We start from the raw sequence: 226,515 nt of genomic DNA, 5'->3' as shown, positions 1-226,515 counted from the left end.
CTCTTCCTGCTCGCGGTCGCCTGCTCCCTGACCGGACATCCTGATGCCGCCGACCGGGCACGCCAGAGCCTGGCTCTGTGCGACAGCCACGGTGCTCGCTGGTCGCGCTGCTACGCGTTGTGGCTGATCGGCCTCCAGGCCTGGTTACGGTCGGACACGGGCGAGGCCGTCGACGCGCTCAAGGACGCGTTGCGCACCGAAGAGCCGGAGCGCAACCTGCTGGCCGTCGCACAGTCACTGGAGCTGCTTGCCTGGATCGCCGCGGCCGACGGGTCCGCGGGGCACAGTGCCGTCTTGTTGGGAATGGTCAGGGCCCTGTGGCGACGGATCGGTATCGCGCGGCCCGCGCTCGGCCGCCTGCTGCGGCACCGCGGCGCCTGCGAGGAGCAGCTGCGGCGCGCCCTCGGCGCGCAACCGCTGGAGGACGCGCTGCGTGCCGGTGCGGAGATGCCCTTGGCACGGGGTGTGGAAGCCGCCCTGGCATGGGAGCCCGCCGACACGTCGAAGGAGGGCGGCCCGCCGTCGCCGCTGACCCGGCGCGAGACGGAAGTGGTCGAGCTCCTCGTCCAGGGGTTGGCGGACAAGCAGATTGCCGCCCGACTGGTCATCTCGCCGCGCACCGTCGAGGGCCACGTCCAGCGGATCCTGGCCAAACTCGACCTGTCCTCCCGGGTCCAGGTCGTCACGTGGGCCGTCGGACTCGATCCGGCCGGAGAGCGGCGGGCCGCCGAAGCGCCCCCCTGGCAGAGTGCGTAGTTCCACCCGGTCGGGTCGGCCGGGTGAAACGGGTGGTAACGCGCTGCTGCGGCCCGCTGTCCGTGACGCAGACTGTGCCGTGCCTCCGGGTCCGAGCCAGGATCCGGTCCTGCCCCCTGGGCGTTCCGCGGAACGCCTCCCCGGGGCCGGAGCACGACCGGCTTCTCCCGGGGCGCCCCGGCCGAGGCCGTGCGGGCACGTGCCTGCGCTCCCGCTGTGCCGAACCCTTCCCGTGCCGCGCAACGGGACCGCCCGGAGTGGACCACGTACCGGTGGTCTTCGAAGGCGGTCCCCACGTCGGTCGAAGAGCAGCGCATCCCCATGGTTGTCATGCACGCGACCGTCGTCGCGGATCTTCCCGACGGCGGCACCACCCCCACACCCGCCGGGCCGCGCCGCCCGGCACATCCCCGAGGAGTTCGCCTTGCCCGCGAGCCGTCGCACACTCCGCCTCCTCACGCCGCTGACCGCGGCTGCGCTCGCCCTGCCGCTCGTCGTCATGGCGCCACCCGCCGGCGCCGCCCCCGCGCCGGATCCCAAGCCCACGGCCTCGGTCGCTCTCGGCGACAGCTACATCTCCGGTGAAGCCGGCCGCTGGAAGGGCAACAGCCTGACCAACGCCCAGGACCGCGCGGGGACCGACCGGGCCTGGACCGGAAGCGGCTACGACCCGGCCCGGATCTACGGCGGGTCCGCAGCCAACGGCTGCGACCGCTCCGACGTTTCGGAGGTCCTCAGCGCGCCCACCGTCGCCGAGAAACAGATCAACCTCTCCTGCTCCGGTGCCGTCACCGCCAACGTTCCGCGCGCGACCCACGGCGGTCAGCCCCTCAAGGGCGAGGCACCGCAGGCCGATCAGCTGGCCGCGGTGGCCGAGCGGTACGACGTGCGGTTGATCACCCTGTCGATCGGCGGGAACGACCTCGGGTTCGCCGACATCATCTCCACCTGCGTGCAGGACTACCTGTTCTGGTGGTCCTACTGCCATGACGACCAGCAGGACGCCGTCGACGCCCGCATGGACAGGGCGATGGCGGGAGTGCGCCAGGCGATCGACGAGATCCGTGCGGTGATGACCACGGCCGGATACGCCGGCGACAGCTACCGGATCGTCCTGCAGTCCTACCCCTCGCCTATACCGCGCAGTTCGGAAAACCGCTACCCGGAGAGCGGGTGGAGCCGCTACAGCACCGGCGGCTGCCCGTTCTGGAACCTGGACTCCGACTGGGCCCGGGACCGCCTCGTCCCGCAGATCTCGCGCGAGATCTCCAAGGTCGCTGCCGCCAAGGGCGTCCAGTTCCTCGACCTGCGCGACATGCTGCAGGGACGGGAGGTCTGCTCCAGGGCCACCCGCATGGCCACCCCGAACACCCCGCCGACCGCGACCACCAGCGACTGGGCCCGCTTCCTCGACATCGGCTCCAGCACCCAGGGCACCATCGAGGAGTCCTTCCACCCCAACTACTTCGCCCAACAGGCCCTCGGGCGTTGCCTCACGCTGCTCCACGCCGAACCGAACGGCAACTGGTCCTGCCGCAACACCAGCGGCCGCGATGCGAGCGGCATGTACCTCACGGCCGCCCCGTAGAACCACCGCCGAGGAGACGGCCGCCAAGGCGGTCGACGGCGACACCGACGGAGGGAACAGCGCCCCGTGGACGACGCAGGCAGGCGCGCGGCTCCGCGGATTCCACACCCCTCTTCCGCTCCAACGGAAGCCGGCCCCGGGGATCGGATGGAGCGGTGGGATTCGTGGGGCGCATCGTTGCCCTTCCCCCTGTTCGTGTATGCGGTCAAGGGGTGAATGCAGCGGCCACGGAAATGTGGGCGTGAGTCCGTAACGGGCCCAACCGATCACGGGACGGGGCGTGGTGCGGTGTGCGCTGTCGACGGCGGCGCACACTCCCGAGGGTCAGTCGTCCGAGCCCTGCCGAGCAGGAGGTGGACGGACCCGGCGGCGACCCTCCCGGCGATGGCCGCGGGCGCAGTGATCGCGGGGGACTTCGCACGGCGGGTCTCCGCCCGGTGACCGGCCGAGCGGAAATCCGCCAGGTGCCGAGAACCGGTGGGCGGACGGACGGCACCACCCGCCGGTCGCGGCGTCTCCTGCCCCCCCCTTGGGCTGCCGGTGGGCTGCTGCCGGTGCGCGTCCCATCGGGTGAAGACCCGGGGATGCGTGAATCCGCGGAGGCGAGGACCGGGGAAGGCACTGGTGGTCACACCCGCTCAGGGTGAGGCGACCACCCCTCCCCCGACACCGGAAAGCACACGCACATGACCCTGAGGAAGACCACCCGCGCCGGGCGAGCACTGATGGCGCTCGGTGCCCTGACCATGGCGGGGCTCCTGCCTGCCACCGCTGACGCCGCCATCCTCAATTCCGACCTCGAAGTCATCAGCGGCGACCCCGACCCGGCCCCACCCGGCGCCCTTGCGCCAGTACGCGCCCTGATCGCCAATCTGGGGCCCGCCACGACCACGGCACGCTTCACCGTGAACGTCCAGTTGCCGGAGGGAACCACCGCGGAGTCGCCGTTCTACCCGGACAACTGCCACGTTCTTCCCGGCAGCCGGGGCAGGCGTGTCCGCTGCACCGTGCCCGCAAGGCTCGCCCCGGAAAGGACGGCCTCTGTGCTGATCCCTGCCCGGATCGGCCAAGACACCGAATCCGGAACCCTCAGCGGTGGGCTGGTACAGATCGTCGCTCCTCTCGACGACCGCACTCCCGACAACAACGAGGCGCCCTTCACCATCGCGGTCGTAGAGTAGGCGGATCCTCGCGGGTCCGGCAGGTCGCTGCCGATTCGATCCCGCTGATCACGACTTGGATCGCCACGGCCCGGTCGGGTGACCCTGCCGCCCGCCCGGCATGCGGGCACAGCCGCCAGGTGCGGCTCGGCTTCACCGGCTTCCTCCCCGCACGGGTCGGTTCCGGCCCGGGAAGCGGGGGGCCTGCCGAGCGACCGGTTTCGAGGCGATGGTGATCCGTTCCCGCCGGATGGCGGCCGCCTCGTTGGGCCGGGCGACGGCCTCCTCCCCGGAGAAGGCCTGGTCGTTCGCCGAGGGCGGGCCATAGGCCTGCAGAGGCTGTGTCAGAGCACCCGACGGGGTCCGGGCCGTTGGACGCGCACGCGGATGCGGGTCTTCAGGTGCCGGGGGGAGAGCACGGCCGCAATCTGCGTGAGGACGCCGTGCGTCACCGCGGCCAGGACCTCACCGGGGTGGGCTCTGCTGTCCACGGTGAGGGTGACGGCCAGGGTCATCGTGGGCCCACGACCGGTCAGCCGGCAGCGGGCCCGCACGATCCCTGGGACGGCCGAGCATCCCGTTCGGACGGCACGGCGGACGGCCGCGCTGTCCAGGTGGCAGCCTGGCGCCAAAAGGCCCAGGCGGCGCGGAGCGCGCCGCGGGATCTGTGCGGTGAGCAGAACCAGGGAGGCCGCGAGGGCCAGCAAGCACACGAGGATCAGCAGCCCGGGCCCCGCTTGCCGCACCTGCCGGACTGCGGCGTCGGCGGCCTCGCTCTCGACCCTGCCTGCCGTGGCGGCCGCGGCAGTGAGAAGGGCGAGGCCGGCGACGGCGAGCACCATCCGGTTGAACACGGTGCGGCTACCCATCCGCGACCTCCGCTCCAGGCCGAACGGTTCCCGCAGGACGTGCCTCCCGGGCGCCAATGAGCACGAGCCGCACCTCGGGTTCCCCTGCCAGGCCCATGGACTCGACGGTCCGCGAGAGGACCTCGGCCGTCGCCTGGCGGAGTTCTGGAGGCCTGCCGAAGGCTGCTCGGGCCCGTACGGTGATCTTGCGGGTGGTGAAGCGGACGCTGCGCACCCGCAGTCCGGGTACTTCGGCGACGGCCGCCAGTACCCTACGGGCGGCGTGTTTCCGCGTCATCCGGGCCAGGACCGGGACCGGCTGCGGGCATCCGAGTGCCGACGTGCGCCGATGGCCGGGGGTGAGCGCCAGGAGGATCAGCCAACCCCCGGCGACGGCCGCCGCGAGGGCCACAGCCGGGCGCACGAAGGAATGGCTTGCGGACGTGCGCGCCAGTTCCTCCGCCTGTTTCCAGGGTGGTGGGGGCAGGCCGGGGGCATACCTGTGGCAGACGGTCCACAGCAGCAGGACCGACACGACCGCCGCGGCGGCAGCCAGTCCTGCGGCGGCGGTCCCGCGTCGGGACCACGGCCGGCGTCCCGTGAACGGTGCCGGGACGGCGGCCGCCGAGCCGGGGCGGCCCGGTTCGGCGGTGAGCTTACGGACCCGGATGTACGCGGGCGCGACGTCCAGACCGGTCAAGTGCCGGGTCCGCCCGACCAGGTGGTCGTGGAGGTGGGCCATCCGGTTGATGCCGTCCGGCGGCGTGAGCGGCAGGTCCACGTCCACGGTCACCCCCACGGAACGTCCGGTCCTGCTCGCGGTGCTGCGAAGGACGTGCCCACCGGCCGGTACGGCGATTTCGGCGCAGGCCTGCCGGGCGATCTTGGCCGCCACCCGGTCGGACACGACGGTGACACCCCGCTGGGCGGAGCTCACCGCTGCCCGCGCTCGGCGACCAGGAGATCACGCAGATCCCCGCCCCGCTCGGTGTAGCGGCCGGCCGCGTAGCCGAGCCCGCCCAGGGCTGCGACCAAGAGGAACGCGCCGAAGCCGCCGAACCAGCCGGCGAAACCCAACGCCATCCCGACCACCATCCCGAGAACGTCCCTGCCCATGACCGTCTTCCCTTCCCTCATCGACGACGTGCCGTACCGTCCGCAGACGGATCCAGGTGCGGGCGTCAGGACACCCGCGCCTCGGCGGTGTCGTCCCCGTCATCGCCGGGCAGGTGGACGTCGGTGATCGCGATGTTCACCTCCACCACCTCCAGTCCGGTGATGCGCTCCACCGCGGCAATCACGTTCTCCCGGACATCGCGGGCCACGTCGGGGGCCGGGACGCCGTACTCCAGCACCAGCTCCACGTCGATGGCGGCCTGGCGTTCACCGACCTCGACCTTCACCCCGCGTCCGACGTTGGGCCGCCCGCCGGGCACCCGGTCGCGTACGGCGCCGAGCGTCCGGGACAGGCCGCCGCCCATGTCGTGGACACCGGGGATCTCCCGGGCCGCCCGTCCAGCGATCTTGACCACCACGGTGTCCGCGATCGACGTCCTGCCGCGGGTACCTGCGGGTTCGCTCACTTCGGTCCGGCCCGCCCCGGGCACCGTGCCGTTGGCGTGTTCCGGGCGGGCCAGAGTCTTCTCCTGCGGTGCGGTCATCGCTTCTCCCTGGACTGGTGCGTCTGCGGTTCGTACTCCTTTGACACCGCGAGACCGCCGTTCGTTACGGGACCTTTTGCCGTGAACGGGTGAACAGCAGTGCGGATCGGTGCGGCGTAACGAAAGCCGGGCAGGCGGTGTCAAAGCAGTGGAGGCTGGAAGGAGCTCGTGTTGAACGCTCGGTGGGGTCCGGACGACGATGAGGCCGAGGCGGGTGACCGGCTGTTGGCCGTCCGGGCAGCGGAAGGGGACGAGGAGGCGTTCGAGGTGCTGGTACACCGTCACTCCCCGGCCGTGCTGCAGCTCGCCGAACGCCTCATGGGCAGTCGGTCCGAAGCCGAGGACGCCGTCCAGGACGCCTTCGTCAGCGCCTGGCGCAGCCTGCCCGAGTACCGGGGCGAGGCCGGGTTCGGCACCTGGCTGCACCGCATCGTCACCAACCGGTGCCTGAACCTGCTGCGGGCCCGCAGACACGCCGCCGACCTCGACACCATCACCGAGCCCGCGGCACCCGAACACCAGTCCTCGCCCGCCCGCGCCGCCGAGTCGCACGCGGCCGTACGCGACCTCGCCCAGGCCATGGGTGCACTCTCCGCGGAACAGAAGGTCTGCTGGGTGCTGCGGGAGATCGAGGGCCAGCCCTACGAGACGATCGCCCACACGGTGGGGATCCGGCCCGAAGCGGCCCGCGCACGCGTCTTCAGGGCCCGCCGCATGCTGACGGAGGCGATGGCCGCATGGCGATGAACACCCCCGATTCCCACGACCCGTTCGAGGACGAAGACCTCGAACTCCTCGCCTGCGGGCGGGACCTGGCGACCGTGTGGGAGCAGGCCGGCACGGCGGAGACCGACCCCCACAACGCCGACTGCACCTACTGCCGGCAGGCCGTCGCGGACCTGGAACACCTGCGCGCCGCCCTTCCCCCGACCACCGCACCGTCCGCCGACATCGACACCGCCACCGTGGTGCGGCGGGTCATGGACGCGGTCCGCATGGAGCTGCGCCCGGGACGCAACCTGCCGCTGGGCGAGGCGGACGAGGACAGCTGGATCTACGAATCCGTGGCCGCCCGCACCCTGCGCACCGCCGCCGAGGAGGTGCCCGGAGTACGGGCCGCCAGTTGCCGCATCACCCCGCCCGGCAGCCGCACCAGCCCGGCACGCGGTCCCGTCTCCGTCCGCCTCGGCATCACCGCCGCCTACGGGCTCGACCTGCAGGCCACCACCCGTGCGGTACGCGAGAGCCTCGCCCGCGCCGCCCGGGACCGACTCGGCCTGGCCGTCGCGGACCTGCACGTCACCGTCACCGACCTCCACGAACCCTCCGACCCGTCACAGGAGGCCGGGCCATGAAGAGCGAACGGGCCAAGGACCTCGCCCTGATCGTCGCCGAAGCCGTCCTCGCCGTCCCGGGCGTCGCATGCCTGCGCCCCGGCCTGCGCAGCTTCCTGCACACAGCGGGCACCCGACCGTCCGCCGCCCGTGGCCCCGGAGCACCGGGGGCCGCGGTGCGCATCACCTTCGACTCCCAGGGGTCGGTTGCCGGGCTGCAGGTCGATGTGGTCGTCCGCGCACCACAGCAGGCGGCCCGTACGGCCAGGGCCGTACGGGCGGCGGCCGCCGAAGCGGCAGCGGCCACACCGGTGACGGTGAAGGTCACCGTCACCGGCATGGTGTAACCGTCCCGCACAGCCGGCACCGCGCTCAGGGGAATCCGGGCCCCCTGTCGGCCGTGACGGCCGACAGGCGGCCGTTGCCCGCCGGTGCGGGGGAAGGGCTGGTCCGGGTGGCCCGTGCCCGTCGAGTGCGGGCACGGGCCACCCGTTCAGGAGCGCCTCAGCTTGCTCTGCCGCTCGCGCGATGGCGGCGCGCGGGATGTCTCGGTTCCCTGAGCGTCAGGAAGAGCGCGAGGAGAAGGGGCACGGTCGTCATCACAACGAACGTCATCGTCCGGTTGCTCCCCGCGCGCAGGGGGCTTTCCGCAAGGCCAGATCGCGGTCCAGGGCCAAGAGCCGGTGGACGGTCGCGGATGTGGCCGTGTGGGACAACGTGCGGCCGCGGCTGCACCAGCCGGAGAGGGCGCTGAGCAGCGCGGAGTCGCAGAAGGTGACGGCAGTGGTGTCGAGCTCGACATGCCGGTAGCCGTAGACGGCGGCCGCCGCCAGCGTGATCCGCAGGGGCGCGGCAGTGAAGTGGTCGACCTCACCCGTGAGCCGCACCCTCAGGACGTCGCCACCGGAAGTACAGCCGAGCTCTATGCCGGAGGTCTCCGTCTCGTCCGAGTCCGGCGGGGCAGCTATCGGGGAACTGATCAGGATGCTCACGCACCCACAACACCACCGGCCGGGCCCTGGGAAACGATGAAAACGCCCGCTTCACCCGGCCGGTGAGCAAGACGTGCGCACACGAGGGACCGCCCTCCCCGGCGCGTCACAAACCCGAGGCTGCGGTGTCGCCCCTCCCACCGGTGGGTGAAGCCGCTCCGCGGCCGCGTCACCCGGCATTTCGGTCAGGGCGCGCCAGTGTGCCCGTGCAGTGGCGCGCCGGCGGGTGGCGCTCCGCCCGGGCGGCTCAGGCCTGGCGGGCCGCGTCCCAGGAGTGCCACAGGGCGGCATAGGCACCGCCGGCCGCCAGCAGTTCGTCGTGGCTGCCGAGCTCGACGATGCGTCCGCCGTCCATGACCGCGATGCGGTCCGCGTCGCGTACCGTGTCCAGGCGGTGCACGATCGAGATGACCGTACGGCCCTCGATGAGCGCGGCGAGCGAGCGTTCCACCCGGCGCGACGCCGTGGAATCCAGCAGGGCGGTGGCCTCGTCGAGGACCAGCGCGCAGGGGTCGGACAACAGCAGCCGGGCGAGGGCAAGTTGCTGAGCCTGCGAGGGGGACACCAGGGCCGCGCCCGGCCCGATCTCGCTGTTCAGGCCGTCGGGCAGGGAGCGCACCCAGTCCGCGAGGAGGACGGTCTCCAGCGCCTTCCACAGCCGCGCGTCCACCGCACTCGGCCCGGTGCCGTGCTCGGCGCCGCCCTCGGTACCGTGCTCGGCGCCGTCGGCCAGCAGCAGGTTGTCCTTCACCGTCCCGGTGAACACGTGCTGTTCCTGGGTGACGAGCACGATCTCCCGCCTCAGCTGGCCCACCGGCAGGCTGGTGATGTCGGCGCCGCCGATCCGCACGGTCCCCCGGGTGGCGTGGTGTACGCCCGCGAGCAGCTTGCCGAGAGTGGACTTGCCCGCGCCGGAGGCACCGACGACCACCAGTCGTTCACCGGCGGCGATGTCGAGGTCGATGCCGGTGAGGACCTCGCGGCCCGGTCCGTACCCGAAGCGGACCTCTTCGAGGCTGATGGCATGGCCGTCGGTGGGGGCCGGCGGCTGCGGCACCTCGCGGGGCAACCGCTCGACGCCGAGGATCCGGCGCAGCGCGGCGTTGCCGATCTGGAGTTCGTCGGTCCAGGTGAGGAGGTCGTTCAGCGGCTCGCCGAGGGCCTGGACGTAGAGCACGACCGCGGTCAGCTCCGCCAGCCCGACCTCGCCCCGCTGGTAGGCGAGTCCGCCGATGAGCAGGGTGAGCGCCATCGGGACCATGGTGGCCAGGTCCAGGCTCGGGAACCAGATGGTCTGCAGCCACGTGGTGCGCTGCCGGGTGCGCACCACCCGGTCGACCGCCGTGCCGTGCCGCCGGAGCTGGCGCGGACCGAGCCCGAGGGCCTCGACGGTGGCGGCGCCGCGTGTGGTCTCGTGGGTGACGGCCAGCACGTCGGCCTCCTGCGCGAGGAGGAGCTCGTACGCGCGGGTGGCGCGCGGCCGGTACCACCCCGTGGAGAGGACGGCGAAGGGTACGCCGGCCAGCAGACCGAGGGCGAGCAGCGGTGAGGTCAGCAGGATCGCCGCGAAGGTGAAGAGCAGGGTGACGGCGGCCAGCGCGATGCGCGGGACGGCCTGCCGGATGCTCTCGTTCAGGCGGTCGGCGTCGGTGGTGGCGCGGCTGAGCAGATCGCCGGTGCCGACCGCCTCCACCTCGGACAGCGGAAGCCCGAGCACTCGGCGGACGAAGTTCTCACGGGTGCGGGCGAGGACGCGTTCGCCGAGCAGCGTGGCCCGGGTGCGGGCGGCGCGGGCGAGGAGGGCATGGCCGACCAGGATGGCGACGAAGGCGAGGGCGAGCATGTCGACGCGGCCGGTGGTGGTGCCGTCCTTGACCGACTCGACCAGGTGTCCCAGCAGTCGGGGGCCGATCAGACTCGCCACCAGAGCCACGGCGAACAGCAGGAAGGTCGCGGCCAGTCGGCAGCCCTCGCCGCGGAGGAAGACGCGGGTCCAGGCGCGGACCTCGGCCCGGCCGGCGAGCGGGAGCCTGCCGCCGCCGGACGGTGCGGCGACGGGGTCCGGGGCGGCTTCCAGGCGGGTGGGGGTGGTGGTCATGAGGGCACTCCTGCCGGGCGGTCGGTGCCGCCGGGGGCGGACTCCGCGTCGAGGCGGACCACGTGGTCGGCGGCGGCTCGCCACAGTGGGCTGTCGGTGAGGACCACGGTGGTCCGACCCGAGCGCAGGGCGGCGACCCGGTCGACGATGCGGGCCTCGGTGTGGGCGTCGACCGAGGCGGTGGGGTCCTCCAGAATCAGCAGGTCGGGTGCCGCGAACAGGGCGCGGGCGAGGATCAACCGCTGGCGTTGGCCGCCCGACAGGGCGCGGCCTCCCTCGTCCAGCCAGGCCTCCGGACCGCCGGGCAGGGCAGCGACGACGTCGGCGGCGTCGGCGGCGAACAGGGCCCGGTCCAGGGCCTCCCGCGAGCGGGCGGACCCGGCCGTCAGTTCCTCCCGTACGGTGCCGCTGAAGAGGACGTCGGCCGGACCGGAGCGCAGCAGCCTGGCCGACAGCTCCTCGGGATCCGCCCGGTCCAGGGCTACCCCGCCGAGCCGGACGGCCGAGGGGCCGCCGCGGGCGCCGGGGCGGCTGAGGCGGTCGGCGAGCTCGCCCGTACGGTCGGCGGGAGCGGTGACCACGGTGAGGCGGCCGGCGGCGGCGGTCAGGCCGGTGTCCGCATCGGCCAGTGCGAGGGCCCCGGGCGGCAGGGCAACGGGATGGGCGGGGCGGACGGTCTCGGGGGCCAGCCGCAGCAGGTTGCAGACCCGGCCGGCCGCGACCTTGGCGAGGCTGAGGGTCTCGGCGGCTTCGGTGGCCGTGCTGACCGGCAGGGTGAGGAAGGCGGAGGCGCCGTAGAACGCGACGAGTTCACCGGCGGTGATAGTGCCGTTCAGGGCGAGACGGGCGCCGAGCCAGACGATGCCGACGGTGACCAGTCCCGGCAGGAGGACTCCGGCCGCCTGGAGCCAGGCCTCCATCCGGCCGGCCGACTCACCGGCCCGGCGCACCTGCTGGCTGGTGCGCCGGAAGCGCTCGGCGAAGCCGGCCTCTCCGCCGATGCCGCGCAGGATGCGCAGCCCGGCCACGATGTCGCCGGCCTGGGAGGTGGCGATGCCCATCTGCTCGCGCTGGGCTTCGTCGCGTTCTTGGAGGGGCCTCAGCAGGGGGCCGATCCCAAGGACGGCGGCGGGGACACCGATGAGCACGGCCAGCCCGAGGACCGGCGAGGTGAGGGTGAGGGCGACGGCCACCACCACGGCGGCGACCACCGCCCCGACGGTGCGGCCGACGACCTCGAAGGCGTTGCCGATGCTCTCCACGTCGGCCGTGGCGGAGGCGGCCACGTCCCCTGAGCGGGCCTTGCCGCGCAGGGTGGCGCCGAGCCGCACGACCTGCCGCATCAGCACCCGGTGCGTGACCGACAGGGCGTGGGCCTCGGCGCCGACGGCGGCCTGGATGAGGCCGGCGCCGGCGAGGGCCTGGAGGAGGCCGAGGCCGAGGGCGAGCAGCGACCACAGGTAGAGCCCGGTCTGACCGGTGTTGCGCCCGGCTTCGTCGATGGCCCGCCCGAGGACCAGCGGGATCAGCGCCAGGGGGACCATCCAGAGGGCGCCGAGCACAGCGGCGAGGACCAGCGGCCGGGGACGGATCCGTGCCAGCCACCACAGGTAGGCCCAGGGGCCGCCGGCCTGCGCCTCGGGGACGGCGGCAGGGGCGACCGAGGCGTCGAAGAGTCGGTTGGTCACAGATACCGGTCCCTCGTGCCCGCACGGTCGACCTTCCCGGTACGCGTGTGCACCAGCGCGGGCACGGCGACGATCCGGTCGGGCACGAGGGGGCCGGGGACGGCGGCCCGCAGTTGCTCGCGCAGGGCCGCGGCGTCGTCGTCGGCGCGCTGTCCGCCGGCCACCGGGTCCGGTTCCCGCGGCACGCCCCGTACGCCGACTGCCCCGGGACCCCCGGTCACCCCCGTCCCGTCGGTCGTCCCGGTCGCTTCGGGCGCGAGGACCACGAAGGCGACCAGGACCGTGTGCTCGCCCTTGGCGTGCGCCACGGCGGCGACGGCGGTGACGCCGGGAAGCCGCCCCACGGCTCCTTCGACGTCCAGCAGGTCCACGCGATGCCCGCGGATTTTGACCTGGTGGTCGATGCGTCCGTGGAAGACGAGCGAACCCTCGGCGTCCTCGGTGACGAGGTCTCCGGTGCGGTACCACCGGTCGGTGCCGCTGCCGGGGTCGGTTTCGACGAACCGGGCGGCGGTGCGCTCGGGGTCGTCGACGTACCCGGTGGCCAGTTGGGGTCCGGCCACGAGGAGTTCGCCGGGCCCGTGCGGCACGTCGGGCCTGGACACCACGGCCTGCCGGACGGAAGGCAGCGGTCGACCGATCGGTACACCGTCCGGGAATGCCGCGGCCGCACCCGGGCCGGCGAGCACGGCGCTATGGGTGACCAGCGCGGTTTCGGTGGACCCGTAGGTGTTGAGCAGGACGACGTGGTCGGCGCCGAGCCGCCGCCAGCGCTCCAGCATGTCCGGCCGGACGGCCTCGCCGCCGATCACGACGGTCTCGACGGAGCCGGGCAGGGCGCGGCCGGTGTCGAGCAGATGGCCGGTGTAGAGGTGCCAGTAGTCGACGGGCAGGTTGACGAGGGTGACCTCGTGGTCGGTCAGGACCCGGTCGAGGTCGGCCTCACTGTCCTCGTCGAGGATGACGAGCCCGCCGGCCAGCAGGGTCGGCAGGATCTCCTCCAGGCTGGTGTCGCCGTCCGCCCGGTGGAAGTTGAGCGCCACCGTGCCGGGGCCGACCCCGTACTGCCGGCCCAGGTGCGGCAGGACCGCGTGGAGGGCGCCGTGCGGGACGACGGCCGCCTTGGGGGCGCCGGTGGAGCCGGAGGTGAACAGGACGTAGGCCGGGTCCTGCGGCCGGACCGACTCGCCGGCCTCGGGCAGGGGCGCTTTGGAGCGGCCCCAGTTGGGCCGCAGGACGCGGTCGACGGCGGGCAGCCGGCCGGACTCGGCGGTGGCGACCAGCTCCCGACAGCCGAGTGCGCGCAGGGCTGCCTCGGTGTGCTCGACCGGCTCGTCGGCGAGGGGGACGTAGCCCCGGCCGGCGGCCAGGACGCCGAGGACCGCCGCGATGTCGCGGACGCTGTGGTGCGTCTGGACGGCCACCACCGGTCGGCCGGCCGCCGGGCCGCGGGCGGCCACGAGGTCCGCGACCGCCCCTGCCCAGCGGGCCAGCTGGCCGTATCCGACGGTCACGCCGTTGTCGACGACGGCGGGCCGGTCCGGGTCCGAGCGGGCGATGGCGAAGAAGGGGTCCAGCATGCTGGGCAAGGTCATGGCAGGTGTCTTCCGGTCCGTCCGTGCGGCGGTCAGCGGGTGGGGGCCTCGGCGTCCGGCGCGCCGGGGGCGGCCAGGGCGTCCACGAGGGTGACGAGGGCATGGCGGTGGCGGGCGGCGAGCGCGCGTACGGTCGCCTCCTCGTGCAGGGCCGTGGAGTACCACCATTCGACGCGCAGGGCCCCGTCCTCCGTGGTGGCGATGACCTCGACGGCATGGGGGCGGGTCCAGTGCGGGGCGGTGATGTCTCCGACCGGTTCCGGGGCCACGTCCGGCAGGAGGGTGCCCAGGGGCAGGGTGTCGGCGTCGTCGCCCTCGAAGTCGTAGGAGACGTCGCTGGGCGGTGCGGCACGCAGCACGGCGGCGATCCGCGGCCGGCCGTGCCGGGCGAGCGCGCCGTGGCCCACGCCGCCGCCGGGGAGGGCGGCGAGGTGGCTCACGGTCGTGGCCAGGCGTTCGGCCGGGGTGGCGGCGGCCAGATCCAGGCGGACGGGGACGGTGGTGGTGAACCAGCCGGTGGTGCGGGCCAGATGGGTGTCCCCGACGGTCTCCTCGCGGCCGTGGCGCAGCACGTCCACGCGGACCGCGGGTTCGCCGAGCCGTTCGGCCAGGATCTCGCCCAGGGCGTGCAGGACGAGGTCGCCGGCGTGGGCGCGGTGGGCGCGGGCCGCCGTCCGCAGGCGCGCGGTGAGCTCGGCGGGGAACTCCTCGCGGTGGATGGCCGCGGTGGCGGCGGTGTTCACGGCCCGCGGGTCGGCCACGGGGTGGTCCGGGGGCAGGGTGGCGGGGGTGCGAGCCACCTCGGTCCACCACTGCGCCTGCTCCTCCGCCTCGGGGGTGCGGGCGTGGGCAGCGAGGGCCCGCGCCCACTCCGGGTAGGCGGTGCCCTCGGTGGGCCACACGTCGTGGCGGCCCTGTTCGAGAGCGGTGTACACCTCCTCCAGGTCGGCGAGCAGGACGGACCAGGACACCATGTCGATCGCGATCTGGTGGATGACGATCAGCAACCGGCCGGCCCGGGCGGGTCCCGCGTCGAAGCGGACGAATCGGGCCACGCGGCCCCGGCCCGGGTCCAGGGAGCGCTGTTCGACGGCGCAGCGCAGGGCGACCGCGGCCGAGAGGTCGGCGTCGGCCAGCTCAGAGACGTCGACGGTGTCGAGCGCTGCTCCGAGGGCGGCGCCGGGCGGACCGTCGGTGTCCAGAGCGGCGGTCTGCTGCCGGGGGCGACGGGCCGGGCGGTCCTCGACGGCCAGCCGGAGCGAGGCGTGGCCGGCGACGAGCCGGCGGACGGCCTCGGCGAACAGGCCGGGGTCGATCCCCGGTTTGGTGGTGAAGAGCAGGGCCTGGTTCCACTGGCCGCGCTCGCCGGTCTGCTCCTCCCACGCCTGCTCCTGGGAGGGGGTGAGGACGACGGGCCCGTGGGCGGCGCCGGGCGGGGCGGCCTCGGCCCCGCCGCGCAGGGCGGCCCGCCCGGCGACGAGCGCGGCGAGCCCGGCGGTGGTCAGCCCGGGGGCGAACATCTCGCGCAGCTGTACCCGTACGCCGAAGGACGCCTCGATGCGGCGGGCGGTGCGGATCAGGTCGAGGGAGTCCACGCCGAGGTCGATCAGTGGGCCGGTGGGGTCGGCACCGGGGTCGAGTACGGCTTCAGCGAGCCAGCCCGCGAGCAGGGCGCGGATCTCCTCCTCGGGCGGACCTCCGGGGGCGGTGGCCCCGGCCCGGGCGTCGGGGTCCGTGACCTCGGGGCCCGGGGCGCCGGGGGCGCCCTGCTGCCGTACCGGGGCGGTCACGCGCCGGCCTCCCCCGGGAATCCGGCGGGACGGCGTATCAGGAACGGGCCGAGGGCGAGGGCGTCCAGCGGCAGCCGGTGGAAGGTGGCGAGGGCGTCGCGGGGGCTGCACACGACCGGCTCGTCACGGCCGTTGAAGGAGGTGTTCATGATGACCGGGGTCCCGGTGTGCCCGCCGACCGCGCCGATGAGGCGGTGGTAGAGCGGGTCGACCGCGGCCGAGACGGTCTGCGGGCGGGTGGTGCGGTCGCTGTGGACGACGGCGGGCATGGCCGCGGCGCCGGCCTCGGTGACGGGTGTGGTGACGATCATGTAGGGCAGGGGGGTGGCGGTGCCGATCAGGGCCTCGGCGGCCTCCTCCTGCATGCTCGGCGCGAACGGCCGCCAGGCCTCGCGGTCCTTGATGCGTACGTTGACCCGGTCGCGGGTGGACTCCGGGTCGGGTACGGCGACCAGGCTGCGGTGTCCCAGGGCGCGCGGGCCGCCCTCGGCACGGCCCTGGAACCAGCCCGAGACCCCGCCCGCGGCCAGTACGTCGGCGGTGGCGGCGGCGATGTCGGCGGGCTCGGTGTAGGAGGTTCCGGAGGCGTCCAGGATCCGGCGGATCTCGTCGGGGGACCACTGCGGGCCCCAGGCGACCGAGCCGTCCATGGGCCGGATGCGGTCGCCCTCCTGGGCGGCGACCCAGACCGCGGCGCCGAGCGACACGCCCTGATCGCCGGCGAGGGGCTGCACGAACAGGTCGTGGACCTCGGGCATCCGCATGATCTTGCCGTTGAGGGTGGCGTTGAAGCCGACGCCACCGGCGATCAGCAGCGTGGTCTCGCCGGTCTCCCGGAGCAGGCCGCGGACCAGACCCATGACGGCGCGCTCCAGCGCGGCCTGGGCGGTGGCGGCGATGTCGCGGTACTCGAAGGGGTCCCGGTCGGTGACCCTGGCGTAGCGGCCGGTGCGGGGGTCGAAGCGGCGCACCCGGCGGTTGGGGGTCTCGGGGAGGGTCTTCTCCAGGTGCTCCATCCAGTACCGGATGGTGGCGGTCTCCTCGTCCGTGGTGCCCGTGGAGCGCAGGTTTGGAGGGACGACGCCGATGGTGAAGTCCTCGTCGGTGAAGCCGAAGGCGCCGCCGAAGCCCAGGTCGCCGGGGGTGCCGTAGGAGGCCAAGCCCATCATCTTGCCCGCGGCGTCGGCGCCGAGGCCGGCGTACTCGCAGACGGCGGCGTAGAAGTAGCCCAGCGACCAGCCCGGGGTGTGCGCGCGCAGTGTCTTGATCTCGCCGTCGATGCCGACGGCGAGGGTGGTGCTCTCGTTCTCTCCCTGGCCGTCCAGGACGAGGATCGCGCCGCGGTCCCGGCCGGAGAGGTGGTAGGCGCTGGCGGCGTGCGCGATGTGGTGGTTGACGAAGGTCAGCCGCGGGTCGCGGGTCCGCGGGAAGAGCGCCTTGGGCAGGAGGTGTTCGAGGGCGGCCGCTTCGCTGTCGAACCAGTCCAGCCCGCGATCCGCGAACAGGGTCGGCAGGTCCCAGCCGTGGGCGACCACGTCGATGTCGTCCAGGGTGAGACCGCCCTCCGCGAGGCAGTGGGCGGCCGCGTGGAGGGGCGCTTCACCGTAGGCGTGCTTGTTGCGGGTGAAGCGTTCCTCCTCGGCGAGGGCGATGACCTCGCCGTCCACGACGAGGCAGGCGGCACCGTCGTGGCTGGCGCCGGGCCAGCCGTTGACTCCGAGCACACGCATGATCAGTCCCCAAGGGTCGGTCGGCATCCGCCGGATCCGCCTCGGGCCCGTGGGGCGCTCGGCGTCCGGTCACGCCAACGGATCTTGTCGGTCCGACGGGTTGTACACGACCTGGGAGTTTGTGCGGAGATCCGCGGCGAAAATCGCGGACGCCGCCTTCAGCACCGCGTTGGCGTGCCGCAGTTGCTCGACCTCGCGGCGCAGCCGCCGCAGTTCGGCCCGCTCGTCGGCGGTCAGCGCGCTCTGGGCGGGGCGGCGCGCGGCGGCGACGGGCGGGGCGACGGCGCGGGCCGCGGCGCCCGGCTCGGTCCGTCGGGCCGCGGCGGCGGAAGCGCCCGCTCCGGGGCGGCGGCCGGCCGTCGGCCGGGTGGGGGGCAGGCCGTTCCCCGGCTGGCCCCGGACGGGGACATCGCGTCCTTCCAGGACCGCGCTGAGGCGGTACCAGCGGCGGGTCCACGCTTCCGGATCGCCCTCGCAGGCGGCCACGTAGGCGAGCGTCACCTTCAGGGAGGGCTTGTGCAGTCCGCGGGCCGCCTCGGCGAGGGTGGCCACGGAGTAGTGGGCTCGTTGCGCCATGATCCGGTAGGAGGGGTTCCCGGCCTGCTTGCGCAGAGCGCGCAAGGTGTGGGCGAACTCCTCCAGCGGTCCGGCTGTGGGGTCTAACAACCGCTCTGGCCTGGGCATGCCTCTCCCCTGAATGTTCGACGGTGCCGGGTGAAGCGCCGGCTCTCCCGTGCCGTACAACCTGGTCAACGGCGTACGGATCCGACACGAGAACCGGTCCGACGCGCCGGGCGCGGCGGGAAACCATCACACCGGATCTCTCGGACATTGGTACATGCCACTGACATATCCATCAATCTGCAATCGACGCTTCCGGCCACGCGGAGGGCGGTTCGTCCGAATGAGACTCCTCGGATCGAGACCGCCGTATCGTCCGTTCGCAAGCGTTTCCCGGACGTTCCCCTTCCCGCCCCGGAACGCCGCGCCGCGCGGGTGCCCGCCCGTTCGTTGCCCGCACAACCATCCGCCTTCGGCGGTCTTTTGTACAGGGGCACTCGGCCCGAGTGCCCCGTACAACCGCCCCTCGTGTACAACGCCGGGGCTCTGCAAGATCGGTTGCTGTCAGGCGATACGGCCGAAACCGACGGGAATGGGTGGCGGGTGGTGGACACAGCACGCGGCCAGACGGAACCGGCAGCACTCCAGGACGTCTACGAGTACCGGAGCAGTCGGCTCGTGGAACCGGACTGGCGGCGCTTCCCCGGATGGCGCGAGGTCACCGAGGCGGAGTGGGCGGACCCGCAGTGGCAGCGCGCCCACTGCGTCAAGGACGCGAAGGGACTGCGCGCGGTCGTCGGCGACCTGCTCGACGAGACGTTCTACGAGGACTGGGAACGGGACAGGCTGCACCGCGCCACCATGTCGGTGCTGCTACCGCCGCAGATGGTCAACACCATCGCCCCGGAGGCCGCGGCGGCCCGCCCGGGTGAGCTGACCAAGGCCTTCTACGACGACCCGGTACGCCGCTACATGCTGCCGGTGTTCTCCGACCGGCACCCGCAGTGGCCCTCGCACCCGATGGCCAGCCGGGACTCGCTGCACGAGCAGGACATGTGGGTGGTGGAGGGACTGACCCACCGCTACCCCACCAAGGTGCTGGCCGAGTTGCTCTCGACCTGCCCGCAGTACTGCGGACACTGCACCCGCATGGACCTGGTGGGCAACTCCACCCCCCAGGTCACCAAGAACAGGCTCCAACTCAAGCCCGTCGACCGGGCCGAGCGGATCCTGGAGCACCTGCGCTCCTCCCCCGGCATCCGGGACGTGGTGGTGTCCGGCGGCGACCTGGCCAACATGCCCTGGCCGCGGCTGGAGCGCTTCGTGGACGGACTGTTGGACATCGAGTCGGTCCGCGACATCCGCCTCGCCAGCAAGGGGCTGATCGGACTGCCCCAGCACTGGAACTCCGCGCCCGTGCTCCAGGGCGTCGAACGCATCGCCCGCAAGGCCCGCTCGCGCGGCGTGCGCGTCGCGCTGCACACCCACGCCAACGCCGCGCAGCAAGTGACGCCCGCAGTGGCCCGGGCCTCCTGGGCCCTCCTGGGCGCCGGTCTGCACGACGTACGCAACCAGGGCGTACTGATGCGCGGGATCAACGACAACGCGCACGACCTGCTCGACCTCTGCTTCGCGCTCATCGACCACGCAGGCATCACTCCCTACTACTTCTACATGTGCGACATGATCCCGAACGCCGAGCACTGGCGGGTACCGCTGCACCGGGCCCAGCTGATCCAACATCAGATCCTGGGCTACCTGCCGGGGTTCTCCACCCCGCGGATCGTCTGCGACGTACCGATGGCCGGCAAGCGGTGGGTGGACCAGGCCGACTCGTACGACCGCGAGCTCGGGGTGTCGCACTGGAGCAAGAGCTACCTCACCCCGCTGGAAGCGGCGGACCCGGACGCCCACAGCGGCTCCTACCACTACTACGACCCCATCGACACGCTCCCGCTCTCCGGGCAGCGCTGGTGGCGGGAAGCCCGTCAGGGGTAGAGAAGGGACAGTTGCACAGCATGAGCAGTCTCCGTCCACGGCGTGAAGACCCTCCGGTGCTGGAGGAGTGGTACCGCCGGCACCTCGGCCCGGACATCCACGACATCAGCTCCAGCGGCGTCCACCCGTACACCTTCGCCGAGATACGCGACCTGTGCCGCATCCCGGCCGCCGACCTCGACGACATCGTCATGGACGACAGCGTCTCGCAGGGCGGCGCCGGCATCCGCCAGGCCATCGCCGACCGCTATGCCGGCGGCGACGCCGACCGGGTCCTCGTCACGCACGGGTCCAGCGAGGCCATCGCGCTGACGCTGAGCGCCCTACTGCACCCGGGCGACCGGGTCGTCGTCCAGCAGGGCATCTATCACTCCCTGGGCCACTACCCGCGGGCGGGCGGCTGCGACGTCCTCGAACTGCCGGCGCGGGCCGTGCGCGACGGCGAGATCGACCCGGAAGTGCTGGACGACCTGGTCACCCCCGGCACCGCCGCGGTGATCGTCAACTTCCCGCACAACCCCAGCGGCGTCACGCTGTCCCCGCAGGGCCTCAAGGCGCTGACGGAGCGCACCGCGGCCACCGGCGCCGTGCTCGTGTGGGACGCCGCCACCGCCGAGATCGCCCACCGCTGGGAGGTGCTGGCGGACCCCGGTGCGGAGGGCGGCGACACGGTGTCCTACGGCACCTTCTCCAAGACCTTCGGCCTGCCCGGTCTGCGGGTGGGCTGGGCCGTCGCGCCGAAGGCGCTGATCACCGCCACCTTCCCGCTGCGCGACCGGACCACGCTCTTCCTCTCCCCCTTGGTCGAGCTGGTCGCCGAGCGTGCCATGCGGCACGCCGACGAGCTCATCGGCCGCCGGGCGGCCGAGGCCCGGCGCAACCTCGCGCACCTGACGGAGTGGATGGCCGGGCACGAGGAACTGATCCGCTGGACCCCGCCGGAGGGCGGCGTGTGCGCCCTGCCCGTCTTCCGGGAGCTGGAGGAGACCGAGGCCGGACCGGAGGCGGTGGAACGGTTCTGTCTGGAACTGCTGGCCCGCCACCGCACCCTGCTGGTACCCGGCACCGCCTTCGGCGCGCCGCACGGCGCCCGGCTCGGCTTCGGCGGCCCGGAGGAGGGCTTCCGGGCCGGTCTCGCAGGGCTGTCGGAATTCCTGCTGGCGCGGAGGGCCGGACGGTGAACGCCGTGACCGAGCCCGACGTGCTCGACCTGTGGGAGCACTCGGTCCGCGAACACGCTGACGGGCCCGCCCTCGTGACCCCGCACCGGGTACTGACCTACCGGGACGCGGACCGGCTCACCGACGCCTGGGCCGGCTTCCTCGCGGAGCGCGGCGCGGGCCCGGGAGAGCTGGTGGGCCTGGCCTTCCGCGACCCCGCCCGTACGGTGCTCGGCATGCTGGCCGCGCTCAAGGCGGGCGCCGGATTCACCGTCCTGGACGACCGGCTGCCACCCGCCGCCCGCACGGCACTGGTCGCCCGCACCGCCGCCGCGGTGTGGCTGGGCGACGGGGCGCACGCGCCCGAAGGGGCCCACGTACCGCACGGCCCCGCCGATGACGCGGCCACAGAGCCCGAGCGCCCGGTGCGCCGGGCCGGCGGATCCGACGTGGCGTACGTACTGTTCACCTCCGGCTCCACCGGCCGGCCCAAGGGCACGGTGGTCGAGCGGGACGCGCTGCGCCGCTTCGCCGCGGCGGTCGCGAGCCGGCTGGAACTGACCGCGCACGACCGCTGGCTCCAGGTGGCCTCGCTGGGCTTCGACGTGCTGATCGAGGAGGTGTTCCCCGCGTTCGCCGCGGGCGCGGCCGTGGTGTGCCGCGAGGACACCCGGGCGCTGGACGCCGAGGAGCTGCACATCGCGCTGGCCCGGACTCGGATCACCGTGGTCGAACTGTCCACCCAGTACTGGCTGGAGTACGCCCGCTGGCTGGACGGGAACGGCGCGGCCACACCGAAGACGCTGCGCACCGTGGTGGTGGGCGGCGAGCGGATGGACCCGGCCCCCTACCGGCGCTGGCAGGCACGCCAGCCCGCCGCCCTCGCCCACGTCTACGGGCTGACCGAATGCACCGTCAGCTCCACCTTCTACACCGGTCTGCTGCCCTCCGACGCCGAGGAGGTGCCGCTCGGCACCGCCCTGCAGGACGTGGAGATCAGCATTCGGCAGAACGGCCGCCCGGTCCCGGACGGCGGGACCGGGGAGATCCACATCGGTGGTCCGCTGCTGGCCCGCGGCTTCCTCGACGACGAGGAGGCCACCGCCATCCGGTTCGTGCCCGACCCGTACGCCGCCCGACCCGGCGCCCGCTTGTACCGCACGGGGGACCTGGGCCGGATCGGCCCGGACGGGCAACTGGTCTTCCTCGGCCGGGTCGACGACCAGGTCAAGATCCGCGGTCACCGGCTGGAGCCGGCCCGTGTGGAGCGCGCCCTGTGCGAGGGCGGCTGCGTCGGCCAGGCCGTGGTCTTCCCCGACCCGGAGACCGGCACCGTCCTGTGGGCGTTCACCGTGCCGGCCGACCCGGCGGCGGCGCCGCTGCCCGGCGAGGCCGTCCGGCTCACGGGCGCCGACCGGGACGCCCTCGTGGCCCCGCTGGAGGCACAGCTGCCCGACTGGGCGGTGCCGCGGGTGCTGTACCGGGTGTCCGTCCTGCCGAAGAACCCGCACGGCAAGGTCGACAAGCGGCGGTTGGCCACGTGGGCGGCCGCGGCTTCCGCCACCTCCGGCACGCCGGCGGCAGCGTCGACCGCGGAAGCCCCGGGGATCGCGCAGGAGCCGCTGAACGGGGTGCTGGCCCTCTTCCGCGAGGTCCTGGACGCCCCCGGTCTCGGCCCCGACGACAACTTCTTCGACCACGGCGGGCAGTCCCTGCTCGCCCTGCGCCTGCTCGCGCGCCTGCGCGAGTCCCAGCCCGCCGCCGCCGCCGGGCTGAGGGCGAGCGCGCTCTTCACGGCCCCGACGCCCCGGCTCCTCGCCGACGCGCTCGCCGGCCGCGCGGTCGCCCACCCCTGACCAACACCTGTCCGGCGGGAGGGCATCTCTCCCCGTCCCGCGCAGCCGTACCACCCGAGGGCCCGCGGCCCGGCTCCGGCCGCCCGCGAGCAGCAACCATCCCCCGACCACTCAGCGAGAGTTGGCATGTCGAACCTCACCGACCAGTCCACACCCGGCTACACCCTGACCGCCGACGAGGCATCCTCCATCGCGGAACTCGGCCTCGAACTGGCGTCGTCCTACCCGTCCTTCGGCGACTCCGTGCTGCTGCGCGACCTACCGCGGCTCGCGGCCCGGCTGCCCGAAGGCGTGCAGCACTTCCTGCGCGACTTCAAGCTGGCCGACCGCCACGGCCACGCCGTGATCCGCGGTCACGATTTCGACCAGCTGCGCATCGGCCCCACCCCCGACCACTGGCGGGGCCGCGGACGGCCCGGTCCGGAGTTCCCCGAAGAGCTGCTGCTGATGCTGTACTCGGCGCTGCTCGGCGAGCCCTTCGGCTGGGCCACACAGCAGGACGGGCACCTCGTGCACGACATCTTCCCGATCCGCCAGCACGAGAACGACCAGCTCGGCATGGGCAGCAAGGAGCTGCTGACCTGGCACACCGAGGACGCCTTCCACCCCTACCGCAGCGACTACCTGATCCTCGGCGCGCTGCGCAACCCCGACCACGTGCCCACCACGGTCGGTGAGCTGGACCTGTCCTCCCTGTCGGCCGAGGACATCGACATCCTCTTCGAGCCGCGGTTCTACATCGCGCCCGACGAGTCGCACCTGCCGAAGAACAACACGATCGCCTCCGAGGAGGAGGCGGCCCGGTTCACCACCATTCAGCGCATGATCGACGAGCGGCCGCTCGGCCCGCTGCTCTACGGCTCTCGGCTGGACCCGTACATGCGCCTCGACCCGTACTTCACCTCCGTACCCGAGGACGACACCGAGGCCCGGCGGGCGTACGACGCACTGTTCAAGGTGGTCGACGCCGGGATGCGGGAAGTGGTCGCGGACCAGGGCGACGTGCTCTTCATCGACAACCACCGGGCCGTGCACGGCCGGCTGCCGTTCCAGGCCCGCTACGACGGCACCGACCGCTGGCTGAAGCGGGTCTGCGTGACGACGGACCTGCGCCGCTCCCGCGAGATGCGGGCCACGGCCGCCACCCGGCTCCTGGGCTGACGCGCCGGTGGCCCTCACGCTCACCGACCTGTCCCGCGATCCGTGGCTGCTGCCCGAGGTCGACGCCCTGATCGCCAGCAACATGCCCGCGTTCATGAGCTGGGAGTCCCCCGGCAATTGGCGCTGGCACGGCATGTACGACCGCTACGCCGCGCACCAGCTGTGCCTGGTGGACGATGGCGGGCGCCTGGTCGCGGCCGCCAACGGCCTACCGGTCCACTGGGACGGCACGCCCTCGTCGCTGCCGTCCGGCAGCGACGAGGTCCTGGTGCGGGGGGTGGACCGGGCCCCGCCGGACCGCCCGGACGCCGTGTGCATGCTGTCGGTCTCCGTGGACCCCGCGCACCGGGCGGCCGGCCACGCCGAACGGCTGCTCACCGAGGTCCGGCGGCGAGCCGCCCGGCACGCCCCGCGCGGGGTGATCATCCCGGTCAGGCCCACCCGCAAGCCGCTCTACCCGCTGATCCCGATCGACGAGTACGCGGCCTGGCGGCGGCCCGACGGGCGCTGCTTCGACCCCTGGCTGCGCACCCACCTGGAGTTGGGAGCCCGCCAACTCGGCATCGCACGAGCCTCCCTGGTGATCCGTCAGCCTATTTCCCGCTGGGCGGAGTTCCTCGGGCACCCGCTGCCCGGACCGGGCGAGCACCCCTTGCCCGGAGCCCTCGTACCGCTGCGGGTCGCCGCGGACGGGCACGGCACCTACACGGAACCGAACGTGTGGGTGCACCACCCCGCCGGGCCCGGCACGCCGTGACCGGCTCCGGGCCGCGCGCCCGGCCGCCCCACCCCACCCCCGAATTCCGACGAACCCTGGAGAGAACCATGCCTCCCGTACGCCTCGCCATCGTCGGGTGCGGCGCCGCCGCCCGCGGCTGCCACCTGCCCGCCCTGCCCGCGCTCAAGGGCGACGTACAGCTGACCGCGCTCATCGACCGCGACCCGCGCCAGGCCGAGGACGCCCTCGCCCTGTACCGGGAGCTCGGCGGCACCGACGCCGACCGGGTGGTGCTCGCGACCGACCCGGCCGGAGCCGCCGACGCCTTCGACGCGGCGGTCGTCGTGGCGCCGCACACGCTGCACGCGCCGATCGTCCAGGCGCTGCTGGCGGCCGGCAAGCACGTCCTGCTGGAGAAGCCGATGACCACCTCGGTGGAGGACGCGAAGGCGCTGGCCGCCACCGCAGCGGCCGAGGGCGCCCCGGTGCTCGCCATGGCCCACCCGCGTCGGCTGTTCCCGGCGTACGCCTGGGTCAAGCGGCTCATCGACGGAGGCGAGCTCGGCGACGTGGTGCGGGTCGACTGGTCGGAGGGCCACCCCTACGCCCACGAGCCGGTCTCCTGGTCGATGTTCGACCGGCGCCTCGCGGGCGGCGGCGTGCTCACCGACACCGCCTCGCACGTCTTCGACACCCTGCTGTGGTGGCTCGGTCCCGAGGTGGACGTGGTCCGCTACGAGGACAACTCCCTCGGCGGGGTGGAGACCGACTCCTCCGCCCACCTGCGCTTCGGCACTGCCGACGTGCACTGCGCGTTCAGCCGCCTGCGCGACCTCGGCATCAGCTGCAAGGTCACCGGCACCCGGGCGACCGTGACCATCGGCACCGACTTCCCGGCCGGCGAGTGCACGCTGATCACCGCGGACGGGGTGGAGCTGCACCGGGGCGACGTGGACGCCGTCGCCCCCGCGCAGGGCGAGTGGGAGCTGCTCTTCACCGAACAGCTGGGCAACTTCGCCGCCGCGGTGCGCGGCACCGCCGCCGCCCACTCCACGCCGCAGGACGGCGTCCGCGTCGTCGAGCTGATCCAGGAGTGCTACGGCAGCCCCGGCCACCAGCGGGCCGCGCAGCCGTGGACCGTACGGGACGGCGCGGCCCCGGCGGGCCCCGTCCTGGCCGGCCGCACCATGGCGGTGACCGGCGCGAGCGGGTTCATCGGGGGCCGGATCGTCGAACGGCTGATCCTCGGCACCGAGGCCCGGGTCCGGCCGGTGGTGCGCGGCTTCGGCCGGGCCGCACGGCTGTCCGTCCTGCCGCAGGACAGGCTGGAGTTCCGCCAGGGCGACCTGCTGGACCCCGAGACGCTGCGCGCGGCCTTCGAGGGCTGCGACACCGTCGTGCACTGCGCCTTCGGCAGCGCCGGTGACGAGGCCGGCCGCTGGGCCGCCTCCGTGGAGGGCACCGCACACGTCCTGGCCGCGGCTCGCGCCGCCGGCGTCCGCCGCGTGGTGCACCTGAGCACCGTCGACGTCTACGACCCGGCCGTCACCGGCGCCCTCACCGAGGACTCGCCCGCCCGACCGGCCGACCCCGCCGACCGCGAGTACGAGCAGCAGAAGCTGGCCGCCGAGCAGCTGGTCCTGGAGGCACACGGCGACGGCCTGGAGACGGTCGTCCTCCAGCCGGGCGTGGTGTACGGCCCCTGGGGCGGCCAGTGGACCACCGCCCAGCTCCGGCGTCCGGCGGGCGACTTCGCGCAGCTTCCGGCGGGCCCCGACGGCGGCGTGTGCAACGCCGTGTACGTGGACGACCTGGCCGACGCGGTGCTCCTGGCCGCGGACACCGGGGCCGCCGCGGGCGAGCGGTTCCTCGTGGGCCACCCCGAGGAACTGCATTGGGGCACCTTCTTCGACGGGATCCGTGCGCTGCGCGGCCCGCTGGACACCGCGGGCGGGGCTGCCGGGGAGCCGGTCGCCGACTGGGAGTTGGAGCTGTACCGGGCGACGGCCCGCGCCGGCTACGACAAGGCCCGCCGGATCCTGGGCCACACGGCGCGCGTGCCGTTCGCCGAGGGTGCCGCGCTGACCGGGCAGTGGGCCCGCTGGGCCGGGGAAGCGCCGGAGGCCGGCGCATGAGCGGCATCACCGACGTCCTGGTGGTGGCGCCGCACCCCGACGACGACGTCATCGGCTGCGGCGGCTCCATCGCCAAGCACGTGCGCGACGGGGCCCGGGTGACGGTGGTCATCGTCATCGGCCGCGAGCGCAGCGCCCTCGACGACGCGGTCAGCGACGCCGAGTTCGCCGCCGAGACCGAGAACGCCGCGAAGGCCCTGGGGGTGCACCGCTGCGTGCGCTTCGAGGAGCCCTCGCGAGACTTCGTCCTCTCTCGCCGGGTGCACATGGACCTGGTCCGGGTCATGCGCGAGGTGCGGCCCCAGGTGGTGTACCTGCCGCACGACAACGACGACGACGTCGAGCACCGCATGGTGCACCAGCTGACCACCGAGGCGCTGTGGATGGCGCAGTCGGACTTCTTCCAGGAGACGGGCGGCAGGGCGATGCCGGCCCCCCGGCTGGTGCTCGGCTACGAGGTGTGGGCGCCGATGGCGCGCTTCCAGTACGCCGAGGACATCGACGGGCAGATCGAGACCAAGGTCGAGGCGATGCGAGCGTACGTCTCCCAGCTGCGGCACGCCGCGTGGGACGAGGGCATCCGCGGTCTGGCCCGCTACCGGGGCGCGGTCTCGGCCGGTTCCGGGCACGCGGAGGTGTTCCAGGTGCTGAGCCTGGGCGCCCCGCCCGCCGGGCCGGTGTCCGGTGGCGGCCATGACTGACCGGCTCCTGGTCTGCGGGCTCGGCACGGGCATGGACCGCTCCCTGACCGAGCTGCGCTCGCCCCGGCGGGAGCTCGTGGTGGTCACCGGCCACCCGACCGACCGGGTGCGGGCGGCCGCCGACGTGCTGCTCGTGTGCGACCCGAACGACGCGGTGGCGGTGCTCACGGAGCTGTCGGCGGCCGGGATAGACCGGATCGACGGGGTGTTCTCGCTGGGCGCGGACAACCCTCCGGTGATCAGCACCCTCGCCCGACGCTTCGGCTGCCCGGGGCTGCCGCTGGAGACGGCCTTGGACTGCACGCTCAAGGACCGGAGGCTGCGGATCCTGCGCGCCGCCGGACTGGACCTGCCCCGGTTCGCCACCGCCGAAAGCGTCGGCGAGGCGGAGCGGGCGGTCGCGGACATCGGCCTGCCGGCGGTGCTCAAGCCCAGCGACCAGACCGGATCGCTGGGCGTGTTGAAGGTGGAGACCGCCGGGCAGGTGCGGGGGCTGGCAGAAGAGGCGCTGCGGCTCAGCCCCGGCGGGCGGATCGTGGTGGAGGAGTTCCTGGAAGGAACGGAGCACACCCTCGCGGCCTTCATGGTCGACGGGGAGCTGCACCGCTTCGGTTTCGCCGACCGGGAGTACGGGCGCAAGGAGGAGTTCGCCCCGCACTTCTTCGAGGGCGGCGACACCCTTCCCAGCCGGCTGACCGCCGAGCAGATCGAGGAGGTCACGGACGTGGTGCGGCGCGGGGCACGCGCCCTCCGCCTGGACCCGGCGGTGATCAACACCGACATCCTGCGCACGCACGACGGCCGCGTGATCCTTCTGGAGATCACCTGCCGCCTGACCGGTGCCCGGATCGCCACCGAGGTGATGCGGCTGGCCACCGGAGTGGACCCGCTGCCCAATCTCGTCCGGCTGGCCCTGGGCCAGCCCCTGGAACCGGGCGAGCTGACGCCCCGACACAGCCACGCCGCGGTACAGCGTTTCGTCCCGGCGGACGGCGGCGTGGTCGAGTGGGTCGGCGACCCGCGGGACATCGCCCGCCGGTCCGGGGTGCACGACGTCTTCTGGGGCCTCGAACTGAAGCCCGGCACCGTGGTGCCGCCCTACCGCGGCGGCGCCGACGTACTGGCCGGGGTCATCGCCCACGCGGCGCACGCCGGGGAGGCCGAGGCCGTCGCCGAGCGCGCCCTGCGGGCCTTGCCCCTGCGCTTCAAGGCCGGCTCTCCATGACGGGGCCCGAGGAGCGGGCCCGCCATACGCACACGAGTTCGACGAGGGAGAACTGAGATGACCACCGAACCGGTGGACGAGGCGGCGGTCGAGAAGGGCATCGCCCGGACCAGCGTGATCATCGCCCTGCGTGACGACCTGCGGATCGCCGACTGCATCGCCTCGATCGACGAGGACGTCGAGATCGTCCTGGCGCTCAACGGCCCGAGCAACGCCGTCCTGAAACTGATCGCCGAGCACCCCCGCCCGCTGACCGTGACCGAGATCGAGGACGTCGGCAACCTCGGCGCCGCCTACAACGCGGGGGCCGCCGCCACCGACCGGCAGTACCTGCTGCTGATGGACTCCGACTGCGTCTTCGCCCCGGGGGTGGTCCGCGCCATGGTCCGCGCGGTGCTCACCGACCCGGTGGTCAAGGGGCAGGTGGTGTACGGGGAGTCGGACGGGACACTGAGCAGACTCACCGCCCGTGTCAGGGAGTTCGACGAGGGCGACTACATCAGCGCGCTGTCCCCGCCGCTGATCTACAACCGCGACATCGTCGAGCACATAGGCGGCTACCACTTCGACGAGCTGATCCACTGGTGTGAGGACCGCGAGTTCGACTTCCGGCTCCAGCTGGCGGGCATCCCCGTGGTCTACCTTCCTCAGGCGCGGATCTTCCACGACGCGCAGCACGGCTTCGGCAACATGCGCAGCTACTTCCGCTACGGCGTCGGCGAGGGCATCGCCCAGGAGACCGGCGTGTTCACCACGCCGGCAGTGCCGGTGGTGTGGCGACTGTTCGAGGCGTCGCGGACGCTGGTGCACTGCGCCCGCAACAAGGGTGTGGGTGCGGCGGCCTACTACGCGCTGCTGAAGGCGGCCTTCCACACGGGCACCGTCCACCACCTGCTCAACGACCCGTACCAGGTGCGCGACCGCTACCCCGCCTCGGCGAAACGGGCGCGCATGGTGCGGTCGATCCCGCAGCACAGCACCAGGCTGAGCAGCGCCCAGCTGCGACGGCTGCGACGGGCCCACTGGGAGGCGGGCCGGCGGATCGAGAAGGTGGCCGACCTGTCGGTCTTCCACCCGGACGCCGCCGGCCCTGGCGGACCGTCAGTCGCCGGGCAGGCACGGCAGCAGCAGGCGTGAAGGGTGGTCGCCGCCGTGATGGACGGTGTGGTGGGCGAGGACCCGCGGGTGGACGTCGAAGCGTGGCGCGTTGCTCGCCGCGATCTCCAGACGGATCCGGTGGCCCGCGCGGAACACGTGACCGACCGGACCCAGCGCGACGGTGACCTCGGCCGGCTCGCCGGGGGCGGATGCAGCATCCGCCTCCGGCGCCAGCCTGCGCACGCTGTCACACAACAGCTCGGCCCGGCCGTCGGGGTGCACGTCGACGAGCTTGCCGGTCACGTCGGCCCCCGCCGCGTCCGGGGTCACATAGACCGTCAGGACGGTGTCGCCGATGACGGTCAGTGGCGCCGTGAGCCGTTCGCCCGTGAAGCACAGCACGTCGGCGCGCCCTTCTACCCCGCGCTGGTCCAACGGACCGCAGTCGCCGCCGGTGAACTGGCCAGGGAGCGCGGTGGCGCCGCCGGTGGTGGGCACCGGGTCGGCCGGATCGTGACGGATGCGGTCCCTTCCGGGGGCCTCCGGGGCGGGGCCGGGCGTCAAACCTCGGCCGCGGAGGTGCAGGACGAGGTCCCGGGTTCCGGGAACGGGCCAGTCGGGGAAGACGCGCCATGCATCGACGCCGGTGACGAACAGCCGCACCGGGTCGGCTGCCGGGACGTCGGGGCGCAGTCGCAGATGCCGATCGAAATGGTCCAGATGGAGACCGGTGACATCAATACTGCGTTCATCGGCCGCCAGTCCGTAACGGCGCTGCGGAAATATTCCGCCGGTGACGCAATGGGACCACGGGCCGACCACCAGCTGCGACGGAGTTCCGTATTCACGAATTCCCCGGTAATTCTCCAGGGCTCCGGCGAGGAAAATGTCGTACCAGCCGGTGAGGTGGAGGACCGGGACGTCGACCGCCGCGTAGGACTCGCGCGGGGCGGCGCGCCGCCAGTACGGGTGGCCGCCCGGGTGCGCGCGCCACTGGCGGTAGTACGGGGCCAGCCGGTCCAGCAGGCCCGTGGCGGCGTCCGGGTCCCGGTAGAGCTCGTCGATCCGGTCGACGGCACGGGCCACCTCGTCCAGATCGGCCCCGGTCAGCCCGGCTCCCTCCAGCAGCAGGTCGTAGAGCACCCAGTACAGGACGAAGCCCAGCTGGAAGGCGCCGCCCTGCCGGGTCCAGCCCTCGTCGAATCCCGATCCGGCCACGTGCGGGGCGATCGCGCCCAGGCCGGGCGGGCGTTCGGCCGCGGCGAGCAGTGCGGCCATCGCCTCGTACGAGCGGCCGAACAGGCCGGCCGAGCCGTCGCACCAGGGCTGCCCCACCGCCCAGGCAACGGTGTCCGCGCCGTCCGCCGCCTCGTGCCAGTACGGCTCGAAGGAGCCGTCGGAGCCGAACCGGCCGCGCACGTCCTGCACCAGCACGGCGTATCCGGAGCGGACCAGCCGCAGGCCGTCGACGGAGGCGCCGCCCGGGCTGCCCGATTTCCCGTAGGGCGTCCGGCGCACGAGCACCGGCACGGGTCCTTCGACGTCGGGACGGTAGAGATCGGCACTCAATAAAGTCCCGTCACGCATGGGCATTTTCAGATCGTGTTCCACAATGATTCGCACCCGCCCATATTCCATCAGGACGAGGGAATTCACAATGCACCCCTCAGGAATCCATTTCCTGGAACCGTTCTTCGAGACGGCACGTACCGATCCGGCCCGACCGGCCGTGGTCGACAACGGCCTCGTCGTCGGCTACGGCACCCTCGCCGCCTGGGTGCTGGAGGTGGCCGGCGCCGTCGCTCCCCGGACGGATCAGCCCCAACCTCCGGTCGGGGTCGTCGTGCACCATTCGGCCCGCGACGTGGCGGCCCTCCTGGGCGTTCTCGCGGCGGGCCGCGCCTACGTGCCCCTGGAGGCCGGTCACCCCGGAGCCCTCCTGGACTCCCTCCTGGCCCGGCTGGGGGTCTGCGAGGCCGTGGCAACGGCCGACGCCGGCTGGCAGCCGTCCGTCGCACGGCTGATCCGCCCGCGCTGGGCGCCGTCCCCGCCGACGCCCCCCGTGCTCCCCCGCTCCGGCGTACGCCCCGAGGACCCGGCGTACGTGCTGTTCACCTCCGGTTCCACCGGCAGACCCAAGGGGGTCGTGGTGCCGCACCGGGCCCTGGCCGCCGTGGTGCCGCCGCTGCGCGCGCTGTACGGCATCGGCCCGGACGCCACCGTGCTGCACTTCCACGGCGCCGGCGGCGACACGAGTCTGGAGGAGATCCTTCCCACCCTGACCGGCGGCGCCACCCTCGTCGTCGACGACGCGGCGCGCGAGGGCTTCGCGCAGGTAGCCGAGGACCAGGAGGTCACCGTCGCGGTGCTGCCGACCGGATTCTGGTACAGCCTGACCGGTGACCTGCTGGCGCAGGGCGCCGGCCTGCCCCCGTCCCTGCGTACGGTCGTGATCGGCGGGGAGGCGGTGCGCGCCGACATGCTGGCACGCTGGGGGCGGCTCGACGCCCACGGCGTGCGGCTGCTCAACACCTACGGATCCACCGAGACGGCCCTGGTCACCCACGCCGCGCAGCTAGCCGGGCCGGGCGCGCCCGCACTGCCGGAGACGGGCGGGGACCTGCCCATCGGTCTGCCCTTGCCGCACGTCGGACAATACGTCGACGACACGGGCGAGTTGTACGTGTCCGGGCCGGGTCTGGCCCTCGGGTACCACGCAGCCCCTGGGGCGACGGCGGCCAGGTTCTCCGAGGACGGAGGAACCCGCTGGTACCGCACCGGGGACCGGGTCTCCGTGGCGCCCGGGGGTGACCTGGTGTTCCAGGGCCGCTCCGACCACCAGGTCAAGATCCGCGGCCACCGGGTGGACCTGGTCGACGTGGAGGCTGTTGTCGGAAGCTGCGAGGGGGTCCGGGAGGTGGCGGCCGCACGGGTCGACCGGGCGGAACACAGCACGCTGGCCGCCTTCTTCGTGCCGCTCGCGGGCCACGACCCCCGCGAGGTGGCGGCGGACGTCCGGGCCCGGCTGGCCGACACGGCGGCCCCGCACCTGGTGCCCAGCCTGCTGGTACCGGTCGCGGAACTGGAGCGCACCCACACCGGCAAGGTGGACCGCAACGCCACCCGGGACCGGTACCTGCCCGCGACCGGGGAGGGGCGATGAACGCCGCGACCGGCGCCGCGGGGACGGCATCCGGGGGCGTGCCGGACGCACCCGCCGAGGCAGCGCGACCTGTCGGATCGGCAGCCGCGCCGGAACGGGCCCTGCCCGGGTCCACCGCGCCTGACGTGGCGGACTCCGGTGCCCGCGCCGACCGGTCGGAGCTCGCCGCGTACGCCTCCCGCCGCCTGGGCGTGTCCCTCGACCCCGCGACCGCCCGCGCCGACGAGAGCGGCTGGGACTTCCGGGTCACGCACGTCCGCGCGGCCGACGGCACCTGGTGGATCCTGCGCCAGCCGCGCCGGTCCGAGGCCTCCCGGCAACTGGCCTTCGAGGGTGCGGCATTGGCCGCGGTGCGCGGTCGGACGCCCGTACCGGTACCCGACTGGTGCCTCCACGGCCCGGACCTGGTCGCCTATCCCCGCCTGCCCGGCGAGGCGGCGGGCACCGAGGATCCCCGCACTCTGGTCTACCGCTGGTCCATCGACCCGCTGTCCCACCCCGGCCGCTACCTGGAACCCCTGGCCCGGGCCCTGGTCGCGGTCCATACGACGGCGCTGGACAGCTCCCCCGTCCTCGCGAGCCGGGGCCAGGCGGACCCCGGCACCGTGCGCACCCGGATCGCGGACCGGCTCGCCCGGGCCCGCGCCGAACTCCCGCTCCCCTCGGCCGGGCTGCGGCGCTGGAGGACCTGGTTGGACGACGACCGGCTGTGGCCCGATCGACTGGCCCTCGTCCACGGCGACGTACACCCCGGGCACACCCTGGTGGTGCTCCCGGACTCCGGCCCGCCCACCCTGTCGGGGCTGCTGGACTGGGCCAATGCCGATGTCGGCGATCCGGCCGTCGACTTCGTCGACATGCTGTACGCCGGCGGCCCCGCCGTCCTGGACCGGCTCCTGGACGCCTACCGGACGGCGGGCGGCGAGGTCCGCGACGGCATGCGGGCGCACATCCTGGCCCGGGCCTCCTTCCTCTGGGTCCACGTGGCGCTGCGGGGCCTGGACACCGGCCGCCCCGCATGGGTGGAGACGGCCCTGCGCAGGATGGCGCCGTGAGGGGCCCGGCGCCGAACCCGCGGCCGGCCCAGGACGCGGCGCGTTCCGCGCATAGGACGGGACGCACCCCCGGCGGGACGGCGTACACCCGCCACGGAACGGGGGACCTTCCGGTCGTGCTGGTCGCGGGCGGGGGCGGCGCGGGACGGATCTGGGAACACCACCAGGTGCCGGCGCTGACCGCCGCGGGCCGACAGGTGGTCACCTTCGACCACGGGCCGACGGCGGTCGCCGGAGCGGCCGAACTGGCCGCCCGGACACGGGAGCTGCTGATCTCCCTCGATCTGCCGCCCTGCCCGCTGGTCGGTCACTCCCTCGGCGCCCTCGCCGTCCAGGAGCTGCTCCTGACCGATCCGCATCTGGCGACCGGGGCGCTGCTCACGGCGACCCGCGGCCGACCCGACCCGGTGGCGGAGGCCCTGGCCCGCGCGGAGGCCGCGTCCGCCGGAACGGGAAACCGCCCGCCGCCGGAGTACGAGGCCTTCGTCAGCCTGGTGCAGAACCTCTCTCCCCGGACGCTGGCCGACGAGCACGCGGTCGCAGAATGGCTCGACTTGTTCGAACTCGCGGCGCTGACCGGCGCGTCACCTGCGAAGCGACCGGGCCGGCCGATCGCCGACCGGCTGGCCGACTACGGCCGGATCCGCGTCCCCGTGCTGGTTCTGGGATTCGCCGACGACGTCCTGGCACCCGCCCCGCTGGGCCGGGAGGTCGCCGCCGCGATTCCGGGAGCCCGGTACACGGAGCTGCCGGACACCGGCCACCTCGGGTTCCTGGAACGGCCCGAGGCCTTCAACAGCGTCCTGCTGGAGTTCCTCACCACCCTGGCCCCGACCGACCCCGGAGTGTCCCATGCCCCTTGACCCCCGCACCCCCGTCACCTCGGAGATCGAGGTCGTCCACGTCGGCCAGGAGCCCCCGGACTGCTGGGCCGCGGCCGTGTACCTGTGCGGCCCGACCCCCGCCGACCCCGCCGAACCGTCGTGGCGGCCGGGCGCCGTCGATGCGCTGCGATCCGCGTGGTCCGGTGCCGGACGCCTGGTGGTGTTCCTGCCCGAACCGGTCCCCGGCGGCGGCTACCCGGCGTACGGGGACCAGATCGCATGGGAGGAGGACGCCATGCGCCGGTCCGACGTCATCCTGTTCTGGATCCCCCGCGCCATGGCCACGCTGCCCGGCCTGGTGTCCAACATCAAGTGGGGCTCGTGGTGCGACTCGGGCCGCGCCGTGCTCGGTGCGCCGCCGGAGGCCGAACGCATGGCCTACCTGCTCCACTTCGCCGACGCCCTGGGGGTGCCGGTGGAGCGGACGCCGGCGGGTGCGGCCGAGGCCGCGCTGCGCGCGGTCGGGCCGGGCTGCGCGCGCAGCGGTGGCGAGCGGGCGGTACCGCTGACGGTGTGGCGGACCAGGCCGTTCCGGACGTGGTACGCCGCACGCCGCGAGGCCGGGGACCGGCTGCTGGACGCGCGCGTGGAGTGGTACACACCCACGGCCGGGCCGGACGGGCCCGCGTGGCTGCTGACCGCCACCGTCGCGCCCGCCGACGGCTCCCGCCCCGCCGTGGTCCGCCTGCTGGCTGCTCAGGGACAGGGCATGCTCATGTAGAGCGCCTGCTCACCCTCGGATTCGGTGCCCAAGTACAGGGCGGTGTCCAAGCCGCAGAGGGAGAAGCCCATCCGCCGGTAGGCATGGATGGCCGGGGCGTTGACGTTGGTCACCTCCAGCCAGACGTGCCCGGCGCCCCGCTCCCGGGCGAAGTCCAGCACGTGTCCCATCAGGGTGCGGCCGACACCCCGGCCCCGATGGTCGGCAGCGATCTCGATGTCCTCGATGGTCAGCCGCCGGTTCCACGGGGAGTAGGAGACGGCGGCGAAGCCGACGAGTGCCCCGGCCGGGTCGACGGCCACGAAGGTGCGGCTGTCGTCGCCCTCGGCGTCCGTCTCCGCGCCGTCCCCCTCGTCTCCTCCGTCATCCTCGGGGAACACCTTGACCAGCGGCGGATCCACGGGAACCTCGCGGAGGGCGAAGCCGTCGCCGGTGACGGCCACTTCGAAGACCGTGCTGGTGGTGAACGACCCGTCGATGGCCTCGATGGCCTCGGTGTCCTCGGGGCGGGCGATGCGGTACTCGTACGTCGTGTCATTGATCGTGGTCATGGCACGAGACTAGGGCCGCACTGACCCGGTATGGGCGGGTTTCAGCCGAATAGGCCGGGCTCATATGCCGCACTGGTTGACGCGCAGTACGAGGCGGACGTCCGCGGCGGACGCCTGCGCCGTAGGGGTCGGCGGCGTGTTCAGGCGGTGAGCTCGGCGAGCTGTGCGGTCAGGGTGGCGGCGGGGGGGTAGGTGGCGCCCAAGGCGGTGACGTGTTTCCAGTGCAGCCGACCGGTGCCGGTGAGGATGAACACCGCCCGGCGCAGCCCGATCAGGGGTGCGGTAATCCCGAAGGACCTCGCCACCGCCCGCCCCCGGTCGGACAGCAGGGGCATGCGCAGACCCCGGTTGCGCGCGAACCGCTCGTGGCTGTCCAGTTCTTGGGGGCTGATGCCCCACACCGTGGCGCCGGCGGACTGGAGCTCAGCCAGGCCGTCGGAGTAGGAACACAGCTGGGCAGTGCACACCGGGGTGTCGTCACCGGGGTAGAAGGCGAGGACCAGGGGCTTGCCGCGCTGTTCGCACAGGGTGTAGTCGCGGCGGTGGAAGATTTCGCCGTCCAGGTGTCCGCCGGGCAGGCGGAAGTCGGCGACAGTGTCCCCGATCTTCGGGGTGTGGGCCATGGGGTGGTACCTCGATTCCTTGGTCGGAGGGGCAACCGGGCTGCTCGTGGGCGTACGACCGTGGACAGTGCGGGCGCCGGACTCGGGCCGGTGGCGGGCGGCCTGCCACCACAGGTCGATCACGACTTCCTGAGCGACCTCCTCGGACCGGGTCCGGTCACGTACGACCGTGACCAGGATCCCCGACACCAGCGGCGGGAGGGCGTCGTAGAGGGCGGAGAAGGCCGTTTATCGCCGTGGGCAATCTTCTGCATCGCCTCCCTGAGGTCGTTGCGGGCGCGGTCGTAGGGGTGGCCGGTGCAAGGCGTCGGCTGAAGCGGCGGCCGGGGCGGCCGTCGGAGGGCGGGGCGTCCATCGCATGCCGGTCCTTGTGTCGTCGCTGGTGCGGGGCCGGACCGCCCCCGAGGACGGTCCGGCCTGCGAAACCTGTGCGTGTGTCGCCCGTTCTTCGTAGCCGACGGGCCTGCGGATGGGAGACCTCCGCGTCACGCACCGACCGCGGCTCATCCGTTCGAGGGAAGCCGGGGCGGGCGGCCAAGCCGGCTGGGAAGCGGCGGCGAAGACCGGGCGTGAGGGGTCCCGAGGTGTTCACGAGGCTTCCTCACCGGCCGCGCGGGACCTCCCCGCGGCCGTACACCCTCATGGGAGGTACGAGAACATGGCTGATGTGCGACGAGGTCTGGCCGTTGCCCTGGCGGCCGGTGCGTTCGTGGTGGCGGGGGCGTCGGTGGCTTCCGCCGATGCGGGTGCGCAGGGGGTGGCCGCGTACTCGCCCGGCGTCGGCTCGGGCAACCTCGTTCAGGTGCCGATCCACATCCCGGTCAACGCCTGCGGCAACACCGTCAGCCTCGTCGGTCTGCTGAACCCGGCATTCGGCAACACCTGCGTCAACGCCTGACACCGCTCCGACTCCGGTCCGGCGCCGTCACGACGGGGAGGCACGGACCGGTGACCCGAGCCGGCGCGGGTCCCGGCGCACGGCCTCTGTGCCACGCCGCATCCGCTGCCGGGCGGGTCGGCTGTGGGTGGCTGTCGGCACAGCCACCCGCAGCGCCCCGACCCTTCATTCGGCCCACCAGGTGAGAACGGCGACCACCCGCTTGCCGCTGCCCGCGCGGCTGCCGAAGAGGTCCGCGCCGAGCGTACGGATGATCTTCAGCATGTGGCCGCCGGCCCGAGCCGCCGCTTCCCGGCGTCCGAACGCCGACCTGAGACGTCGTGGGAGCCGTCGTCGACGGCGATGCCCGCCTTCCCGGCCGCGACCGGGGCCGTGAGCACGGAGGACCCTGCGCGTGCAGGACCGCGTCGGTCACCGACTCGGAGGGATCAACACGCGTTCCTCGGCGACAGCGCACGGCAGCGGAACAGCGGCTTCGAGACCCTCCGGAAGCACCCGGCCGCCCTGTGCTCAGTGGTGGGCGGGCCCGGCCCGGCGCGACGGTCCCGGGGTCGGGACCGGTCGCCCGCGCCGGGCGACAGGGTGTGCCGCTACTTCTGGTTGAGCGGCAGGGCCAGGTCGGTGACCTGGTACCTGGCCGGGAAGGCGCCCCTGCCAGTGGCCCTGCCCGTCAGCACGTCGACCGCGTACAGGCGGTAGGAGCCGCCGGTTGCGATGGTCGCGAACCCCTGGTTCGTCCCGAGGGCCGGGTTGTAGTAGATGTCGAAACCGGCGTCGAGGGCGGCTTCCACACCGAGATTGCCGGTGGGGGCAAGGGTGCCGGAGTTGGCCGGGGACTGCAGGGAGATCCGGTCGGCCATCGTGTCGAGATCGAACAGCGTCGTCGCGGTCGCGGCGTTGAGGTCGTTGTTGGTGTAGGCGGCGCCGGTGACACCCACGGCCGTCGACGTCGGGGTGGTGGGATGCGTGAGGGTGCCGTCAACGGTGGTCGTCAGCGGGGCGGCCGCATCGTCGATGTTGTGGCGCAGGTTCTGTCCGGTGTCGGAGATGACCCGCAACCGGTTGGCGGCGGGGTTGAAGTCGACGCCGAAGGAGGTTCCGGCCAGTGCGACGGTCAGCTGGGACACCTTCGTCGCCTTGGCGTTGAAGGTGTCGAGGGTGTAGATGCCGCCCCTGTCCCCGACGCCGTAGAGCTTCTCGTTCTGGACGCGGAAGTCGATGCCGACGAGCTTGGTGTCGCCGGACAGGCCGGAAACCTTGCCCAGCGGCCAGGTCTTGTCCGGCCTGTGGGCGTCGAACTCGACCAGGCGCTGGTCGCTGGTGAGACCGATGGCGTGCAGGGCCTTGCGGTCGTGGGCGGGCAGGGTCTGCGGCGGGGCGTCGGCCGCGGCCAGGGCGGGTGCCGCACACAGGGCGGCGAACACGGCGGCGGATACTACGGTCATGGCGCGCTTGCGCATGGATTCTCCCGATGATGATGCCTCGGCCCGACGACCGACGGCCTGTGGGGATTCGAAAGCGCCACAGCACTGGATGGGGCGTGCGCGCGGACACCACCCTCTCGGCCCAAGCGGCGGACGCATTCTTGCTCCAGCCGGGCGTCTGGCGGCGCGTCGTCAGCCTTGGGGCGCGCGACCTGTGCACGTACCGGGGGCAGTGCGGGCATGGATGCGTCATCAGACCGGCCGCCGACGGACGGTCCCGAACACGAACTCTGCCGCACAGGCCCCGTCGTGCAGGGGATCGGACTGCCGCACCGGTCCGAGGTCCCGCCGTGGCCCTTTGTTGCACATGATGTGCAGGAGTGCGCTGTTGACTCGTTCGGCCTAAGTCAACCGGTCGTGTCGGGGGCGTTCCGCGGCGGCCCGGTCTCATTTTCATCAGCACCCTGAACTGCACTTCTACCAGTATCGCTGCACCACCGTGTCGGCCGGAGGCCGACCGTGCGCCCCGCGGCGGCACCCAGGCGTGGTTTCCTTCGGCCTGCGCAGCCCTTGCGCAATGGTGTGTCCGGGCCCGGCCAGTCCCCGTTGCCTTTCCTGGCCCTGCCCGGGCAGTGCGAACCTCCCGGTTCGCCGCGGTGCCGACCGCCACCCCGGACCTGCGCCACCGCGCCCTGCCCCGAAGCAGCGCCCGGTACGCAGTCAGATGGGAAGGAACCCCTCTTCGTGAAGGCAACACCTGCGGCCTCCGGCCGGCGCCGGATGCTGGACCACTCCCTGCTCGTCCTCGGTTCCGGCGCACTCGCGACCGCGCTGGCCGTCCTCACCATCGGCCCCGGCGTCAGCTCCGCCTCCAGCCACCGCGAAGCGCCGCTGATCGCCGGCGACCCGCGCGCCGACAACACGGACGTCTACGCGTTCACCAGCCCCGACAAGTCCGACACCGTCACCCTGCTGGCGAACTGGATCCCCTTCGAGGAACCCAACGGCGGCCCGAACTTCTACGCCTTCGGCGAGGACCTCCGCTACAACATCAAGATCGACAACGATGGTGACGGTGACTCGGACGTCACCTACACCTGGCGGTTCAAGAACCGGATTCGCGATGCTGCGAACCAATTTCTCTACAACACCGGCCAGGTGACCACCCTGGACGATCCCGACCTGAACTTCCGGCAGGTCTACGACCTCGTCGAGACCCGCGGCGGCAGGAGCAAGGTCCTGCTGTCCAACGCACCCGCCGCGCCGTCCCGGGTCGGGCCGGCCTCGATGCCGAACTACGCCTCCCTGCGGGCCCAGGCAGTACGCGGCCTGCCGGGCGGCGGGAAGGCCTTCGCCGGGCAGGCCGAAGACCCGTTCTTCGCCGACCTGCGGGTCTTCGACCTCCTCTACGGCGGAGACCTGTCCGAGCGCGGGCAGGACACCCTGGCCGGCTACAACGTCAACTCCGTCGCCCTGCAGATCCCCAAGAAGCACCTCGCCCTGGGCGGCAACGCATCCCGGAACCCGGTGGTGGGGATCTGGTCGACGACCGACCGCAAGGGCGTGCAGCTCTCCGACTCCCGCGACAAGCACCGCGACCAGTGGAAGCAGGTCTCCCGCCTGGGCAACCCCCTGGTCAACGAGGTCGTCGTCCCGCTGAAGTACAAGGACGCCTTCAACACGCTCAACCCCGACCAGGACCGCACCGTCCAGCCCGTCGTCGACAAGGTCCTCGACCCGATCCTGCCCAAGCTGATCCAGAAGGTGTACGGCATCCAGGCCCCGCCCGCACCCCGCAACGACCTGTTCGAGATCTACCTCACCGGCATTTGCAAGGCGTGCGGGCCCATCCAGGCCGACCTCAACGCCCACCGCCTCAACCGCGACGCCAACCTCCGCAAGATTGTCCCCGCGGAGGAGCTGCGCCTGAACATGGCCGTACCTCCGACCGCGAACCCGAACCGGTACGGCGTCCTCGCCGGCGACCTGGCCGGATTCCCCAACGGGCGCCGGTTGACCGACGACGTCATCGACATCTCCCTGCAGGCCGTCGAAGGCGCCGCCCAGAGCGGACAGCTCATCCCCGCGCTCGCCGACGGCGACAAGGTCAACGCCAACGAGGTCCCCTTCGGCACGTCCTTCCCCTACCTGGCCCTGCCACACACCAAGTCCGTCAACAGCGGACCGTCGGGCACCGCCATGTCGAAGGAGAAGTCCGCGGCCTCGCTCGGAGGCGTCGGCGCCGGACTGCTCGCAGCGGCCGGATGGCGGATGCGACGTCGCAACCGCGCCTGATGTGACGTCACCCCTTGATCAGGGCCCTGGGGCCGGACCGCGCCCGGTCCGGCCCCGGGGCACGTCACCTCACCCAGAAACGGCACCTTTTGATGCACCGTGATCCGCGCACGCCTGCACCCGGCCGCCGACTGAAAGCCGTCGCCGCCGCCCTCGCACTGGCCACCGCGATGTTCGCCGCCGGGGCCGTCCTCATCGACCCCGTCAGCCCGCGCCCGCCCGAAACCACCACCCCCGTTCGTGCCGGCGCGCGGCCCGCAGGCACGGTTCAGTCCCTGACCGCACGCCTTGAACGACTGCCCGGTGACTGGAACGCCTGGTCGGCCCTCGGCATGGCCCACATCGAGCAGGCCCGCGCCACCGGCGACCCCGCTCTCTACGCGAAGGCCGAGAAGGCCCTGCGCCGCTCCCTCACACTGCAGACCCACGGCAACACCGGAGCCGAATCCGGCCTCGCCGCGCTCGCCGCTGCCCGCCACGACTTCACCGGCGCCCGCACCCAGGCCGAGGTGGCGATCGCCGGCGACCCCTACGGCGCGGCCGCCTACGGCGTCCTCGCCGACGCCCACACCCAGCTCGGCAACTACCAGGACGCCGAGCAGGCCGTGCAGAAGATGAACGACCTGCGCCCCGACGCCGCCTCCCTGGCCCGGGCCTCCTACACCTTCGAGCTGCGCGGCCTCACCGACCGGGCCGTCGGCCTCATGCGCCGTTCCCTGACCGCGGCCACCACCGCCGGCGAACGTGCGTTCGCCCACGCCTGTCTGTCCGGCCTCGCCCTGGAAGCCGGTGATGCGCGGCGCGCACTGCAGGAGGCCGAGCAGGGCCTGCGGGCCACTCCGGGCGACGCTGCCCTCCTCGATGCCCGGGCACGCGCCCGGGCAGCCCTGGGCCAGTCGGAGCGAGCGCTGGCGGACTGGCAGCGCGCGGTGGAGATCGCGCCTCTGCCGCATGTGGTGCTGGCCCTGGGCGAGATGCACCAGGTCCTCGGGCATGGGCCGCAGGCCGACGCACAGTACGCGCTGCTCAAGGCCCAAGATCGTCTGCGGGCAGCGGCCGGCAGCCCTCCCGACACCGACGCGATCCTCTTCGAAGCCGACCACGGCAGCCCCCGCGAGGGCCGTGGCCATGGCTGAACAGGCCCTGCGGACGCGGCCTTTCGTCGCCGTCCACGACGCGTACGCCTGGTCCCTGCACCGCGCGGGCCGCGACCGCGAGGCCCTCGCCCACGCCGACCAGGCCCTGGCCCTCGGTACCCGGCAGGCTCTCTGGTCCTACCACCGCGCCGTCATCCGTCACGCGCTGGGCGACCACAACGCGGCGCACGAGGACCTCGAAAGCGCCCTCGGACCCGCCTCCGCCCTCCATCCCCTGCACGGCCACGCGCGTGCTCTGCTCGAGCGAATCGGCACCCACCCATGAACCCTGTCTTCCGCGCAGCCTTCGCCCGTCTCGGACTGCTGGCCGTCTTCTGCTGCCCGGCCACCCCGGCTGCCGCAGCGGCACCCGCCCACCCTCTGGGCAACTTCACGGTCAACTACCACACCGGCCTCGTCCTGCACCCCACCCGCATCGACGCCACGGTCGTCGTCGACCGCGCCGAAATCGCCGCGCTCCAGGAACGCCCCGCGATCGACACCGACCATGACAGCACCCTCACCGAAACCGAGTCCCGCCGGTATGCCCAGGGGCGGTGCTCCGAACTGGCCGGCCGACTCCGGGTGCGTACTGCCGCCGGACCTGCCCGCTGGCAGCCCAAAACCTCGGCCCTGACGTGGGAGCCAGGCGAGGCAGGATTGCAGACCAGCCGCCTCACCTGTACCTTCTCCGCTCCGGCCGCCCTCAGGCGCGGTGGCGGCGTCAGCGTCCGCACCGCCTATGACACCACCCGCGTCGGCTGGCGCGAGATCACGGCCAGGGGCGTCGCACTGGGCATCACCGGCACCGATCTGCCCGCCACCTCACCCACCGGTGAACTTCGCACCTACCCTGCGGACCCGCTCGCCTCCCCCCTGGACCAGCGCACCGCCGAACTGCACACCACGCCCGCCGCCTCCGACACGGCCGCCACGCCTGCCGCGAGCACCCCGGTCGGGCGGACGGCAGACCGGGTGGCGGGCTGGTTCGACTCCTTGGTCGCGCGGCGCGAACTGACCATTCCGGTGGGACTCCTGGCACTCCTGCTCGCACTCGTCCTCGGCGCGTCCCACGCCCTGCTCCCCGGCCACGGCAAGACCCTCATGGCGGCCTACCTCGCCGGACGGCGCGGCACCCGCCGCGACGCCGTCACCGTCGGCGCGACAGTCACCCTCACCCACACCGCCGGCGTCCTGGTCCTCGGCCTTGCGCTCCCCGCGGCAACCCACCTCGCGGGCGAAACCGTCCTGGCCTGGCTCGGCGCCACGAGCGGGCTGATCATCACCGTCATCGGCCTGTGGCTACTGGCCGGAGCGCTCCGCAACCGCCGGCATGGCCACGGCCACCACCACGGGCACGGGCACGGGCACGGGCACGGGCACGGGCACGGGCACCATCATCACGATCACGATCAGGAGGAACGCCCGCACCGCCAGGGCGGGGGACGCGAGCCCGCAGTGCCGTCCGCCCGCCCTTCTGCCGCCGGGCCCGCCCCGTCACCCGTAGCACGAAAGACCGCCGTCCTGGTCCTGCCCGAACCGGCTGCGGACACGGCACACCCCCACAACCAGACCCGCGAACCCACGTCGCACCGCCACCGCACCGACCGCCGCCTGGGGAAGGCGGGCCTGATCGGGATGGGCATCGCGGGCGGGCTGATACCCAGCCCCTCCGCACTCGTCGTCCTTCTGGGCGCCGTCGCCCTCGGCCGCACCGCCTTCGGAGTACTGCTGGTCCTCGCCTACGGACTGGGCATGGCAGGCACCCTCACCCTGGCCGGGCTCTTGCTCCTGCACCTCAAAGAACGCCTGCAGACCAGCCCCAAGAACACCGCCGCACGCACGCTGCGTGCCACCGCCGCACGCGTCGGACCACTCTGCACCGCCGGCCTCGTCGTGCTGGTCGGAGCCGGGCTCACCGTCCGCTCCCTGGCCGGTTGAAGCGGTCGTCAGGCGATGATCGTGGTTCTCTGGCGACTCGGCCTCGCGGACCGGGAAGTGCGGTTCTCGACCCCATGCTGTGGCTGCCCGCCGGCGCTCTGCCACGTGCAGGAGCGGACGGCTTGGCCAGTCGCCGTTTCCCACACCCCGGGCGTGTTCACCGGTGCCCTCCTCGGTGGACTCGGGGACACTGAGCAGATGAGGCTGATCAGCGAAGGGGACCGCGCCGGACGACTGGAGCTGTGGAGAGCGTACGCGTGCACCGCGGCGGCGGTCGCCGCGACGGCAGCTGCCGGAGCGAAGGCCGTGGACGCCGACAGCTCCTGGTACCGGGCGCTGAACAAGCCGTCCTGGCAGCCGCCGCCCGCGGCGTTCCCCGTGGTGTGGACACCGCTGTACGCGTCGATCGCCTTCGCCGGCGGCCGAGCGCTCGGCCGCGCACGGGGACGCGCACGGGCTCGTCTGGCCGGCAGTCTGGCGGTGAACCTGGCGCTGAACGCGGGATGGACCTGGGTGTTCTTCCGTCTGCGCAGTCCGAAAGCCGCTCTGGTGGGCACACTGCTGCTCGACGTGAGCAACGCGGACCTGATCCGCCGCACCGCCCGCGCCGACGCCGCCGCGGCCGCCGCCCTGATTCCGTACGGCGCCTGGTGTGGCTTCGCCACCTGGCTGAACGCGGCTGTCGTGCGCCGCAATCCGCACCACTGAACGTCGTAGGTCCGACAGCACCGTCACGCTCGGGCCGGGTGCCCCTCGCTGAGCAGGATCGTGGCGTCGTCGCGCAGCTGGTGACCGGGGCGGCTGAGCGCCCCGAGGGGGAGGAGCGGACCGCCTTGGCCGCCGCCCGGTGCGGGCCGGCCGGACTCCTCGGCCGCGGCGCCTCCTCGCTCGGCCGACCCGATGGCCGGATCTGAGAGAACCTCGTCATTGCGGACGCCCGGTTGGGGGAACGAGGATCAGTACATGACCGCACCCCACCGCGTCGTGATCGCCGCCTTCCCCGGCGTGGAGCTCCTGGACATCACCGGCCCTGCCGAGGTGTTCTCGGTCGCGTCCCGCGTCGCCGAGCAGGAACCGCCCCGCTACACCGTTCAGGTCGCCACCGGGGACGGCGGTCCGGTAGCCACCTCCAGCGGCCTGCGGGTCCACTCCGACCTGCGGCTGGACGAGGTGACCGGCCGCGTGGACACCCTCCTGGTGTCCGGGGCGGTCACTCGGCCCGAAGCCGGCAGCGTCCGGGCCGTCGTCGATCCGGTGGTCACCGACTGGCTCCGTACGGCGGCGCCGCAGGCGGGGCGTACCGGATCGGTGTGCGCCGGCGCCCATGTGCTGGCCGCGGCCGGCCTGCTGGACGGCCGGAGCGCCACCACCCACTGGCTCACGGCGGCGCAACTGGCCGCCGCGCATCCAGAGGTCGAGGTGGACCCCGATCCGATCTTCATCCGCTCCGGTTCGGTGTGGACCTGCGCCGGAATCACCTCGGGGATGGACATGGCACTGGCGATGGTGGCGGAGGACCACGGTCAGACCCTCGCGCTCGCCACCGCGCGCATGATGGTCATGTACGTCAAACGATCCGGCGGCCAGAGCCAGTTCAGCGTGCCCCTCTCCGTCCGGGCCCCCGCCGAGGACCGCATCGGCGAACTCCGCCGGTGGATCACCGAACACCCCGACGCGAACCTCTCCGCCGAGGCCCTCGCCAAGCGCCTCGACCTCAGCACGCGGCACTTCTCCCGGCTCTTCGCCCAGCGCACCGGCACCACGCCCGCCGCCTACGTGGAATCCGCACGGCTGGAGGCCGCACGGCGCCTCCTCGAGGAGAGCGACGCCGCTCTGCCGCACGTGGCCGCAGCCAGCGGCCTCGGCTCCCTGCAGACCCTCCACCGGTGCTTCCAACGCCACCTGGGGACGACCCCCGCCGAATACCGCCGCCGCTTCCGCTGAAGCCGCCCCCTCCCCCACCGCCCAGCCCCACTCTCCCCGGCCCGTCGTCCCTGCCCAGGGCCGTCGGATGCCGAGGCATGCCCGCCCGCCCCGGCTCGTACACGAAAGGCCCCCATGTCCGGCACGAAGATCATTCCGATTCCGGTGCTCGGCAAGCACGCGGTCAACGCCTACCTACTGCTCGGCCGCCGCCCCGTCCTCGTCGACGCCGGTACGCCGGGCAGCGGACGCCTCATCCACGACCGGATCGCCGGTCACGGGGTGGACCCCGCCGACCTCGCCCTGATCGTCATCACCCATGGCCACATCGACCACTTCGGCTCCGCGGCGGAACTGCACCGCCTCACGGGCGCACCCGTCGCAGGCCACATCGCCGACCTCCGCCCCTTTCGCACCGGCCGGCCACTGATGCCGTACCTCCCCACGGGCCCCATGGGCCGCCTGATGAACAGGAACAAGAAGCTCCACCTCGCGGCGGACCCGTTCGAACCTGGAATGCTGCTCAGAGGCGAAACCGACCTGGCGGACTTCGGGCTGGCGGGACGGATCATGCCCACCCCCGGGCACACCGCGGGCTCCGTATCCGTTCTCACCGAGGACGGGGACCTCGTCGCCGGCGACCTCGTGGCCAACTCCTTCATGGGCCTCATCCCCGGCAAACCGGCGAACCCGCCCTTCCACGACGACCCGCTGGGCAACCTCACGAGCCTGCGCGCCATGCTGGGGCTCAACCCCAGCCGCCTCCACGTCGGCCACGGCCCCTCCCTGGACCCCGAGCGGGTCCGCCGATGGGCGCGGCGGGAAGAGCGGCGGCTGACCCGCCTCCACTCCCGGGGGCGCCTTGGCAGCCGCACGAGGAGCTGACACAGGAGACCCGCGCACGGCTCGCTCCTGACCGCCGGCCCGCGACCTCGCAAACCGCGACCGCACACCGGTCGAGCCCGGAAGCCGTCCAGCGCATCGGTCCACGGCACGCCCGTAGCCGGACCGGCGGCGTCAACGGGATCGAGGAGCGGGGGAAGTGATCAACCCGAGCGTCGCGGCCCTGCGGCACCTGTGCCGGGCGGGGTGGACGCGCGGATGACCGCCGCCGCGATCCGCTCATGGCTCCGGCCGTGAACGCTCGACAGGAGCTCGCCCTGATCAGGGCTGGCAATCCCGCCACGCCGCAGTTCGGTTCACCTCGACGGATCCTCGCCCGTGAGTCCGTCGACGGACTCACGGATGAGGTCGGCGTGACCGGCGTGGCGGGCGTACTCCTCGATGAGGTCGAGGAGGATCCTGCAGAGGTTGGAACGCGCGCCGCTCCGGGTGGTGTAGGCGCCGAGTTGGTCCAGCCCGCCCGTAGTGAGCGCCTTGTCGACGATGGCGCGGGAGCGGTCGACCGCTTCCTGCCAGAGAGCGTGCAGTTGCTCAGGGGTGTCCTCGGCGGCAGAACGGTAGTCCCAGTCGGGGTTGTCGTCCCAGTCCACGGTGTCCCAGGGAAGACCGACTGGGGAGCCGAACCACAGCCGTGCGAAGTGGCTGTCCTCGGTGTGCGCCAGGCGCTTGAGGAGGCCGCCCAGAGTGACGGTGGACGGGCCGAGTGTGGCGCGGAGGACAGCTGCTGCCTCGGTGGCGGCAAGTGGAGGCTCCGGCCAGGCTTCGGTTCTGCTCTGAGTCATGATCGCCGACCCTGGCGAACGGAACTGACCGTGCACCCGACGGGGGAACGGCGACGAACCGATCGGCGATGCCACAAGAGCCGTCGGACAGGGTCTCTGCGCGCAGGGCCGCGCGTTCTCGTACCCCGCCGGCCACTACCAGCACCGTGACCAGCGGTCTGCGACAGCCCTCCTCTGGAACTCTCTCGGGTACAGCTCATATTCGTCACCGTCACCCTGAACCAGAGCTGGATCTGCTGGGACGTCCCGGACGGGGACGGTCGGGACGCACGCCCGTCCCAGCGGTACGCGATCGTCTACCCCTGCTCGGGCGTCTTGGCGGACCGGAACCGGCATCAGGCACCCGGAGCTCTCGCCGCGCTGCGCGAGGCACGCCGGGCCGATCGCCGGCGCGCGGGCCGTTCGGTCCTGTACTACCTCACCTCGGCGGGCCAGGTCCTGCTGGGAGCACAGGGGGCCGGGCTCGACGGCTGCTGACAGCCCGTCGGACCCAGGATCGTTCCGGGCGCGGGCTGGGCGAGGGCGCCGTAGGGGTTCAGCGGGCGGGAGTCTCCCGTACCGGATGCTTGCTCAGGATCGAGACCCTGTTGAACGCATTGATCGTGATGGCTGCCCAGATGGCGGCGGAGATCTCGTCGTCGTTCAGGACCTCGCGGGCCTGCGCGCATGCCCGCTCCTGGGCGAGGGCGTCGGCGGGGTGGGTGGTGGCCTCGGCGAGGGCGAGGGCGGCGCGCTCGCGGGCGGTGAAGAGCTCGGTGTCCCGCCAGGCGGCGAGCACGCCGAGGCGCCGGGTGGTCTCCCCGGCGCGCAACGCGGCCCGGGTGTGGACGTCGAGGCAGAAGGCGCAGCCGTTGAGCTGGGACACCCGGAGGTTGACCAACTCCAGCAGGATCCGGTCGAGTCCGGCTTCGGCAGCGGTCGCGCGGACGGCGTCGGCGGCCTTGACCAGCGCCTGGTAGGCGGCGGGGCTCTGCTGGTCGAGGTAGATCCGATCACCGGCCCGGTCGGCCGCCACGACCTGTACCGTCTCGCTCACGCCGCACTCCTTTTCACCTGTTGTCCCGGGTTGCCTTCGGAACTATGATCACCCACAATTGTTGAAAGTGAAACTATTTTGGCGGCGGAGAGGCTGGGAGATGGATCACACGGCGGCCGGTGACAGGGCGGTGGCGACCGAGGTCGAGGTCCTCGCCGCCCGGGACGTCCCCCTGGGAGGGCCACGGGCGATGACCGTACGGCGGACTCTGCCTCAGCGGGCCAGGACGCTCATCGGGGCCTGGTGCTTCGCCGACCACTACGGGCCCGACCGGGTCGCCGACTCCGGGGGCATGGACGTCGCACCCCACCCCCACACCGGACTCCAGACCGCCAGCTGGCTGTTCAGCGGCGAGATCGAGCACCGCGACAGCATGGGCACCCACGCCTTCGTGCGGCCCGGCGAGATCAACCTCATGACCGGGGGCCACGGCATCAGCCACACGGAGGTCTCCACCCCCGCCACCACCGTCCTCCACGGCGTCCAGCTCTGGGTGGCCCTGCCCGGCGAACACCGGCACGCACCGAGCGAGTTCCAGCACCACGCCCCCGGGCCGCTGCGGAGGGACGGCGCGGAACTCCGGGTCTTCCTGGGCACCCTCGCCGGCGACACCTCCCCCGTGCGCACCTTCACCCCGCTGCTCGGTGCCGAGGTCCTCATCGACGCCGGTGCCACCGTCACCCTCGACGTCGACCCCGGCTTCGAACACGGACTCCTCGTCGACGAGGGCGACGTCCGCCTCGACGGAACTCCCCTGCTTCCGGCGGAACTCGGCTACGCCGCCCCCGGGCGCACCACCCTCGCCCTCGCCAACGACTCCGATCGCCCGGCCCGGACGGTCCTCTTGGGCGGACCGCCCTTCGAGGAGGAGGTCGTCATGTGGTGGAACTTCATCGGCCGCAGCCACCAGGACATCGTCGAGGCGCGGGACCAGTGGGAGCGCGCCTCCGACCGCTTCGGCACCGTCGACGGCTACCCCGGCGAACGGCTGCCCGCCCCCGCCCTGCCCAACGCCGTCATCGCCCCCCGCAAGAACCCTTCCCCCCCCCCCCGCTGACCCCGTACCGACAGGACGCCTCCGCCATGACCGACCGGAACTCCACCGCCGCCCCTGTCGTCCGCCGCGTCGACGCCCGCCACCGCTACGAGATCCTCATCGACGGCGAGCGGGCAGGCCTGACCGCCTACCGCGACCGCGACGACCAGCGAGTGTTCTTCCACACCGAGATCGACGACGCCTACGCCGGCCGGGGACTCGCCGCGATCCTCGTCGAGCAGGCCCTGACCGACGTCCGCGCCTCCGCCCAGCGCATCGTGCCCGTCTGCCCCTACGTCGCCAAGTTCCTCACCAAGCACCAGGAGTTCGCCGACATCACCGACCCCGTCACCCCCGACGCCCTCACCTGGCTCGACGCCCAGCTGGGACGGTGAGCCCCCGCGGGAACACAGGGTGCGGGGTGCGGGGTGCGGGGTGCGGTCGAGCGCGGTGTGTTCACAAGGAGTGGAGGCGACCGCGGCCGGCCGTGAGCGCTGCACCGTTGCTCCCGGCACCGCGAGGTGACCCTGCTGGTGGCCCGCCGCCTCGACCCCGGGCCGCGAAGCCGGCTTCGAGCGGTGGGGGAAGGGCACCCTCGAAACCGCGGCATCGCTCCCCGGCCGGCTGGGGTGCGGACTGTTCCGCCCCTCCGGCCTCCGAGTGGAAGGCCGTCACGGCCCGATGGGGGCCGATCGTCGACGAGCCCGACGAGTTCGACGGAGCCGCGGACGCCCGCGGCGGGAACTGCCGGGGGGCGGAGGCGGACTCCCGCGAACGTCAGAGGTGCAACCAGCTCGGGTTCGTGAGGGCGGCTGGTGGTCCGGGCAGGGGCGGCATCTGGGCCGGTGTGGCGGGTACGAGGGGCCCGCTCCCCGAGTCCGGTCCTCGCCCACCGTCCCGTGTCAGCGCCCGCCCGGCCATCTCCGCGGCAGCGTCCACGACGACGGAGGGGGCGACCGGGCGGCGCCGTGCCACCGATCGACGCGCCCATGACCCCCGCGCACGCGCGACGCGGAGGGACGGCAGGCACGGCTGCCCCGGAAAGACCTGTACATCTCCTGGGCACATCCGACAACACAGAGGATTGCATACCCCTAGGGGTATTTTCGGAAGGTCGGAATTCCGACCCCGACTTCGCGCTCTGCGGAAAGGCCCTTACGATGCCGCTATGGATCAGCAGGCGAAGCGCGCGAGGACGCCCCTCGGGCTGCGCTCTTGCCTCCTGCTGGTCCTGGCCGTACTGACCGGCCTCGTGGCCATGCACGGCCTGGGGCCCGGCGCCGTGGCGGCTTCGGCCGCCCCACCCGGGTGCGCGGCCGCCCACGAGGCGGCCCCCACGCACGGCATCCCTGCCGCCGGCGGGCCCGTGAGGCATCACGACCCGGCTGTGCATGCCGGTGAGTCGACCGGCGACGGAAGCGGCGGGCACGCCCAGCACGCGGATGCGACCTGTGCTGCCGCGGGCACGGCGGGCGCCCCTACCCTTTCCTTCCCGGCCGCCGGGCCCGGCGGGGTCGCGGACGCGCCGGCCCTGGGGCCCGGGACCCACGCGAACGGTGCCGCCGGTGGACGCGCGCCGCCGTCACTGAGCGAACTGCAACTCCTGCGCATATAGGGCGGCCCCGAGCTCTCGGACCAGCCCACACCCCGGCACGCCCCTCCGCGCGTGCCTTCACCGCAGGAGTTGCACCACCATGACCACCAAGCGTTCCCTGATGCGCCGCGCCACCGCTGTGGCCGCGACCGCCACCGCCGCCCTCGTCCTCGCCGCCTGCGGTGGGAACGGCGACGACACCGGTTCCGCCCAGAACGGCAACAGCCCCGCTGCGCCGTCCGCGTCAGCGTCCGCCCCCGCGCAGCGGGGCGAGAACAACGCCGCCGACGTCGCGTTCGCCCAGGGGATGATCCCCCACCACCGCCAGGCCGTCGAGATGGCCGACCTCGCCGCGACCCGCGCCGAGGCGGCCGAGGTGAAGAAGCTGGCCGCCGAGATCAAGAAGGCCCAGGACCCGGAGATCAAGACCTTGTCCGGCTGGCTGACCTCCTGGGGCGAGCAGGTCCCTGCCGAAGGCGAGGGCCACGATGGGCACGACATGTCCGGCATGATGTCGGCCCAGGAGATGAAGCAGCTGGAGTCCTCGTCCGGCAAGGCGTTCGACACCGCCTTCCTCCAGATGATGGTCGAGCACCACGAGGGCGCAGTCGCCATGGCCAAGACCGAACAGTCCGACGGGAAGTACGGACCCGCCAAGGACATGGCCGGAGCGATCATCACCTCCCAGAGCGCGGAGATCGCCCAGATGAACACCCTCCTCGGCAACAAGAGCTGACCCGGTCCGGCACGTCTCGGTGCGGGCAGCCGGCATCGGCTGCCCGCACCCCGCCGAACAGCCTCTTCTCACACTGTCTGGACATCACCTATGACCATCCGCTTTCGCCTACCCGCGCTCGCGGCCGCCGCGACGGGCGTCGCCCTGCTTCTGACCGCCTGCTCCACCGCGGACCCCCGGCCCACCGCGACCAGGGCCGGCGATCCCGACCCCGGAACGGGGCACCTCCACGGTCTCGGCGTGGACCCCGTCGACGGCAGCCTCTACGCCGCCGGACACCTGGGCGTCTTCCGCCTCAGCCCCACCGGCGCCGTACGGATCGCCGACCGCTACCAGGACACGATGGGGTTCACCGTCGTCGGCCCGCGTACCTTCCTCGCCAGCGGCCACCCCTCCCCCACCGACCCCGCCGCCACCTCGCCGCATCTGGGGCTGATCCGCAGCACCGACGCCGGGCAGACCTGGACCACCGTCTCCGCCGGCGGAGAGGCCGACTTCCACTCCCTCCAGCAGGCAGGCTCGATGCTCTACGGTCTCGACAGCCAGACCTCCCGTATCTGGGCCAGCGAGGACGGCGGCACGACCTGGGACCGGCGCGCGAAGCTCCCAGCCGGTGACCTGGCCGCCCACGCGGCGGCGCCCCAGGAGGTGTGGGCGACCACCCGCGAGGGCCTGCTCCACAGCACGGACGGCGGCACCACCTTCGAGCCGGTCCCAGGAGCACCGGCCCTGACAGCCGTGGAACGGCCCGCCCCGGACCAGTTGATCGCCCTCGCTGCCGACGGCACGGTCGTGGCCAGTGGCGATGGCAGCTCCTGGACCGAACGCGGCCACCTCCCGGGCGGTGTACGGCCCGCCGTACTCAACGCGGCAAGCCCCACCCACCTGCTGGCCGCCGACACGAACGACGCCGTCTACGAGTCCAAGGACGGCGGACGCACGTGGACCGCCGTGCACCGGCCGGACCACGCGGGGACGAGCCACTGAGCTGCCCAAAGTCAGCTGCAAGATCACCCATCGGAGTGAGGACGGAGCCTCCCGGGGCCGCCCGGTAGGGCGCCACGGGGCCGTGGATAGGATCGCGACGTGAACACCGCCCGGCCCCGTACCTCCGCGCTGCGGACCCGCATCCTCGCGGGCCCGCAGCGCGTGCTGCTGGTGGCCCTGCTCGTGTTCGCCTTCCTCTACTCGCACGGAGTGAGCCCGGACGGCGTGCGCGGCCACACCGACACGGCCGCCGGCGTCATCACCCCCACTGCCGATCCGGTGCTCGCCGAAGGCGCCCCGGACGACCGTCACGGCGGCGGGCACGGAGCCTCCCACGCCGCGGAGGAGTGCGCCACCAGCCAGCCGCAGCAGCCGCCGACGCTGAGCCCTCCCCCCGAGCACGCACTGCTGCGGATCCTGCCCTCGGTGCTCGGCGCGTCCCCGGACCGGTATCCGGGCACGGCTCCTGCCCCGGGCTGCTCGCGCCCGCCGGGCACAACAGCGATCCTGCGCATCTAGACCACTCCCGCTCCCGGCGCCTCCGTAGGCCGTCGGTGAGCCGATGCTGCCCACACGCACGTCACTCTGCCCGTCCCGAACAGGGGCCGGGCCGGTGCAGCCTGCCCTCCGGTAGCCGCTCCTGCCCCTACCACTGCGACGCGACCGTCGCCGATTCGGCCTGGGCTGCACCCGTACACCTGCAAGGAGTTCCCATGACACCCGCCCAGCTCGCCGACGGCGCCCCCGCCGCGGCCGTCCCCGCCCCCCGGTCGGCCGGCCGCACCGAGATCCGCGAAGCCCGCTCCCGCCGAAAGAGGCTCCTGGCCCGCTACCTCGGATACGTCGGCTACTTCGTCGGCGCCGGCCTGATCAGCGGTGCCGTCGTCCACCATCCACTGGATCCCGCCCGCTACACCCGCATCGCCCTGTACGGCGTGCTGGTATTCCTCGCCGCGACAGCCCTCAACGAGTTCCTGCTCACCCGTCGCAAGCCGACGTTCCGGCAGGTGGCGGGCATCATGGTCGCCTCCTTGCTGCTCTCCTTCGGCATCGGCATGCTCAGCGGCGGCCTTCAGCACTTCGAGGACTTCCCCACCCGCGCCGCCACCCTCGTCCCCGTCGGCATCCTGCTCTCCTTCATCGCCTTCGTGATCAAGGACGAGGACGCCTCATGGCGGCGGATCTTCGGGCTGACGGGGCTCGCCGTCCTCCTCACGGCCGTCGCCGCCTTCACCGGCCTGCGCTACGTCGCGTCCTCCATGGCTCCGGAATCGGGCGGGCACAGCCACGGGACCGGCGCCGATGAGAGCGAGACCCACGACGAGGAGCCGACCGTGACCAGCAGCGGGCAGCCCGCCCCGCAGTCCGAGCCGGCAACCCCGGCCCGCAGCGCTCCTGCCACTTCGTCGGTCGGGCAGTCACGCGACGACGGGCACGCGCACGGGCACTGACCCCGAGGTCACGCCGTCGTCGGCGGCTGCTGCCCGGCGCCACCCAGCAGCACGGCCAGCAGCCGCCCGACGACCGTTTCCGGCTCCTCCCCGCTGCCGGGAACGCGTGTCATCAGCAGGTGGTGCATCGTGCCGACCAGCGCCAGCGCGATGGTGGGAGTGTCGGCGTCCGGTGCGATCCGGCCACCATGCTGCTCCGCCTGCAGGTACGCGACGAAGGCGTGCTGGATTGCGTCGAAAGCAGGTGCTCCGGCCCGAAAGCCTTCCCGGGTCCGGAGTGCCGCCGCCGGCCGCGTGAGCGCCAGGCCCACCACCGCCGGAGGTAGCGCATCGAGCAGGGCGAGAACGACGCTCCGGAGGTTCTCCGCGACCGTGGCCTGCCCCACCTTCTCGTCCAGCGCCCCGGCTTGTCGGGCGCTGCGCGCGAACCGGTCCAGGACCAACTCGGCGACGAACTCGTCCAGTCCTGCGAAGTGCGCGTGCAGGACGCCCTTGCCGCAGTCCGCTTCCACGGTGACGGACCGGCTCGTGAGGCCCGCTGCGCCGTCCCGCGCCACCACACGCTCCGCCGCCGCGAACAACCGCTCGCGCAGGTCTGGAATCGCCACTCCACGAGGTGACACAACAACCCCTCCCATCAAGCCCGTTGCAAGTACGGGCGATCGCCCATACTGTTTGGGCACTTGCCCATACTAGGTCGGGACGCCACGCTGCGCCCCGGCGGGACGGAGTTCACCCATGGGTCGATTCGCCAACACCGCACAGGCCGAGGCGTGGAACGGCTACGAGGGCGAGCAGTGGGCCCGCAGCCAGGAGCGTTGGGACGCCGTCAACAACGGCTTCAACCAGCCCCTCCTGGACGCCGCGGCCATCACGACAGGCGATCACGTGCTGGACATCGGCTGCGGGGCCGGGCGCAGCACCCGCCTCGCGGCCCGACGCGCCGCCCGGGGCCGCGCGCTCGGCCTGGACCTGTCCGGCCCCATGCTGGAGAGGGCCCGCGAGAGCGCCCGGCGCGAAGGCGTGGAGAACGTCTCCTTCGTTCAGGGCGACGCCCAGGTGCACCCCTTCGACGCCGAGGGCTTCGACGCGGTCATCAGCCGGTACGGCATGACGTTCTTCGCCGACCCGGTCACCGCGTTCGCCAACCTCCACCGCGCGCTGCGGCCCGGGGGCCGGCTGGCCTTCGTCTGCGCCGCCGAAGCCGAGGCCAACGAGTGGCTCCAGGCACTGGCCTCGCTGGAGGGCCTCCTGCCGCTCGGCGGCTTCGGCAGGCCCGGCCGGCCCGGCATGTTCTCACTCACCGACCCCGACCGCATCCGCACCCTGGTCACCGCGGGCGGATTCGCCGGAGTCGACGTGCAGCGGATCGAGGTGCCGGGCAACTGGGGCACCACCGCGACCGATGCCGCGGCGTTCCTGCTGGACTCCGGCCCAGGACGCCACCTGCTCAGCCAGGTTCCCCCACCGCAGCAGGCGGAGGCGCGCCAGGCACTGGCGGACACCCTGCGCCCCCACGAGGAGGACGGGGCGGTGTGGCTGCGCAGCAGTTCCTGGCTGGTCACCGCCACACCCAGCGGGGTCGGACGAAGCTGACATCCGCCCCTACCGGGCAGTTGCCGTTCAGGAGTGGACCATGCGGACGATGGCCCGGGAGGCGGCTCCGGCGACCCGATCGCATCGGGGACGCAGGAGTGGAGCTGGACCTCCAGCACGCTGAGCCCGAAGGGTCACGGGCCCCAGGGGTGACACCGACCCGGGAATCACCGGCGGCAGCCCACAGCGCCTGTGGGGCCACGGGCGGTGACGACACCTTCGTCCGCGGCCTCCGCCTTCCCGGTGACGCGGTTGACACGCGACGCACGGCGTGTCCGTCTCCACGGCCTCGCCCTCACAGGACGACTCCCGCCGCATGCGGGACCTGAGGAGTCCACGGGGGACCGGCCTGGGGGCATATCGGGGCAGCCGATATGCCCCCAGGCCGCAGACGGCTCCGCCGCCTCGCGCTCCCGGAGGAGCATCAGGTGAGGCAGAACTCGTTGCCCTCGATGTCCTGCATCGTGATGCAGGACTCGTTGACGCCATCGGCGCGCTGCGTCAGCACGTGTTGCGCGCCGAGCGCCATCAGCCGCCCGCATTCGGCCTCAAGTGTGGCCAGGCGCTCCTCACCCACGAGCCCGACGCCGACCCGCACATCGAGATGCACCCGGTTCTTGCCGACCTTGCCCTCAGGAACTCGCTGGAAGAGCAACCGCGGGCCCGCACCCGAGGGATCAGTGCACGCGAAGTAGACCTCGTCCTCTGGCGGCAGCGTGTGGTGGTACTCCTCCCACGTGCCAAAGCCCTCCGGGACCGCCGGTACGACGTACCCCAGCACCTCGCACCAGAAGGCGGCGAGGCGCGCAGGCTCCGCACAGTCGAAGGTCACTTGGAACTGTTTGATCATTGACATCGGCGCACGATAACAGGGGCCCTGCTCATCTCCCCACGTCGGGAGGTCCACGGTGGGCGAAGAAGGCCTCCACACCCGCAACCGCATCCTTGCCGCACCAAACCCTGGCCGTGGACCTAGGCCCACCCGACCATCATCCCCTCCTGAACGGCATCACGACGGATCAGGGGCTGGCGCGGCGCTCCCGGTCAACGGGCGCCGAGACAGGCGCTGCCTGTCGATCCGACCTCGCGAGTCGGTCTCCCCACCGTCCGGGGAGACCAACGGCGGTCAGGACGCGCCGACCACGACGATGTGCGCAGAGGCGTCCGTGAACACGCCCTGCTCGTCCGCCAGGCGGGCGGTGGCCACCACGTCCGCAACCAAGGCCTGCGCGGCCTCCTGCGAGGAGCATTCGCCGCATCGGGCGCGGCCAGACGTGTCCAGCGGGTTCGGCCAGCTGGCAGCAGTTCTTCCGCTCCGTCTTCGACAGTGCCCGAGCAGAAGGAGGATCGGCTGGCTCTTCAACTACCGCCGGATCACCGTCCGGTACGAGCGAAAGAGCTCCCGCTTCCTCGCCTTCCTCGGCCTCGCCGCAGCCCTGACCTGCTACAAGAAGCTCGCGAAACTCGCCACGTGAGACATGCTCTTCACGACCGCTCGTCAGGGCCTGCTTGAACTGGCCTGCAGCGTCCTACGCCTCCGCCGCCGAACCTCGATCTGAAACGATCAGTAAGACTCGGCACTCCCGAGGGTGTGGGTGATCACCGATCCCGTACGCTGGGCGCCTTTGAAGTGCGGCGAGGGGTGGGGACCACATGTCGACGGGTACGGGCGCGGGCGCTGATGGGGAGGCTGTGGCGGACGTGGTTCCCGCGCGCCGCCTCGGGCGCCGCAGGCGGAAGTGGGTGGCCGCCGTGGTGGGCACGCTGGTGGTCGTGGGCGGTGCCGGTGCCATCGCCGGCGGCATCCTCTCCGACATGGGTCTGCTGCCCGGTGACTCGATGGAGCTTGCCTGGCAGGCCCCGGTCGACCGTAGTGCTGCCGCGTACGGCAACGGCGACTGGCTCGTGGGCGACACCGTCGTCCGTAGCAGGTATGACGCTGTCACCGCCTTCGACGCCGGATCGGGGCAGCGGCGCTGGGAGTACGCCGTACCGGGCCGGGATGAGATCTGCGCCGTCAGCAAGGCGGCCGACGGCTCCGTCGCCCTGCTCGCCCATGGCGAGAGGGGGAAGGCGGATGCCGACGATGAGGCCGAACAAAACGGGGGGTGCGCCACCGTCACCGCCCTCGACCTCTCCAATGGCCGGGAACTGTGGCACACCCGCCGCGCGCCCGGGAGCGGTGAGCTGACCGCCGAGGTTGATCTCATCGCGACCGGCGGCGGTCTCGCCGTTCTGCGTGACGTGGACGACGACTGGCGGTACGAGCCGTCTGAGTATCGCCGTGTGCTGCGCGGTGACCAGGCTCTGCGCGCCTTCGACCTGCGGACCGGCGTCCCGCGTTGGAAGGCTGCGGTTGCCGAGGGATGCGTCCCGCACCGCGTCGCCGCCGCTACGCGGCAGGTCGTCGCTGTCCTTGTCTGTGGGCGCACGGAACTCAGGCTTGCCGCTTTCGACCCGGCTGACGGGAAGGAGCGGTGGATGGTGCCCCTGGACCGGCGTTCGGTCGACCTGGGGGCCGATGTGACGTTCGTCGCCGCCGACCCGCCGGTCGTACGGGTCGCGGCGGTACAGACAGGCGGGCTGCGGGCTTACCTCGCGTTCAGCCCCGACGGTCGTCCCGGGGGGCGCGTCGAGTTCGACGGCGACGCCGGGAAGATCCTCCAGTACGAGCCGGCACGGGTGACTGTGGACGACGGACGGCTCTATGCCGTCACCGAGGTCCGGTGCGGGAAGAGCGGGTGCGATCAGGTCGTCGCCTTCGATCTGGCCGGTGGCCATGAACTGTGGCGCACAGTCCTGCACCACCAGGACGAGGGGCTCGCGCTGCGGGCCGTCGGTGACCGGGTGACGGTCCTGGTCGACCGTGGCCTCAAGCAGTCGAGGAAAGAGGGACTGTACGTCTTCGACGCCGCCACCGGAGAGAAGAAGGACCGGCGCAGCTACTCGCAGGACGTCGACCACGACAAGCCCGTCGCCGACCTGATCGTCCACGACGACCTGGTCATCGCCGTCCAGTCGGGCGACGGAGTGCGTCCCTTCGCGGCCTACCGCCCCTGGTGACCCGAAGCCCGACCCCCTCCCCTCCCACGCCCAGCCCCGGCCGGGGACCTCGCCTCGGCCGCGTGCCGGCCCGCTCGAAATGCGGGGCTGCGCCCGCACTGGGGCGGGGGCGGGTCGGACGTGACTGCGGAGAGCCAACCGCCACTTCGCTGGCGGCTTCGGGCGTACCGGGCCTGGACAGCCCGCCCGCCCCTGGACCTGGCTGGTTACCGGACGGTTTCTCCCTCACGTCGACCGCCCGCAGGTCAGGTGCCGCAGGGGTGGCGGGGTGCCCCTTTCTCTTTGGTCACCATGGATGGGCGCTGTTTCCGTGGCCGTTGAGAGGCGGTCTAACGTGGTGGCTCGGCCATCCGACCGTGCTCGTGAGATCGTCCGTCATGGCTGTGGATCTTGCGCGGGAAGCGCCGGTGGCGGACCGGAAGGTTGTCACGGCGATGGTCTACGTGCTGAACAGCGGTTGCGTCTGACGCTGCCTGCCGCCGACGTTCGGCACCTCGCCCGCCACCGCGCATCACCGGTTCACGACGTGGACCAAGGCCGGTCTGTGGCGGCAGCTGCACCGGGCGGTGTTGGACGAATTCGGTGCCACGGGCGAGCTGGATTGGACCTCAGCGATTCTCGACACCGCATCCGTCTACGCGAAGTACGCGGCGACCAGGAGCACGCGGTCCTCCAACGGCAGGCTCCAGGGCCGGCCTGTGCGTACCGGGTCCACACCCTCACGCCGCAGAGCGGTGATCAGCTTGCCGAACTGGCGCGGGCTCAGCCCGGACGCGTGGATGGTCCCGCCGTCCCACCCGCGGGGATGGTCCCCCGATTGTCAGGAACAGCAGGCCGTCCCAGGACTGCTCCCCGCACCCGCGGTGATGGCCCCACCGATCGCGCCTGGGTCGCCTCCACCGCCGTCGGCTCCCCGCGCGCGGCGATGGCCCCTCGCCAAGCTGGTCGAGTTCCACGAGCACAGGCCTCCAGGTCCACCTCTCGGTCGAGACCGGACCAGCGAGGCTGTTGTCACCTGTCCACAAGGGACTGGAACGCGCCCACGCACGCACCCCAGTGACGGATGGCAGCCCTTGGCTGCTCCGCCGACAAAATCTCAGGCTCCGACGCCGCAATGACAGATCCCGCCGACCGCTGCGGACACTGGGACTGGGTGCGACCCGCGAGCAAATCTAACTACTCGTCAGCAAAGTCAGCAAAAGGTCAGCCTTCGTCTGAGCAAAGTTGATTACAGCCTGCTACAGATAAAACTCGGCCACCGGCACCGGCGACTGTCTGACCATGCCCGGTAGCTTCTCGTCCAACAGGAGAAGCGGAGGGCTGGGCGCGAAAGCCACCCCCAGCCTTCAACCGCGTAAAATAGCAGGTCAACGAACCCTTCCCCTGGGCTTCAGGTGGGTAGGAGGCAGTTCCGGGGACGGAATCGGAGGGCCGTCGTAGCCTTTCACCTCACCGAATCGGGACCCGTTCATCCAGTCTTCGCGGGCCTGCGCGATCTCCTCGTGGGACCGTCCGATCCAGTTCCAGAACATCACGATCTCCTCCTCGAACGGCTCGCCGCCCAGGAGCATCAGGCCCGCGTCCGAGGCCGCGCGCAAGGGGAGTTCCGTGCGGCCGCAGCCGAGGTAGAGCATCGAGCCCGGGAGCACCGGGACGCCGTCCACGTGGGCTTCGCCTGACATCGACAGGACGGTGTACTCGAAGTCCGGGTCGAGGGGGAGGCGGGTCTCGGCGCCCGCCGTCAGGGTCAGGTCCGCGCCCACGATCGGGGTGTACGCCGTGCCGGGTGAGGTCGCCGTGTCCAGGGTGCCGAGGATGACGGTCGCCGTCAGGCCCGGGGCCGTCACCCGGGGCAGGTCCGCGTGGTGCTGGAAGTGCGGTTCCACGTTGCGGTGGGCATCGGGCAGGGCCACCCACAGCTGGGCGCCGTGCAGGAAGCGGGCGTGCGGGCGTGGGCTCTCCTCGGAGTGGCTGATGCCCCGGCCGGAGGTCATCAGGCCGAGCTCGCGCGGGCGGATCGTCTCCAGGCTGCCGACGCTGTCGCGGTGCAGTACCTCGCCCTCGTGGAGCCAGCTGACCGTCTGGAGTCCGGCGTGTGGATGCGGCGCCACCTGCATGCCGGGCTCGTCGGCGATGTCGTCCGGACCGTAGTGGTCCACGAAGCACCAGGCGCCCACCATGCGGCGGCCCAGGTTGGGCAGGAGTCGGCGGACTTCGGTGGACTCACCGAGCTTGACCGTGCGCGGGCTGAGGAGCTCGCGCACCGGTTCGGCCACGACGAAGCCGCGGCCGCCGCAGGCGGAGAGAGCGGGCTGGCGATCGAGATTGCTCATGGGCACAACCTAGCTCCGAGGGGCGGGGGTGTTGAGTGGAATGCTCCGGCCGTCGGCCGTGTTGCAGGCAGCGGACGAACCACCCGAACGGCGGAAGGAACGCGATGAAGGCGCCGACGGAGTACTACGAGCACGGGACGGCAGCCGAGCGCTGGGCGCGCGCCCAGCTCTTCTTCGACGCCCGGGAATACGCGACGGCCGCCCGGATCCTGGAGCCGCTGGCGGACGAGGCTCCCGAGCAGCTTGCTCCCCGGCTGCTGCTGGCCCGGGCCTTCTACCACTCCGCCCAGCTCTCCCGCGCCGAGCGCGAGCTGCGTGCCGTGCTGGAGCGCTGGCCCGTGGAGGACTACGCCCGGCTCATGCTCGGCCGCACCCTGGAACGCCTGGGCAGGACCGGCGAGGCCCGCCCCCACCTGCGGATGGCCGCCGCGATGGCCGGCGAGTTCCCCGAGTAGGGCTGGCTCCCCCGGGAGGGCGGGTTCCCGGAGCAGGGCAGGCTATCCGGGCTCCGCGGGCGTCCCGGGCGTCCCGCCGCCGCGGCCGCCCGGCCCGTGTGTGCGGGGCCGGGCGGCCGTCTCGGTTAGCCTGGGGGCACGATGAACCGTCTGACCACGCCTTTCGGCTCCTACGAGCTCACCCGCTTCCCCGAGGACCCGCGCGACCGGCTCCGCGCCTGGGACGCCGCCGACGAATACCTGCTGCGCCACCTCGACTCCGGTACGGGGGAACGCGGTCCGGTGGACTTGGCCGGGGCCGGGCAGATCACCATCCTCGGCGACCGCTGGGGGGCGCTGACCACGGCACTGGCCGCGTACCGCCCGACGCAGATCACGGACTCCTACCTCTCCCGGGCCGGTACCGCGGCGAACCTGGACCGGGCCGGGATCGGCACCGCCAAGTCCACGGTGCGGCTGCTGACCACGCAGGACCCGCCGCCCGAGCGGATCGACGTACTCCTCGTCCGGGTGCCCAAGAGCCTGGCGCTGCTGGAGGACCAGCTGTACCGGCTGGCGCCGCACGTGCACGCGGGCACCGTCGTCGTGGGCACCGGCATGGTCAAGGAGATCCACACCTCCACGCTGAACCTCTTCGAGAAGATCCTCGGCCCGACCAGGACCTCGCTCGCCGAGAAGAAGGCCCGCCTGATCTTCTGCACCCCCGGCGCCGCCGCGACGCGGGGCGACGACCCGTGGCCGGTGACGTACCAGCTGGACGGCGACGCGGGCTCCGGCGCCGGGCTGACCGCCGTGAACCATGCCGGGATCTTCTGCGCGGACCGGCTCGACGTCGGGACGCGCTTCTTCCTGCAGAGCATCCCGACCAACACCAACGGCGCCCGGGTCGTGGACCTGGGCTGCGGCAACGGCATCGTCGGCACCGCCGTCGCCGTGGCGGACCCGCGCGCGGAGGTCGTGTTCACCGACGAGTCGTACCAGGCGGTGGCCTCGGCGAAGGCCACGTTCCGGGCCAATGTGCACCGCGAGCGTGAGCGGGCCGACTTCCTCGTGGGCGACGGCGTGGCCATGCTGGACCCGGGCTCGGTCGACCTGATCCTGTGCAACCCGCCCTTTCACTCCCACCAGGCCACGACCGACGCGACGGCGCTGCGCATGTTCGCCCAGTCCCGCAAGGTGCTGCGGCCGCACGGCGAGCTGTGGGTCGTCGCCAACCGGCACATGGGCTACCACACGCACCTGCGCCGGCTCTTCGGCAACAGCGAAGTCGTGGCGAGCGAGCCGAGGTTCGTGGTGCTGCGGGCGGTCAAGCAGGATCGTCGAAGCCCTGTGTGACCTGCCGGTACGCCCTACACTCTGGCGCGTGAACAGCCAGGTGGGGGATGGAAGCGGTGGCGGGCGCTACCGCCGGGAGGACGTGGCGCGGGCGGCCGGCGTCAAGGTGCGCAACCTGCGCTACTACCAGGAGCGGGGGCTGCTCCCGCCGCCGCGCCGGGAGGGCCGGATCGCCTGGTACTCCGACGACCACCTGACCCGGCTGCGCCTGATCAGCGACCTGCTGGGACGCGGCTACACGGTCAACGGCATCGCGGAGCTGCTGAAGGCGTGGGAGGACGGCGGCGGCCTGTCACAACTGCTGGGCCTGGAGCGGGAGATGACCCGCGACTGGGTGCAGGAGGAACCGGTGACGATGAGCCGGGTCGAACTGCGCGAGCTGTTCGGCCCGACGGCCACCGCCGAGGACACCCGGCGGGCCGCGGAGCTCGGCTACGTCACCGTCGACGGGGACCTGATCACGTACCCGAGCCGGCGGCTGCTGGAGGCGACACTGGCGCTGGTGCGGCAGGGGGTGCCGCTGACGGAGATCCTGGACGCGGGCGAGTTCGTCCAGGCGCAGGCGGCCGCCCTCGCGGACCGGTTCGTCGGACTGTTCCGGCGGCACGTGATCGGCCCGGAGGGACTGGAGCCGTTTTCGGCCGCCCGGCTCCAGCACGTCACGGCGGCCGTGACGGCTCTGCGGCCGGTGGCGGGCGAGGTCGTGGCCACGGAGTTCTCCCGGGCGATGGCCCGGCGGGTGGACGCGGAGGTCGCCGAACTGCTGCGTACGGAGCAGTAGGAGTCGACTCAAAGGGTGCGCTCACACAACCTTGCCAACCACCATTGGCACTCTTACATTCAACTCGTCGGTAACAACGGTGCACAGCCGAAATAAGGGACGATCTCATGACCGATTCCTCCCATTTATCCGACGATCACAGCGATTCCGGCCGGGTCCGCTGGCGCCGGTTCGCCGTCCTGACCATCCCCGCCGTCGCGGTGACCGCGGGCCTCGGCATCGCCCTCGCCCAGGGCGCGTTGGCCGCCTCGTTCGCCGTGTCGGGACAGCAGTTCAAGGTGTCGGCGAGCAGCCTGGAGGGCGAGGGATTCGCCCAGTACGGCAGCGTCGACGTCAATGCCCGTGACGAACTCATCCCGGTGGCGGTGACCGCCATCCGGGAAGCGAAGCTCAACAACCTCTGCCAGTCCGTGGTCACCACGCTCCCGGTGATCGGAGACATCTCGCTCAACCTCACGGCGGGCCGGAAGACTCCGGTGGAGGCGAGCAACCTCTTCGTCGACGCGACCCAGCTCGCCGGTGACGCCGTCTTCAGCAACATCGAGATCGGGCGGGACGCCTCCACCCTCGACAAGGGACCGGCCGACGCGCAGGGCATGCAGGACCTCTTCGCCCAACAGGCCGACACGGTCCGCATCACCGGTCTCCAGCAGACGGCGTGGGCGACGAACGCCGGCACCTTCAAGCTCTCCGGCCTCAGCATGAACGTCAGCAAGGGCAAGAAGGAATGCTTCTGAGCCGCCGTCAGCGGTGGCGCCGGTGGCGACGCGGCAGGCCGTTCTGGGGCGGGCTGTTCGCGATTCTGGCCGGGGCGTGGATCTGCGTCCTTCCGCTGGCACCGTTGAAGATCATGCTCCAGCAGGGGGTTGCGGGGATCCCGTCCGTCCTGATGGGCATCGTGATGGTGGTGCTCGGCCTCACCGCCTGGTTCTCGCCGCCCCAGCGCGCCCTCGCGGGTGTCCTCACCACCCTGATCGCCACCGCCGCCCTGGTCCTGTCGAACCTGGGCGGGTTCCTGATCGGCACGCTCCTCGGCATCCTCGGCGGCGGCCTGATGTTCGCCTGGCAGCCGTACGCCGTCCAGCGCGCCGGGGGCGCGGCGCGGTCGGCGGATCCGGGCCGGGCCCCGGACCGTTCACCGCTCCCGGCCCCGGAGCAGGCCCCGACCACGGAGCAGGCCCCGCTCGCCTCCCCTGCCACACCTCCGGCCCCGCCTCGGAGCGCACCCCCTCCCCCCCCCGCACCCCGCACCCCGATCCCCAAGGAGCACAGCCATGAGCCGCACGCGCACCGCGCTCGCCCTCGGGACGGCCGCCACCGGAGCCTTGGCGCTCGCCTCCGTCACCGCCTCCGCCGCCCCCACTCCCGCCCCCGCCCCCGCTCCCGTGGCCGTGGCCGGGTCGACCACGGTGACCCCGGCCGGCCACGACTTCAAGGCCGTCCTCAGCGGGAAGGCCACCCTCAAGGCCGGTTCGGTGACGGTGACCTGCACGGTCTCCGTCTCCACCGGCACGGTGCCGGCCGCCCCCGGCAACAGCAACCCGGCCGGGGCGGTGTCCTCGCCGATCTCGCCTCCGACGTACGGCTCCTGCACCTCCAGCATGCCCGGGGTGACCCCGACGGTCACCACCAGCGGTGCCTGGACGGTGTCCATGCAGGACGGCTCACCGATCACCGCCACCATGACCGTTCCGACCGGCGGACTGGTCCTCAGGACGACCGGGCTCGCCTCCTGTACGGTCACGGCGGCTCCCACGGCCGCGGCCAGCGTCGCCGGCACCTGGGCCAACGGCAGCCCGTCGAGCCTGACCTTCACCCATGCCTCCGTGCCGGTCAAGGTCACCGGCGGGTTCGGCTGCCCGACGAGCGCGACCGCCTCTGTCTTCAACGCGGTCTACAAGGTCTCCGACGTCACCGACCCGACCCAGGGGATCACCGTCAGCCCCTGATCCGACCGCTACGACGGCAGGCGGGTCCAGACCGGGCCGGCCCGGTCGGCTCCGGGCCCGGTCGGCTCCTACGTTGACCCCGCCTGCCGTTCGGCGCTTCCGGGGCGGTGGCCGTGCCGCGAAACCGCATCACCGGACCGTGCGGACCGCGGGCGGGACGACGGCATGCCGCAGAGCACCGCCCCGCCGGCCGCAGCGCGCTCGGACCGCCACGGCGTCCACGGCCTCTTCTCCGGCGCCCGCCCGGCCACGATCCCCGGCCAGGCCGCCCGGTCGCCCCGGGCCTGCTGACGCGGGCCCGCGAGGCCCCCGGCTACCGACGGTCCACGACCACCCTGTAGTGGGTCGTCAGCCCGCCGTCGTCACCCAGCACGTGGAAGGCGACCAGCACCGGGGTTCCCCGCGGGGTGTCTGCCAGGACGCGGTCCAGCCAGGCCAGCGTCGACTCCGCCAGGAAGCCGTGGTGCGCGCCCGGGACGGAGGAGTCGCAGGCGGCGAGCACAAATCGGTCGCCGCGCAGCACTTGGTCGACGGGCAGCGCGGACGGAGCCTCCTCCCCGAGCAGTCCCCGACGGAATGCGGCGCGCTCGTCGTGGTTGCCGGGACAGATCACCAGGGGGTGTCGCGAGCGCAGCAGTTTGGCGGCCTCCTCGTACTCCGCTTCCTCCCCGTGGTCGGCTATGTCCCCGCTCACCAGTACGGCGTCCAGGTCGTGGGGCAGGCCGTCGAGGTACTCCATGACGGGGCGGGTGCGGTCGGCCGCTCGCCGGTCGCCGTCGAGGTGGACGTCGCTGAGGTGGGCGATCACGATCACGTGCGGTGCCTCCTGGGTCCCCGGCCGGTGCATGTGGTCGACCGTTCAACGGTGCGGACCGGCCCCGTCGTTCCCCACCCTCCTTGTGGCGCCGCCCCAGCCGGGGCGGCGCGCCCTCCGGGTGTGGCGTACCAGCCCCCAGCCGGCCGCGGCGAGCGCGAGCGCACCGCCGGCGAGCGGGGCCACGGCCGTCCCGGTGGAGGCGAGCGCACCGCCTGCGGAGGTGGCGCCCGTACCACCGCCCGTACCACCGCCCGTAGCACCGTCCGTACCGCCGCCCGGGGTGCCGGACGCGCCGCCGACCGAGGCCGCGGCCGTACCGCTCGTACCGGCCGTGTCTGCCGTACCGACCCCGCCGATGGCGGACTCCGAGCCGCCGGGTCCTGCCGGCGTCGCCGAGCCGTCGGTGCCGCCCGCCGCGTCCCCGGTCGCGGGCGCGGTGCCGCCGCCCGTCGTGGTGTCCGCGCCGGTGACGGTGAGCGTGGCCGGGGCGGTGCGGCTGACGCCCGCGTCGTTGGCGAACTCCGCGCGGTGGCGGCGGCCGTCGTCGGCTGCGGCGGCCCTGAAGGAGTACCGGGTGGACGTCGCTCCCGGCACGGCCTGCCAGGTCCGGCCCCCGTCCGTGCTGGTCTGCCAGACGACGGCCGGGGCCGGGGTCCCCTCGGCCTGGGCGGTGAGCGTGACCTCGGTCCCCGCTGCGACGGTCCGGTCCTCGGGGCTCCGGGTGACCCTGGGTGGCGTCGAGCGGTCCAGCCGGGTGATCCGTCCGGCGGCCGGGTCCGACACGAACACGGTGGCGGCGCCGGGCCGGACAGCGACGGCCGCACTGCCCAACTGGACGTGGTTCCCCGGCAGTGCGACGGTGCCCGCGGCCCGGCCGGGGTCCCGGGTGCGGTGGACGGTGAGCGCGCCGTCGCCGTCGCTGCCCGGCTGGGAGGCATCCCCGGTGTCCTGCCACACCACGAAGGCCTCGTGTGTGACGGCGTCGAAGCCAGCCGCCCGGGGCACGTCGGCGCCGGCGCCCTCGACGGTGCCGATCCGCTCTCCGGCCGCGTCGTGGACGACGACGGAGGTGTCCAGTCCGACCCATACGGCGCCGGTCTCGGGGTCGACCTCGATGAAGCCCCCGAAGCCGTCGCCCGCAGGGAGTGCGACGGTCGCCGCGACCGTGAAGGCGGCGACGTCCACGCGGTACATCCGGCGGTTGCCGAAGTCGGCGAACCATACGGTGCCGCGCGCCCGGTCGTACGCGAACCGCTCGCCGCCCTCCAGGGTGAGGGAGCGTTCGACGGCCGCCGTGGCGATGTCGACCTCCGACAGTACGGGGCCCTGCGCCACCAGCACCGTCGAGGACACGGGCCCCGGGGCGGCGTCCGTGACGGGTCTGCCCGGCACCCATGCCCCCGCCGCGGCGGCGTCCCCGCTCTGGGCCGTGCCGATGCCGCGCAGCGGGTAGACGAAGACCGCGCCGTCACCGGGCAGCGGTACGACGAGCTGCCGGACGGACCGCCGGCCGAGGGTGCCGGTGGGGCCCGGGGCCCGGCCGACCGTGCTGAGGACGGTGCCGTCGGCGGGTTCCAGAACGTGCAGGCCGCTCTCGTCGACCTCGGCGGTCTCGGGCAGGTCGTCCGAACCGGCGTACAGTTTCTTCGAGTCGGGGTGCAGGAGCAGGTCACGAACCCGGCCGGCCGTTGTGAACTGTGCGGTGGTCCGGTACACGACGGTGCCCGCCGGCGCCCCGTCCCCCTCACCCCCGGCCGCCGGGACGGGGCCGCCGGCGGCGGCGGCCGGGGCGAGCAGGAGCACGAGCACGAGCGCCGCGGATACGGTGCCGGCGCGGCCGGGGGTGAGGGGGTGTCGGGGTGTCACGGCTTCCTCGTCGACGGGCGGGCCGGGGTGCGGCGGACCGGGGAACGGCCTGAACAGGGCGTGCAGTCGCGTCAGTTGAAGGACATCGGGACGTGGACGTCGTACCTGCGGTTCGAGGAGTCGAAGTGGTCGGCGCGCGTGACGACGGCGCATTCGACCGTCTCGCCGCAGATCCGGCCGCCGCCCAGGTCGGCCTTGACGTGGAGGGTGACGCTGAAGGAGCCGCCCGGACCGTACGTGGAGGTGTTGGCGAGGGTGCCGCCGAAGGTGTCGTTGACCCAGTGCGAGGCGCCGGTGGTGCCGGACTGGTCCGAACCGCCCAGACAGGGGGTGGGCTTGCTCGCGCCCTGCGCGCCGTTCACCGCGCAGAGCCCGACGTATATGCCCTTGCCGGTGTTAAAACCGCTGCCGGTGACGGTGACGTTCTGCCCGGCCGCGGCGGCGGAGGACGGCGCCGTGACGCTGAGGCGGTAGGTGGCCGAACCGTCGGTGACCGTGCGCGTCGCGGTGGCGGCCGCGGCGGAACCGGCCGCGCCGACGGCGAGGGCGACGGCGGCGGAGGCGGCGACGGCCGCGCGGGCGGCGGTGCGGGGCAGGGAGGCGGCGTAGGCAGCGCGCATCGTGGGAGCACCTTCCAAACAGAGGAACCAGCGTAACTAAGGTGAGGCTAACCTAATTTCGATCACCCGTGTACTGCTGGTTCGCGCCACGTGACGGCCCGTCGGAACCGATGACGGGCCTGCCCGGCCAACCCTCCCGATGGCGGCCTTCCTGATGCGGGCGGGCCCGCCCGCAGGCAACACTGGGGGCATGGCGAACAAGGCAGCCCTGGAGGGCGGCCCGGACGACCTGCTGGACCGGGTCGTCGAGGCAGCCCCTCCCGGAGAAGACCTGAAAATTGCGCACCGCGGCGGCTACGAGCACTTCAGGATCACCTCGCGTACGCAGGAAGGCCCCGCGGGACCGATCCCGGTCTACGAGTGGTGGGAACGCACGGAGATCGCCGAATAAGACCGAAAACCGCGCCCCGGACACCCGGGGCGCGGCAGGGACCTCACCGCACTAGCCGCGATAGGTCTCGAGCAGCCGCAGCCAGATCTCGCTGACGGTCGGGAAGGCCGGTACCGCGTGCCACAGGCGCGCGATCGGGACCTCTCCTGCCACGGCGATGGTGGCGGCGTGCACCAGCTCGGCGGCGCCCGGACCGACGAAGGTAGCCCCCAGCAGGACCTCCCGGTCGAGGTCGACGACCATCCGGGCCCGGCCCCGGTAGCCGTCGGCGTACAGACCGGCCCCGGAGACCCTGCCCAGGTCGTAATCGACGGCGCGCACGCGGTACCTTGCCTTCTCCGCCTCGGCCAGGGTCGGGCCCACCGCGGCGGCCTCCGGGTCGGTGAAGACGGCCTGCGGGAGGGCGTGCGTGTCGGCCGTGGGCGTGTGGGCGCCCCAGGGGGCGGTGTCCAGCGGGGTGCCCGCGGCGCGGGCGGCGATGGCGGCGCCCGCGATGCGGGCCTGGTACTTGCCCTGGTGGGTGAGGAGGGCCCGGTGATTGACGTCCCCTACGGCGTACAGCCAGTCGGATCCGGGCACCCGGCAGGTCTCGTCGACGCCGATCCAGCCGCCGGGCGTGAGTCCGACGGTGTCCAGCCCGATGTCCTCGGTGCGCGGCGCGCGGCCCGTCGCCATCAGCACCTCGTCGCCCTCCACGACCTCGCCGCCCTCCAGCACCACCCTGACGGGCCCGGTGGAGCCGTCCCGTTCGACCGCGGCGACCGCCACGTCCGTACGGACCACCGCGCCGGCCTCGCGCAGGGCGTCGGCGACGAGCTCCCCCGCGAAGGGCTCCATCCGCGGCAGCAGCCGGGATCCGCGCACGAGGACCGTCACCTGCGATCCCAGGGCCTGCCAGGCGGTGGCCATCTCGGACGCCACCACGGAGCCGCCCACGATGACGAGCCGGCCGGGGACCTCCCGCGCCGAGGTCGCCTCCCGGCTGGTCCAGGGGCGAGCCTCGGCGATCCCCGGGAGATCGGGGACCACAGCCCGGGTGCCGGTGGCGATGACCACCGCCTGCCGGGCCGACAGCACCCGGTGCCCTCCGTCGGGGCCGGTGACGGCCACCTCGCGCACCCCGAGGAGGCGGCCGTGGCCGCGGTACACATCGGCACCGATGGAGTCGAGCCAGTCGATCTGACCCTGGTCCTTCCAGTCACCGGTCCAGTAGTCGCGGTGCGCGAAGACCGCCGCCGTGTCCAGAGGGCCCCCGACGGCCCCCGCCAGCCCCGGCACCCGGCGGGCGTCGGCCCGCGCCAGCGCCGGGCGCAGCAGGGCCTTGCTCGGGACGCAGGCCCAGTACGAGCACTCCCCGCCGACCAGCTCGCGCTCCACCAGGGCCGTGGTCAGCCCGGCGGCCCTGGTCCGGTCGACGATGTTCTCACCGGCCGGTCCCCCGCCGAGCACCACGACGTCGTACTCCAGGACTTCAGTCATGCGGACCAGTCTCACCGCTGACCGGTGGCCGCGTCACGCACTCATGCCTCCGGCGTGCCGGAGCCCTGCCCGCCGGAGTCCTGGGCGCCCGGCTGCGAGGCGGCGATCTTGGCGCGCACCTCGTCCATGTCGAGGGCGCGGGCCTGCCTGATGAGATCGGTCAGGGCCGCCTCGGGCAGCGCGCCGGGCTGCGCGAAGATCGCCACCTGATCCCGGACGATCATCAGGGTCGGGATGGAGGTGATCTGGAAGGCGCCCGCCAGCTCCTGCTGGGCCTCGGTGTCCACCTTGGCGAAGACCAGGTCGGGGTGGGCCTCCGACGCCCTCTCGTAGACCGGCGCGAACTGCAGGCACGGCCGGCACCAGCCCGCCCAGAAGTCGATCAGCACGAACGGGTTCGCGCTGACCGTCTGGTCGAAGTTCTCCTTGGTGAGCTCGACTGTAGCCACGGTGTCCAGACCTCCTGTTAGAGCCGTCTGCAGGTGGAACGAACGACCCGCCTCCGGCATTCCTCGAACCCGCCGGACGCCCTTAAAAGGGGTGCGGGGCGGGCGTGGCGCGGGCCGTGGTCCAGCGCAGTTCGGTGAAGGCGTCCAGATTGGCCTCGCCGCCGAAGCGTGCGCCGGTGCCGGAGGCGCCGACACCGCCGAACGGTGCGACCGCCTCGTCGCCCACCGTCTGGTCGTTGACGTGCGCGATGCCGGTCGGGATCCGCTCGGCCAGGTCGAGGCCCCGCCCCGCGTCGCGGGTCACGATCCCGAGGGAGAGTCCGTACGGTCCCGTCGAGGCCAGTTCCACCGCCTCGTCCTCCGTCGCGAAGGACCGTACGGGTGCGACCGGGCCGAAGACCTCCTCGGCGTAGGCGGGGGTGTCGTCGGCGACGCCCGCCAGCACGGTCGGCCGGTAGAAGAGCTCCCGGTGCGTACCGCCGGCGACGAGCTTGGCCCCCGCGGCGGTGCTGGCCTCCACGAGGGCGTGCACCCGGTCCAGCTGGGCGCGGTCGATCAGCGGGCCCAGGTGGACCTGCTCGCGGTACGGGTCCCCCACGGACAGTTCCTCGGCGCGCGCGGCCAGCCGCTCGACGTACTCGTCGTGGAGCGAGGCGTGCACGAGGTGGCGGCCGGCCGTCATGCAGATCTGGCCCTGGTGGAAGAAGGAGCCCCAGGACGCCTGGGCGACGGCGGCCTCCACGTCGGCGTCACGGAGCACGACCAGGGCGGAGTTCCCGCCCAGCTCCAGGTGCGTGCGCTTGAGGTGACGTCCCGCCAGCTCGCCGACGGTGCGGCCGGCGGCCGTGGAACCGGTGAAGGACACCACCCGCACCAGTGGGTCGGCGACCACCGCGGCACCCGTCTCGGCGCCGCCGGGCAGCACGTGCAGCAGCCCGTCCGGCAGCCCCGCGGCGGTGAGGACGGCGGCCAGCGCGAGCCCGCCGCAGACGGCGGTGCGCCGGTCCGGCTTGAGCAGCACCGCGTTGCCGAGCGCCAGGGCCGGGGCGACGGAGCGGATCGCCAGGATCAGCGGGGCGTTGAACGGGGCCACGACCCCGACCACGCCGGCCGGGACCCGGCGGGTGAAGGACAGCCGGGGGGCCTCACTGGGCAGCACCTGCCCGGTCGGGCGCGAGGCCAGCGCCGCCGCTTCGTAGCACTCCTGGGCGGCGACGTGCAGCTCGAAGTCGGCCTTGCCGGGGATCGACCCGGACTCGCGCACCAGCCATTGCCGCAGCTCGTCGGCGTGGGCGGTGAAGAGGTCCCCGGCGCGGCGCAGCACGGCTGCCCGCTGCGGGTGGGAGGTGCGCGCCCAGTCGCGCTGCGCCGCCCCGGCTCGGGCGGCGGCTTCCGCCACGTCGGCGGGGGCGGCGAGGTCGAGGGTGGCGAGGGTGCGGCCGGTCGCGGGTTCGACGACCGGGGCGGCGCCTCCGGTCAGAGCGGGTCCGTCCTGCCAATGCGTCGGGTCGAGGAGCGGCATGGCGCGGGGCCTCCGGGTGGGGATGGGCGGGATGCCGGACGAGGGGGGCGGCGGCATGCGTCATCGTGCCAGACCAGAGGCGCCAATTCTGTTCAGTTATTGGGCAGTTGAAGGTGAGGGCTGACCGGAATCGATCGACGCCCCGGTGGCCGGGGTCAGCGCTCCAGGACGAGCGCGATGCCCTGCCCGACGCCGATGCACAGGGCTGCCATGCCCGTACCGGAGCCCGCCGCGGCCAACTGGTGTGCGACCGAGCCGGCCAGCCGGGCACCCGAGGCGCCCAGCGGGTGTCCGATCGCGATGGCGCCGCCGCGCGGGTTCACCACGGCCGGGTCCAGCTCCGGCCAGGCGGCCAGGCAGCCCAGCGCCTGCGCCGCGAAGGCCTCGTTGAGTTCGAGGACGGAGAGGTCGGGGAAGCCGCGCCCGGCCTTGCCGAGCGCGCGCTGCACGGCGTCCACCGGGCCGAGGCCGAACATCTGGGGCTCGATCCCGGTAACGGCGGAGGCGCTGATCCGCGCGAGCGGCTCACGGCCGGTGGCGGCCAGGCCCGCCTCGTCGGTCAGCAGCAGCGCGGCCGCGCCGTCGTTGAGCGGGGAGGCGTTGCCGGCCGTGACCGTGCCCCGGCCGTCCGTCCGGAAGGCGGGCTTGAGCTTGGCCAGCGCCTCGGGCGTGGAGCCCTCGCGAATGCACTCGTCCCGTGCCAGGTCCACACCCTCGTAGGGCACGACCTCGCGGTCGTACAGGCCTGCGGCCCAGGCGGCCGCGGCCTTGCGGTGGCTCTCCAGCGCGAAGGCGTCCTGTGCCTCGCGGGTGACCGCGTACTTGTCCGCGATCAGTTCGGCGCCCTCACCGAGCGGGACGGTCCACTCGGCGGGCATCCGCGGGTTCGTCATCCGCCAGCCCAATGTGGTGGACCACATCTGCTGGTGCCCGGCGGGGAAGGCCCGTTCGGGCTTCTGGACCACCCAGGGCGCGCGGCTCATCGACTCGACACCGCCCGCGATGGCCACGGAGGCGTCGCCGAGCGCGATCGTACGGGCGGCCTGGATCACGGCCTCCAGGCCGGATCCGCAGAGCCGGTTGACGGTGACGCCGGGAACGGTGACAGGCAGGCCCGCCAGCAGGACCGCCATCCGGGCCACGTCGCGGTTGTCCTCGCCCGCCCCGTTGGCGTCCCCGAAGACGACGTCGTCGATCCGTGCCGGATCGAGGTCGGGCGTACGGTCCACCAGTGCGCGCACCACGTGGGCGGCCAGGTCGTCCGGGCGGACACCGGCGAGGGCGCCGCCGAACTTGCCGATCGGGGTGCGTACGGCGTCGACCACGTAGACGTCGCGGACGGTGCGGATGCTCATGGGGTCTCTCCTGGGCGGATCCGTACGGGCGCCGGCGCACCGGTGCCGGTGTGGGCACCGGGGCACGCCGCCGGTCACGCCCGGTGGGGCGCGCCGCCGCAGTCTCCGTCCGCAGGTCACCGCCTGTCAACGGCCACCCCGGTCACGCCCGCCCGGCCCGCGGCTCCACGGGGTCAGGTCGACTCGCGGTGGACGGCCTCGGCGGCCATCAGACCGTGCCGCTCCGTGACCCCGGACGGCTCGCGCACCGCGTGGTCGACGAGCGACGCCAGGTGGTCGCCGGTCGGCATCTCGATCCGCACCGTGCTCAGCCGGGGCCGCAGCAGCCTTCCGATGAGCAGGTCGTCGGCACCGATGACGGCCACCTCGTCGGGGACCCGCAGCCCCTCGTCCTGCAGGGCCCGCATCAGCAGCATCGCGTACTCGTCGTTGTACGCGAACGCCGCGTCCAGCCGCAGCCCCCGCCATCGGGCGGCAAGCTCCGCGGCGGACTCCTCCGAGTACGCCATCGGCACGACCTCGACCTCCGCGCCCGGCACGCCTCGGGCTCCGGCCAGGCGTGGCGCGGAGAACAGCTCCAACCCCTCCTCCCGCGGGACCACCACGCCGATCCGCCGGCGGCCCCGCTCGACCAGGTGCGCGGCGGCACGGGCGCCGACCTCCCGCTGGTCCATGACCAGCGCGTGCGCCCCGGGCACACCGGTCGGGCCCATCGTGATCACGGCGCGGGTTCCGGCCCGCTTGAGGGTGGCGACGTTGTGGGCGGAGAGCGTGATCTCACCGAGGGACATGACCGCCACCGGCCGCAGTTCCGCCCAGGCCCGGACGGCCTCGTCCCCGCTGAGCCCGAGGCTCCCGTACTGCACGACGGTGTAGTCGAGCCGGCGCAGCGCCCACTGCAGTTCGTTGAGGAAGGTGCTGTAGAGCGGGCCGACCGGCACGTGCGGGGTGGGCAGCAGCACGATCCTGGTGTGTCCGGCGCGCAGGCTGCGGGCCGCGGCGTGCGGGACGTACCCGAGCTCCTCGGCCGCCTCCCGGACCTTGCGGCGGGTGGGCTCGCTGATCCGTACCGCCTCGGCGTTGTTCAGCACGTACGAGACCGTCGCGCGCGAGACGCCCGCACGTCGGGCCACGTCGGCGCTGGTGGGAACGGGGGCCGGCGGGTCCGGCGACTTCGATGACTGAGACATTGCCGTGGCATCCTCCCAGAACGGACGGGCCCCGTTTCCACGGGATGGCCGGAAAGGCATGCCGCTCCGTGCCCGCGCGAGCCGCCGACACGTGCCACCACCGCGTCGCGTCCCGAACCGGTGCCGCCCGCGTCGTCGCACCGGCGCGGGCGCGGATCACCAAGCGCCCCGGCTTCGGGGCGGGTTCGGCCGCATGCACCGCCCGCACCGCCCGCCGCACCGCCCGCCACGACGGCTTCGACGGGTTAGCGGCCCCTCCAGGGGGACCGGGGCCCAGCATGTCCGAGGCTCGTGCGACCATCGAGCCTGCCTTCCCGGGCGGCCGCCCGTCACCGCCCCGCCGTGGGCGTCCCACCTCAGAGCAAGGAGCTCCCCTCGCATGTCCATACCTCCGGGTCCCCCGCCGTCCCACGAGCCGTACCCGCAGCAGGGACCGTACGGACAGCCGGGACAGCCCGGACCGTACGGCGGCCCGCAGGGCTGGTATCCGCCGCAGGCACCCCAGAAGAACAACGCGCTGGCCATCGTCGCGTTCGTCATGTCCCTCGTGTGCGCCATCCCGCTGGTCCCCCTGATCCTCGGCATCGTCGCCCTCTCCCAGATCGGCAAGCGCGGCGAGAAGGGCAAGGGCTTCGCCGTGGCGGCGATCGTCATCCACGGCGCGACCATCGCGTTCTACGGGATCCTCCTGGTGCTCGGCATCTCCGGAGCGCTGGACGACGGCCCCTCGCCGAAGCGCGACACCAGCGGGCAGGTCACCGACGCGGGCTCCAGCAAGGTGAGCGACATCCGCAAGGGGGACTGCTTCAACACGGGCGGCGACTTGGCGGACTACCAGGACGAGGACGGCGGCCAGGCCTCCTTCTCGGTGCGGGTGCTGCCCTGCGACCAGCCGCACGAGGGCGAGGCGTACGCGGTCTTCAACCTCGACGACGGGGCGTACCCGGGTACGGAGAAGGTCACCGCGCTCGCCGAGGAGAAGTGCTCCGGCACGCTGCTGACGGACTACGTGGGCAAGAACCCCAAGCTCTCGGAGGAGCTGGAGATCTACTACTACTTCCCGCAGGCCGCCACCTGGGCCCTCGGTGACCGTGAGGTCACCTGCTTCCTGGGCGACACCAGCGGTGCGAGCACCGGATCGGCCCGCGCCACCGGCTCCTGACCTGCCGTCACCAACGTCGGAGCCCTCCTTTCGCGCGAGGGGCCGCCACCTGGTGGCGGCCCCTCACCCTTCCGGACCTGACGGATGCCCAGACGTCCCGGCCTGCGCTCCCCAGCACATCAACGCCGCGGAACCGGATCGGCTTCGACGAGGACGAGGTCGCCAACCCCGCTCGCGGCCATACCGGACGAAACCTCGCTTCGGGAGAGGTGCGCACCCGCTCTGACGGATGACGCGGCTCCCCCTCCCCGATACCGTCTCCCTACCGATCGGTAATGGGGGGAGTGGTTCACGATGTCGGAGTCCTCGGGTCCAGCCGCGGCGGCGGCGCCGGCCCAGTGCACGGAGAAGCCGGCGACGGCCGGCGGACTGGTCGAGACGGCCGCCGCGCTCGCGGAAGGACACCTCTCGGCACGGCAGTTGACCGAGCAGGTGCTGCGTCGGATCGCTGCGGCACAGCCCGAGCTCAACGCCTTCCGGACCGTGCGCGCCGAAGCCGCGCTCGCCGAAGCGGACGCGGCCGACCGCAGGCTCGCCGCCGGCGAACGGCTGCCGCTGCTGGGCGTGCCGATCGCGGTGAAGGACGACATGGACGTGGCCGGTGAGCCGACGGCGTTCGGCTGCGCCGGATCCTTCACCCCGAAGACCGCCGACAGCGAGGCGGTGCGCCGGCTGCGGGCGGCCGGGGCGGTCATCGTCGGCAAGACCCAGACGCCGGAGCTGGGCCAGTGGCCCTTCACCGAAGGCGGAGCCTTCGGTGCGACCCGCAATCCGTGGAACCGGTCCTACACGCCCGGTGGTTCCTCGGGCGGCTCGGCGGCCGCCGTGGCGGCGGGCCTGGTTCCGGCCGCGCTCGGTTCCGACGGGGCCGGGTCGGTGCGGATCCCGGCCGCCTGGACCCATCTGGTCGGGGTGAAACCGCAGCGCGGACGCATCTCCACCTGGCCGGAACCGGAGTCCTTCAACGGGCTCACGGTCAACGGCGTGCTGGCCCGCACGGTCGCGGACGCGGCACTGCTGCTGGACGCCGCGAGCGGACCGCATCCCGAGGACCTGCACCGCCCGGCGCGCATCTGCGCGGTCGAGGCGGCCCGGCGCCCCCCGCGCCGGCTGCGGATCGCCCTGTCCTTCGGCATGCCCTTCACCGCGACGCCCACGTCACTGGACCCGGAAGTGCGGTGCGCCGTGGAGCGGCTGGCCACCCGGCTGGAGTCGCTGGGCCACGAGGTGATCCCGGAGGACCCCCGCTACGGCCCGATCGGCCTGACCTTCGTACCCCGCGCGACCAGCGGCGTACGCGACTGGGCCGCGCGGATGCCGGACCCGGCGCTGCTGGATCCGCGTACGCACGGGGCCGTGCGGACGGGCCGACTGCTGGGCGGTCTGCCGCTGCGGGTCTCCCGCCGGGCGGAGGCCCTGCTGCGCAGGCGGGTCGGCGAGATCTTCGGGCGCTTCGACGTGGTCCTGACCCCGACGACGGCCACTCCCCCGCTGCGGATCGGCGCGCTGGCCGGGATGGGGGCCATGGCCACGGACCGGGCGATGATCGCCGCCTGCCCCTATGCCTGGGCGTGGAACGTCCTGGGCTGGCCCGGGGTGAACGTCCCGGCCGGGCTGACGGACGACGGGCTGCCGATGGGCGCGCAGTTCCTCGGCCCTGCGGACTCGGAACCGATGCTGCTGGGGCTGGCGGCGCAGCTGGAGGCGGCGGAGAACTGGGCGGCGCGGCGACCGGGCTGAGGCGGCACGCGGCGGGAACGGGCGGACACGGACGGGCCGGAATGCTGGGGGTGAGTCCCCGTGACACGCTGAAGGGGGGAATCTCGCCGGTTCCGGCCCCGCCCGGCCGGCCCTGCCACCCGAGGAGTTCGCAATGGCCACTGACGCCGGCAGGCCGCAGACGGCCCGCACCCATCCGGACCCGTGGAACGCGGCCACGTCGGGCAGAACCGTCCTGGCGGCGGCCCTGATGATCTTCGGCGGGTTGATGGCGTTCTTCGAGGGGATCGCCGCACTCGCCAGCGACGACCTGTTCGTCGTGACCCGCCACTACGTGTTCGAGTTCAGCCTGACCGGCTGGGGCTGGGTGCACCTCATCCTGGGCATCGCCCTGATGGCGGCCGGCTGCGCCGTCCTCTTCAGCGGCGCCCTGTGGGCCCGCTATCTCGGCATCACGATCGCCGGCCTGGGCGCGTTCGCCAACTTCCTTTGGCTGCCGTACTACCCCTTGTGGGCTCTGGTCCTCATCGCGGTCAACATCCTCATCGTCTGGGCGCTGTGCACCGGCGCGCACCACGAGGCGAGCACGGCCTGACCTGCCCTGCCTGTCCCCCGCCCGGCCCGACGAGGCCCGGGCAAGGCCCGGCGGCTCGGGGACGGCGGTGGCAGGAAGGCTGCGCATCGTCCAGGTGTGAGGTGTCAAGGTGGAGACGAGAACCCGAACGGACTCACGACTGGTGTGGTGGCTCACCGGCCTCACACCTCTGATCTTCGTGCTGACGCACTATCTCGCGGTCCTCCCCCATGAGTTCTCCCACTCGGTGACGGCCTGGACGCTGGGCATCAAGAACGAGCCGGGCAACATCGACTGGGGAGGGAGCAGCCTCTGGAACATCACGCTCCTCGCGCACATCGACGAGAACGTCGACTACAGCGCCGCGCTGGCCGCGGGAAAGAACACGCAGGTCGCGGTCGTGGCGTTCGCGGGCCTCGGCATCGGCAACCTGCTGCCCTACCTGCTCGTTCGCTTCGGGCTCGTGAAGCGAACCTGGCTGGCCCGACGCCCGGTCGTCCTGTACGTGCTGTTCTGGTACTTCTTCAGCAGCCTGGCGAACCTCTACGACTACGTTCCCATGCGGAACTTCGCACCCGACGGCGATGTGACGCACTTCGTCCTGGCGAGCGGAATGTCTCGGTGGTGGATCTTCGTCGTCGGCACGTGGGGCGTCATCTGGGCGATCACCGACCTCTACCGCGACATCCTGCCGTACACGCTGGGCACCTGCCGATTCGAGCCGGAGCGGATCGCCAGAGCCCTCGTCCTCGTCCTCACGGTCGGGCTCATGTTCGCCTACTTCGCCCTCCCTGCTCTGCTGGAGACGGAGCCGGTGACCCTCTTCATGGGACGGTTCTCGCTCGTGCTGATCCCCGTGATCCTCGTCGCGACGTGGCGGCGCAACGTGCTCAGCCCTCTGCCGTCCTCTGCGCTGCTGCCGACCGCCAACGACCGTCTCTCACCGGTCGAAGCCCGGCCCCGGAGCTGACATCGACACCGTTGTGTCAAGCCGGTGGTTCGCGGCGCAACCCCACGGTGAACCGGGCGCACGATCCCTCGGACGGCGCGCTTCTCGCCACAGCTGCGCACAGCGGTTCCGCCAGCGGCACGGGCGACGGATGCGGAGCGTGACCCCCCGCGGCTGTCCTTCACGCCGAGGAACCAGTAACCTCCCCGCAATGACGGCACTTTCACAGCACAGCAACGGCTACACGGAGCAACCGGGCCGCGACGGCGCCACCGCCACCACGGAGGCCGATCCGCGCGCCCTCGGGCCGGTACGGACCGAGTACGCCCCGGATCCCGACGGCGACCCCGACCCCGGCGAGATCGTGTGGACCTGGGTGCCCTTCGAGGAGAACGACGGCCGCGGCAAGGACCGGCCGGTGCTGGTCGTGGCCCGCGAGCCGGGCGGCCCGACGCTGTTCGCCGTACAGCTGTCCAGCAAGCGGCACGACCACGACCACGAGTGGGTGCCGATCGGGACGGGCCCGTGGGACAGCGCGGGTCGGGAGTCGTGGGTGGACGTCGACCGGGTGCTGCGGGTGCACGAGTCGGGGATGCGGCGGGAGGCCTGCGCACTGGACCGGGGACGCTTCGGACTCGTGGTGAACCGGCTGCGCGAGCGCTACGGCTGGCAGTAGCCGCGGGAACGCACCGGGCCGGGACGGCGAACCGTCCCGGCTGCGCGGCACCCGCCGCCCGGCGGCCTTTCCGAACCGGCGGGCCCACGCCACGGCGGGGCCGGCGACCGCCTGGCGACCGCGGCCCGGCCGCAGCGGCTCAACGGCACAGCCGGGCTGGCGGGCTCCCGGCCCGGCAGGCTCCCGGCCCGGCGGCACCCGCGGCGGCTCCGGCGGCCCGGCCGCCCGTTCCGGTGGACGCCGGAGCTCCCCGGCGTCAGGCAGCGAAGTCCGCGAAGGCCCGCTCGAAGGCTTCCCGGGTGTCCGGCTTGCGGTCCAGCACCGCGAACACCACCCGTTCGAAGGTCCCCGCGAACCGGCCCGCCAGCAGCCCGCGGAAGGCCTCGGCCACCTCGGCCGGGTCATTGCGGAACACCCCGCACCCCCAGGCCCCCAGCACCAGCAGCCGGTACCCGTGCGACGCCGCCACCTCCAGGACGAGCTCCGCGCGCCGGGCCAGCGCCGCGGGGATCTCGGCGGCCCGCTCCGGCTCCTGCCGCAGGATCGTGCCCGCGTTCGGGGCGGGCGAGGTCAGGAAACCGGCCAGGAACGGCGACTCCATCAGTTCGCCCCGGTCGTCGCGGAAAACCGGCACCCCGGGCGAGTGGATCACCCGGTCGGTGTAGAAGGTGCTGACTTCCGCGCGGTGCACCTCGTAGTACTCCGCGGCCTCCAGCAGCGTCTCGTACAGGGCGGACGCACGGCACAGAGCCTCCTCCTGCGCCTTGGCCCCGCGGACGTAGCCGCCCCCGGGATTTCGGGCCGAGGCGAAGTTCAGGACCGCCACCGACGCCCCGGCCGACCCCGCCTCCGGGTCCCCAGGAGCACCCTCCGCGAGCCTACGGGCCGCGACCGTACTGCTCTCCCCCGTGACCTCGACGGCCGTCGCCAGGCCTCCACCCACCAGCCCTTCGCCTGGAATGACCTGGTTCGGTCCATATATCCTGGTTCCCGCCTTGGCGTCCGCCAGGGCGGCGGCGAGCGAAACCTGCCGCCCCGACCGCGTCCGGTAACCGCCGGACGCCAGGATTTCCGCGTTCTCCCGCGCGATCTCGCGCAATCTGCTGCTCACGCCGCCATCCTGTGCAAGCCCGTTCCCCGGCGGCAATGGGTTTTGTGCCCGGAGGAGGGGTAGACACGGGTGATGTCACGGCCGACGACAGGAGAAGAGGACCCGGTCATGCCCTTCGACCCACCCGTTCCCCCGCCCATGCCTGACGTTCCCCCCTCGCCCGCGATCAGCGAGACGGAGGCGGAGCACCTGATCCACGGAATCTGCTTCAAGACCGGTCCCCCCCGCCTCATCGGCGCCGAACTCGAATGGCTGGTCCTGGACGCCGAGCGGCCGGGACTGCGCGTGACACCCGAACGGCTCCGAGCGGCTCACGCCGCGGCCCGCGCACTGGCCCTGAACTCGCGGGTGACCGTCGAACCCGGCGGCCAGCTGGAGCTCAGCTCGGCCCCCGCCACCTCCCTCACCGGCTGCGTCGGCCTCCTCCAGGACGACCTCACCGCCGTCCGGGCCGCCCTGCGGGAGCAGGGGCTCGTCCTGCACGGCCTCGGTCGCGATCCCCGCCTCCCGTACCACCGGCTGCTGAACAGCCCGCGCTACGACGCGATGGAGGCCTACTTCGACCGCACCGGCCCGGCCGGCCGCACCATGATGTGCGCCTCCGCCTCCGTGCAGGTCTGCGTGGACGCCGGCCACGAGGAGCCCGGCGTGCTCGGCCACGGCCGGCGCTGGCGCCTCGCCCACCTGCTGGGCGCGGTCCTGGTGGCAGCGTTCGCCAACTCCCCCGCGCACGAAGGCCCGTATGCCGGATGGCGCTGCTCCCGGCAGGGGATCTGGAACGACCTGGACAGCCGGCGCACGCTCGCCCCGCCGCTGGAGGCGGATCCACGGGACGGCTGGGTGCGCCAGGCACTGGACACCGAGGTGATGTGCGTACGGTCGCAGGAGGGCGAGGCGTGGGTCGTCCCGCGCGGGACGACCTTCCGCGACTGGCTGCGCGCGGGCGATGGGAACCAGGCCCTGCGGGCCCCCACCGCCGAGGATCTCGACTACCACCTCACCACGCTGTTCCCGCCCGTGCGACCGCGCGGTCACATGGAGTTGCGCATGATCGACGCACAGCCCGGCGACGACGGCTGGCTGGTACCGGTGGCCGTCGTGCACGCGCTGTTCGACGACCCGGAGGCCGCCGAGACCGCCTACCGGGTGACCAAGGCACTGGCCGACTCCTACGGCTCGCAGCCCGCGCCCCGCAATCCGCTGTGGCGGTCCGCCGCCCGCAACGGCCTGGCCGATCCCGAGCTGCGGGCGGCCGCCAAGACCTGCTTCCGCGCGGCCGCGGAGGCACTGCCCCGGCTCGGCGCGACCACGCACGTCCGGGACGCCGTCGGCGCCTTCAACGAACGCTTCGTGCGGCGCGGCCGATGTCCGGGTGACGAACCGCCGCAGCTGCGGCCCGAAGGGAAGGAGGACCTGAGGTGACCACCGAATCCCACCCCGGGCTGCGGGAACGGGCGGCCGCCTCACTGACGGCCGCGCGGGCCAGGACGGCGGCGCTCACTGACGCGGTGACCGACGCCGACCTGACCGCCCAGCACTCGCCCCTGATGTCGCCGCTGGTCTGGGACCTGGCGCACATCGGGAACCAGGAGGAGCTCTGGCTGCTCCGGCGGGTGGCCGGACGCGAGTCGATGCACCCGGAGATCGACCCCCTCTACGACGCTTTCGAGCATCCGCGCGCCGAGCGTCCGAAGCTGCCGCTGCTGGGGCCCGAGCAGGCCCGCCGGTACGCGTCCGAGGTGCGCGGCCGGGTCTTCGACCTGCTGGAGAGCACCCCGCTGGAGGGCAGTGCGCTGCTCGACGACGGCTTCGCCTTCGGGATGATCGCCCAGCACGAGCAGCAGCACGACGAGACCATGTTGATCACCCATCAACTCCGGCGGGGCGCACCCGTGCTGACCGCCCCAGAGCCGGACGCCCCCTACGCCCCTCCTGCCGCCGCCGAGGTCCTCATACCCGCGGGCCCCTTCACGATGGGCACGTCCGCCGAGCCCTGGGCGCTCGACAACGAACGGCCGGCACACGAGCGGGAGACCGCGGCGTTCTGGATGGACACGCTGCCGGTGACGAACGCGGCGTACCGCGCCTTCATCGCCGACGGGGGCTACCGCGAACCCCGCTGGTGGGAGGCGGCAGGCTGGGAGCAGGTCCGCCGGCACTCCATCGAGGCGCCGCTCTTCTGGTACCGGGAGGGCGGGCAGTGGCTGCGCCGCCGTTTCGGGGTGACCGAGCCCGTCCCTGATGAAGAACCGGTTCTGCACGTCAGCTGGTACGAGGCGGACGCCTACGCCCGCTGGGCGGGGCGCCGACTGCCCACCGAGACGGAATGGGAGAAGGCGGCCCGCTTCGATCCCGCGACCGGCCGCTCGGCCCGCTACCCGTGGGGCGACGGCGACCCGACCCCCGTGCACGCCAACCTGGGGCAGCGGCATCTGCGCCCGTCCCGTGCGGGCAGCTACCCGGCCGGGGCGTCCCCGCTCGGGGTGCGCCAGCTGATCGGCGACGTCTGGGAATGGACGGCGTCCGACTTCCTGCCCTATCCGGGCTTCCGCCCCTTCCCCTACCGGGAGTACTCGGAGGTGTTCTTCGGCCCGGAACACAAGGTGCTGCGGGGCGGTTCCTTCGCGGTGGACCCGGTGGCCTGCCGGGGCACCTTCCGCAACTGGGACCTGCCGGTGCGCCGGCAGATCTTCTCCGGATTCCGCACCGCGAGGGACGTCTGATGTGCCGTCATCTCGCCTATCTCGGTCCGGTGGTGCCGCTCGGGAGGCTGCTGAGCGAGCCCGAGCACTCACTGGTGCGCCAGTCCTGGGAGCCGCGCCGCCAGCAGCACGGCACGGTCAACGCCGACGGGTTCGGCATCGGCTGGTACGCCGAGGGCGACCCGGTACCCGCCCGCTACCGCCGCGCCGGGCCGATCTGGGGCGACCTGGCCCTCACCGACCTCGCCCGGGTGGTACGCAGCGGGGCCCTGCTGGCCGCCGTACGGGACGCCACCCTGGCCGGGGCCGACGGGGAGGCCGCGGCCGCCCCGTTCACGGACGGGCCGTGGCTCTTCAGCCACAACGGCGCGGTGCCCGGCTGGCCCACGTCGGCGGCCCCGGTCGCCGCGGCGCTGCCGCCCGAGGAACTGCTCCAGCTGGCGGCCCGTACGGATTCGGCGCTGGTCTGGGCCCTGGTACGGCGCCGGCTGCGGGCCGGGGACGACCTCGGCACGGCGCTCGCCGAGCCCGTGCGGGAGCTGTCCTCGGTCGCGCCCGGCTCCCGGCTGAACCTGCTGCTCACCGACGGCGCGGCGATCGCCGCGACGGCCTGGGGCGATTCGCTCTGGTATCTGGCCGATCCGGGGGCGGGGCGCACCGTGGTGGCGTCCGAGCCGTACGACGACGACTCCCGGTGGTGCGAAGTGCCCGACCGGACCCTGCTGACCGCCACCCGTTCGCGGGTCCGCCTGACCCCGCTCAAGGAGAACCGCACGTGAACAGCTTTCAGTTGACCCGGACCCTCGACGAGGACGCTGCGGAGACCGCACTGCGCGCGGACGTGCTGCAAGGGCTGACCCGCACGCCCAAGGTGCTGCCGCCCAAGTGGTTCTACGACGCGCGCGGCAGTGAGCTCTTCGAGGAGATCACCCGGCTGCCCGAGTACTACCCGACCCGTGCGGAGCGCGAGATCCTGCTGGAGCGGGCTCGGGAGATCGCCTCGGGGAGCGGCGCCCGTACCCTGGTCGAGCTGGGGTCCGGTTCCTCCGAGAAGACCCGGCACCTGATCGAGGCGATGCCCGCACTGGAGATGTACGTACCGGTGGACGTGAGCGAGAGCGCCCTGCGGGGGGCGGCCACCGCACTGCTCGCCGACCATCCGGGGTTGCGGGTGCACGCCATGCTGGCCGATTTCACCCGTGCGCTGGAGCTGCCGGACTCCCCCGGCCCGCGGCTGGTGGTGTTCCTGGGCGGCACCATCGGGAACCTGCTGCCTCCGGAGCGGGCGGTGTTCCTGGCGTCCGTGCGGGCGATGCTGTCGCCCGGGGACGCGCTACTAATGGGCACGGACCTGGTGAAGGACGAGGCCGTGCTGGTGACGGCGTACGACGACGCCCGGGGGGTGACGGCCGAGTTCAACAAGAACGTGCTGGCAGTCATCAACCGGGAGTTGGACGCCGATTTCCACACCGCCGACTTCGAGCACGTGGCGGTGTGGAACAGCGAGCAGGAGTGGATCGAGATGCGGCTGCGGGCCCGGTCAGAGCTGACGGTGAAGGTCAGGGACCTGGATCTGGTGGTCGCCTTCGCGGAGGGTGAGGAGATCCTGACGGAGGTGTCGGCGAAGTTCCGTCAGGAGGGCGTGCGCAAGGAGCTGGCCGCGGCCGGACTGGAGCTGACCCAGTGGTGGACGGACGCGGCCGGCCGCTTCGCGCTGTCCCTGTCGGTCGCCGACGGGCCGGTGGGCCGGGCCTGATCGGGCGTGGCCGGCCGTGTCGCCTCCGGAGCACGGCCGGCCACGGCCCGCTGGGCCGCCGCAGCGAGGTCCCGTCGGTCCGTGTACCGGCCCGGCGGGATCCGCGGCAGCAGCGTGACCTCGGCCCGGATCCCGCGGGCGCGGGCGATCCGCCACAGCGAGGCGGTGAGCGGGTCGTCCCCGACGAAGGCGGGCGCGCCGGCCGGAGTGCCGTCGGCCTGGAGGTAGGCGAGATGCACGGGCTGTACGGGGACCATCGCGTCCAATGCGGACTGGAAGGCGGCCCGGCGGAAGGGGCCCCGGGCGCGCCCGCACCAGGTGGAGCCCTCGGGGAAGACGGTGACGCGGTCGCCGGCGAGCAGCGCGCGGGTCATCGTCGTGACGGTGGCGGGCAGTGCGCGGATCCGGTCGCGCTCGATGAACAGGGTCCCGGCCCGGGCGGCGAGGCGGCCGAGGACGGGCCAGGCCCGGATGTCGCTCTTGGCCAGCATCCGGCTGGGCAGGACTGCGGCGACGAGCGGGATGTCGAGCCAGGAGATGTGGTTGGCGACGAGCAGGCGGCCGCCGCGCCGGCCCGCGCTGCCGTGCACGCTGATCCGTATGCCGAAGGCGCGTACCAGCGCGGCCGACCAGGCGCGTATCACCGCGTGCCGGGGGCCGGCCGGCAGCAGCCGGACCGGCGGGGCGCCCAGGATCCCCAGCAGGATCAGAGCCACGGCGCCGGTGAGCCGCAGCACCGCGTGCGGAAGGCTCGCGGTGCGCCCCTCGTGGCCGGCGCAGGCCTCGGGGGTGCAGGGCGAGGTGGGCAGCCAGACGCTCATGCGCCCGGGATGAGCGAACGGAAGTGCTTGAGGTAGCGCGGGTTGGTCCGGCGCAGGGAGAGCAGGACGTACAGGTCGGCGCATCCGAACCCGGCGTCGAAGGCGGGCTCGCCGCAGACCCAGGCGCCCAGGCGCAGGTAGCCGCGCAGCAGCGGTGGCAGTTCCATGCGGTCCGGGAAGGCGATGCCTTCGGGCTTCCACGGGACGTGCGGGGTGACCCGGTACTCCTCGGGTGCGGGGCTGCGGGTGAGGGCGCGCTCGCGGGTGGCCGCGGCGAGGACGCCGCCGTCGGCGAGCGGTATCGAGCAGCAGCCGGCGAGCCAGTTGTGTCCGGTGCGGTCCATGTAGTGGGCGAGACCGGCCCAGATGAGGGCGATGACGGCGCCGTTGCGGTGGTCGGGGTGCACGCAGGAGCGGCCGACCTCGACGAGGTCGGGGCGGATCGGCGCGAGCGCGGAGAGGTCGAACTCTCCCTCGGAATAGAGCCGGCCCGCGACGGCGGCGCGCTCGGGGGGCAGCAGCCGGTAGGTGCCGACGACCTGCTCGGCCTCCTCGTCGACGACGAGGAGGTGGTCGCAGTAGGCGTCGAAGGCGTCGGCGTCGAGGCCCGGCTCGGGGCCGTCGAGGCGGGCACCGAGCTCGCCTGCGAAGACCTGATGGCGCAGGCGCTGGGCGGCCCTCACCTCGTCCTCGTCGCGGGCCAGGCGAACGGTGTAGTGGGGGCCGGGGGCGGCGGCCTTGGCCGGGGCGGGCTCGGGGGCGAGGAGGGGGGAGGCGGGCGCCGTGGAGAGGGAAGGGGACAGGGGTGCGATGGTCATGGCGGCTCCTGAACCGGGCACGGAGGGCCAGGCCGGCCGGGGTGGCCTGGCTCTTCTACTTCTTCCGTGACCGGCTGGATTCGACGTGACCGCTCTGCGGCCCTCGGGTGTGCGAACGGCGAACTCGCCGGTACCACGCCCCGAGGGCGCCTGGATCAGCGGTCGGAGCTGAGGACGCGGCCGATCTCCGCGGAGGCCGTCCGGGCGGCCTGCCGGGGGTCCTGTCCGGTGAGCACGGCCGTCATGTAGGGCTTGATCGGGTTCTTCGCCTCGACCTCGGCCCAGCGGGCGGAGGTCGGGGTGGCTCTGCCCTGGGCGGCGCCGGGGGCCATGCTGGTGGCGCCCTCGTCGCCCTCGACCAGGTGCGCGAGGGTGGTCTTGTTCGGTACGTAGCTCATCGTGCGGGCCAGCGCGGTCTGCCACTTCTCGCTGACCAGGGCGGTGACCACCGCCACGGCCGCCTTCCGGTGCCCGGTCCGTTCCGGGATGATCAGGTCGGAACCGCCGGTGAAGACGGATCCGGCCCTGTCGGAGGTCTTGCCGGGGATCGGGAAGAAGCCGAGCTTGCCCTTGAGCTCGGGGTTGGCCGCCTCGATCTCGGCGGCCTGGCCGGGCGGGGCGATGATCTGCGCGACCTGGCCGCGGGCGAAGACCTGCGCCTGTGGGGGCGTCTCCTCGTCCGCGGCCTTCGGGCCGTCGCCGAGGGCCTGGAGCTGCTTGTAGAACTCCATGCCGGCCAGGGCCTTGTCGTCGTCGAGGGTGCCGACCCACTTGCCGCCCGTCTCGACGGCGAGCTCGCCGCCCTCGTCCCAGATGAAGCCGGCGAGGACGTACCAGTTCTGGCCCGCCAGGTAGATGCCCTGCTGGTCGCCCTTGTCGAGCTTCTGGGTGGCCTGGATCCACTCCTGGCGGTTCTTGGGCGGGGTTTTGATCCCGGCATTCGCGAAGAGGTCCTTGTGGTAGACGACCACACGGTTGGCGGCGTACCAGGGGACGCCGTACTGGGCGCCGTTGACGCTCCCCGGCTCGGCGAGGCCCTTGAGCCAGTCCTTGCTGCCCCACTCGCGCAGCCCTTCGAGGGTGAGTTCGGAGAGGCCGCCGGTCTCGATGTACTGCGCGACCTGGGTGTTGCCGACCTCGATCACGTCGGCGGGCTCCGTGCTCGTGCCATCCAGCACGGCGTTGACCTTGTCTCCGATGCCCGTCCACTCCTGGATCCTGACATCGAGGTCGAGGTCGGGGTGCTCCTGCTCGAAGGACGTGGTGAACGAGTCGATGAAGTCCGCCGAGGCACTGCCCTTCATCAGCCAGAGCGTCACCTTCTGCCGCCCTGCGGCCTGATCGGCCGACTGGCCGCAGCCCGTCAGGGCGGTCGCAGCCGCGAGGGCCGTGCACACGGCGAGGAAGCGCATCTTCAAGAGGGTCACCTTCTGGGGCTCGGTCTCAGATGGCTCGAAATTGGCATAGACCAATAGGCCGGTCAAGGGTCTTTCGCTCAGGATTGTTCACGCAAAGTTCGCGGAGCCGGACTTACTGGGGCACCGTAGAACCAGGCAAAAGCGACCCACTGTCGGGAGACCTCATGTCCAACCACACCTACCGGGTGACCGAGATCGTCGGCACCTCTCAAGAGGGCATCGATCAGGCCATTCGCAACGGGATCGCCCGTGCGGGCCGGACCGTACGGAACCTGGACTGGTTCGAGGTCGTCCAAATGCGCGGCCACATCGAGAACGGGGAGATCGCGCACTACCAGGTGGGACTGAAGGTCGGCTTCCGCCTCGAAGGCGACGACTGAGCCCCGTCCCCACGGGAGGCGCTGCCGGTCGGACCGGGCCGAGAGCCCCCGCATCGGCGGCCGGCCCGCGCAGCGAGCACGACCCGCGGCAGACCGCTCAGGTCCGGCCCTCGACCTGCTGGCCGGCGGTGAGCTCGGGCGCCTGTGCCGCCCAGTCGGCGACGACGACCCGGAAGCCGGCCGCCCGCGCGGCCCGGCAGACGAGCTCGTCGTCGTCGACGAGCATGCGCACCTCGCGGCCGCGCGCGATCCGCCCCAGCACCTCCAGCTTGGTCGTCCGGGCCGGCCGCCGGTCCTGGTTGCCGCGCATCCACAACCGCCCCTCGGGCAGGCCGTGCCGGGTGAGCCACTCCACCGTGTCCGCGCGGCACCGCTCGGGCCGCCCGGTCAGGTACACCACCTCGCAGTCGGCCGAGCTCCGCGCCGCCAGCGCGATCCCCCTCGCGAGCGGCGGATCGGCCGGGGCCGCACCGAAGAAGCCGGCCCAGTCCCTGGGGCGGCGCTCCAGGAAATGCTGCCGGTGGGCGGTGTCGGCCAGGGTGTTGTCGATGTCGAAGACGGCCAGCGGCGGCCGCGGAGTACTCTTCCCGCTCATCCGACCAGCCTAGTGCCGGGTCCTGCCGGCAGCAGAGCACCCGCCGGGCCGGCGCCGCCCCGGCGGGAATCCACCCGGCCCCCGGGCGTTGAGACCTATGTGATCCGAAAACTCTCGATACTCGACCGGTCGCGCACCCGCCAGGACCACCCGGCCCCGCAGGCCCTGCGCGACACCGTCGCGCTGGCCCGGGCAGCGGAGGGGCTCGGCTACCACCGCTTCTGGGTGTCGGAGCACCACAGCGTGCCCGGCGCCGCGGGCTCGGCACCGACCGTGCTGGCCGCCGCGGTCGCCGGGGCGACGGACCGGATCCGGGTCGGCACGGGCGGGGTCATGCTGCCCAACCACCAGCCCCTCGTGGTCGCGGAGCAGTTCGGCGTACTGGAATCGCTCTTCCCCGGCCGGATCGACATGGGGCTCGGCCGCTCGGTCGGCTTCACGAGCGGCATCCGGCGCGCCCTGGGCCGGGACACCGGGGACGCCGACCGCTTCGAGGAGCAGCTCTTCGAGCTCCTCGGCTGGTTCGAAGGCACCCAGCGGGCCTACCCCGGGGTGCACGCCCGCCCGGCGGAAGGGCTGCGGATACCCGCGTACGTACTGGCCACGGGTGAGGGTGCCGGGATCGCCGCCCGGGCGGGCCTGCCGCTGGTCGTGGGCGACCTGCGCGACCGCGAGCGGGTCGCCGGGATCGTGACGGCCTACCGAAAGGCGTTCCGGCCCTCCGCGCGGGCCGCGGAGCCGTACGTCGTGGTCTCGGGCGCGGTGGCCGTCGCGGCCACCACCGAGGAGGCCCGGCGCATCCTGCTCCCGGAGGCCTGGTCCACCGCGTATTCCCGCACCCGGGGCAGCTTCCCCGCACTCCGTCCGGCCGAGGAGATCGAGTCCTTGGAGATGAGCCCGAGGGAGCGGGACCTGTACGAGCGCGCCCTCGCCGGGCATATCCACGGGACGGAGGACCGGGTGGCGGCCGAGCTGTCCGAGATCGCAGAACTCACCGGGGCGGACGAGCTGCTGGTCACCACCTCGACGTACGACCGGACGGCCCTGCTGGACTCGTACACGCGCCTGGCCCGTATCGCGGGCCCCCCGGGGTGGGAGTCGGGGAGCGCAGACAACCGGACCAGCGGTGCGAGGAGCCTGTCGGGCGGAACGACACAGGGCCGGGGCGCAACCCGCTCGACGGCCTGAGGCATCCTCGACGGTGGGCGCGGCCACCCGGCCCCACTCCTGGCCTCCCCCACCCACAAGGGCCCGTAAACTGGGGTGAATGCACCAGTCCACCGAAGCCCGCACCGACCACGGCCACGACCCCTGCGTACGGGTGCGGGGGGCTCGGGAGCACAACCTGCGCGGCGTCGACGTGGACATCCCCCGCGACGCGCTGACCGTGTTCACCGGGGTGTCCGGATCCGGGAAGAGCTCGCTCGCCTTCGGCACCCTGTACGCCGAGGCCCAGCGCCGGTACTTCGAGTCCGTGGCTCCGTACGCCCGCCGCCTCATCCACCAGATCGGCGCCCCGAAGGTGGATTCCGTCACCGGGCTGCCGCCCGCGGTGTCGCTGGAGCAGCGCCGCTCCTCACCCGGCTCGCGCTCCTCGGTCGGTACGGTCACGCTGCTGTCCAACTCCCTGCGGATGCTGTTCTCCCGGGCCGGTACGTATCCGCCCGGTGCGCGGCGGCTGGACTCGGACGCGTTCTCGCCCAACACGGCCGTCGGAGCCTGCCCTTCCTGCCACGGGCTCGGCCGGATCCACCGCACCAGCGAGGAGCTGCTGGTCCCCGACCCCGGGCTGTCGATCCGCGAGGGTGCCATCGCCGCCTGGCCGGGCGCCTGGCAGGGCAAGAACCTCCGGGACATCCTGGAGACGCTCGGCCACGACGTGGACCGGCCGTGGCGGGAGCTGCCCGCGAAGGACCGCGAGTGGATCCTGTTCACCGAGGAGCAGCCGGTGGTGACCGTACACCCGGTGCGCGACGCGGACCGGATCCAACGGCCCTATCAGGGAACGTACATGAGCGCACGCCGGTACGTCCTGCGCACCTTCTCCGACAGCAGGAGCGCCACCCTGCGGGCCCGTGCCGAGACGTTCCTCGCCGACGCGCCGTGTCCGAAGTGCGAGGGGCTCCGACTGCGCCCGGAAGCCCTCGCCGTCACCTTCGCGGGGCGGACCATCGCCGAGCTCGCCGCGCTGGCGCTGACGGATCTGGACGCCCTGCTCGCCTCCGCGCCCGTGGGCGGGGAGGCGGCGCGCGTCCTCACCGACGACCTGCGTGCGCGGATCGGGCCCGTCATGGAACTCGGCCTCGGCTACCTGAGCCTGGACCGGACCGCGCCGACCCTGTCCGCGGGCGAGCTGCAGCGGCTGCGGCTGGCCACACAGCTGCGGTCGGGGCTGTTCGGCGTGGTGTACGTGCTGGACGAGCCGTCTGCCGGGCTGCATCCGGCCGACACCGAGGCCCTGCTCGGCGTACTGGACCGGTTGAAGCAGGCCGGGAACACCGTCTTCGTCGTCGAGCACCATCTGGACGTGGTGCGGCACGCGGACTGGCTGGTGGACGTGGGGCCGCTCGGCGGCGAGCGTGGCGGGCGGGTGCTGCACAGCGGGCCGCCCGCGGCCCTGGCCGGCGTGGCGGAGTCGGCGACGGCCCGGCACCTGTTCCCGGCGCAGGAGCCGGCGGAGCCCGTCCGGGAGCTGCGCAGGCCGACCGGGGAGGTGCTCCTGAGCGGGGTGGACCGGCACAACCTGCGCAATCTGGAGGTGGCCTTCCCGCTCGGGGTGTTCACCGCCGTGACCGGGGCGTCGGGTTCGGGGAAGTCCACGCTGGTGGGCCAGGCACTGGCCCGGGAGGTGGGCGGGCGGATCTCCGGGCCCGGCTTCCCCGTACGGCGGTTGGTGGAGGTGGACCAGAAGCCGATCGGCCGGACCCCCCGCTCCAACCTGGCCACGTACACCGGCCTGTTCGACGTAGTGCGGAGGCTCTTCACACAGGCCCCGGAGGCGAGGGCGCGCGGCTGGAGGGCGGGCCGGTTCTCCTTCAACGTGGCAGGCGGCCGGTGCGAGACGTGCCAGGGCGAGGGCTTCGTCTCGGTGGAACTGCTGTTCCTGCCGAGTACGTACGCCCCGTGCCCGGACTGCGGCGGGGCGCGGTACAACCCCGAGACACTGGAGGTCCGGTACGGGGGCCTGGACATCGCAGAGGTGCTGGCGCTGACGGTGGAGTCCGCCGCCCGGTTCTTCGCGGACGTCCCGGCGGCGGCGCGCAGTCTGCGGGCACTGGAGGAGATCGGGCTGGGCTACCTGCGGCTGGGGCAGCCGGCCACGGAGCTGTCGGGCGGCGAGGCGCAACGGATCAAGCTGGCGACGGAGCTCCAGCGACTGCGCCGGGACCACACGCTGTACCTGCTGGACGAGCCGACGACGGGGCTGCACCCGGCCGACGTGCGCGTGCTGCTGCGGCAGCTGCACGGACTGGTGGACGCCGGGCACTCGGTGGTGGTCGTGGAGCACGACATGGGCGTGGTGGCGGGCGCGGACTGGGTGATCGACCTGGGTCCGGGCGGCGGCGCGGACGGCGGCCGGATCATCGCCGCGGGCACGCCGGAGGAGGTGGCCGGTTCACCGGGCAGCCGGACGGCTCCGTACCTGGCCCGGGCCCTCGCGAACCGCACCGGAGCGGCCGGATAGGGGCGTGCGTGCTCCGGAGACGGCTGGGGCTCTTCATCGAACCGTACGGCTGGAGCGACTGGCTGGAGCCGCGGGGCGAGGGTCACGGTCGTGACCGTGGGCTCGGGTACGCGGACCGGCCCTGGACAGGCAGCAGTGTGCCCGACCAGCCGTTCGAGCTGCAGCACCACGCGGACGTACTCGTGGTCGGGCCGAACGGCGACCCGGTCCTCCCCTTGGATGCCGACGGGAACGAGCTGTACCGGTACCCGTGAAGCTCAGGCGTCACCGGACAGGAGCTGCTGGGGCAGTTCGCGGAAGCTCCACCGCCCCCCGCGGCGGGTGAACTGCCAGACCAGGTCGTAGCGGTCGGGCCAGGTCGCTGGAAGTCCGAGGACCTGGCCGGCGCCCAGGGCCCGCACCAGGCGGGGAATCCCGGCGTGCTCCCAGCAGACGAGTACGGGCATGGGTCCGGCCAGCGCGGCGTGCGCGAGGGCCGCTTCGGCGCCGACGGCGAACTCCGCCCGCACCGGCGTGCGCAGTGCGGTGGCCAGCGCGGACACGGTCTGCCGACACCGGGCGGGGGCTCCGCCCTTGCCGCCGGCGGCGAAGACCGCGGCGGGTCGGGGCAGCGAGGAGCCCCTGGACGGCGAGAAGAGCCGGGGCAGTTCCTCGGCCCGGCGCCAGCCCCGACCGGCCAGCGAGCCGGGGTCGTCCTCGCCGTCCTCGTCCCAGCCGGAGTCCCCGGCGTACGGCTTCTCCGCGTGCCGGATGACCATGATCACAGCGTCCTTGTGCGCGGTCTGCGGCCCAGGTGCCGGGCCGCGGGGCGCTTCCCCGCCGGAGCAGCCGGCCGCGGACAGCGGCGCAAGGGCGGCGGCCAGTACGGCTCTGCGGCGTGGTCCGGTCCTGGCGGCGGCTTCTGGCATGGAGCCACTGTGTCCCATGCCCAGGGCGCCGCCGGGGCACGGCACGGCAGCCGCCCGCCCGGTCAGCCGATCGGCGCAGGACCCCGGGCCGGCCGGGCTCCTGCGCCGTGGGGTGCGGCCGGACGGATCAGCGGGGACCCTTGCGGACGGCCCGCAGCCACTCCTTGTTCATGGCGGCGATCGACGGGAGCGGGATGCCCTTCGGGCAGGCCGTGGCGCACTCGCCGGTGAGGGTGCACCCGCCGAAGCCCTCCTCGTCCATACGAGCCACCATGTCCAGGACGCGGGTCTCCCGCTCCGGCGAGCCCTGCGGGAGGACGTTGAGGTGGTTGACCTTGGCGGAGGTGAACAGCATCGCCGAGCCGTTGGGGCACGCCGCCACGCACGCGCCGCAGCCGATGCACTCGGCGTGCTCGAAGGCGAAGTCGGCGTCGGCCTTGGGCACTGCGGTGGCGTGGGCCTCGGGGGCCGAGCCGGTGGGAGCGGTGATGTAGCCGCCGGCTTGGATGATCCGGTCGAAGGCACCCCGGTCGACGACCAAGTCCTTGACCACGGGAAAGGCCGCGGCCCGCCAGGGCTCGACGTCGATGGTGTCGCCGTCGGCGAAGGACCGCATGTGGAGCTGGCAGGTGGTGGTGCGCTCGGGACCGTGGGCGTCGCCGTTGATGACGAGGCTGCAGGCACCGCAGATGCCCTCGCGGCAGTCGTGGTCGAAGGCGACCGGATCCTCACCGCGCAGGATGAGGTCCTCGTTGAGGGTGTCGAGCATCTCCAGGAAGGACATGTCCTCGGAGATCCCGTCGACCTCGTAGGAGGCCATGTGGCCGGGGGCGGCGGCGCCGCGCTGGCGCCAAACGCGCAGGGTGAGCTTCATGCGTAGCTCCGCTGGGTGGGGTGGACGTACTCGAAGACAAGGTCTTCCTTGTGCAGGACGGGGGCGGTGCCGGTGGCGGTGAACTCCCAGGCGGCGGCATAGCCGAAGGCCTCGTCCTGGCGGGCCGCCTCGCCGTCCGGGGTCTGGGACTCCTCGCGGAAGTGGCCTCCGCAGGATTCGGCGCGGTGGAGCGCGTCGAGGCACATCAGCTCGGCGAGTTCGAGGTAGTCGACGATGCGGTTGGCCTTCTCCAGCGACTGGTTGAACTCCTCTCCACTCCCGGGGACCTTGATGCGGCGCCAGAACTCCTCCCGGATCTGCGGGATGCGCTCCAGCGCCTTGCGCAGGCCCTGTTCGCTACGGGCCATCCCGCAGTACTCCCACATCAGTTCACCGATCTCGCGGTGGAAGGAGTCGGGGGTGCGGTCCCCGTCGACGGCGAGGAGGTTCTCCAGCCGCTCGCGGGTCTCGCGTACGACGGCCACCGCCTCGGGATGGGTGTCGTCGACGGCGTCGCGGTGCGGGTGACGGGCCAGGTAGTCGTTGATGGTGGAGGGGAGCACGAAATAGCCGTCGGCGAGGCCCTGCATCAGGGCGGAGGCACCGAGGCGGTTGGCGCCGTGGTCGGAGAAGTTCGCCTCGCCGACCGCGAACAGTCCGGGGACAGTGGTCTGAAGGTCGTAGTCGACCCACAGTCCGCCCATCGTGTAGTGCACGGCGGGGTAGATCCGCATGGGCACCTCATACGGGTTCTCCGCGGTGATCCGCTCGTACATCTCGAAGAGGTTGCCGTACTTCTCGGCGACCTTGTCACGACCCATGCGGCGGATGGCGTCGGCGAAGTCGAGGTAGACGCCCTGCCCGCCGGGCCCGACGCCGCGGCCCTCGTCGCAGACGTTCTTGGCAGCCCGGGAGGCGATGTCACGGGGCACGAGGTTGCCGAACGAGGGGTAGATCCGCTCCAGGTAGTAGTCGCGCTCCGCCTCGGGGATGTCGGCGGCGGAGCGGGTGTCCCCCTTGGCCCTGGGAACCCAGATGCGGCCGTCGTTGCGCAGGGACTCGCTCATGAGGGTGAGCTTGGACTGGTGGTCGCCGGTGCGCGGGATGCAGGTGGGGTGGATCTGGGTGAAGCAGGGGTTGGCGAAGTAGGCGCCGCGCCGGTGCGCCCGCCAGACGGCGGTCGCGTTGGAGTTCATGGCGTTGGTGGAGAGGTAGAAGACGTTGCCGTAGCCGCCGCTCGCCAGCACCACGGCGTCGGCGTAGTGCGTGGAGATCTCGCCGGTGATCAGGTCGCGGGCGACGATGCCGCGGGCCACTCCGTCGACGACGATCAGGTCGAGCATCTCGGTGCGGGCGTGCAGGTCGACGTTGCCGGCGGCGATCTGTCGGGAAAGTGCCTGGTAGGCGCCGAGAAGGAGCTGCTGTCCGGTCTGGCCGCGGGCGTAGAAGGTGCGGGAGACCTGGACGCCGCCGAAGGAGCGGGTGTCCAGGAGGCCGCCGTACTCGCGGGCGAAGGGGACGCCCTGGGCCACGCACTGGTCGATGATCTCGACGGAGATCTGGGCGAGGCGGTGCACGTTGGACTCACGGGCGCGGAAGTCGCCGCCCTTGACGGTGTCGTAGAAGAGGCGGTGCACCGAGTCGCCGTCGTTGCGGTAATTCTTGGCGGCGTTGATGCCGCCCTGCGCGGCAATGGAGTGGGCCCGGCGCGGGGAGTCGGAGAAGCAGAACTGGACGACGCGGTAACCCTGTTCGGCGAGGGTCGCGCCGGCCGATCCGCCGGCCAGGCCGGTGCCGACGACGATCACGGTGTGCTTGCGGCGGTTGGCGGGGTTGACGAGCTTGGCCTCGAAGCGTCGCCGGTCCCAGCGGTCCGCGATGGGGCCCCCGGGGGCCTTGGTGTCGGCGATGGGCTCGCCGGTGGTGTGGTGCGCGTAGCTGCTCACGGTCAGTTCACCATTCCGGTCATGACGGCGACGGGGACGGACACGAAGCCCGCGAAGAGGACGAAGGCCAAGGTGTTCGCGAGGGTCCTCAGCATCCGCTCGCGCCGGGCCCGGCCGGCACCGAGGGTCTGGGCCGCGCTCCAGAAGCCGTGCCGGATGTGCAGGCCGAGCGCGGCCATGGCCACGATGTAGATGGTGTTCCCGTACCAGGTGGAGAAGGTGGCGAGGACGTTCTCGTACGGGTGGCCGGCCCAGGCGCGCTCGTTGACGGTGAGTGTGGTGAGGTCCAGCAGGTGCCAGACGATGAACAGGCCGAGGATGACGCCGCCCCAGCGCATGGTGCGGGTGGCGTAGCTCGCGCGGCGGCGCTTGTGGACGTACGCGACGGGGCGGGCCCTGATGTCGAGCCGGCTGAGCTGGTAGGCGGAGACGGCGTGCGCGACGACTGCGGCGAGGAGCACCACGCGGACGATCCACAGGGCCCACTCGTAGTGGAGGAAGGGCGAGCCGAGGGTGCGCAGCCAGTGGGCGTAGCCGTTGAACTCGTCCGCCCCGAAAAAGATCTTGAGGTTGCCGAGCATGTGCACGGCGAGGTACCCGAGCATGATGAGCCCGGAGACCGCCATGACGGTCTTCTTTCCGATGGTGGAGCCCCAGAACGAGGGGGCGCTCGTCCGGGTGCGCGGTGCCAGAGCCATGCCCTCGACGGTAAGGAGGCAGGCCCCGGAAGGTCCAAGACATGATGTCGGTCATCTTGATAGACAGGCCCTATGCAGTTTCAGCAGCTCCTCTACTTCGTCGCCGTCGCGGAGACCCGGCATTTCACCCGGGCCGCGGAGCGGGTGCACGTGGCCCAGCCATCGCTCTCCCAGCAGATCAAGGCGCTGGAGCGGGAGCTGGGGGCCGAGCTCTTCAGCCGCGCCCGGGGCAACATCGCGCTGACGGACGCGGGTGAGACCCTGCTGCCGCTGGCGCGGCGGATCCTGGCGGACGCGGACACGGCGCGGCTGGAGGTGCAGGAACTGGCACAGCTGCGACGGGGGCGGATCCGGCTGGGGGCCACCCCGAGCGTGTGCACGGGTTTGCTGCCGGGTGTGCTGCGGGCCTTCCACACCGCGCATCCGGGGATCGAGCTGCTGATCGAGGAGAGCGGTTCGCTCGACCTGGTACGGGAGCTGGCGCGCGGGGCTCTGGACCTGGCGCTGATCGCGCTGCCGCTGCCACCCTCCGCACCGGCCCTGACGACCGTGGAGCTGCTGACGGAGGACCTGGTCGTGGTGTCTTCGACGAAGCTCCCGGCGCCCGGCGGGGGCAGGGAGCTGACCATCGCCGCGTTGCGCGACGAGCCGATGGTGATGTTCCGGCACGGCTATGACCTGCGCGAGCTCACGGTGGCGGCCTGCAGGGCGGAGGGCTTCGAGCCCACCTTCACCGTGGAGGGCGGCGAGATGGACGCGGTGTTGGGCCTCGCACGGGCGGGTCTGGGCGTGGCGGTGGTCCCGGCGATGGTGGTGGCCAACGCGGGCCCGGGCCTGCGGACCACGCCGCTGGCCGGTTCGCCGCTGCGCCGGACCATCGCACTGGCCCACCGCACCGATGTGGATCCGCCGCGCGCGGCACGCGAGCTGCAGCGCATGCTGATGGCGTGACCCTGGCGCAGACCCCGCGGCCGGGGCGGGCGGAGGCCTCGCCCGGATGTTTGCGCGCGGATCGCCTCAGGCGGGGACGTGCGGGGCGGCGGGCAGGAGCCGGTCGAGGCCGTCCGCGAGCATGCCGAAGGCGAGGTCGGCGTCGGCCACGGCGGCCGGGTGGGCCTCGTCGGCGCTCTGCCCGGCATCGAGCCGCTGCCAGTTCTCCCGCCCCAGCTCGTGGCGGACCGCCACGAGGTGGACGGCCGCCAGCCTGGCCGCGAGCGGCGGGGCCGACTCCGACTCCAGGGCGGCGGCGAGCAGCTCGACCTCACGGTCGGCATAGTGGGCCAGGCGGGATTCCAGGCTGGCCGTGGAGTAGAGGAGCCGCTGGAACGCGAGGACCTCCGGATGGTCGCAGAGCCCGGTGATCGGGTCCCGCTCGGCGAGGGCCGTCAGGAAGTGGTCGTGTACGGCACGGACCGGCGACCGGCCCTCCGGCCGGTCGCGGACGATACGTGCCGCCTCGTCCTGGTGGTCGGCGAACCGGTCGAGGAGCAGGTCCTCCTTGGTGGGGAAGTACCGGAAGAGGGTGGGTTTGGACACCTCGGCAGCCGCGGCGACATCGGCCACCGACACGGTGTCGAAGCCCCGCTCCAGGAAGAGCTCCAGCGCCGTGGCCGCCAGCTGGCGGCGCGTACGGAGCTTCTTACTCTCGCGCAGACCCGTCGTGTTCTCCATGCGCACACCCTAACACACATATGAGACCGGGTAAATTTTTTAACCGGGTTGCATTTTCTGTCGGGAGCGGCTTTCCTTGAAACACCGACGAGGAGAGGACTTCCGATGAACCGCACCTGTGCGACCGCGGCAACCGACGTACTGATCGCCGGCTCGGGCCCCACCGGGCTGACACTCGCTTGTGACCTCGCCCTGCGCGGCCGCTCCGTCCGCGTCATCGAACGGCGCACGGAACCGCACCGCGAATCCCGGGGCAAGGGGCTCCGGTCCGGCAGCCTCGCGATCTTCCGGGAGCTGGGCCTGGCCGAGCCCCTGATCACCACCGGCATCGCGGGGGTGGTCCTGCGCAAGTACTTCGACGGCGAGCACATCAACGACACCCCCACCCCGTCGGACGCCGGCGTACTGATCGGCCAGTGGCAGATCGAGGAGGCGCTGCGCGACCGGCTCGCCGGACTGGGCGTGCGCGTGGAGTACGGGGCCGAGCTCGTCGGCATCACCCAGGACGAGGAAGGGGTGCGCGCCGAACTGGCCGACGGAAGCGTGGTCGCGGCCCGCTATCTCGCCGGGTGCGACGGCGGCCGCAGCACCACGCGCAAGCTGCTCGGCATCCCCTTCGAGGGGACCGGGGAGAAGGAGCCGGCCATGGTCATAGGCGACGTCAGGGCGCCGGGGATCGACCGGGACGTCTGGCACCAGTGGTTCACCTCGGAAGGCGGCGGGATGCTGCTCTGCCCGATGCCGGGGACGGATTCCTTCCAGCTCCAGGCGTCGCCCGAGCGGGACGAGCACGGCGAACCGCTGCCGCCCTCCTTGGAGAGCTTCCAGAGGATCTTCGACCGGTGCGCACGGGTACCGGGCATCCGGCTCCAGGACCCCACCTGGCTCTCCTCCTGGCGGGTCAACGTCCGCATGGCCACCCGGATCCGGGAGGGCCGGGTCCTGCTCGCCGGTGACGCCGCCCATGTGCACCCGATAGCGGGCGGGCTGGGCATGAACACCGGCATCGAGGACGCGGCCGCGCTCGGCCGGGCCCTGTCCGCCGCTCTCGCCGGGCCCGACACGGAGACGGCGCTCGACGCGTACGAGGCGGAGCGGCTCTCGGTGGCCGCGGGGGTCTTGGCCGACACGGCCGAGCGATACCAGAGGGTCGTCGAAGCCGTCCGGACCCCTGGCAGCGGGACGGAGGCCGGACTGGACTGAGCGGACGCCGCACATCGGAGCCGGACGCCGCAGCAACCTCCCTGCCCGGGCCGCCGCGGGCCCGGGCAGAGGTCAGGAGGGCGTGGGCACCGCGTCCGAGAGGGACAGGGCGTGGATGCGGTCGGGGGCGCCGGGGCGGGCGTAGTACCAGCCCTGGGCGGTGTCGCAGCCGAGCGCCCGCAGCTGAGCAGCCTGTGCACCGGTTTCCACCCCCTCGACGGTGACGGCGAGTTCGAGGCTGTGGGCCAGGGCGACGATCCCTTCCACGATCTTGACGTCGACCGGGTCGGCGGGCTGCTGCTGCATCCCCCGAGTGAAGGAGCGGTCGAGCTTGAGCACGCTGACCGGCAGGCGGCGCAGATTGGCCAGGTTGGAGTACCCGGTGCCGAAGTCGTCGAGGGCGATGTCCACGCCGAGTTCGGCCAGGCGGCGCAGCGGCTCCAGCAGTTCGTCGTCCGCGCCTATCAGGGCCGATTCGGTAACCTCCAGGCACAACGCGCCCGGGGCGAGGCCGGAGTTCTCCAGCACCGCGACGGTGTCGGCGACCAGGCCCGGGTGGTGGAGCTGTGTCGGCGACAGGTTGACGTTGATCCGCAGGGCGGAGCCCCCGTGCTGCCGCTGCCATGTGCGGGCCTGGCGGACCGCCTCCTCAAGGACCCACCGGCCGAGGGGCACGATCAGCCCGGTCCGTTCGGCGAGCGGGATGAAGCGGTCGGGGCCGAGCACCCCGTACTGCGGGTGGGACCATCGCACCAGGGCCTCGGCACCGTGCACCGAGCCGTCCCGCAGGTGGACCAGCGGCTGGTACTCGATGAAGAACTCGCCGCGCTCCAGAGCCGCCGGAAGCGCGTTGGTCAGTCCATGCCGGGTGATCGCGCGGGCGTCGGCCTCGGCGTCGGCGAACTCGAAGCGATTTCCGCCGGCGGCCTTGGCCCGGTACATGGTGATGTCGGCGCTGCGCAGCACCTCGGCGGGGGTACGCTCCCCGGCCCGGCCCTCAACGATGCCGATGCTGCCCCGGACCGTGAGCTCCCGGCCCTCCAGGCGGATCGGCGCCGAAAGGGCCGTGAGGATACGGACGGCGAGGTCGGTGACCTCCTGCTCGGTGTCCGGGCCCGTGGTCAGCGCGACGAACTCGTCGCCGCCGAGCCGGGCGACGACCTCGCCGGGGCCGGTGGCGCAGCTCTGCAGCCGGTCGGCGACCTCCACCAGAAGCCGGTCGCCGGCCGAGTGCCCGAGGCTGTCGTTGACGGCCTTGAAGCCGTCGAGGTCGAGGTAGCACAGACCGTAGCGGTCGCCGCCGGAACTACTGAGGGCCTTCTCCAGACGCTCGAAGAACAGCGTCCGGTTCGGCAGTCCGGTGAGGGCGTCGTGGGTGGCCTCGTAGCGCAGGCGCAGGTTCAGCAGCCGGCGCTCGGTGGTGTCCTCCATCAGCGCCAGCTGGTACTGCGGCTTTCCGTCGGCGTCGCGCAGGAGTGACACCGTGAGGTTGGTCCAGAGCACGGTCCCGTCGTGGCGGTAATACGGCTTCTCCACCCGGTAGCTCTCGCGCTCGCCGCGCACCAGCTCGCCGTACATGCGCCAGACGTGGGGGGTGTCGTCGGGGTGGCCCCACTCGCTGACGTTGCGGCTGCGGACGTGCCCCTCCAGACCTCCGAACATCTGCAGGAGGGTGTCATTGACCTCCAGGACGTTCCCGTCGAGATCGGCGATGCCGATGCCGACGGCGGCGCCCTCGAAGACCGCGCGGAAGCGTTCCTCGCTCGCGTGCAGGGCCTGCTGGGCATCGGTGCGGGCGGTCAGCGCGGAGCGCGCGATGGCCTCCTGTTCGCTCAGGGTGCGCTCGCGCAGCGCCCTGGCGTAGCCGGCGGCCATGGCGTGCTGGAGCCGGGCGCAGCGCGCGTGGTATTCGGCGGTGGCTTCCACCCCGGAGCTTTCGAGTCCGTCCGGGCCGCAGTAGAGGACCAGGTAGGACTCGATCACGCCGAGGGTGCCGGCCAGGGCCTCGGGGTCGGTGCAGTGCACGGCGACGAGTTCCGCCCCCACCCGTTGGGCGACGGCGGCGTCGAAGGGCCTGGCGTGCAGGGCCTCGGTGAGGGTCCGGGTGAGCGGCACGAGGTGCCGTTCGAACTCGGGCCGGGTCAGCGAGGTCGCGGTGACCGGGAAGATCGCCCGCCCCCAGATCGTCGCGAACCGTGCGATTCGGTCCTCGATGCCGCCGTCCGGCGCCGCGGGGTGCGCGGCCGGTACGGGAGCGGCCGCGGGCGCCGCAACGGTGCTCGACGCACCCGCCGTCTGTGCCGGTAGTCTCACGCCTTGCGTCCCACGCCTGCATAGCCCGAGAAGGCGTAGGGGTCCTCCGGGGTCTCGCCGTCCTCCCCGCCCTCGGCCTGGTCCGGGCGCCAGTCGGGCATGGACACCAGGCCGGGCTCCACCATCTCGAATCCGTCGAAGAAGCGGCCGATCTGCTCCCCGGTGCGCATGACGAGGGGGTTGCGGATGTCCCGGTAGACGCCGACGGCGCCGCCCGCGACCTCCTCCGTGAGCGGGATGCCCTCGTAGGAGGCGTGCGTGAGGATCAGCAGACTGCCGGGGGCCAGCGCCTCGCGCAGTTCGGCCACGGCCTCGTACGGATGGTCCGCGTCCTCGAGGAAGTGCAGGACGGCCACGAGCAGCAGGGCGACCGGGCGGTCGAAGTCGAGGAGCCGCCCGGCCTCGGGGGCGGCCAGGATCTCCTTCGGCCTGCGCAGGTCCGCAGCGACGACGCCGGTGTCCTCGTCGTCCATGAGGACGGCCTGACTGTGCGCCACGGCCACCGGATCGTGGTCCACGTAGACCACGCGGGCCCGGGAGCTGGCACCCTGGGCGATCTCGTGGACGTTGCCGAAGGTGGGGATGCCGGAGCCGATGTCGAGGAACTGCGTGACGCCCTCGGCGACGGCGTGCCGGACGGCACGGCGCATGAACGCCCGGTTGGCCTGCATGATCTTGGGCAGGCCCGGCATGAATTCCATGGCACGTCGGGCCGCCTGGCGGTCGACCTCGAAATTGTGGGACCCGCCAAGGTAGTAATCGTAGATGCGGGACACGCTCGGCACCGATATGTCGATGCCTGGCGGGGCCCAGGCGGGGCGCTCCATCGGGATCTCCAAGCGTTGTTCCTGCGGCGGTCCGTGCGGGGTCGGACTCCTGTCCGAGCCGAATGTACTGATCATTGACCAACAGGGCGAGCAAAAGCGGAAATTGGCGATCCGTTCTTCGTCACACACCAAAGTCGCCCAGCGGCGCCCCGGCGCAAATGACCGGTACCGACAAATCCCTTTTGGGAATTGACCGGATGATGATCTTACTCGTCTGCAACCGCTCCACGGCTGGCTCAAACCTTTCCGATGCGCACTCCACACGTTCAGGCGAACGGAGGCCGAGCCCCGCGTGCGCGGGGGCGCGCGGGCCCATGCTCCCCGGGTGAACAGAGCCTGTGCCAGGCGCCTGCTGGCGGTCCCGGTCCTGTTGTGGGCGGCCCTGGCCGCCACCCCGGCCGTGGCTGATAGCAGCGCCTACCCGACGACCGGCCACGGCGACGGCCAGCATGCCGCCGCAGTGCTCGCGGTGGCCTTCGGCGACGGCCGTGGGCGGCGGCCGGGTGGTGGACATCACGGTGAGGAGCACCGCTCCGACCACGCAAGACACCGTGGTGACGGGCGGGGCGGCGGGCATCATGGCCGCCCCCACTGCCCGCCCCCCGCCCCCGTGTCCGCCGAAGCCGCCGAAGCCGCCGCCGAAACCCACGCCGCCACCCGAGCCGGAGCCCACCGTGCCACCGCCGAAACCCGCGCCGAATCCGGTGCCGCCCCCCGCCTCCGCCGCCACCCCCGAAACCCGCACCGTCAGCGCCGCCGAAGGCCGCGGCCGGGCCCGCGCCCAAGCCCGCACTGCCGGCACCGGCCCGGCCGAAGCCGCCGCCCGCACCCCCCGCCGCGAAGCCGCCCCCGCCGCCGCCACCGGCCCCCGCGGTGGCCGCCCCCGCCCCGAAACCGGTGGTCCGCCCGGTGTACCGCGCGGCGACCCGCAAACCGGCCGAGCACCACATCTCGCCCGTCACCTTCACCCTGATGACCGCGGCTCCCGCGGTGCTCGCGATCGTCGCGCTGCGCCCCCGGTGATCCGCCCGACGTCGAACGATCTGGAGTCCACTTGTCGGAATGGCTCGTCCTGTCCCTCGCGATGGCCGCGGCCTGTGCCGTGGTGCTGTCCATCGCCTTCCTCAACCACCGCAGGATCGGCGAGGACGACGATCCGAACGAGACCCCGGACGTCATCGAGTACATGACGATGATGATCGGGGTGATCTACGCGATCGTGCTGGGGCTGGCGATCGCGGGCGTGTGGGAGGGCCGCGGAGCCGCCCAGGAACACGTACGCCAAGAAGCGCAGGCCCTGCACGAGATCAGCGTCCGCTCCCAGGTCTACCCGGCCGAGGTGCGGGCGAAGATCCGGTCCGGCGTGGACGCCTACGTCACCTACGTGGTCGACACCGAGTGGCAGGCGATGGTCGACAAGGGCGAACTCACCGACCGCGGCGGGGAACTGCTGGAGCGCATCCGCCGGGACGTCACCGACTACGAGCCGCAAACCGACCACGAGGGGCAGGCCTACCAGCCGCTCGTCGACCAGGTGGCGGTGGCCGACGACGCCCGCAACGCACGCGGCGCGAGCGCCGGGGCCACCATGCCGGGCGTGGTCTGGTTCGGGCTGATCATCGGAGCGCTGGTCACAGTGGGCCTGATCTTCACCCTGCAGATCAGGCGGTCCTTCCGGGAGATGCTGCTGGCCGGGCTGTTCAGCGCGCTGATCGCGTTCCTGCTGTTCCTGATCTGGGACTTCGACGCGCCGTTCGGCCGCGGCATCTCGGCCCCACCGCCGAGCCGTTCCTCACGCAGTTCTCCCACCTCGGCCTCGGCGGCTGACTGCGCCCGGCAAACCGGGGGACGGACCTCCCGTCCCCGGTTCGGCCTACGACCATGCCCCATTCGCCCGTTCCTGATCGCGGGCCCCGGCACCCGGACCTAGCGTGGCGGACATCGAGGCGCACGACCCCCCACGTGCGGAAACCGTTCCGCGGCTGCTCCTCGGGGATCCGGAGAATCAACCATGGGTGCGATACGTACCTCCGCCACCGCCCTGCTGAGCGCCGGCGCCACGTTCGCCGTACTCACGCTCGGAACCCTCGGCGCGCCCGCCGCGTCCACGGCCGAGAGCCCGCCCGGGGCCCAGGCCGGAGCACAGGCCGAGAAGCATGTCGGGGCACGGGGCGGCACCCCGGCCCAGCCACGGGCCGGAGCCCGGGCCCCACAGGTCACTTCGTTCGGTTTCACCCTCACCCCCTCGACCGTCGCCCCCGGCGGCCAGGTGGTGCTCGCGGTCAGCGGCTGCAACGCCGCCTACTCCACGGCCTCCTCCGGTGTGTTCGACACCGTGAGCATCGCGCGCGGCCAGAGCGTACGGGCCACCGTGGACCGGGACGCCCGCCTCGGGGCCGTCTACTCCGTCTCCTTCACCTGCAACGGCGAGACGGGCTCGGCCGACCTGACGATCGCCGGCGGCACGAGCAGGCCCACCACCAGTTCCACGAGGACCGCCACGGCGACGGCGCCCGCGGCGAACACCGTCACGACCCCGCTCGCCACCACCTCCGCCCGCGGTGTCCGCGGCGGCCTGGGCGGCAGCGCGGCCGGAATGGATCCGGTGGAACTCGGTGTGGGTGCGGCCCTCTTCCTCGCCGCCGCGGGCGGCACCGCGTACGCCCTGCGCCGCAGGGCGTCCCACCGCGGTCACTGAGCACCAGGTCGCCCCCTCCACCGCCGGTCGCCCCGGGCCCTCGGGGAGGGCTCGGGGCGACCGGCGGGAGCCGATGGTGCCTGACCGGGGGGGCCGGATCGGTCAGCTCCGTCCCCGGAGCGGACGGCGGCGGCGCATCACGTGGGCGCCCGCTCCCAGGGCGGAGACCCCGACCAGGCCCGCTCCGATGGCCGTCTCGGCGGTGGACGGGCCGATGGAGCCGCCGATGCCGCCCTGGGAGGGGTTGCCCTGGAGGATCCGGAAGCGGGCCGTGGCGACCAGGTTGCTGTCGTTGCACTTGACCGACAGCGTGTGAGTGCCCGGCGAGGCGTGGTTGAAGACCCGCACGGTGGCGAAGCCGATCGACCCGGCGGACAGGTTCGCGGGCGGAAAGTTCCCGTGCGAGGCGACGGTACCGCCGTGACCGCAGCCCGCCGCGCTCACCTGCATCGTGGATCCCTGGTGCACGGCGTACGGGTTCACCGAGATGTTGCTGGGGCCGTTCCCGCCCCCGTTTCCGCCCCGACCCCCGGGGTCCTGGTTCGCGGAGGCGAGCGGGGCACTGACGCCGAGGACGGCACAAGCTGCCGCCGTCACGGTAAGAGCGCGCAAGACACGCATGGTGGAACCTCCAGCGGGAAGCGCCCCGGAGCGTCGGCCCCGGATGATCGACGAGAACGCCTCCCACGTCGAACCCTCGGGTCGTCCCGCAACCTCCGCACTTCCGGCTTTGGGCCGCCCGGTTGAGCGACACGCCGGAGCGCGGACGGTCTGGCTGACGGATCCGCAGGTCACGACCCGTCAGTCATTTATGTGACGATTACCTGGATGGGCGCATCCCTTCCGGCGCCCTCCCACCGCCCCCGCGGCCGCGGCCACCCGTTCGCCGCTCCCCCCTCGCCGACCCGCCGCCCCGGCCTTAGCGTGCGGGGAACAGGGCGTACCGGGGTGGGACAGGAACGCGGGTCGGGACCCCCGCGTCGGGAAGGGAGAACGATGGGCGAGGACGAGGCAGGGCAGTCACGAAGGCGCTCACCGTGGGGCGTCATCGCCCTGGTCATGCTCACCGGCCTCGCCATGGTGCGGAACGGCGTGAACATGGACGGCGGACCGCCCCAGCCCACCGCGGCCTCGGCCGTCGCGGTGACGGCCGACCAGTTGCCGGCGAATCCGCCGAAGCCGCCACCGGACATGGAGTTGCTGGAGCACTCCTCGGTGCAGCGCATCCGCATTCCCACGATCAGCGTGGACGCGCCGGTGATGACGGTCGGGCTGGACGCGGAGGGCTGGATCGACGCACCGCCGCCGCAGGACCGCAACCTCGCCGGCTGGTACCTCAACGGCATCTCGCCGGGGCAGCGGGGCTCGGCGGTGATCGTGGGCCACGTGGACAACGCGCAGGGTCCAGCGGTCTTCTACGGGCTGGGCTCGGTCAAGCCGGGCAACCACATCGAGGTGGAGCGCTACGACGGGCGCACGGCCGTCTTCGAGGTGTACGGGGTGGAGGTGTTCTCCAAGGACGCCTTCCCCGGGGCTCGCGTGTACGGGGACACCGGGCACGCGGAACTCCGCGTGATCACCTGCGGCGGCGGTTACTCCAAGGCCCGCGGGTACGACGGAAACGTGGTCGTCTTCGCACGGATGGTGGAGTCCCGCTGAGGCGGGGCCGGGGCCGCGCGGCCCCGGCCCCGCGTCAGTGCAGCGCCGCCACGGCGGACAGGGTGGGCAGTGTCATCCGGTACCCCCGGGCGAGCAGTTGGGGCAGGTAGGAGTCGATGGCCCGAACGCTCTGCGACCGGTTGCCGCCCGCGTCGTGCGACAGCACGATCGCCCGGGGCCCCGCGCCGCGCAGGATCCGGGAGACGATCGTCGTGACACCCGGCTCCTCCCAGTCCAGGCTGTCCACGGTCCAGGCGAGCGGCTCCATCCCCAGCTCGGCCCCGATCTCGAAGGCGGCCCGGTTCCACGCTCCGTAGGGCGCCCGGAACCACTGCGGCGCTTCGCCGACGACCTGCTGCACGATCTCGCTGGTGCGGCCGATCTCTGCGGCGAGGGCGGGCCGGCTCAGCTTGGGGATGTGCGGGTGGGTCCAGGTGTGGTTGCCGATGACGTGTCCCTCGGCGGACATGCGGCGCAGCAGGTCCCGGTTCTCCGTCGCCATCTCCCCGCAGACGAAGAACATCGCGCGCATGTCGTAGCGGCGGAGGGTGTCGAGGATGGCCGGGGTGTAGCGGGGGTCCGGTCCGTCGTCGAAGGTGAGCACCATGGAGCTGTCGGTGCCCGCGCCGGCCGGGAGTTCCAGGATGGGCCGGGTCCGCACGGCCGGCTTCACGGCCGCGGGCCGGGCGGGGGCGTCCGCCGTCATGGGGCGCAGCCGGTAGGCCTTCTCGGGCAGCGCCCCGGGGAGTCCGCCGGGGCCCGCCGCGAGGTTCGGACCGGGTCCGGCGGCGGGCCCCGGTGCGCCGCCCGCGCCCGGTGCACCGGGCACCGTGGGTGCACCACCCTCGGTGCCGTTGCCCGTGGTGATCAGTCCGGCGGCCGCGACTCCGAGGAAGACGGCGGTGCGCAGGAGCACACGCCGCCCTACTGTCGGCTCGTCTTTTTTCATTATTACTACGTATCAACGGCATCCCCGCAGACGTTGAGAGGCGCGGACGCTCCCCGTTGCGCTCACCCGTGCGGACCAGCCGTGCGGCGCGTCAGCCGTGCGGCGCGTCAGCCGTGCGACCGTCAGCCGCGGCGCACCAGGGGGAAGGGGAGGGTCTCGCGGATCGTCAGGCCCGTGAGGAACATGACGAGTCGGTCCACGCCGACGCCGAGGCCGCCCGTGGGCGGCATCGCGTATTCGAGCGCGTCCAGGAAGTCGTTGTCGAGTTCCATGGCTTCCGGGTCGCCGCCGGCCGCGAGCAGGGACTGGGCGGTGAGCCTGCGCCGCTGCTCGACGGGGTCGGTCAGCTCCGAGTACGCGGTGCCGAGCTCGGTGCCGAAGGCGACGAGGTCCCAGCGCTCGGCGAGCCGGGGGTCCCGGCGGTGCTGGCGGGTGAGGGGGGAGACGTCGGTCGGGAAGTCCTTGTAGAAGGTCGGCAGTCCCGTCCTCTCCTCCACCAGCCGCTCGTACATTTCGAGGACCACGTCGCCGCGGGTGTCCTCCGGCCCGTGCGGCACCTCGGCCCGGTCGCAGAGCCTGCGCAGGACGTTCTCCTCGGTGTCGGCGTCGACCTCCTCGCCGAGGGCCTCGCTGATCGCCCCGTACACCGTCCTGACCGGCCAGGGGCCGGAGATGTCGTGGACGACGAGCTTTCCGTCGGGCCCTGCCCTGTGGGCGACGGGCGAGCCGAAGGCGGCGGTGGCGGCCCCCTGGATCAGTTCCCGCGCGAGGTCGAGCATGACGTCGTAGTCGGCGAAGGCCTGGTAGGCCTCCAGCATCGTGAACTCGGGGTTGTGCTTGTAGGAGACGCCCTCGTTGCGGAAGGTGCGGCCCATTTCGAAGACCTTCTCCATACCGCCGACGCAGAGCCGTTTGAGGTACAGCTCGGGCGCGATGCGCAGGTACAGGTCGAGGTCGTAGGCGTTGATGTGGGTGCGGAAGGGCCGGGCGTTGGCGCCGCCGTGGATCTGCTGGAGCATGGGGGTCTCGACCTCCAGATAGCCGCGGTCGAGCAGCCCCTGGCGCAGGGCCTGGACCGCGCTGGAGCGAGCCCGTACGACGTCGCGCGCCTCGGGGCTGGCGACGAGGTCGAGGTAGCGGCGCCGGACCCGCGCCTCGGGGTCGGCGAGACCCTTGCGTTTGTCCGGCAGGGGGCGCAGGCACTTGCCGGTCAGCTGCCAGGACCGGACCACGAGGGAGAGTTCGCCGGTCCTGCTGGCGCCGGGTTCGCCGGTCACCAGGACGTGGTCGCCGAAGTCGACCCGGGCGGTGAAGGAGTCGAGCACCTCGGCGCCGCTCTCGTCGCGGGTGAGCATCAGCTGTACGTCTCCCGACCAGTCGCGCAGGACGGCGAAGGCCACGCCGCCGAGGTCGCGTACGACCATCACGCGTCCGGCGAGAGTGGCCTGCTCGGCGGTGCGGCTGCCGGGCGGGTGGCTCGGGTGGGACGCCTTGAGCTGGGCGACGGTGTGGGTGCGCGGCCGGATCCCCACCGGGTAGGGGTCGGTGCCGGAGGCCCGGATGCGGTCCAGTTTGGCATGGCGGACGCGCACCTGTTCGGGCAGTCGCTCCACGGGCACCCCGGGGAGCTCCTCCCCCACCGCGTCCAGGCCGAGGGAGTCGATCGGGGGCAGTCCTTCCGTCGTGGCGGGGGCGGTGACGCCCTTGGGGTGGCCGTTGCCCCACAGGGTGCGCAGGCTGGGTACGGAGACGAACCCTTCGGCGATGCCGGAGGCGAGGCTGACCCGGGCGAGCGAGCCGGCGTCCTGGTAGCAGAGGAACCGCGGGTACCACTCGGGGCCGTATTTGACGTTCGAGCGGTACAGGGCCTCCAGCTGCCACCAGCGGGAGAAGAAGAGCAGCAGTTTGCGCCAGACCTTCAGGACCGGCCCGGCGCCGATGCGGCCGCCCTCCTCGAAGGCGGAGCGGAAGACGGCGAAGTTGAGGGAGATGCGGCGTACGCCGAGGGCGGGGGCGGCGGCGCACAGTTGGGCGACCATGAACTCCATGACCCCGTTGGGCGCGGTCCGGTCGCGGCGCATCAGGTCGAGGGAGATGCCGTCCCTGCCCCAGGGGACGAAGGAGAGCAGGGCGATCAACTCGCCGCCGGCGTCGAAGGCCTCGACCAGCAGGCAGTCCCCGTCGTCCGGATCACCGAGCCGGTCCAGGGCCATGGAGAAGCCCCGTTCGGTCTCGGTGTCCCGCCAGCGGTCCGCCCGGTCGATGATGGTCCGCATCTCGTCCTCGGAGAGGGCCGAGTGGCGGCGGATGACGGTGGTCGCGCCGGCCCGCTCGACGCGGTTGACGGCCTGGCGGGTCACGCGCATGTCGCGGCCATCGAGGTCGAAGCGGGCGACGTGCAGGATGGCTTCGTCGCCCAGTTGGAGGGCGCTCAGCCCGGAGCGGGCGAAGGCGGTGGCGCCGTCCTCGGAGGCGCCCATCACGGCGGGCTGCCAGCCGTAGCGGCCTGCGACGGCCAGCCAGGCGTCGATGGCGGCGGACCAGGCTGCCGGGTCGCCCACCGGGTCGCCGCTGGCGAGGCAGACGCCCGCTTCGACGCGGTAGGTGACGCCGGCCCGTCCGTTGGGGGCGAAGACGACTGCCTTGTCGCGCCGGGTGGCGAAGTAGCCGAGCGAGTCGGACCGCCCGTAGGCGCCGAGGAGGGCCCGGATCCTGGGCTCCTCGTCCCCGTGCAGGGCGGCGGTCAGCCGCTGGGAGCGGAACAGCGTCGCGGCGGCGTTGAGCAGGGCGGCGGCGCCGAACAGGCCGAGGAGGAAGTACAGCGGCCTGGGCGGGCGGCCGTCGAACTGCCGGGCCGAGAAGAGGCCGCCGAAGACCTGCTTGGCGGCCCAGTCCAGCCACTGGCCGGGGGGCAGGCTGCCGGGGAAGAGGGCGACGAGCGCCCAGCCCAGGAGGACGGCGGCGAGCATGCCGAGGCCGAGCACGATCAGGGCGTGCCACAGTGCCCCGGGCCGGGACGCGGCGTAGAACTCCTTGCGGGCGGCAACCAGTACGGCCATGGCGGCGACGGCCAGGGCCAGCGAGGAGAGGCCGATCCCGTAGTCGCCGACGGCGATGTCCAGCAGGTCGTCGACGGTGAGCAGGGCCAGATAGGTGATGACCATCCACCAGGCGACCTTCTTGCGGGTGCCGAGGGCGGCCGCGAAGAGGAAGAGGAAGACGGCGTAGGCGAGGTTGGCGCTGACCGGTACGACGATCAGGTCGAGGAAGCGCACGACGTGGTGCAGGAGGCGCCGCAGTGTCGGGGAGAGCGAGAGCAGTGCGCACAGCAGGCCGATGGTCCCGAAGAACGCGCCGAACGCGTCGGGAACCCGGTTCAGGAAGCGGTTGCGGGTTCCGTGCGTCTCCTGCGCGGTGGCACTCATGGTTCGCACTGTAGGGAGGGGGTCGCCGGTGCGCGCGCCGAGCGGGTGGGGGCGTCCGGCACGTCAGCGCCTATCCTCACGAGGGTGACGGAGCACGTGAACACGGGATTCGAACGCGGTACCGACGGTCCGAAGGTGATCCTGGCCGGGGTGGACGGTTCGGAGTCCTCACTGCGGGCGGCGGCCTACGCCGCCGGGCTGGCCCGTCGGCAGAACGCACTGCTGGCGCTGGTGTACGTCCAGCCGGTGGTACCGGCCGGGGCGGCGCTCGGTGCGCCCGTGGCCGACACCACCGGGGAGATCGCGGAGGGCCTGGTGGCCGAGATCCGTGCGTCGGCGGAGCGACTCAAGGGCGTCTACGAGGTCCGGTGGGAGTTCCACACCTTTCGCGGCGACCCCTACGCCGGCCTGGTGAGCGCGGCACAGGAGCTGATGGCGGACGCGGTGGTGGTCGGCGCCTCGGAGCAGGCGGGCCACCGCATCGTCGGCTCGGTGGCGGTCCGCCTGGTCAAGGCGGGCCGCTGGCCGGTGACCGTGGTCCCCTGACCGCTCCGCCCCGTCCCGCCCCGTCCGGGTCGCTTCCGCGTCCGGTCCGGGCCGGGCGGGGTGGGCCCGAGGGCGCGCCGGATCCAGCCCGGGGCCCCGGGGCGCCGAGCGCCTACGAGGCGGCCACCAGGCCGTCCTTGGCGGCGCCGCGGCTGAGGACGGCCTCGGTGATCTCGTCCCGCGCGGCCTCGTAGTCCTCCCGGCCGGGGTTCTTCGCGAGGGCGTCGGGCAGGTGGACGACGCGTCCGGTGGACAGGTCCATCATCTGCGGCACGAATGCGGCCTTGGTGACCTGCCAGCGCTGCCCGGCCGCGGCCGGAGGGGCGAAGGTGAAGCGTGCGATCGAGCCGTAGTTGCCGCGCATGTCCCGGGCGCCCGTGTAGTTGAACATCTCGCCCGCCACCTGGTCGCCCATGCCGTAGACGATCCAGGTGCCGTTCACCTTCTCGTAGGGCTGCGGAATGTGCGCGTGGGTGCCGAGGATCAGGTCGATGTCGGGCCGGCCGGCGGTCTGCGAGCCGGTCAGCGCCCTGCCGAGCGAGAGCTGGGTCTCATCCGGTTCGGTCTGCCACTCCGTGCCCCAGTGGAGGCTCACCAGCACCACGTCCGCGCCCGCCTTCCGGGCGGCCCGGGCATCCGCGACGATCCTGTCCGGCTTCATCAGGTTGACTGCCCACGGCTGGCCGTCGGGCAACGGATAGCCGTTGGTGTCGTAGGTGTAGGCGAGGTGCGCCACGGTGGCCGAGCCCGCCGTGTAGGTGGTCACCGCCGCCGCCTCGGCCGCCGTACGGGCGGATCCGGCGTGCCCCAGGCCGACCTTGTCGAAGCGGTCGAGCGTGCGACGCAGCCCGGCGGCGCCGTCGTCGAGGGTGTGGTTCGAGGCGGTGGAGCACCCGTCGTAGCCGGCGTCCTTGAGTCCGTCGGCCACCTGCGGCGGTGACATGAAGGCCGGATATCCGGAGAAGGGACCGCCCTCCTCCCCGTAGATCGTCTCCATGTGGCAGAGGGCCAGGTCGGCTGCCGAGACCACGGCCTTGACGCCGGAGAACATGGGCCTGAAGTCGTAGCCGTCGCCCTCCCCGTCGTCGGCCGCCCGCCGGATGACCGAGGTGTGCGACAGCACGTCACCGCTCGCGACCAGTGTGAAGCCCTTGGCGGCGGGCGCTCCCGCGGCGCTGGAGGGAGCCGGAGGACCGGAGTCGCCGAGGCGGGCCGGTGCGGTGTCCCCGGCGGCCGAACAGCCCGCTGCCGCAGCGGTCAGCAGGAGGGCGGACAGGAGGACGGCCGCCCTCGGCCCGCGGGTGCGCGTGGTCATCAGTCGAACTCCCATTGATACGACTATCTGACAAGTCATCATCTGCAATCCATAGAACAACGCGCGGCAAGTCAAGGAACGGAGCCGTGGCGGACCCGGGCGCCCACTCCGACGGCGTACACGCGACCCCCCTGCCGTTCGCCGCGCCGTTCGACCGTTCACCGCCCGGCACAGCCGCCCGTCGGACCACCCGGGTGCTTGGGCGCAACGCCGGGGCCTGACGGTTCCGGGTCGGCTCTGCGCAGGTCAGGGTGGACGGGGCGCCGCCCCCATGGACCCCCACGCACCCCGGAAGGAGCCACTCGTGCCGCTCTCCCCCACCCTCCCGCGTACGGATCCCGAAGCACTGGCCGAACTCCAGCGCGACCACGGGCGGGCGTTGTTCGGATTCCTGGTCGGCCTCACCGCCGGCGACGCCCAACGGGCGGAGGACCTCGTGCAGGAGACCCTCGTACGGGTCTGGCAGCACCCGGAGGCCCTGGCCAGCGGGCACGACTCCATGCGGCCCTGGCTGTTCACGGTGGCCCGGCGGCTCGCGATCGACGCCCGGCGGGCCCGGTTGTCGCGCCCCCTGGAGGTGGACCCCGAAGGGCTGGAACAGGCGCCCGCACCCGAGGACGCGGTGGCCGGATCGGTCACGGCGATCGACGTGCGGCGGGCGGTGGGATCCCTGGGGCCGGAGCACCGCGAGGTGCTGCTCCAGGTCTACTTCCGGGACCGGTCGGTCGCGGAGGCGGCCGCCGAACTGGGTATCCCGGCGGGGACCGTCAAATCCCGCACCTACTACGCCCTGCGCGCCCTCAGGAAGGGCCTCCAGGGGTACGGCTACGGACTCGGCGCCTGAGCAACGGATCCCAGAACGCCGCGAAGGGATGAGGACCGGACAAAAAGCGCTTCGAATTCGACATAAGACCGTCCAAGTTGAGTAAACATCCCCCGCTCCGTGAGCCCCTCGGTGAAGGCTCGGTGCTGACGACGGGACGCTCGACGCGCGGGAGAAGGTGGGACGGTGCAGCCCGAGGGTACGAACGGCACCAGTGACGGCGGGCTCGCGGTGCCCATGGCCTGGCTCTATGCCGAGTACATCGCCGACGAACTGCTGCGCACGGGCCGGCTGATCCCGGCCGGAACGCTGGAGTTCCGGGCCGGACGGGACACACTGGCCCTGACCATCTACCTCGCCGACGCGGCCGGCGAACTCTCCGGGATCCGCGTGGTCTCGCAGCTCGACGAGTGGCTGTCACTGACGGCGTACGGACACCCCTGGCGCGACTGGGTGCACACCCGCTTCCTCGACCTGGGAGAGGCGGCCCGGGAGCGCGGCCGCGGCGAGGACCCCGATCTGGAACTGGCCCGGGCAGCCTGGCGCTGGCTGGACGGCACCGAACTGTTCGCGACCAACCTCGACCCGGGGCGCCACGACCACGCCGACACCCCGCCGGGTCTGGACGAGAACGCGCGCGTGTGGACCCCGGCCTGGCAGCTCGGGCTGCCCCTCGGCCACCTGGCGATGCACCTGTTCTGACCGGTGGCGACCGCTACGACGGCCGGTCGGCCGGATCCATCACCAGGCCCGTGAAATCGGCCTCGTTGCGCTCCGCCCGGCGGACGTACCATCGGGCGATCAGCCACATCACCGGGTACACGAGCAGGCCCAGCACCAGCCAGACCATCGGCCCCGACCTGGCCCTGGGCAGCACGAACACCAGCGGCAGCGACCCGACCAGCGCCGCCAGCGCGGCCAGCGCCCCCAGGCCCGCGCGCAACTGGCTGCGCATCAGGGCCCTGACGTAGGTGGCGCCGAGGGTGGTCTGCTCGGAGATCTCCGAACGGGCCGGGGCGTGGGCGGGCGCCCGCCGGCGGGCGCCGCGGGGCATCCCGGTGACGACCTCGCGCCGGGGCGCCGTCTGTTGCTCCTCCGCGGCCATGGTGCCGGAGTCTACGCAGCGCACCGCTATTTGAGGAGCCGTGAGAGCCGCCGGTCGGCCAGCGGTTTCCCACCCGTCTGGCACGTGGCGCAGTACTCCAGGGAGGAATCGGCGAAGGACACCGAGCGGATCGTGTCCCCGCACACCGGGCAGGTTTCGCCCGCCCGGCCGTGGACCCGCAGGCCGCTCCTCTTCTCGGCCTTGAGCTTCCCGGCGGCGACCCCGTGCGCCCGGCCGACCGCCTCGCGCAAGGTGCCCCGGACCGCGGCATGCAGCTGCGTGACCTGCGCCTCGTCGAAGGAGGAGGCGAGCTTGAAGGGCGAGACCCGGGCGGCGTGCAGGATCTCGTCGCTGTAGGCGTTGCCGATCCCGGCGATCACGCTCTGGTCCCGCAGGACGCCCTTGATCTGCCGCCGCTCCCCCGCAAGGAGCGCGGCGAAGACGTCCCGGTCGAAGTCCTCGGCGAGCGGATCGGGGCCGAGACGGGCAATGCCGGGCACCTCCTGCGGGTCGCGGACCACGTACACCGCGAGCCGCTTCTGTGTCCCGGCCTCGGTGAGGTCGAAGCCGCCCCCGCCCGCGAGTACGACGCGCAGGGCCAGCGGCCCCTTGCCGGGCCGCGGTGGCTGCGCCGGCAGGGTGTCCTGCCAGCGCAGCCAGCCGGCCCGGGCCAGGTGCGTGACCAGGTGGAGCGCACCGATCCGCACGGCGAGGAACTTCCCGTGCCGGGCGACGGCGGCGGCCTCCTGCCCTTCGAGGGCGGTCAAGGGCGGATCGTACGTCTTGAGCACGCTGACCGCGAGCGGGAGGACGCGCTCCACCACCCGCCCGGTGAGGTGCTCGTCGAGGTACGCGCGCAGGGCCTCGACCTCGGGCAGCTCCGGCATGGTCCCAGCCTGCCGCCGCCTCGGGCGGAGCGCGAGCCGGCACGGGGCCGGGCGGGCCGCCGTCCGGGACCGCTCCCGGCCCGCTCAGCCCATGACGAACTCGCACCACACGCACTTGCCGCTGCCGCGCGGCTCCACGCCCCATACGTCCGCCATCCGGTCCACCAGCATCAGGCCGCGGCCCGAGACCCCGGAGTCGCCGGCCTCACGTCGGCGCGGGAGGGCGCTGGAGCGGTCGGCGACCTCCACGCGGAGCCTGCGTTCGTGGCCCGCCAGGATGCGCAGGGTGACGATGGCGGGACCATCCGTGTGCATGAGGGCGTTCACGATCAGCTCGTCCGCGACCAGCTCGATCTCGTCGGCCCGCTCCCGTGCGCCCCAGGCGCGCACCGCGGCCCCGATCATGTGGCGGGCGGCCACCAGGGCCTCCGGATCGCCCGGTGCCACGTGCTGCTGCAGACGGCCTCCGCCGGGCGGAGCCGGGGCGGGCCGGCGGCGCAGCAGGAGGAGGGCCATGTCGTCGTCGCCTCCGCGCTCGGTGGCGATCTCGCACAGCCGGTCGGCGAGGAGTTGCAGGTCGGCAGGGCCGCTGCGGATGTGGGAGGTCAGCGCGTGGATCCCGTCGTCGAGGTCGGCGCCAGGGTGTTCGACGAGGCCGTCGGTGCACAGCAGGAGCGTTTCTCCGGGATCCAGTTCCACGGTGGTCACCGGGTATTCGAGGCGTCCAAAGTCCGCGGAGAGGCCGAGCGGCAGGCCGCCGCCCACCGGGAGCCGGTGGCAGTCCCCGTCGCGGGTGCGCAGCAGCGGGTCGATGTGGCCCGCCCGGACCAGCTGGAGCACCCCGGTGGAGAGGTCGGCCTCCACGTACGTGCACGTCGCGAAGCGCTCGGTGTCCAGCTCGTGCAGGAAGACCGATGCCCTGGCCATGACCGTGCCGGGCGAGTGCCCCTCGGCGGCGTATGCGCGCAGGACGATCCGCAGCTGGCCCATGACGGCGGCCGCGTGCGTGTCGTGGCCCTGGACGTCGCCGATGACGGCGCCGACCCGGCCACCGGGCAACGGGATGACGTCGTACCAGTCGCCGCCGATGTCCTGGCCCATCCGGGCGGAGCGGTAGCGTACGGCGATCTCGCCGCCGGGCACCACGGGGATCCGCCGGGGCAGCATGGCCTGCTGGAGCCCCTCGGCCAGGTCGTGCTCCTGTTCCAGCAGCATGGCCCGCTGGAGGCTCTGCGCGATGCTGCTGCCGAGGGCGACGAGCAGGTTGCGCTCCTCCTGGGTGAAGCCGTCCTTGTCCTGGTAGAGCAGTCCGATGGCACCGATCGGGCGTGCCTGGGCGATCAGCGGCAGGTAGGCGGCCGCGGAGATCCGCATGTACGAGATCTTCGCCCAGAGCGCCGGGTAGTCCTGGGCGAACTCCTCCGCCGAGTCGAGGAAGCGCGGCTGCAGGGAGCGGACCACCTCGCTCATCGGGTACTGCTCGTCGATGCGGGTGTAGCGGGTGCCGGGGACGAAGCTGCCCTCCGGCCCCTCGGCGACGAGGTGGATCCGGCCGGCTTCGACGAGGCCCATGACCATGCCCATGGAGCCCAGCCGTTCCAAGCCGTGCGCGTCGCCGAGCGCGTCGATGACGTCCTGCACCGTCCGGGCGTGCGCGAGGGCGGCGGTGGTGCTCTCCACCACCGATGTCTGCCGGCGCCGCTCCTCGTCGAGACCGAGCCGTTCCGCCGAGTGGCTGAGCTCCTCGGTCGCGTCCCGGACGATGCCGATGATCCGGTGGGGCCGCCCGTCCGCGGTACGCATGACACGGCCCTGGGTGTGCGTCCACCGCAGCCGACCGTCCCGGCAGCGGATGCGGAAGTAGGCGCCGTAGCTGTCCTCCTCGCTCTTGAGCGCGGAGGACACCATGGCGTCGAGCCGTGCCGACTCGGCCGGCGGGAAGCGCGCGGACAGCGACTCGGGCCGGCCGTCGTACTCGTCCGGGGCCGTGTCGAAGACGTCGAGGGCGGCTTCGTCCATGTGCATGAGACCGGTGAGAAGGTCCCAGTCGAAACTTCCCATGCGGTTGAGCGAGAGCGACCGGTCCGGGTGTGCGGGCCAGTCGTCCGGCAGCGATACGGTGGTCGGCACCGGTCCACCATGACACACCGGCCGGTCAGGCGCTCTCCAGCGAGAGGCCCTCGTCGGACGGCGCCGGCCGGAGGTCGGGGTCGACGTAAGGATCCGTGGAGGGATCCGTGGAGGGGTCCGGGTAGGGCTCGGCGTAGGGATCCGCGGAGGGGTCCGCGTAGGGAACCGCGAACGGGTCCTGGGGATCGTCGGGGTACGCCGGGAACGCGGGATCGGCGGGGTCCTGCGTCAGCGGGTCGGACGGGACGTCCGACGGCGGCCGCTTCTGGGGCTGCTGCGGCTGCCGCGGCCGGGTGGAGGGGTTCAGCGGTACGGCGGGGTCTTGCTGCGCGCCGATGTCCGGTGAGCTCTGCGGGTCCGACGGGCAGCCCGCCGTTGCTGATCCCGGGGCGCTCGGGCAGGGCGCCGGGGACGTGGCGGCGGGGCCGTTGGGGATGCCGTCGGCCGGATCGTACGGGGGCAGGGCCTGCGGGGTGCGGTCCTGGGCGCCGCCGTCGCCCCGCTTGCGCTCGATCCAGGTGTTGTTCGCGATGTTGACGATCACCAGGTTGTTGATCACGTGGGTGGTGGGTTCGATGACGATGACCTGGTTGGGCTGGTAGCCGTTCCACGGATCGCCCTTGTGCACCGGGCTCCCCTTGGCCGCACGGGGGGCGCCGAGCGGGTTGCCGCAGCCGCACCGGACGCGGGGCATGCCGTGCTCGTCGACGAGCACGGCGGTGCCGGCCTGGAGGACGGCCTGGTAGGCGGCGGCCCGGCCGTCGCGGAATCCGTGGTTGGTGACACGGGTGTCGGCGCGCAGGACGACGGGGGTGAGGCCGCGCAGGAAGTCGGGGATCTTGGCCTCCTGGATTCCGGACGTCTCGGCGAAGGCGCGGGCCTTGGCGCTGTCCGCGGTGAGGTAGCCGATCTGCTGTTCCACGTCGCAGCTGCCGAGGCGCTGGGTGCCGCCGTAGAGGCCCGGGGTCGCCGCGCTGACCGTGCGGATTCCCTGGCCGGTGGGATTGGGCAGCGGGGGCTGGACCGGGGCCGACTCCGCGGTGGCCGACGATGCGGTGAAGGGGTCCGGGCCTGCGCTGGCCACCGGCTGGAGGTGTACCTCCGCACTCTCGGGTCCCGCCGCGCTGGTCGGCTCGTCGTGCCCGCCGCAGGCCACGGCGAACAGGCCGAGCAGGGCGAAGAGGGCCGCGCCGGCCGGTGCCTGACGACGCGACGCCTGACGCAGTGTCGGAAGTGACGGTCCGTTCACAATTTTCTCCCTTTCGCCCCGATTGCTTCCTCTTGTCTGCCGCATCCACGCGACGGCCGCAACCGGAGCATCACTTGAACGCGTTCAAGGATGTTCGCGAGACCGTCCGGCGGGTTGAACGCGCTCACGCCGTGAGCCCGCCGGGACCGCCGGGACCGGCGGCGGCCGCACGGACTGGCCGATGCCCGCGAGCCGGCCGGATACTGGAGGCGATGGACTGGTTCACGGCGCCCGGGTACTGGCTCGCCCGGCTGGTCTTCCAGCGGGCCCTGGCCGGCGTCTACCTCGTCGCCTTCGTCGGGGCCGCGCTGCAGTTCAGAGCCCTGATCGGGGCGCACGGCATGCTGCCCGTGCCGCGCTACGTACGGTACGTGCCCTTCCGGCGCGCCCCGAGCCTGTTCCAACTGCGCTACTCGGACCGGCTCTTCGCCGGCTGCGCCTGGACCGGGGCCGCGCTGGCCGCGGCCCTGGCCGCCGGGGCGGGGGACGAGGTCCCACTGGCGCTCGCCATGGCCCTGTGGGCCGCACTGTGGCTGCTCTACCTCTCCATCGTCAACGTCGGCCAGACCTGGTACTCCTTCGGCTGGGAGTCACTGCTGCTGGAGGTCGGTTTCCTCGCCGTGTTCCTCGGCAACGCCCGGGCCGGTCCGCCGGTGCTGGTGCTGTGGCTGCTGCGCTGGGTGCTCTTCCGTGTGGAATTCGGGGCCGGCCTGGTCAAGATGCGCGGGGACCCCTGCTGGCGCAGGCTCACCTGCCTGTACTTCCATCACGAGACACAGCCGATGGCAGGGCCGCTGAGCTGGTTCTTCCACCACCTACCCCGGCCTCTGCACCGGATGGAGTGCGCGGCCAACCACGTGACGCAGCTGATCGTCCCGGTACTGCTGTTCACCCCGCAGCCGGTGGCCTCGTACGCCGCGGCGGCCGTGGTCGCAACACAGCTGTGGCTCGTGCTGTCGGGCAACTTCGCCTGGCTGAACTGGCTGACGATCACCCTGGCCGTATCGGCCGTGGACTTCACCCGCCTCGCCGGGTCGCCCCCGGCCGCCGCCGCGCAGCCACCTCCCCCGTGGTTCGCCGCCCTGGTCTGCGCCGTGACCGCCCTGGTCCTGGTCCTCAGCCGCCACCCGGTGCTCAACATGGTCTCGCGCCGCCAGGTGATGAACCGCTCCTTCGACGCCCTGCACCTCGTCAACACCTACGGGGCCTTCGGCTCGGTCGGCCGGGTCCGCATGGAGGTGGCGGTGGAGGGCACCGCGGACCCGGTACCACGCGAGGACGGCGCCTGGAAGGAGTACGGGTTCAAGGGGAAGCCCGGCGAGCCGGGCAGGCTGCCGCGCCAGTTCGCCCCGTACCACCTGCGCCTGGACTGGCTGATGTGGTTCGCGGCAATCTCCCCCGGCTACGCGCGGGACTGGTTCGGGCCGTTCGTGGAGCGGCTCCTGGCAGGCGACCGGGACACCCTGCGACTACTGCGCCACAACCCGTTCCCGGACGCCCCGCCGGTGCACGTGCGCGCCCTGCTCTACCGCTACCGCTTCACGACCTGGCGCGAGCTGCGCGAGACCGGCGACTGGTGGCATCGCACGCTGGTGCGCGAGTACCTGCCGCCGACCCGGCTCACCCGGGCCCGGCACCCCGGGCCCGGGACCGGGTAGTACGGTCCCCCGCGGCCCCCGTCCCGGGCCGGTACGCAGGCCGGTGCGTACGGGACGCCTCTCAGGACAGGGCAGCGCCCCCGGTGCGGTTGGACACGTGGGGGCGCTTGGCACCGCTTCGCGGCGCGGCCGCGGAGCTTCGCGGACTAGTCGATGCCGGGCAGGATGTGGGCTTCCGCCAGGTCGTCCTCGTACCCGGCCAGCCGGATCGGGGCGGAGCGCGCCCAGACCTCCAGGCTTCCGAGTTCGTCGGACCGCGTCGTGGCGCGCGATCCGGTCCGCTCCAGCAACTTCGGTTCGGGCTGCGTCTTCTCAGTCACCGCGCACTCCTCTGTGTCGCGTAACCCGGCAGGCTGACCGCGGGCCGGGCAGGGGATCAAGGGTTCCGGACGCGGTGGCGCCTTAGTGGAGCGCGGCCCGGATGGGGGCCGTCTTGATGCCCCAGGGTACACATATGAGCGGACCTCCGCTCGATAGGAAGGCAAAATCCGCTGCGCCCTCTCAGTTTCGTCCCGAGTTCAGCAAGTCGTCGGCCGGCGGGTGCGTCACGGGTGGTGTGCTCGGACCCGGATGCGCAGGGCGCGACGGAGGAGGTCGGCGGTGTCGGGGTCCGAAGCGGCGGGGGCCGAAGTGCCGTACGTCACAAGCGTGGTTGAGCTGATGGAGCTGCTCCGCGGCAGCCCCGACGAGCACGCCCTGCGGACCGCGGCGCTGCTCCGCCGCTCTCATCCCTCCGACAAGGAACTGCAGCTCGCGGGCTTGCTGCAGGACATCGGCCGGATGCTCCGTCCGGGTGACGGAGCGCGACACGTCGTACTCGCAGCGCAGGCGCTGCGCCCCCTGCTCGGCGATCGGGTGGCCCGGCTCGTGCAGCTCCACGCGTCGGCCGCGCCGGGCGGCGGCGAGGGCGACCGGCCGGGCGGTGACGCGGACGCGGTGGCGGCGCTGCGCCAGGCGCGTGAGACGGCGGCGGCGCCCGGCCCGGACGCGGGCGTGCTGGAGGACTGGCGCCCGCTGCTGGAGTTGGTGGCGGCCGGGTCCTGCCGGGCGGCCGGGAACGCGACCGGCCCCCTCGGTCCACCGAGGGGGCCGGTCACCGGCAGGCGGTAGGGCGGGGCCGCAGGGCTTACCAGTTCGCCGGGGCGTAGTCCTTGAGGAAGACGCCGAACAGGTCCTCGCCGGCCTCGCCGCGCACGATCGGGTCGTAGACCCGGGCCGCACCGTCGACCAGGTCGAGCGGGGCGTGGAAGCCCTCCTCGGCGAGGCGCAGCTTGTCGAAGTGCGGACGCTCGTCGGTGATCCACCCGGTGTCGACCGAGGTCATCAGGATCCGGTCGGCCTGGAACATCTCCTGGCCGCTGGTCCGCGTCACCATGTTCATCGCGGCCTTGGCCGCATTGGTGTTCGGGTGGCCCGCCCCCTTGTAACCGCGGCTGAAGACGCCCTCCATCGCCGACACGTTGACGACGTAAGCGCGCCCGCTGGACGACTTCCGGGCGGCGTCGGCCATGGCCGGCCGAAGGGCGCTGATCAGGATGAACGGCGACGTGTAGTTGCACAGCTGGGTCTCGAGCAGCTCCACCGGGGAGATCTGGTCGATGGTCTGCACCCAGGTGTTGCTCTCGACGACATCGGGCAGCAGCCCGCCCGCGTCGATCGCGGTGCCGGCGAGGTGCCGTTCGAGACTGGCGTTGCCCGCGACCAGGGCGAGGTCGGCGACCTTCTGCGCCTCCAGGCCGCTCACCCCGACGGGCAGCGCCGCCAGGCCGTCGACCGCGCCGGAGTTGAAGGCTCCGATCACGTGGTGCGCGGGGAGTTCGCCGGCCGGCAGCGGTGCGCTCTCCCCCTCGACCAGTGCCGCGTAGGCGGTGGGCAGCCGGCGCACGGTCTGCGTCGCGTTGTTGATCAGGATGTCGAGCGGACCGGCCGCCGCGACCTGGTCGGCGAGGGCCACGGCCTGGGCCGGGTCGCGCAGGTCGATGCCGACGACCTCCAGGCGGTGCATCCAGTCCGCCGAGTCCTCCATCGCCTTGAAACGGCGGATGGCGTCCTTGGGGAAGCGCGTGGTGATCGTGGTGTGGGCGCCGTCGCGCAGCAGCCGCAGGGCGATGTACATGCCGATCTTGGCGCGGCCGCCGGTGAGCAGCGCGCGCTTGCCGTCGAGGTCGGCGCGGGCCTCCCGCTTGGCGCGGTTCTCACCGGCGCACTTCGGGCACAGCTGGTGGTAGAAGTAGTCGACCTCGACGTATCGCGTCTTGCAGACGTAGCAGGAGCGGGGGCGCTGGAGTATCCCGGCGATCCGGCCGGCCTCCGTGACCGAGGTGGGCAGGATGCCCTCGGTCTCGTCGTCGATGCGCTCGGCGGAGCCGGTCGCGGTCGCCTCGGTGACCGCCTTGTCGTTGGCGGTCTTGGCGGCGCGGCGCTCCTGGCGGCGGCGCTGTTTGACCGTGCGGTAGACACCGGCCGTGGCGCGGCGCACGGCGATGGCGTCCGGGTGGTCGACGTCGATCGTGTCGAGTTCGGCGAGCACGTCGAGGCAGAGCGCCAGCCGCTCGGGGTCGATGCCCGGTCCGTAGGCCTGTGCCTGGTCCTGGCTGTCTTCGGTCACCGTCATGGCCGCTGCCGTTCCTTGGTCACTCGTCCGCATCCGCCTGCTGCGGAGGTCCTCAAAAGAGGAACTGTACGGATCGCACACGCCCCGAGCCAAACCCGTCGGCAGGGACCTCACGGACCGCGAACGGGCCGTCACCGTACGGGTCCACGGGGTGGCCGTGGGGCGGCTCAGGGGTGGCGCTGCGCTGGTAGACGAGCCACGCTGCGTACTCCCGTACTACGGCGGGAGTACGACTCGTGACCACCTGTGGACGGAGGAATAGCGCAGATGGGTCGGGCATTGTGGACCTTATGAGTGCACTGGCGCTGTCGGTCCTGCTCTGCCTCGTGTCCGCGGTGGCGTACGCAGGCGGTGCGATCGTCCAGGAGAGGGTCGCGGCGAGTACCCCGGACCGGCGGTACGCGCCGCTGCGCCGGGGCGGTTGGTGGGTGGCCGTCGCGCTGAACGGCCTCGGTGCGCTGCTGCACGTGGTGGCGCTCGCCTACGGACCGTTGAGCCTGGTTCAGCCGCTGGGAGCGCTGACCATCGTGTTCGCGCTGCCGATGGCCGCCGTCTTCGTCCGGCGCCGGGCGGGGGCCGCGGCGTGGCGCGGCGCGGTGCTGGCCACCGTCGGACTCGCCGGCCTGCTGGCACTGACCGGCGGGAACGGCCGGGACCGGCAGTTCCTGGCGGGGGGCGAGCGGAGTCTGCTGCTGCTGGCGACCGGGGCCGCAGTGGCGGCGCTGTTCCTCGCGGCGCACCGGATGCACCGGGTGGTGCTGCACAGCGTGCTGCTGGCCGCGGCGGCCGGTACCTCCTACGGCATGGCCTCGGTGTTCACCAAGTCGGTCGCCGAGAACGTCGGGGCGGGTGCACCGGCCGGCCTGTGGCCGGATCTGGCGGCCGTCGCGGTGCTGGCCTCGGGCGGGCTGCTGCTGTCCCAGGCCGCCTACCGGGGCGCAGGACTGACCGCGCCGCTGGCCACGGTGACGGTGGTCAATCCGGTGGTCGCGGCGACCGTCGGGATCACGCTCTTCGGCGAAGGCTTCCGGCACGGGGCCGCGGGTACGGCGGCGGCGCTCGCCAGCGCCGCGCTGGCGGCGGCCGGCCTGGTCCTGCTCACGGCCGTGCCGCCGCACCGGCGCGGGTCAGATGCGGACGCCGTGGCCCCGCAGGTACTTCAGGGGGTCGATGTCGGAGCCGTAGCCGGGTCCCGTGCGGATCTCGAAGTGCAGGTGCGGGCCGGTGCTGTTGCCGGTCGAGCCGGAGCGGCCGATCCGCTGGCCCCCGGAGACCTGCTGGCCGGACTTCACACCGAGCGCCGAGAGGTGGGCGTACTGGGAGTACCGCCCGTCGGTGTGCCGGATGACGACCTGGTAGCCGTAGGCACCGGCCCAGCCGGCGGAGACGACCTGGCCGGGCCCGACGGACTTGACGGTGGTGCCGGTGGCCACGGGGAAGTCGACGCCCGTGTGGTAGCCGCTGGACCAGGAGGATCCCGCGACGCGGTAAGCGGTGCCGAGGGCGGCGTCGACGGGCGCGGAGAACCCGGCCGAGGGCGGCTTCTGCTGCGTTGACGCGGGCCGGGCGTCGGGCTTCTCGGCCGGCTTCTCGGCCGGCTTCGCGGCCTCCTTCACAGCCGGCTTCTCTGCGGCCGGCTCCGCTGGCTTGACCGGCTCGGCGGTCCGCGGGGGCTTCTCCGGATTCTGCGCGGGCGGGGCCTGCGGGACGGTGGTGACCCGCATGGTGAGGCGCTGGCCGGGGAAGATCAGGTTCGGGTCGTCGCCCACGACGGCCCGGTTGGTCTCGTAGAGGGCCTGCCAGCCGCCCTCGACGCGTTGCTCGGTGGCTATCGCGGAGAGCGAGTCGCCCGGCGCGACGACGTACGGGTTGGGCAGCACCTTCGTGCCGGTCGGGCGCGGCGCGGCAGCCTGTACCGGAGCCGCCTTCACCTCCTGGGTGCGGGGCTGTGAGCCGGTCTCGGGCTGCGCGGGCACCTGCGCGGCGAGGACCGGTGACGGCCCGCCGCGAGTGAGGCCGGCGCCCTTGCCGCAGTGGGGCCAGGCCTGGGGCCCCTGTCCCTTGAGGACCTTCTCGGCGACCGCGATCTGCTGTTCCTTGGTGGCGAGGTCGGCGCGCGGGGCGTGGGCGGTGCCGCCGAAGGCCCGCCAGGTGCTCTGGCTGAACTGGAGTCCGCCGTAGTAGCCGTTGCCGGTGTTGGTGCGCCAGTTGTTGGCCGACTCGCAGGCGGCGACCTCGTTCCAGGTGTCCACCGAGGCCGCTTGCGCCGCCGAGGCCCCCATCAGCGGGAGCGCGATCCCGGCGCCTCCCGCGGTCACGGCCAGCGAGGCCCGGTTGATACTGCTCGGCCGATACCGGCGGTGCCGGCCCCGTACGCCCATGGGAGCCCCCATCGAAGACATCAGGAATCGCACAACGTAACGTCGGGATCATTGCATGACAAGGGAGCAACGGGGCGCTGTTCAGCGGAACTTGACAATGACACGGCCGGCGTCGGCCTGGCCCGCCCCCCGGCGGGGTAGCGTCGGGCACAGCCCGCACACCGAAGCACGCAGGAGCGCACAGATGAGCACCAGCACGGCCCGGATCGGCGTCACCGGCCTCGCAGTCATGGGCAGCAACCTCGCCCGCAACTTCGCCCGCAACGGCTTCACCGTGGCCGTCCACAACCGCACCACCGCCAAGACCACGGCACTGGTGGAGCAGTTCGGCCACGAGGGCGCGTTCGTGGCCGCCGAGTCGGCCAAGGAGTTCGTCGATGCGCTGGAGCGCCCCCGGCGCATCGTCATCATGGTGAAGGCCGGGGAACCCACCGATGCCGTGATCCGCGAGTTCGCCCCGCTCCTGGAGGAGGGCGACGTCATCATCGACGGCGGGAACGCACACTTCGAGGACACCCGGCGCCGCGAACGGGAGCTGCGCGAGCAGGGCATCCACTTCGTGGGCGTGGGCATCTCGGGCGGCGAGGAGGGGGCCCTACTCGGCCCGAGCATCATGCCGGGCGGCTCGAAGGAGTCGTACGCGTCGCTCGGCCCGCTGCTGGAGAAGATCGCGGCGAAGGCCGCCGACGGTACGCCGTGCACCTCCCACGTGGGCCCCGACGGCGCCGGACACTTCGTCAAGATGGTCCACAACGGCATCGAGTACGCGGACATGCAGCTCATCGCCGAGGCCTACCACCTGCTGCGCGAGATCGCCGGCTACTCCCCCGCGGAGATCGCGGAAACCTTCCGGGGCTGGAACCGCGGTCGCCTGGACTCGTACCTGATCGAGATCACGGCGGACGTGCTCGCCCATACGGACGCCGCGACCGGGAAGCCGTTCGTCGACGTCGTCGCCGACGCCGCCGAGCAGAAGGGCACGGGACGCTGGACCGTACAGACCGCCCTGGACCTGGGGGTCCCGGTGTCGGGCATTGCCGAGGCCGTGTTCGCACGCGCCGTCTCGGGCCACGGCGACCTGCGCACGGCCGCTCGCGGCCTCGCGGGCCCGGCGCCCGCCGCCCTGTCGCCGGAGGCGGCGGACGCGTTCGCCGCCCAGGTGGAGGAGGCCCTGTACGCGTCGAAGATCGTCTCGTACACGCAGGGGTTCCACCAGATCCGGGCCGGGAGCGAGGAGTACGACTGGAAGGTGGACCTCGGCGCGGTGGCCTCCCTGTGGCGCGGCGGCTGCATCATCCGGGCGGCCTTCCTGGACCGGATCCGCGCCGCCTACGACGCCCGGCCCGATCTGCCCAGCCTGCTGGCGGACGAGCGCTTCGCCGGGGAGATCGGGGCGGCGCAGGAGGGCTGGCGGTCGGTGATCACCGCGGCGGTGGGTGCGGGCATCCCGGTGCCGGCCTTCGCCGCCTCACTGGCGTACTACGACGCGCTGCGCGCGGAGCGGCTCCCGGCGGCCCTCACCCAGGGCCAGCGGGACTTCTTCGGAGCGCACACCTACCGGCGCACCGACCGCGAGGGTTCCTTCCACACCCTCTGGAGCGGCGACCGCTCCGAGGTCCGCACGGGCTGACGCCGCCGGGGCCTCCGGAGGGCCGGTGGGGCCGGGCAGGGCGTGCCGCGGAGCGGACGGGTGAGCCGCCGCGGACGTCACCGGCCGAGGACGCGCGGCGGCAAGGGTCGGGCCCGCGGGCCCGACCCGACCGGCCAGCCCGCAGACAGGGTGCGCGGCCACCGAAGGGTGCGCGGCCATCGGCCTTCCCCGAGACCTGGAGGGAGCCTGCCCGAGCAGTGCCCGCGACGGCCGAAGGCGGATCACACCGTCCACGAATTGCAGAAGTTTGCAATTTCATAGATGCTGTGACAACTGTGCCCACCGGGAGACCCGGGCACAGCGCCAGGCGTTCGCCCCTCCCGGGGTCGTGAGAAGGGTGCGAGACCGTGCCGATTCCGCTGTACCAGGCCAAGGCCGAATTCTTCAGGATGCTCGGGCACCCGGTGCGGATAAGGATCCTGGAGCTGCTGCAGGCAGGTCCGATGCCGGTACGGGACCTGCTGGCCGCGATCGAGGTCGAGCCGTCCGCCCTGTCGCAGCAGCTCGCGGTCCTGCGCCGGTCCGGGATCGTCACCTCGACGCGCAACGGCGCGACGGTCGTCTACGAGCTGGCGGGCGGGGACGTCGCGCAGCTGATGCTGGCGGCACGGCGGATCCTGACCGAGGTCCTGACCGGGCAGAGCGAACTGCTGGAGGAACTGCGTGAGTCCGGGGTCGCGGCCCCGTGACCGCGCGTTCCTTCCTGACGTCCGCAGTCGGGCGGATCCGCTCGGTGCTGCCGGTCCGGGCGGACTTCGCGGCGATGGCCCGCAGTCCCCGCCAGGACCTGCTGGCCGGGCTGACCGTGGCGATCGTGGCCCTCCCCCTCGCACTCGGGTTCGGGGTCTCCTCCGGGCTGGGCGCGGAGGCGGGGCTGGCCACCGCCGTGGTCGCGGGCGCGCTCGCCGCTCTGCTGGGCGGGTCGAACCTCCAGGTGTCCGGTCCCACCGGTGCGATGACCGTGGTTCTGGTGCCGATCGTCGCCCGGTACGGGCCCGCCGGTGTGCTGACCGTCGGCCTGATGGCCGGCGTGCTCCTGATCGGGCTCGCCCTGCTGCGGGCCGGGCAGTACATGCGGTACGTACCCGCACCGGTGGTGGAGGGGTTCACCCTCGGGATCGCCTGCGTGATCGGCCTGCAGCAGATACCCCACGCACTCGGCGTCGACAAGCCCGAGGGTGAAAAGGTCGTGCTCGTGGCGGTACGGGCGTTCGCGGACTGGGTGGCCTCCCCGAACTGGACCGCGATCAGCCTCTCGGCCGGGGTCGCGGCCGCGATGCTGGCGGGCGCCCGGTGGAAGCCGGCGATCCCGTTCTCGATCCTCGCGGTGATCGCAGCCACCGTGATCACACAGGTCTTCCACCGTGACGCGGCGGCCCCCATCGGGGACCTGCCCTCCGGCCTGCCCACCCCCTCCCTCGCCTTCCTCGACGCCTCTGCCTTCGGCTCGCTGCTCGCCCCGGCGGTCGCCGTGGCAGCACTCGCCGCGCTGGAGTCCCTGCTGTCTGCCACCGTCGCGGACGGGATGACGGTGGGGCAGCAGCACGACCCGGACAAGGAACTCTTCGGACAGGGCATCGCCAACCTGGCCGCCCCGCTGTTCGGCGGTGTTCCCGCGACCGCGGCCATCGCGCGCACGGCTGTCAACGTCCGCGCCGGCGCTTCTTCCCGCCTCGCCGCACTCACCCATGCCGCCGTACTCGCCGTGATCGTGTTCGCCGCGGCGCCCCTCGTCGCGAAGATCCCCCTGGCCGCACTGGCCGGCGTGCTGCTGGCGACCGCGATCCGCATGGTGGAGGTCGGCTCCCTGCGCGCGATGGCGAAGGCCACCCGCTCCGACGCCGTCGTCCTCGTCCTCACCGCCACAGCCACGCTGATCCTCGATCTCGTCTACGCGGTGATCATCGGTCTGGTCGTCGCCGGAGCCCTGGCCCTGAAGGCGGTGGCGGAGCAAGCCCGGTTGGAACAGGTCGACTTCCGCCCGGACCTGCCCGGCGAACACAGCGACGAGGAACACGCACTGCTGGCCGAGCACATCGTCGCCTACCGCATCGACGGCCCCCTCTTCTTCGCCGGCGCCCACCGCTTCCTCCTCCTCGAACTCTCCGAGGTCGCCGACGTGAAGGTGGTCATCCTGCGCATGTCGAGGGTGACCACTCTGGACGCCACCGGCGCACTCGTCCTGAAGGACGCGGTGCAGAAGCTGCACCGGCGCGGCATCACCGTCCTGACCTCCGGCATCCGGCCCGCCCAGCGCCGGGCCCTCGACGCCGTCGGCGCCCTGGACCTGCTGCGCCTGGAGGGTCGCGAGTACGCCACCACTCCCGAGGCGATCGCCGGCGCCCGCAAGCACCTGGAGCAGGCGGGCCTGCTTCCGCTCCACCACCGACCGCACCGTTTCCGGAAGGCCGCACGATGACCCTCCCCGCCGAACTGCGCATGATCGAGGTCTCCGGCACCGAGGCCCTGTGGCTTCTCGAAGGATCCGCCCAGGGCCGGCTCGTCTACGTGCAGCGGGATCTGGCCGTCGTCCGCCCCGCCGCACACGTGATGGAGTACGGGCGCCTCGTCGTCCGCACCCCTGTGCAAGCCGCGGCCGTTCCCGGCCGGGCCCTGCTGACCTACCAGGTCGACGAGATCCGCACCGCGGCCGGCACCGGCTGGACGGTGACCGCGCACGGCCCCGCCGACGTCATCTCGGACCCGGACGAGGCCGCCCACTACCGGCGCACCCTGCCCGGCTGGACCCACGGCCCCCACGACACCCTGCTGCGCCTGCATCCGCAGCAGATCTCCGGATTCCGCCTCGCCCGCACGGTCCCGGGGGCAGGCCGGTGAGCGTCCGAGCCGAGACGCTGCCCTACCGGCACGTACTGGTCGTACCGGCCATGGGCTCGGCGGTGCGCATCGCCCGCGAGACCACCGAACTCGTCCTCGTGGAGTGCGGAGTGGGGCTCCGGCATCCGAGCGTGGGTCCGGCCCTGCTGATCCTGGCCGAGCTGGTCACCAACGCCGTCCGCCACGCCGCCGTGCTGTCCCCGACGGTCACGGTCACCTACGCGCACGGCCCGGGGGCGTTCGCGTTCGCCGTCCACGACCGCCACCCCTACCAGCCGGCACTGTTCGGGGCGCTCGCCACCGCCCCGGGCAGCGGCCTGGCCATGGTGGCCGAAATGACCATGGAGCTCGCCGGCACCGCCGTCGTCCAGCCCGACGCGGACGGACGCGGCAAGGCCATCCGGATCACCCTCCCCCTGTGAAGCAGAGGACATGACGATGACGATCGAATGGCACTACACCACCCGCCAGGACCTGGGCGTGCTGTCCCTGACCGGGTACCTCGGCGCGGACGCCACCGACCGGTTCACCGGCGCCGTCGGCTGGGCGCTCGCCCGGGGCACCGGCCCCGTCATCCTCGACCTGACCGGGCTTCTGGGCTGGTCCGCCGGCGGGCAGATCGCCGTCGCCCAGGCCGCCCGCCGGCTCGCCGAGAGCGGGCGCCCCCTGGAGCTCGCGGCCATCCCCGCGGACGGCTCCCTCGTCCCCGACGCCGCCTGCCCGCCCGTCCCCGTCCACTGCGACCTCGCCGCCGCCCTGGCCGCCCACGGGGCGCAGGAAACGGTCAAGCGGTGGAGCACCGATGGCTGGCACGCCCCGCCGTCCCCCGGGGAACCCTCCCTCGCATGAGACCAGCCGTACCCCCCTCTCGCCAGGACTCACCAGGAGAGGACGGGGACACCGGAACCACGTGCGACGTCAGGCGCGGCATCCTGGCCGCCGGCAACCGCCTCGCCTCCGCCCTGAGGGGTACATCGGACGGAGCCTGAAGGAAGTGGGGCCCGGTCCGCAGGACCGGGTTCCCCACCAGGCCCGACCGGCGGCGGGGTCCATGCCGGTGGACCGCACGTCACCAGGGGCACCCACCGGGTCCCGAGTTGCAGGGATCTGCAATCGTGGAGGTCACAGGTGTGAGGAGGGCGAACGGATGCCCCACGAAGGAGCGGTCCCGGGTGGATGAGATGGGTAGTCACGGCAAGGCCACGCAGGCGAGTACGCCGCTGTACCAGCTGAAGTCCGAGTTCTTCAAGACGCTCGGGCACCCGGTCCGCATCCGCGTGCTGGAGCTTCTGTCCGTACGTGAGCACGCGGTCGCGGAGATGCTGCCGGAGGTCGGGGTGGAGGCCGCGAGCCTCTCGCAGCAGCTGGCCGTCCTGCGCAAGGCCAACCTGGTGGTCACCCGCCGGGAAGGGTCGAACGTCCACTACTCGCTCGCCGACTCCCGGATCGCCGAACTCCTGGGGGTCGCCCGCAGCATCCTCTCCGGCGTCCTGGAAGGCCAGGCCGAGCTCCTGGCGGACCTGCGCGCCAGCCGGACCGGCCCGTAGGCGATACGTCACGGTGACGCCTCGGGCTGGGCCCGCGCCGCGTGCGGCGGACGCCCTGCCGTCTGTGCGGGTGCACCGCGTCCGTCACCCCGGAAGCCCGTCCGCGGTTCCCCGCCCTGCCCGGACAGGACGCCCGAATCGGAGCCCTCCGGATCACACGTCAGCTCCAGGGGCCGGGCTGGGGAACCGGCGCGGGGCCCGGGGGCGGCGGTACCGGGTCCGGCTCGGGGACGGGACCGGGTACGGGCGGCACCGGGCGCGGGATCGGCTCGGGGTCCGGGAACGGGCTGGGCGCCGGTGTCGGGTCGGGCTCGGGGGTCGGCGGCTGCGTGTCTTCGAGTTTTCGCACCATGTACGGCACTTTCCCGCGATTGCGCCCCGTACGCCCCTATCGTGCGGCCGAGCGGGCGAGCGCGGCGGCGAGGCCCGGCCCGGGGCTGGCCAGCACGGGGATCCCGGTCGCGGCCAGCTCGGCCGCCCCGGCCATCGACGCCTGGGCCAGGACGATCACGTCCGCGCCGGTGACGGCGTCGGCGGCCTCCGCCACCTGGGCGAGGTAGCGGGCCGTGTCACCCGCCTCGAAGCTCGCCCAGGCGCCGGCGACCAGGTGCGTGCGCACGGACACGGGTCGCCCCGCAGCCTCCTCGGCGAGCAGCTCAACGGTCGGGGCGAAGGTCGACGCCAGGGCTGCGAGGACCGCGATCCGCGGGCCGGTGCGCACGGCAGCGGCCGCCATCGGCCGGTCCACCCTCAGCACCGCGGAACCCAGAGCCGGAACCAGCGCCTCGGCGGTCGCCCCGATGGTGGAGCAGGTGACCAGCACGGGGCCCGGCCCGGCTGCGGCGAGCAACTCCAGCAGGGCCGGAGCCACGGACCGGGGCCCGTGCGCGCGGGCCCGGTCCAGCAGCTCCGGCACCACCAGGTGCCGCAGGACCGCCCCGGGGTGGTGCCGGTCGCGCAACGCGTCGAAGACGGGGACGTGCACGGGCGAGGTGTGCAGCAGGGTCAGGTCACAGCCGGTCACAGCGGGCCGGAATCGACGACCGGATGCACCGCACCGAGGCGTGGGGCGGCTCGGCGAGCACGAAGGAGGCGATGTACCCGACCGCCGTCCCGTCCTCGACGGCAAGCCGCCGCCCGGCCTTGCGCTTGTTCCGGAACCCGAGCGGTGAGCTCATGCTCCGCGGCACGCAATTCCCCGGCTCCTTGTGGGGCTCACCGGACGGCCACGGCCTGGGGGCTGCGCTCCTGGTCCGTTCCCGGTACCGGCGCGGAGGGGTCGGCGCCCAGTTCGACGATCCGGTTGTCTGCGTCGACGTGCACGACGCGTGGCTTCAGCACCCGGGCCTCGGCGTCCTCGACCTGCGCGTAGCTGATGAGGATGACGAGGTCCCCGGGGTGCACGAGGTGCGCGGCGGCGCCGTTGATCCCGATCACCCCGGATCCGCGCTCACCCTCGATGACGTAGGTCTCCAGCCTCGCCCCGTTGGTGATGTCCACGATGTGGACGAGCTCCCCGGGGAGCAGGTCGGCGGCGTCCAGCAGGTCGGCGTCCACGGTCACGGACCCGACGTAGTGCAGGTCGGCCTGGGTGACGGTGGCCCGGTGAATCTTGGACTTGAACATGGTGCGCAGCATGTTGGTCTCCTGTAAGACGGCTCCCTGCCTGCTTTCTGCAGGTCAAGGGCGTTCTGCACTCTACACCGGCAGGCATCGGATCGGAGATCTAAAGGAAAATCCACTGCCTCGGACGAGAAGGCTCCTGGCCTGCACTTCCGTAGGCACCGGGCTGTTGCGACGCTGCCGACCAGCGTCGCATCGGACAGCCGCTTTGGACTGTGGGGGGCCGATGCTGACTTTCCTGACGGCACGTCACGCAGATCGGGAGGGCTCAGGCCGACTCGCTTCCCCAAGGAGCACCTCAGGCTTGCCTACCGTGATCAAGCAACCGGTCACCGCGAGCCAGGTCGCACCCTCTGCGTCCGGGGGGGGCCGACTGCCGTACTGCCATGACGCAGTTCCACCGGTCCTTCGCTCGGCCGCAGACGGTACCGGCTGAGTTGTCCGGGCCCCGAACTGGACCCGGCTGTTGGGATTCGAAACGAGCGAGGAGACGCCCCGCGCACAGGCGACACGCGCCCGCAACCGCAGCACGAAGAAGAGACCGAAGGTGAACTCCTCCTCCCCACCTACCTCCCAGCCGCCCTCGTACGACGTTCCGGGTTCCTGATCCACGGCGGATCAATAGCGGCCGCTCACGCTCCCGTTCCGCCGTAGCGGCCGCACGAGGCGCCCTCCCCCTGGACGTAGCGGGAGCACGATCGACGGAACGACGCCGCGCCACACGGCACCGGCCCGCGCGGTGACATCGCGTACGCGGCGAGCCGCTGGTACCGAGCACCGCACCCTCCGCCTCGCCCCGCAACGGCTCCTCTTCCTCTTCGGCGAAATGGACCGCACCGAAGGACGCATCGAGGACGCTGTCCGGCGTTATGGAAGGTCCGCCGACATCGCAGCCGGACTCGGTGGTCGAGGAGCAGGCTCACGCGCTGCTCGGCGTGCGGTAGCCGGACCGACGCCGGGGATGGCGTCCATCCGCTCCACCAGCCCCGGCCCCGGCCGGGTGCTGTCACCGCCGCCATCGGGACCGTCGGGGACGGGCAGGTTCTCGATCGCGCTGGTGATCCGGGCGGACAGCTTGTCGATCTGGGGTGTCCGACCCGTCACGCTGACGCCGGGCCCGGACAGCGGTGCTGTCTCGTAACGACTGCCGGGCGGGAAACGCAGGGGGAGCCCGGCACGCGCCGGGCTCCCCCAGGTGGATGCGGTGTGGCCCTGGGCGTCACTCAATGTAGTGGGGTGGGCATTGAGGTCCTCGGCTACGTCGATTTCGCGCCGCATTCGGGCTGCCGGAATGTCTCGGTGCGACCGTCGGAGCTTGAGCGCGACTTGGATTCCGATGGCTTTGTGCGTCGCAGCGAAGGTGGCGGCCTGACCTCCCTCCTTCATCCCTACCCGGTCCATGGCGTAGTCCGTGCGCACACCTCGGGCAGCTGCTTGCACAGCGGAACACTCACCTGGCGGCGCAGGGAGCTCTCCGGCCCGGCTATCGGAGACGGTCGACCCGGGTTGCCGATGACCGGCGGCCCCGGTAGCGGGCGGCCGCGGAGAGGAAGGCGTCGTTCTCCTCCGGCAGACCGACGGTGACGCGGACGCCGTCGCCGGGGAAGGCCCGGACGAGCACGCCGCGGCGGGCGCAGAAGTCGGCGAAATCGCCGGCCTCCTCCCCCAGCGGCAGCCATACGAAGTTGGCCTGCGAAGGGGTCACCGAGTGGCCGTCGCGGGTCAACAGGGACTGCAGACGTTGCCGTTCGCGGACGATCGCCGCGGAGCGCGAGCGCACCTCCTCGGGGCGGTCGAGTGCGGCGAGGGCAGCGGCCTGGGCGAGCCTGCTGACCGCGAAGGGGACGGCCACCTTGTGGACGGCGGACACCACGGCAGGCGCGGCCACGCAGTAGCCGATGCGCATGCCGGCAAGCCCGTACGCCTTCGAGAAGGTGCGCAGCACGGCCACGTTCGGGCGGTGCCGGGCCAGCGCGATGCCGTCGGGCACGTCGGGATCGTCGACGAACTCCCGGTACGCCTCGTCGAGTACGACCAGGACCCGGTCGGGGAGGCGGTCGAGGAAGTCGCCCAGTGCGCGGCCCCGGACCGCGGTCCCGGTGGGGTTGTTGGGGTTGCAGACGAAGACGACGCGGGTGTCGCGGGTGACGGCGGCGAGCATCGCATCCAGGTCGTGCCTGTGTCCGGCGTCCAGGGGGACGGTGCGGGCTCGTAGTCCGGCGACCCTGGCGAAGACCGGATAGGCGTCGAAGGACCGCCAGGCGCACAGGACTTCGTCGCCCGGGCCGCAGAACGCCTGGATGAGATCGCGGCAGAGGCTCACCGACCCGCAGCCGACGGCGATCCCCTCCTCGGGGACGGCCAGGTCGTCGGCCAGGCGGCCGACCAGGGTGTCGGAGAACCACTGCGGGTAGCGGTGGCCTTCGACGGCGGCGCGGGTGATGGCCTCGATGACGGCGGGCGGGGGCGGCAGCGGCCCCTCGTTGGAGTTGAGCACGATGGCGTCGGGCGCCGTGCCGGGAATGTTGTAGTCGGGCACGGCGGCCAGGTCGGCTCTGATGGCAACACCCATGGGGCTCCTCGGAGTATGCGGGCGCAGTCAGTTCGGGGCGAGTCGGAACACGTCGTCGGCCAGCAGCCGGATGCGGCGTTGGTCGGCGAGGAGCTCCTCCTGGCTGTCGCCGGTCAGGAAGACGCGCAGCGGGCTGGACAGCAGGTCGACGGTGGGGCGCATCCGGTCGCCCGGGGCCAGCCGGGGCACGGCCAGGTGCACCGTTTCCAGGGCACGGATGCGGGCCAGGGCGTGCTCGTCGACGGCCTCGACGAGCCCGCCACGGGTGGTCCGCACGTGGACGACCATCCCCGCCCGGTGCTTGCGGTACAGGGTGTCGCCGGGGTGTTCGCGCCGGTACTCCTCGGGGCGTACGCAGGCGAGTGCGAGCAGGTCGGCCTGGTTCCCGTCGAGGCAGGAGTCGTGGTGGCCCGGGTCCATGATGCCGTCGAGCCTCGCGCCCACCTCGACGAGTACCGGCCCGGCGGCGGTCATCATGATCTCCGCGTGGGCGGCGCCGAACCGGATGTCCAGAGCGTCGAGGACGGTGTCCAGATAGGTGACGAGGGGTTCGACCTGTGGCGCGTCGGGGTCGATCAGAACGTCGCGGTCGTAGACCGGCCGGGTGCCGACGAGGGTCTTGTCGTAGCGCCAGACGCCGCAGACATGCCGTGCGCCGCCGGGACCTCGGACGACGTCCACGATGTATTCGGTGCCGTCCAGGAAGGACTGGGCGAGCAACTCGTCGTTGTGCCGGCCGAAGATGTCCCGACTTCCGAGGATCTCGGCGGCGGCGGCGCGGACCTCGTCCGGGCCCCGGCAGACGGAGACCTTGTCGGTGGAGGCCGAGCTGAGCGGTTTGACGACGACCGGGTATCCGGTGGTCCGCGCCCAAGCGAGCACTTCCGCCGCATCGTCGGTCTTCAGCTGGTCGGCGCAGCGGATGTCGGCGGCGCGCAGTGCCTCGATCATGCGGTACTTGTCGCGGCGCAGCGCGGAGGTGGCCGACGGGTTGCCGGGCAGGCCCAGCAGTTCGGCCGTCCGGTCGGCCGGCGGGACACCGGTCTCCTGGCCGGGGAGCACCCCGCAGGGGTGGTAGGAGGCCAGCTCCTTCACCGTACGGGCGGGGTCGGCCCCGTCCTGGACCACGTTGGCCAGGTACGGGCGCAGGTCCGGCGGGGGTACGCAGTCCAGGAACTCGGAGGTGCTCTGGAGGTGTACGACGTCCGCGCCGAGCTTGCGGAAGGCGGCGGGCAGGTACTTGCCGACCGAGTAGCCGTCGACGATCACGCCGACGGGCGTTGTGCCACGCCGGTCGTGCGGAACGGCGTACGGGTGTGCGTGGTGGCCGGGGTGGTCGGGGGCGGTGGGCATCGCGGGTCCTCTCTTCGTGGGCGGGCGGGGGCCGTCGGCCGGGTGCCGGGGCCCGCTCACGCGGCGGCGACGCTGACGCGGTGGACGGTCCGGGAGACGCCGGGCGGCAGGTCGGTGGCGACGTGGTAGGTGGTGGCTGTCTTCCACAGCAGCAGGTCGTGCGGGGTCCAGCGGTGGGTGTAGCTCCGGTTGGGGTCGGCCAGGAGGGTGTCGACGAGGTCGAAGAACGCCTCGTTCTCGTTGGCGTCGAGGCCGACGACCCGGTCCATGTAGGCGCGGGCGGCGTACAGGAAGCGGCGGCCGGTGTGCGGGTCGCGGCGGACGACGGAGTGTTCGACGGCCGGGTACTGGCGGGCGATGAGGGCCCGTACCTCGGCGATGGACAGGCCCACGTGCTCGGGGGCGATGCGCTGCTGTTTGGTGAGGGTGTGCAGCCCGACGCGGTCCTCCAGGAAGGTGCGCCACTGCTCGGGCAGCCGGTCGTAGACGTCGGCGGCGCTCGCGAAGACGGTGTGGCCGTGGTCCTCGGGCACGTGGACGCCGTGCAGCACGGTGTAGGCGGAGGGGTCGGCGTCGAAGGAGGAGTCCTGGTGCCAGAAGTGGCCGACCCGCTCGATCCCGACCGGCAGGCCGTCCTTGCGCTCGTTGGAGGAGACGAGGATCTCGGCGAACTCGGGGTGGCGCCAGTCGGCGAGGAGGAAGGGGACGGGGCGGCCGATGCGGGCGGCGAGGCCGATCTGCTGCCGGGGGGTGAGTTCGATGCCGCGGACGACGACGAGGTCGCGCCGGTGCAGGGAGTCGACGACGTCGGCGAAGACCTCCGGGCGGGTGAGTTCGGCGTGGGTGAGTCCGCTGTACTCGACGCCGATGAAGGGGGTCAGGTCACGCTTGAGCACGGTTCCTCCTTGTGCCAGGTGTACGGGTTGGTGCGGGCCGCGAGCAGCAGCAGGCAGGCGGCGCAGACCGCCGCTCCGGCGGCCGCCCACGGGGCGCCCGGGTGGCCGGGGGCCGAGATGTGCAGGGCGAGTTGCGGGGCCGCGATGAAGGCCAGGTTGACGCCGCCGGAGTACAGGCCCATGTTGCGGTCGGCGGCTGGGCCGGAGAGCCGGCTGACGTAGGCGAGCAGGCCGGGGAAGACGACGATCTCCCCCGCCGTCCACACGAGGGTGGCGAGCACCAGCTCCGGCCCGCTGTCGGCAAGGGCCATGAGCAGGAACCCGGTGCCCCCGAGCGCGTAGCCGCTCAGCAGCGTCGCCAGGTGTCCGACGCGTGCCATGCGGATGTTGAGCGGGACCTCGAACAGGACGATCCCGACGGCGTTGACGGTGAAGACGACGCCGGCCCAGTAGCCGGGCAGGCCGAGGCCGACGATGACGTAGGCGCCGACGAAGACCGAGGGCAGCGCGTAGGCCAGCTGGATGGGCAGCGAGAGGCCGAACACGCTCCAGAACCGGGTGCGTTCGGCCGTCGTCTGCCGGACCGGGCCGCGCGGGCGGGTCCCGTGGCCCGGTCCGCCGACGGCGGTGTCCGGTCCGGCGGCGGGCCGGCGTTCGCCGCAGCGGTGCAGGAACGCCGCAGCCGCGAGGACGCACAGGGCGTTGGCCCAGAACACGGCGTGCGGGTCGAGGGCGTAGAGCAGGGCCCCGAGGAGCGGGCCGGCCGACAGTCCGAGGTTGATGGCGAGCCGGTAGCAGGAGAAAGCGACCTTGCGCTGCTCGGGCGGTGACCCGGCGATCGTGGCAGCGTAGGCCGCCGGGGTGACGATCTCGTACGCGAACCCCCAGATCAGCACCACCGTGATGAGCGCGGGCAGGCCGTTCAGCAGCGGCACCACCGTGACCGCGGCGGCGCCCAGCAGGAAGCCGCCCCGCATCAGGGCGTACGGGTGCAGCCTCGCGAGGAGCCGTCCGGCGGCCAGGTCCGCGGCGAGGGCGCCGACCCCGAAGGTGGTGACGGCCAGGCCCGCCTCGGCCGCGTCCAGACCTCCGCGGCCCAGCAGGTACGGGGTGAGGAAGGGGTAGGCCATGGTGCCGGTGCGGAAGATCAGGGTGGTGAGGAACAGGGTCCGCAGGGGCGGGGCGAGCCCGGCCACCGTCCGCAGGGTCTCAGCCGGCACGGCGGGTCCCGGCCGGCCTCCGGGCGAACACGGCGGCGGGGTTGAACAGGCCTGCCGGGTCGAGGGCGTCCTTGAGGTCGCGGTGCACGCGCAGGGCGACCGGGCCCAGTTCGCGTTCCAGCCAGTCCTGCTTGAGCTTGCCGACTCCGTGCTCGCCGGTGATAGTGCCGCCGAGGGACAGGGCGAGGGCCAGAATCGCGTCGAACGCCGTCCGGGCGCGGGCGTACTGCTCGGCGTCGTCGCCGTCGTAGAGGACCGTGGGGTGCATGTTGCCGTCGCCCGCGTGGCCGACGACCGCGACGGTCAGCCCCGCGTCGGCGCCGATCCGCGTACAGCCCTCGATCAGATCGGCGATGAGGGTGCGGGGCACGGCCACGTCCTCGGTCATGCAGGCGCCCCGGGCTTCGAGGGCGGCGAGGCTCACCCGGCGGGCACGCAGCAGCAGGGCGCCCTCCGCCGCGTCCTGCGTGGCGTGCGTGTACACCGCGCCGGCTTGCCGGAACATGCGTTCCATCTGGTTGAGTTCGGCTTCGCGGGTGCCTTCCGGCGCGTCGGACTGGCAGAGCAGCAGGGCTTGGTCGCCTTCGCCAGCGAGCTCGGTGCCGAGGTAGGCAGACGAGGCCCGCAGGGAGGTCGCGTCCATGATCTCCATGAGGGAGGGCACGAGGCCGGCCCGGACGATCCGGCTGACGCTGGCTCCCGCCCGGGCCACCGAGTCGAAGGCCGCGATGACGGTGCCGGGCGCGGAGGGCAGCGGGCGCAGGGCGAGAGTGGCCCGCGTGATGACCCCGAGGGTGCCCTCGCTGCCGACGAGGAGGCGGGTGAGGTCGTAGCCCGCGACGCCCTTGACGGTGCGGCGGCCGGTGCGCAGGAGGGAGCCGTCGGCGAGGACCGCGTCCAGGCCGAGGACGTAGTCGCCGGTGACCCCGTACTTGCCGCAGCACAGGCCGCCCGCGTTGGTGGCCAGGTTCCCGCCGAGGGTGCACGTGTCGAGGCTGGAGGGGTCGGGCGGGTAGTACAGGCCGTGCGCGGCGGCGGCCGTCTTCAGGTCCTGGTTGACGACGCCGGGTTCGACTACGGCGATCCGGTTGTCCGGGTCGAGTTCGAGGATCCGGTTCATCCGCGTGGTGGCCAGGACGACGCAGCCGTCGACGGCGTTGGCTGCGCCGGTCAGGCCCGTTCCGGCGCCCCGGGGAACGATCGGGACGCCGGCCGCCGCGCAGGCCCGTACGCATGCTTGCACCTGCTCGGCCGAGGCGGGCAGGACTACCGCGAGCGGCCGGCCGTACGGGGCGAGCGGCATCATGTCGTGGGCATATCCGGTGGTGACGTCCGGGTCGGTGACCAGGGCGCCCTCGCCGTCGAGGGCGGCGCGGAGGGCGTCCAGCAGGGAGGCGGTCATGCCGGCCGCCCGCCGGGGGTGGTGACGAGGATCGCCCGGGCGGGGCACAGGTCGGCAGCCTCCAGGACGGCGTCGGCGAGGTGCGCGGCCGGTTCCGGGTCCAGCAGCAGGACGATGCCGTCGGTCTCGTCCTGGTCGAAGACCGTGGCGGCGGACAGGACGCAGTGGCCGGCGCCGACACAGCGCTCGGGATCGAGGGTGACCTTCACGGGGTCGGCTCCTTCGGTACGGGGGACGGGCGGCGGGGTCACCAGGTCACGGGCAGGGCGTGCAGCCCGTACACGGCCATGTCGGACTTGAAGCGGATCTCCTCCACGGGTACGGACGTGCGCAGCGTCGGGATCCGGCGGGCCACGGCCGCGTAGGCCTCCTGGAGTTCCACCCGGGCCAGCGACTGGCCCATGCACTGGTGGGGCCCGTACCCGAACGCGAGGTGGCCGTGCGCGCGGGAGGCGGGGTCGAACCGCTCGCCGGCGGGGAAGCGTGCGGGGTCCCGGTTGGCGACGTTGATGGCGGCGACGGCGCCCTCCCCGGCCCGTACGAGCCGGTCGCCGACCTCCACGTCCTCGACAGCGATCCGGCGGATGCCGCGCTGGACCACGGTGAGGTGGCGCAGCATCTCCTCGACGGTGTCGGCGAGCAGCTCGGGGTCGTCGTCGTCCGTGCCGAGGGCGGCGAAGTGGTCGGGGTGGCGCAGCAGTGTCAGCACCCCGAGGGAGATCATGTTGGCGGTGGTGTCGTGGCCGGCGGTGAGCAACAGGAGTGCCATCGCGGCGAGTTGGCGCCCGGTCATGGTCCCGTCGGGCAGGTGACGGGCGGCCATGCGGCCGATGAAGCCGTCGCGCGGTTCCCGTTCGGCGGCGGCGACGAGCTCCTCCAGGTAGTCCTGGAGGGCCTGCCGGGCGGCGGCGGCGCTCTCGGTGGTACCGGCGACGACGTTCATGGTGTGGGTCAGACCGCGGAAGAGTTCGCGGTCTTCAAAGGGCACCCCGAGGAATTCGCAGATGACGGTGAGCGCGACGGGCAGGGCCAGGTCGGCCACCAGGTCGGCCTCTGTGCCGCGGAGCATCCGGTCCAGGCAGTCGTCGATGACGGCGCGGACGGCGGGGCGCCACTGCTCGGCCCGTTTGACGGTGAACTCGCCGAGTGCCAGGCGCCGTAGGGCGTCGTGGCGCGGGTTGTCCATGACGAGCAGGGTCGGCTCGACGGCGGTCTCGGCAAGGGCGACGGCGCTGGACAGTGGGTAGCCGGGGCGGCTCTTGTCGGCGCTGAACCGGGGGTCGGACAGCACGGTACGGGCGTCGTCGAAACCCGTGAACAGCCAGGGGCGGACCCCGTTCCACAGCGTCACGCGGGGCACGGTGCCCGCCTCCCGGATGGCGGTGGCCTCCCGGGGCGGGGTGAACGGGCACTGCCGGTCCATGGGGTAGTGCGGGTCGGTCGTCGGGTCGGCCATCGGGTCGGTCGTCGCGTCGGCCATCGGGTCAGTCATCGCGGGTGCTCCGGTCGAGGTTCTGCCACCAGCGGCCGACGAGGGCGTCGTCCAGGGCGGGCGGGGAGATTCCGTGGGCCCGCAGGGCGGCGAGGGTGGCGTCGTTGCGGTAGTCGGGGAGGCGGGCGTCCGGGTGGTCGCACAGGTCCCGGAAGTACTCGCGGTAGGCGAGGGCGGGCAGCGCGGTGCCGCGGGCCTCGGCGTCGGCCAGGCGGCCGAGCCAGGTATCCAGCGGAACCGCCGGGGTGGTCCGGCCCGTGCGGCGGTCGTGTACGGCGATCAGCTCGGCCAGCGGCGTCCGCCGGGGGTGGTGCAGGTGGTGGACGGTGCCCGGGGCGCCGTCGGCGAGGGCCAGCGCGACCAGGGCCCGGGCCATGGTGTCCACGGGCAGTGCGTCGGTGGCGAGCCTGGGGTCGTCGGGGTGGCAGCCGAGGGTGGTGGAGGTGACGAGGAGCCGGCTGAGGAAGTCGTCCTCGCTGATGGCGCCCGTCGTACTGCCTCCGGCCCGGCCGAGCCGGTAGATCCGGGCGTCGGCGCCGCGTTCGAGGGCCTGTGCGACGAGGTGCTCCGCGGCCCACTTGGCGGCGGCGTAGCCGCGGCCGCGCGGGTGCCGTTCGCCGGCGGTCGGGGTGACCTCGGTGATGGTGCGCGGGCGTGTGCCGGCGTCGGGGCCGTCCCGGAACACTCCGAGGGTGGAGACGTGGTGGAGGCGGGCCCGGCCCTGTGCGCAGATCCGCAGGAGTTCGGCGGTGCCGCCGACATTGGGGGCGGCCAGGTGGTGGAAGCCGGACACGTGGTGAACCTCGGCGCCCAGGTGGAGGAGGGTCTTCGCCCGCAGGACCTGCTCCCGGTGGGTGGCGTCGAGACCCAGGCCGGGCCGGGACAGGTCCCCGGGTACGGGCACGATCCGCGGGTCCGAGGCGTCACCGCGCAGCCCGTGGCGGCGCAGGGCGGCGGCCAGACGCCTGCGGGCGGCGTCCGTGTCGGCGGCGCGGACCAGGCACAGGACCGGGCCCGTGGTGCGGTCCAGTAACTCGGCCAGGACGTGGGAGCCCACGTACCCGGTGGCCCCGGTGAGCAGCACGGCGTCGTGCGGGTCGAAGGAGCCGGGCCGGTCGGGGAAGACGAGGGCGGGGTCGAGCCGCGCGTCGTCCGGCCCGACCGGCAGGGTCGCCGGACCGCTCAGCGGGCCGGTCAGCGGGCCGGTCAGCGGGCCGGTCAGCGGGCCGGTCAGCGGGCCGGTCAGCGAGTCCGTACCGGGGGTCTTCGACGGGGCCGCCGCCGGGTCGGGCCCTCGCAGCAGGCGGGCGACCGCGCGTACGGTCGGCTCGGCTAGGAAGTCGGCGACGGCGATCCGGACGCCGAACTCCCGCTCGATGCGGCCCAGGAGCCGGATGACCCGCAGGGAGTGGCCGCCGAGTGCGAAGAAGTCCTCGCCGGGGGAGCCGGCCGGCCCGCCGAGGACGTCCTCCCACAGGGCGAGCAGCCGCCGCTCGGTGCCGTCCGCCGGGCCCTCGGCCGGGAGCGGCCGCTGCCGATGGGCGGCCAGCCGGGTGGCGAGCGCCGACCGGTCGGCCTTGCCGTGGCTGCCCGTCGGGATGGCGGGGACGGGTACGGCCAGCCGGGGCACCATGTGGCCCGGGAGCAGCCGGGCCAGGTGGGCGCGCGCGTCCTGCGGCGCGGCGGTGCCGACGTAGCCGACGGCGAGTTCGGCGTCGGTGCCGGTGCCGGTGCCGAGGAGGACGGCGACGGCCTCCCTGACGCCGGGGTGTTCCGCGAGCGCGGCCTCGATCTCGCCGAGTTCGATGCGGAAGCCGCGCAGCTTGATCTGGTGGTCGAGCCGGCCGAGGTAGTCGACGGCTCCGTCGGGCAGTCGGCGCACGCGGTCCCCGGTGCGGTAGCAGCGTCCGGCGCCGGCGAGTGCGGGATGGGCGGTGAACAGCTCGCCCGTCCGCTCCGGGTCGCCCAGGTAGCCGTCGCCGAGTCCGGCGCCGGAGAGCCACAGTTCGCCGGGAACGCCGGTGGCCGCGAGCCGTCCGTGGCGGTCCACGACGTGGGCCGCGGTGCCGGACAGGGCGGTGCCCACGGGCACCCTGGCCCGGGCCTCCGCGGGGTCGGCCCGGTGCGTGGTGGCCAGGATCGCCGCCTCGGTCGGGCCGTATCCGTTGATGACAACCCGATCCCGGGCGAAGTGCCGCGTGTCGTGGACGTCCGCGGGCTCGCCCGCGACGAGCAGCACGCGCACACCGGCCAGGTCGGGACGGTCCAGGGCGCGCAGCAGGGAGGGCACGGTCACCATCACGGTGACTCCGGCGGTGCGCAGGGTTCGGGTGAGGGCCGGGCTGTCGGCGCGGGTGGCGTCGTCCGCGTACACCAGGGTGGCGCCGGAGATGAGCGGCATGAACTGCTCGAAGGCGGCCACGTCGAAGCCGGGCGAGGTGAGTTGGAGCCAGACGTCGTCCGCGGTGAAGGGGTGCCGGGCGAGGCAGGCGAGGAGGGTGTTGGCGACGGCGCGGTGGGAGACGGCGACGCCGCGGGGGCGCCCCGGTGCTGCCTGAGGTGTAGATGACGTAGGCCGGGGCGGCGGGATCGCCGGGGTCCGCGGCGGGCTCGGCCGCCTCGCCGGGGGCGGTGAGGGCCTCGATGTCCAGGACGGGCGGTCCTTCGGATGCCTCCGTGCCGGGCCCGAACAGGGTGTCGGCGGTGTCCTTGGCGCAGACCAGCGCGCCGGCATCGGCGTCGGCGATGCAGTGGCGCAGCCGCTGCGCCGGGTACGCCGGGTCGAGCGGCACGTAGGCGGCTCCGGTCTTGAGCACGCCGAGGAGGGTCGCGGCGAGGAACGGGGAACGCTCCAGGCACACGGCGACGCGGTCGCCGGGGCGGATCCCGCGGGTGGCGAGGCGGGCGGCCACGGAGTCGGCGAGCCGGTCGAGTTCGGCGTAGGTGAGGCTGGTGCCGGCGTCGGCGACCGCGGTCTTGTGCGGGCGGGCCGCGACCTGCCGGGCGACGAGGGCGGGGAGGGTGGTGTGCACCCGCCGGGGGGCCGGTTCCGGGGCGCGGCTGAGCCGCTCGTACTCCCCCGGTTCGTACAGGGTGACGTTCCGCAGGGGCGGGTCACCGTCCGCGAGGCGGTCGAGTACGGCGGCGAGCTGGCCGGCCAGCCGCGCTGCGGTGGCACGGTCGTAGAGGTCGGTGCTGAACTCGACCTCGACGTCGAGGCCGTCGCCCTCCTCCTGGAAGGTGAAGGCCAGCTCGAAGGTGGCGGTGTCGCGATCGTCGGCGTCCCAGGGCTCGGTCCGCGCACCTGGCAGTTCCAGCGGACGCGGCCGGCGCTGGCGGTAGTTGACGACGGCCTGGAAGGGGACGGCCGCCCGTGCGGTGGTGGCCGGCGCGAGTTCCCGGCCCACGGTCTGGAAGGGGACGTCCTGGTGGTGCAGGGCCTGGGTGCAGGCGGTGCGGACATGGGCGAGCAGGGTGTCGGCCGTGGCGTCCGCGTCCGCCTCGACACGGACGGGCAGCAGGTTGACGAAGCAGCCGACGAGGTCCTGTGCCCCGGCCCGGCTGCGTCCGGCTGCGAGGGCGCCCAGGGTGAGGGTGTCGCGTTCGCTGTGGGCGGCCAGGACCGTGTATACGCCGGCCAGGCAGAACATGTACGGGCTGACGCCGTGCCGGCGGGCGGCCTCGGCGTGGCGGGCGCGCTGCCCGGAGCCGATCCGCAGCCGTACCCGGTCGCCGGATCCGCTGAGGACGGCGGGGCGGGGGCGGTCGGTGACCAGGTCGAGCCCGGCGGCTCCCCCGTCTAGCGCACTGCGCCAGAACCGGGTCGCGGCGGTGAGGCGTTCGGGCCGGGGTTCGAGGGCGTCGCGCAGGTACTCGGGGTAGGCCGGGCTCAGGGGCGGCAGGTCCGCGGCCGGGTCCGCGTACAGGGCGGACAGTTCGGAGGTGAAGAGGTCCAGGGACCAGTCGTCGGCGATGGCGTGGTGGACGGCGAAGTGGATCAGGGTGCACCGGGCGTCGAGGGTGAGCACCAGAGTGCGCAGCAGCCGGGTGCCTTCGGCGTCCGGCCCGGCCGCGCGGTGCTCGGCGGCCAGGGTGCGGGCCCGGTCCCGGCGCTCTCCGGCCGGAAGGCCGGTGAGGTCCGTATGGCGCAGCGCGGCGCCCGGGTCGGCAGTCAGGCTCTGCCACCAGCCGTCTGTGTCGCGCCGTACGACGGTCCGCAGGGCGGCCTGGCGCCAGCCCAGCAGGGTCAGGGCGTTCCGCAGCCGGGGCAGGTCGAGCGGGCCGTCGACGGCGTAGCTGCGTCCGATGACGTACCGGTCGGTGGATCCGGTGGCCTCCTGCTCGAACCAGATCCCCTCCTGGGCGGGCGACAGCGGCAGCCGGCCGGGGTCCGCGTCGGGGGCGGGCTCCGGCGATACGGCGGCGGTGGCGGTGGCGGTGGCGGAGGCCACGCGGGCCGCCAGGGCCCGGACGGTCGAGGTGGTGAACAGGTCGGCGATCGTCAGGGCCACGCCCTGGTCGCGTTCCAGCCGGGCCAGGATCGCCATCGCGGACAGGGAGTCGCCGCCGGCGGCGAAGAAGTCTGTGTCCGGGCCGACGACTCGGCCGAGGACGGCCTCCCAGTGCCCGGAAACGGCGCGCAGGACGTCGGCCTCCGCACCAGCGCCTGCCGGGGCCCGGCCGGCCGGTCCGGGGACCGCCGCGGCCGCGCGGTGGGCGAGGGCGGCGAGCAGACGGCGGTCGGCCTTGCCGTTGGCAGTGGTCGGCAACTCCGGCAACACGGAGACGACGGCCGGAACCGCCGGTTCGGGCAGGATCCGGGCGACGTGGGCGGTCAGCACGGCGGCCTGGACACCGAGGCCGGGCCGGGCATCGGTGTCGGCCTCGACGCCAAGGGCGGCCGGGGCATCCCGGTCGGCCGGGGCGCCGAAGGTGGCCCGGGAATCCAGATCCGGGACGCTCAGGTCGGGCCGGGCGTCCGGATCGGCCGGGGCCTCGGGGACTGCCGGGGAGGCCGGGGCCTCCGGCGCAGGGGCTGCCCCCGGTGTCAGGGTGACGTAGGCGGCCAGTCGGCGGGTGGCCGTGGGGCCGTACGGGACCACGGCGGCCTCGCGGACCGCGGGGTGGGCCAGCAGCGCGCGTTCCACCTCGGCCGGTTCGACGCGGTGGCCGCGAATCTTGACCTGATCGTCGAAGCGCCCCAGGAAGGCCAGTTCGCCGCCGGGGAGGCGGCGGACCCGGTCGCCCGTCAGGTAGGCGGTGCGTTCGGGCCGGCCGGGCTCGGGGACGAACCGCTCGGCGGTCTGCTCCGGCCTGCCGCGGTAGCCCCGGGCGACGCCCGGGCCGCCGATGCAGAGTTCACCCTCCTCGCCCGGCGCGGCGGGGGTGCGGTCGGGGCGCAGCACGTGGGCGGTGGCCCCGGCGAAGGGGCGGCCGATCGGCACGTCCCGCCAGCCGCTGTCCCAGTCGTCCGGGGTGTCGAAGGTCTGCCAGCAGGCGTAGACCGTGGTCTCGGTGGGCCCGTAGCCGTTGACGATCCGGCAGCCGGGCAGCTCGCGCAGCGCGGTCCGCACCGCGTCCGCGTCGGCCCGGTCACCGCCCGAGATGCACAGGCGCAGCCCGCGCAGGTCGGCCGCGATGTGCTCCATCGCCAGCCGGAACAGCGGGGCGGCCAGCCGCAGGACGGTCACCCCGTGGCGGGCGCACTCCCGGCCGATGTCGTGCACGCCGGGCCGGTCGGACCGCGGCAGCACGAGCCGGGCGCCGTTCAGCAGGGCGCCCCAGATCTCGAAGACGGAGGGGTCCACGTGGAGCGGGGCGAGCTGGAGGACGGTGTCGGCGGCCGTCAGTCCGGCCTCGGGGGCGTGCGCCAGCGCGAGGACGGAACGGTGCGCGACCTGGACGCCCTTGGGGGCGCCGGTGCTGCCGGAGGTGTGGATGACGTAGGCCGGGGAGTCCGGCCCCGCAGCGGCCTCCGGGACGGCGGCGTGCGCCGCGCCGAGGGCCGGATCCGATGCGTTCTCGTCGACCGGCAGGATCGTTACTTCGGCGGGCAGGAAGGCACGCAGCCTCGGGACGTCCCGGTCGGCGGCGAAGACGGTGCGCAGGTGGTTGTCGAGGACGAGGGAGCGGATCCGGTCGTCCGGCGCGTCGGGGTCCAGGGGCAGGTAGGCGCCCCCGGCCAGGACCGACCCCAGCAGGGCGGCGATCGTACCGGGCGAGCGGTGGGCGCAGATCCCGACGGGCTCGCCGGGGGCGGTGCGGCCCGCGAGGAGCCGGGCGGCCGCCTCGGCCCTGGCGGCGAGTTCGCCGTAGCCGATCCGGAGGTCGCCGCGGACCAGCGCCGTGCGGTGGGGGTGGGCCCGGGCCACGGCGGTGAAGGCCGCGCCGAGGGTGGTGGCGGTTTCAGTGGTGGTGTTCACGGAGCCGGGGTCACCTCCTGCGGGGCGCGTTCGAGGGCCTCGACGACGCTGGCGGTGTCGAAGAGGTCGAGGTAGCGGGAGATCAGTCCATCGCGGACGGTGAACACGTTCATCCACTGGGCCTCGTAGCGCGCCTCGTTGGCCAGGACCAGGGTGCGGCTCACGCCCAGCACCACGATCCGGTCCCCGGCGTCGAGGTAGTCGTAGGCCTCGCACTCCTGGACCCGGATCAGCTCGCGGACGATGGCGAAGAACTCGCGGAAGCCCTCGACGCCGCGGTAGACGCCGGCCCACGGCAGCGAGGCGGGGCCGTGGTAGACCCATTCGAAGTCGGGGGCGAGTAGCAACTCGATGTCGGCGAGGCGGCCCTCGTCGAACAACCGGAAGAAGGTGCGGATCACTTCCACGTTCTGCGTGCTCATGCGTTGTTCCTCGAATAGGCGGGGGTGCGGGTGCGCGGCGTACGCCGCTTCGGCCGGCCGGACAGGCGCTGGCCCAGCCGGAACAGGGCGGCGTGGGCGAGGAGCCGGACCGGGCCGGTGCGGGAGAGCCGGCGGGCGCTGCGCATGACCTGGCGGATCTCCCGCTCGGTGGCGGTCAGCGGCAGCAGGAACACGTCGTAGACGACGAAGGCGCGGGCACGGTTGATCCACCAGAGGATGAGGGCGTACGTCATCCACTCGCCTTCGGGGTCGACGAAGCGGCCGAGGACTCCGGGTACGCGTGGTTCGAACCGGCCGAGCATGCCCTCGGCGAAGCGGCGGCCGACCACTCCGCGCGGCCCGTCGTCCATGGCCGCGAGCCCGGCGCGCACCAGGTCCGACAGGGCCCCGACGCGTTCGGGCAGGCCCAGGGCGTCGACCTGGCCGATGGCCTGGAGGGCGAAGTGGGCGCCCAAACCGTGGGCGTGGTGGGTGCGCAGTTCCTCGACCAGCAGCGGGTTGGTCCTGTGCGCGGCCTCATGGACCTCGTCGGATACGAGGGCGGCGCCGGTGGGGAAACAGCCGTAACTCAGTGCCTTGGACAGGCTCATGAGGTCGATGTCGGGGAGCCGGCCGTGGTGGGCGAAGCGAGTGCCGCAACGGTAGTAGGACGTCAGGACCTCGTCGACGCCGACGAGGTAGCCGTGCTGGGCCCGGCCCTCGGTGACGGTGTCGAGGAGGGGGCCGGGGATCGCGGTGTAAGCGTCGGAACTGCCGTGGACCAGTTCGATCCACACGAGTCCGATGTCGCCCCCGGCCGCCTCCTCGCGGAACTCGTCGACGGCGTGCGGGGTGAAGGGGTCGATGTAGCGGATGTCGTCGTAGAGGGGGCCGAAGGGCGCGCGGGTGCGGTCGGCGGCGGTGGCCAGCAGGGAGACGAGGGTCTTGCCGCCGTAGTTGTGCTTGAAGACGACGATGCGCCGCTGCCGGGGGCGGGCGAGGCGGGCCAGGGTGATGGCGCTCTCCACCGCGGACGCGCCGCTGACGGCGGGGAAGGTGTGGGGCAGGCCGGTTTCCCGGGCCAGGACCTCTTCGAGCTCGCGGACGTGGCCCCGGGCCGGGTCGTGGCCCCGTACGACGTCGGTCAGGGCATCGGCGGGGTTGTGGCCGGCCACGCCGAGCCCGGCTCCGCAGAGCCCGTCGACCAGGTCCAGTTCGCGGCCCGAGTCGAGGCGGACGGTGAGCCGGGAGCCCTTGGCGCGGACGACGTTCAGCGCGCCGTGCAGCTTGCGCTGCATGCGCGCCGCCATCGGGTTCACGTGGCGGGCGTACAGGTCGAGGGTGGCCTGCCGGTCTGCGGCGGCCGCCGCGAGGACGCGGTGCACCGGGGCGGCGGCGTCCCAGCGGGGCAGCAGCCGGGCGATGACGGCGCGCATGGCGACGGTGTTGCCGCCGTAGGTGTTGGAATGCAGGAATCCGGTCTGCGGGGTGGTCCACGGCTCGAACGTGTCGTGAGTGCCGGTGAAGGCGCCGAACGGGACCTCGTGCCCGGTGAGGGATTCGCCGAGGACGACGAGGTCGGGGCGGAGCGCGGTGACGGCGCGGTCCGCCGGGCTGTCCGGGGCGATGTCGCTGAGGTCGACGACGATGCGGGCTCCGGTGGCGCGCGCGGTGCGGGCCAGTTCGGCGACGGCGGCCCGGGCGCTGTCGTCGAGGAGTTCGGGGGCGCGTACGACGAGCCCGCACACCGGGGTGCCGGTGCCCTGCAGGGCGGAGCGCAGGCCGTCCACGGTGGTGTGGGTGAGGAGGCCGGGGGCGAGGGCGAGGTCGGGGCCTTCGGCGAGGGGGTCGGCGCGGCGGGCGAGGGTGCCGTCGGGGTCGAGGACGAGGACCCGGCCTCGGTGGACGGCGGCGGTCGCGGCGGCGCGGTGGCGCAGCAGTTTGACGGCGCCGTGCAGGGCCTCGTAGCGGGAGTTGGCGAAGAAACTGCGGTAGCGGGTGCCGGCCGGGCGGTCGCCCAGTTCCCGGACGAACTCGCTGAGGAGGTGGCCGGCCTGCGCGGATTCGGCGGTCACGAACCAGGACGGCATGGCGAAGACGGGCTGTTCCTGCGCGATGAGGTCGGCCAGGATGCCGAGGGTCTGCGGGCCGGCCGGGCGCAGGTGCGACACGGGGCCGGGTGGGGCCTGGGGGTTCGGGTTCATGACGCCATCTCGCTCGTGGGAGGGATCCCGGCGGCGGGTGTCCGCGGGACCCGGTGTTCTTGGCAGAACCGGTTGCGGGGTCGGCCACGGCGCGCGGCCGGCGGTACCGAGGCCGGGCGAAGGCCGATCAGCGGGCCGGCACCGGGCAGGGCCGGGCGGCGGGGGCGCGCTGTCAGGTGCACTTGCCCGCCGCCCCGGACCCCAGGAGACCGCGACACACACGGCGCCGGACTCCACACCGTCGGCAGAACTGCCGCCGGCCAGGACCGGGCGACGGGGAGCGCGCTGTCAGGTACGCTCCCCCGCCGCCCGGGGTATCAAGAGGCCGTGACGCGCTTCGCGTCGGCCTCTTCGCCGGCCCAGATGAGGGCGACGGGGGTCGTGGACGGCTCCGCGGGGGTGGCGAGCCAGCCCGTGAGTGCGCCGTCCTGGGTGACGAGGACCGCGGCGGAGCCGGCGGGCAGCTCCAGCGTCCAACCACTGCCGGTGACCCGGTCGTCCGCGTCGGTGGGGTTGAACGCGCCGATGACGCGGACGCCGCCGGGGCCGGAGCGGCTCAGGACGCGGGCCCGGCCGTGCGCCGTGGTCCAGCGCGGCCCGGCCGGGGCCGGGAGCGTGGCGGCGAACGCGGCGACGAACGCGGCGACCGCGCCCCCGGCGGGCTGGTCGGCCGGGAGCCTCAGTTCGCCGGGGAGGTCGCCCTCGGGGTGCCCGGCCCGCAGCACGGCGACGGGGACGGGGGTGCCGTCGGCGGCGGGCGCGGGCTGCTCGTCAAGCCAGCCGAGACCGATCAGCCTCCCGGAGTCGGCCAGTTGACGGTGCACGGCGCCGGCGAGCTCTGCGAGGACCGTGCCGCCGGTGCGCTGCCAGGCCCCGGTCTGGGGCAGGGCCCGGTCTACGAGGACCACCGCGTCGCGGTCCAGGACGCTGCCGGTCAGCAGGTCACCGTGGCGTTCGAGGAACGCGGCCAGCAGCCGCAGGCCCTCGGCGTTGGCCTGGTGGGAGCCGGCCTCGGCGAGCGGCGCACCCGGGGTGTACGGCGGTGCGTGCAGGCCGGGATCGACACCTTCGGCGCGCAGTCCGTCGGGGTCCATGTCGACCAGGGGGCCCCAGTTCTCCGTGGCGCAGGCGGTGTAGACGCTGATGGTGGTGGAGCCCAGCAGGAGGGCCAGCAGGGCGTTGAAGACGGGGGTCGCCGGCCGGGCGAAGGACTCGTCGGTCCAGGTGAACCCCCAGTTCGCCTCGACCACGTCGGTGCCGCCGAGGAGGATCCCGGCCAGGTGGGAGCCGAAGGCGGCGGTCTCCCGCGCCGGATTGCCGATCCATTCGGTGTGGCCGACGAAGTACCCGGAGCCCTGGATGGCGCGCTGCCGGGCTGCCCAGGCGTCGAAGGCGGCGCGCGGTGCGGTGACCCCGGTGAGGGGGACGTTGGCCAGCCGGGCCGGGCCTTCGGGGAAGAGCGCGGAGATCCGGTCCCACAGGCCGACGATGCCGTGCCCCGACCACCGGGACCACAGCTGCCGCGTGGCGCTGGTCCACCGGGTGACGTCCTCGGAGGCGAGGGCGGCCTCGTCGGTCAGGCCGCGGCCGGTGAGCCAGTGGGCGAAGGCGCGGCGGGCGGCCGGCGAGGCGTCCTGGGCGTCCACGGGGAGGTGGGCGTCTCCGCAGGTGCCTTCGTTGCCGAGTTGGAGGGCGACGACGGGGCCGTCGGGGGCGGTGGCCCCGGCGACGACCTCGTCGGCGACGGCCTTCAGCCAGGTCTCCGTCTCGGCCTGGACGGCCGGGTCGAGGAGGCTGGGCAGCGGCTTGCCCTGGGAGGTGAGGACGGTGCCGTCGAGCCCCTGATAGGGGGTGTGTCCGGGGCCGCAGAGCCGGTCGGGCAGCCCCCCGAGCTGGACCTCGGCGTGGATGAAGGGGCCGGGCTTGAGGAGGACGCCCAGTCCGGCGGCCGCGGCGAGCTCCAGCAGTCCGACGACGTCGCGCTGAGGGTCGGTCTTCCCGGTGAAGTCGAAGGAGGGACCCCCCTCGCCGAGGGGCCCGCCGGTCTCGTGGAAGCGCCAGGGGAGGTAGCAGGACACGACGTCAACGCCCAGGGCGCGCAGTTCGCGCAGGTTGGCGGCCCAGTTGGCGGGGTCGGCCCGGTAGTAGGGGTACTCGCCGACGACGACGGGCCGGCGGGTGCCGGGGACGAGCGCCTCGGCGAGTGCGGCGCGCGGCGTGGGGCTCATGCGTCCGCCCCTTCGTGCGGAGGTACGAGGACGACCTTCAGGGCGGTGTACTCGGCGCCGGGGACGGCGGCGAGGGCCTTGAACGCCTCTTCGTGGTCGGCGAGGGCGAAGCGGTGGGTGACCACGCGCTCCAGCGGCAGCTGCCGGGCCAGCTCGACGGCCTTGGGGAAGATCATGCTGTTGTAGTCGCCGGCGCCGATGATCTGCAGGCCGCGCTGGAGCAGGGTGAGCGGCCGGACGGTGGCGGAGGCGTTGCTGTTGAAGCCCATGACGACGACGCGGCCGCGAACGGCGGCGTAGCCGATGCTCTGCTCCAGGAGGTTGCCCACGGAGTCGACGACGAGGTCGCCTCGCTCGGTGAGGGCGGGGTCGTCGGGAGTGTGGACGGTGACGCGGCCTCCGAACTCGGGGGCGTCGAAGATCTCCTGGCCGAGCCGGCCGCGTACGGGGTCGGGCTCCACGAGGAGGACGGTGGCACCGTACCGCTGGGCGGCCATGGCGGTGACGACGCCCATGGGGCCACCACCGACGACGACGGCGGTCTCGCCCGCCGCCAGGCGGCCGGCCTCGATGTTGTTGAGTGCGCAGGCGAGCGGTTCGACGACGACGGCGCGGTCGAAGTCCATGTCCTCGGGGATGGCGTGGAAGAAAAGCTCGGGGAGGCGGATGAACTCGGCGAAGGAGCCGTCGTAGTCCAGGCCGACCTCGGTGCCGGCCTTGCGGCCGCAGAAGTTCCAGTGGCCTTCGAGGCAGGTGGGGCAGTTGCCGCAGTACAGAGTGGGGTTGACGATGACCCGGTCGCCGACGGCGAAGCGGGTGACGCCCGGGCCGGTGGAGTCGACGACGCCGACGGCCTCGTGGCCCATGACGACACCGGTCTCGGCCGGGAACTTGCCCACGAGGACGCTGCGGTCGGTACCGCAGATGCCGCTCTGGGTGACGCGGATGACGATGTCGTCCGCGGCCAGGGGTTCCGGCTTGGGGTGGTCGACGAGGGCGAGCGTGCGGTCTGCGGTCAGCGTCAGCGCCTTCATGATTCCTCCGTCACGGGCGCGGCGGCGGCGCGGCCCAGGTCCCAGCGGATGGTGTCGAGCAGTTGCTTGTGGAGCTCGGGGGTGGCGGCGGCGATGCAGGACTTCTGGTTCATCGGGCCGAGGTCCACCAGCGAGGTGGAGCCGAGGTCGTCGCCGTAGGCGTCCGTGATGACGACGCCGGCTTGCCGGGCGAGGTAGACAACGGCGGCGATGTCGTAGGGGAAGAGGTGCAGGATCGAGCCGCGGCCGACGCGCAGGAACGCCTCTTCGGTGTCCGGGTGGTCGCGCAGGACGCGGTTGCCGATGTCGACGTAGGCGTCGAGCTGCCCGGTGATGATGCGGGAGATGGAAAAGGTGCTGCTGTTGAAGACGAAGATGCCGCCGGTGTTGGCCGAACTGTCCACGAGGTGGCCGTACGCCTGGGTCATCAGGTCCATCGGGTGGCCGTTGAACTCGATCGACCAGAACATGTGGGTCGGGTCGGTGTTCCGGCTCAGCCGCGGGACCGGGGTGGTGAATCCGCCGCTGTCGAGGCCGTCGGTGTCGTCGCCGTACAGCCACGCGCCGCTCTTGATCTCGACCAGGCAGGCGGCGTCGACGTCGGCGAGGGTGGGCTTGCCGTCCCCGTAGGGGGCGGCCGCGATGGACACCATGCCCATTTCGAGACCGGCCGAGGTGGGACGGGTGCCGTCGATGGGGTCGACGACCAGGAGGACCTGCGGGTCGGGGGCGAGCTCGACGTAGGAGCCGTCCTCGGTGTAGAGCGCCGCGGGTACGTGGGCGTGTTCGCGCAGGTAGTCCAGTACGGCTTTCTCCGCCACCTCGTCGACGTCGAACTGGGCGTCGCCGCCAGGCGAGTCGCCGTGCACGCTGCGTTCGCGGCCGGTGGCCTCGTAAGCGAGGAGTTCGGCGCGGACGTGCTGCCCGAGGGAGACGAGCAGCCGCTTCATCGGGTTGTCGGCGGTCATCGGGCCAGCTCCGAGAGGAAGAGGTTCTCCAGCTTGTCGCAGATCTCCTCGGCCTGGTCCATGGTGAGGATCAGCGGCGGGCGGATCTTGAGGACGTTGCCGTAGCCGTACCGCGAGGTGCGCAGGATCAGGCCGTGGTCCATGGCCTGGGCGGCCAGGTGGTTGGTGAGCTTCACGGCGGGCCTGCCGTCGGCTTCGGCGATCTCGAAGCCGATCATCAGTCCGACGCCGCGGACGTCCACGATCTGCGGGTAGCGGCGCTTCATGTCGTGGAGGCGTTCCATGATGTAACCACCCGTGCGGGTGACGTTCGCCAGGAATTCGGGCTGCCGCACGATGTCGAGGGTGGCGTTGGCCGCCGCGGCGGCCAGCAGGTTGGCGCCGTAGGTGAACGAGTGGTGGTTCGCGGGGAGGCCGGCGAGCCGCTCGTTGGTGATGATGGCGGCGACCTGCGCGCCCGATCCGCCGAGGCCCTTGGCCGTGGTGATGGCATCGGGTTCGACGTCGAAGTACTGGGCCGCGAACATGTGGCCGGTACGACCGATGCCCGTCTGGATCTCGTCGAATATGAGGGCGATGTTCTGCTCGTCGCAGAAGGCGCGCAGTTTCTGCATGTAGCCGTCCGGCGGGACGATGTTGCCGCCGTTTCCGGATATCGGCTCGATGAGGACGGCGGCGACCCGGCCGGAGCTGGCGTATTCGACGAAGTCGTCGAGCCGGTCCACGCACATCATCCCGCAAGAGCCCTCCTTCTGCCCGTAGAAGCAGCGGAAGCAGTACGGGTCGGGGACCTGGAGGGTGCCGGGAAAGAGGTTGGGGAACGGCTCGCGGCGGAACGCGTTGCCCGACATCGACGTCATCATCATCGTCTGCCCCACGTGACTGCGGAACAGCGTGATGACCTCGGACTTGCCGGTGGCCATCTGGGCCATCTTGATGGCGCCCTCGTTGGCGGCCGAGCCGCCCGAGACCTTGGGGTGCACCTTCGTCAGGTTGTCCGGGGAAACCTCCGCTAACCGCTGGACCAGGCCGTTGACCGGTTCACTCTGGTAGGAGGAGGTGATGTGGACCACCTTGTCGAGCTGGTCCTTCATCGCGGCGACGACGGCCGGGTGGGAGTATCCCAGGCTCAGGTTGAACGTGGCCGACGCGCAGTCGAGGTAGCTCTTCCCGTCCTCGTCGTAGAGGTAGACACCCTCACCCCGCGCCATCTTGTAGTCGCTGACGGGGTAATAGATGTGCTCGGTGACATCCTTGGTTTCCATCGGTCCCTCTCACACGGGTCGTTCGTGAACGTTGAGGTATGGACGGCGGAATGCAACTCGCGTCCAAGTGAAAAGAATTGGGCTACGGCTTGCTGCCGGTGGGGGGCGGCCTGGATATTTCACCCGATGCAGACAGGGGATCTCACGGCGGCGCCTTCTCTTTCATAAGATCACATCCCAACTCGCCCTGACAAGCGACCTTTTGGAGATGTGGATCTCTTTTACGATCCGGATTCTCCAATTCCCTATCCGGGAAATGCGAGAGCGCCGGCGGAGCCGGTCAGAGAATGGGACACCGCCGTCGCCGCACGGGCGGCGGGCAGCCCCGCGGGCCCCAGCGCGGCCACGGCCCGCAGCGTGCGCCGGGACGCCTCGTCCCGGGTCAGGCCGGGCCAGCACAGGTCGTGCAGTCCGGACGCCGCGATCAGGGCGCCCGCGGCCACCGCGTGCGGTGCGGAGCGGTCGGGGTCCTCCACCGACCGCCGCACCCGTCTCAGCGCTTCGGGGGCCGGATGCCTGCTCGCCCGCCGGGCGACTGCCCGCCGCCCGGGTACCTCCCCGGGCGGGGGGCGGCGAGCGCCGCGGGACCCAGGCGTTCCACCCAGTCGGACGGCGCCCGGTCCCGGGCGGAGGCCTCGATATGCGTCAGGAACGCGTCCAGCACCGGGTCGCCGTTTCGGCCCCGCCTTGTCAGCCGGACCCGGTCGCCGGACAGGTCCAGCCAGCCGGCCAGCGCGCCCTGGAGGAGCATCGCGCCGGCGAGGCCCCTGCCCGTCTCGGTCTCGCGGCGCGGTGGCGGGAAGCTGCCGTGCGCGGCGGCGCACAGGGCGTAGAAGTGCGCCGGCGTCGTCACGTCAACGCCGCCTCCAGCGCGTCCAGCACCCCTTCGGGCGAGGTGAACACATGGCCGTGGAGGCCCAGTTTGCGTGCGGCGTGCACGTTCTCGGCCCGGTCGTCGACGAACAGGATCTCCTCCGGAGGCAGTCCGAGCTCGCGCACGCACCACTCGTAGGCGGCGGGCTCGGGCTTGGCGCTGCCGATCCGGCAGGACAGTCCGCGGACTGCGAACCGCTCCAGCCACGGCTGGGTGGCCTCGTACCAGACGGCCAGGTCCTCGGGGATGTTGGAGAGGAGGCCGAGCACGAACCCTCTGTCCTCGAGGTCGCCGAGGAGGTCCACGGCTCGCTGGTCGACCTCGCTCCAGCTGACGAGGTCAGCGGCGGTCAGCTCCTCGGTCAGCCGCCGGTCGAGCGGGATGCCCAGCTCCGCGAAGACCGCCTGCCAGTAGCCGGGCCCGGTGACCTCGCCGCGGTCATAGGGGGGCCGCTGCGACCAGTACGCCGCCCAGAAGCGGTCGGGGTCGCCACCAGCCGTGCGTTCCAGAGCGGTCATGGACTCGGGCGACTGGACACGCGCGATGACACCGAACATGTCGAAGAGGACGGCTTTCATCCTTCGGTTCCTCACGTTGCGTTGTACGGGTTTCAGAGTGTGGTGACGTATTCCGCACGTCCGGGGTCCCGTGGGCGGGACACGCCGCCGGGGTCGGGGGCGTTGCGGCGCAGCCACAGGCTCAGCACGCCGCAGACGACGGCGAGCAGGAACAGCAGCAGCGGCACCGTCTTGACGTCCATCGCGTCGATCACGGCACCCAGCACCGGCGGGAAGGCCACGCCGCCGATCATCGAGGCGGCGATCACATAGGCGCCGGCGGCGGCCACGCCGGGCACGGCGCGGTTCAGCCAGGGCAGGCAGGTCGGGAAGATCGGCGCGATCATCAGGCCAACGCCGAGGTAGGCGTACGGGGCGAAGGCCGGGACGGTCGCCAGGAGCAGGAAGCCGGCCATGCCGGCGCAGCAGACAGTGAGGATCGACGGCGCGGACCAGCGCAGGCTGATCGGCGCGGCGACGAACCGGCCGATGGTCATGGCGGCCCAGTAGGCGGAGGTCGCGGTCGCGGCGGTGGCGGCGCCGTATCCGACGGCTTCGAGGTGGGTGGGCTCCCAGCCTCCGACGCCGGTCTCGATGGCGACGTGCAGGACGTAGATCCCGATGAACACCGCGATGATCGGAAGCACCCGCGCGCCGCCCGCTGTGGCGCCTTCCGCCGGGGCCGGGGCGGGCTCCCGGAGGGCCACCCCGCCGAGGGTGACGAGGATCAGCAGGCTGACCACGCCGGTGCCGACGAAGATCTCCGGGTAGCTGTCCGCCCCGAGCCAGCCGATCAGGGCGGGGCCGGCGATGGCGCCGATGCCGAAGTGCCCGTTCAGCAGGTTGAGCATGGCGGTGCTGCGGTGGCCGAACCCGACGGCGAAGAGCTGGTTGAGTCCGTAGTCGATGCCGCCGAAGCCCAGGCCGATGACGAACGTGCCGGCGAGGGCGAGGGTCCAGCTCGGGGAGAAGGCGAAGACGGCCGCGCCTACGGCCATGAGTACGTAGGAGCCGCCGAGCAGCACCCGGTTGTTCAGGCGGCCCCGCAGGAGGTGATAGATCAGCACTCCGAGGAGGGCGCCGACGAAGTGCGCGCTGAGGCTGAGCCCGGCCACGGCCGGACTGATGCCGAATTCGTCCCGCAGTGCGGGGATCGCCGGACCGTAGAGCGCCTGGAGGGCGCCGATCACCACGAATGCCATGCACGACGCGACGATCGCGACGGTGCTGAGGAGGGGCTTCCCCCCTTCCGGCAGATCGGCCTCAGTGGTGGCAGTCATGGCTCTCCTCATCGGTCATGGCCGAATGAACGCGATCAACGTTCACAACAGCATGAAGTTCACACCGTTCCCCTCACGTTACACATCTGCAATGTTCGTTTCAACAGTTTAGGTGTGCGAACGCGCATCAGAAGCCCCGCCGCGGCATCTGTGCTAAAAGCAGACACATGAACGTGATGGAGAGGCACAAGTTCGTCGTGGGACTGCTGATGCAGCAGAACCGCGCGACGGTGGCCGAGCTGGCCCAGGCCACCGGGGCGTCCGAGATGACCATCCGCCGGGACCTGGAGGTACTCGAGTCCCGGGGGGCCCTGCGCCGGGTGCGCGGCGGCGCCGTGAGCAGCCTGCCCGGCGGCGTCGAGCCCCCGTACGCGATCCGGGCCATGTCCGGATCGCAGGCGAAGGAGCGCCTCGCGCACGCCGTGGTCGCACTGCTCACCGACGGCGAGACCGTCGCACTGGACACGGGCACGACGGCCGTCGCCATTGCAAAGTCCATGGCGGACCGCCAGTTCACCGTCGCACCCCTCTCACTGCACGCGGCCTTCACCCTGTCCGCGTTCCCGGGCATCCAACTGGTGATGCCCGGCGGGCAGGTGCGCCCCGAGGAGCTGTCCTTCTACGGCCACACACCCGTGCAGACCTTCAAGGACCTGTGCTTCGACACGTTCATCCTGGGGTGCTGCGGCGTCGACCCCGTTCAGGGAGCGACCGCCTACAACCTCGACGACGTGCAGGTGAAGCGTGCGGCGGTCGCCTCGGCGCAGCGCGTGATCCTGGTCGCGACCGCCGACAAGATCGGCCGTGCGGCGCTGGGCCGCATCTGTTCCATGAAGGAGATCGCCCTCGTCGTCACGGACGCCCCCGCGGACTCCCCCGCGGTCGAAGTACTGCGTGACCAGGGAGTCGAGGTGGTCCACCCGGCGGAGGACTGAGCCCGGCAGTCGACCCGGCGGCTCCGACGGGCGGGGCCGGCCGGTCATCTCGGAATTATCTGAACGCACCCCTCCTGCTACACGGCGCGCAGCCGGGATCGGCGCGTCCCGCTCAGCATCGGGGGCGGGGCAGCCCCCCGCCAATGGGGGACGACTGTCGTCTTGGCGACTGTCGGAAAGACGACAGCAAGAACTTGCCGCAAGTTTCAGGCAGCCTTGCGCACGTTCCGGCCATACCCGAGCGGTCCTCGAGTCCAGCCCATCTCCGCATGCCGCTCACCGAGATGCCCGGTGTTTCAAGGATCTTGAGCCACTCTCCGGCCGGTATCCGCACACCCGAAGCGTGGCCGATACACGTTCCCGGGGCGGCGGGCCGGGGCGGAGTCTCCTAGCATCGCGATTGCGACGGATGCGAACGAGAGGGCAGCCACATGACACGAGCCGCGTTGACACGCCCGCAGGACCGTGACCGACCCCGGGAGCTCACACCCGAAGAGATAGACCTCTACCGGGAGTTCGCGGAACACGGCCCCCTCCAGTCGGACCAGGTGCTCACCCGGTCCCGCAGTCTCGACGTCCTCGTCTCCAGCGGCCTCGTCCAGCAGGTCGGCCCCGACTGCTTCGCGGCAACCAACCCCACCGACGTATCGGCGCAGTTGCTCAAACGGTGGGAGGAGCGCGTACAGGGAGCCCAGCTCGACCTGCTGCGTATGCGGGGGCAGCTCGCGGAACTGGCCATCGTGCACGCCTCACGCCAACGGACTCTGGCGGGACCGCCGCTGGAGCGCATCGAGTCATCGGAGGAGCTCCAGCACATGATCGACAGCCAGTCCGCCGCATGCACGCAGGAGGTGCTCTGCGCGCAGCCGGGCGGCCCCCTGCCTGCGGCCGGGCTGCGCCACGCCCGGGACCGGGACCTGCTCTCCCGGGGCGTCCGCGTGCGCACGCTGTACCAGCACTCGGCCCGCTTCGACCCGCCGACCGTGCGGTACGAAGAGGAGCTGGCGGCTCTCGGTGCCGAAGCCAGAACGGTCTCCGGCGGCCTGGCCGGCTGCCTGGTCTTCGACCGGTCCCTGCTCGCACTCCCCCTCCAGGAACCGACGGGCGGGGCGCTGCTCGTTCGCAGCCCGGAACTGGTCGCCTTCGTCGCCGAGATGTTCAACGTGCTGTGGGCGACGGGCGAGCACATCGGCAAACCGCGCGAGAAGGCTTTCATCCAGGATGTCGCCGACCAGGCAAAACGCTCCATACTGCGGCACCTGATGGGGGGCGACGACGACCGCGTCACGGCCCGCGCCCTCGGCATCTCGGTGCGCACCTGTCAGCGTCACGTCTCCGCCATCATGCGCCAGTTGGGTGCGACGAGCCGCTTCCAGCTCGGCTACCTCGCCCACCGGCACGGGCTGCTCGAACCCGACGGCCCGGAGACCGCCCACACGGATGTCCCGACATCGATGTCAACCCCCGCACCGGCACCCGCACTGGCACCGGCTGCCGCTGCCGAGCCCCCGGGGTGCTCCACGGACTGAGGCGTCCCCCGGAGTGGACACAGGGGCTCATGCCGCGATTGAGAGTTTAGCCGCTCGCAGATGCTGCTGTTCGAACTCCACCGGCGAGAGGCAGTCGAGTGCGCCGTGGCGCCTGCGGGTGTTGTAGTAGGTGAGCCACTGGAAGATCTCCAGCCTCGCCTGACGCATCGTCGAAAACGGCCTCTTGTGCATCGTCTCCCTCGTGAGTCCCTGCCAGAACGACTCGGCGAGGGCGTTGTCATAGCTCGAGCCGACCCGGCCCATGCTCCTGCGAATCCCGAAACCGTCGCAGACCTGCGCGAACGCGGCGGCGGTGGTCTGCGAACCCCTGTCCGCGTGGAAGACCACCCTGTCCACGTGGCCGCCGCGGGTCGTCACCGCCATCGTCAGGGCGTCGATGACCAGCTCGGCACGCATATGCGAGGCCATCGAGTAGCCGAGCACCCGGCGTGAGCAGACGTCCAGGACGCAGGCCAGATACAGCCACCACCCGCCGACCCGCACATATGTGATGTCGCCGCACCACTTCTCGTCCAGACGCCCGGCGGAGAAGTCACGGCGGACGAGGTCCGGGGCGGGCGGGGCGAGCCGGTCCGGGACCGTGGTGCGCTTGCGCCGACGCAGGTGACGGCCCTCGATCCGGTTCAGGCGCATCAGCCGCTCGACGCGCTTGCGGTTGACGGCATGCCCGAATCCCCGCAGCTCGGCATGGACACGGCGCACCCCGTACGTTCCCTTGTGCATGGTGTGGACCTCGCGGATCTCCGCGACCAGGGCGTCGTCAGCGGCCTGTCGCTCCGCTCGGGCCTTCGCACCGTCGATCCACCAGTAGTAACCCGACCACGAGACCTGAAGAACGCGGCATATCCGCTGAACGCCGAAGACCTCGGCGTGGGCGGAGACGAAGTCCCAGCGGTGGGTCTTCACTTCATCTCCTTCGCGAAATAGGCCGCCGCCCGCCGCAGAATCTCCCGCTCGAGTTCCCACTCCTTCTCCGCCTTGCGCAGCCGGCCGTTCTCCGCCCGCAGCCGGGCCAGCTCCTCATCCCGGCTCTCTCCAGCCGGCTCGCCATGGCCGTGACGGCGACCGCCTGTTCGTCGGCCTGACGCACCCGGCTCCGCAGCGTCTCACCAGTCACCCCGACATCCGCCGCCACCGCCGCATACGTACGCTTCCCACCCCCCGCGCGATACAGCGGGACCGCATCGTTCCTGAACTCCGCCGGATACGGAGACTTCCGTCCCACCAGGACACCCTTCCTCAGATCTGCAAGATCCATTGTCAGAGTGTCCACACCGCCGGGGGCACCTCACTGGTCGGCAACCCCCGCCACCACGACAACATCGCGCGCAAACTCGCCCGGGCGCAGCGCCAGATGGCCCGCCGCCACGTCAAGGGCGCCCGGCAGCAGTCCAAGGGGTTCCAGGACGCCCGGGACCGGGTGGCCAGGCTCCAGGCGCAGCTCGCCGCCCGCCGCGTCACCGGCCTGCACCTGATCTCCAAGCGGCTCGTCCAGCAGTACAGCGAGATCGCGCTGGAGACCCTCAACACCAAGGGCATGACCCGCTCCGCGAAAGGCACCCTGGACCGGCCCAGCCGCAACGTGCGAGCGTCGCGACGACGTGGATGGGCGCCGGCCAAGTGGTGGGTCGCGTGGCGTACCGCGATCCGCCGACAGGCTTGTTCACCACCATGCCAAGCGATCAACCGCCGCTCCGCAGTCATACGGCCAATGGCCTGTGGCCCACTCCCCGAGGCCGGTGATCGCTGGCCAGAACTCTTCCGCACCTATAGACCGATTTAGCGATCAAGGTACGGTTTCCCTTTTGGGGCTGATCAGCGGGAGGGGACACAGTTCATGGGACTAGTTGCGGAGATTGCGGCGTACCGGGAGGAGAGGGGGGATCCTGGGCGCCTGGTGGGTGAGTTTCGAAGGGCCCTGCTCCTGCTCCCGCGCACGGACGGCAGCACCGGTTCCGGTGTCCAGGGTGGGCTGATGTCTGCGCTGTCGGGTGGTGTCCGATGGCTGTACGCGTTCACGGACGAGGACTCCCTTGCACGGTTCGTACGGGCGCGTGGTGAGGGGGATCGGGAGTGGCCGTATCTGGTGATGCTCGGCGGCCGGCTGGTGGATGCGGTCGTGCCGCAGTCGGATCGTCCGATGGGGGTCGCGGTCAACGTGGCGGACGGAGACGGGGCGATGCTGTTCCCGCCGGTCTCCGGGATCGTCCCGGCTCCGTTCGCCGTGGACCTGGGGCAGGACACCCACAGTGACCGCGGAGTGAGGGTCTGATGGCGGGCGACGGTGACCTCGAGGTCTCGCCGCAGGCGGTCGCGGCGATCCAGACCGGCCTGCGGGCGGCGATATCGGAGTTGCGTGAATCCGGGGACGCGGCAGGTGCCTCGCAGGGCGCGGGCTTCGAGAACCTGTCGATGACGGGGATGGAGACCGGGCACGCAGGGCTGGCAGCGGACTTCGAGGACTTCTGCGAGCGCTGGGAGTGGGGGGTGCGCGCCCTGGTGCAGGACGCGTCGACGCTCGCGGCGAACCTGGGGATCGCGGCAGGGACACTGTGGGAGGAGGACCAATACATCCAGGGCTCCTTCAAGGTCGCCGTGAACGCCGCATACGGCAACCCATATGCCGGCGAGGACGAGATCGAGCAGAAGAAGTGGGGCGACATCTTCCGCGCGGACGTCTTCAAGCCGGACTACAGCGATGAGTCGTTCGACAAGAGCGACAAGGACATGGAGCAGACCTGGTCGGACACCAAGGACACGGTGACCTCGAGCGGCAGGATCGGCTCGTTGAAGGACCTGCTGGACCAGTCCCGCGGGCACGATGGGGGGAACGGATAGATGGGCTGGCGGGATTTCGTTCCGGACTCGGCGGAAGACTGGATCGAGGATCGTGCCGAGGACGTCGGTGACTTCGTCGAATGGGGCGGTGACAAGGCTGCCGAATTCGCCGACGACATTGGCGCGCACGATGCGGGCAACTGGGTCCGCGACAAGAGCCGCTCCGCCGCGAACCAGCTCGGCGCGGATGTCGCCGAACTCGAACTCGGCCAGACCGAGGACCCGAAGCGGCTGGTCTACGGCAGTGCTGCCAAGATCCGGGAGCAAGTCGCCCACCTGACCGACTTCAAGGCGGCTTTTGAATCTGTCGGCAACGGCCTGAAGAACCTCACCGAGCCCGACGGGCTCAAGGGAGCGGCAGCCACCGCGTTCCGGGAGTCCGTCGCGAAGGAGCCGCCACGCTGGTTCAAGGCGGCTGACGCTTTCGGCAAGGCCGCCAGCTCCATGAACCGGTTCGCAGAGACTGTCGAGTGGGCCCAGGGCAAGGCCAAAGAGGCGCTGGAGGACTACAAAGCGGCGTTGAAGGCCTCCCAGGACGCGTTCGACACGCACGAGAAGCTCCGCACGACCTACAACGACGCTGTGAGGGCGAAGTCGGAGCACCTGCCGCCGCGGCCGTCGGAGACGTACCCCGACCCCGGGAAGGAGATGGCCAAGGCAGCGCAGGAGAAACTCAACAGCGCCCGCAGACAGCGCAACGAGCAGGCCGAGACCGCCGCGGCGGCCGTCCGTACGGCGCGGGATGCCGCCCCGCCCAAGCCGTCGTACAGCAAGCAGCTCGGCGACGGCCTCGACTACCTCGACCTGGCCTCCACGCACCTGGTCGGCGGTGTGCTCAAGGGCACTGCTGGCATGGCCAACTTCGGCCGCAGCCTGAACCCGTTCGACCCGTACAACCTGACCCACCCGGCCGAGTACCGCACCAACTTGAACTCGACCGCGGCCGGCCTCGTCGTCATGGCCAACGACCCGTGGGGTGCCGGCAAGCAAATGCTCGACGAGTTCATGAAGGACCCTTTCGAGGGACTCGGCAAGCTCATACCCGAAGTCATCGGCTCCAAGGGCACCGGCGCCGCCAAGAAGCTCACCACCACCGCCAAGCACCTCGACGACGCAGCCTCTGCCACGCGGGCACGCAGACTCGCAGAGGACGGACCGGAGGGGGCCCATAGCACTGCGGACGGCGACCGCACCGTGGGCGGCGACCCGGTGGACCTCGCCACCGGTCGTATGTTCCTGCCACAGACCGATGTCGAGCTGCCCGGCATCCTGCCCCTCGTCTTCACCCGCCGCACGGAATCCGGTTGCATGGTCGGCCGCTTCTTGGGGGCTGCGTGGACGTCCACCGTCGACGAGCGCCTGGAGATCGATGCGACCGGTGTCGTGCACATCACTGCCGAAGGCCTGCTGATCACCTACCCGCATCCGGCTCCGGGCCTGCCCACACAGCCGGAGCACCGAAGGGCGCGCACTCTTCTGGCCCGTGATGCCGTCGGCGACTACACGGTCACCGACTCCGACAACGGGGTGGTTCGTCGCTTCACCTCGCCGTCCGGCAGCAAACCCGGAGACGACGGTCAAGCCTGGCTGACCGAAGTCACCGACCGCAACGGCCACACCATCGCCATCGACCGTGCAGAGGACGGTCTGCCGTCGGCACTGGTGCACTCGGCCGGGCACCACTTGAAGCTGACGGCATCCAACGGCTTGATCACCGCCGTGTCCCTGGCCGGCGCAGGCGAAGCCGATGCCGACTTGCTCCTAATCAACTACGGCTATGAGGAGGGCAACCTCGCCACGGTCACGAAGCCTTCGGGCGCCACCACCACCTTCGTCTACGACGACCGCCGCCGCGTCATCGCCTGGATCGATTCCAACGGCAGCCGCTATGACTACGTCTACGACGACCGCGACCGTGTGGTGGCGGAGGGCGGGGAAGCCGGACACGTCCGCCTCACTCTGGCCTACACCGACCCTGACCCTGCAACGGGCCACCACACCACCACGCTGACCACACCCGACGGACACGCAACACGCCACGTATTCGGCCCCGGCTGCAAGCTCTTGGCCGTGACCGACCCGCTCGGCCACAGCACCCGCTACGCATACGATCCTCGCGGCAACCTGCTGTCCCGCACCGACCCCCTGGGCCACACGACAACCTTTTCGTACGACGAGGACGGTCGGCTCGTCCGTGCCGTGCGCCCTGACGGGAACGAGCTACGCACCGTCCGCGGCATCTTCGGGCTGCCCGTAGAGGTCGTCTCGTCGGACGGCGCGCGCACGCTTCTGCAGTACGACGAACGTGGCAACCTCACAGCAGTCACCGACCCGGCCGGCGCCATCACTCGCTACACGTATGACCACGCCGGCCGCCTCGCGTCAGTCACAGACGCCGAAGGAGCGACGAGCAGCGTCGTGTGCGACGCGGCTGGACTGTCTCTGAGGGTGACCGCTCCGACCGGAGCCGTGACTCTGACGGAACGGGATGTCCTCGGCCGTCCCGTCCGCCTCACCGATCCGGAGGGCGGCGTCACCCGCCTGGAGTGGCACACCGACGGGCAACTCGCCCGGCGTACCGGCCCGGACGGGGCCACGGAGTCGTGGACGTACGACGGCGAGGGCAACCTGCTGACCCGCTCCGACTCGGCGGGCGGGGTCACCCGCTTCGAGTACACCCACTTCGACCTACCGGTCGCCCGCACCGGGCCCGACGGCGCACGCTACGAATTCGAGCATGATGCCGCCCTGCGCCTGACGCGTGTCACGGATCCCCGGGGGCGGGGGTGGACCTACACGTACGACGCCGCTGACAACATCATCGCCGAAACCGACTTCGACGGCCGTACGCTCACCTACCGGATGGACGCCGCAGGCCGGTTGGCGGCCCGCGCGGACGTGCTCGGCGGGACGATCGCTTTCGAACGCGACCAGCTCGGCCAGGTCGTCCGCAAATGCGTCGACGGCCGGGCGACGACCTACGCCTACGACAGGGCCGGACGCCTGCTGGAGGCAGTCGGACCGGACGCGGAGCTTCGCTACCAGTACGACCGTCGCGGACTCACCAAGACCGAGCTGGTCGACGGCCGCCCCATGAGCTACGCCTACGACGTCCTGGGCCGCCGTACAAGCCGAGTCACACCTACGGGCCATGCGACCTCCTACTCCTACGGTGCGGACGGGCAAGTCCAATCGCTCATCACCGGAGGCCGGCGCGTAGGTTTTTCCCACGACAACGCCGGGCGCGAATTGGAGCGTGTCTTCGGCGACACGGTCACCATGACGTCCGCGTGGGACGCAGTCGGCAGGCTCTCGGCACAGCACGTCACCGCCGGAGAGCGCTCCGTCAACCGGCGCGCCTACGCCTACCGTGCCGACGGACGCCTCCTCTCCGTCACGGACGGAATGTCCGGCACACGTACCTTCGACCTCGACCGTGCGGGCCGGGTCACCGCCGTGCACGCCCAGGATTGGACGGAGCGGTACGCGTACGACGACACCGGCAATCAGACGTGGGCGTCTTGGCCGACAGGCCATCCCGGTGGGGAGGCTACTGGGCCGCGCACCTACACCGGCACGGCTCTCGACCGTGCCGGGGACGTCCGCTTCGAGCACGACGCGCTCGGCCGGGTCACCCTCCGCCAGAAGCCTCGGCTCTCCCGTAAGCCGGACACCTGGCGCTACACGTGGGACGCGGAGGACCGCCTCACGGCGGTGACCACCCCGGACGGCGCCCGCTGGAGGTACCGCTACGACCCCCTCGGCCGGCGCACCGCGAAACAGCTTCTGGCTGCCGATGGCGAGAGCGTGGCCGAGGAGATCCGGTTCACCTGGGACGGCCTCACCCTGTGCGAGCAAGCCAGCCACCGGCCGGACCAGCCTCACACGGTCACCCTCACCTGGGACCATCTGGGCGACACTCCCCTGTCCCAGACCGAGCGCATCCTCACGGCGGACGACCGCCAGGAGGAGATCGACCGCCGCTTCTTTGCCATCGCCACGGATCTCGTCGGCACGCCCACCGAACTCATCGACGAAGCGGGCGACATCGCATGGCGCAGCCGGGCCACTTTGTGGGGCACCACCGCTTGGGCCCGCGACAGCGGCGCGTACACCCCCCTGCGCTTCCCTGGTCAGTACTACGACCCCGAGACCGGCGTCCACTACAACGTTTTCCGCCACTACGACCCGGAAACTGCTCGCTATCTCACACTCGACCCGCTGGGACTGGGTCCTGCCCCCAACCCCGCCACGTATGTGGAAAATCCTCACTCCTGGACCGATCCCCTGGGGCTTGCCCCGTGTCCGCGGGGTGCTTGGGAGGAGAAGGCCGACTTCTCCTCCCAGAAGGTCATGAGTAAAAAGTTCCACGCTCATGCGGGGGATTTCCTGGACAACCCCGGAAATCTGAACAAGGCAAATCTGCAGCGGTTCGAACAGGCCATGCGTGAACATATGACAGCCGACGGAACAAAGATTTACCGATTCGACTACAGAGGCCAGGGGCAAGCCGTCGGATTCATCGATACGGCATCCCAGAAGATGGTCATGCTGCACGCCGATGGTACATTCTGGTCTGCCTGGAAGCTGGGCGATAAACAGTTCCAGGGAATCATCGACAAAGGGTTTCTGTGGTGACTGGTTCAGAGTACAAGGCTTCCGATCCGCGGGGCGTCCTCGGCTCGGACGGGGCTTTCGCCCCGAGTTGGCTGCGGGACAAGTCCGTGGCACCGCTGCCTGCAGGTGTCCGCCTCGATGCGGCGCTGGCTCGTCGGATCGCGGCGGGGTGCCGCGCGGTCGGTGCAGCAAACATGCTTGCCTCTCAGCTCGCGGGCAGCCTCAGGGAAACGGCAGGTGCGGAGTTCCGGCCGACCGCCCCCGCACCCGGATTGGAGGTCCCCCCTCCGTTCTTGCTCAGCACACCCGATCTGCAGGGAGCCGTTCTGTTCCCCGAACCGGGCTACGCGTTGATCGCGGGAACCGCGCCGTTCATGGCAGCCGCAGTCGGCGAAGGCGCCGATACGGCACGCGCACGCTTCGGCCGGTATGCGCGCACCCTCGCGGACCGCCACCCCCACCTGCCGGCAGTGGCCGCCGCATATGCGCCTGAGCACAGGACAGCGTCCCGCACGGACGACATCGACCCGTCGAGTGCTGCGGCGCGACATGTGACGCTACTGGACGCCCTCACCGCCGGAACGTGCAGCGCACGCGACTTCGCAGACGGCTGGTGGGAAGCTCGACGCGCTTCCCTTGCGAACGGCGAACGCATCCAAGGGCCTCTCAGCGATCTCTTCGACCGGGTATTCATGATCCTTGAGGACTACGCTTACGACCCTGAATTCGCCGAGCCCGGAGATCTCGACGATGCCGAGGTCGAGGCAGGTGTGCGCGCGGCCTGGGAGGGCTTCCGGCACGAGCAAGCCGACCGGCTCTGAGCGAGCCGCGACGAGAGCGAGGTCACGGGGAGACGGGGCCGCGATCCGCCCGTCGCGCGGACCCGGCCTCGGACCAGGGCCGGGGAAGCACGCGGCAGCCAGCGCCAGGAGGTCACCGAGCGCGGCGACATCGCCGGCGCCCGCCTCCGCTCCGGCGCAGGCCCATGGCGGCGGGAACCTCCGCCCCCGGTCGTCGAACCGGCGAGGACGGCGGGGTGGCTGCGGACCACCACATACACACCTCCTCCGTCGGCCGGCGCGCAGCGCTTTCGACGGAGGAGTCCAGGAGCAGCGCAGGCCCCGCGAGCACCATGCGGCCGAGGTCGTCGACGCCGAGGGAGAACGGGAACGAACGGCGCATCCAGCGTCCGGACCGCCTCCCGCCCCGCCGGCACCGCAGCCGGGACGTCGAGCACGCTGCGCAGCTCGGCCCACCACTGCTCAGGCCCGGGCCCGTGAAAGGACGCCCCAGTACCTCCGGGCAGGCCCCGGGAATGCCCTGGCTGACCCCCCAGGCCTTGAGCTCAGCCATATGTGCCTGAAAGACTCGAACCCTCTCAGGCTAACCCGACAAAGCGGGACGTCTCACTCAAGGCTGACAGAGAGGGCAGCACGCCCCCGGCCTGCGACACCATCGCGCGGCCGCCGCCCTCGATGCGGACACGCGGGTACGACCCGATACGCTTCTTCACCTGGAGAGTGCTTCTTTCCGTGCAGCCAACAGGACCCTTAGACAAGTCCCATCGTTGCAGTTCAGTAGCACTCTCCGCTTATTTGATCAAGCCTCGGACACCCCACCTCGTGAAAGCGCGAGGCTAAGGAGACGAGGGCTGTCGCCGCCGTCGTCCGGTGGATGACTGCACCCGTGTCGCTGGCGAGGACGGCCGGGCGCGGCCTCACCGACGTCGGGTTCCACGCGACAGCGGGCCGTTACGACGCGCCGGGACGGCCCTGCGCCAGCAACATGCGCGACTGCCGACTGGCGTGCCCCGCGAACAACTCAAAGGGCTGATGCTGACCATTTGCTGACCATTTGCTGACCATTTGCTGACCAGAGCCCGGCTACCACGCCATTGACCTGCGGAAACGTCCAGATGTCAGATGTGGGACTTGAACATGGTGCGCAGCATGCGGAAACTCCCGGTTCGTCTGCTCCCTGCCTGCTTCCTGCAGGTCAAGGGCGTCCCGGCAGCCTACAACCATGCGCATCTTCGGTCAGCTGTTCCCGGGTCTTTCAGGACTCCTACCGACCTCCCGCCGATTCTTCTGACGCATCACCAGACAGCGCAGGCACCGCCCAGAACTGCGCTGTTCGCGATCACGAGCCGGAAGCCGACCCTGGTGGTCTCCAGGGAGCCGGAGACGGCGGGCCGCCCGGTCGGGGCGTGGAGTGGGCGGAACGCGCCTGCGGGAAGCCACCCCCGCATGGGACCGGACAGCGATGGGGTCGTCCTTCTCTGCGAGCGATACGAGCGGTCCAACCGCTTGGCCGACGTGGTCGCGGTCCGCCGGGACCTGCTGCCGGGGAACGTAATCGGTGTGATCACCGCACGCTGCAACGGTATGCCGAAGCGCCCGGACCGGGTGCATGGGTGAGTCGGTGAGCGAAACCTCGTCGCCCTGCTCAGCACGGTACACACCGGAACGCACGTCTACCCCTCCGACAGGGTCACGTCCGTCATGGGAAGGGACCTCTACCTCGTCGACCCGGTCGTGACAGCGCCGGCCAGGCGGCCGATCGGACCGTCGCCCGCAGCACCGCACTCGGCCGGGATCAGGACAGGGATCGCGGCCGAACGGCGGGGACGGAGGGCCAGGTGGCCCTCTGCGGCGGCGCCCGTCCCGCCAATGCTGGGGAGGAGAAGAGGCCGGCGGCCCGGAAACGGACCGGCCGGGCCCGTCGAACCGCAGGGAGGCAGCCCCCATGACCCGCGCTATCACCGTCGGAGTGGACGGATCGGAGGAAAGTCTGGCTGCGGCCGACTGGGCTGCACGCGAGGCCGGGCTCCGCCAGGTTCCGCTGCGCATCGTGCACGCCTGGCTGTGGCACCCGCTGGACGTACCCGTCGTCCAGGACGAGGCGGCCCAGGCCGAGTCCGCCAACGCCGTGCTGCGTCAGGCCGAGGCGCACGTGGCCGGACGGCACCCGGAACTGACCGTCACGGCCGAGGTGGTGCACGACACCGCGGTCGCCGCACTGGTCCGTGAGGCGGAACGGTCCGACATGCTGGTGCTCGGGTCGCGCGGGCACGGCGCTCTGCTGGGCTTCCTTCTGGGCTCGTACGGACAGCAGGTGATCGCCTCCGCGAACCGGCCGGTGGTGTCCGTCCGGACCGGGGACGGCACGGTGCTTCCCCCGGAGGGCGGCGAGGTCGTCGTGGGCCAGCAGGGGACACCTGAGGACAGCGACGCGGTGTTCGCATTCGCCTTCGAGGCTGCGGCCGCGCGCGGCGCCGCCGTTCGAGCGGTACGGGCCTGGAGCCTGCCGCCCGTCTACGCCTACGGGCCGGGCCAGATGCGCGTGGTCGACGAGGCCGGAGGGCTGGAGCCGTTCGAGCAGAAGGCGCTGGCGCGGTCACTCGCTCCCTGGCGCGCACGGTACCCGGACGTGCCGGTCGTCGAGCACGTCGAGATCGGCAGCGGTGGGCAGGTGCTGCTGTCGGCAGCCTCGAACGCGCAGTTGCTCGTGGTCGGTCGCCGGGCACGCCGCACGCCCGTCGGTACGCGTATCGGGTCGGTCGCTCACGCGGCGCTGCACCACGCCCGCTGCCCCGTCGCCGTCGTGCCGCACGCCTGATGTCCCCGCCCCACCGCCGCGGGCAAGGCGACCGGGGCCCGCTCGCCGCCGCGCTCCGCCCCACGCCGCGCCGCCGGGACGCCACGCGGTGTGGGGTCGGGGCCCGTCGACTCACCCGTGCGTGGCCTACAGGCCGAACGGCCCGGTCCGGCCGTCCGGAAGTCCCGGGCTCGCGGATGGTGCGGGTACCAGTGGCCCTGTGGTCGGGCCCCGGACGGCTCTGTCCCCGGAGTGGCCGCCGGCCGACAGGCTGGGAGCAATCGAGGAGGAGTTCTCATGAGCGGTCTCAGGGCCAGCCGGACAGCCGACGTCAAGGTCCGCAACCGAGGGCAGGTGCCCGATGGCGCGGACGTCTACGCCGAGGAGAAGGTCCTCGCGGTGATCGGCCACGTACGCGAACCGGTGCTGGCCGCGCGGGTGAAGCTCACGCAAGCCGCCAACACGTCGGTGATCCGTCCGGCCACGGCTCAGGCCGTGGTGGACGTCAACGGCCGGCCCGTACGGGCCCACGTGACCGCGAGCACCATGTTCGAAGCGGTCGACCTCTTGCAGAAGCGCCTGGCCGCCAGGCTGGCCCGGCCACGGCGGGCCGTGGTCGGGGCCGGCCTTCACGGCAGCGACCTGCACACGCGGGCAGGGTGGGCCGGCCCCGACCACGGCCCGCGCCCGCACCGTCATCACCTTCCCGCCGAGGAGCGCCGCATCGTGCGGCACAAGTCCTTCAGCCTGGACCGCCAGACGCCCGAGGACGCCGTGATCGACCTGGAAGCCATGGACCACGACTTCTGGCTTTTCACGGACCTGGCCTCCGGGCGCGACAGCGTCGTCTACCGCGACGCCCTCACCGGGCGGCACCGCATGGCTTCGCTCGCACCCCTGGGCCAGGAACGGGAGGTCGACGGCCTGCTCGGGGTGAGCACGGTTCCCGTGCCGACCAGCAGTGTGGCCGAGGCCGTCTCACGGTTGCACCTCACCGGGCTGCCCTTCGTCTTCTTCAAGGACACGGCCACCGGCCGCGGCGTCGTGCTCTACCACCGCTACGACGGCCACTACGGGCTGATCACGCCGTCGCGGTGACACGTTCCGGGCTGCGCCGCCGGCACGGGCCCGGTCCGTGCCGTGCTCCTCCGGCCGGTCGCCGGCCCGCTCCCGCCACCCATCCGAAGTCCCTTCCCCCGGAGCAACCATGTTACGTACCGTCATCGCCGCCGTGGACGGCTCGGCCGCATCGCTGGCCGCCGCGGAGTGGGCCGCCCGCGAGGCGCGGATGCGCCGTCTGCCCCTGCACGTCGTGCACGTTCTGCAGGACTGGTCACAGCAGTTCGCGCACGCTCCCTACGCCGGAGTGAACACGCTGCCCGATGGAGGATCGACCGCCGGGCAGCAGTGGGCCCGGCGGCTCCCCCACGACGCGTCCGACCGGTTGCGGGAGCGACACCCCGGTCTGGAGATCACCGTCGAGCAGGTGAACGGCCGCCGCCCTGCAGCGGTGTTGCTCTCGGCCGCCGAGAAGGCGGAGGTTCTGGTCATGGGTTCACGAGGGCTGGGGAGCCTGGCCGGCTTCCTGGCCGGATCGGTGTCCTTCCCCGTCATCGCGCGCGCCGAGCGCCCGGTCGTCGTCGTACGGGCCGGGGAGCGGGCCGAGGACGAACTGCGGCCCTGGAACGACAACGAAGAGGAGCACGAGGGGCGGTATCGCGACGTGGTGCTCGGCCTCGACCTCTCCAGGCCGTGTGACGAGCTGCTCGCCTACGCCTTCGAAGCCGCCGCTGCCCGAACGGCCGCTCTGCGGGTTGTGCACGGCTGGAGCGTTCCGGTGGTCGAGGGGTACGACCCCGGGGCGGCCGACCCGGGCCACGGTGTCGCGCTGGGACTCCGTGAGGCGGGCGTGCTCACCGACGTCCTGCGGTCGTGGCGGGGCATGTTCCCCCAGGTCGAGGTCAAGGAGCAGTGCATGGTGGGCCGACCCGCGGGCCATCTTGTGGAAGCGTCGGAGGACGCCTCGCTGCTGGTCGTCGGACGGCGCATACGCCGGGCGGCGGTCGGAGCGCACATCGGCCCGGTCACGCACGCGGTGCTGCACCACGCCAGGACGCCCGTGGCGGTCGTCCCTCACCTCTGAGCGTCGCGGGCCGCACCGTGACGCGGGGCCTCGGCGGTCCGCCTCGTTCACCGGCACCAGGAGTCGCAGGGCGAACCGGCGCTGATGCGTCGGCGCGTGGTACGGCGGCCACGGGCAGCGGTGCGGCACGCCGCGCGCGACGGCGCGCGGGGGCATCGCTTCCCCGCGGAGGGGCGGCCGGGATGGGCGTGCGGAGCGGGTGTCCGCGATCTGAGTGCGGACACCCGCCCGGCCAGGGGAGCGGCACGGGCGGGGTCGCCGGTGTCCCGGCCTACAGTTGCCCGTTTTCCCGCAGGACCCTGCGGGCCTGGGCGAAGAGCATCCCCACATTCACGGTCTTGCGGCAGACGACCACGGCGACCACTTCGTCGGCGCTGTCGATCCGCATGAAGAGGTGGGTCAGGTTGTCGCTGTTGACCAGAATCTCCTGGAAGTAGTGACGGTCGCTCACGATCCCGCGACGCTCCTTGAAGATCCCTTCGATCATCACCACATTGCGGCCCTGGAACATGTCCAGGGTCGCCGCCGCCAGCATGTCGAGGACTTCCGCCGGATGGGAGTCGACGGTCTCCACGGACAGCAGCATGCCGGTCGACATGTCGATGACTCCCGCAGCCACACAGTCGGGAACCTCCGCGCGCATCCTCTTGACCAGGCTCGTGACCTGCTCGGACATGCTCTGGCGTCCTTGGGCCCCTGCGCCGCTCATCGTGCTCCTTCGTTGTCTGTGTCGTTGTTCCAGCACACCGGTCAGCGGTCCTCGGCCTGCGTGTCCGCAGAGGTGAGAAGTGCGGCCAGGCGCTGTAGGGAGGCCTGGGTCTCGGCATGGAGGCGCGCGATGTCCAGGCCGGCGTCGCCGAGCACCCCGATCAGGGCCATGTCTCCGACGGCCTGGGCGACGAGGTAGCCGTCGGTGTACCGCGACACGGTGTGGTGGAGCAGCCCCTTGCTCGTCATGGCCCCGGCCCTGCGGGCGATACTGAGGGTCGCCGCGGTGAGCGCGGCCAGGCACTCCGGGTCCGCGACGTCGTCGGTCTCGGCCGTGATCAGCAGACCGTCGGCGGAGGCCACCACGACGTCGGTGACGCCGACGACCCGGTCCCGCAGCTCCCGCATCTCGGTGACGAGCTGCGCATTCCTGGTTGTCACGATTCTCCTGTTGTGCTTGGCGTGGTACGTGTCAGAGGGCTCAACGGTTCCCGGCCGGGGGCTCGGCCAGGAGCGTCGGCGGGGGCCGCCAGCACTCGGCCGCAGGCCTCAGTGGCAGCACCTCGTTGATGCCGCTCGCACCGGGACGGCGTTGCGGCAGCTGCTTCTGCGCCGTCCGGCTGCCGATGGGATCGGGATCCGGGACCGGTAGTGCGGGTCTCTGCACCCCGCCCGGTACCACCGTCTCCATCAGGCCTTCGCCCATCAGACGCGAGACCTCGACGGTGACGGCGTACAGGCTCCGGCCGAGCAGGAAAGCGATGTCCCGGACGGTGCGGCGGCCGTTCGCCCGCAGCAGGATCTCCCTGCGCTCACCTGCGGCCGTGTCGGCGAGCCGTGCCGAGCCGGCAAGAGTCCGGGCAAGCCGGCTGCGGAACGGGGAGAGGCGCTGCGCAAGAGCGCCGAGGACCCGGATCCGCCTTCCCGCCTCTTCCACCAGCCATTCCGGCTCGATGCCGTCCGGGGCAGCCAGGCGGCAGGCATCGGCATCCTGCTCGAAGGTGAAGCCGTCGATCCGGCCCATCCCCAAGGCCAGCGCTCCGTCCAGCGCGGCCATCACACACATCAGTTGCAGTTCCGCACTGCCGACCAGGTCCTGGGCGATCAGCAAAGCCCCGACCCGGCCGTCCGCGGCACACGACCGGGTGGCCGACACCCAGTCGGCCTCGGTCACCCGGCCCGATCGCAGGAGCAGCGTCTCGACTCCCGGGGCCCCGGGTGAAGCCACTTCGACGAGGGCACCACACCGGATATGGAAGGATCCTCCGGGTTCCCCCGACACCACCAGCGCCCCGGAGAGCCGGCGCTGCGACACCTCGGTGAGTGCCCTGGCCAGGTCGAGCCCCGTCGCTCTTGATGGTTTCCGGCGTGGTGCCGGTACATCAATGTCTGACATGTTCCTGCAATCAGCCGCTCTCCGTGGACGCCGCGACTGGGAACCACCTGCGCCAGCCCGGTGATCGCACTGTATCCAGACGGGCCGATCATCCGATGAAAAGTCTCAGCAATGATCGCTTTATGACGTCAACCGACCATTTGTGCATCGTTCATGACGCTCCCCGCCCCACTGATCCTGGCAGCGGCCCGCCGCGTCTGCTCACCTGTTGGCCTGCTCGCCTGCTCGCCTGCTCGCCTGCGGTCATGGCAATGCCCGACGCCGTCCGGGGGCGCCGGGCAGGAGGCAACGCCCGATGTGCGCGTCCGGCGGGCAGCCCGGACCGACACCGGAGTGAACAGTGCACCCCGGCGCCGCCCGCCTCGTGGACGACAGGCCGGGCGGCGCCGGACGCCCGGACGTTTCGCTCGCCGTTGTCCCCTACCGGCTGGTCGCCCGGCCCGCGGGCCCCGGCGGACGAATGGTCACGCGGGGGTGGGGTGGAGGGTCGCCTCTCCCGTGACCCTGATGCCGGTGCGCTCACCGGGGGACGCGGGTGCGGGACCCGGAACGCGGACGTCGATGGGTGCCTCCACCCCGTCCAGGGTGACGGTGACCATCGCGTCGTGGCCGTAGTACCGGACGTCCGTCACCGTGCCGCGGGCCTCCGCCGACGTGGTGTCGGTCAGCTGGATCTGTTCGGGCCGGAGCAGCACCGTGCCCTCACGTACGCCTCCGGGCGGGTCGGCCAGCCGGACGCGGCCGAGCGCGGTGGTCGCCGTGCCCCTGTCCACGGTGCCCGCGACGAGTACCGCGTCACCGACGAAGGCCGCCACCCAAGGGTCCGCGGGGCGGCGGTAGATCTCGTGCGGCGTGTCGCACTGGGCCACCTTCCCCTTCCGTACGACGGCGACGAGGTCGGCCGCGGACAGGGCCTCCTGCTGATCGTGCGTGACCAGTACCGCGGTGGCTCCGGTCGCTTGCAGGGCGGCCCGCACGTCGGCGCGTACGCCGGACCGCAGGGCGCTGTCGAGGGCGTTGAACGGCTCGTCGAGCAGTACCAGTTGAGGCTGCGGGGCCAGGGCGCGGGCGAGGGCGATGCGCTGTTGCTGGCCGCCGGAGAGCTCGTGCGGCATGCGGTCGCCGAAGCCGGCGAGTCCGACCAGCTCCAGCATCTCCTCGACGCGCAGGCGCCGCGCACCCCGGTCCAGGCCGGCCAGGCCGGCCAGGCCGAAGGCGACGTTGCGCGCCACGCTGAGGTGCGGGAACAGGGCGCCTTCCTGCGGGACGATCCCGATGCGGCGGCGTTCGGGCGGAAGGTGCGTTCCCGGGCCGCTGAGGGTGCGGTCGCCGATGGTGACGGTGCCCGCGTCGGCGCGCAGGAAGCCGGCGATGATGCGCAGCAGGGTGGTCTTGCCGCAGCCGGAGGGCCCGAGTACGGCGACGAGGGCTCCGGCGGGGACGGTGAGATCGAGTCCGTCGAGAACGGTGGCGTTCGGTCCGTACGCCTTGGCCAGCCCCGTGATCTGGAGATCGGTCATGTGCGCTGCCTTCCGAGGAGGTAGGACGGTACGGCGGCCAGCAGGATCAGCGCCGCGGCGTAGGGGGCCGCGGCGGCGAAGGATCCGGTGCCGGTCTCCGTCCAGAGGCGGGTGGCCAGGGTGTCCATGCCAGTGGGGCGCAGCAGGAGGGTGGCGGGGAGCTCCTTCATGCAGACCACGAAGGTCAGCGCCGCTCCCGCGAGCACTCCGGGCGCTGCCAGCGGCACCGTCACCTCGCGCAGCACCTTCAAGGGGGAGCGCCCCAGCGAGCGGGCGACGTCCTCCAGCACCGGCGGGGACTGCAGCACGGCCGCACGCGTGCCGGCGACCGCGACCGGCAGGAAGAGCACCGCGTACGCGCAGACCAGCAGCGGCAGTTCCTGGTAGAGCGGTTCCGCGTACCGGACCGCGAAGAAGACGAGGGACAGCGCGACGGTGATCCCGGGCAGGGCGTGCCCGGCATACGCGGACTGCTCCAGCAGGGAGGCCGTCCGGCCGCGGTACCGGGCCGCGATCACGCCGACCGGCAGGGCGAGGAGGGTGGTGAGCGCGGCTCCGGCGGCGGCGACGCCGAGGGTCGTGCCGGCGGTGTCGAGGAGTCCGGCCGGATCCCAGGTGGCGGAGTCGCCGACGGCGAGCCAGTACCCGAGCGTGGCCAGCGGGGTGAGGACGGCGATGGCCGTGACGGCCGTGCACCAGAGCAGCGCGGGGCCACGCCAGCGGCCGAGCGGTGCGGGGACCGCGAGGCGCGCGGTGCCGGTTCCGGTCCTGGCATGGCCCGCACGGCCGCGGGTGCGGGCCTCGGCGGCCACGAGCAGGATGGTCATGACCACCAGGACGACGCTGAGCGCGGCGGCCGGGGTGCGATCGAAGCTGGCCCGGTAGGAGGTGTAGATGCCGCGCGTGAAGGTGTCGTAGCGCATCAGCGAGACGGCGCCGAAGTCGGAGAACACGTACAGCGCGACCAGGACGGATCCCCCGGCGGCCGCCGGGCGCAGCTGCGGCAGGGTGACGCGCAGGAACGTCCGCAGCGGTCCGTGGCCGAGCGAGCGGGAGACCTCCTCCTGTGCCGGATCGGTGCCGCGCAGCGCGGCCGTGACCGGGAGGTAGACGTACGGAAAGCTCACCAGGGTCAGGGCGAGCGCGGCCCCGGCGAAGCCCGCGACGTCGGGGAAGACGGAGAGCCAGGCGAACGCGGCGACGTAGCTGGGCACGGCCAGCGGCAGGGTCACCAGCACCGACCAGGCCCGGGCGCCGGGCAGCGCGGTCCGTACGGTGAGCCAGGCCAGCGAGACACCGAGCAGCAGCGCTGCGGTCACCACCACTGCGGCCAGCCCCAGACTGCGGCCGAGGAGTTGAGCGGTGCGCTCGTTGGCGATGACGTCCCAGGCGAAGACGGGACCGCGCTCCAGGGAGCGGACGGCGAGGTAGCCGAGGGGCAGCAGCGCGAACACGGCGGCGACGGCGGCGGGAACGAGCAGGGCGGCGGGCGGGCGGCTCCCGGCACGCGGCCGCCCGGCCGGCGGGGTGACGCCGGTCGGGCGGGCGGCCGGATCCGTCCGCGAGACGGGATCCGTCGAGTGCATGACGCTCAGACCATCCCGGCGTCCTGCAGCATCTTCAGGGTCTCCTGAAGAGATTCGAGCCTGCCGAGGTCGATCCGGGGGGCTTCGAGGGAGGTCAGCGGCGGCAGGTCCTCGACGGTGCTGGTGACGCCGGAGGCGAGGGGGTACTCCTTGGTGTCCTCGGCGAAGTATTTCTGCGCCTTCTCCGAGAGGAGGAAGTCGACGGCCTTCTGGGCCGCCGGCACCTGGTCGCTGCCCTTGATGACGCCGACTCCGGCCGCGTTGACCAGCGAGCCCGGATCGCCGCCGGGCAGGAAGTGGATCTTCGCGCCGACCTTGCCCTCGCCCTTCTCGGCGACCCGCGCGTACCAGTAGTAGTGGTTGATCAGGCCGAGGGAGACCTCGCCCCTGCCCACGGCGTCCAGCACCTTGAGGTTGTTCTCGTACACCTTCGGCTGGTTGGCCTTGAGTCCCTTGAGCCAGGCCCGGGTGGCGTCGTCGCCTTCGAGGACGCGCATGCCGGTGACGAACGCCTGGAAGGAGGCGTTCGTCGGGACGTAGCCGACCCTGCCCTTCCACTCCGGCTTGACCAGGTCGTGCACGCTGTCCGGCACCTTCGCGACCTGGCCGGGGTGGTACGCGAGGACCCGGACCCGGCCGGAGGTGCCCACCCAGTCACCCGCGCCGCCGCGGAACGCCTGGTCGACCTTGTCGAGCGAGGCCTGGGGCAGTTCCTCCAGCAGCCCCTTGGTGGAGAGGGCTCCGAGCGCGCCGGCGTCCTGCGAGAAGAACAGGCCGGCCTTGGTCTTGCCGCCCTCCTCCTGGATCTGGGCGGCCAGCTCCGCGCTCTCGCCGTAGCGGACGGCGACCGTGGTGCCGACGGCCTTCTCCAGGTCGTCCAGGAGCGGCTTGATCAGCTTCTCGTTGCGGCCCGAGTAGATCACGAGCCCGGCGTCGTCCTCGTCGACGCCGCAGCCGGCGACAGCGGGGAGGAGGAGCGCTGCCGCGAAGAGCGCGGTCAAGCGTCGGGCCAAGGGGCGTCGCATGGAAAGCCTTCCTGCATGTGCAGCGGAGATGAATCCCGAACACCACATAGCTAAGGTAAAGCTAACCTAAAGGTCAAGAGTGACGCACACAACGTCCGGCGGCTCCGAGGCCTCGCCGGGACGGCGGCGGAGCCGACCCTACCGCTTGTTTTCCCAAGGATCTTCATCGGGCCCCCACCGACGACCCGTGACACCTCTGTGACTATCCACCGAGGTAAGCCTTTCCTAAGATGCGCACGTGACAGCCCCCTCCGACCTGCTCCCCGACACCCGGACCGTCCCGTTCGCACTCGGCCTCGCCGCGCACGGCGACCGCACGGCGGTCATCACCGCCGACGGCCCGACGACGTACCGCGAACTCGCCGCGCGGGTGGACGAGACCGTGCACCGCCTCGGACGGGAACGCCGCCTGGTCCTGCTCGTCGGCGCGAACACGCTCGACGCCCTCGTCGTCCACCTCGCGGCCCTCGCTTCCGGTCACCCCGTCCTGCTCGCGCCCGGCGGCCACCCCGAGGCCCTGCAGTCACTGATCGACGCGTACGACCCGGACGTCGTGGCCCGTCCCGATGGCGGGAAGTGGGTGCTCGACGAACGGCGCACGGTCTCGGCCCACACCCTGCACCCGGACCTCGCCCTGCTGCTGAGTACCTCCGGCTCCACCGGATCGCCCAAGCTCGTCCGGCTGTCGCACGAGAACCTCCAGTCCAATGCGGAGTCGATCGCCGAGTACCTGGGAATCCGGGACACCGACCGCGCGGCCACGACCCTGCCGATGCACTACTGCTACGGGCTTTCTGTCATCCACAGCCATCTGCTGCGGGGTGCCGGGCTGATCCTCACCGGCCTGTCCGTCGCGGACAGCTGCTTCTGGGAGCTGTTCCGCAGCTGCCACGGGACGACGTTCGCAGGCGTGCCGTACACCTTCGACCTCTTGGACCGGGTCGGCTTCGACACGATGGAGCTCCCCCACCTGCGCTACGTGACCCAGGCCGGCGGACGGCTGGCACCCGAACGGGTCGAGCATTACGCGGCTCTCGGCCACGCTGCCGGCTGGGAGTTGTTCGTGATGTACGGCCAGACGGAGGCGACCGCCCGCATGGCCTACCTGCCGCCGCACCTGACCCGGACCCATCCCGGGGCCGCGGGGATACCGATCCCCGGCGGCTCCTTCCGTCTCCGCACCGTCCCCGACCGGCCCGGTGCGGACACCGGCGAACTGGTCTACACGGGCCCCAATGTGATGCTCGGCTACGCGCACTCACCGGAGGACCTCGCCCTGGGCAGGACCGTGGACGAGCTCGCCACCGGCGACATAGCCCGGCTCTCCCCCGACGGACTCTACGAAATCGTGGGCCGCCGCAGCCGATTCGTGAAGATCCTCGGTCTGCGGATCGACCCCGGTCAGGTCGAAACCGTGCTCGCACGGAACGGCATCACGGCCGCGTGCGCGGGCGACGACGAAGCGCTCGTCGTCGCAGCCGTCGCTGCACGCGAAGCCGACACGGGGCCGATTCGAAAGCTCGTGGCGGACGCGTGCGGCCTGCCGGCGCACGCCGTCCAGGTCCGCATCGTGGCCGAACTGCCCCGCCTGGCCTCCGGCAAGCCCGACTACCGGGCGGTGCGCGAACTACGCCACTGCGCCGGTGCGGCCCCGCACGGAACCGGGCCCGCCGCGGGCACGGACTCCGAGGACCTGTGCGCCCTCTACGCTTCGGTCCTCGACCGGCCCCGGGGGGAGGTGACCCGCAACAGCACCTTCGTCGGTCTGGGCGGCGACTCGCTCTCGTACGTGGAGATGTCCCTCCAGCTCGAAGAGCGCCTCGGTCACCTGCCCGCGGACTGGCACACGACGCCGATCGGCGAGCTCAAGCCGCCCGAGCCGCAGCAGGTCGGATCACACCGGCGCACCCTGGAAACCAGCGTCGCCCTGCGCGCCATGGCGATCTTCTGCATCGTGGGCTCGCACATCCACGTCTTCGGGATCAAGGGCGGCGCACACTTGCTGCTCGCCCTCGCGGGCTACAACTTCGCCCGCTTCCACCTGACCGCCGCCGCCCGCCGAGAGCGCGTCCGCCGCATCTGGACCAGCATCGGCCGCGTCGCCCTGCCGAGCATCGCCTGGATCGGGCTGATCCTGCTCCTGAACGACGACTACACCCTGGCCAATCTCGCCCTGCTCGACAGCGTCCTCGGGCCGGAGGACAGCAAGACGGGTATGCACTTCTGGTTCATCGAGGCCCTGGTCTACATCCTGGTCGCCGCTGTCGGCCTCCTCGGCCTGCCCCTCGTGGACCGGGTGGAGCGGCGCTTCCCGTACGGCCTGCCGCTGACGATCGCGGCCCTGGGCCTGCTCACCCGCTACGACCTCCTCGGTCTCCCGGCCCGTGCCGAGATCCCGGACGCCATCACGGTCTTCTGGTTGTTCGCCCTGGGCTGGGCGGCGGCGAAGGCCGCCACCGCGCGCCGGCGGCTGGCGGTCACCGCCGCGGCGCTGGCGACGGTGCCCGGCTTCTTCCCCGGCGACCCCGGACGGGAAGCGATCATCGTCGCCGCCTTCGCGCTCCTGGTGTGGGTCCCCGCGCTGCCCGGCCACGAACGCGTCAACCGATTGGCCGGTCTCCTGGCAAGCAGCTCGCTGTACATCTACCTGACGCACTGGCAGATCTTCCCTCTGATCGCAGGGTTCTCCAGGCACCTGGCGTTCGCGGCCTCACTGGTGTTCGGCATCGCCTACGCGGCCGGCGTCACCCGGCTGACGCGAGGATTCCGCCTCTCCGGCTGCCTGGCCGCCCTGCGCACCGGCCGGAGCGGCGGGCGGAAACCGGCGACCGCCGCCGACCGGCGCGCGCAGGTGCACTGAGCGCCCGCACGCCCCGTGCGCCGAAGGCCGAGTGCACGAGGACCGAGGGCTCTGCCGTGACGGACGGACCCGCCCTGCTCTGCTGGCTCGTCCTCAACGCCTTCGCCACCGCCCCCGTCGGCACCCTCACCTGGGAAGCCCCCTACGACCTGGGCCGGATCGTGTGCCTCCTCGCGGCCGCCTGCAGCGGAACCGTCCTCGCCCGACTCTCCCACGCCCGCTCCGCCTACCACCGGGTGACGCCGCAGCCGCCGGGCCCGCGGCAGCCCGCACCCTCGCGGGCCGTCACGACGCCTCCGCCTTCCGGCGCAGCCGCCGGGCCCGGGTGACCGCGAGGATCCGCGGGGCGGTGGCTGGTGGTCATCCCCCGCCCCCTTCGGCACCGACGGCGGCCAGGAATCCCTCCTGGTCGGCCAGGAACCCCTCGGCGAACAGGGACCGGGGCGCGCACAACGCGGTCAGGGCCAGGCGCAGCGGCGAGTTCTCCACGGCATGTCCGACCATGCCGTGGGTGGCGTCGGGGTAGTGGGCGACGCGCAGGGCCGGTCCGGGCAGCAGGCGGCGGTACGCGGCCTCGGTCTCGGCGGTGTCGACGTTGAGGTCGTGTCCGGCGAGCACCAGCAGGACGGGGGTGCCGCGCAGGGCCGGCAGGTCGGAGCTCGCGTCGACCGTGTGGTTCCTGGAGACGAACCGCCAGCGGGCTGCGGTCATGCCCTGCGGGTCGCCGACGGCGCGAAGGTACTCCTCGTAGGAGGCTCCGCGCCGGAGGAGTTCCAGGACGGTCTCGCGGCGGCCCAGGGCGGTGGCGACTTCCGCGTCGGACGCCCCGTCCCGCTCCAGTTCGGCAAGGAGGTTGTAGCGGCCCTGCCGGTGCCAGTTGACGGCGGGTGAGACGGCGATCGCGAACCGGACACCGCGGTCCCTGGCGGCGATCTTGGGCAGAACCCAGCCGGCCTGGCTGGCACCCCACAGTCCGACCCTGTCGCCGTCGACGTCCGGGCGCTGCCGGGCCCAGGCGATCGCGGCGGCGGCTTCGGCGGCGCGGTCGTCCATGCTCTGGTCGAGCCAGTCGCCGGGCGCACCGCCGACGCCCGGTTTGTTCCAGGACAGCGAGGCGTACCCGGCGCGGGCGAAGGCCTCCCACATCGGGCGGTAGAAGGTGTCGTGGGTGGCGTCCACCGGCCCGTCACCGTGTACGAACACCACCAGCGGGAAGGGCCCCTTGCCCCGCTCGGGCAGGGCAAGGACGCCGTCCAGTGCGCGCCCGTCCTGACGTATCACCACCTGTTCCTCGCGCAGTTCGTAGGTGTTCTGCCACACCACCAGCCCGCCCAGACCCGCCGCCACGACGGCCAGCGCGGCCAGCGCCGCGAGCACGGCCCGCAGCACCCGGCGCCGCCGCGGCGAGCGCACCGCACGCACGCGTTCCATCCGCCCCCCAAAGAACTATCGATCCACTAACGGTCGTTCTTCATTCGACCGTATTATGTTCATACGAAAACTGCCATGCGTAGACCGCGAGGAGGATTCATGGAACCGGCAGCAGAATCCGAGGCGGAATCCGCAGCGGTCGTGATCCGGCGCGGCGTGCCGCGCGGGGCCGAGGCGCAGGTCGCCGAGCTGTACTGGGAGGCCTTCGGCCGCAAGCTCGGCGCCGCCCTGGGCCCGCCCGAGCGCGGCCGGGACTTCATCGCCGCCCATCTCCACCACGACCGCGGCATCGTCGCCCTCACCCCGGGCGGCGACCGTGTCGTGGGCGTGGCCGGCTACCGGCTCGACGGACGCGCACTGACGGGCGGCGGCCTGCGCGAGGTGCTCCGCTCCTACGGGCCCTTCCGCGGCCTGCCCCGGCTCGCTGTCCTGGCCCTGCTCGAACGCACCCCGGAGCCGGGGGAACTGGTGATGGACGGGATCGCCGTCGACCCCGCGCACCGCGGCACGGGCATCGGCAGCCACCTGCTGACGGAGGTCGCGGCCCTCGCGGCCGAACACCGGTGCACCCGCGTCAGACTGGACGTCATCGACGTCAACCCCCGGGCCCGCGCCCTGTACGAGCGGCACGGCTTCAGCGCCGTGCGGACCGAGCAGACCCCGTACCTGAAGCGTCTCATGGGCTTCGGCGCGGTGACCACGATGCACCGAGCAGCCGGGGCACGCCCCGGCCACACCAGGGAGCAGCAGCGATGACAAGCCGACCCGCGGCAGAGCCCGCCACCCCGGGCATTGGGACCCGGACCCTGGTGTTCGCCCTCGTCCGCGAGGACGGCACCGTCGACGCGGGCGAGCTGTACGACGTCGCCGAAACCCTCGGCATGACCGACCAGCAGGTCCGCCTCTGCCTCAAACGGCTCGTCGCCGAAGGCCGGTTCACCCAGGAGGGACGCGGCCGCAAGGCACGCCTGCGCGCCACCGCCGACCCGACGGGCGCCGTCGCACCGGACGTCGAGTACGTCCGCCACGCCTACCGGCAGGACCGGGGCCTCGCCCCCTGGGACGGCAGTTGGCACCTGTTCGCCTTCGCCATCCCCGAGACCGCCCGGCAGTCCCGGGACGCCCTGCGCGACACCCTCCTGCACCTCGGTGCCGCCCCGCTCCAGGGCGGCCTGTACGTCGCCGCGCACGCGATCGGCGACCTCGTGGAGGCCCACGCCCGCCACCTCGGCGTCCTGCCCTCGCTCACCCGCCTCACCAGCCGGGACCTGCGAGTCGGTGAGGAGCGGGATCCCGCGCGGCTGGCCGCCCTCCTGTGGCCGCTCGACGCGATCGCCGAGCGGTACGAGGCGCTGGCCGGACTCGCCGCGGCCCGCCTGTCCGCTCCGAGCCGGCCCACCGGCACGGAGCGGCTGAGGTACGCCATCGAGCTCGCGGCGGCCTTCACCGCCGCCATGGAACCCGACCCCCTGCTGCCCCCGGAGCTGCTGCCCCGGCCCTGGCCCGGCGCCCGCGCCCGCGCCCTGGCCGCCCGGTGCTGGGAAGCCCTGGGGGACGGCGCCCCGGACCGCGGCAGTCCGCGCCTGTTCCGCCTCTACGGCGAAGCCCTCGACACCCGGCCACCCGCCACCCTGGCCCCGGCGCGGACGACGGATGGCCCGGACGAACCTTCACGGAGCGGTTGAACCCGCCGATCGCGGGGACGCGCCGAGCGGCGGACGGCGCTCCCCGCTGCCGACACGCCGGAGAGGTTGGAAGATGGATTATGACCGTCTTCCTGGGACACCTGCGGCGCGTGCTGCCCGGCTCGGCCAAGCGCTCCGCCGCCGCCTCCCCAGACCCGCACCCGGAAGATCGGCAGGAGCCGCGGGGAGGCGCCCGGACCCGGGAGAGCGGGGAGCGTCGGCCGCAGCGGCTGTCGGCCCTGCTGAGCGCGCGCAGCGTGGCCGGCGAGGTGTTTCTCCTCCAGCTCGTCCTGGTGGTGCTCCTGGTCGCGGCAGCGGTGGTGGCCCTCGTGGTGCAGGCCCGCAGCGACGCCATGTTGGACGCCCGGCACCGTACGCTCGCTGCCGCCGGTACGTTCGCGGAGTCCCCCGGCATCGTCGCCGCCCTGCGCAGTCCCGATCCGAGCGCCGTGCTCCAGCCCAGCGCCCAGGCGGCGCAGAAGGTCGCCGGTGTGGACGGCATCAACGTGTACACCCTCGACGGGGTCACCGTCGCCCACCGGGACCCCCGGCAGATCGGCAAGCGCGTGGTCGGCCCCTTCTCCAGGGCGGCGGCCGGCAACGCCTTCACCGAGACGTTCGAGGGCTCCCTGGGGCAGTCCGTGGTCTCGGCGGTCCCCGTCAAGGACTCCGAGGGCCGGGTCATCGCCGTCGTGTCCTCCCCGGTCACCGTCTCGAACGTGCAGAGCATGGTCAACCGGCAGCTGCCGGTGGTCCTCGGCGCCGCCGCCCTGGTGCTCGCCCTGTCCGCGGGCGGGACGGCCCTGGTGAGCCGTCGGCTGCTGCGCCGCACCCACGGCCTGGGGCCGGCGGAGATGACGCGGATGTACGAGCACCACGACGCGGTGCTGCACGCGGTGCGGGAAGGCGTACTGATCGTCGGTGACGGCGGGCGCCTGCTGCTGGCCAACGACGAGGCGCGGCGTCTCCTGGAGCTGCCGGCGGACGCGGAGGGGCGACCCGTCACGGAGCTGGGCCTGGAGCAGGCGACCGCCGCGTCGATCGCCTCGGGCCGTAGCGCCACGGACGAGCTGCACGTGGCGGCCGACCGGCTGCTGGCGGTGAACATCCGGCCCACCGCCCCCTTCGGGCAGGCCGGGACCGTGGTCACCCTGCGGGACACCACCGAGCTGCGGGCGCTCTCCGGCCGCGCCGAGGTGGCCCACGAGCGGCTGAAGTTGCTCTACGACGCGGGGGTGCGCATCGGTACGACGCTGGACGTGGAGCGCACCGCCGGGGAACTGGCGGAGGTGGCGGTCCCGAGATTCGCCGACATCGCCTCGGTCGATCTGCTGGACCCGGTGCTGCACGGTGACGAGCCGCCCGAACCGGGCACGGAGATGCGCCGGACCGCCGTGGTCGCCGCGATGGACACCCATCCGCTCTACCCCGTCGGCGAGCTGATCCGGTTCGTCCCCACGAGCCCCATGGCGATCGGGGTGGCCGGGGAGCACTCGGTACGGGTGGCGGACCTGCGAGGCAGCCGCGACTGGATGGCCCAGGACCCCGTGCGTTCGCAGCGCATGCTGGACCGGGGCGTCCACTCCGTGATCGCCGTTCCGCTGCGGGCCCGCGGCGTGCTGCTGGGGATGGCCGGCTTCTGGCGGGTCGAGCCCTCTCCGCCGTTCGAGGAGGAGGACGTGTCCTTCGCCGAGGAGCTGACCGCCCGGGCGGCCCTCTCCATCGACAACGCCCGCCGCTTCACGCGCGAGCACACCATGGCCGTCACGCTGCAGCGCAGCCTGTTGCCCCGGGGCGTGCCGGACCAGTCCGCGGTCGAGGTCGCCCACCGCTACCTGCCCGCCCAGGCGGGGGTGGGCGGCGACTGGTTCGACGTCATCCCGCTGCCCGGCGCCCGGGTGGCCCTGGTGGTGGGCGATGTCGTGGGGCACGGCCTGCACGCCGCCGCCACGATGGGCAGGCTGCGCACCGCCATGCACAACTTCTCGACGCTCGACCTGCCCGCGGACGAGCTCCTGAGTCACCTGGACGAACTGGTCGCCCACATCGACACCGACGAGGGTGCCGGTGAGCAGGAGTGGCAGGGGCTGACCGGCGCCACCTGCCTGTGCGCCGTCTACGACTCCGTCTCCGGGCAGGTGACCGCCGCGACCGCCGGGCACCCGGGCCTCGCCGTCGTCCATCCCGACGGGACGGTTTCCTTCCCCGACCTTCCGGTCGCTCCGCCGCTGGGCCTGGGCGCCGGTCTGCCCATGGACACCGCGACGCTCACCGTGCCGGAAGGATCCCAACTGGTGCTCTTCACCGACGGGCTGCTGGAGAGCCGCGACCAGGACGTCGACACGGGTCTGGCGGCACTCGGTGCGGCCCTCGCCGGGCCCGCCAGGACCCCGGAGGAGACCTGTGCGGCGGTGATCGGCGCGATGCTGCCGAGTCGGCAGAGTGACGACATCGCGCTGCTGGTGGCCCGCACCCGGCGGCTGGATCCCGGCCGGATCGCCGAGTGGGAGGTGGAGTCCGATCCGGCAGCGGTGTCCCCGGTGCGCAACGCCTGCGCCCGCCGGCTGGCGGAATGGGGCCTGGAGGACATCGCCTTCACCACGGAGCTCATCCTGAGCGAGCTGATCACCAACGCCGTCCGCTACGGGTCGCAGCCCATCCGGGTGCGACTGCTGTACGACCGCAGCCTGGTCTGCGAGGTGTCCGACGGGTCCAGCACCTCCCCCCACCTGAGACGGGCCGAGGAGACCGACGAGGGCGGGCGCGGCTTGTTCCTGGTCGCGCAGTTCGCCGAGCGGTGGGGCACCCGCTACACCGCCCGCGGGAAGATCATCTGGAGTGAGCAGGCCCTCCAGGCCGGATCCGCCACGGCCGGGGAGGATCTGGGGGCGGCGCTGCTCGCGGCCTGGGACGACGAGCCCTTCTGAGGCTGGTGCGGTACGTCGCCCGGAGGACCGGCGGCGGCGCGGCCCGCCGGGACTGCGCTGTCGCGGCCGACGCACGTACGCTGGCCTGGATCAGTACGTGCCGCCCGTTATGGAGCGTTTGTGCCCGCACCCCGTCTCCGCACCGCTGCCGTCGCCGCTTGCCTCGGCCTCGCCGCGGGACCCCTCGGCGCCTGCGGGGACAAGCCCCCCGCACCGCCCAGGGCACCCGCGGTGGCGACCTCGGCCGCGGACGCGGGCGGCATGGCGGCGCTCACCGCCGCGGCCAGGAAGGAGGGGGTCCTCAACACCATCGCGCTCCCCTCCGACTGGGCGGGCTACGGGGAGCTGATCGACGGCTTCCAGAAGAAGTACGGGATCCGGGTCATCGTGGAGAACCCTGAGGGCTCCAGCCAGGACGAGATCAACGCCCTCAAGGAGCACCGGCGCGACGGAACCGCCCCGGACGTGATCGATGTGGGCGGCACCTTCGCGCCGGGTGCGGCCCGGCAGGGTCTGCTCACCCCGTACGAGGTCGCCCCGTACGACGACATCCCCGACGAGCAGAAGGACCCCCGGGCCCGCTGGTACAACAACTACGGCGGTTACGTCTCGATCGGCTGCGACGCCAAGCGTGTCAAGACCTGCCCCGCGACCTTCGCCGACCTGCGCAAACCCGAGTACAAGGGCCAGGTCTCGCTCAACGGCGACCCCACCAAATCGGGCTCCGCCTTCGCCGGGGTGTACGCGGCGGCCCTGGCGAACGGGGGCTCCTTCGACAACATCCAGCCCGGCATCGACTTCTTCGCCGAGCTCAGCAGGAACGGCAACTTCATCCCGGTCGAGTCCACTCCGGCGACGATCGAGCAGGGGCGGACGCCGATCAGCATCGACTGGGACTTCCTCAACCTCGGGTATGCCGACGAGTTCCGCCGCAAGGGCGCGGACCTGGACTGGCGGACCTCCATCCCCTTCGACGGCAGCTTCGCCCAGTACTACGCGCAGGGGATCAACAAGGACGCCCCGCACCCCGCGGCGGCGCGGCTGTGGCAGGAGTACCTGTTCAGCCCGGAGGGCCAGAACATCCGGCTCGGGGCGTACGCGCGACCGGTGCTCATGAAGTCCATGCAGGAGAACGGCACCCTCGACAAAGCCCTGGCGGAGATGCTGCCCACGGTCGAGGGCACACCGGCGTTCCCGACCGAGCAGCAGCAGGCGAAGGCGGGCAGGACCGTCGACCGGAAGTGGGCCGAGGCCGTCTCCGGCTGACGGCCCGGAACTGACGCGACCGGAGGCCCGGGGCCCGCCGGTGCCGTACGAGACCGGCCGCCGGGCCCCGGGCTGCGGCGTACGCGGCACGGACCTACGCTGAACCGGTGACCGGCCGCACCGGAGGCAGGGTGTCACCAGGCGCCATCCGGCGGCGGCCCGAGGAGGTGACGCCGGATGTCCGCATCCCGGGCAGCAGCCGCGGCCCGCCGCGCGGCCGTGGGAACCGCCAGTCTGATCGTGTTCGCGGGCGCCGGTACGGGCACCGCCCTGGCCGACGACAACGGCATGGCCGACAAGAGCGCACAGGCCATCGCCGAGGCCTCCCGGACGGCGATGTCGAAGGTCACCTCCATGCGCATGGTGGCCAAGGTGTCGGAGGGCGCGGGCACCACCGCGCTGGACATCCGGTTCGACGATGCGGGCGACTGCGTCGGCACCGTCACTCCTCCCGGCGGCTCCGGCAAGGCCGACGTCGTCAAACGCGGCAACGACGTGTGGATGAAGCTCGACGACGACCTACTGCGGGCCCAAGTACCGGCCGAGGCGGCCGAGGACGCGATCGCGTTGATCAACGGCCGCTACCTGCACGGCACCACGGACAACATCATGCTGCGCGATTTCGCCCAGTTCTGCGATCTCGACTACTTCAAGTCGGAGTTCTCCTCGAAACCGGCGAACGAGCAGCTGACGAAGGGCGCGCGCACCACCGTCGACGGCCGTCCGGCCATCACGGTCACCGGAAAGCGCGGCGGGGACACCGGCAGCTACCAGGTGTCCACGCAGGACGAGCCGTACCTCCTGCGCGTCCAGGGCACCAAGGCCTCCGGCGAGCGTGTGGAGGCCACCTTCTCCGCCTTCGACGAGCCCGTCCGGCCCGAGCCTCCCGCAGCCGCCGACTCGGTCGAGCTGTCGAAGCTCCAGTAACGCGGCCGCGCAGGGGCAACGGCTGGAAGCCGTCAGACCCGGGAGCGGTAGGCCCGCATGGCCAGGGGCACGAAGACGATTGCGATGCCCGCCGCCCAGACCAGGGACCACATGATCGGCTCCCCTGCGGGGGTGCCGAGCAGCAGTCCGCGGAAGGCGTCCGACAGCTGGGTGACGGGATTGACGTTCACCCAGGCCTGGAGCCAGCCGGGCATCGTGTCGACCATCACGAAGGCACTGCTCGTGAAGGTGATCGGGAAGATCAGCGTGAAGGCGAAGACCTGCACTTTCTCCGCGTCGCCGGCCAGCATCCCGATCAGGACGGCCGTCCACGAGACGGCCGCGGCAAAGATCAGGAGCAGCAGGATCCCGCCGGCGAAACCGGCGACACCGCCGGTGATCTCAAAGCCCAGCAGGGTGCCCAGAGCGATCATGAGGAGCATCGCCCAGAGCTGTTTGGCCAGGTCGGCCGCGATCCGTCCGAGGAGGGGTGCCGAGCGGGCGACGGGCAGGCTGCGGAGGCGGTCGAAGACCCCCTTGGTGAGGTCGATGTTCAGCGCCATCGCCGTGTACATGCTCATGAAGAGCGTGTTCTGGACGATGATCCCGGCGAGGGCGTACTGGAGGTATGCCTGCGGGGATCCGGCCATCTGTCCGCCGAAGACGTAGGTGAACAGGAAGACGAACATGATCGGCGAGATGCTGTAGTCGACGAGCTCCAGCGGATTGTGCTTGACGGAGACCAGGCTGCGCCAGGCGAGCGTCGCGGTCTGCCGCAGGGCCGCCAGGGGGCGTACCCGGCCACTGCCGCCGAGCGCGCCGGTCACGGGTGTGGAGGCGGTGGTCACGGCAGGCTCCCCGCGGTCGCGTACTGCTCGTCGCCCCCGCCCCCGTCCGGGCCCCCGTCGCCCGGTGCCGTCGCCGACTGGGCCCGGTGGCCGGTCAGGACCATGAACACCTCGTCGAGCGACGAGCGCCGCAGGGTCAGCTCCGCCACCCCGATGCCCGCCCGGTCCAGCCGCCGGACCACGCTCGGCATCAGCTCCGGGTCCTTGACGGGCACGGTGATCCCGTCGCCCTCGATCTCCGCCAGGGGGCCCGCTTCCTCGGCGATCAGGGCATGGGCGGTGGCGAGGTCCTCGGCCCGAGCCGGCCGCAGCTGGAGGACCTGCCCGCCGACCTGTGCCTTCAGCTCGTCGGGCGTGCCGTCGGCGATGACCGTGCCCTTGTCGATCACGACGATGCTGTCGGCCAGCCGGTCCGCCTCGTCCAGGTACTGCGTGGTCAGCAGCACCGTGACGCCCTCGGCCACCCATCCGCGCAGCATGTCCCACACCTCACCACGGCTGTGCGGGTCGAGTCCGGTGGTCGGCTCGTCCAGGAAGAGGATCTGCGGCCGCCCCACCAGGCTCGCCGCGAGGTCGAGACGCCGCCGCATGCCACCCGAGTACGTTTTGGCGGCCCGTCCCGCCGCCTCGGTCAACCGGAAGCGGTCGAGCAGCTCGGCGGCCCGGGACCGGGCCGCGCCGCGCGGCATGCCCAGCAGTCGACCGATCATCAGCAGGTTCTCCGTGCCGGTCAGGTTCTCGTCGACGGCGGCGTACTGGCCGGTGAGCCCGATCACCGAGCGGACCCGGCCCGCCTCCCGGACGACGTCGTAGCCGGCGACCTCCGCGCGGCCCTCGTCCGGCCGGAGGAGGGTGGCGAAGATCCGGACGGCGGTCGTTTTGCCCGCGCCGTTGGGCCCGAGCAGGCCGAGGACGCTGCCGACGGGCACCTGGAGGTCCACGCCGGCCAGTGCACGCGTCTGCTTGAACCGCTTCGCCAGGCCCTCGGCCCGGATCGCGTACTGCATGGAGATCACCCCGCACGGGAGGGACGTGCTGCTGCCACTTCCCTCAACTGTGACGCACGCCACTGACATTGTCCGGTCGGTCGCCCCCGCACTGTTCGGCCGCGGTGAGCACACCCACGGCTGTTCGCGGGCGTCGCGCCCTCCGTTCGCCGCGCCGGCCGGCGCAAGCGGTGTGTGCCGGCCCGTCGGTGCGCACACTGGATCCGGTGGCCCGCGCCGCAGCGGCGGCGGACCGAGGAGAGGTGTCCGGCCTTGAGTGATCCCGTCTCTTTTCCTGTTCCTGTTCCTGCCCCCGTCCCTGCCCCCGTCCCGATCGTCATCGACTGCGACCCGGGCCATGACGACGCCCTGGCGATCCTCCTCGCGGCGGGCGACCCAGGGGTCGAGCTGCTGGCCGTCACCACGGTGGCGGGCAACCAGACCGTGGAGAAAACCACTCTGAACGCCCTGCGGGTGTGCACCGTCGCCGGTATCACGGGGGTCCCGGTCGCCGCCGGGTGCGCGGGGCCGCTGGTGGAGACGCTGCGGGTCGCCGAGGACGTGCACGGGGTGTCGGGGCTGGACGGCCCCCGTTTCCCCGAGCCGTCCCTGACGGCCCAGCCCGAGCACGCCGTGGAACTGCTGCGACGGGTGCTGGCCGAGCACCCGGAGCCGGTCACCCTGGTACCGACGGCGCCGCTGACGAACATCGCCCTGCTGCTGACCCGGTACCCCGAGCTCACGGGCCGGATCAGGGAGATCGTGCTGATGGGCGGTTCCACGGACCGGGGGAACCGGACCCCGGCCGCCGAGTTCAACATCCACACCGACCCGGAGGCCGCGGACATCGTCTTCCGCAGCGGCGTGCCGGTGACCATGTGCGGGCTGAACGTCACCCACCAGGCCCTCGCAACTGCCGAGGTCGTCGCCCGCTTCGAGGCCCTGGACACCGACCTCGGGCGGATCTGCGCCGAGTTGCTGGGGTTCTTCGCGGGCACCTACCTGCGGTTGTGGGGCTTCCCCGCTCCCCCGGTCCACGACCCGGTCGCGGTCGCCCGGGTCATCGACCCGGGGCTGGTCACCTGTGTAGAGGCGCACGTGGCCGTGGAACTCCACGGCCGGCACACCCGCGGGGCGACCGTGGTGGACCTGCACGGCACCCTGGGACGGCCGGCGAACGCCCGGGTCGCCGTCGGGCTGCGGGCCGACCTGTTCTGGGACCGGCTGGTGGCGGCCGTGGCGGCGCTGGGCGGCTCCGGCACGGGTCAGCAGGCGCCGCCCGCGGACACCGGGCCGGCCCCCTGGACCGGCGGAAGCCGGTGAGCTGCCACCAGCTCCTCGGCGGCGAGCAGCGCGCTGTGGGTGTTGCGCTGCCCCATCAGGACGCACAGCGTGTACGCGGCGTCCTCCATCGCGGCGCGCAGCGCCGGGTCCTCCGGCGCCGCCAGGGTACGACGGCGCACGGCCCGCAGGTGGTTCAGGTGGCGGCGCAGCACGTGCGGAGCCGGCAGGAGCGTGCCGGAGGCGGGAGGTCCGGGAGGGTGGGGGCTCCGGGCGTGCCCAATCTCGGCATGCAGCGCCCGCTCGCAGTCGGGGTCCGCGTCACCGGGTCCGGTCCGGGTGGCGAGGACCGTGCGGGCCATGGCGGGGAGCGTGACGCCCGCGGCCTGTGCCGCGTTGCCCAGGACGCGCCGGGCACGTTCGCCGGTGCAGGGCACCAGGGCCATCACCGTCCCGGTCGCGGCGGCGAGCGCGGCCCGGTCCGCGGCACCGTCGGCGTCCGCTCCCCCCTCGCTCCGGGCGGCGCCGTCTTCCATACGGCGGTGGGCCGCCGGGCTCTGCATCATCCGTCCGCTCCTCGGGTCCGGTCCGGGTGGATGCCGCTGTGTAGCACCTCCGCAGGAGAGACAGGGGCGTACACGCGGGAGCAAGGGAGCGGATCCCCCGATACGGGGACGTCCGGGGCCGCGCGTTGACCTCCGGCGGGCCCCGGACGACGCTCAGCACGGCCCGTCCCGCGCGCACGCCCCCGCCCCGGCGGGTGCCGGTGCGGAGGCGTGCGGCCCAGCGCCTCAGCGGCTCAGCTGGCGGACGTCAGGTGTCCAGGCGGCTGTTGGGGCCTTCGTGCCCATCGGCGCCGGCGTCGTTGAACCAGTAGTCCCCGGCCGCGAGGTAGCGGAAGGAGTGCGTGGACTTGGCGGGAAGCGCGACCGTCACCGCCCGCATGCCGTCGGGGCGCGGTTCGAGTACGTGGGCGCCCGGCTGCCAGTCGTTGAACGTCCCCACGACGCTGACGGGGCCCGGCGGGTCGCCGCCGGGCAGCACGAAGGTCACTGCGGTGGTGTTCTTGCGACGCTGTCTTTCCAGCATGAAGTGCTCCTTCTGCGTCATGGACGGCCCCACTTGACCGGAGTCATCCTGGCGGCCCTCCGCGGCGCCCACCCGCGACCCGCCGCAGCTCGGTCAGGGTCACCCGTCGGAACTACAAGCTCAGGGCGTCCTCCGCGTTGTCCACCCACGGGGTCACGGAGTTCCTGGTGGCGGAGACGTACAAACCGGGGGTCGACGCCCTGAGCGGCGTCTGGACCAGGTCGGACTCGGTGTTCATGGTCATCGCGATCGAGTCGACGGTCCTCCCGGTGCCGTCGGCGGGGCCGCCCATCAGGCCGGCGTAGGCGGACTCGCCCGGGTCCAGCCTGATCGCGTCCACGATTCCCGGGGCGGTGCCCCGCTCCGTGGCCTGCCCGTCCAGAGCTCCGAAGGTCACGACCGGGTGCCCGAGCGCCCTGCACGCCTTCGCACCCCTGTTGGTGATCTTCAACAGGTAGCTGCTGGTCGTGGGCTCCGCCAGGCTCGCCGTGAACGTCACGTCGCCGGTGCCGCACGGGAGCACGGCACCATCCGGGTCGGTCGGCGTGCTGCTGCCAGGGGACCCGCCGGACTTCGACGGCTTCGCAGCCGGGGTGGCGGACCCCGAGGGTGCGGCGGAGGCGGAAGGGGACGCCCCGGCGGCCGGCGTGCCCGCCGACGGGGTGCCGGAACCGCCCGCCGCGTCATCGGCGGGACCGCAGGCCGTCAGCGCCAAGACGGACAGGGCGGACAGGGCGGTGAGGGCAGCGGTTCGGCGTACAGAGCTCATGGTGTTCCCCCAGATGAGGCGCGACACGCGCGGGGCGGGGCCGGTCCGGTTCCGGCGGCCTGGCACCAGCATCCCGCCGGAGCTTCACAGCTTGGTGACGGGCCGTCGCCGAATCCACGACGGCCGTCCGGCGCGATCTGCCCGACTCCCCTAACGTGAGGGGCCGGCAGACCATCAGGAAGGGAACCTCTCCATGCCTTCTCGCCTCAACCCGTACCTCAACTTCGACGGCGACGCCCGGCAGGCGATGGAGTTCTACAAGGAGGTCTTCGGCGGCACCCTGGCGCTCAACACCTATGGCGACTTCGGCGGCGAGGAGGCCGGCGATGCCGCCGACCGGATCATGCACGGCATGCTGGAGACCGCCGGCGGCTTCACGCTCATGGGCGCCGACAACCCGCCCGGCACCCGGCACGATCCGGGCAACAACATCTCGGTGAGCGTCAGCGGGGACGACGACGCCGAGCTGCGCGGCTACTGGGGCGCGCTCTCCGGCAGCGGCACGGTCTCGGTGCCGCTGGAGCGGCAGATGTGGGGCGACGTCTTCGGCATGTGCACGGACCGCTTCGGCATCACCTGGCTCGTCGACATCAGCACGCCGGAAGGCTGACCCGGCGGCCGTCGGGCAGGGCCGGCGCGCCCCGGTGCCACCGTCCACGATGGCGCTGCGGCCGTCCCCGTTTGGACACCGCGGCAGCGTGCCCGCCCGGCAGGACTCCAGCATGATCGATGGTCCGCACCGTGCGGAATCCGAGCGGTCCGCCCCGTCCCGGCCCCCTTCGAACACCGGAGTCCAGCCCATGACCGACATCACCGTGCGCGCCGCACAGCCCGGGGACTTCGCGCAGTGGCGTGTCCTGTACCGCGGTTACGCCGACTTCTACGCGGTCGAGCAGACCGATGAGGCGGCCGCCACGGTGTGGGCGTGGGTGAACGACCCCGAACACGAGGTCGGCGCGCTGGTGGCGGAGGACGGCGCGGGACGCCTCCTCGGCCTGGCCCACTACCGTCCGTTCGCCCGGCCCCTGTCGGCGACGGTCGGCTGCTTCCTCGACGACCTGTTCGTGGCACCGGAGCACCGCGGTTCGGGCGCCGCCGACCTGCTGCTCGGCGCGCTGCGCGAGCTCGCCGCCGCGCGCGGCTGGAGCGTGGTCCGCTGGATCACCGCGGACGACAACCACCGGGCACGGGCCAAGTACGACCAGGTGGCCGCGCGCACCATGTGGGTCACCTACGACATGCTCCCGGCCCGCCGCTGACCCTGCTCCCTGCGGACGGCGGAGGCCGCGCGGGAGCGGGCGGTGCAACGGCCCCGCCCGCGCGACGGGTTGCCGTCGCCAGCCCTCGCCCGTCCGGACCGGGCCGACCCCTGCCGGGGGCGCGCGTCGCCGCGCCCGCCGCGGCGCCCCGGGTGCTTCACTGGGGAACATGCCCTTCGCGCGCTACGGGGTGCTGTCCGGCACCCTGCACGAGTACTTCCGGGACACCCCCGACACCGAAGGGGCCTGGTTCCACGTCAATCTCCGGGTGGACGCGCCGGACGGACGCTACAGGTGCGCCGTCGACGTGGACAGCCACGACTCGGCGACCGGCGTGCAGTGGAAAGTGCTCACGGTGGACGCCGCCGCGCTCGGCCCGGTGGCCGTGCTGGCGCCCGGGTTCCACGACCTCGCCCCCACGGCCGGGTCCGGCGCCCTCGACTACATCCGGCATCCGGCGTTGCGGGGCGGCCCGCCGTTGCCCCCGTGGCTGCCCGAGCGGGTGCGGAAGCTCCTCGAACGGCTGCTGGGGTGCCCGCGGCCCTGGACCTCGGGCACCAATCTGCAGGCCGCGCTCGCCCTTGAGCCGATGCTCGTCGTCGGACGGCCCGTCCTGGTCTTCGGGGAACCCTTCGACACCGGCCTGGGCGTGCACAACATCCACCAGAACCAGGGCGACCCGGCCGGCAGCCAGTGGTGGCCCGAGAACGGCGTCTGGCAGGACGGCGCGACCCTGACCCGCCGGCCCGACGGCAGGTACGACGTGTTCCTGAACAAGTTCTCCACCCAGAAGGACCACACGGACGCCGACGGACACCCGGTGTAGGCCGCCGTCTCCATGGCACGGCCGGGTGCCGCCCCCGGCCTCGGCCCCCGGACGCCCCTCCCGGCTACGCCTACTCGCGTTCGCCCTCGGAGACGAACGGCTGCAGGAAGGTCGCGATGTGCTGCTCGACCTCGGTGATCCGCTGCTCGAACGCGTAGAGCTTGTCCCGCGTCCGTGCCTTGGCCTGCTCGTCCGTCCGGGACTCCTCGATGGTGCGCTGGACGATCCCGATGAGGTCCTGGAGCTGGAGGTGGAGTGTTTCGCTGATTCCGCCCCACACGGAACGCAGGTCCGCGGCACGGCTGTCGGCGTACTGGCGGGCGGTCAGCGCCGCCGAGTCCTTCACGTGGTCGGAGCACTCCTCCGCCGCACGTGACTGGAGCTTGCCGTTGCCGAAGATGACCGCCCCCGAGGCCATCAGCGCTCCGACGGCCGCGCCGCCTCCCGCACCGATCGCCATGAGCGACCTGGGCCGGAACAGCAGCGGTACGTCGTCACCGCGGCGGCGCGCGTCGCGCCCGATGCCCTTGCCCGCCGCGATGGCCAGCGTGTAGAGCAGGTGGTCCTGGTCGCGTACGGACTGCGTGCCGGTGAGCTCGGCGCGGAGCTTGTCGAGGAGGCTGGCGTGCGCCCTGATCAGCGGTTCGAGCTGGCGCACCAGGTCGGCCTGGCGCTGCTCGATGAGCCGGTCGAGGTCATCGGCGCAGAACACCTGCATGCGCTCCTGCAACTGGACGGTGTACGCGTCCATCAGCGCGTGCTGGGCGGCGACGCGGCCGCCCTTGGTGTAGGACCGTACGGCCCGGGTCAGCCGGCCGGGCCGCTCGTGACATGCCAGTCGGCGATCTCGCGGCTGATGCCGGTCAGGAACTCGCTGAACTTGAGCTGCAGTTCGTTCTCGATGTCGAGGATCCTGCCGCCGACGATGTCGCGGATCGCGTCGGCGCTGGCGCGCAGCTGGTCCTGGGTGGACTGGCTCCGTTCGAGGAGTCCGCGCAACTCGGCCGTGGACTTCATCAGGATCGCGCCCTCATCGTGCAGGCGCACCCGCAGGTTGACGGCGTTGTGGCGGAGGAACTCGGCGAGCCGGACGAATTTCACCCGGGCCGCCACCCCACCCCGTCGGGACCTCCTGGCAGGGCCATGATGCCAACGGATACCGTGGGACGTCCCCGGTTCGGCGGGACGGACCCGGTGCCCGCTCTGTAGGACGTGGGTGCGCGAGCACGCCGGCGGCCCACCGCCGCTCACCGTGTCTCCTCCGCCGCACCCGCCGACGCATCCGCGTCCCGTTCGCCGTGCTCCGCGACGGCACCTTCTCCGCACGCCGCGTCCCCCTGGGCATCGGGCTCGCCGCACGACCCCAGCACGACCGAATCACCTCAAACCCGACGAAAGCCTTGACGAAGGACATAGAGTCGCCTCCTTCCCTCATCTCGTCACCGCTCGTCCCCCACCCCCACACCTCACCCGGAGGACCGGCTCGATGGCCTCGGCACCACAGAAGATCACCACGTTCCTGATGTTCGAGGGCAGGGCGGAGGAGGCGCTGACCTTCTACACCTCCCTCTTCGACGGCTCCGAGGTCATCGACCTCACCCGCTACGGCGCCGACGGCCCGGGCGAGGAGGGCACCGTGCTGCGCGCCACCTTCGCGCTCGCCGGGCAGCGGTTCATGTGCATCGACAGCCATGTCAGGCACGAGTTCGGCTTCACCCCGGCGGTTTCGCTCTTCGTGGAGTGCGAGTCCGCCGCCGAGCTGGACCGGCTCTACACGGCCCTCGCCGACCGGGGTCAGGAGCTGATGCCCGTGGGCTCGTACGGCTTCAGCGCCCGCTTCGGCTGGGTGAACGACCGCTTCGGGGTGTCCTGGCAGCTGAACCTCCAGGAGGTACCGGCCTGAGCCGTCCGCTCCGCGGCGGGACCGGGCGCAATCCGTCCCGCTCGGCGGGAACCCCGGACGACCCTCGTCCGACTACTGGCACGTGGGAGGCGCGACCGCGCCGTCCCGCGCGGCCGAGGACGATCGAAGGGCGTGTGATGGGCGGACTGGACGTGCGCATGCGGGGAGTCGTCTGCCGGCACGGCCGGGTGGAGGCCGTCGCCGACGTGGACCTGGAGATCGCCGCCGGTGAACGCGTGGCGCTGACCGGTACCAACGGCTCGGGCAAATCCACCCTCCTGCGTGCCGTCCTCGGCCTGCACCGCCAGACGTCCGGCTCGATCCTGGTCGGCGGTCGGGAGGGCCGCTCCCCCGCCGAGTGGGCGTGGCGGCGGCGGGCCTGTGCCTGGATCCCCCAGAAGCCGGCAGCGGGACGCTTCCCGCTGCTGGGCACCGAACTGCTGGCCGGCAGCAACGCCCCGGCGGAAGCGGCCGAGGCCGCGGACCGGCTCGGGGTGGGCGCGCTGACCGGCAGGCCTCTGCACACCCTGTCCGGAGGACAGCTGCAACGCATGTACCTGGCCCGGGCGATCGGGTGTGTGGCCGCGGGCGCCGAACTGCTCCTTGCGGACGAGCCGACGGCCGCCCTTGACTTCGACGGGCAGGCGGAGGCCGCCGACGTCCTCACCTCACTGCCGGTGACACTGATCGTGGTGACGCACGACCGGACCTTGGCGCAGCGCTGCGACCGCGTGCTGGAGATGGCAGCGGGCCGGCTCCGGGAGGTCCGGTGACCACCCTGGCCACCGCCGACCTCGGCGAACTCCTCCAACTGCTGCCCGTGCAGCGAGCAGGGGCGGCCCTGCTGCTGGCGGCGGTCGGACTGCCGGTCATCGGCGTGGTCATCGTCGGCCTGGACATCATGCCGGTCCGGTTCGCGATGATGCACGTGGCTCTGCTGGGCATCGCCGTGGGCCTACTCACCGGGCTTGACCCCATGCTGTGCGCGTTGGTCGCGTGCGCGCTGGCCGGTGCGGGCGTGGCCCCGCTCGCCCGCACCCCCGACGGCCTCTCGGGGGCGATGGGGCTGCTGATGAGCCTGGCCATCGCGGCGGCGCTGCTGCTGCTCGCCGTGTCGGGCGTCAACGCCTCCGGCGCCTTCGCCCTGCTGTGGGGGTCGATCCTGTCGGTCGGCACGCCCGACCTCGTCGTCCTCGGTGTCCTCGCCGCGGCCGTGCCCGGCCTGTTCTGGTGGCGGCGGCGCGAGATCGGCCTGCTGCTGTACGACCGCGAGCTCGCCCTGTGTTCCGGAGTTCCGGTGCGGGCCCTGACGGCCGCACTCCTGGTCCTGGTCGCCGTCGCGGTCGCCGGGGCCATCAAACTCACCGGCGCGCTGCTCGTCGACGCGCTGACCCTGCTGCCCGCACTCGCCGCGCGCCGCCTGGGCAGCTCGCTGAAGTCGATCACCCTGTGGGCGGTCGGCATCGGCGTCACGGTGAACCTGACGGGGTTCCTTCTGGCCCTGTGGCTGGACTGGCCGCCCGGCCCGGTCCTCGTCCTGACCGCGGGGGCGCTGGTCCTCGCGGTGCATTTCATACCCGAACGGAGAATCAGCTCATGGCGCGCACCCGCGTCCGCATCCCTGCCGTCCTCGCACTGAGCGCGGCCCTCCTCCTGACCGCCGGCTGCGGGAACGACGACTCGTCCACGTCCGGCGAGGGCCAGGAGCAGCCTCGTACCGGCAAGCCGTCCGTGGTGGTCACGACCACCTGGGAGGGGGCCTTCGCCAAGGCCGCCGGCGCCGAGGACATCAAGGTCATCGTGCCGCAGTCCGTGCACCACGCCCCTGACTACGATCCCAAGCCCTCGGACCTCGCTGCCGTGGCCAAGGCCGACTTCGTGTTGTACGCCCCCTTCGAACCGTACGCCGCGAAGATCAAGGAGGCGGCGGGCTCCAAGGCGAAGCTCGTGGAGGTGGAGCTCGACAACGACCCCGCCAAGGTCTCCGCCGAAGTCGGCCGTCTGGCCGGCCTGTTCGGCACGGCGGACGCCGCCGCAGCGTGGAAGGCCGGCTTCGACGCCGAGTACGCGAAGCTGAACCAGGACCTCCGGGCGGCCTGGCCCGGCGGCGGCAGCCCGTCCGTCGTGACCCAGGTCTTCACCGCCTGGTCGGCGAAGCTCGCGGGCGCCACCACAGTGGGCACGTACGGGCCGGAAGCGGTGACCCCGGCGCAACTCGCCGAACTCGCCGCGAAGAAGCCGTCGATGGTGCTCGACAACGCGCACATGACGACCGGAGCGGTCCTGCCGGACTCCGGCGCCAAGCAGGTGGAGATCGTCAACTACCCGGGGGACGACCTCGACCTGATACCGGTCTACCGCAACGCGGCGGCGGAGCTGAAGAAGGCCATGAGCACCCCCTGACCCCACGGGGTGCGGGAGGGGCCGGGTGCAAGGGGCCCCTCCCCCGCCGCCGGGCAGGGCGGTGCCGTGCCGTGGCGTGCCGTTGGCATTCGACACCTTGAAGTTGCTGGTCAAAGGGGTGGTGTGACCGGTGTCCGGGTGCTCACGCTGGTCGTCGGCGGAAGTCTTCGGTGCAGATCATCCGTCAGCGGTTGACTTCGAGGTTCGTCGGGTGGCCGGGCCGGAAGATCCAGATCAGCCGTCCCCACCCGGTGGGGACGGCTGCCGTAGCCCGCCGACTTCGGCTCTGCACTGGAGCAGGTGAGGTGGGGGGTGGTGTGGTCAGTGCTGGCAACGCCCGCCGGGGCGGTCGCCGGCGGCGAGGCTGTGGTTCCGCCCGGCGGCGAGGTGGGTGATGGTGGTCAGTCCGGTGGCGATGGGAGTCGGGCTGGTGCGGTCGGTCGTGGTGCCGTCTCCGAGCTGGCCGTCGCTGTTGTCACCCCAGGTGTAGAGGGTGGTGCCGGTGCACCGGCGCTGCTTCCAGGGGCCGCGCGTGACGGTGAGGCTGTGGTGGCCGCCGGCGGTGATGGCGACTGCGCCTGTCAGACCGGACACGGAGACCGCAGTGGTGCTGCCGGTGGTGGTGCCGTCTCCGAGCTGGCCGTCGCTGTTGGCTCCCCAGGCCTTGACGGTTCCGTTCCTGAGAAGTGCCAGGCTGTGGGAGCTACCGGCGGCAACAGCCACCGCGCCCGTCAGGCCGGACACAGTGACGGGGGTGGTGCTGTTGGTGGTAGTGCCGTCACCGAGCTGCCCGAAGAGGTTAAAGCCCCAGGCCTTGACGGTGCCGTCCTTCAGCACCGCCAGGCTGTGCGAGCTACCAGCGGCAACAGCCACCGCGCCCGTCAGGCCGGACACAGTGACGGGGGTGGTGCTGCTGGTGGTGCTGCCGTCACCGAGCTGCCCGTCGGCGTTGGAGCCCCACGCTTTGACGGTGCCGTCCTTCAGTACCGCCAAGCTGTGCGAGCCGCCGGCGGCGACCGCGACCGCGTCGCTGAGGCCGGACACGGTGACGGGGGTGGCGCTGTTGGTGGTGCTGGCGTCGCCGAGTTGCCCGAAGAGGTTGAGACCCCAGGCCTTGACGGTGCCGTCCTTCAGCACCGCCAGGCTGTGGAAGGCGCCGGCGGCGGCCTGGGTGGCGGCGGTGATGCCGGGGACGGTGCCGGGAGTCGAGTGGCTGACGGTGGTGCCGTCGCCGAGCTGCCCGAAGTCGTTGAGACCCCAGGCCTTCACGGTGCGGTTGGGCAGGACGGCCAGCCCGTGGTTGGCCTCGGGGCCGGCGCCGAGGCCGGTGACGCTGCTGATCCCGGCGACCGTGATCGGACTCTGTCGGCCGGCGGTAGTGGCGTCACCGAGCTGCCCGGAGACGTTGGTGCCCCAGGACTGCACGGCGGGGACGAGACCGTCGCCACCGGCGGACGGCGGGGGGCCGGCATGGGCGGTGACGGGAGCAAGTGCCAGAGCGGCGGCCAGGGCACCGCCGAGCAGTACGGCCCTGCGGCAGCGCGACGGACGCTGATGACCAAGCATCGACTACCTCTTCCTCAGTGGTCCCCCGGTACCCAGAGCGCAATGGCTCCGGTCGTCCCTCGCGAGATCCTTCCCGCACTCCGGTACCGCGCCGGGCCCCACCTGCGCCGTTCACCCACTCAGCAGCGCGTCTTCACGCTGCCGGGCGCAGCCCGATCCTCCGTCTTCCACACATCCGCCCCGTCTGACCTTGTCGTTTATCCACCGGCGTCGAACTGGGCTCGAACTTGTTCGGAGTTTCCCCCGTTCACCGGACGTGCGCGAGGCTGGGCTCCGATCCTGTGCACAGGGTCGATGTAGTACGGAGGCCGGGAGAGTGGGACTGGTCGAGCACAGCGTCAAACGAGACGCGTTGTCGAAGTTGTCGGAGTTCCGGTCTGAACTGTATGAGTGCCTGACGTCGCGGGCGGATGCCTTGTTCGACTTGTGCGACGCGCTGCTGTGCACCGACGGACCGGTCCGGACCCTCGTGGACCTGGCGCTCGCGCCGGAACACCGACGCGGGCACAGCGCCCTGTACTCCGGGATCAACGCCCAACTTCGCCTCGCCCGCCCGCTCACGCGGGACCTGCGCCGGCCCTGGGAGCGGCCGGCCGAACCGAACAGACTCACCCCCGCCCGAGTCCGCCGGGGGTTCAGGAACCTGCACGCGAAGACGGTCACGCCAGCCCGTGCACCGAAACCCACCAGCCCCGGCCCCGGCCGCCCTCCCGGCTCGAAGAACCGGCGACCAGTTCCGCATGACGACGTCGGACTCGTCCTCGCGACGGGCGAGTCCTACACCCGACCCGCACACCACAAAGTCGGCACGAAGCCCCGACGCACGGGCCGGTCGGCAAGCTCAGACTGATAGGAGGAATCCACCGATCTGGTATTCCAGCCCCTCACGGAACTCCAAGCGCGGGATGGCACTCCGCATCGCCGAGTACAGCGCGGGCGGCACCTCGTAGACCGCAGTCTCAAGGAAGTCGTCGTCCCGGCCGGGGAACAGGTCCCTGATCCTCAGAATCTCAACTCGGTTGAGGCCAGTGACATGTGCGGCTTGCTCGTCGCTGTCCCAGCCGATGAGGTCCCACCCAAGGGTTTCGGTGTTGATGTCATTCACGCGCCTACAGTAGGCGCGAACTGGCCATGAGGTTAAACGGCAAGCTGAGGACAAGATCTGCGGCGCTCAGGGCGCCCGCAGCGGATCAATCGGTCACCTGCCTGCCCGCTGCTGCACCGCCCGGCCGTGACCAGGAGCGCTGCCCCTCGGAGCGGCTGGGAACGGGCATGACCGGGCTGCCCGCGGTGGCCGTTGGCAGCGGCACCCGTGCCCATCACCGGCGGCTGATCCTTCCCGCGGGCTCCCACCGACTTCCCCGAGGGACCGTCACACCAGCCCCTGAACCTGCCATTTCAAGATGGCGGAGGCTCTGTGCGCCGGACCGGCCCTCCCGGAAGGCCGCCTCAGAACCGGGGCACGAGCACGGCGGCTTCGAGATCGCCCCGTTTCAGGTCCTGCTGACGGATCAGCCACACCAGGGCTCCGGGCCGGCGGGTGGCCGGTCCGGCGTCGTCGGGGTGGCCCGCCCAGCCCGGGCCGCCGTCGCTCGCTCGGCCGCGTCCCCCTCACCGTTCTCGGCGGCGAAGTCCTCGGCGGCGAGCCGCACGCCGGGCCGCGTCAGGGCGGCCCAGCGTGCGGCGTCCTGTGCCGGTTCCCGATGCCAGAGCTCCATGCGGCGATCATGCCGTCCGGGGCGGACCACGGCCCGTCTACACGAGTGCCCGGCTCTCGGCCAGGCGCTTGCGCAGGGCCGCGCGGTCCGGTTTGCCGGCCGCCGTCAGGGGCAGCTCCGCGACGACGAGGAGCTGCTCGGGGTGCTTGCGCCGCTCCAGACCGCGCCCCGTCAGATGCTTGCCGAGGGAGGCGAGGGTGGGGGCCTGGGTCCCTCGGGCCACGACGCAGGCCGCGAGCCGCTCCCCCATCAGCGGGTCGGGTACACCGACGCAGGCCACGTCGCGGACCTGGGGGTGCGCGGTGAGTTCGCGTTCCACCTCGGCCGGGCTGATGTTGGCCCCGCCGCGGATGACGACGTCCTTGAGACGGCCGACGACGTGCAGGACGCTCTCGCTGTCGAGGTAGCCCAGGTCCCCGGTGCGGACCCAGCCGTCGGGCGTGCGGTAGCGGGCGTCCAGCTCGGGGGCGCCGACGTAACACAGCGGGGTCATCGGGCCGCGCGAGACGATCTCCCCGACGGAACCGTCGGGGAGGGGCTCAAGGGTGTCGGGATCGGCGATGCGGATCTCGGCGACCCGGGGGTCGGGGTGGCCCGCGACGACGCCGGAACCGTCGGTGGGCGGCACCGCGCTGCCGAGCCCGGTATGGCAGTTCACGCCGTCCGCGGAACCGTAGAGGTTGACGACGGAGCAGCCGAAGGCGCGCGCCGCGGCGGCCGCCGTGGTCCCGTCCAGCGGCGCCCCGCCGAGGACCAGGGCGGTGGGGGAAGGTGGTTCCTCCCCTGTCTCGTCGAGCCGTTCGAGCATCATGCGGACCATGGTGGGTACGCCGAGGACGTGCGTCGGCCGGTGTTCGCGCAGGGCCGCCAGCGCGGCGTCGGCGCTGAAGTGGTCGAGCAGTACCAGGGTGCCGCCGTGCCGGGCCAGGGTGACCGCGGTGCCGTTGGAGCCGAAGGCGGAGGCCAGCGGAACCAGGAAGAGACAGCGCGGCGGGGTCCCGTCGGGCATCAGGGAGGCCAGGAAGTTGCCGCGGCCCCCGGCCAGCGCGTTGTGCGAGTACGCGATCATCTTGGGTTCCGCCTCGGAACCGGAGGACACCAGGATGCGCGCGGCGCCTTCGGGGTCGGGACGGGCCGGCACGAACCCGCCGGGGTCGCGGCGCAGCAGCTCCGCCAGCGGAATCGTTCCTTCGGGTGTGGTGTCCGGTCGCCCGGCGGCGATCACGTGACGCAGGCGCGGAAGTGCCCCGGCAAGCGTGCGCAGATCGGCCGCGTGCCGCTGCCCGCGGTGCTCGGTCGCCGCGATGACGGCGACGGCCTCGGCACGGCGCAGCAGGCACTCCGCCTCCAGGACTCCCCGGCCCACGGGGAAGGGCAGCGAGACCGCGCCGAGGGCGGCCAGTGCCAGGTCGGCGATGACGGCGCCGCGCCCGTCGGGCAGTTGGACGCCGACCACGTCGCCCGGGCCGATCCCGAGCTCCCTCAGGCCGGTGGCCAGGCACCGGACCTTGCGGTCGAGGGCGGTGTAGCACAGCTTGCCCTTGGCGTCGATGACGGCGGTGCGGTGCAGGTCGGCGATCTGGCGGGCGCGGAAGAGGCTGTAGAGGTCCAGGTCGGGGCAGGTGCCGTCGACAACCCAGGAACGGCGGAGTTCGGCGGGCAGCAGGTCGCGCAGGACGAGGCTGTCGGCGGTCATGCGAAGCTCCAGGGGTCGGGGACTGCGGGGGCGCCGTGCGCGTCGCGGGTGAGGGTGCCGGCGAAGCGCGGGTCGTGGTGCAGGCCGGACAGTTCGGTGGTGACGGCGGCCGCGGTCAGGCCGTTCCGGTACAGCCGGGACAGAGCCTCCGTCGTGGGCAGGTCACGCAGGTCGTGGCGGGCCGCGGCGCGGGCGTCGGCGTCGGCGGGGGCGATCCAGCCGTCGGCCGTGGCCAGGGGGTGGCGGAAGCCGGCCGGGCGCCGGGGGCTCTGGCCACGGGCCGCCCGGCGCAGGGCCGGGCCGGTGAGGGTGTCGGCTGCTCCGAGCAGGGAGGATTCGACCCGTACGCCGCGGCCGGTGCGTTCGCGCAGCAGCAGTCCGGCGAGGATCGCCTCGGCACCCAGCAGTCCGCCGAGGACGTCGAGGAGGGTCATCAGCGAGGGCGCGGGGACCTCGCCCTCGGGCCGGGCGGCCTCGCCGACTCCCGTACGGGCCTGGACCATGAAGTCCGTGCCCATGGGGGCGTCGTCGAGCCGACCGGCCCAACCGCTGGTGTACGCGTGGACGAGCGCGGGGTTGACCGCCCCGAGGTCGTCGGCGTCGAGGCCGAGGGAGGCGGCCTTGCCCGGCGCCCAGTTGTGCAGGAAGACGTCGGCGTGCGCCGCCATGTCCCGCAGCCGGCCGCGGTCCGCCGCCGCTTTGATGTCGATCTCGACGGCCCGTTTGCCGCGGTTGAGCGCGAGCCAGCGGGCGGAGATCCCGGAGCAGGTGGGTGGCATGCCGCGCAGCGGGTCGCCACCCGGCGGTTCGATGCGGATCACCTCTGCGCCCAGCAGCCCGAGCAGGTGCGCGGCGAGCGGTGCCTGGATGCGGCGGCCCGCCTCCAGCACGGTGAGCCCCGCGAGGGGCCGGCCGGCTGCCGGGCCGGACGCGCGGCCGGGTCCGCCGGGCACAGCCCCGCCCTTCGTCGGGGTCAGCAACCAGGGTGCGGCCCCGTCGTGCTCCGCGGCCCGGTCCGCGAGGGAGCGCAGTGCGCACACCTGCGCTCCGGAGGCGGCCGCGGCCCGGCGGATCCGGTCCCAGCCGTGGGACCGCGTGGTGGTGTGGAGGGCCGCCGGCAGCGGGGCGCAGGCGGTGGCGTAGCGGAACTGGAAGGGTCGCCAGCCTGTCCTGAAGGCGTCCGCGGGTGCCTCCAGAGCCTTCCAGAAGGCGGCCCAGGCACCCGGGTCGAGCGTCTCCAGTTCGAAGAGGATCCCGTCGGCGGAGGTGAACGGCGGTCCGCCGGGGGCGATGTCGGCCGCCTCGCCCTCGTCGGCGCCGGCCGCCGCGAGGTACTGGGACACGGCGAGCAGTCCGGCCCGGTCCGCGCCGGTGGCGACCTGGGCGGCGGGGCCGCCCCGGGCCTGGCCCACGAGGTCGGCGAGCAGGCCCTGCACCGTGAGGACGGCGGTGGCCGTGGCGGCGTAGTCGACGGCGAGTCCGCGTGGGGTGCCGTCACGCCGCCCGTGCACGGCCATCATCCCGGTGGCGGCCTGCACCGTGGCCTCGTCGGCGAGCCCGCTCACCGGGTCCGCCCAGGTGGCGGTGGCGTGCGCCGGCGCGAAGCCGCCGCCGGTGAGCGTGGTGCCGGCGGCGGGCGCGTCGCCGTCACCGGCCGGGCCGGGGCGGACCGTCCGCGCGCCGAGCAGCCGCAGGTGATCAGTGACGACGCTTGCGATCTGCGGCGGCCCCGAGGCGTCGAAGCACAGTGCGTCGAGCGGCCGGACCGTCTGCGTGGTTGCTGGTGACGCCATGCCTCTCCTCTCCTGGCTGCGGCGGTGGCCGCGGCCCGGGTCTTGCGGGATGCGGGAACCCGGGAGCATCGGCGCCCGACCAGTTCCACGAACAGGGAGTCGGTCGGCCGTTCGTGCGAGTTCCCGCGAGTTGGCGGCAGCTCGCGCAGCGTTTCGGAAGTCCGCACCAGCACGGGAAGTTCCCGGACAGGAGGAGGCACACAGTGGAAGATCCCCGCACGGACGGCGCCGGAGTGGCGGAACGGGATCCGGGCGCAGACGCGCCGGTGGAAGCGGTCGCCCGATTCGTCCGGGACCGGGTGTTCCCCCGGGAGCCCGTGCTGGACAGGGGCGGGCCCGGGGCCGCCGAGGCCCTGGCGGCACTGCGCGCCGAGGCTCGGGCCGAGGGGCTGTGGGCCCTGCCGCTCCCGGCCGGGCTGGGCGGCGGCGGGCTGTCCTTCGCGGCCTACGCCGGGCTGGCCGAGGCCGAGGGCGCCAGCGACCACGGCCCCGCGGCACTGGGATCCGCCCCGCTGCTCGACGTGACGATGCTGGCGCGGTACGGGCGGCCGGGGGTGCGCGCGGCGTACCTGGCGCGGCTCGTCTCCGGGGAGATGCGCACCTGCTATGCCATGACGGAGCCGGGGGTGCCCGGCACCGACCCGTCGCGGACCGCCACCCGCGCCGAACGGCATCCGGACGGCGGCTGGCTGGTCACCGGCCGCAAGTGGTTCACCTCGGGCGTGGCCGGCGCCGACCTGGTGACGGTGATGGCCCGTACGTCCGGGGTGTCCGGAGACCGCGAGGGGCTGTCGCTGCTGCTCGTGCCCACCGGCTCCGCCGGCTTCCGCGTGGTGCGCGAACTCCCCGTGCTGGGCGCCCCGGGTCAGTACGAGATCGCCCTCGACGGGGTGCGGGTGCCGGCCGACCACCTCCTCGGGGAGCCCGGCGATGCCCTGGCCATCGCCGGCGAGCGGCTGCAGCTCGGCCGGACGCTGCGCTGCCTGCGCTGGCTCGGCCAGGCCCAACGGGCCTTCGACCTGATGTGCGAACGGGCCGCCACGCACGGCGGATCCCGCGGGCCGCTCGCCGACCAGCAGCTGGTGCAGGCCCACGTCTTCGACGCCTTGCTCGCCCTGCGCACCACCCGGCCCCTCGTCCGGGAGGCGGTGGCGCTCGTCGCCGCCGGACGGGACGCGCGCACGGAAGTGGGGCTGGCCAAGGTCGCCGCCGCGCGCATGCTCCAGCAGGTTGCCGACTCCGCCATCCAGATCCACGGGGCCGCCGGTCTCGGCCCGGACACGGCACTCCCGTCCCTCTTCCGCACGGGCCGCGCCGCCCGCATCCTCGACGGCCCGGACGAACTCCACATCACCTCGGTGGCCCGCCGCGTCCTGCGCACCTACGGGCCGCCGAGGTAGCCCGCCCGGCCGGTCAGCGCCGGCTCACAGCGTTCCGCGCAGGAGCTCGGCCCCGGCCGCCCACCGGGCTCGGCGAACGGGGCTCAGGCCATCAGGTACCACGGCGGGCAGGCCCGGGGGCCGTAACCCGGGCTTGACCGGCCGCGCGCAGCGGTCGCTGGGACACCGCGGCGGCGGGGGTTCCGGGCGCGGCCCGCCCGGCCGGGGGCTTCTGGTCCGTGCAGGGGATCACGGTCCTCCTGGCCGCGCGTCCTCAGACCTGGGTGATGTCCACGAGGCCGTGGAGGGCGGACAGGGCGAGGGCCAGGAAGAAGTCGCCCCAGACGAGTTCGTGGCGGACCGCGAGGTGGTGCGCTGCGTCGTAGCAGCCGTCCAGCAGCATGCCGGCCGGGCGGGGGCCGTCGTCCCCGGTGAGGTGGGACCGGGTGAGGTGGTCGAGGATCTCCCCGGCGCGAAGGGCGTACTGGTCCGCGCGAGGGCCCGGCGTGCGGGACAGTTTCAGCAGGGCGACCGCCGTGATCGCTGCGGCCGAGGTGTCGAGGGGGCCGTCCGGGCGGTCGGAGTCGGCCGGCGGAACCGGGCACCCGGTCAGCAGCCCACCGCGCTCGACCAGCAGGGCGGCCGCATCGGTCAACTGGGCGGAGCCGGCCGTCGCGACGGCCGGCCGGAGCAGGGCGTCGGCGACCGCCAGGAGCAGCCAGGCCGGGCCCCGGCTCCAGCCGGGCAACGGCTCCGCACAGGGCCGCCACCGGCCGGTGGCCGCGTCGAAGCCCAGGGCGGGCCGGAACCACGGTGCCCCGTCGCCCGGCCTGCCGAGGCAGAGGTCCAGGTGCCGCTGGAGGTGGGACGCCGCCGCGGCCGCCCCGTCCGCTCCGGCGCCGGCGAGGAGCGGCACGGTGCCGGGTACGGCGTCCACGCGGGCGAGCAGGCGGGGGCCGCCCAGGGCGTTGCCCCAGGGCAGGATTCCGAGTTCCGGGTCACAGGCCGAGCGGCAGGCACCGGCCGCCCGGTCGCGCAGGGCAGCGGCCTCCGCGTCGTCGCCGGCCGCAGCGGTCCCGTACCAGAAGATGAGGCCCCGCGTGGCGGTGTCGGCCCCGATCCACGGTTCGAGGCGGGCCGTGCAGGCCGCGGCGGCCCGCCGGTCGGGACCGGCTCCGGTGTACCGCGCCCTCAGCCACAGCAGTCCGGCCCAGAAGCCCCCGGTCCACGAGCCGCGGCCGGTCGTGGTCCACCGCCCGTCGGCGGGATCCGCGTACAGCGGGAAGCGCACCCCCACCTCGGACCCGGTCACCGCCACCCGCTCCATGACCGCCGCCAGTGCCCGGCCGGTCCGCGCGCTCACACCGCACCTCCGCGCCGGTCCCGTACCGCCCAGAGGAGCGCGACGGCCGCGGCCGCCGCGAACTCCGCCGCCACCAGGAGCCAGCCCGGTCCGTAGCGTCCGTTCTGCGCGAGCAGCCCGAACAGCGGCGGGCCCAGCGCGAATCCGGCGAAGAAGCCGGACGCGACCAGCGCGGAGTCCTGTCCGGCCCGTCCGGGGGCGGCCCGCTGGAGGACCAGCACCATCGAGACGGCGTTGCCCGAGACGGCGAACACCCCTACGGCGACGGCGCCGACCCACACCAGCGGGCCCGCCACGAGTGCGGCCCCCAGCAGGGCGGCCGCGCCCAGCGCGCCGCACGCGAGCCAGCCGGGGAGCCATTCGGCGCGGCCGGGCCGGGCCGCCCTGGACCAGCCCACCCGGCCGGCGATGCCGGCCACACCCAGTACGGCGACCAGGGCGCCCGCCGCCGTCGGCCCCATGCCCAGGCGTTGCGCGCCGAAGAGGGCGAGGTAGGTGTTCACGGAGGCGATTCCCGCACCGAGGAACAGCGAAAAGGCGGCCAGCCAGGCCACCATCCCGCGCGGGGCGAACGAAGGCCGCGGGCCGGCCGGTGGCGGCGAAGGGTCCGCGGGAAGGACCCGCAGCGCCCACAGTCCGGTGAGCAGCGCCGCCGCCGCGCCCGTCCAGACCGCGCCGCGCCAACCGATGCCGCCTGCCAGGGCCGCCAGCGGAGCCCCCGCCGCAAAGGCGCCCAGTTGCACACCGGACTGCTTGAGGCCGGTGACGGCGCCCCTCCGGGCGGGCGGAACGGCGCGCAGCACGGCTTTGTTGGTGGCCGGGTTGGCGAGCGCCTGCGGTACGCCCCCGAGTGCGACGGCGCCCAGCAGCAGGCCGGCACCCGGGGCGGCGCCGATCAGGGCGAGCGCCGCGGCGGACAGGAGGAGGAGCACGACGAGTGAGCGCCGGGGCCCGATCCGGTCCACGATCCGGCCGCCCGCCGGGGAGAGCACGGCGGCGGTTCCGAAACCGATGGTGGTGGTCAGACCCAACAGGGCCGGGGTGAGGCCCAGTTCCGCCACGAGGCGCGGACCGAGCGCCCCGAGGAGGAACAGTTGCAGCATCGAGAACGCCATGGCGCAGGTCAGGAGCGCCGTCAGCCGCCGTCCCCCGGTGCCGTCCTGCTCCGCCGGCGATGCCGTCGCCGCTCCCTCCGACGCCACAAAGTCTCCCTTCCCCGGACGTTGAACCGCATGGCCGACCGGGTAGGCAGTCGGGTGGAGCAGCGGGCCGGTTCCCGTTCTCCGCTGTGCCCTGCACCACACGAGGCGGGCGGCCCGGCTGTGACACGGTCGGCTCGCGGAAACTTGTCCGGAAGTGCGTACCCCGGTGTGCGGCTCGGGAGGCCGGTGCGAGGATGAGCCCCGCCATGGAGCCGGTCCGCTGTTTACGCGCCCTACGGGCTGCGATGTTCGCAGCCCTCTGCGTGCTGCTCGCGGCCACCGGTCACCTGCTCATGTCGGGTACGGCGGTGCCCTGGTGGGCGTTCTGCCTCGGGTTCACGGGGGCGGCGACGACGGCCTGGTCCCTCGCGGACCGTGAGCGCGGCATCCTCGCCGTCACGGGGGCCGCCGTCGCCGTCCAGGCGGTGCTGCACTCGGGGTTCTCCCTGGCCCAGTCCCTCGCCCAGCCCCTCCCGCAGACGCTGCCCCGGTCCTCGGCTCCGTCCGTCGGTCTGGCGGCCGCACCGGCCACAACCGTGCCTGCGGGAGCGGCCCTTCACGCGCACCACGCCGGGCACGGGACGGTCGACGCCCTGTCCGCACCGGCCGCCGTGCACATGGCGGGCGGTGGGCACCAGGCCTCGGCCGTGCCGATGGTGCTCATGTCCCCGGCCGGGATGCTGCTCGCCCACCTGCTGGCCGCCGTACTGTGCGGCCTGTGGCTGGCCCACGGCGAACGCGCCCTCTTCCGCGTGGTGCGCGCCGTGGCCGCCCGGCTGCGGACCCCGCTGTGTCTGCTGCTGCGCCCGGCCGCGGTCGCGCACCGGCCGCGCCCGCGGGTGCGCCGGGCGCGCCGTACGCGCGCACCGCGGCAGCTGTTCCTCGTGCACGCCATCACATCGAGGGGTCCGCCGACAGCGACCGCTGTCCTCTGACAGCTGGTCACCCGAGCCGCCCCGGCATCCGCGACCGCGTTCGCGACGGCTCTCGCTCACGCCTCGCACGCCTCGCACGCACCTGACACAACTGACACGCCTCGTGCACCGCATGCACGCGTGGATGCCGCGCCTCGGGCCCTCGGCCATGCCCTGCGGCAGGCCGTGCCCTTCACCGGTCCCGCCCGCTCACGCGGCACCGGACTCCCCTTGCACATAAGGACCTTTGGCGATGACTCCTGCCCTGACGACCTCCCCGTCCCGTACCGCCGGCGCGCGTTCCGCCCGGCACACCGAGGACTCCGATGCCGAGGTGACCCGGCTGGCACTCGCCGCCCGGGACGGCGACCCCGCGAAGACGGACCGATTCGTGCGCGCCCTCCACCGCGATGTCTGGCGCTACGTCGCCTATCTGAGCGCGGATGCCCAGGCCGCCGACGACCTCACGCAGGACGTGTTCCTGCGGGCGCTGGCCGGCCTGCACCGCTTCGAGGGCCGCTCCTCCGCCCGTACCTGGTTGCTGTCCATAGCCCGGCGGACCGTGGTGGACAGCCTGCGCCACGCCGCCGCACGGCCGAGACTGTCGGACCGCTGCGACTGGCAGACAGCCGCCGAACAGGCCCAGCCGTACGACGTGCCGGGTTTCGAGGACGGCATCGCGCTGGCGGAACTGCTGGCCGCGATCCCGGCCGAGCGCCGGGAGGCCTTCGTGCTCACACAGTTGCTGGGGCTCCCCTACGCGGAGGCGGCCGAGGCGGTCGGCTGCCCGATCGGCACGGTCCGCTCTCGGGTGGCCCGGGCGCGCACCTCGCTCCTGGCGCTCCTGACGGACCCTCACACAGCCGCACCGGACCAGGTGGCCCAGGCCGCGCAGGGTCGGCGGACCCCGAGCGGGACGCGCGCCGCGGTGCTCGCGGCTTCGGCCGCCTGATCCGGGACGGGCCCGGCGGGGGCGGCGGCGCGCCGTTCCCGGCCGGGGCCGAGCCGGTCACCGCGCGGGTACGGGTGGCCGCGTGTCTCTCCGCACGACCGCGTGGCGGCAACGGCCGTCTGCCGTGCGGCGCCTGCATCGGAGGGCACAGGGGCGGAGCGCGGCAAGATATCAGCCTTTCCGGGAGTCGCCGGAGTGTTTATCCGATGGTGATGTCCTCCGGCAGGGGTGTGGCGCCGGGCACTACCGTCCGGTGACACCCCCGGGAATGCGGGTGTCGCACCGCACCACGCTTGCGGAACCTCCCTGCCCCGCCACCTCCCGGCCCCACGGAGCAAGGAGGCACTTTGCTGTCAGTGCAGCGGAGAAACACCCGAGGCTGGTCGATGGCCACCCGGTACTCGATCGCCAGCGGTGTCGTCATCACCGCGCTCGCGCTCACCCTGATCGCCCTGCTGGTCCCCGTGGACAAGTTCGGCAGCCGGGCGACGGCCGCCACAGCGGCGGTTCCGGCCGATGCCGACGACGGCCTGGGAACGGTAAGCACGGCATACGGGCCGCTGACCGCCGCAGACCGCGACTTCGTCCGCAAGGTCCGTCTCGCCGGGCTGTGGGAGCTGCCCGCCGGGCGGCAGGCCCAGCAACGCGGGACGCGGCCCGCTATCCGTACGGCCGGGGACCACCTCGTCGACGGCCACACCGACCTGGACCGGCAGGCCATCCAGGTCGGCCAGGCCCTCGGCATCGACCTTCCCAACCAGCCCTCCGCGCAGCAGCAGGACTGGTTGGGCCAGCTGAACCGCGCCAAGGGGGAGGAGTACGAACGGCTGTTCACCCAGCTGTTGCGCCGGGCGCACGGAAAGGTGTTCTCCCTGCTGGCCGGGATCCGAGCCCAGACCCGCAACTCCATGGTGCGAGCCCTCGCCACGTCCGCCAACGCCACGGTCCTGGACCACATCACGGTCCTGGAGGACACCGGTCTGGTCGACTTCGACGGGCTCTCCGACAATGTCCCACCGACGAAGTGAAGTGATCGCATGAGTCCAAAGAGCCACAAGCGCGCCCGATTGTCGACCAAGATCGTGGGAGTGGTCTCCGCGCTCGTGCTGGGCGGCGGCGGGGTCGCCGTCGTCGCCGGCAACGCCTCCGCGGGCCAGGACGGCAGCCGCAAGGCACAGTTGACGACCACCATCGACTGCCCCGACGTGGGCGAGAAGCTCACGGCCGTACCCGAGCAGGCCAAGGCCGAGGTCGACACGAACCTGGCCAAGCTGGACGACCAGGTGGCCGACGCCTACCGACGGCTCGCCTCCGGCCAGGCACAGGGCAACGCCCTGCTCGGCGAGTTGAAGCAGAAGCGGGAACAGACCATCAAGGTCATGTCCGACGCGATCGACCGGGCCGGTGACCCCCCGAAGGAGATCGCCTCGCTGAGCTCCTGCCAGATGAAGAAGGCGCCGGCCGAGGAGGACGGCGGAGGCGGAGCGGCGGCGCTGGCCTCGGACGCCAAGTCGTCCGCGGCCGGCAAGAAGGGCGCCCCGGCGAAGAGCGACTTCGTCAACATCACCAAGGTCCGCCCCAACGTCCGCGCGCCCCGGGCGCAGAACGGCGCCTCCAAGGGCTCCTTCAGCGTGAACTGCGGCCGCAACGAGAACGGCCACTTCAACCCCGACAACGTGATCGTCGCCCCCGGTGTGTCCAACGGCGCCCACCACATGCACGACTACGTGGGCAACGTGTCCACGGACGCCTTCTCCACGAACGGCAGCCTCGCCCGGGCCGGCACCACCTGCGGCAACGGCGACCAGTCCACCTACTACTGGCCCGTCCTGCGGCTGCGGGACGGCAGGGCCGAGCGGGACGCGCAGGCGCCCGGCGGCGGGCAGGACGGCAACGTCGGCACGATCCTGAAGCCCAAGCAGGTCACGATCACCTTCAAGGGCAGCCCCCAGGGCCAGGTCAAGGCCATGCCGCGGTTCCTGCGGATCATCACCGGTGACGCCAAGGCCTTCACCAACGGCACTGCCAACGCCAACGCGTCGTGGAGCTGCACCGGATTCGAGAACCGCCAGCTGAAGGACAAGTACCCGATCTGCCCCAAGGGCAGCGACGTGGTGCGCACCTTCTCGTTCCAGAGCTGCTGGGACGGCCGGAACACCGACAGCGCCAACCACCGCACGCACGTGGCCTTCGCGGACCGCAACGGCCGCTGCCAGAAGGGCTTCACCGCCATCCCGCAGCTGGTGCAGCGCATCGTGTACCGGGTGCAGCCGGGCTCCCGGATCGCCGTGGACAGCTTCCCTGAGCAGCTGCACAAGCCGGTGACCGACCACGGAGACTTCATCAACGTGATGTCGAACGGCCTGATGAACAGGGCCGTCAACTGCATCAACAGCGGGCGCAACTGCCGCTGACGCTCACGGCCGGTTCACCCCCTTCGCCCCCGGGGCGGGCGCTCCCCTCTTCTCTCCCCCGCGCCCGCCCCGGGAACGGTGTTGGTCCGAAGCCCCTTCGGACCAACACCGTTTTCGTGTGTCCGGCCACGGTACGGGGCAGCCCTGGTGAGGCTGCGGCATCGCTGGCCCGTCGCCCGCCCGGTCCGCGGCCCGCCCACGCCGGCACAACCGCCATCCGCACACCGCCGCCTGCCGCCTGCCGCTCACCAGGTCACCCGGCCACCCGGTCGGCCACCACGCGCCGGCGAACGGATCGACGGTGACGTGCCCCCGGCCGTATGCGCGGGCGTGAAGAGGCCCGGCCCGGCCCCGTGGGTACGGGGCCGGGCCGGGCCGGTGTGGTGCGGAGTTCGGGTCGGGGGTTGTTCAGAGGGGGTGTGGGTTCGGGGGTTCAGGGGTGAGGTTGTACGGGGGTTTGGGGGTTCGGGGGTTCAGAGTCCGTTGACGCGGGCCATGCGGCCGACGACGAGGGGGGTGAAGTCCGCTTGGATGACCCGGGCCGTCCTGCGGGTCACGCGGGAGTGCTGACGCCGCACCTGTGCCATCAGGCGGCGGCTGCGGAGGGCCATCTCCAGTTCGAACCGGGTCCGCGGGTCACGCAGTCCGGTTCCGAAGAGCTTCTCCAGCTGGCGCATGCGGTACCGCACGGTCTGCGGGTGCACGCTGAGGGCCTTGGCCGCTTCGGGCGCACCTCCGCCCTCGAGCCAGGCGAGCAGGGTCACCTCCAGCCGCTCGCTCTGCCGCGGGGTCAAGTCCGCGAGGGGTCGCAGCCAGCGGGCGGCCAGGGCGTGGGCCAGGGGTTCGTCCTGGAGCAGGAGCAGCGTCGAGAGGTGGTCGTCGACGAAGACGGCCCTGGGTTCCATGCCGGGTCGGCTGGGGGTCAGACCGGCCAGGCGCAGCGCCCAGCGCAGGGAAGAGGCCGTGTCCCGGATCGGGACGGTGTGTCCCACTGCAGCGAACCGGCCGCGCAGCAGATGCTCCAGCGGTCCGCGGTCATCCTGCTCAGGGCTCGGGACCAGCAGGCACGGCCGGCCCGCGAACATCCCGACAAGGGCGTCCTCCAGGACGCCCGCCAGTTGCTGCGCCTCGCCGGGCGTGGCCGGAACGATGGCCCGCACGGCCAGCGGGAGGGGCCATCCGGCCGCCTCGGCGAGCTCGGTGAGGGAGCTGTCGGACGCGACGCGGTCGTCGGTGAGGGTCCTGAAGAGCTCCTGGCGGGCCCGTTCGCCCGGACGGGCTTCTTCACCGTTCTCCTCCTCGGTTCCCATCCGGGTGTTGTCCCGGACGCGTTTGAGGACCGGCTGACGGATCCCTTCGCGGGACCCGGGACGGACCTCCTCGCGGATGTCGCCGCGCCGGCCCTCGTGCGTGATCTCGCACTCGTCCGTGTATGTCGCCTCCCTGCTGACGGCCCTGCCGCGGCCGGCGCGTGCGGCCTCGGTTTCGGCCTGGGTTTCGGCCTCGGTTTCGGCCTCGGATTCGTCCTGGTTCTCTGCCTGGTCCTGGCAGTCGTCCGGTGCTTGTTCCCGGGATCGTTCCTGGTAGCCGAGCGTGGTGAGGAGTGCCTCTTCCACCAGTTGCCGGAACAACTCTGCGTCAATGGCATCGTTGTCATCGACAAGTGCGGAAAATTCCGGAATTCCATGCAGAAGCTCCTCCACTATCTCGGCAGCCAGCGCGGGGAGTTCCCTGCGCAGGACGCGCGTCCACTCGCCTCGGGGGCGGGACCAGATGCGGTTCAGAAGTTCGCACATCGTTTTCCTCGTTCGTGCCGGGGTGAGGCTTGCCCGGGGAAGAGCGGCAAGCCCGCCGAGGTTGCCCCCCGCGTCAACATCGTTGCATGACACGGGAGTTGCGGCCCTCGTACTCCCTCCTGGAGAGGTCCGGCCGCCTATCGTCCCGGGACTTTGCCTTCTTTTTGCTGTCCGGGACGCGTAGGTGGCGGGCGGCGCGGTGGCCTGTTGCAACCTCCGCTGGAGGGGAATCTTCCGGTGTTGTTCGATGCGCCGGAGACGGGCTGCGAGAAATTATCACGTTTCGATAAATCCTGTGGAGCTGATGTGACGCTCCACGATGCTGCTGCACTCCGGCCCCAAGTTCCCTCGGCCGGCGCGGAGTTTCACAGCGCGGCCGGGCAGAGACGACAACGACCCCCGGGTTCCGAGCGCCAGGTGGAGTGCTCGGTACCCAGGCGCACAGGAGACCTGGATGCCCTTGCCCCAGCCGCACACGCCTCGCCCGCACAGGGCCCGCCGTAAAAGCCGACACGCGGCATCGGCTCCGGCAGCGGGACGGAGGGCCGCCCGGCGGCCCTCCCTTTTGCCGACCCCCGGACGGATGAGTCCGGGCGCGCTCTGCGCCGTCGGCGCGGCCATCGTCTCCATCACCGTGGCCGCCCGCGCGGGCGCCTTCACCCAGTTCTGGGACTTCCTCGACTTCGGGGCAGGCGTGCTCTCGCTCGTCTCGCTCACCTCCACCGTGCTGTGGGGGCTGATCTCCACCGACCGACTGCTGCTGAAATCGGGGCACCGGCTGCTGGCCCAGGGCGTGCACCGCGGCCTGGCCGTGTCCGGGCTCGGCTTCCTGGCCCTGCACATCTGGGTCAAGATCGCGGGGCAGCGGACGACCGCCTCGGCGGCGGCGGTGCCCTTCACCGACATCGGACAGCCCGTGCTGATCGGTCTCGGCAGCCTGGCCGGATACCTCTTCGTCGCGGTCGCCGTCTCCGGCGCGGTGCGCAGCGCGTTCGCCACCAAGGGCCGCTCCCTATGGTGGCGCGCCCTGCACTTCGCCGCCTATCCGGCCTGGGGTGCCTCGCTGGTGCACGGGCTGAAGGCGGGCCGCGCCGCCGACCTCTATGTAACGGTGTCGTACGCGCTGTGCCTGCTCGGCGTCGCCGGCATGTTGGCCTTCCGGATCAGGTCCAGGACGAGTGAGTCACCGACCAGGCCCCCCGGAACGGCGAGTACGCAGCAACTGCCCGTCGTGGCCGCGGTCCCCCGGCAGCGACGGGAGTCGCGCGCCCGGGCGTCGGGCGCGCGGGAGAAGTTCACCGGGCCGGCCGCGCCGCCCACGGACGACCAACCCGCTCTGACGGCCGTGTACGCGGCCGACCCGGCCGGCTCCTCCATGGACGCCGGCTTGGGCATGGGCACCGCTGGCATGGACGGGGACCAGTTCGCCACCCGCGAGTGGCGGCTGTGAGCGGCTTCACGCGCCCCAGCCTCGGCTGCGTGGGCGCCCCCAGACTGCTGGCCGGGCTCGATCAGGCCCCCCGGCTCGACCGCGTCGCCCATCTGACCACGCACGGCCAGCTACCGCGCTACCGGCCGGACGAGCTCGTCGACCTCGCCGAGAACATCGACTTGCGGGGACGCGGCGGGGCCGGGTTCCCCTTCGCCCGGAAACTGCGTGCTGTCATGCGCGCGGCCGAGGGCCGCGACACGGGAACCGCGGTGGTCGTCAACGCCAGTGAGGGCGAACCGAGTTGCCTCAAGGACAAGGCTCTGCTGCTGCACGTCCCGCACCTGGTGCTGGACGGGGCCCTGCTGGCCGCCGCCGCGGTCGGCGCCGAGGACGTCGTCATCGGCGTCACCCGGCCGGACGTGGAGCAGTCGCTCCGCGCGGCCGTGGCGGAACGCGGTCCCGCCGGCCGTCAGGTGCGGGTACAGGCGCTGCCCGAACGCTTCGTGACGGGTGAGAGCACCTCCATGGTCAACGGCCTGAACGGGGGGCCGACGCTGCCTTCGGGGCAGAAGATCCGGACCAGCGAGCGGGGCCTGGGCGGCATGCCCACCCTGTTCTCGAACACCGAGACCTACGCCCAGCTCGCCGTGGCGGCACGGATCGGCGCGCTGGACTTCCGGGCGGTCGGCCTGCCCTCCGAGCCCGGCACCGTGATGCTGACCATCGCCGGCCGCACGGTCGTCGAGGCGCCGCTGGGGACCCCGCTGGCGTACGTCCTGGAGCTGTGCGGGCTGGATCCCGGCCAGGGTGTCCTGGTGGGCGGGTACCACGGCAAGTGGCTGGACCCGGGGTCCGCCCGTATCGCCGACCTGTCCCGCGGTTCCCTCGCGGCCTTCGACGCGGTGCTGGGGGCGGGGGCGGTACTGCCCCTGCCGGAGGACACCTGCCCGGCGGGCGAGGTGGCACGGGTGACCCGCTGGATGGCGAACGAGACGGCCGGGCAGTGCGGCCCCTGCTTCCGGGGGCTGCCCGCGCTGGCCGACGTGATGGAGGACGCGGTGAGGGGCGGGGGCAGAACCGCGCTGGAAACGATCGAGGCCCGGATGAAGGTGGTGCGGCGCCGTGGTGCGTGCAGCCATCCCGACGGCACCGCGGCGTTCGTCGCCTCGGCGCTCGCGGCGTTCCCGGACGAGTTCCGCGACCACGCCCTCGGCAGCGGCTGCGGCCGGCGAGTGGTGGGGGCGCTGCCCCTTCCCGAGGACGAGACCCCGGAGGAACGGCTGGTGGTGGACTGGACCCTGTGCAGGGGACACGGACTGTGCGTGGACATCCTCCCCGACGTCGTACGGCTCGACGCGGACGGCTACCCGTCCCAGGCGTCCATGCCGGTACCGGCGCAGTTGCGGCAGAAGGCCCAGCGCGCGGTGCGGCGCTGCCCCGCGCTGGCGCTGCGCATCCAGGACTGAACCAACTGCACCGGGTTCAATGTTGGCGCGATCTGACAAATTCCCAGGGAGATTGACATTCTCCGACAGCGGCCCCGTAGAAATTACCCAGGGCACGAGAACGCGAATCCTGACCTGAAGGAGAGATCGTGAAGAAGATGCGTCGTGGAGTATTCGCCGGGTC

At 72.6% G+C, this 226,515-nt stretch carries 203 protein-coding genes and 7 pseudogenes (2 of these 210 cut by a window edge); 113 read left to right on the top strand and 97 right to left on the bottom strand.

Annotated elements, in window-relative coordinates; genetic code table 11:
- The 3 genes from R4Z63_RS29380 to R4Z63_RS29370 form a co-directional block, all read left to right on the top strand.
- Positions 1-756, top strand: partial view of an ATP-binding protein gene (locus R4Z63_RS29380; RefSeq protein ID WP_384448470.1) — the 3' end only. The gene continues 1,539 nt to the left of window position 1, outside the view; only the last 756 of its 2,295 coding nucleotides appear in the window; its start codon lies beyond the left edge, outside the window; its stop codon occupies positions 754-756.
- Between the two features lie 424 nt (positions 757-1,180).
- The gene (locus R4Z63_RS29375) at positions 1,181-2,344 is read left to right on the top strand and encodes a GDSL-type esterase/lipase family protein (RefSeq protein ID WP_384448467.1); all 1,164 of its coding nucleotides are present in this window, start codon (positions 1,181-1,183) and stop codon (positions 2,342-2,344) included.
- Positions 2,345-3,030: 686 nt separating this feature from the next.
- On the top strand, positions 3,031-3,525 hold the full coding sequence (locus tag R4Z63_RS29370) for a hypothetical protein (RefSeq protein ID WP_384448464.1): 495 nt from the start codon (positions 3,031-3,033) through the stop codon (positions 3,523-3,525).
- 323 nt (positions 3,526-3,848) lie between these two features.
- On the opposite strand, the gene R4Z63_RS29365 is transcribed toward R4Z63_RS29370, so the two are convergent.
- The 4 genes from R4Z63_RS29365 to R4Z63_RS29350 all read right to left on the bottom strand — a co-directional run bounded on the left by R4Z63_RS29365 (position 3,849) and on the right by R4Z63_RS29350 (position 6,013).
- On the bottom strand, positions 3,849-4,373 hold the full coding sequence (locus R4Z63_RS29365; RefSeq protein WP_384448461.1) for a hypothetical protein: 525 nt from the start codon (positions 4,371-4,373) through the stop codon (positions 3,849-3,851).
- Complete coding sequence (locus tag R4Z63_RS29360) at positions 4,366-5,259, bottom strand: DUF6286 domain-containing protein (protein WP_384448458.1); 894 nt, start codon at positions 5,257-5,259, stop codon at positions 4,366-4,368. The genes R4Z63_RS29365 and R4Z63_RS29360 overlap by 8 nt, the downstream gene beginning before the upstream one ends.
- A gap of 26 nt (positions 5,260-5,285) precedes the next feature.
- Positions 5,286-5,468, bottom strand: a complete 183-nt coding sequence (locus tag R4Z63_RS29355; protein ID WP_037916696.1) for a hypothetical protein — start codon at positions 5,466-5,468, stop codon at positions 5,286-5,288.
- Positions 5,469-5,533: 65 nt separating this feature from the next.
- Positions 5,534-6,013 (bottom strand): Asp23/Gls24 family envelope stress response protein, encoded by a 480-nt coding sequence (locus R4Z63_RS29350; protein WP_037916693.1) that lies wholly within the window; start codon positions 6,011-6,013, stop codon positions 5,534-5,536.
- Between the two features lie 171 nt (positions 6,014-6,184).
- Between R4Z63_RS29350 and R4Z63_RS29345 the strand changes: the two genes are divergently transcribed.
- The 3 genes from R4Z63_RS29345 to R4Z63_RS29335 are packed head-to-tail and all read left to right on the top strand — an operon-like array spanning position 6,185 to position 7,694.
- Positions 6,185-6,760: an RNA polymerase sigma factor gene (locus R4Z63_RS29345; protein ID WP_052030088.1), complete on the top strand. Its 576-nt coding sequence runs from the start codon at positions 6,185-6,187 to the stop codon at positions 6,758-6,760.
- Positions 6,751-7,368, top strand: coding sequence for an Asp23/Gls24 family envelope stress response protein (locus R4Z63_RS29340; protein ID WP_384448454.1), 618 nt, complete (start codon positions 6,751-6,753; stop codon positions 7,366-7,368). Before R4Z63_RS29345 ends, R4Z63_RS29340 begins: the two co-directional genes overlap by 10 nt.
- Positions 7,365-7,694 carry a hypothetical protein gene (locus R4Z63_RS29335; protein ID WP_384448451.1) on the top strand — a complete coding sequence of 110 codons (330 nt, stop codon included), beginning with the start codon at positions 7,365-7,367 and terminating at the stop codon, positions 7,692-7,694. Before R4Z63_RS29340 ends, R4Z63_RS29335 begins: the two co-directional genes overlap by 4 nt.
- 264 nt (positions 7,695-7,958) lie before the next feature.
- On the opposite strand, the gene R4Z63_RS29330 is transcribed toward R4Z63_RS29335, so the two are convergent.
- The 7 genes from R4Z63_RS29330 to R4Z63_RS29300 all read right to left on the bottom strand — a co-directional run bounded on the left by R4Z63_RS29330 (position 7,959) and on the right by R4Z63_RS29300 (position 17,924).
- Positions 7,959-8,339, bottom strand: a complete 381-nt coding sequence (locus tag R4Z63_RS29330) for an STAS domain-containing protein (protein ID WP_384448448.1) — start codon at positions 8,337-8,339, stop codon at positions 7,959-7,961.
- A gap of 247 nt (positions 8,340-8,586) precedes the next feature.
- The gene (locus R4Z63_RS29325) at positions 8,587-10,437 is read right to left on the bottom strand and encodes an ABC transporter ATP-binding protein (protein ID WP_384448444.1); all 1,851 of its coding nucleotides are present in this window, start codon (positions 10,435-10,437) and stop codon (positions 8,587-8,589) included.
- A complete protein-coding gene (locus R4Z63_RS29320; RefSeq protein ID WP_037916683.1) occupies positions 10,434-12,125 on the bottom strand; it encodes an ABC transporter transmembrane domain-containing protein in 1,692 nt (563 codons plus the stop codon). Before R4Z63_RS29320 ends, R4Z63_RS29325 begins: the two co-directional genes overlap by 4 nt.
- The gene (locus tag R4Z63_RS29315) at positions 12,122-13,720 is read right to left on the bottom strand and encodes an AMP-binding protein (protein ID WP_384448441.1); all 1,599 of its coding nucleotides are present in this window, start codon (positions 13,718-13,720) and stop codon (positions 12,122-12,124) included. The genes R4Z63_RS29320 and R4Z63_RS29315 overlap by 4 nt, the downstream gene beginning before the upstream one ends.
- 32 nt (positions 13,721-13,752) lie before the next feature.
- A complete protein-coding gene (locus R4Z63_RS29310) occupies positions 13,753-15,510 on the bottom strand; it encodes a condensation domain-containing protein (protein ID WP_384448438.1) in 1,758 nt (585 codons plus the stop codon).
- Complete coding sequence (locus R4Z63_RS29305; RefSeq protein WP_384448435.1) at positions 15,507-17,240, bottom strand: carbamoyltransferase family protein; 1,734 nt, start codon at positions 17,238-17,240, stop codon at positions 15,507-15,509. Before R4Z63_RS29305 ends, R4Z63_RS29310 begins: the two co-directional genes overlap by 4 nt.
- Before the next feature lie 69 nt (positions 17,241-17,309).
- On the bottom strand, positions 17,310-17,924 hold the full coding sequence (locus R4Z63_RS29300) for an XRE family transcriptional regulator (RefSeq protein ID WP_384581438.1): 615 nt from the start codon (positions 17,922-17,924) through the stop codon (positions 17,310-17,312).
- Positions 17,925-18,407: 483 nt separating this feature from the next.
- Here R4Z63_RS29300 and R4Z63_RS29295 point away from each other — a divergent pair, with 483 nt between their 5' ends.
- The 9 genes from R4Z63_RS29295 to R4Z63_RS29255 all read left to right on the top strand — a co-directional run bounded on the left by R4Z63_RS29295 (position 18,408) and on the right by R4Z63_RS29255 (position 29,892).
- Entirely contained in the window at positions 18,408-19,799 is a 1,392-nt protein-coding gene (locus R4Z63_RS29295; protein ID WP_384445029.1) for a KamA family radical SAM protein, read from the top strand.
- A gap of 20 nt (positions 19,800-19,819) precedes the next feature.
- Entirely contained in the window at positions 19,820-20,980 is a 1,161-nt protein-coding gene (gene vioD, locus R4Z63_RS29290; protein ID WP_384445031.1) for a capreomycidine synthase, read from the top strand.
- Between the two features lie 5 nt (positions 20,981-20,985).
- Positions 20,986-22,815: an amino acid adenylation domain-containing protein gene (locus R4Z63_RS29285; protein ID WP_384445033.1), complete on the top strand. Its 1,830-nt coding sequence runs from the start codon at positions 20,986-20,988 to the stop codon at positions 22,813-22,815.
- A gap of 126 nt (positions 22,816-22,941) precedes the next feature.
- Complete coding sequence (gene vioC, locus R4Z63_RS29280) at positions 22,942-23,976, top strand: arginine beta-hydroxylase, Fe(II)/alpha-ketoglutarate-dependent (RefSeq protein ID WP_384445035.1); 1,035 nt, start codon at positions 22,942-22,944, stop codon at positions 23,974-23,976.
- Positions 23,977-23,983: 7 nt separating this feature from the next.
- Complete coding sequence (locus tag R4Z63_RS29275) at positions 23,984-24,733, top strand: hypothetical protein (protein ID WP_384445037.1); 750 nt, start codon at positions 23,984-23,986, stop codon at positions 24,731-24,733.
- Between the two features lie 68 nt (positions 24,734-24,801).
- The gene (locus tag R4Z63_RS29270; RefSeq protein WP_384445039.1) at positions 24,802-26,829 is read left to right on the top strand and encodes an NAD-dependent epimerase/dehydratase family protein; all 2,028 of its coding nucleotides are present in this window, start codon (positions 24,802-24,804) and stop codon (positions 26,827-26,829) included.
- Positions 26,826-27,530, top strand: coding sequence for a PIG-L deacetylase family protein (locus tag R4Z63_RS29265; protein WP_384445041.1), 705 nt, complete (start codon positions 26,826-26,828; stop codon positions 27,528-27,530). Before R4Z63_RS29270 ends, R4Z63_RS29265 begins: the two co-directional genes overlap by 4 nt.
- A complete protein-coding gene (locus tag R4Z63_RS29260; RefSeq protein ID WP_384445043.1) occupies positions 27,523-28,755 on the top strand; it encodes an ATP-grasp domain-containing protein in 1,233 nt (410 codons plus the stop codon). The genes R4Z63_RS29265 and R4Z63_RS29260 overlap by 8 nt, the downstream gene beginning before the upstream one ends.
- A gap of 57 nt (positions 28,756-28,812) precedes the next feature.
- Positions 28,813-29,892, top strand: a complete 1,080-nt coding sequence (locus R4Z63_RS29255; protein ID WP_037916665.1) for a glycosyltransferase family 2 protein — start codon at positions 28,813-28,815, stop codon at positions 29,890-29,892.
- On the opposite strand, the gene R4Z63_RS29250 is transcribed toward R4Z63_RS29255, so the two are convergent.
- Positions 29,857-31,446 (bottom strand): CocE/NonD family hydrolase, encoded by a 1,590-nt coding sequence (locus tag R4Z63_RS29250; RefSeq protein WP_384445045.1) that lies wholly within the window; start codon positions 31,444-31,446, stop codon positions 29,857-29,859. The two genes, R4Z63_RS29255 and R4Z63_RS29250, sit on opposite strands and share 36 nt — an antisense overlap.
- A gap of 64 nt (positions 31,447-31,510) precedes the next feature.
- On the opposite strand from R4Z63_RS29250, the gene R4Z63_RS29245 reads away from it, so the two are divergent.
- From R4Z63_RS29245 to R4Z63_RS29230, 4 genes are all read left to right on the top strand, one after another.
- Positions 31,511-33,016 carry an AMP-binding protein gene (locus R4Z63_RS29245; RefSeq protein WP_384445047.1) on the top strand — a complete coding sequence of 502 codons (1,506 nt, stop codon included), beginning with the start codon at positions 31,511-31,513 and terminating at the stop codon, positions 33,014-33,016.
- Complete coding sequence (locus tag R4Z63_RS29240) at positions 33,013-34,071, top strand: macrolide 2'-phosphotransferase (RefSeq protein WP_384445049.1); 1,059 nt, start codon at positions 33,013-33,015, stop codon at positions 34,069-34,071. The genes R4Z63_RS29245 and R4Z63_RS29240 overlap by 4 nt, the downstream gene beginning before the upstream one ends.
- A gap of 116 nt (positions 34,072-34,187) precedes the next feature.
- On the top strand, positions 34,188-34,934 hold the full coding sequence (locus R4Z63_RS29235) for an alpha/beta fold hydrolase (protein ID WP_384445051.1): 747 nt from the start codon (positions 34,188-34,190) through the stop codon (positions 34,932-34,934).
- Positions 34,924-35,676, top strand: coding sequence for a nucleoside 2-deoxyribosyltransferase domain-containing protein (locus tag R4Z63_RS29230; protein ID WP_384445053.1), 753 nt, complete (start codon positions 34,924-34,926; stop codon positions 35,674-35,676). Before R4Z63_RS29235 ends, R4Z63_RS29230 begins: the two co-directional genes overlap by 11 nt.
- Here R4Z63_RS29230 and R4Z63_RS29225 read toward each other — a convergent pair.
- Entirely contained in the window at positions 35,652-36,227 is a 576-nt protein-coding gene (locus R4Z63_RS29225) for a GNAT family N-acetyltransferase (protein WP_384445055.1), read from the bottom strand. The two genes, R4Z63_RS29230 and R4Z63_RS29225, sit on opposite strands and share 25 nt — an antisense overlap.
- A 140-nt stretch (positions 36,228-36,367) precedes the next feature.
- Positions 36,368-36,850, bottom strand: coding sequence for a peroxiredoxin (locus R4Z63_RS29220; protein WP_037916650.1), 483 nt, complete (start codon positions 36,848-36,850; stop codon positions 36,368-36,370).
- 658 nt (positions 36,851-37,508) lie between these two features.
- Between R4Z63_RS29220 and R4Z63_RS29215 the strand changes: the two genes are divergently transcribed.
- Positions 37,509-37,748, top strand: a complete 240-nt coding sequence (locus R4Z63_RS29215) for a chaplin (RefSeq protein ID WP_037916647.1) — start codon at positions 37,509-37,511, stop codon at positions 37,746-37,748.
- A gap of 590 nt (positions 37,749-38,338) precedes the next feature.
- Here R4Z63_RS29215 and R4Z63_RS29210 read toward each other — a convergent pair.
- The gene (locus R4Z63_RS29210; RefSeq protein ID WP_384445058.1) at positions 38,339-39,193 is read right to left on the bottom strand and encodes a DUF4394 domain-containing protein; all 855 of its coding nucleotides are present in this window, start codon (positions 39,191-39,193) and stop codon (positions 38,339-38,341) included.
- Positions 39,194-39,952: 759 nt separating this feature from the next.
- On the opposite strand from R4Z63_RS29210, the gene R4Z63_RS29205 reads away from it, so the two are divergent.
- The 8 genes from R4Z63_RS29205 (at position 39,953) to R4Z63_RS29170 (ending at position 47,352) form a co-directional block, all read left to right on the top strand.
- A complete protein-coding gene (locus tag R4Z63_RS29205) occupies positions 39,953-41,467 on the top strand; it encodes a DUF4331 domain-containing protein (protein WP_384445357.1) in 1,515 nt (504 codons plus the stop codon).
- A 92-nt stretch (positions 41,468-41,559) separates the two neighbouring features.
- On the top strand, positions 41,560-42,603 hold the full coding sequence (locus R4Z63_RS29200) for a tetratricopeptide repeat protein (RefSeq protein WP_491522606.1): 1,044 nt from the start codon (positions 41,560-41,562) through the stop codon (positions 42,601-42,603).
- Positions 42,596-42,889 carry a hypothetical protein gene (locus R4Z63_RS29195; RefSeq protein ID WP_491522605.1) on the top strand — a complete coding sequence of 98 codons (294 nt, stop codon included), beginning with the start codon at positions 42,596-42,598 and terminating at the stop codon, positions 42,887-42,889. The genes R4Z63_RS29200 and R4Z63_RS29195 overlap by 8 nt, the downstream gene beginning before the upstream one ends.
- Positions 42,886-44,544 (top strand): urease accessory protein UreH domain-containing protein, encoded by a 1,659-nt coding sequence (locus R4Z63_RS29190; RefSeq protein WP_384445061.1) that lies wholly within the window; start codon positions 42,886-42,888, stop codon positions 44,542-44,544. Before R4Z63_RS29195 ends, R4Z63_RS29190 begins: the two co-directional genes overlap by 4 nt.
- Positions 44,545-44,742: 198 nt before the next feature.
- Entirely contained in the window at positions 44,743-45,252 is a 510-nt protein-coding gene (locus R4Z63_RS29185; RefSeq protein WP_384445063.1) for a TspO/MBR family protein, read from the top strand.
- Between the two features lie 38 nt (positions 45,253-45,290).
- Positions 45,291-45,458: a hypothetical protein gene (locus R4Z63_RS29180; protein WP_384445065.1), complete on the top strand. Its 168-nt coding sequence runs from the start codon at positions 45,291-45,293 to the stop codon at positions 45,456-45,458.
- Between the two features lie 49 nt (positions 45,459-45,507).
- Entirely contained in the window at positions 45,508-46,488 is a 981-nt protein-coding gene (locus R4Z63_RS29175) for a GlxA family transcriptional regulator (RefSeq protein WP_384445067.1), read from the top strand.
- 114 nt (positions 46,489-46,602) lie between these two features.
- Positions 46,603-47,352, top strand: a complete 750-nt coding sequence (locus tag R4Z63_RS29170) for an MBL fold metallo-hydrolase (protein ID WP_384445069.1) — start codon at positions 46,603-46,605, stop codon at positions 47,350-47,352.
- A gap of 314 nt (positions 47,353-47,666) precedes the next feature.
- Here R4Z63_RS29170 and R4Z63_RS29165 read toward each other — a convergent pair whose 3' ends face one another.
- Positions 47,667-48,152: a mycothiol transferase gene (locus R4Z63_RS29165; RefSeq protein WP_384445071.1), complete on the bottom strand. Its 486-nt coding sequence runs from the start codon at positions 48,150-48,152 to the stop codon at positions 47,667-47,669.
- Positions 48,153-48,467: 315 nt separating this feature from the next.
- Between R4Z63_RS29165 and R4Z63_RS29160 the strand changes: the two genes are divergently transcribed.
- A complete protein-coding gene (locus tag R4Z63_RS29160) occupies positions 48,468-48,629 on the top strand; it encodes a hypothetical protein (protein ID WP_384445073.1) in 162 nt (53 codons plus the stop codon).
- Positions 48,630-48,687: 58 nt separating this feature from the next.
- Here the strand turns inward: R4Z63_RS29160 and R4Z63_RS29155 are convergent, their stop codons facing one another.
- Entirely contained in the window at positions 48,688-49,188 is a 501-nt protein-coding gene (locus tag R4Z63_RS29155; protein WP_384445075.1) for a carboxymuconolactone decarboxylase family protein, read from the bottom strand.
- A gap of 100 nt (positions 49,189-49,288) precedes the next feature.
- Between R4Z63_RS29155 and R4Z63_RS29150 the strand changes: the two genes are divergently transcribed.
- The 7 genes from R4Z63_RS29150 to R4Z63_RS29120 all read left to right on the top strand — a co-directional run bounded on the left by R4Z63_RS29150 (position 49,289) and on the right by R4Z63_RS29120 (position 54,992).
- Positions 49,289-50,245, top strand: coding sequence for a pirin family protein (locus R4Z63_RS29150; protein WP_491522604.1), 957 nt, complete (start codon positions 49,289-49,291; stop codon positions 50,243-50,245).
- A gap of 26 nt (positions 50,246-50,271) precedes the next feature.
- Entirely contained in the window at positions 50,272-50,619 is a 348-nt protein-coding gene (locus tag R4Z63_RS29145; protein ID WP_384581501.1) for a GNAT family N-acetyltransferase, read from the top strand.
- A gap of 773 nt (positions 50,620-51,392) precedes the next feature.
- Positions 51,393-51,839, top strand: a complete 447-nt coding sequence (locus R4Z63_RS29140) for a DUF6153 family protein (RefSeq protein ID WP_384445077.1) — start codon at positions 51,393-51,395, stop codon at positions 51,837-51,839.
- 79 nt (positions 51,840-51,918) lie between these two features.
- Complete coding sequence (locus R4Z63_RS29135) at positions 51,919-52,554, top strand: DUF305 domain-containing protein (protein ID WP_384445079.1); 636 nt, start codon at positions 51,919-51,921, stop codon at positions 52,552-52,554.
- Between the two features lie 90 nt (positions 52,555-52,644).
- Positions 52,645-53,541, top strand: a complete 897-nt coding sequence (locus tag R4Z63_RS29130; RefSeq protein WP_384445081.1) for a F510_1955 family glycosylhydrolase — start codon at positions 52,645-52,647, stop codon at positions 53,539-53,541.
- Positions 53,542-53,640: 99 nt separating this feature from the next.
- Positions 53,641-54,060 (top strand): hypothetical protein, encoded by a 420-nt coding sequence (locus R4Z63_RS29125; RefSeq protein ID WP_384445083.1) that lies wholly within the window; start codon positions 53,641-53,643, stop codon positions 54,058-54,060.
- Positions 54,061-54,254: 194 nt separating this feature from the next.
- Entirely contained in the window at positions 54,255-54,992 is a 738-nt protein-coding gene (locus tag R4Z63_RS29120) for a hypothetical protein (RefSeq protein WP_384445085.1), read from the top strand.
- An 8-nt stretch (positions 54,993-55,000) separates the two neighbouring features.
- Here R4Z63_RS29120 and R4Z63_RS29115 read toward each other — a convergent pair whose 3' ends face one another.
- Positions 55,001-55,615: a TetR/AcrR family transcriptional regulator gene (locus R4Z63_RS29115; protein WP_384445087.1), complete on the bottom strand. Its 615-nt coding sequence runs from the start codon at positions 55,613-55,615 to the stop codon at positions 55,001-55,003.
- A 115-nt stretch (positions 55,616-55,730) separates the two neighbouring features.
- Here R4Z63_RS29115 and R4Z63_RS29110 point away from each other — a divergent pair, with 115 nt between their 5' ends.
- Positions 55,731-56,588: a class I SAM-dependent methyltransferase gene (locus tag R4Z63_RS29110; protein ID WP_384445089.1), complete on the top strand. Its 858-nt coding sequence runs from the start codon at positions 55,731-55,733 to the stop codon at positions 56,586-56,588.
- 424 nt (positions 56,589-57,012) lie between these two features.
- On the opposite strand, the gene R4Z63_RS29105 is transcribed toward R4Z63_RS29110, so the two are convergent.
- Positions 57,013-57,444, bottom strand: coding sequence for a VOC family protein (locus tag R4Z63_RS29105; protein WP_384445091.1), 432 nt, complete (start codon positions 57,442-57,444; stop codon positions 57,013-57,015).
- A 418-nt stretch (positions 57,445-57,862) separates the two neighbouring features.
- On the opposite strand from R4Z63_RS29105, the gene R4Z63_RS29100 reads away from it, so the two are divergent.
- Entirely contained in the window at positions 57,863-58,063 is a 201-nt protein-coding gene (locus tag R4Z63_RS29100; protein ID WP_384445093.1) for a hypothetical protein, read from the top strand.
- Between the two features lie 178 nt (positions 58,064-58,241).
- Positions 58,242-59,651 carry an outer membrane protein assembly factor BamB family protein gene (locus R4Z63_RS29095; protein WP_384445095.1) on the top strand — a complete coding sequence of 470 codons (1,410 nt, stop codon included), beginning with the start codon at positions 58,242-58,244 and terminating at the stop codon, positions 59,649-59,651.
- 640 nt (positions 59,652-60,291) lie between these two features.
- Here R4Z63_RS29095 and R4Z63_RS29090 read toward each other — a convergent pair.
- Together R4Z63_RS29090 and R4Z63_RS29085 are read right to left on the bottom strand one after the other, a co-directional pair.
- Positions 60,292-60,432, bottom strand: a pseudogene (locus R4Z63_RS29090) (IS5/IS1182 family transposase); the annotation flags it as partial.
- 586 nt (positions 60,433-61,018) lie between these two features.
- On the bottom strand, positions 61,019-61,984 hold the full coding sequence (locus R4Z63_RS29085) for a pirin family protein (protein WP_384445097.1): 966 nt from the start codon (positions 61,982-61,984) through the stop codon (positions 61,019-61,021).
- Between the two features lie 104 nt (positions 61,985-62,088).
- Here R4Z63_RS29085 and R4Z63_RS29080 point away from each other — a divergent pair, with 104 nt between their 5' ends.
- The 7 genes and pseudogenes from R4Z63_RS29080 (at position 62,089) to R4Z63_RS29050 (ending at position 66,795) form a co-directional block, all read left to right on the top strand.
- Positions 62,089-62,439: a tetratricopeptide repeat protein gene (locus R4Z63_RS29080; RefSeq protein ID WP_037916592.1), complete on the top strand. Its 351-nt coding sequence runs from the start codon at positions 62,089-62,091 to the stop codon at positions 62,437-62,439.
- A 150-nt stretch (positions 62,440-62,589) separates the two neighbouring features.
- The gene (locus R4Z63_RS29075) at positions 62,590-63,774 is read left to right on the top strand and encodes a methyltransferase (RefSeq protein ID WP_384445359.1); all 1,185 of its coding nucleotides are present in this window, start codon (positions 62,590-62,592) and stop codon (positions 63,772-63,774) included.
- Positions 63,775-63,802: 28 nt separating this feature from the next.
- Positions 63,803-64,555: a MerR family transcriptional regulator gene (locus R4Z63_RS29070; RefSeq protein ID WP_384445100.1), complete on the top strand. Its 753-nt coding sequence runs from the start codon at positions 63,803-63,805 to the stop codon at positions 64,553-64,555.
- 107 nt (positions 64,556-64,662) lie between these two features.
- A complete protein-coding gene (locus tag R4Z63_RS29065) occupies positions 64,663-65,292 on the top strand; it encodes a DUF6230 family protein (protein WP_384445102.1) in 630 nt (209 codons plus the stop codon).
- Positions 65,283-65,564, top strand: a pseudogene (locus R4Z63_RS29060) (DUF6114 domain-containing protein); the annotation flags it as partial. The gene R4Z63_RS29065 and the pseudogene R4Z63_RS29060, both read left to right, overlap by 10 nt.
- A gap of 265 nt (positions 65,565-65,829) precedes the next feature.
- A complete protein-coding gene (locus R4Z63_RS29055) occupies positions 65,830-66,504 on the top strand; it encodes a hypothetical protein (protein WP_384445106.1) in 675 nt (224 codons plus the stop codon).
- 165 nt (positions 66,505-66,669) lie between these two features.
- Positions 66,670-66,795, top strand: coding sequence for a hypothetical protein (locus tag R4Z63_RS29050; protein WP_384445108.1), 126 nt, complete (start codon positions 66,670-66,672; stop codon positions 66,793-66,795).
- A gap of 22 nt (positions 66,796-66,817) precedes the next feature.
- On the opposite strand, the gene R4Z63_RS29045 is transcribed toward R4Z63_RS29050, so the two are convergent.
- From R4Z63_RS29045 to R4Z63_RS29035, 3 genes are all read right to left on the bottom strand, one after another.
- A complete protein-coding gene (locus R4Z63_RS29045) occupies positions 66,818-67,351 on the bottom strand; it encodes a metallophosphoesterase (protein ID WP_384581490.1) in 534 nt (177 codons plus the stop codon).
- 12 nt (positions 67,352-67,363) lie between these two features.
- The gene (locus R4Z63_RS29040) at positions 67,364-69,187 is read right to left on the bottom strand and encodes an immunoglobulin domain-containing protein (RefSeq protein WP_384445112.1); all 1,824 of its coding nucleotides are present in this window, start codon (positions 69,185-69,187) and stop codon (positions 67,364-67,366) included.
- Positions 69,188-69,258: 71 nt separating this feature from the next.
- A complete protein-coding gene (locus R4Z63_RS29035; protein WP_384445114.1) occupies positions 69,259-69,807 on the bottom strand; it encodes a hypothetical protein in 549 nt (182 codons plus the stop codon).
- Between the two features lie 190 nt (positions 69,808-69,997).
- On the opposite strand from R4Z63_RS29035, the gene R4Z63_RS29030 reads away from it, so the two are divergent.
- Positions 69,998-70,198 (top strand): DUF5988 family protein, encoded by a 201-nt coding sequence (locus tag R4Z63_RS29030; protein WP_037918149.1) that lies wholly within the window; start codon positions 69,998-70,000, stop codon positions 70,196-70,198.
- A 51-nt stretch (positions 70,199-70,249) separates the two neighbouring features.
- On the opposite strand, the gene R4Z63_RS29025 is transcribed toward R4Z63_RS29030, so the two are convergent.
- The 5 genes from R4Z63_RS29025 to R4Z63_RS29005 all read right to left on the bottom strand — a co-directional run bounded on the left by R4Z63_RS29025 (position 70,250) and on the right by R4Z63_RS29005 (position 76,193).
- The gene (locus R4Z63_RS29025) at positions 70,250-71,677 is read right to left on the bottom strand and encodes a dihydrolipoyl dehydrogenase family protein (RefSeq protein ID WP_384445117.1); all 1,428 of its coding nucleotides are present in this window, start codon (positions 71,675-71,677) and stop codon (positions 70,250-70,252) included.
- A gap of 41 nt (positions 71,678-71,718) precedes the next feature.
- Entirely contained in the window at positions 71,719-72,126 is a 408-nt protein-coding gene (locus R4Z63_RS29020) for a thioredoxin family protein (protein ID WP_037916575.1), read from the bottom strand.
- A gap of 82 nt (positions 72,127-72,208) precedes the next feature.
- Entirely contained in the window at positions 72,209-73,648 is a 1,440-nt protein-coding gene (locus R4Z63_RS29015; protein ID WP_384445119.1) for an aldehyde dehydrogenase family protein, read from the bottom strand.
- A gap of 155 nt (positions 73,649-73,803) precedes the next feature.
- Positions 73,804-75,003 carry a thiolase family protein gene (locus tag R4Z63_RS29010; protein WP_384445122.1) on the bottom strand — a complete coding sequence of 400 codons (1,200 nt, stop codon included), beginning with the start codon at positions 75,001-75,003 and terminating at the stop codon, positions 73,804-73,806.
- 173 nt (positions 75,004-75,176) lie between these two features.
- Positions 75,177-76,193: a LacI family DNA-binding transcriptional regulator gene (locus tag R4Z63_RS29005; protein ID WP_384445124.1), complete on the bottom strand. Its 1,017-nt coding sequence runs from the start codon at positions 76,191-76,193 to the stop codon at positions 75,177-75,179.
- A gap of 379 nt (positions 76,194-76,572) precedes the next feature.
- On the opposite strand from R4Z63_RS29005, the gene R4Z63_RS29000 reads away from it, so the two are divergent.
- The 5 genes from R4Z63_RS29000 to R4Z63_RS28980 all read left to right on the top strand — a co-directional run bounded on the left by R4Z63_RS29000 (position 76,573) and on the right by R4Z63_RS28980 (position 81,273).
- Positions 76,573-77,355 (top strand): DUF4190 domain-containing protein, encoded by a 783-nt coding sequence (locus R4Z63_RS29000; RefSeq protein WP_384445126.1) that lies wholly within the window; start codon positions 76,573-76,575, stop codon positions 77,353-77,355.
- 294 nt (positions 77,356-77,649) lie between these two features.
- Positions 77,650-79,095 (top strand): amidase, encoded by a 1,446-nt coding sequence (locus R4Z63_RS28995; RefSeq protein ID WP_384445128.1) that lies wholly within the window; start codon positions 77,650-77,652, stop codon positions 79,093-79,095.
- Positions 79,096-79,228: 133 nt separating this feature from the next.
- Entirely contained in the window at positions 79,229-79,669 is a 441-nt protein-coding gene (locus R4Z63_RS28990; protein WP_037916563.1) for a DUF7144 family membrane protein, read from the top strand.
- A 109-nt stretch (positions 79,670-79,778) separates the two neighbouring features.
- Positions 79,779-80,618 carry a hypothetical protein gene (locus tag R4Z63_RS28985; RefSeq protein WP_384445130.1) on the top strand — a complete coding sequence of 280 codons (840 nt, stop codon included), beginning with the start codon at positions 79,779-79,781 and terminating at the stop codon, positions 80,616-80,618.
- A 190-nt stretch (positions 80,619-80,808) separates the two neighbouring features.
- Positions 80,809-81,273, top strand: a complete 465-nt coding sequence (locus tag R4Z63_RS28980) for a type II toxin-antitoxin system PemK/MazF family toxin (protein ID WP_037916560.1) — start codon at positions 80,809-80,811, stop codon at positions 81,271-81,273.
- A 256-nt stretch (positions 81,274-81,529) separates the two neighbouring features.
- Here the strand turns inward: R4Z63_RS28980 and R4Z63_RS28975 are convergent, their stop codons facing one another.
- A complete protein-coding gene (locus R4Z63_RS28975; RefSeq protein WP_384445132.1) occupies positions 81,530-82,384 on the bottom strand; it encodes a TIGR02452 family protein in 855 nt (284 codons plus the stop codon).
- A gap of 138 nt (positions 82,385-82,522) precedes the next feature.
- On the opposite strand from R4Z63_RS28975, the gene egtA reads away from it, so the two are divergent.
- Genes egtA through egtD form a run of 4 tightly spaced genes read left to right on the top strand, consistent with a single transcriptional unit; the run spans position 82,523 to position 86,842 of the window.
- Positions 82,523-83,806: an ergothioneine biosynthesis glutamate--cysteine ligase EgtA gene (egtA, locus tag R4Z63_RS28970; protein WP_384445134.1), complete on the top strand. Its 1,284-nt coding sequence runs from the start codon at positions 82,523-82,525 to the stop codon at positions 83,804-83,806.
- Complete coding sequence (egtB, locus tag R4Z63_RS28965; RefSeq protein WP_384445136.1) at positions 83,803-85,107, top strand: ergothioneine biosynthesis protein EgtB; 1,305 nt, start codon at positions 83,803-83,805, stop codon at positions 85,105-85,107. The genes egtA and egtB overlap by 4 nt, the downstream gene beginning before the upstream one ends.
- Positions 85,107-85,865, top strand: coding sequence for an ergothioneine biosynthesis protein EgtC (gene egtC, locus R4Z63_RS28960; protein ID WP_037916553.1), 759 nt, complete (start codon positions 85,107-85,109; stop codon positions 85,863-85,865). Before egtB ends, egtC begins: the two co-directional genes overlap by 1 nt.
- Positions 85,862-86,842, top strand: coding sequence for an L-histidine N(alpha)-methyltransferase (gene egtD, locus R4Z63_RS28955; protein ID WP_384445138.1), 981 nt, complete (start codon positions 85,862-85,864; stop codon positions 86,840-86,842). Before egtC ends, egtD begins: the two co-directional genes overlap by 4 nt.
- A 293-nt stretch (positions 86,843-87,135) precedes the next feature.
- Here egtD and R4Z63_RS28950 read toward each other — a convergent pair.
- From R4Z63_RS28950 to R4Z63_RS28940, 3 genes and pseudogenes are all read right to left on the bottom strand, one after another.
- A pseudogene (locus tag R4Z63_RS28950) lies at positions 87,136-87,663 on the bottom strand (lysophospholipid acyltransferase family protein); the annotation flags it as partial.
- Positions 87,660-88,481 (bottom strand): GNAT family N-acetyltransferase, encoded by an 822-nt coding sequence (locus tag R4Z63_RS28945; RefSeq protein WP_037916548.1) that lies wholly within the window; start codon positions 88,479-88,481, stop codon positions 87,660-87,662. The pseudogene R4Z63_RS28950 and the gene R4Z63_RS28945, both read right to left, overlap by 4 nt.
- Before the next feature lie 155 nt (positions 88,482-88,636).
- Positions 88,637-89,899, bottom strand: coding sequence for an extracellular solute-binding protein (locus R4Z63_RS28940; RefSeq protein ID WP_384445141.1), 1,263 nt, complete (start codon positions 89,897-89,899; stop codon positions 88,637-88,639).
- Between the two features lie 164 nt (positions 89,900-90,063).
- On the opposite strand from R4Z63_RS28940, the gene R4Z63_RS28935 reads away from it, so the two are divergent.
- Positions 90,064-90,279: a dodecin gene (locus R4Z63_RS28935; protein ID WP_037916543.1), complete on the top strand. Its 216-nt coding sequence runs from the start codon at positions 90,064-90,066 to the stop codon at positions 90,277-90,279.
- Positions 90,280-90,376: 97 nt separating this feature from the next.
- Here the strand turns inward: R4Z63_RS28935 and R4Z63_RS28930 are convergent, their stop codons facing one another.
- Positions 90,377-90,874 carry a phosphatase domain-containing protein gene (locus tag R4Z63_RS28930; RefSeq protein WP_037916541.1) on the bottom strand — a complete coding sequence of 166 codons (498 nt, stop codon included), beginning with the start codon at positions 90,872-90,874 and terminating at the stop codon, positions 90,377-90,379.
- Between the two features lie 99 nt (positions 90,875-90,973).
- On the opposite strand from R4Z63_RS28930, the gene R4Z63_RS28925 reads away from it, so the two are divergent.
- The 3 genes from R4Z63_RS28925 to R4Z63_RS28915 all read left to right on the top strand — a co-directional run bounded on the left by R4Z63_RS28925 (position 90,974) and on the right by R4Z63_RS28915 (position 94,813).
- A complete protein-coding gene (locus tag R4Z63_RS28925) occupies positions 90,974-92,062 on the top strand; it encodes an LLM class flavin-dependent oxidoreductase (RefSeq protein ID WP_384445144.1) in 1,089 nt (362 codons plus the stop codon).
- Positions 92,063-92,141: 79 nt separating this feature from the next.
- Positions 92,142-94,559: an excinuclease ABC subunit UvrA gene (locus tag R4Z63_RS28920; protein ID WP_384445146.1), complete on the top strand. Its 2,418-nt coding sequence runs from the start codon at positions 92,142-92,144 to the stop codon at positions 94,557-94,559.
- Between the two features lie 8 nt (positions 94,560-94,567).
- The gene (locus R4Z63_RS28915; protein ID WP_384445148.1) at positions 94,568-94,813 is read left to right on the top strand and encodes a hypothetical protein; all 246 of its coding nucleotides are present in this window, start codon (positions 94,568-94,570) and stop codon (positions 94,811-94,813) included.
- A gap of 3 nt (positions 94,814-94,816) precedes the next feature.
- Here R4Z63_RS28915 and R4Z63_RS28910 read toward each other — a convergent pair whose 3' ends face one another.
- From R4Z63_RS28910 to R4Z63_RS28895, 4 genes are all read right to left on the bottom strand, one after another.
- Positions 94,817-95,467, bottom strand: a complete 651-nt coding sequence (locus R4Z63_RS28910) for a hypothetical protein (RefSeq protein WP_384445150.1) — start codon at positions 95,465-95,467, stop codon at positions 94,817-94,819.
- 127 nt (positions 95,468-95,594) lie between these two features.
- A complete protein-coding gene (locus tag R4Z63_RS28905) occupies positions 95,595-96,341 on the bottom strand; it encodes a succinate dehydrogenase/fumarate reductase iron-sulfur subunit (RefSeq protein WP_037916539.1) in 747 nt (248 codons plus the stop codon).
- On the bottom strand, positions 96,338-98,287 hold the full coding sequence (locus R4Z63_RS28900) for a fumarate reductase/succinate dehydrogenase flavoprotein subunit (protein WP_037916538.1): 1,950 nt from the start codon (positions 98,285-98,287) through the stop codon (positions 96,338-96,340). The genes R4Z63_RS28905 and R4Z63_RS28900 overlap by 4 nt, the downstream gene beginning before the upstream one ends.
- Before the next feature lie 2 nt (positions 98,288-98,289).
- Positions 98,290-98,985 carry a succinate dehydrogenase gene (locus R4Z63_RS28895; RefSeq protein WP_384445153.1) on the bottom strand — a complete coding sequence of 232 codons (696 nt, stop codon included), beginning with the start codon at positions 98,983-98,985 and terminating at the stop codon, positions 98,290-98,292.
- Between the two features lie 72 nt (positions 98,986-99,057).
- On the opposite strand from R4Z63_RS28895, the gene R4Z63_RS28890 reads away from it, so the two are divergent.
- Positions 99,058-99,936: a LysR family transcriptional regulator gene (locus tag R4Z63_RS28890; RefSeq protein ID WP_384445155.1), complete on the top strand. Its 879-nt coding sequence runs from the start codon at positions 99,058-99,060 to the stop codon at positions 99,934-99,936.
- Between the two features lie 66 nt (positions 99,937-100,002).
- Here the strand turns inward: R4Z63_RS28890 and R4Z63_RS28885 are convergent, their stop codons facing one another.
- A complete protein-coding gene (locus R4Z63_RS28885; protein WP_384445157.1) occupies positions 100,003-100,656 on the bottom strand; it encodes a TetR/AcrR family transcriptional regulator in 654 nt (217 codons plus the stop codon).
- A gap of 105 nt (positions 100,657-100,761) precedes the next feature.
- On the opposite strand from R4Z63_RS28885, the gene R4Z63_RS28880 reads away from it, so the two are divergent.
- Entirely contained in the window at positions 100,762-101,859 is a 1,098-nt protein-coding gene (locus R4Z63_RS28880; protein WP_384445159.1) for an FAD-dependent monooxygenase, read from the top strand.
- 72 nt (positions 101,860-101,931) lie between these two features.
- Here R4Z63_RS28880 and R4Z63_RS28875 read toward each other — a convergent pair whose 3' ends face one another.
- Together R4Z63_RS28875 and R4Z63_RS28870 are read right to left on the bottom strand one after the other, a co-directional pair.
- Positions 101,932-104,073, bottom strand: coding sequence for a putative bifunctional diguanylate cyclase/phosphodiesterase (locus R4Z63_RS28875; RefSeq protein ID WP_384445361.1), 2,142 nt, complete (start codon positions 104,071-104,073; stop codon positions 101,932-101,934).
- A gap of 95 nt (positions 104,074-104,168) precedes the next feature.
- A complete protein-coding gene (locus R4Z63_RS28870) occupies positions 104,169-104,999 on the bottom strand; it encodes an SAM-dependent methyltransferase (protein WP_037918130.1) in 831 nt (276 codons plus the stop codon).
- Positions 105,000-105,872: 873 nt separating this feature from the next.
- Between R4Z63_RS28870 and R4Z63_RS28865 the strand changes: the two genes are divergently transcribed.
- From R4Z63_RS28865 to R4Z63_RS28855, 3 genes and pseudogenes are all read left to right on the top strand, one after another.
- A complete protein-coding gene (locus R4Z63_RS28865; protein WP_157840166.1) occupies positions 105,873-106,022 on the top strand; it encodes a hypothetical protein in 150 nt (49 codons plus the stop codon).
- Between the two features lie 31 nt (positions 106,023-106,053).
- A pseudogene (locus R4Z63_RS28860) lies at positions 106,054-106,826 on the top strand (bestrophin-like domain).
- Positions 106,827-107,010: 184 nt separating this feature from the next.
- Positions 107,011-107,697 carry a hypothetical protein gene (locus R4Z63_RS28855; RefSeq protein WP_384445162.1) on the top strand — a complete coding sequence of 229 codons (687 nt, stop codon included), beginning with the start codon at positions 107,011-107,013 and terminating at the stop codon, positions 107,695-107,697.
- Between the two features lie 102 nt (positions 107,698-107,799).
- On the opposite strand, the gene R4Z63_RS28850 is transcribed toward R4Z63_RS28855, so the two are convergent.
- On the bottom strand, positions 107,800-108,318 hold the full coding sequence (locus tag R4Z63_RS28850; RefSeq protein WP_384445164.1) for a hypothetical protein: 519 nt from the start codon (positions 108,316-108,318) through the stop codon (positions 107,800-107,802).
- Positions 108,319-108,693: 375 nt separating this feature from the next.
- On the opposite strand from R4Z63_RS28850, the gene R4Z63_RS28845 reads away from it, so the two are divergent.
- Complete coding sequence (locus tag R4Z63_RS28845) at positions 108,694-109,356, top strand: class F sortase (RefSeq protein ID WP_037916520.1); 663 nt, start codon at positions 108,694-108,696, stop codon at positions 109,354-109,356.
- A 34-nt stretch (positions 109,357-109,390) separates the two neighbouring features.
- On the opposite strand, the gene R4Z63_RS28840 is transcribed toward R4Z63_RS28845, so the two are convergent.
- Positions 109,391-110,305, bottom strand: a complete 915-nt coding sequence (locus tag R4Z63_RS28840; protein ID WP_384445166.1) for a polysaccharide deacetylase family protein — start codon at positions 110,303-110,305, stop codon at positions 109,391-109,393.
- A gap of 122 nt (positions 110,306-110,427) precedes the next feature.
- Positions 110,428-113,730: a bifunctional lysylphosphatidylglycerol synthetase/lysine--tRNA ligase LysX gene (gene lysX / locus R4Z63_RS28835; protein WP_384445168.1), complete on the bottom strand. Its 3,303-nt coding sequence runs from the start codon at positions 113,728-113,730 to the stop codon at positions 110,428-110,430.
- A gap of 84 nt (positions 113,731-113,814) precedes the next feature.
- On the opposite strand from lysX, the gene R4Z63_RS28830 reads away from it, so the two are divergent.
- Positions 113,815-114,276, top strand: coding sequence for a universal stress protein (locus R4Z63_RS28830; RefSeq protein ID WP_037916511.1), 462 nt, complete (start codon positions 113,815-113,817; stop codon positions 114,274-114,276).
- Between the two features lie 112 nt (positions 114,277-114,388).
- Here the strand turns inward: R4Z63_RS28830 and R4Z63_RS28825 are convergent, their stop codons facing one another.
- Positions 114,389-115,591: a CapA family protein gene (locus tag R4Z63_RS28825; RefSeq protein ID WP_384445171.1), complete on the bottom strand. Its 1,203-nt coding sequence runs from the start codon at positions 115,589-115,591 to the stop codon at positions 114,389-114,391.
- A gap of 271 nt (positions 115,592-115,862) precedes the next feature.
- On the opposite strand from R4Z63_RS28825, the gene R4Z63_RS28820 reads away from it, so the two are divergent.
- Positions 115,863-116,435, top strand: coding sequence for a sigma-70 family RNA polymerase sigma factor (locus R4Z63_RS28820; protein WP_052030076.1), 573 nt, complete (start codon positions 115,863-115,865; stop codon positions 116,433-116,435).
- A 216-nt stretch (positions 116,436-116,651) separates the two neighbouring features.
- Positions 116,652-117,116, top strand: coding sequence for a hypothetical protein (locus tag R4Z63_RS28815; RefSeq protein WP_052030222.1), 465 nt, complete (start codon positions 116,652-116,654; stop codon positions 117,114-117,116).
- A gap of 13 nt (positions 117,117-117,129) precedes the next feature.
- On the opposite strand, the gene R4Z63_RS28810 is transcribed toward R4Z63_RS28815, so the two are convergent.
- From R4Z63_RS28810 to R4Z63_RS28795, 4 genes are all read right to left on the bottom strand, one after another.
- Positions 117,130-117,519, bottom strand: coding sequence for a DUF485 domain-containing protein (locus tag R4Z63_RS28810; RefSeq protein ID WP_037916501.1), 390 nt, complete (start codon positions 117,517-117,519; stop codon positions 117,130-117,132).
- 26 nt (positions 117,520-117,545) lie between these two features.
- Positions 117,546-118,406: an Fpg/Nei family DNA glycosylase gene (locus R4Z63_RS28805; RefSeq protein WP_384445174.1), complete on the bottom strand. Its 861-nt coding sequence runs from the start codon at positions 118,404-118,406 to the stop codon at positions 117,546-117,548.
- Positions 118,407-118,490: 84 nt separating this feature from the next.
- The gene (locus tag R4Z63_RS28800) at positions 118,491-120,554 is read right to left on the bottom strand and encodes a SpoIIE family protein phosphatase (RefSeq protein WP_384445176.1); all 2,064 of its coding nucleotides are present in this window, start codon (positions 120,552-120,554) and stop codon (positions 118,491-118,493) included.
- Between the two features lie 7 nt (positions 120,555-120,561).
- On the bottom strand, positions 120,562-121,785 hold the full coding sequence (locus tag R4Z63_RS28795) for a DUF6777 domain-containing protein (protein ID WP_384445178.1): 1,224 nt from the start codon (positions 121,783-121,785) through the stop codon (positions 120,562-120,564).
- A gap of 212 nt (positions 121,786-121,997) precedes the next feature.
- On the opposite strand from R4Z63_RS28795, the gene R4Z63_RS28790 reads away from it, so the two are divergent.
- On the top strand, positions 121,998-123,443 hold the full coding sequence (locus R4Z63_RS28790) for a lipase maturation factor family protein (RefSeq protein ID WP_384445180.1): 1,446 nt from the start codon (positions 121,998-122,000) through the stop codon (positions 123,441-123,443).
- Positions 123,444-123,589: 146 nt separating this feature from the next.
- Here the strand turns inward: R4Z63_RS28790 and R4Z63_RS28785 are convergent, their stop codons facing one another.
- Positions 123,590-123,763 carry a hypothetical protein gene (locus R4Z63_RS28785; RefSeq protein WP_157840165.1) on the bottom strand — a complete coding sequence of 58 codons (174 nt, stop codon included), beginning with the start codon at positions 123,761-123,763 and terminating at the stop codon, positions 123,590-123,592.
- A gap of 340 nt (positions 123,764-124,103) precedes the next feature.
- Here R4Z63_RS28785 and R4Z63_RS28780 point away from each other — a divergent pair, with 340 nt between their 5' ends.
- Positions 124,104-124,553: a hypothetical protein gene (locus tag R4Z63_RS28780; protein WP_384445363.1), complete on the top strand. Its 450-nt coding sequence runs from the start codon at positions 124,104-124,106 to the stop codon at positions 124,551-124,553.
- A gap of 16 nt (positions 124,554-124,569) precedes the next feature.
- Here R4Z63_RS28780 and R4Z63_RS28775 read toward each other — a convergent pair whose 3' ends face one another.
- Positions 124,570-126,057, bottom strand: coding sequence for an SDR family NAD(P)-dependent oxidoreductase (locus R4Z63_RS28775; RefSeq protein ID WP_384445182.1), 1,488 nt, complete (start codon positions 126,055-126,057; stop codon positions 124,570-124,572).
- Positions 126,058-126,347: 290 nt separating this feature from the next.
- On the opposite strand from R4Z63_RS28775, the pseudogene R4Z63_RS28770 reads away from it, so the two are divergent.
- Positions 126,348-127,082 (top strand): annotated as a pseudogene (locus R4Z63_RS28770) (DMT family transporter); the annotation flags it as partial.
- A 102-nt stretch (positions 127,083-127,184) separates the two neighbouring features.
- Here R4Z63_RS28770 and R4Z63_RS28765 read toward each other — a convergent pair.
- Positions 127,185-128,438 (bottom strand): transglycosylase family protein, encoded by a 1,254-nt coding sequence (locus R4Z63_RS28765; protein ID WP_384445365.1) that lies wholly within the window; start codon positions 128,436-128,438, stop codon positions 127,185-127,187.
- Between the two features lie 184 nt (positions 128,439-128,622).
- Between R4Z63_RS28765 and gnd the strand changes: the two genes are divergently transcribed.
- From gnd to R4Z63_RS28730, 7 genes are all read left to right on the top strand, one after another.
- Positions 128,623-130,068 carry an NADP-dependent phosphogluconate dehydrogenase gene (gene gnd, locus R4Z63_RS28760; RefSeq protein ID WP_384445184.1) on the top strand — a complete coding sequence of 482 codons (1,446 nt, stop codon included), beginning with the start codon at positions 128,623-128,625 and terminating at the stop codon, positions 130,066-130,068.
- Between the two features lie 368 nt (positions 130,069-130,436).
- The gene (locus R4Z63_RS28755; RefSeq protein WP_384445186.1) at positions 130,437-130,778 is read left to right on the top strand and encodes an ArsR/SmtB family transcription factor; all 342 of its coding nucleotides are present in this window, start codon (positions 130,437-130,439) and stop codon (positions 130,776-130,778) included.
- On the top strand, positions 130,775-132,508 hold the full coding sequence (locus tag R4Z63_RS28750; RefSeq protein ID WP_384445189.1) for a SulP family inorganic anion transporter: 1,734 nt from the start codon (positions 130,775-130,777) through the stop codon (positions 132,506-132,508). Before R4Z63_RS28755 ends, R4Z63_RS28750 begins: the two co-directional genes overlap by 4 nt.
- Complete coding sequence (locus R4Z63_RS28745; protein WP_384445191.1) at positions 132,505-132,927, top strand: pyridoxamine 5'-phosphate oxidase family protein; 423 nt, start codon at positions 132,505-132,507, stop codon at positions 132,925-132,927. Before R4Z63_RS28750 ends, R4Z63_RS28745 begins: the two co-directional genes overlap by 4 nt.
- Positions 132,924-133,349 carry an ATP-binding protein gene (locus R4Z63_RS28740; protein ID WP_037916482.1) on the top strand — a complete coding sequence of 142 codons (426 nt, stop codon included), beginning with the start codon at positions 132,924-132,926 and terminating at the stop codon, positions 133,347-133,349. Before R4Z63_RS28745 ends, R4Z63_RS28740 begins: the two co-directional genes overlap by 4 nt.
- Before the next feature lie 16 nt (positions 133,350-133,365).
- On the top strand, positions 133,366-133,776 hold the full coding sequence (locus tag R4Z63_RS28735) for an STAS domain-containing protein (protein WP_037916480.1): 411 nt from the start codon (positions 133,366-133,368) through the stop codon (positions 133,774-133,776).
- 332 nt (positions 133,777-134,108) lie between these two features.
- The gene (locus tag R4Z63_RS28730) at positions 134,109-134,474 is read left to right on the top strand and encodes an ArsR/SmtB family transcription factor (RefSeq protein WP_037918119.1); all 366 of its coding nucleotides are present in this window, start codon (positions 134,109-134,111) and stop codon (positions 134,472-134,474) included.
- Positions 134,475-134,862: 388 nt separating this feature from the next.
- Here the strand turns inward: R4Z63_RS28730 and R4Z63_RS28725 are convergent, their stop codons facing one another.
- The 22 genes and pseudogenes from R4Z63_RS28725 to R4Z63_RS28620 all read right to left on the bottom strand — a co-directional run bounded on the left by R4Z63_RS28725 (position 134,863) and on the right by R4Z63_RS28620 (position 162,286).
- The gene (locus R4Z63_RS28725; protein ID WP_384445193.1) at positions 134,863-135,498 is read right to left on the bottom strand and encodes an aspartate/glutamate racemase family protein; all 636 of its coding nucleotides are present in this window, start codon (positions 135,496-135,498) and stop codon (positions 134,863-134,865) included.
- Positions 135,485-135,652, bottom strand: coding sequence for a hypothetical protein (locus tag R4Z63_RS28720; protein WP_491522603.1), 168 nt, complete (start codon positions 135,650-135,652; stop codon positions 135,485-135,487). The genes R4Z63_RS28725 and R4Z63_RS28720 overlap by 14 nt, the downstream gene beginning before the upstream one ends.
- Positions 135,653-135,689: 37 nt before the next feature.
- A complete protein-coding gene (panD, locus tag R4Z63_RS28715; RefSeq protein ID WP_037916477.1) occupies positions 135,690-136,112 on the bottom strand; it encodes an aspartate 1-decarboxylase in 423 nt (140 codons plus the stop codon).
- A gap of 1,468 nt (positions 136,113-137,580) precedes the next feature.
- Positions 137,581-138,669, bottom strand: a complete 1,089-nt coding sequence (gene hisC, locus R4Z63_RS28710) for a histidinol-phosphate transaminase (RefSeq protein ID WP_384445197.1) — start codon at positions 138,667-138,669, stop codon at positions 137,581-137,583.
- Positions 138,670-138,696: 27 nt separating this feature from the next.
- Positions 138,697-140,022: an ATP-grasp domain-containing protein gene (locus R4Z63_RS28705; RefSeq protein ID WP_384445199.1), complete on the bottom strand. Its 1,326-nt coding sequence runs from the start codon at positions 140,020-140,022 to the stop codon at positions 138,697-138,699.
- A gap of 56 nt (positions 140,023-140,078) precedes the next feature.
- Positions 140,079-140,918 (bottom strand): TauD/TfdA dioxygenase family protein, encoded by an 840-nt coding sequence (locus R4Z63_RS28700; protein WP_384445201.1) that lies wholly within the window; start codon positions 140,916-140,918, stop codon positions 140,079-140,081.
- On the bottom strand, positions 140,900-142,138 hold the full coding sequence (locus tag R4Z63_RS28695) for an MFS transporter (RefSeq protein ID WP_384445203.1): 1,239 nt from the start codon (positions 142,136-142,138) through the stop codon (positions 140,900-140,902). The genes R4Z63_RS28700 and R4Z63_RS28695 overlap by 19 nt, the downstream gene beginning before the upstream one ends.
- Positions 142,128-143,540, bottom strand: coding sequence for an FAD-binding oxidoreductase (locus R4Z63_RS28690; RefSeq protein WP_384445205.1), 1,413 nt, complete (start codon positions 143,538-143,540; stop codon positions 142,128-142,130). The genes R4Z63_RS28695 and R4Z63_RS28690 overlap by 11 nt, the downstream gene beginning before the upstream one ends.
- Positions 143,537-143,749 carry a ferredoxin gene (locus R4Z63_RS28685; protein WP_037916470.1) on the bottom strand — a complete coding sequence of 71 codons (213 nt, stop codon included), beginning with the start codon at positions 143,747-143,749 and terminating at the stop codon, positions 143,537-143,539. The genes R4Z63_RS28690 and R4Z63_RS28685 overlap by 4 nt, the downstream gene beginning before the upstream one ends.
- 38 nt (positions 143,750-143,787) lie before the next feature.
- Complete coding sequence (locus tag R4Z63_RS28680) at positions 143,788-145,032, bottom strand: cytochrome P450 (protein ID WP_078555863.1); 1,245 nt, start codon at positions 145,030-145,032, stop codon at positions 143,788-143,790.
- Positions 145,025-147,622 carry a thioester reductase domain-containing protein gene (locus R4Z63_RS28675; protein ID WP_491522641.1) on the bottom strand — a complete coding sequence of 866 codons (2,598 nt, stop codon included), beginning with the start codon at positions 147,620-147,622 and terminating at the stop codon, positions 145,025-145,027. The genes R4Z63_RS28680 and R4Z63_RS28675 overlap by 8 nt, the downstream gene beginning before the upstream one ends.
- 16 nt (positions 147,623-147,638) lie before the next feature.
- Positions 147,639-151,403 (bottom strand): annotated as a pseudogene (locus R4Z63_RS28670) (amino acid adenylation domain-containing protein); the annotation flags it as partial.
- 47 nt (positions 151,404-151,450) lie between these two features.
- Positions 151,451-151,876: a nuclear transport factor 2 family protein gene (locus R4Z63_RS28665; RefSeq protein WP_037916465.1), complete on the bottom strand. Its 426-nt coding sequence runs from the start codon at positions 151,874-151,876 to the stop codon at positions 151,451-151,453.
- The gene (locus R4Z63_RS28660) at positions 151,873-154,080 is read right to left on the bottom strand and encodes an aminotransferase class III-fold pyridoxal phosphate-dependent enzyme (RefSeq protein ID WP_384445210.1); all 2,208 of its coding nucleotides are present in this window, start codon (positions 154,078-154,080) and stop codon (positions 151,873-151,875) included. Before R4Z63_RS28660 ends, R4Z63_RS28665 begins: the two co-directional genes overlap by 4 nt.
- A gap of 317 nt (positions 154,081-154,397) precedes the next feature.
- Entirely contained in the window at positions 154,398-156,308 is a 1,911-nt protein-coding gene (locus R4Z63_RS28655) for a beta-galactosidase (protein WP_384445212.1), read from the bottom strand.
- Positions 156,305-157,342, bottom strand: a complete 1,038-nt coding sequence (locus R4Z63_RS28650) for a zinc-dependent alcohol dehydrogenase (protein WP_384445214.1) — start codon at positions 157,340-157,342, stop codon at positions 156,305-156,307. Before R4Z63_RS28650 ends, R4Z63_RS28655 begins: the two co-directional genes overlap by 4 nt.
- Positions 157,339-158,310, bottom strand: coding sequence for an inositol monophosphatase family protein (locus R4Z63_RS28645; RefSeq protein ID WP_236647463.1), 972 nt, complete (start codon positions 158,308-158,310; stop codon positions 157,339-157,341). Before R4Z63_RS28645 ends, R4Z63_RS28650 begins: the two co-directional genes overlap by 4 nt.
- The gene (locus R4Z63_RS28640) at positions 158,307-159,575 is read right to left on the bottom strand and encodes an aspartate aminotransferase family protein (protein ID WP_037916454.1); all 1,269 of its coding nucleotides are present in this window, start codon (positions 159,573-159,575) and stop codon (positions 158,307-158,309) included. Before R4Z63_RS28640 ends, R4Z63_RS28645 begins: the two co-directional genes overlap by 4 nt.
- 245 nt (positions 159,576-159,820) lie before the next feature.
- The gene (locus tag R4Z63_RS28635; RefSeq protein ID WP_384445217.1) at positions 159,821-160,051 is read right to left on the bottom strand and encodes a hypothetical protein; all 231 of its coding nucleotides are present in this window, start codon (positions 160,049-160,051) and stop codon (positions 159,821-159,823) included.
- A 17-nt stretch (positions 160,052-160,068) separates the two neighbouring features.
- Positions 160,069-160,428 (bottom strand): GPP34 family phosphoprotein, encoded by a 360-nt coding sequence (locus R4Z63_RS28630; RefSeq protein WP_384445219.1) that lies wholly within the window; start codon positions 160,426-160,428, stop codon positions 160,069-160,071.
- Entirely contained in the window at positions 160,425-161,027 is a 603-nt protein-coding gene (locus tag R4Z63_RS28625) for an HAD family hydrolase (protein WP_384445221.1), read from the bottom strand. The genes R4Z63_RS28630 and R4Z63_RS28625 overlap by 4 nt, the downstream gene beginning before the upstream one ends.
- A 32-nt stretch (positions 161,028-161,059) precedes the next feature.
- The gene (locus tag R4Z63_RS28620) at positions 161,060-162,286 is read right to left on the bottom strand and encodes an MFS transporter (RefSeq protein WP_384445223.1); all 1,227 of its coding nucleotides are present in this window, start codon (positions 162,284-162,286) and stop codon (positions 161,060-161,062) included.
- A 167-nt stretch (positions 162,287-162,453) separates the two neighbouring features.
- On the opposite strand from R4Z63_RS28620, the gene R4Z63_RS28615 reads away from it, so the two are divergent.
- Together R4Z63_RS28615 and R4Z63_RS28610 are read left to right on the top strand one after the other, a co-directional pair.
- Positions 162,454-163,221, top strand: a complete 768-nt coding sequence (locus tag R4Z63_RS28615) for a DeoR/GlpR family DNA-binding transcription regulator (protein ID WP_384445225.1) — start codon at positions 162,454-162,456, stop codon at positions 163,219-163,221.
- Positions 163,222-163,667: 446 nt separating this feature from the next.
- Positions 163,668-164,750: a helix-turn-helix transcriptional regulator gene (locus R4Z63_RS28610; protein ID WP_384445227.1), complete on the top strand. Its 1,083-nt coding sequence runs from the start codon at positions 163,668-163,670 to the stop codon at positions 164,748-164,750.
- A 27-nt stretch (positions 164,751-164,777) separates the two neighbouring features.
- Here R4Z63_RS28610 and R4Z63_RS28605 read toward each other — a convergent pair.
- Positions 164,778-165,996: pseudogene (locus R4Z63_RS28605) on the bottom strand (IS3 family transposase).
- On the opposite strand from R4Z63_RS28605, the gene R4Z63_RS28600 reads away from it, so the two are divergent.
- The 8 genes from R4Z63_RS28600 to R4Z63_RS28565 all read left to right on the top strand — a co-directional run bounded on the left by R4Z63_RS28600 (position 165,895) and on the right by R4Z63_RS28565 (position 177,966).
- Entirely contained in the window at positions 165,895-166,554 is a 660-nt protein-coding gene (locus tag R4Z63_RS28600) for a transposase (RefSeq protein WP_384827190.1), read from the top strand. The pseudogene R4Z63_RS28605 and the gene R4Z63_RS28600 sit on opposite strands and share 102 nt — an antisense overlap.
- A gap of 114 nt (positions 166,555-166,668) precedes the next feature.
- The gene (locus tag R4Z63_RS28595; RefSeq protein ID WP_370466455.1) at positions 166,669-167,043 is read left to right on the top strand and encodes a hypothetical protein; all 375 of its coding nucleotides are present in this window, start codon (positions 166,669-166,671) and stop codon (positions 167,041-167,043) included.
- Positions 167,043-167,609 (top strand): hypothetical protein, encoded by a 567-nt coding sequence (locus tag R4Z63_RS28590; protein WP_384445229.1) that lies wholly within the window; start codon positions 167,043-167,045, stop codon positions 167,607-167,609. Before R4Z63_RS28595 ends, R4Z63_RS28590 begins: the two co-directional genes overlap by 1 nt.
- Entirely contained in the window at positions 167,610-172,247 is a 4,638-nt protein-coding gene (locus R4Z63_RS28585) for a putative T7SS-secreted protein (RefSeq protein ID WP_037916432.1), read from the top strand.
- Between the two features lie 272 nt (positions 172,248-172,519).
- Positions 172,520-173,047 (top strand): hypothetical protein, encoded by a 528-nt coding sequence (locus tag R4Z63_RS28580; protein WP_384445231.1) that lies wholly within the window; start codon positions 172,520-172,522, stop codon positions 173,045-173,047.
- Positions 173,048-174,971: 1,924 nt separating this feature from the next.
- A complete protein-coding gene (locus R4Z63_RS28575) occupies positions 174,972-175,844 on the top strand; it encodes a universal stress protein (RefSeq protein WP_384445233.1) in 873 nt (290 codons plus the stop codon).
- A gap of 276 nt (positions 175,845-176,120) precedes the next feature.
- Positions 176,121-176,921 carry a sigma 54 modulation/S30EA ribosomal C-terminal domain-containing protein gene (locus R4Z63_RS28570; protein WP_384445235.1) on the top strand — a complete coding sequence of 267 codons (801 nt, stop codon included), beginning with the start codon at positions 176,121-176,123 and terminating at the stop codon, positions 176,919-176,921.
- Positions 176,922-177,030: 109 nt separating this feature from the next.
- Entirely contained in the window at positions 177,031-177,966 is a 936-nt protein-coding gene (locus R4Z63_RS28565) for a universal stress protein (RefSeq protein ID WP_384445237.1), read from the top strand.
- 271 nt (positions 177,967-178,237) lie between these two features.
- On the opposite strand, the gene R4Z63_RS28560 is transcribed toward R4Z63_RS28565, so the two are convergent.
- From R4Z63_RS28560 to R4Z63_RS28535, 6 genes are all read right to left on the bottom strand, one after another.
- Complete coding sequence (locus R4Z63_RS28560; RefSeq protein WP_037916423.1) at positions 178,238-178,642, bottom strand: hypothetical protein; 405 nt, start codon at positions 178,640-178,642, stop codon at positions 178,238-178,240.
- 74 nt (positions 178,643-178,716) lie between these two features.
- Positions 178,717-179,115, bottom strand: a complete 399-nt coding sequence (locus R4Z63_RS28555; protein WP_384445239.1) for a roadblock/LC7 domain-containing protein — start codon at positions 179,113-179,115, stop codon at positions 178,717-178,719.
- A gap of 40 nt (positions 179,116-179,155) precedes the next feature.
- A complete protein-coding gene (locus tag R4Z63_RS28550) occupies positions 179,156-179,902 on the bottom strand; it encodes a hypothetical protein (RefSeq protein ID WP_384445241.1) in 747 nt (248 codons plus the stop codon).
- A gap of 632 nt (positions 179,903-180,534) precedes the next feature.
- Entirely contained in the window at positions 180,535-181,590 is a 1,056-nt protein-coding gene (locus tag R4Z63_RS28545) for an ABC transporter ATP-binding protein (protein WP_384445242.1), read from the bottom strand.
- Positions 181,587-183,176, bottom strand: a complete 1,590-nt coding sequence (locus R4Z63_RS28540) for an ABC transporter permease (RefSeq protein WP_384445244.1) — start codon at positions 183,174-183,176, stop codon at positions 181,587-181,589. Before R4Z63_RS28540 ends, R4Z63_RS28545 begins: the two co-directional genes overlap by 4 nt.
- 5 nt (positions 183,177-183,181) lie before the next feature.
- Positions 183,182-184,201 (bottom strand): iron ABC transporter substrate-binding protein, encoded by a 1,020-nt coding sequence (locus R4Z63_RS28535; RefSeq protein WP_384445246.1) that lies wholly within the window; start codon positions 184,199-184,201, stop codon positions 183,182-183,184.
- 238 nt (positions 184,202-184,439) lie between these two features.
- Between R4Z63_RS28535 and R4Z63_RS28530 the strand changes: the two genes are divergently transcribed.
- Together R4Z63_RS28530 and R4Z63_RS28525 are read left to right on the top strand one after the other, a co-directional pair.
- Complete coding sequence (locus tag R4Z63_RS28530; RefSeq protein WP_384445248.1) at positions 184,440-187,061, top strand: AMP-binding protein; 2,622 nt, start codon at positions 184,440-184,442, stop codon at positions 187,059-187,061.
- A 56-nt stretch (positions 187,062-187,117) separates the two neighbouring features.
- Positions 187,118-187,390, top strand: coding sequence for a hypothetical protein (locus tag R4Z63_RS28525; protein WP_384445250.1), 273 nt, complete (start codon positions 187,118-187,120; stop codon positions 187,388-187,390).
- Positions 187,391-187,421: 31 nt separating this feature from the next.
- Here the strand turns inward: R4Z63_RS28525 and R4Z63_RS28520 are convergent, their stop codons facing one another.
- Entirely contained in the window at positions 187,422-188,492 is a 1,071-nt protein-coding gene (locus R4Z63_RS28520; RefSeq protein ID WP_384445252.1) for an alpha/beta hydrolase family protein, read from the bottom strand.
- A 99-nt stretch (positions 188,493-188,591) separates the two neighbouring features.
- Between R4Z63_RS28520 and R4Z63_RS28515 the strand changes: the two genes are divergently transcribed.
- The 5 genes from R4Z63_RS28515 (at position 188,592) to R4Z63_RS28495 (ending at position 195,297) form a co-directional block, all read left to right on the top strand.
- The gene (locus R4Z63_RS28515; protein WP_384445254.1) at positions 188,592-189,248 is read left to right on the top strand and encodes a GNAT family N-acetyltransferase; all 657 of its coding nucleotides are present in this window, start codon (positions 188,592-188,594) and stop codon (positions 189,246-189,248) included.
- Positions 189,245-190,177, top strand: coding sequence for a PaaX family transcriptional regulator C-terminal domain-containing protein (locus R4Z63_RS28510; RefSeq protein ID WP_384445256.1), 933 nt, complete (start codon positions 189,245-189,247; stop codon positions 190,175-190,177). Before R4Z63_RS28515 ends, R4Z63_RS28510 begins: the two co-directional genes overlap by 4 nt.
- An 80-nt stretch (positions 190,178-190,257) precedes the next feature.
- The gene (locus tag R4Z63_RS28505; RefSeq protein WP_384445258.1) at positions 190,258-193,104 is read left to right on the top strand and encodes a SpoIIE family protein phosphatase; all 2,847 of its coding nucleotides are present in this window, start codon (positions 190,258-190,260) and stop codon (positions 193,102-193,104) included.
- Positions 193,105-193,224: 120 nt separating this feature from the next.
- The gene (locus tag R4Z63_RS28500; RefSeq protein ID WP_384445260.1) at positions 193,225-194,370 is read left to right on the top strand and encodes an ABC transporter substrate-binding protein; all 1,146 of its coding nucleotides are present in this window, start codon (positions 193,225-193,227) and stop codon (positions 194,368-194,370) included.
- Between the two features lie 177 nt (positions 194,371-194,547).
- Positions 194,548-195,297 carry a hypothetical protein gene (locus R4Z63_RS28495; protein WP_037916403.1) on the top strand — a complete coding sequence of 250 codons (750 nt, stop codon included), beginning with the start codon at positions 194,548-194,550 and terminating at the stop codon, positions 195,295-195,297.
- Positions 195,298-195,329: 32 nt separating this feature from the next.
- On the opposite strand, the gene R4Z63_RS28490 is transcribed toward R4Z63_RS28495, so the two are convergent.
- Entirely contained in the window at positions 195,330-196,145 is an 816-nt protein-coding gene (locus R4Z63_RS28490; RefSeq protein ID WP_037916401.1) for an ABC transporter permease, read from the bottom strand.
- A complete protein-coding gene (locus tag R4Z63_RS28485; protein WP_384445263.1) occupies positions 196,142-197,152 on the bottom strand; it encodes an ATP-binding cassette domain-containing protein in 1,011 nt (336 codons plus the stop codon). The genes R4Z63_RS28490 and R4Z63_RS28485 overlap by 4 nt, the downstream gene beginning before the upstream one ends.
- A gap of 252 nt (positions 197,153-197,404) precedes the next feature.
- Between R4Z63_RS28485 and R4Z63_RS28480 the strand changes: the two genes are divergently transcribed.
- Positions 197,405-198,454 (top strand): nucleoside hydrolase, encoded by a 1,050-nt coding sequence (locus tag R4Z63_RS28480; protein ID WP_384445265.1) that lies wholly within the window; start codon positions 197,405-197,407, stop codon positions 198,452-198,454.
- On the opposite strand, the gene R4Z63_RS28475 is transcribed toward R4Z63_RS28480, so the two are convergent.
- The 3 genes from R4Z63_RS28475 to R4Z63_RS28465 form a co-directional block, all read right to left on the bottom strand.
- Positions 198,397-198,978, bottom strand: a complete 582-nt coding sequence (locus R4Z63_RS28475) for a DUF5133 domain-containing protein (RefSeq protein ID WP_384445267.1) — start codon at positions 198,976-198,978, stop codon at positions 198,397-198,399. The genes R4Z63_RS28480 and R4Z63_RS28475 overlap by 58 nt on opposite strands.
- 247 nt (positions 198,979-199,225) lie before the next feature.
- On the bottom strand, positions 199,226-199,501 hold the full coding sequence (locus R4Z63_RS28470; protein WP_037918072.1) for an isoamylase early set domain-containing protein: 276 nt from the start codon (positions 199,499-199,501) through the stop codon (positions 199,226-199,228).
- Between the two features lie 112 nt (positions 199,502-199,613).
- A complete protein-coding gene (locus tag R4Z63_RS28465) occupies positions 199,614-200,270 on the bottom strand; it encodes a DUF4232 domain-containing protein (RefSeq protein ID WP_384445270.1) in 657 nt (218 codons plus the stop codon).
- Between the two features lie 193 nt (positions 200,271-200,463).
- Between R4Z63_RS28465 and R4Z63_RS28460 the strand changes: the two genes are divergently transcribed.
- The 3 genes from R4Z63_RS28460 (at position 200,464) to R4Z63_RS28450 (ending at position 202,355) form a co-directional block, all read left to right on the top strand.
- Positions 200,464-200,880: a VOC family protein gene (locus R4Z63_RS28460; protein ID WP_384445271.1), complete on the top strand. Its 417-nt coding sequence runs from the start codon at positions 200,464-200,466 to the stop codon at positions 200,878-200,880.
- Between the two features lie 190 nt (positions 200,881-201,070).
- The gene (locus R4Z63_RS28455; RefSeq protein ID WP_384445273.1) at positions 201,071-201,529 is read left to right on the top strand and encodes a GNAT family N-acetyltransferase; all 459 of its coding nucleotides are present in this window, start codon (positions 201,071-201,073) and stop codon (positions 201,527-201,529) included.
- Between the two features lie 169 nt (positions 201,530-201,698).
- Positions 201,699-202,355 carry a DUF2278 family protein gene (locus tag R4Z63_RS28450; RefSeq protein ID WP_037916387.1) on the top strand — a complete coding sequence of 219 codons (657 nt, stop codon included), beginning with the start codon at positions 201,699-201,701 and terminating at the stop codon, positions 202,353-202,355.
- Positions 202,356-202,425: 70 nt separating this feature from the next.
- Here the strand turns inward: R4Z63_RS28450 and R4Z63_RS28445 are convergent, their stop codons facing one another.
- Both R4Z63_RS28445 and R4Z63_RS28440 read right to left on the bottom strand, forming a co-directional pair.
- A complete protein-coding gene (locus tag R4Z63_RS28445) occupies positions 202,426-203,106 on the bottom strand; it encodes a hypothetical protein (RefSeq protein WP_384445276.1) in 681 nt (226 codons plus the stop codon).
- A 56-nt stretch (positions 203,107-203,162) separates the two neighbouring features.
- Complete coding sequence (locus R4Z63_RS28440) at positions 203,163-203,456, bottom strand: hypothetical protein (RefSeq protein WP_384445278.1); 294 nt, start codon at positions 203,454-203,456, stop codon at positions 203,163-203,165.
- Positions 203,457-203,841: 385 nt separating this feature from the next.
- Between R4Z63_RS28440 and R4Z63_RS28435 the strand changes: the two genes are divergently transcribed.
- The 4 genes from R4Z63_RS28435 (at position 203,842) to R4Z63_RS28420 (ending at position 206,661) form a co-directional block, all read left to right on the top strand.
- Positions 203,842-204,258, top strand: a complete 417-nt coding sequence (locus R4Z63_RS28435) for a VOC family protein (RefSeq protein ID WP_037916381.1) — start codon at positions 203,842-203,844, stop codon at positions 204,256-204,258.
- Between the two features lie 137 nt (positions 204,259-204,395).
- Positions 204,396-205,031 carry a metal ABC transporter ATP-binding protein gene (locus R4Z63_RS28430; protein ID WP_037916378.1) on the top strand — a complete coding sequence of 212 codons (636 nt, stop codon included), beginning with the start codon at positions 204,396-204,398 and terminating at the stop codon, positions 205,029-205,031.
- Entirely contained in the window at positions 205,028-205,897 is an 870-nt protein-coding gene (locus R4Z63_RS28425; RefSeq protein ID WP_037916375.1) for a metal ABC transporter permease, read from the top strand. The genes R4Z63_RS28430 and R4Z63_RS28425 overlap by 4 nt, the downstream gene beginning before the upstream one ends.
- Complete coding sequence (locus tag R4Z63_RS28420) at positions 205,855-206,661, top strand: metal ABC transporter solute-binding protein, Zn/Mn family (RefSeq protein WP_384445281.1); 807 nt, start codon at positions 205,855-205,857, stop codon at positions 206,659-206,661. Before R4Z63_RS28425 ends, R4Z63_RS28420 begins: the two co-directional genes overlap by 43 nt.
- A 321-nt stretch (positions 206,662-206,982) precedes the next feature.
- Here the strand turns inward: R4Z63_RS28420 and R4Z63_RS28415 are convergent, their stop codons facing one another.
- Positions 206,983-208,227: an RCC1 domain-containing protein gene (locus tag R4Z63_RS28415; RefSeq protein WP_384445283.1), complete on the bottom strand. Its 1,245-nt coding sequence runs from the start codon at positions 208,225-208,227 to the stop codon at positions 206,983-206,985.
- A 256-nt stretch (positions 208,228-208,483) separates the two neighbouring features.
- Here R4Z63_RS28415 and R4Z63_RS28410 point away from each other — a divergent pair, with 256 nt between their 5' ends.
- Positions 208,484-209,077 carry a transposase gene (locus R4Z63_RS28410; RefSeq protein WP_386504283.1) on the top strand — a complete coding sequence of 198 codons (594 nt, stop codon included), beginning with the start codon at positions 208,484-208,486 and terminating at the stop codon, positions 209,075-209,077.
- On the opposite strand, the gene R4Z63_RS28405 is transcribed toward R4Z63_RS28410, so the two are convergent.
- The 4 genes from R4Z63_RS28405 to R4Z63_RS28390 all read right to left on the bottom strand — a co-directional run bounded on the left by R4Z63_RS28405 (position 209,069) and on the right by R4Z63_RS28390 (position 213,434).
- Complete coding sequence (locus tag R4Z63_RS28405) at positions 209,069-209,332, bottom strand: hypothetical protein (protein WP_384445287.1); 264 nt, start codon at positions 209,330-209,332, stop codon at positions 209,069-209,071. The two genes, R4Z63_RS28410 and R4Z63_RS28405, sit on opposite strands and share 9 nt — an antisense overlap.
- Positions 209,333-209,738: 406 nt before the next feature.
- Entirely contained in the window at positions 209,739-209,945 is a 207-nt protein-coding gene (locus R4Z63_RS28400) for a hypothetical protein (protein ID WP_384445289.1), read from the bottom strand.
- A gap of 37 nt (positions 209,946-209,982) precedes the next feature.
- Positions 209,983-211,641, bottom strand: a complete 1,659-nt coding sequence (locus R4Z63_RS28395; RefSeq protein WP_384445291.1) for an AMP-binding protein — start codon at positions 211,639-211,641, stop codon at positions 209,983-209,985.
- On the bottom strand, positions 211,638-213,434 hold the full coding sequence (locus R4Z63_RS28390; protein ID WP_384445293.1) for a CoA transferase: 1,797 nt from the start codon (positions 213,432-213,434) through the stop codon (positions 211,638-211,640). The genes R4Z63_RS28395 and R4Z63_RS28390 overlap by 4 nt, the downstream gene beginning before the upstream one ends.
- A gap of 233 nt (positions 213,435-213,667) precedes the next feature.
- Here R4Z63_RS28390 and R4Z63_RS28385 point away from each other — a divergent pair, with 233 nt between their 5' ends.
- Positions 213,668-214,834: an acyl-CoA dehydrogenase family protein gene (locus R4Z63_RS28385; protein ID WP_384445370.1), complete on the top strand. Its 1,167-nt coding sequence runs from the start codon at positions 213,668-213,670 to the stop codon at positions 214,832-214,834.
- 253 nt (positions 214,835-215,087) lie between these two features.
- Here R4Z63_RS28385 and R4Z63_RS28380 read toward each other — a convergent pair whose 3' ends face one another.
- Together R4Z63_RS28380 and R4Z63_RS28375 are read right to left on the bottom strand one after the other, a co-directional pair.
- Positions 215,088-216,176, bottom strand: a complete 1,089-nt coding sequence (locus R4Z63_RS28380) for a sugar ABC transporter permease (RefSeq protein WP_384445295.1) — start codon at positions 216,174-216,176, stop codon at positions 215,088-215,090.
- Positions 216,173-217,291 carry an MFS transporter gene (locus R4Z63_RS28375; RefSeq protein WP_384445372.1) on the bottom strand — a complete coding sequence of 373 codons (1,119 nt, stop codon included), beginning with the start codon at positions 217,289-217,291 and terminating at the stop codon, positions 216,173-216,175. The genes R4Z63_RS28380 and R4Z63_RS28375 overlap by 4 nt, the downstream gene beginning before the upstream one ends.
- Before the next feature lie 332 nt (positions 217,292-217,623).
- Here R4Z63_RS28375 and R4Z63_RS28370 point away from each other — a divergent pair, with 332 nt between their 5' ends.
- The 4 genes from R4Z63_RS28370 (at position 217,624) to R4Z63_RS28355 (ending at position 221,658) form a co-directional block, all read left to right on the top strand.
- On the top strand, positions 217,624-218,313 hold the full coding sequence (locus tag R4Z63_RS28370) for a hypothetical protein (protein ID WP_384445297.1): 690 nt from the start codon (positions 217,624-217,626) through the stop codon (positions 218,311-218,313).
- A 232-nt stretch (positions 218,314-218,545) separates the two neighbouring features.
- Positions 218,546-219,244 (top strand): sigma-70 family RNA polymerase sigma factor, encoded by a 699-nt coding sequence (locus tag R4Z63_RS28365; protein ID WP_384445299.1) that lies wholly within the window; start codon positions 218,546-218,548, stop codon positions 219,242-219,244.
- Between the two features lie 356 nt (positions 219,245-219,600).
- The gene (locus R4Z63_RS28360; RefSeq protein WP_370466456.1) at positions 219,601-220,272 is read left to right on the top strand and encodes a DUF4142 domain-containing protein; all 672 of its coding nucleotides are present in this window, start codon (positions 219,601-219,603) and stop codon (positions 220,270-220,272) included.
- A 9-nt stretch (positions 220,273-220,281) separates the two neighbouring features.
- The gene (locus tag R4Z63_RS28355) at positions 220,282-221,658 is read left to right on the top strand and encodes a DUF1996 domain-containing protein (protein ID WP_384445301.1); all 1,377 of its coding nucleotides are present in this window, start codon (positions 220,282-220,284) and stop codon (positions 221,656-221,658) included.
- A 473-nt stretch (positions 221,659-222,131) separates the two neighbouring features.
- Here the strand turns inward: R4Z63_RS28355 and R4Z63_RS28350 are convergent, their stop codons facing one another.
- Entirely contained in the window at positions 222,132-223,274 is a 1,143-nt protein-coding gene (locus R4Z63_RS28350) for a PucR family transcriptional regulator (protein ID WP_384445303.1), read from the bottom strand.
- A gap of 763 nt (positions 223,275-224,037) precedes the next feature.
- On the opposite strand from R4Z63_RS28350, the gene R4Z63_RS28345 reads away from it, so the two are divergent.
- The 3 genes from R4Z63_RS28345 to R4Z63_RS28335 all read left to right on the top strand — a co-directional run.
- The gene (locus R4Z63_RS28345) at positions 224,038-224,904 is read left to right on the top strand and encodes a hypothetical protein (protein ID WP_384445305.1); all 867 of its coding nucleotides are present in this window, start codon (positions 224,038-224,040) and stop codon (positions 224,902-224,904) included.
- Between the two features lie 29 nt (positions 224,905-224,933).
- On the top strand, positions 224,934-226,352 hold the full coding sequence (locus R4Z63_RS28340; protein WP_236647459.1) for an NADH-quinone oxidoreductase subunit NuoF family protein: 1,419 nt from the start codon (positions 224,934-224,936) through the stop codon (positions 226,350-226,352).
- Positions 226,353-226,489: 137 nt separating this feature from the next.
- Positions 226,490-226,515, top strand: the 5' end (the start) of a protein-coding gene (locus R4Z63_RS28335) for an SCO0930 family lipoprotein (protein ID WP_384445374.1). Its footprint extends 973 nt past the window's final position; the window shows 26 of its 999 coding nt (coding positions 1-26); the start codon lies at positions 226,490-226,492; the stop codon falls past the right edge of the window.

The sequence above is a fragment of the Streptomyces sp. PL-29 genome (assembly GCF_058344425.1).
The sequence above is the reverse complement of the archived record's forward strand: the minus strand, read 5'-3'. Positions and strand labels throughout refer to the sequence as shown.

Bases quoted from the DNA above. Each gene is read 5' to 3' on its own strand.
- R4Z63_RS29370 (WP_384448464.1), top strand. From the start codon at position 3,031: ATGACCCTGAGGAAGACCACCCGCGCCGGGCGAGCACTGATGGCGCTC.
- R4Z63_RS29365 (WP_384448461.1), bottom strand. From the start codon at position 4,373: ATGGGTAGCCGCACCGTGTTCAACCGGATGGTGCTCGCCGTCGCCGGC.
- R4Z63_RS29355 (WP_037916696.1), bottom strand. From the start codon at position 5,468: ATGGGCAGGGACGTTCTCGGGATGGTGGTCGGGATGGCGTTGGGTTTC.
- R4Z63_RS29350 (WP_037916693.1), bottom strand. From the start codon at position 6,013: ATGACCGCACCGCAGGAGAAGACTCTGGCCCGCCCGGAACACGCCAAC.
- R4Z63_RS29340 (WP_384448454.1), top strand. From the start codon at position 6,751: ATGGCGATGAACACCCCCGATTCCCACGACCCGTTCGAGGACGAAGAC.
- R4Z63_RS29335 (WP_384448451.1), top strand. From the start codon at position 7,365: ATGAAGAGCGAACGGGCCAAGGACCTCGCCCTGATCGTCGCCGAAGCC.
- R4Z63_RS29325 (WP_384448444.1), bottom strand. From the start codon at position 10,437: ATGACCACCACCCCCACCCGCCTGGAAGCCGCCCCGGACCCCGTCGCC.
- R4Z63_RS29315 (WP_384448441.1), bottom strand. From the start codon at position 13,720: ATGACCTTGCCCAGCATGCTGGACCCCTTCTTCGCCATCGCCCGCTCG.
- R4Z63_RS29305 (WP_384448435.1), bottom strand. From the start codon at position 17,240: ATGCGTGTGCTCGGAGTCAACGGCTGGCCCGGCGCCAGCCACGACGGT.
- R4Z63_RS29300 (WP_384581438.1), bottom strand. From the start codon at position 17,924: ATGCCCAGGCCAGAGCGGTTGTTAGACCCCACAGCCGGACCGCTGGAG.
- vioD (WP_384445031.1), top strand. From the start codon at position 19,820: ATGAGCAGTCTCCGTCCACGGCGTGAAGACCCTCCGGTGCTGGAGGAG.
- vioC (WP_384445035.1), top strand. From the start codon at position 22,942: ATGTCGAACCTCACCGACCAGTCCACACCCGGCTACACCCTGACCGCC.
- R4Z63_RS29270 (WP_384445039.1), top strand. From the start codon at position 24,802: ATGCCTCCCGTACGCCTCGCCATCGTCGGGTGCGGCGCCGCCGCCCGC.
- R4Z63_RS29265 (WP_384445041.1), top strand. From the start codon at position 26,826: ATGAGCGGCATCACCGACGTCCTGGTGGTGGCGCCGCACCCCGACGAC.
- R4Z63_RS29260 (WP_384445043.1), top strand. From the start codon at position 27,523: ATGACTGACCGGCTCCTGGTCTGCGGGCTCGGCACGGGCATGGACCGC.
- R4Z63_RS29255 (WP_037916665.1), top strand. From the start codon at position 28,813: ATGACCACCGAACCGGTGGACGAGGCGGCGGTCGAGAAGGGCATCGCC.
- R4Z63_RS29250 (WP_384445045.1), bottom strand. From the start codon at position 31,446: ATGCCCATGCGTGACGGGACTTTATTGAGTGCCGATCTCTACCGTCCC.
- R4Z63_RS29245 (WP_384445047.1), top strand. From the start codon at position 31,511: ATGCACCCCTCAGGAATCCATTTCCTGGAACCGTTCTTCGAGACGGCA.
- R4Z63_RS29240 (WP_384445049.1), top strand. From the start codon at position 33,013: ATGAACGCCGCGACCGGCGCCGCGGGGACGGCATCCGGGGGCGTGCCG.
- R4Z63_RS29230 (WP_384445053.1), top strand. From the start codon at position 34,924: ATGCCCCTTGACCCCCGCACCCCCGTCACCTCGGAGATCGAGGTCGTC.
- R4Z63_RS29225 (WP_384445055.1), bottom strand. From the start codon at position 36,227: ATGACCACGATCAATGACACGACGTACGAGTACCGCATCGCCCGCCCC.
- R4Z63_RS29220 (WP_037916650.1), bottom strand. From the start codon at position 36,850: ATGGCCCACACCCCGAAGATCGGGGACACTGTCGCCGACTTCCGCCTG.
- R4Z63_RS29215 (WP_037916647.1), top strand. From the start codon at position 37,509: ATGGCTGATGTGCGACGAGGTCTGGCCGTTGCCCTGGCGGCCGGTGCG.
- R4Z63_RS29210 (WP_384445058.1), bottom strand. From the start codon at position 39,193: ATGACCGTAGTATCCGCCGCCGTGTTCGCCGCCCTGTGTGCGGCACCC.
- R4Z63_RS29205 (WP_384445357.1), top strand. From the start codon at position 39,953: ATGCTGGACCACTCCCTGCTCGTCCTCGGTTCCGGCGCACTCGCGACC.
- R4Z63_RS29200 (WP_491522606.1), top strand. From the start codon at position 41,560: ATGCACCGTGATCCGCGCACGCCTGCACCCGGCCGCCGACTGAAAGCC.
- R4Z63_RS29195 (WP_491522605.1), top strand. From the start codon at position 42,596: ATGGCTGAACAGGCCCTGCGGACGCGGCCTTTCGTCGCCGTCCACGAC.
- R4Z63_RS29190 (WP_384445061.1), top strand. From the start codon at position 42,886: ATGAACCCTGTCTTCCGCGCAGCCTTCGCCCGTCTCGGACTGCTGGCC.
- R4Z63_RS29185 (WP_384445063.1), top strand. From the start codon at position 44,743: ATGAGGCTGATCAGCGAAGGGGACCGCGCCGGACGACTGGAGCTGTGG.
- R4Z63_RS29175 (WP_384445067.1), top strand. From the start codon at position 45,508: ATGACCGCACCCCACCGCGTCGTGATCGCCGCCTTCCCCGGCGTGGAG.
- R4Z63_RS29170 (WP_384445069.1), top strand. From the start codon at position 46,603: ATGTCCGGCACGAAGATCATTCCGATTCCGGTGCTCGGCAAGCACGCG.
- R4Z63_RS29165 (WP_384445071.1), bottom strand. From the start codon at position 48,152: ATGACTCAGAGCAGAACCGAAGCCTGGCCGGAGCCTCCACTTGCCGCC.
- R4Z63_RS29150 (WP_491522604.1), top strand. From the start codon at position 49,289: ATGGATCACACGGCGGCCGGTGACAGGGCGGTGGCGACCGAGGTCGAG.
- R4Z63_RS29145 (WP_384581501.1), top strand. From the start codon at position 50,272: ATGACCGACCGGAACTCCACCGCCGCCCCTGTCGTCCGCCGCGTCGAC.
- R4Z63_RS29140 (WP_384445077.1), top strand. From the start codon at position 51,393: ATGGATCAGCAGGCGAAGCGCGCGAGGACGCCCCTCGGGCTGCGCTCT.
- R4Z63_RS29135 (WP_384445079.1), top strand. From the start codon at position 51,919: ATGACCACCAAGCGTTCCCTGATGCGCCGCGCCACCGCTGTGGCCGCG.
- R4Z63_RS29130 (WP_384445081.1), top strand. From the start codon at position 52,645: ATGACCATCCGCTTTCGCCTACCCGCGCTCGCGGCCGCCGCGACGGGC.
- R4Z63_RS29120 (WP_384445085.1), top strand. From the start codon at position 54,255: ATGACACCCGCCCAGCTCGCCGACGGCGCCCCCGCCGCGGCCGTCCCC.
- R4Z63_RS29110 (WP_384445089.1), top strand. From the start codon at position 55,731: ATGGGTCGATTCGCCAACACCGCACAGGCCGAGGCGTGGAACGGCTAC.
- R4Z63_RS29105 (WP_384445091.1), bottom strand. From the start codon at position 57,444: ATGTCAATGATCAAACAGTTCCAAGTGACCTTCGACTGTGCGGAGCCT.
- R4Z63_RS29095 (WP_384445095.1), top strand. From the start codon at position 58,242: ATGTCGACGGGTACGGGCGCGGGCGCTGATGGGGAGGCTGTGGCGGAC.
- R4Z63_RS29085 (WP_384445097.1), bottom strand. From the start codon at position 61,984: ATGAGCAATCTCGATCGCCAGCCCGCTCTCTCCGCCTGCGGCGGCCGC.
- R4Z63_RS29080 (WP_037916592.1), top strand. From the start codon at position 62,089: ATGAAGGCGCCGACGGAGTACTACGAGCACGGGACGGCAGCCGAGCGC.
- R4Z63_RS29065 (WP_384445102.1), top strand. From the start codon at position 64,663: ATGACCGATTCCTCCCATTTATCCGACGATCACAGCGATTCCGGCCGG.
- R4Z63_RS29055 (WP_384445106.1), top strand. From the start codon at position 65,830: ATGAGCCGCACGCGCACCGCGCTCGCCCTCGGGACGGCCGCCACCGGA.
- R4Z63_RS29050 (WP_384445108.1), top strand. From the start codon at position 66,670: ATGCCGCAGAGCACCGCCCCGCCGGCCGCAGCGCGCTCGGACCGCCAC.
- R4Z63_RS29045 (WP_384581490.1), bottom strand. From the start codon at position 67,351: ATGCACCGGCCGGGGACCCAGGAGGCACCGCACGTGATCGTGATCGCC.
- R4Z63_RS29035 (WP_384445114.1), bottom strand. From the start codon at position 69,807: ATGCGCGCTGCCTACGCCGCCTCCCTGCCCCGCACCGCCGCCCGCGCG.
- R4Z63_RS29030 (WP_037918149.1), top strand. From the start codon at position 69,998: ATGGCGAACAAGGCAGCCCTGGAGGGCGGCCCGGACGACCTGCTGGAC.
- R4Z63_RS29025 (WP_384445117.1), bottom strand. From the start codon at position 71,677: ATGACTGAAGTCCTGGAGTACGACGTCGTGGTGCTCGGCGGGGGACCG.
- R4Z63_RS29015 (WP_384445119.1), bottom strand. From the start codon at position 73,648: ATGCCGCTCCTCGACCCGACGCATTGGCAGGACGGACCCGCTCTGACC.
- R4Z63_RS29010 (WP_384445122.1), bottom strand. From the start codon at position 75,003: ATGAGCATCCGCACCGTCCGCGACGTCTACGTGGTCGACGCCGTACGC.
- R4Z63_RS29005 (WP_384445124.1), bottom strand. From the start codon at position 76,193: ATGTCTCAGTCATCGAAGTCGCCGGACCCGCCGGCCCCCGTTCCCACC.
- R4Z63_RS29000 (WP_384445126.1), top strand. From the start codon at position 76,573: ATGTCCATACCTCCGGGTCCCCCGCCGTCCCACGAGCCGTACCCGCAG.
- R4Z63_RS28995 (WP_384445128.1), top strand. From the start codon at position 77,650: ATGTCGGAGTCCTCGGGTCCAGCCGCGGCGGCGGCGCCGGCCCAGTGC.
- R4Z63_RS28990 (WP_037916563.1), top strand. From the start codon at position 79,229: ATGGCCACTGACGCCGGCAGGCCGCAGACGGCCCGCACCCATCCGGAC.
- R4Z63_RS28980 (WP_037916560.1), top strand. From the start codon at position 80,809: ATGACGGCACTTTCACAGCACAGCAACGGCTACACGGAGCAACCGGGC.
- egtA (WP_384445134.1), top strand. From the start codon at position 82,523: ATGCCTGACGTTCCCCCCTCGCCCGCGATCAGCGAGACGGAGGCGGAG.
- egtC (WP_037916553.1), top strand. From the start codon at position 85,107: ATGTGCCGTCATCTCGCCTATCTCGGTCCGGTGGTGCCGCTCGGGAGG.
- R4Z63_RS28945 (WP_037916548.1), bottom strand. From the start codon at position 88,481: ATGACCATCGCACCCCTGTCCCCTTCCCTCTCCACGGCGCCCGCCTCC.
- R4Z63_RS28935 (WP_037916543.1), top strand. From the start codon at position 90,064: ATGTCCAACCACACCTACCGGGTGACCGAGATCGTCGGCACCTCTCAA.
- R4Z63_RS28930 (WP_037916541.1), bottom strand. From the start codon at position 90,874: ATGAGCGGGAAGAGTACTCCGCGGCCGCCGCTGGCCGTCTTCGACATC.
- R4Z63_RS28920 (WP_384445146.1), top strand. From the start codon at position 92,142: ATGCACCAGTCCACCGAAGCCCGCACCGACCACGGCCACGACCCCTGC.
- R4Z63_RS28910 (WP_384445150.1), bottom strand. From the start codon at position 95,467: ATGCCAGAAGCCGCCGCCAGGACCGGACCACGCCGCAGAGCCGTACTG.
- R4Z63_RS28905 (WP_037916539.1), bottom strand. From the start codon at position 96,341: ATGAAGCTCACCCTGCGCGTTTGGCGCCAGCGCGGCGCCGCCGCCCCC.
- R4Z63_RS28895 (WP_384445153.1), bottom strand. From the start codon at position 98,985: ATGGCTCTGGCACCGCGCACCCGGACGAGCGCCCCCTCGTTCTGGGGC.
- R4Z63_RS28890 (WP_384445155.1), top strand. From the start codon at position 99,058: ATGCAGTTTCAGCAGCTCCTCTACTTCGTCGCCGTCGCGGAGACCCGG.
- R4Z63_RS28885 (WP_384445157.1), bottom strand. From the start codon at position 100,656: ATGGAGAACACGACGGGTCTGCGCGAGAGTAAGAAGCTCCGTACGCGC.
- R4Z63_RS28880 (WP_384445159.1), top strand. From the start codon at position 100,762: ATGAACCGCACCTGTGCGACCGCGGCAACCGACGTACTGATCGCCGGC.
- R4Z63_RS28870 (WP_037918130.1), bottom strand. From the start codon at position 104,999: ATGGAGCGCCCCGCCTGGGCCCCGCCAGGCATCGACATATCGGTGCCG.
- R4Z63_RS28855 (WP_384445162.1), top strand. From the start codon at position 107,011: ATGGGTGCGATACGTACCTCCGCCACCGCCCTGCTGAGCGCCGGCGCC.
- R4Z63_RS28850 (WP_384445164.1), bottom strand. From the start codon at position 108,318: ATGCGTGTCTTGCGCGCTCTTACCGTGACGGCGGCAGCTTGTGCCGTC.
- R4Z63_RS28845 (WP_037916520.1), top strand. From the start codon at position 108,694: ATGGGCGAGGACGAGGCAGGGCAGTCACGAAGGCGCTCACCGTGGGGC.
- R4Z63_RS28840 (WP_384445166.1), bottom strand. From the start codon at position 110,305: ATGAAAAAAGACGAGCCGACAGTAGGGCGGCGTGTGCTCCTGCGCACC.
- lysX (WP_384445168.1), bottom strand. From the start codon at position 113,730: ATGAGTGCCACCGCGCAGGAGACGCACGGAACCCGCAACCGCTTCCTG.
- R4Z63_RS28825 (WP_384445171.1), bottom strand. From the start codon at position 115,591: ATGACCACGCGCACCCGCGGGCCGAGGGCGGCCGTCCTCCTGTCCGCC.
- R4Z63_RS28820 (WP_052030076.1), top strand. From the start codon at position 115,863: ATGGACCCCCACGCACCCCGGAAGGAGCCACTCGTGCCGCTCTCCCCC.
- R4Z63_RS28815 (WP_052030222.1), top strand. From the start codon at position 116,652: ATGGCCTGGCTCTATGCCGAGTACATCGCCGACGAACTGCTGCGCACG.
- R4Z63_RS28810 (WP_037916501.1), bottom strand. From the start codon at position 117,519: ATGGCCGCGGAGGAGCAACAGACGGCGCCCCGGCGCGAGGTCGTCACC.
- R4Z63_RS28805 (WP_384445174.1), bottom strand. From the start codon at position 118,406: ATGCCGGAGCTGCCCGAGGTCGAGGCCCTGCGCGCGTACCTCGACGAG.
- R4Z63_RS28790 (WP_384445180.1), top strand. From the start codon at position 121,998: ATGGACTGGTTCACGGCGCCCGGGTACTGGCTCGCCCGGCTGGTCTTC.
- R4Z63_RS28780 (WP_384445363.1), top strand. From the start codon at position 124,104: ATGGAGCTGCTCCGCGGCAGCCCCGACGAGCACGCCCTGCGGACCGCG.
- R4Z63_RS28775 (WP_384445182.1), bottom strand. From the start codon at position 126,057: ATGACGGTGACCGAAGACAGCCAGGACCAGGCACAGGCCTACGGACCG.
- R4Z63_RS28765 (WP_384445365.1), bottom strand. From the start codon at position 128,438: ATGGGCGTACGGGGCCGGCACCGCCGGTATCGGCCGAGCAGTATCAAC.
- gnd (WP_384445184.1), top strand. From the start codon at position 128,623: ATGAGCACCAGCACGGCCCGGATCGGCGTCACCGGCCTCGCAGTCATG.
- R4Z63_RS28745 (WP_384445191.1), top strand. From the start codon at position 132,505: ATGACCCTCCCCGCCGAACTGCGCATGATCGAGGTCTCCGGCACCGAG.
- R4Z63_RS28735 (WP_037916480.1), top strand. From the start codon at position 133,366: ATGACGATCGAATGGCACTACACCACCCGCCAGGACCTGGGCGTGCTG.
- R4Z63_RS28730 (WP_037918119.1), top strand. From the start codon at position 134,109: ATGGGTAGTCACGGCAAGGCCACGCAGGCGAGTACGCCGCTGTACCAG.
- R4Z63_RS28720 (WP_491522603.1), bottom strand. From the start codon at position 135,652: ATGAGCTCACCGCTCGGGTTCCGGAACAAGCGCAAGGCCGGGCGGCGG.
- panD (WP_037916477.1), bottom strand. From the start codon at position 136,112: ATGCTGCGCACCATGTTCAAGTCCAAGATTCACCGGGCCACCGTCACC.
- hisC (WP_384445197.1), bottom strand. From the start codon at position 138,669: ATGGGTGTTGCCATCAGAGCCGACCTGGCCGCCGTGCCCGACTACAAC.
- R4Z63_RS28705 (WP_384445199.1), bottom strand. From the start codon at position 140,022: ATGCCCACCGCCCCCGACCACCCCGGCCACCACGCACACCCGTACGCC.
- R4Z63_RS28690 (WP_384445205.1), bottom strand. From the start codon at position 143,540: ATGACCGCCTCCCTGCTGGACGCCCTCCGCGCCGCCCTCGACGGCGAG.
- R4Z63_RS28680 (WP_078555863.1), bottom strand. From the start codon at position 145,032: ATGACTGACCCGATGGCCGACGCGACGACCGACCCGATGGCCGACCCG.
- R4Z63_RS28665 (WP_037916465.1), bottom strand. From the start codon at position 151,876: ATGAGCACGCAGAACGTGGAAGTGATCCGCACCTTCTTCCGGTTGTTC.
- R4Z63_RS28660 (WP_384445210.1), bottom strand. From the start codon at position 154,080: ATGAACCCGAACCCCCAGGCCCCACCCGGCCCCGTGTCGCACCTGCGC.
- R4Z63_RS28655 (WP_384445212.1), bottom strand. From the start codon at position 156,308: ATGAGCCCCACGCCGCGCGCCGCACTCGCCGAGGCGCTCGTCCCCGGC.
- R4Z63_RS28650 (WP_384445214.1), bottom strand. From the start codon at position 157,342: ATGAAGGCGCTGACGCTGACCGCAGACCGCACGCTCGCCCTCGTCGAC.
- R4Z63_RS28645 (WP_236647463.1), bottom strand. From the start codon at position 158,310: ATGACCGCCGACAACCCGATGAAGCGGCTGCTCGTCTCCCTCGGGCAG.
- R4Z63_RS28640 (WP_037916454.1), bottom strand. From the start codon at position 159,575: ATGGAAACCAAGGATGTCACCGAGCACATCTATTACCCCGTCAGCGAC.
- R4Z63_RS28625 (WP_384445221.1), bottom strand. From the start codon at position 161,027: ATGAAAGCCGTCCTCTTCGACATGTTCGGTGTCATCGCGCGTGTCCAG.
- R4Z63_RS28620 (WP_384445223.1), bottom strand. From the start codon at position 162,286: ATGACTGCCACCACTGAGGCCGATCTGCCGGAAGGGGGGAAGCCCCTC.
- R4Z63_RS28615 (WP_384445225.1), top strand. From the start codon at position 162,454: ATGAACGTGATGGAGAGGCACAAGTTCGTCGTGGGACTGCTGATGCAG.
- R4Z63_RS28590 (WP_384445229.1), top strand. From the start codon at position 167,043: ATGGCGGGCGACGGTGACCTCGAGGTCTCGCCGCAGGCGGTCGCGGCG.
- R4Z63_RS28585 (WP_037916432.1), top strand. From the start codon at position 167,610: ATGGGCTGGCGGGATTTCGTTCCGGACTCGGCGGAAGACTGGATCGAG.
- R4Z63_RS28575 (WP_384445233.1), top strand. From the start codon at position 174,972: ATGACCCGCGCTATCACCGTCGGAGTGGACGGATCGGAGGAAAGTCTG.
- R4Z63_RS28570 (WP_384445235.1), top strand. From the start codon at position 176,121: ATGAGCGGTCTCAGGGCCAGCCGGACAGCCGACGTCAAGGTCCGCAAC.
- R4Z63_RS28565 (WP_384445237.1), top strand. From the start codon at position 177,031: ATGTTACGTACCGTCATCGCCGCCGTGGACGGCTCGGCCGCATCGCTG.
- R4Z63_RS28560 (WP_037916423.1), bottom strand. From the start codon at position 178,642: ATGTCCGAGCAGGTCACGAGCCTGGTCAAGAGGATGCGCGCGGAGGTT.
- R4Z63_RS28545 (WP_384445242.1), bottom strand. From the start codon at position 181,590: ATGACCGATCTCCAGATCACGGGGCTGGCCAAGGCGTACGGACCGAAC.
- R4Z63_RS28540 (WP_384445244.1), bottom strand. From the start codon at position 183,176: ATGCACTCGACGGATCCCGTCTCGCGGACGGATCCGGCCGCCCGCCCG.
- R4Z63_RS28535 (WP_384445246.1), bottom strand. From the start codon at position 184,201: ATGCGACGCCCCTTGGCCCGACGCTTGACCGCGCTCTTCGCGGCAGCG.
- R4Z63_RS28520 (WP_384445252.1), bottom strand. From the start codon at position 188,492: ATGGAACGCGTGCGTGCGGTGCGCTCGCCGCGGCGGCGCCGGGTGCTG.
- R4Z63_RS28515 (WP_384445254.1), top strand. From the start codon at position 188,592: ATGGAACCGGCAGCAGAATCCGAGGCGGAATCCGCAGCGGTCGTGATC.
- R4Z63_RS28510 (WP_384445256.1), top strand. From the start codon at position 189,245: ATGACAAGCCGACCCGCGGCAGAGCCCGCCACCCCGGGCATTGGGACC.
- R4Z63_RS28505 (WP_384445258.1), top strand. From the start codon at position 190,258: ATGACCGTCTTCCTGGGACACCTGCGGCGCGTGCTGCCCGGCTCGGCC.
- R4Z63_RS28495 (WP_037916403.1), top strand. From the start codon at position 194,548: ATGTCCGCATCCCGGGCAGCAGCCGCGGCCCGCCGCGCGGCCGTGGGA.
- R4Z63_RS28485 (WP_384445263.1), bottom strand. From the start codon at position 197,152: ATGCAGTACGCGATCCGGGCCGAGGGCCTGGCGAAGCGGTTCAAGCAG.
- R4Z63_RS28475 (WP_384445267.1), bottom strand. From the start codon at position 198,978: ATGATGCAGAGCCCGGCGGCCCACCGCCGTATGGAAGACGGCGCCGCC.
- R4Z63_RS28470 (WP_037918072.1), bottom strand. From the start codon at position 199,501: ATGCTGGAAAGACAGCGTCGCAAGAACACCACCGCAGTGACCTTCGTG.
- R4Z63_RS28465 (WP_384445270.1), bottom strand. From the start codon at position 200,270: ATGAGCTCTGTACGCCGAACCGCTGCCCTCACCGCCCTGTCCGCCCTG.
- R4Z63_RS28460 (WP_384445271.1), top strand. From the start codon at position 200,464: ATGCCTTCTCGCCTCAACCCGTACCTCAACTTCGACGGCGACGCCCGG.
- R4Z63_RS28455 (WP_384445273.1), top strand. From the start codon at position 201,071: ATGACCGACATCACCGTGCGCGCCGCACAGCCCGGGGACTTCGCGCAG.
- R4Z63_RS28450 (WP_037916387.1), top strand. From the start codon at position 201,699: ATGCCCTTCGCGCGCTACGGGGTGCTGTCCGGCACCCTGCACGAGTAC.
- R4Z63_RS28445 (WP_384445276.1), bottom strand. From the start codon at position 203,106: ATGGACGCGTACACCGTCCAGTTGCAGGAGCGCATGCAGGTGTTCTGC.
- R4Z63_RS28435 (WP_037916381.1), top strand. From the start codon at position 203,842: ATGGCCTCGGCACCACAGAAGATCACCACGTTCCTGATGTTCGAGGGC.
- R4Z63_RS28430 (WP_037916378.1), top strand. From the start codon at position 204,396: ATGGGCGGACTGGACGTGCGCATGCGGGGAGTCGTCTGCCGGCACGGC.
- R4Z63_RS28420 (WP_384445281.1), top strand. From the start codon at position 205,855: ATGGCGCGCACCCGCGTCCGCATCCCTGCCGTCCTCGCACTGAGCGCG.
- R4Z63_RS28415 (WP_384445283.1), bottom strand. From the start codon at position 208,227: ATGCTTGGTCATCAGCGTCCGTCGCGCTGCCGCAGGGCCGTACTGCTC.
- R4Z63_RS28400 (WP_384445289.1), bottom strand. From the start codon at position 209,945: ATGGAGCTCTGGCATCGGGAACCGGCACAGGACGCCGCACGCTGGGCC.
- R4Z63_RS28395 (WP_384445291.1), bottom strand. From the start codon at position 211,641: ATGACCGCCGACAGCCTCGTCCTGCGCGACCTGCTGCCCGCCGAACTC.
- R4Z63_RS28390 (WP_384445293.1), bottom strand. From the start codon at position 213,434: ATGGCGTCACCAGCAACCACGCAGACGGTCCGGCCGCTCGACGCACTG.
- R4Z63_RS28375 (WP_384445372.1), bottom strand. From the start codon at position 217,291: ATGGCGTTCTCGATGCTGCAACTGTTCCTCCTCGGGGCGCTCGGTCCG.
- R4Z63_RS28370 (WP_384445297.1), top strand. From the start codon at position 217,624: ATGTTCGCAGCCCTCTGCGTGCTGCTCGCGGCCACCGGTCACCTGCTC.
- R4Z63_RS28365 (WP_384445299.1), top strand. From the start codon at position 218,546: ATGACTCCTGCCCTGACGACCTCCCCGTCCCGTACCGCCGGCGCGCGT.
- R4Z63_RS28355 (WP_384445301.1), top strand. From the start codon at position 220,282: ATGAGTCCAAAGAGCCACAAGCGCGCCCGATTGTCGACCAAGATCGTG.
- R4Z63_RS28345 (WP_384445305.1), top strand. From the start codon at position 224,038: ATGAGTCCGGGCGCGCTCTGCGCCGTCGGCGCGGCCATCGTCTCCATC.